This window comes from Lysinibacillus sp. FSL M8-0355 (genome assembly GCF_038008985.1).
GTDB lineage: Bacteria > Bacillota > Bacilli > Bacillales_A > Planococcaceae > Lysinibacillus > Lysinibacillus fusiformis_D.
Window position 1 is genome coordinate 1,903,159 of the sequence record NZ_JBBPAI010000001.1, and the last position, 230,686, is coordinate 2,133,844.

General features: G+C 37.9%; 259 protein-coding genes, 7 pseudogenes and 2 CRISPR repeat arrays (2 of these 268 running past the window's edge). Of the genes and pseudogenes, 196 read left to right on the plus strand and 70 right to left on the minus strand.

The genetic code is table 11. The features are described 5' to 3' along the window. Window positions 1-1,062, plus strand: the 3' portion of a protein-coding gene (locus MKY46_RS09055; protein WP_330494062.1) for a hydantoinase/oxoprolinase family protein. Its footprint begins 489 nt before the window's first position; the window shows 1,062 of its 1,551 coding nt (coding positions 490-1,551); the start codon falls outside the window, past its left edge; it ends in the stop codon at window positions 1,060-1,062. Between the two features lie 17 nt (window positions 1,063-1,079). On the opposite strand, the pseudogene MKY46_RS09060 reads toward MKY46_RS09055, so the two are convergent. Beyond that, window positions 1,080-1,514 (minus strand): annotated as a pseudogene (locus MKY46_RS09060) (HAD family hydrolase); the annotation flags it as partial. A gap of 497 nt (window positions 1,515-2,011) precedes the next feature. Between MKY46_RS09060 and MKY46_RS09065 the strand changes: the two are divergent. The 4 genes from MKY46_RS09065 (at window position 2,012) to MKY46_RS09080 (ending at window position 5,516) form a co-directional block, all read left to right on the plus strand. Continuing rightward, a complete protein-coding gene (locus MKY46_RS09065) occupies window positions 2,012-2,407 on the plus strand; it encodes a hypothetical protein (RefSeq protein WP_051891561.1) in 396 nt (131 codons plus the stop codon). Between the two features lie 227 nt (window positions 2,408-2,634). Further along, complete coding sequence (locus MKY46_RS09070; RefSeq protein ID WP_036117185.1) at window positions 2,635-3,417, plus strand: hypothetical protein; 783 nt, start codon at window positions 2,635-2,637, stop codon at window positions 3,415-3,417. A gap of 41 nt (window positions 3,418-3,458) precedes the next feature. After that, window positions 3,459-4,874 carry a hypothetical protein gene (locus tag MKY46_RS09075; RefSeq protein WP_155273167.1) on the plus strand — a complete coding sequence of 472 codons (1,416 nt, stop codon included), beginning with the start codon at window positions 3,459-3,461 and terminating at the stop codon, window positions 4,872-4,874. A 6-nt stretch (window positions 4,875-4,880) separates the two neighbouring features. Further along, a complete protein-coding gene (locus tag MKY46_RS09080) occupies window positions 4,881-5,516 on the plus strand; it encodes an ABC transporter ATP-binding protein (RefSeq protein WP_036117189.1) in 636 nt (211 codons plus the stop codon). A 337-nt stretch (window positions 5,517-5,853) separates the two neighbouring features. On the opposite strand, the gene MKY46_RS09085 is transcribed toward MKY46_RS09080, so the two are convergent. Continuing rightward, a complete protein-coding gene (locus tag MKY46_RS09085) occupies window positions 5,854-6,075 on the minus strand; it encodes a hypothetical protein (protein WP_036117191.1) in 222 nt (73 codons plus the stop codon). A 282-nt stretch (window positions 6,076-6,357) separates the two neighbouring features. Between MKY46_RS09085 and MKY46_RS09090 the strand changes: the two genes are divergently transcribed. The 11 genes from MKY46_RS09090 to ptsP all read left to right on the plus strand — a co-directional run bounded on the left by MKY46_RS09090 (window position 6,358) and on the right by ptsP (window position 17,092). Continuing rightward, complete coding sequence (locus MKY46_RS09090; protein WP_230593740.1) at window positions 6,358-7,143, plus strand: hypothetical protein; 786 nt, start codon at window positions 6,358-6,360, stop codon at window positions 7,141-7,143. Further along, window positions 7,140-7,496, plus strand: coding sequence for a GntR family transcriptional regulator (locus tag MKY46_RS09095; protein ID WP_036117195.1), 357 nt, complete (start codon window positions 7,140-7,142; stop codon window positions 7,494-7,496). The genes MKY46_RS09090 and MKY46_RS09095 overlap by 4 nt, the downstream gene beginning before the upstream one ends. Window positions 7,497-7,506: 10 nt before the next feature. Further along, entirely contained in the window at window positions 7,507-8,199 is a 693-nt protein-coding gene (locus tag MKY46_RS09100) for an ABC transporter ATP-binding protein (RefSeq protein ID WP_036117197.1), read from the plus strand. Window positions 8,200-8,392: 193 nt separating this feature from the next. Beyond that, on the plus strand, window positions 8,393-9,313 hold the full coding sequence (locus MKY46_RS09105) for an ABC transporter ATP-binding protein (protein WP_036117199.1): 921 nt from the start codon (window positions 8,393-8,395) through the stop codon (window positions 9,311-9,313). Continuing rightward, window positions 9,291-10,232, plus strand: coding sequence for an ABC transporter permease (locus MKY46_RS09110; protein ID WP_036117201.1), 942 nt, complete (start codon window positions 9,291-9,293; stop codon window positions 10,230-10,232). Before MKY46_RS09105 ends, MKY46_RS09110 begins: the two co-directional genes overlap by 23 nt. Window positions 10,233-10,409: 177 nt before the next feature. Further along, the gene (gene nagE, locus MKY46_RS09115; RefSeq protein WP_036117202.1) at window positions 10,410-12,356 is read left to right on the plus strand and encodes an N-acetylglucosamine-specific PTS transporter subunit IIBC; all 1,947 of its coding nucleotides are present in this window, start codon (window positions 10,410-10,412) and stop codon (window positions 12,354-12,356) included. 100 nt (window positions 12,357-12,456) lie between these two features. After that, entirely contained in the window at window positions 12,457-13,608 is a 1,152-nt protein-coding gene (gene nagA / locus MKY46_RS09120) for an N-acetylglucosamine-6-phosphate deacetylase (RefSeq protein WP_036117232.1), read from the plus strand. 72 nt (window positions 13,609-13,680) lie between these two features. Continuing rightward, on the plus strand, window positions 13,681-14,391 hold the full coding sequence (locus MKY46_RS09125; RefSeq protein WP_036117204.1) for a sugar isomerase domain-containing protein: 711 nt from the start codon (window positions 13,681-13,683) through the stop codon (window positions 14,389-14,391). Window positions 14,392-14,415: 24 nt separating this feature from the next. After that, the gene (locus tag MKY46_RS09130) at window positions 14,416-15,117 is read left to right on the plus strand and encodes a glucosamine-6-phosphate deaminase (RefSeq protein WP_036117207.1); all 702 of its coding nucleotides are present in this window, start codon (window positions 14,416-14,418) and stop codon (window positions 15,115-15,117) included. After that, entirely contained in the window at window positions 15,117-15,383 is a 267-nt protein-coding gene (locus MKY46_RS09135; RefSeq protein WP_036117208.1) for an HPr family phosphocarrier protein, read from the plus strand. The genes MKY46_RS09130 and MKY46_RS09135 overlap by 1 nt, the downstream gene beginning before the upstream one ends. Continuing rightward, window positions 15,380-17,092, plus strand: a complete 1,713-nt coding sequence (gene ptsP, locus MKY46_RS09140) for a phosphoenolpyruvate--protein phosphotransferase (RefSeq protein ID WP_036117210.1) — start codon at window positions 15,380-15,382, stop codon at window positions 17,090-17,092. Before MKY46_RS09135 ends, ptsP begins: the two co-directional genes overlap by 4 nt. Window positions 17,093-17,393: 301 nt before the next feature. Here the strand turns inward: ptsP and MKY46_RS09145 are convergent, their stop codons facing one another. Then, window positions 17,394-18,161: a sporulation protein gene (locus MKY46_RS09145; protein ID WP_036117212.1), complete on the minus strand. Its 768-nt coding sequence runs from the start codon at window positions 18,159-18,161 to the stop codon at window positions 17,394-17,396. A 230-nt stretch (window positions 18,162-18,391) separates the two neighbouring features. Here MKY46_RS09145 and MKY46_RS09150 point away from each other — a divergent pair, with 230 nt between their 5' ends. Next, window positions 18,392-19,126: an urease accessory protein UreH domain-containing protein gene (locus MKY46_RS09150; protein ID WP_036117214.1), complete on the plus strand. Its 735-nt coding sequence runs from the start codon at window positions 18,392-18,394 to the stop codon at window positions 19,124-19,126. A gap of 252 nt (window positions 19,127-19,378) precedes the next feature. Next, window positions 19,379-19,825: a PH domain-containing protein gene (locus MKY46_RS09155; RefSeq protein WP_340833983.1), complete on the plus strand. Its 447-nt coding sequence runs from the start codon at window positions 19,379-19,381 to the stop codon at window positions 19,823-19,825. A 50-nt stretch (window positions 19,826-19,875) separates the two neighbouring features. Here the strand turns inward: MKY46_RS09155 and nhaC are convergent, their stop codons facing one another. Beyond that, on the minus strand, window positions 19,876-21,258 hold the full coding sequence (gene nhaC / locus MKY46_RS09160; protein ID WP_036117219.1) for a Na+/H+ antiporter NhaC: 1,383 nt from the start codon (window positions 21,256-21,258) through the stop codon (window positions 19,876-19,878). 528 nt (window positions 21,259-21,786) lie between these two features. Here nhaC and MKY46_RS09165 point away from each other — a divergent pair. The 8 genes from MKY46_RS09165 (at window position 21,787) to MKY46_RS09200 (ending at window position 27,861) form a co-directional block, all read left to right on the plus strand. Beyond that, window positions 21,787-22,407, plus strand: coding sequence for a DUF47 domain-containing protein (locus MKY46_RS09165; protein ID WP_004229078.1), 621 nt, complete (start codon window positions 21,787-21,789; stop codon window positions 22,405-22,407). Between the two features lie 15 nt (window positions 22,408-22,422). After that, the gene (locus MKY46_RS09170) at window positions 22,423-23,439 is read left to right on the plus strand and encodes an inorganic phosphate transporter (RefSeq protein WP_058843727.1); all 1,017 of its coding nucleotides are present in this window, start codon (window positions 22,423-22,425) and stop codon (window positions 23,437-23,439) included. A 55-nt stretch (window positions 23,440-23,494) separates the two neighbouring features. Continuing rightward, a complete protein-coding gene (locus tag MKY46_RS09175) occupies window positions 23,495-24,052 on the plus strand; it encodes a hypothetical protein (RefSeq protein ID WP_340833986.1) in 558 nt (185 codons plus the stop codon). Window positions 24,053-24,128: 76 nt separating this feature from the next. Beyond that, complete coding sequence (locus tag MKY46_RS09180) at window positions 24,129-24,827, plus strand: response regulator transcription factor (RefSeq protein WP_340833988.1); 699 nt, start codon at window positions 24,129-24,131, stop codon at window positions 24,825-24,827. Then, a complete protein-coding gene (locus MKY46_RS09185; protein ID WP_340833990.1) occupies window positions 24,824-26,275 on the plus strand; it encodes a HAMP domain-containing sensor histidine kinase in 1,452 nt (483 codons plus the stop codon). The genes MKY46_RS09180 and MKY46_RS09185 overlap by 4 nt, the downstream gene beginning before the upstream one ends. Further along, on the plus strand, window positions 26,272-27,342 hold the full coding sequence (locus tag MKY46_RS09190) for a LolA family protein (RefSeq protein ID WP_036117258.1): 1,071 nt from the start codon (window positions 26,272-26,274) through the stop codon (window positions 27,340-27,342). The genes MKY46_RS09185 and MKY46_RS09190 overlap by 4 nt, the downstream gene beginning before the upstream one ends. A gap of 9 nt (window positions 27,343-27,351) precedes the next feature. After that, on the plus strand, window positions 27,352-27,573 hold the full coding sequence (locus MKY46_RS09195) for a hypothetical protein (RefSeq protein ID WP_036117260.1): 222 nt from the start codon (window positions 27,352-27,354) through the stop codon (window positions 27,571-27,573). Between the two features lie 75 nt (window positions 27,574-27,648). Further along, window positions 27,649-27,861, plus strand: coding sequence for a hypothetical protein (locus tag MKY46_RS09200; protein WP_036117262.1), 213 nt, complete (start codon window positions 27,649-27,651; stop codon window positions 27,859-27,861). 121 nt (window positions 27,862-27,982) lie between these two features. On the opposite strand, the gene MKY46_RS09205 is transcribed toward MKY46_RS09200, so the two are convergent. Beyond that, the gene (locus tag MKY46_RS09205) at window positions 27,983-28,339 is read right to left on the minus strand and encodes a DUF4260 domain-containing protein (protein WP_230593744.1); all 357 of its coding nucleotides are present in this window, start codon (window positions 28,337-28,339) and stop codon (window positions 27,983-27,985) included. Beyond that, complete coding sequence (locus tag MKY46_RS09210) at window positions 28,336-28,764, minus strand: MerR family transcriptional regulator (protein WP_036117264.1); 429 nt, start codon at window positions 28,762-28,764, stop codon at window positions 28,336-28,338. Before MKY46_RS09210 ends, MKY46_RS09205 begins: the two co-directional genes overlap by 4 nt. Before the next feature lie 124 nt (window positions 28,765-28,888). Here MKY46_RS09210 and MKY46_RS09215 point away from each other — a divergent pair, with 124 nt between their 5' ends. The 3 genes from MKY46_RS09215 to MKY46_RS09225 all read left to right on the plus strand — a co-directional run bounded on the left by MKY46_RS09215 (window position 28,889) and on the right by MKY46_RS09225 (window position 32,249). Continuing rightward, a complete protein-coding gene (locus tag MKY46_RS09215; RefSeq protein ID WP_036117266.1) occupies window positions 28,889-29,395 on the plus strand; it encodes a sigma-70 family RNA polymerase sigma factor in 507 nt (168 codons plus the stop codon). Beyond that, window positions 29,388-30,578, plus strand: a complete 1,191-nt coding sequence (locus MKY46_RS09220) for a hypothetical protein (RefSeq protein WP_036117268.1) — start codon at window positions 29,388-29,390, stop codon at window positions 30,576-30,578. The genes MKY46_RS09215 and MKY46_RS09220 overlap by 8 nt, the downstream gene beginning before the upstream one ends. Window positions 30,579-30,800: 222 nt before the next feature. Then, window positions 30,801-32,249: a tetratricopeptide repeat-containing diguanylate cyclase gene (locus MKY46_RS09225; protein ID WP_036117270.1), complete on the plus strand. Its 1,449-nt coding sequence runs from the start codon at window positions 30,801-30,803 to the stop codon at window positions 32,247-32,249. 53 nt (window positions 32,250-32,302) lie between these two features. On the opposite strand, the gene MKY46_RS09230 is transcribed toward MKY46_RS09225, so the two are convergent. After that, complete coding sequence (locus MKY46_RS09230; protein ID WP_036117273.1) at window positions 32,303-32,851, minus strand: GNAT family N-acetyltransferase; 549 nt, start codon at window positions 32,849-32,851, stop codon at window positions 32,303-32,305. Between the two features lie 188 nt (window positions 32,852-33,039). Between MKY46_RS09230 and MKY46_RS09235 the strand changes: the two genes are divergently transcribed. The 9 genes from MKY46_RS09235 to MKY46_RS09275 all read left to right on the plus strand — a co-directional run bounded on the left by MKY46_RS09235 (window position 33,040) and on the right by MKY46_RS09275 (window position 41,210). Continuing rightward, the gene (locus tag MKY46_RS09235) at window positions 33,040-33,510 is read left to right on the plus strand and encodes a DUF2975 domain-containing protein (RefSeq protein WP_036117275.1); all 471 of its coding nucleotides are present in this window, start codon (window positions 33,040-33,042) and stop codon (window positions 33,508-33,510) included. 10 nt (window positions 33,511-33,520) lie between these two features. Beyond that, window positions 33,521-33,742, plus strand: coding sequence for a helix-turn-helix domain-containing protein (locus MKY46_RS09240; RefSeq protein WP_036117277.1), 222 nt, complete (start codon window positions 33,521-33,523; stop codon window positions 33,740-33,742). A 119-nt stretch (window positions 33,743-33,861) separates the two neighbouring features. Further along, entirely contained in the window at window positions 33,862-34,512 is a 651-nt protein-coding gene (locus MKY46_RS09245) for a TetR/AcrR family transcriptional regulator (RefSeq protein ID WP_036117279.1), read from the plus strand. A gap of 59 nt (window positions 34,513-34,571) precedes the next feature. After that, window positions 34,572-36,890: an ABC transporter permease gene (locus MKY46_RS09250; RefSeq protein WP_340833996.1), complete on the plus strand. Its 2,319-nt coding sequence runs from the start codon at window positions 34,572-34,574 to the stop codon at window positions 36,888-36,890. 6 nt (window positions 36,891-36,896) lie between these two features. Beyond that, the gene (locus MKY46_RS09255; protein WP_036117290.1) at window positions 36,897-37,652 is read left to right on the plus strand and encodes an ABC transporter ATP-binding protein; all 756 of its coding nucleotides are present in this window, start codon (window positions 36,897-36,899) and stop codon (window positions 37,650-37,652) included. Window positions 37,653-37,756: 104 nt separating this feature from the next. After that, window positions 37,757-38,275 carry a sigma-70 family RNA polymerase sigma factor gene (locus MKY46_RS09260; RefSeq protein ID WP_036117292.1) on the plus strand — a complete coding sequence of 173 codons (519 nt, stop codon included), beginning with the start codon at window positions 37,757-37,759 and terminating at the stop codon, window positions 38,273-38,275. After that, complete coding sequence (locus MKY46_RS09265; protein WP_036117294.1) at window positions 38,262-38,924, plus strand: TIGR04104 family putative zinc finger protein; 663 nt, start codon at window positions 38,262-38,264, stop codon at window positions 38,922-38,924. Before MKY46_RS09260 ends, MKY46_RS09265 begins: the two co-directional genes overlap by 14 nt. Before the next feature lie 141 nt (window positions 38,925-39,065). Then, window positions 39,066-39,617, plus strand: coding sequence for a biotin transporter BioY (locus MKY46_RS09270; RefSeq protein WP_036117296.1), 552 nt, complete (start codon window positions 39,066-39,068; stop codon window positions 39,615-39,617). A gap of 18 nt (window positions 39,618-39,635) precedes the next feature. Continuing rightward, window positions 39,636-41,210, plus strand: coding sequence for an amidohydrolase (locus MKY46_RS09275; RefSeq protein ID WP_340833999.1), 1,575 nt, complete (start codon window positions 39,636-39,638; stop codon window positions 41,208-41,210). 24 nt (window positions 41,211-41,234) lie between these two features. Here MKY46_RS09275 and MKY46_RS09280 read toward each other — a convergent pair whose 3' ends face one another. Then, window positions 41,235-41,444, minus strand: coding sequence for a hypothetical protein (locus MKY46_RS09280; RefSeq protein WP_089932408.1), 210 nt, complete (start codon window positions 41,442-41,444; stop codon window positions 41,235-41,237). A 224-nt stretch (window positions 41,445-41,668) separates the two neighbouring features. On the opposite strand from MKY46_RS09280, the gene MKY46_RS09285 reads away from it, so the two are divergent. From MKY46_RS09285 to MKY46_RS09310, 6 genes are all read left to right on the plus strand, one after another. Continuing rightward, a complete protein-coding gene (locus MKY46_RS09285; RefSeq protein ID WP_058843713.1) occupies window positions 41,669-43,438 on the plus strand; it encodes a glycerophosphoryl diester phosphodiesterase membrane domain-containing protein in 1,770 nt (589 codons plus the stop codon). 411 nt (window positions 43,439-43,849) lie between these two features. Then, window positions 43,850-44,800 (plus strand): stalk domain-containing protein, encoded by a 951-nt coding sequence (locus MKY46_RS09290; protein WP_051891755.1) that lies wholly within the window; start codon window positions 43,850-43,852, stop codon window positions 44,798-44,800. A gap of 107 nt (window positions 44,801-44,907) precedes the next feature. After that, on the plus strand, window positions 44,908-45,441 hold the full coding sequence (locus MKY46_RS09295; RefSeq protein ID WP_340834001.1) for a cysteine hydrolase family protein: 534 nt from the start codon (window positions 44,908-44,910) through the stop codon (window positions 45,439-45,441). Further along, the gene (locus MKY46_RS09300; protein WP_340834003.1) at window positions 45,431-45,976 is read left to right on the plus strand and encodes a GNAT family N-acetyltransferase; all 546 of its coding nucleotides are present in this window, start codon (window positions 45,431-45,433) and stop codon (window positions 45,974-45,976) included. The genes MKY46_RS09295 and MKY46_RS09300 overlap by 11 nt, the downstream gene beginning before the upstream one ends. A 16-nt stretch (window positions 45,977-45,992) precedes the next feature. Next, on the plus strand, window positions 45,993-46,898 hold the full coding sequence (locus MKY46_RS09305; protein WP_340834004.1) for a DMT family transporter: 906 nt from the start codon (window positions 45,993-45,995) through the stop codon (window positions 46,896-46,898). Between the two features lie 611 nt (window positions 46,899-47,509). Beyond that, window positions 47,510-47,938 (plus strand): hypothetical protein, encoded by a 429-nt coding sequence (locus tag MKY46_RS09310; protein ID WP_271913066.1) that lies wholly within the window; start codon window positions 47,510-47,512, stop codon window positions 47,936-47,938. 202 nt (window positions 47,939-48,140) lie between these two features. Here the strand turns inward: MKY46_RS09310 and MKY46_RS09320 are convergent, their stop codons facing one another. From MKY46_RS09320 to MKY46_RS09330, 3 genes are all read right to left on the minus strand, one after another. Continuing rightward, window positions 48,141-48,329, minus strand: coding sequence for a hypothetical protein (locus tag MKY46_RS09320; protein ID WP_089932394.1), 189 nt, complete (start codon window positions 48,327-48,329; stop codon window positions 48,141-48,143). Window positions 48,330-48,584: 255 nt separating this feature from the next. Beyond that, window positions 48,585-48,764, minus strand: a complete 180-nt coding sequence (locus MKY46_RS09325; protein ID WP_340834007.1) for a hypothetical protein — start codon at window positions 48,762-48,764, stop codon at window positions 48,585-48,587. Window positions 48,765-49,113: 349 nt separating this feature from the next. Continuing rightward, window positions 49,114-49,605: a DinB family protein gene (locus MKY46_RS09330; protein WP_036127607.1), complete on the minus strand. Its 492-nt coding sequence runs from the start codon at window positions 49,603-49,605 to the stop codon at window positions 49,114-49,116. A gap of 272 nt (window positions 49,606-49,877) precedes the next feature. Between MKY46_RS09330 and MKY46_RS09335 the strand changes: the two genes are divergently transcribed. The 3 genes from MKY46_RS09335 (at window position 49,878) to MKY46_RS09345 (ending at window position 51,617) form a co-directional block, all read left to right on the plus strand. Further along, window positions 49,878-50,654: a hypothetical protein gene (locus MKY46_RS09335; protein ID WP_340834009.1), complete on the plus strand. Its 777-nt coding sequence runs from the start codon at window positions 49,878-49,880 to the stop codon at window positions 50,652-50,654. Between the two features lie 19 nt (window positions 50,655-50,673). Continuing rightward, window positions 50,674-50,907, plus strand: a complete 234-nt coding sequence (locus tag MKY46_RS09340; protein ID WP_340810925.1) for a hypothetical protein — start codon at window positions 50,674-50,676, stop codon at window positions 50,905-50,907. A 515-nt stretch (window positions 50,908-51,422) separates the two neighbouring features. Continuing rightward, on the plus strand, window positions 51,423-51,617 hold the full coding sequence (locus tag MKY46_RS09345) for a hypothetical protein (protein ID WP_089932390.1): 195 nt from the start codon (window positions 51,423-51,425) through the stop codon (window positions 51,615-51,617). Between the two features lie 137 nt (window positions 51,618-51,754). On the opposite strand, the gene fumC is transcribed toward MKY46_RS09345, so the two are convergent. Then, on the minus strand, window positions 51,755-53,146 hold the full coding sequence (fumC, locus tag MKY46_RS09350) for a class II fumarate hydratase (protein ID WP_058844968.1): 1,392 nt from the start codon (window positions 53,144-53,146) through the stop codon (window positions 51,755-51,757). Window positions 53,147-53,427: 281 nt separating this feature from the next. After that, window positions 53,428-53,643, minus strand: a complete 216-nt coding sequence (locus MKY46_RS09355) for a hypothetical protein (protein ID WP_089932385.1) — start codon at window positions 53,641-53,643, stop codon at window positions 53,428-53,430. Between the two features lie 583 nt (window positions 53,644-54,226). Here MKY46_RS09355 and MKY46_RS09360 point away from each other — a divergent pair. Beyond that, window positions 54,227-54,955, plus strand: a complete 729-nt coding sequence (locus MKY46_RS09360) for an AAA family ATPase (protein WP_036127582.1) — start codon at window positions 54,227-54,229, stop codon at window positions 54,953-54,955. Beyond that, window positions 54,952-56,175, plus strand: coding sequence for a GNAT family N-acetyltransferase (locus MKY46_RS09365; RefSeq protein WP_141903155.1), 1,224 nt, complete (start codon window positions 54,952-54,954; stop codon window positions 56,173-56,175). Before MKY46_RS09360 ends, MKY46_RS09365 begins: the two co-directional genes overlap by 4 nt. 40 nt (window positions 56,176-56,215) lie before the next feature. Here MKY46_RS09365 and pdxR read toward each other — a convergent pair whose 3' ends face one another. Beyond that, entirely contained in the window at window positions 56,216-57,604 is a 1,389-nt protein-coding gene (gene pdxR / locus MKY46_RS09370; RefSeq protein ID WP_340834011.1) for a MocR-like pyridoxine biosynthesis transcription factor PdxR, read from the minus strand. A 111-nt stretch (window positions 57,605-57,715) separates the two neighbouring features. On the opposite strand from pdxR, the gene MKY46_RS09375 reads away from it, so the two are divergent. After that, window positions 57,716-58,156, plus strand: coding sequence for a GNAT family N-acetyltransferase (locus tag MKY46_RS09375; RefSeq protein ID WP_340834013.1), 441 nt, complete (start codon window positions 57,716-57,718; stop codon window positions 58,154-58,156). A gap of 115 nt (window positions 58,157-58,271) precedes the next feature. On the opposite strand, the gene MKY46_RS09380 is transcribed toward MKY46_RS09375, so the two are convergent. Beyond that, complete coding sequence (locus tag MKY46_RS09380) at window positions 58,272-58,964, minus strand: class I SAM-dependent methyltransferase (RefSeq protein ID WP_340834014.1); 693 nt, start codon at window positions 58,962-58,964, stop codon at window positions 58,272-58,274. Between the two features lie 70 nt (window positions 58,965-59,034). Here MKY46_RS09380 and MKY46_RS09385 point away from each other — a divergent pair, with 70 nt between their 5' ends. The 6 genes from MKY46_RS09385 to MKY46_RS09410 all read left to right on the plus strand — a co-directional run bounded on the left by MKY46_RS09385 (window position 59,035) and on the right by MKY46_RS09410 (window position 62,142). Beyond that, the gene (locus MKY46_RS09385; RefSeq protein WP_340834016.1) at window positions 59,035-59,223 is read left to right on the plus strand and encodes a hypothetical protein; all 189 of its coding nucleotides are present in this window, start codon (window positions 59,035-59,037) and stop codon (window positions 59,221-59,223) included. Between the two features lie 169 nt (window positions 59,224-59,392). Continuing rightward, entirely contained in the window at window positions 59,393-59,578 is a 186-nt protein-coding gene (locus MKY46_RS09390) for a hypothetical protein (RefSeq protein ID WP_340834018.1), read from the plus strand. Continuing rightward, a complete protein-coding gene (locus tag MKY46_RS09395; RefSeq protein WP_170829807.1) occupies window positions 59,571-59,738 on the plus strand; it encodes a hypothetical protein in 168 nt (55 codons plus the stop codon). The genes MKY46_RS09390 and MKY46_RS09395 overlap by 8 nt, the downstream gene beginning before the upstream one ends. An 8-nt stretch (window positions 59,739-59,746) precedes the next feature. Next, window positions 59,747-60,379 carry a hypothetical protein gene (locus MKY46_RS09400; RefSeq protein WP_058844974.1) on the plus strand — a complete coding sequence of 211 codons (633 nt, stop codon included), beginning with the start codon at window positions 59,747-59,749 and terminating at the stop codon, window positions 60,377-60,379. Window positions 60,380-60,477: 98 nt separating this feature from the next. After that, window positions 60,478-61,467, plus strand: coding sequence for a helix-turn-helix transcriptional regulator (locus tag MKY46_RS09405; RefSeq protein WP_340834020.1), 990 nt, complete (start codon window positions 60,478-60,480; stop codon window positions 61,465-61,467). Window positions 61,468-61,512: 45 nt separating this feature from the next. After that, complete coding sequence (locus MKY46_RS09410; RefSeq protein ID WP_340834021.1) at window positions 61,513-62,142, plus strand: type 1 glutamine amidotransferase family protein; 630 nt, start codon at window positions 61,513-61,515, stop codon at window positions 62,140-62,142. A 65-nt stretch (window positions 62,143-62,207) separates the two neighbouring features. Here MKY46_RS09410 and MKY46_RS09415 read toward each other — a convergent pair whose 3' ends face one another. Next, window positions 62,208-62,708 (minus strand): DUF1648 domain-containing protein, encoded by a 501-nt coding sequence (locus MKY46_RS09415; protein ID WP_036127545.1) that lies wholly within the window; start codon window positions 62,706-62,708, stop codon window positions 62,208-62,210. A 91-nt stretch (window positions 62,709-62,799) separates the two neighbouring features. Between MKY46_RS09415 and MKY46_RS09420 the strand changes: the two genes are divergently transcribed. Together MKY46_RS09420 and MKY46_RS09425 are read left to right on the plus strand one after the other, a co-directional pair. Then, complete coding sequence (locus MKY46_RS09420; RefSeq protein WP_340834022.1) at window positions 62,800-63,540, plus strand: sulfite exporter TauE/SafE family protein; 741 nt, start codon at window positions 62,800-62,802, stop codon at window positions 63,538-63,540. Between the two features lie 21 nt (window positions 63,541-63,561). Then, window positions 63,562-64,488, plus strand: a complete 927-nt coding sequence (locus tag MKY46_RS09425; protein WP_340835648.1) for a PD-(D/E)XK nuclease family protein — start codon at window positions 63,562-63,564, stop codon at window positions 64,486-64,488. 77 nt (window positions 64,489-64,565) lie between these two features. Here the strand turns inward: MKY46_RS09425 and MKY46_RS09430 are convergent, their stop codons facing one another. After that, the gene (locus MKY46_RS09430) at window positions 64,566-64,793 is read right to left on the minus strand and encodes a DUF3923 family protein (RefSeq protein WP_089932368.1); all 228 of its coding nucleotides are present in this window, start codon (window positions 64,791-64,793) and stop codon (window positions 64,566-64,568) included. A gap of 426 nt (window positions 64,794-65,219) precedes the next feature. Between MKY46_RS09430 and MKY46_RS09435 the strand changes: the two genes are divergently transcribed. The 5 genes from MKY46_RS09435 to MKY46_RS09455 all read left to right on the plus strand — a co-directional run bounded on the left by MKY46_RS09435 (window position 65,220) and on the right by MKY46_RS09455 (window position 69,061). Beyond that, window positions 65,220-65,816: a hypothetical protein gene (locus MKY46_RS09435; RefSeq protein ID WP_230593955.1), complete on the plus strand. Its 597-nt coding sequence runs from the start codon at window positions 65,220-65,222 to the stop codon at window positions 65,814-65,816. A gap of 22 nt (window positions 65,817-65,838) precedes the next feature. Then, window positions 65,839-66,318, plus strand: coding sequence for a hypothetical protein (locus MKY46_RS09440; protein WP_340834023.1), 480 nt, complete (start codon window positions 65,839-65,841; stop codon window positions 66,316-66,318). 209 nt (window positions 66,319-66,527) lie between these two features. Beyond that, the gene (locus tag MKY46_RS09445; RefSeq protein ID WP_255358833.1) at window positions 66,528-66,653 is read left to right on the plus strand and encodes a hypothetical protein; all 126 of its coding nucleotides are present in this window, start codon (window positions 66,528-66,530) and stop codon (window positions 66,651-66,653) included. 443 nt (window positions 66,654-67,096) lie between these two features. Beyond that, window positions 67,097-68,257: an MFS transporter gene (locus tag MKY46_RS09450; RefSeq protein WP_058844979.1), complete on the plus strand. Its 1,161-nt coding sequence runs from the start codon at window positions 67,097-67,099 to the stop codon at window positions 68,255-68,257. A gap of 144 nt (window positions 68,258-68,401) precedes the next feature. Continuing rightward, entirely contained in the window at window positions 68,402-69,061 is a 660-nt protein-coding gene (locus MKY46_RS09455) for an MBL fold metallo-hydrolase (protein ID WP_036127524.1), read from the plus strand. Window positions 69,062-69,096: 35 nt separating this feature from the next. On the opposite strand, the gene MKY46_RS09460 is transcribed toward MKY46_RS09455, so the two are convergent. The 3 genes from MKY46_RS09460 to MKY46_RS09470 all read right to left on the minus strand — a co-directional run bounded on the left by MKY46_RS09460 (window position 69,097) and on the right by MKY46_RS09470 (window position 71,705). Then, window positions 69,097-70,263: a Ger(x)C family spore germination protein gene (locus tag MKY46_RS09460; protein ID WP_036127522.1), complete on the minus strand. Its 1,167-nt coding sequence runs from the start codon at window positions 70,261-70,263 to the stop codon at window positions 69,097-69,099. Window positions 70,264-70,399: 136 nt separating this feature from the next. After that, window positions 70,400-70,645 carry a YkuS family protein gene (locus MKY46_RS09465; protein ID WP_036127519.1) on the minus strand — a complete coding sequence of 82 codons (246 nt, stop codon included), beginning with the start codon at window positions 70,643-70,645 and terminating at the stop codon, window positions 70,400-70,402. 82 nt (window positions 70,646-70,727) lie between these two features. Beyond that, a complete protein-coding gene (locus MKY46_RS09470) occupies window positions 70,728-71,705 on the minus strand; it encodes a dimethylarginine dimethylaminohydrolase family protein (RefSeq protein WP_340834024.1) in 978 nt (325 codons plus the stop codon). Between the two features lie 117 nt (window positions 71,706-71,822). On the opposite strand from MKY46_RS09470, the gene MKY46_RS09475 reads away from it, so the two are divergent. Beyond that, entirely contained in the window at window positions 71,823-72,020 is a 198-nt protein-coding gene (locus MKY46_RS09475) for a Fragile-X-F protein (protein ID WP_036127503.1), read from the plus strand. A gap of 453 nt (window positions 72,021-72,473) precedes the next feature. Here the strand turns inward: MKY46_RS09475 and MKY46_RS09480 are convergent, their stop codons facing one another. After that, window positions 72,474-73,049 (minus strand): LOG family protein, encoded by a 576-nt coding sequence (locus MKY46_RS09480; protein WP_271913091.1) that lies wholly within the window; start codon window positions 73,047-73,049, stop codon window positions 72,474-72,476. Window positions 73,050-73,273: 224 nt separating this feature from the next. Here MKY46_RS09480 and MKY46_RS09485 point away from each other — a divergent pair, with 224 nt between their 5' ends. Together MKY46_RS09485 and MKY46_RS09490 are read left to right on the plus strand one after the other, a co-directional pair. After that, window positions 73,274-73,591, plus strand: coding sequence for a MazG nucleotide pyrophosphohydrolase domain-containing protein (locus MKY46_RS09485; RefSeq protein ID WP_036127510.1), 318 nt, complete (start codon window positions 73,274-73,276; stop codon window positions 73,589-73,591). A 10-nt stretch (window positions 73,592-73,601) separates the two neighbouring features. Next, window positions 73,602-74,045, plus strand: a complete 444-nt coding sequence (locus MKY46_RS09490; RefSeq protein ID WP_082673767.1) for a GNAT family N-acetyltransferase — start codon at window positions 73,602-73,604, stop codon at window positions 74,043-74,045. A gap of 28 nt (window positions 74,046-74,073) precedes the next feature. Here the strand turns inward: MKY46_RS09490 and MKY46_RS09495 are convergent, their stop codons facing one another. Beyond that, a complete protein-coding gene (locus tag MKY46_RS09495) occupies window positions 74,074-74,526 on the minus strand; it encodes an NUDIX domain-containing protein (protein ID WP_036127498.1) in 453 nt (150 codons plus the stop codon). Between the two features lie 95 nt (window positions 74,527-74,621). Here MKY46_RS09495 and MKY46_RS09500 point away from each other — a divergent pair, with 95 nt between their 5' ends. After that, complete coding sequence (locus tag MKY46_RS09500) at window positions 74,622-75,119, plus strand: hypothetical protein (protein ID WP_230593953.1); 498 nt, start codon at window positions 74,622-74,624, stop codon at window positions 75,117-75,119. A gap of 80 nt (window positions 75,120-75,199) precedes the next feature. On the opposite strand, the gene MKY46_RS09505 is transcribed toward MKY46_RS09500, so the two are convergent. Continuing rightward, window positions 75,200-76,372 carry a multidrug effflux MFS transporter gene (locus MKY46_RS09505; protein ID WP_340835650.1) on the minus strand — a complete coding sequence of 391 codons (1,173 nt, stop codon included), beginning with the start codon at window positions 76,370-76,372 and terminating at the stop codon, window positions 75,200-75,202. Between the two features lie 346 nt (window positions 76,373-76,718). On the opposite strand from MKY46_RS09505, the gene MKY46_RS09510 reads away from it, so the two are divergent. The 12 genes from MKY46_RS09510 to MKY46_RS09565 all read left to right on the plus strand — a co-directional run bounded on the left by MKY46_RS09510 (window position 76,719) and on the right by MKY46_RS09565 (window position 85,061). Next, window positions 76,719-77,252, plus strand: coding sequence for a GNAT family N-acetyltransferase (locus tag MKY46_RS09510; protein WP_036127478.1), 534 nt, complete (start codon window positions 76,719-76,721; stop codon window positions 77,250-77,252). A 158-nt stretch (window positions 77,253-77,410) separates the two neighbouring features. Then, window positions 77,411-77,617, plus strand: a complete 207-nt coding sequence (locus tag MKY46_RS09515; RefSeq protein WP_089932345.1) for a hypothetical protein — start codon at window positions 77,411-77,413, stop codon at window positions 77,615-77,617. Window positions 77,618-77,860: 243 nt separating this feature from the next. Next, on the plus strand, window positions 77,861-78,082 hold the full coding sequence (locus MKY46_RS09520; protein ID WP_230593952.1) for a methyltransferase domain-containing protein: 222 nt from the start codon (window positions 77,861-77,863) through the stop codon (window positions 78,080-78,082). Between the two features lie 635 nt (window positions 78,083-78,717). Continuing rightward, window positions 78,718-79,116: a hypothetical protein gene (locus MKY46_RS09525; RefSeq protein ID WP_036127472.1), complete on the plus strand. Its 399-nt coding sequence runs from the start codon at window positions 78,718-78,720 to the stop codon at window positions 79,114-79,116. Window positions 79,117-79,201: 85 nt separating this feature from the next. Further along, window positions 79,202-80,011, plus strand: a complete 810-nt coding sequence (locus MKY46_RS09530) for a hypothetical protein (RefSeq protein WP_036127469.1) — start codon at window positions 79,202-79,204, stop codon at window positions 80,009-80,011. Window positions 80,012-80,023: 12 nt separating this feature from the next. Beyond that, window positions 80,024-80,758: a hypothetical protein gene (locus MKY46_RS09535; RefSeq protein WP_036127466.1), complete on the plus strand. Its 735-nt coding sequence runs from the start codon at window positions 80,024-80,026 to the stop codon at window positions 80,756-80,758. A gap of 12 nt (window positions 80,759-80,770) precedes the next feature. Further along, on the plus strand, window positions 80,771-81,397 hold the full coding sequence (locus tag MKY46_RS09540; protein ID WP_036127463.1) for an ABC transporter ATP-binding protein: 627 nt from the start codon (window positions 80,771-80,773) through the stop codon (window positions 81,395-81,397). After that, window positions 81,390-81,920, plus strand: a complete 531-nt coding sequence (locus MKY46_RS09545; protein WP_036127458.1) for a hypothetical protein — start codon at window positions 81,390-81,392, stop codon at window positions 81,918-81,920. The genes MKY46_RS09540 and MKY46_RS09545 overlap by 8 nt, the downstream gene beginning before the upstream one ends. 163 nt (window positions 81,921-82,083) lie before the next feature. Then, window positions 82,084-82,488: an accessory gene regulator B family protein gene (locus MKY46_RS09550; RefSeq protein ID WP_340835654.1), complete on the plus strand. Its 405-nt coding sequence runs from the start codon at window positions 82,084-82,086 to the stop codon at window positions 82,486-82,488. Between the two features lie 129 nt (window positions 82,489-82,617). Further along, window positions 82,618-82,752: a cyclic lactone autoinducer peptide gene (locus MKY46_RS09555; RefSeq protein WP_196243770.1), complete on the plus strand. Its 135-nt coding sequence runs from the start codon at window positions 82,618-82,620 to the stop codon at window positions 82,750-82,752. 55 nt (window positions 82,753-82,807) lie between these two features. Then, window positions 82,808-84,121 carry a sensor histidine kinase gene (locus MKY46_RS09560; protein ID WP_340834026.1) on the plus strand — a complete coding sequence of 438 codons (1,314 nt, stop codon included), beginning with the start codon at window positions 82,808-82,810 and terminating at the stop codon, window positions 84,119-84,121. A gap of 190 nt (window positions 84,122-84,311) precedes the next feature. Further along, on the plus strand, window positions 84,312-85,061 hold the full coding sequence (locus MKY46_RS09565; protein WP_036127449.1) for a LytR/AlgR family response regulator transcription factor: 750 nt from the start codon (window positions 84,312-84,314) through the stop codon (window positions 85,059-85,061). A 185-nt stretch (window positions 85,062-85,246) separates the two neighbouring features. On the opposite strand, the gene MKY46_RS09570 is transcribed toward MKY46_RS09565, so the two are convergent. Then, a complete protein-coding gene (locus MKY46_RS09570; RefSeq protein WP_036127446.1) occupies window positions 85,247-85,645 on the minus strand; it encodes a hypothetical protein in 399 nt (132 codons plus the stop codon). 192 nt (window positions 85,646-85,837) lie between these two features. Between MKY46_RS09570 and nagZ the strand changes: the two genes are divergently transcribed. The 11 genes from nagZ to MKY46_RS09625 all read left to right on the plus strand — a co-directional run bounded on the left by nagZ (window position 85,838) and on the right by MKY46_RS09625 (window position 99,857). Then, window positions 85,838-87,523, plus strand: coding sequence for a beta-N-acetylhexosaminidase (nagZ, locus tag MKY46_RS09575; protein WP_340834029.1), 1,686 nt, complete (start codon window positions 85,838-85,840; stop codon window positions 87,521-87,523). A 67-nt stretch (window positions 87,524-87,590) separates the two neighbouring features. Continuing rightward, a complete protein-coding gene (locus MKY46_RS09580) occupies window positions 87,591-89,027 on the plus strand; it encodes a helix-turn-helix domain-containing protein (RefSeq protein ID WP_340834030.1) in 1,437 nt (478 codons plus the stop codon). A gap of 195 nt (window positions 89,028-89,222) precedes the next feature. Next, window positions 89,223-89,930, plus strand: a complete 708-nt coding sequence (gene deoD / locus MKY46_RS09585; RefSeq protein ID WP_036127436.1) for a purine-nucleoside phosphorylase — start codon at window positions 89,223-89,225, stop codon at window positions 89,928-89,930. A 35-nt stretch (window positions 89,931-89,965) separates the two neighbouring features. Then, window positions 89,966-91,261: a purine/pyrimidine permease gene (locus MKY46_RS09590; RefSeq protein ID WP_340834033.1), complete on the plus strand. Its 1,296-nt coding sequence runs from the start codon at window positions 89,966-89,968 to the stop codon at window positions 91,259-91,261. Window positions 91,262-91,287: 26 nt separating this feature from the next. After that, entirely contained in the window at window positions 91,288-92,469 is a 1,182-nt protein-coding gene (locus MKY46_RS09595) for a NupC/NupG family nucleoside CNT transporter (protein ID WP_340834034.1), read from the plus strand. Between the two features lie 549 nt (window positions 92,470-93,018). Next, complete coding sequence (locus MKY46_RS09600) at window positions 93,019-94,842, plus strand: IucA/IucC family protein (RefSeq protein ID WP_249645792.1); 1,824 nt, start codon at window positions 93,019-93,021, stop codon at window positions 94,840-94,842. After that, complete coding sequence (locus tag MKY46_RS09605) at window positions 94,814-96,565, plus strand: IucA/IucC family protein (RefSeq protein WP_340834035.1); 1,752 nt, start codon at window positions 94,814-94,816, stop codon at window positions 96,563-96,565. Before MKY46_RS09600 ends, MKY46_RS09605 begins: the two co-directional genes overlap by 29 nt. Before the next feature lie 2 nt (window positions 96,566-96,567). Further along, complete coding sequence (locus MKY46_RS09610) at window positions 96,568-97,800, plus strand: AMP-binding protein (RefSeq protein ID WP_249645791.1); 1,233 nt, start codon at window positions 96,568-96,570, stop codon at window positions 97,798-97,800. Beyond that, window positions 97,797-98,054, plus strand: a complete 258-nt coding sequence (gene asbD, locus MKY46_RS09615) for a petrobactin biosynthesis protein AsbD (RefSeq protein WP_340834037.1) — start codon at window positions 97,797-97,799, stop codon at window positions 98,052-98,054. The genes MKY46_RS09610 and asbD overlap by 4 nt, the downstream gene beginning before the upstream one ends. Window positions 98,055-98,067: 13 nt before the next feature. Then, complete coding sequence (locus MKY46_RS09620; RefSeq protein ID WP_340834038.1) at window positions 98,068-99,036, plus strand: DUF6005 family protein; 969 nt, start codon at window positions 98,068-98,070, stop codon at window positions 99,034-99,036. Further along, window positions 99,033-99,857: a sugar phosphate isomerase/epimerase family protein gene (locus tag MKY46_RS09625; RefSeq protein ID WP_340834040.1), complete on the plus strand. Its 825-nt coding sequence runs from the start codon at window positions 99,033-99,035 to the stop codon at window positions 99,855-99,857. Before MKY46_RS09620 ends, MKY46_RS09625 begins: the two co-directional genes overlap by 4 nt. Window positions 99,858-100,512: 655 nt before the next feature. Here MKY46_RS09625 and MKY46_RS23790 read toward each other — a convergent pair. Together MKY46_RS23790 and MKY46_RS09630 are read right to left on the minus strand one after the other, a co-directional pair. Continuing rightward, a pseudogene (locus MKY46_RS23790) lies at window positions 100,513-100,719 on the minus strand (hypothetical protein); the annotation flags it as partial. Window positions 100,720-100,899: 180 nt separating this feature from the next. Beyond that, window positions 100,900-102,012 carry a hypothetical protein gene (locus MKY46_RS09630; protein WP_036117313.1) on the minus strand — a complete coding sequence of 371 codons (1,113 nt, stop codon included), beginning with the start codon at window positions 102,010-102,012 and terminating at the stop codon, window positions 100,900-100,902. A gap of 365 nt (window positions 102,013-102,377) precedes the next feature. On the opposite strand from MKY46_RS09630, the gene topB reads away from it, so the two are divergent. Further along, window positions 102,378-104,507: a type IA DNA topoisomerase gene (gene topB, locus MKY46_RS09635; RefSeq protein ID WP_340834041.1), complete on the plus strand. Its 2,130-nt coding sequence runs from the start codon at window positions 102,378-102,380 to the stop codon at window positions 104,505-104,507. A 215-nt stretch (window positions 104,508-104,722) separates the two neighbouring features. Here topB and MKY46_RS09640 read toward each other — a convergent pair whose 3' ends face one another. Beyond that, window positions 104,723-106,339 (minus strand): hypothetical protein, encoded by a 1,617-nt coding sequence (locus MKY46_RS09640; protein ID WP_340834043.1) that lies wholly within the window; start codon window positions 106,337-106,339, stop codon window positions 104,723-104,725. Between the two features lie 108 nt (window positions 106,340-106,447). Here MKY46_RS09640 and MKY46_RS23795 point away from each other — a divergent pair, with 108 nt between their 5' ends. Both MKY46_RS23795 and MKY46_RS09645 read left to right on the plus strand, forming a co-directional pair. Then, entirely contained in the window at window positions 106,448-106,546 is a 99-nt protein-coding gene (locus tag MKY46_RS23795; RefSeq protein ID WP_445299960.1) for a topoisomerase C-terminal repeat-containing protein, read from the plus strand. A 757-nt stretch (window positions 106,547-107,303) separates the two neighbouring features. Then, complete coding sequence (locus MKY46_RS09645) at window positions 107,304-108,782, plus strand: type IA DNA topoisomerase (protein WP_340812691.1); 1,479 nt, start codon at window positions 107,304-107,306, stop codon at window positions 108,780-108,782. 146 nt (window positions 108,783-108,928) lie between these two features. On the opposite strand, the gene MKY46_RS09650 is transcribed toward MKY46_RS09645, so the two are convergent. Beyond that, window positions 108,929-109,876 carry a helix-turn-helix transcriptional regulator gene (locus MKY46_RS09650; protein WP_340834045.1) on the minus strand — a complete coding sequence of 316 codons (948 nt, stop codon included), beginning with the start codon at window positions 109,874-109,876 and terminating at the stop codon, window positions 108,929-108,931. A gap of 111 nt (window positions 109,877-109,987) precedes the next feature. Here MKY46_RS09650 and MKY46_RS09655 point away from each other — a divergent pair, with 111 nt between their 5' ends. Continuing rightward, window positions 109,988-110,446 (plus strand): VOC family protein, encoded by a 459-nt coding sequence (locus MKY46_RS09655; protein ID WP_036117320.1) that lies wholly within the window; start codon window positions 109,988-109,990, stop codon window positions 110,444-110,446. Between the two features lie 43 nt (window positions 110,447-110,489). Here the strand turns inward: MKY46_RS09655 and MKY46_RS09660 are convergent, their stop codons facing one another. After that, window positions 110,490-111,101, minus strand: coding sequence for a TetR/AcrR family transcriptional regulator (locus tag MKY46_RS09660; RefSeq protein ID WP_036117321.1), 612 nt, complete (start codon window positions 111,099-111,101; stop codon window positions 110,490-110,492). Between the two features lie 203 nt (window positions 111,102-111,304). Here MKY46_RS09660 and MKY46_RS09665 point away from each other — a divergent pair, with 203 nt between their 5' ends. From MKY46_RS09665 to MKY46_RS09730, 14 genes are all read left to right on the plus strand, one after another. Next, window positions 111,305-112,057, plus strand: a complete 753-nt coding sequence (locus MKY46_RS09665) for a glucose 1-dehydrogenase (protein ID WP_036117323.1) — start codon at window positions 111,305-111,307, stop codon at window positions 112,055-112,057. A 115-nt stretch (window positions 112,058-112,172) separates the two neighbouring features. Continuing rightward, on the plus strand, window positions 112,173-112,571 hold the full coding sequence (locus MKY46_RS09670) for a hypothetical protein (protein WP_340834047.1): 399 nt from the start codon (window positions 112,173-112,175) through the stop codon (window positions 112,569-112,571). Between the two features lie 377 nt (window positions 112,572-112,948). Next, window positions 112,949-114,310 carry an aspartate kinase gene (locus MKY46_RS09675; RefSeq protein WP_036117325.1) on the plus strand — a complete coding sequence of 454 codons (1,362 nt, stop codon included), beginning with the start codon at window positions 112,949-112,951 and terminating at the stop codon, window positions 114,308-114,310. A gap of 102 nt (window positions 114,311-114,412) precedes the next feature. After that, a complete protein-coding gene (locus MKY46_RS09680; RefSeq protein WP_036117327.1) occupies window positions 114,413-114,598 on the plus strand; it encodes a hypothetical protein in 186 nt (61 codons plus the stop codon). Between the two features lie 203 nt (window positions 114,599-114,801). After that, a complete protein-coding gene (locus tag MKY46_RS09685; protein WP_036117329.1) occupies window positions 114,802-115,482 on the plus strand; it encodes an adenosylcobinamide amidohydrolase in 681 nt (226 codons plus the stop codon). Further along, window positions 115,482-116,438: an adenosylcobinamide-phosphate synthase CbiB gene (gene cbiB, locus MKY46_RS09690; protein WP_036117330.1), complete on the plus strand. Its 957-nt coding sequence runs from the start codon at window positions 115,482-115,484 to the stop codon at window positions 116,436-116,438. Before MKY46_RS09685 ends, cbiB begins: the two co-directional genes overlap by 1 nt. Further along, window positions 116,425-117,519 carry a pyridoxal phosphate-dependent aminotransferase gene (locus tag MKY46_RS09695; RefSeq protein WP_036117332.1) on the plus strand — a complete coding sequence of 365 codons (1,095 nt, stop codon included), beginning with the start codon at window positions 116,425-116,427 and terminating at the stop codon, window positions 117,517-117,519. Before cbiB ends, MKY46_RS09695 begins: the two co-directional genes overlap by 14 nt. Next, a complete protein-coding gene (locus MKY46_RS09700) occupies window positions 117,516-118,124 on the plus strand; it encodes a histidine phosphatase family protein (protein WP_036117334.1) in 609 nt (202 codons plus the stop codon). Before MKY46_RS09695 ends, MKY46_RS09700 begins: the two co-directional genes overlap by 4 nt. Before the next feature lie 13 nt (window positions 118,125-118,137). Then, on the plus strand, window positions 118,138-118,713 hold the full coding sequence (locus MKY46_RS09705; RefSeq protein ID WP_058845016.1) for a bifunctional adenosylcobinamide kinase/adenosylcobinamide-phosphate guanylyltransferase: 576 nt from the start codon (window positions 118,138-118,140) through the stop codon (window positions 118,711-118,713). Window positions 118,714-118,734: 21 nt separating this feature from the next. Further along, window positions 118,735-119,511, plus strand: coding sequence for an adenosylcobinamide-GDP ribazoletransferase (gene cobS / locus MKY46_RS09710; RefSeq protein WP_036129034.1), 777 nt, complete (start codon window positions 118,735-118,737; stop codon window positions 119,509-119,511). Continuing rightward, on the plus strand, window positions 119,484-120,080 hold the full coding sequence (locus MKY46_RS09715) for a histidine phosphatase family protein (protein ID WP_036129031.1): 597 nt from the start codon (window positions 119,484-119,486) through the stop codon (window positions 120,078-120,080). Before cobS ends, MKY46_RS09715 begins: the two co-directional genes overlap by 28 nt. After that, window positions 120,032-120,424, plus strand: a complete 393-nt coding sequence (locus MKY46_RS09720) for a bifunctional adenosylcobinamide kinase/adenosylcobinamide-phosphate guanylyltransferase (RefSeq protein WP_036129029.1) — start codon at window positions 120,032-120,034, stop codon at window positions 120,422-120,424. The genes MKY46_RS09715 and MKY46_RS09720 overlap by 49 nt, the downstream gene beginning before the upstream one ends. Window positions 120,425-120,456: 32 nt before the next feature. Next, a complete protein-coding gene (locus MKY46_RS09725; protein ID WP_058845017.1) occupies window positions 120,457-120,951 on the plus strand; it encodes an ECF transporter S component in 495 nt (164 codons plus the stop codon). After that, the gene (locus tag MKY46_RS09730; RefSeq protein ID WP_340834049.1) at window positions 120,948-121,631 is read left to right on the plus strand and encodes a hypothetical protein; all 684 of its coding nucleotides are present in this window, start codon (window positions 120,948-120,950) and stop codon (window positions 121,629-121,631) included. The genes MKY46_RS09725 and MKY46_RS09730 overlap by 4 nt, the downstream gene beginning before the upstream one ends. Before the next feature lie 199 nt (window positions 121,632-121,830). Here MKY46_RS09730 and MKY46_RS09735 read toward each other — a convergent pair. Further along, window positions 121,831-121,959, minus strand: a pseudogene (locus MKY46_RS09735) (daunorubicin/doxorubicin resistance ABC transporter ATP-binding protein DrrA); the annotation flags it as partial. A gap of 207 nt (window positions 121,960-122,166) precedes the next feature. On the opposite strand from MKY46_RS09735, the gene MKY46_RS09740 reads away from it, so the two are divergent. From MKY46_RS09740 to MKY46_RS09765, 6 genes are all read left to right on the plus strand, one after another. Further along, a complete protein-coding gene (locus tag MKY46_RS09740; RefSeq protein ID WP_340834050.1) occupies window positions 122,167-123,900 on the plus strand; it encodes an ABC transporter ATP-binding protein in 1,734 nt (577 codons plus the stop codon). Continuing rightward, window positions 123,897-125,708, plus strand: coding sequence for an ABC transporter ATP-binding protein (locus MKY46_RS09745; RefSeq protein ID WP_340834051.1), 1,812 nt, complete (start codon window positions 123,897-123,899; stop codon window positions 125,706-125,708). The genes MKY46_RS09740 and MKY46_RS09745 overlap by 4 nt, the downstream gene beginning before the upstream one ends. 41 nt (window positions 125,709-125,749) lie before the next feature. Beyond that, the gene (locus tag MKY46_RS09750; RefSeq protein ID WP_036129019.1) at window positions 125,750-126,169 is read left to right on the plus strand and encodes a DUF1801 domain-containing protein; all 420 of its coding nucleotides are present in this window, start codon (window positions 125,750-125,752) and stop codon (window positions 126,167-126,169) included. A gap of 437 nt (window positions 126,170-126,606) precedes the next feature. Continuing rightward, window positions 126,607-127,587 carry an alpha/beta hydrolase gene (locus MKY46_RS09755; protein WP_340834053.1) on the plus strand — a complete coding sequence of 327 codons (981 nt, stop codon included), beginning with the start codon at window positions 126,607-126,609 and terminating at the stop codon, window positions 127,585-127,587. A 1-nt stretch (window position 127,588) separates the two neighbouring features. After that, window positions 127,589-128,260, plus strand: a complete 672-nt coding sequence (locus MKY46_RS09760; protein WP_340834054.1) for a response regulator transcription factor — start codon at window positions 127,589-127,591, stop codon at window positions 128,258-128,260. Beyond that, window positions 128,257-129,255, plus strand: a complete 999-nt coding sequence (locus MKY46_RS09765) for a sensor histidine kinase (protein WP_340834056.1) — start codon at window positions 128,257-128,259, stop codon at window positions 129,253-129,255. Before MKY46_RS09760 ends, MKY46_RS09765 begins: the two co-directional genes overlap by 4 nt. Window positions 129,256-129,288: 33 nt before the next feature. On the opposite strand, the gene MKY46_RS09770 is transcribed toward MKY46_RS09765, so the two are convergent. After that, window positions 129,289-130,158, minus strand: a complete 870-nt coding sequence (locus tag MKY46_RS09770; RefSeq protein ID WP_101966597.1) for a DMT family transporter — start codon at window positions 130,156-130,158, stop codon at window positions 129,289-129,291. A gap of 151 nt (window positions 130,159-130,309) precedes the next feature. Here MKY46_RS09770 and MKY46_RS09775 point away from each other — a divergent pair, with 151 nt between their 5' ends. Next, window positions 130,310-130,870 (plus strand): XRE family transcriptional regulator, encoded by a 561-nt coding sequence (locus MKY46_RS09775; protein ID WP_036128998.1) that lies wholly within the window; start codon window positions 130,310-130,312, stop codon window positions 130,868-130,870. Window positions 130,871-130,908: 38 nt separating this feature from the next. Here MKY46_RS09775 and MKY46_RS09780 read toward each other — a convergent pair whose 3' ends face one another. After that, window positions 130,909-131,766, minus strand: coding sequence for a LysR family transcriptional regulator (locus tag MKY46_RS09780; RefSeq protein WP_101966775.1), 858 nt, complete (start codon window positions 131,764-131,766; stop codon window positions 130,909-130,911). A 144-nt stretch (window positions 131,767-131,910) separates the two neighbouring features. Between MKY46_RS09780 and MKY46_RS09785 the strand changes: the two genes are divergently transcribed. From MKY46_RS09785 to MKY46_RS09805, 5 genes are all read left to right on the plus strand, one after another. Beyond that, window positions 131,911-133,119: an MFS transporter gene (locus tag MKY46_RS09785; RefSeq protein WP_340834058.1), complete on the plus strand. Its 1,209-nt coding sequence runs from the start codon at window positions 131,911-131,913 to the stop codon at window positions 133,117-133,119. Window positions 133,120-133,148: 29 nt separating this feature from the next. Next, on the plus strand, window positions 133,149-133,529 hold the full coding sequence (locus MKY46_RS09790; protein ID WP_340834060.1) for an SRPBCC family protein: 381 nt from the start codon (window positions 133,149-133,151) through the stop codon (window positions 133,527-133,529). Between the two features lie 109 nt (window positions 133,530-133,638). Further along, a complete protein-coding gene (locus MKY46_RS09795) occupies window positions 133,639-134,361 on the plus strand; it encodes a toast rack family protein (RefSeq protein ID WP_230594005.1) in 723 nt (240 codons plus the stop codon). Window positions 134,362-134,761: 400 nt separating this feature from the next. Continuing rightward, the gene (locus tag MKY46_RS09800) at window positions 134,762-135,286 is read left to right on the plus strand and encodes a tubby C-terminal domain-like protein (RefSeq protein WP_036128993.1); all 525 of its coding nucleotides are present in this window, start codon (window positions 134,762-134,764) and stop codon (window positions 135,284-135,286) included. Window positions 135,287-135,312: 26 nt separating this feature from the next. Then, entirely contained in the window at window positions 135,313-136,041 is a 729-nt protein-coding gene (locus MKY46_RS09805) for an alpha/beta hydrolase (RefSeq protein ID WP_244504814.1), read from the plus strand. Window positions 136,042-136,237: 196 nt separating this feature from the next. Here MKY46_RS09805 and MKY46_RS09810 read toward each other — a convergent pair whose 3' ends face one another. Continuing rightward, on the minus strand, window positions 136,238-136,708 hold the full coding sequence (locus tag MKY46_RS09810; RefSeq protein ID WP_036129003.1) for a hypothetical protein: 471 nt from the start codon (window positions 136,706-136,708) through the stop codon (window positions 136,238-136,240). 1,060 nt (window positions 136,709-137,768) lie between these two features. Between MKY46_RS09810 and MKY46_RS09815 the strand changes: the two genes are divergently transcribed. The 3 genes from MKY46_RS09815 (at window position 137,769) to MKY46_RS09825 (ending at window position 139,983) form a co-directional block, all read left to right on the plus strand. Continuing rightward, window positions 137,769-138,167, plus strand: a complete 399-nt coding sequence (locus MKY46_RS09815; RefSeq protein ID WP_230594003.1) for a hypothetical protein — start codon at window positions 137,769-137,771, stop codon at window positions 138,165-138,167. A gap of 215 nt (window positions 138,168-138,382) precedes the next feature. Further along, a complete protein-coding gene (locus tag MKY46_RS09820) occupies window positions 138,383-138,928 on the plus strand; it encodes a histidine phosphatase family protein (RefSeq protein ID WP_089932291.1) in 546 nt (181 codons plus the stop codon). Window positions 138,929-139,416: 488 nt separating this feature from the next. Further along, window positions 139,417-139,983 carry a hypothetical protein gene (locus MKY46_RS09825; RefSeq protein WP_036128987.1) on the plus strand — a complete coding sequence of 189 codons (567 nt, stop codon included), beginning with the start codon at window positions 139,417-139,419 and terminating at the stop codon, window positions 139,981-139,983. A gap of 588 nt (window positions 139,984-140,571) precedes the next feature. Here the strand turns inward: MKY46_RS09825 and MKY46_RS09830 are convergent. The 3 genes from MKY46_RS09830 to MKY46_RS09840 are packed head-to-tail and all read right to left on the minus strand — an operon-like array spanning window position 140,572 to window position 144,438. Continuing rightward, window positions 140,572-143,043: an ABC transporter permease gene (locus MKY46_RS09830; protein WP_340834061.1), complete on the minus strand. Its 2,472-nt coding sequence runs from the start codon at window positions 143,041-143,043 to the stop codon at window positions 140,572-140,574. Then, window positions 143,043-143,771 carry an ABC transporter ATP-binding protein gene (locus MKY46_RS09835; RefSeq protein ID WP_445299961.1) on the minus strand — a complete coding sequence of 243 codons (729 nt, stop codon included), beginning with the start codon at window positions 143,769-143,771 and terminating at the stop codon, window positions 143,043-143,045. Before MKY46_RS09835 ends, MKY46_RS09830 begins: the two co-directional genes overlap by 1 nt. Before the next feature lie 52 nt (window positions 143,772-143,823). Continuing rightward, window positions 143,824-144,438 carry a sigma-70 family RNA polymerase sigma factor gene (locus tag MKY46_RS09840; protein ID WP_283778132.1) on the minus strand — a complete coding sequence of 205 codons (615 nt, stop codon included), beginning with the start codon at window positions 144,436-144,438 and terminating at the stop codon, window positions 143,824-143,826. Between the two features lie 106 nt (window positions 144,439-144,544). Between MKY46_RS09840 and MKY46_RS09845 the strand changes: the two are divergent. The 13 genes and pseudogenes from MKY46_RS09845 to MKY46_RS09905 all read left to right on the plus strand — a co-directional run. Beyond that, a pseudogene (locus MKY46_RS09845) lies at window positions 144,545-144,784 on the plus strand (DoxX-like family protein); the annotation flags it as partial. A gap of 149 nt (window positions 144,785-144,933) precedes the next feature. Next, window positions 144,934-145,371 (plus strand): hypothetical protein, encoded by a 438-nt coding sequence (locus MKY46_RS09850; protein WP_340834066.1) that lies wholly within the window; start codon window positions 144,934-144,936, stop codon window positions 145,369-145,371. A 162-nt stretch (window positions 145,372-145,533) separates the two neighbouring features. After that, window positions 145,534-147,216, plus strand: a complete 1,683-nt coding sequence (locus tag MKY46_RS09855) for a methyl-accepting chemotaxis protein (protein WP_340834068.1) — start codon at window positions 145,534-145,536, stop codon at window positions 147,214-147,216. Between the two features lie 71 nt (window positions 147,217-147,287). Beyond that, entirely contained in the window at window positions 147,288-148,244 is a 957-nt protein-coding gene (locus MKY46_RS09860) for a hypothetical protein (RefSeq protein ID WP_340834070.1), read from the plus strand. A gap of 245 nt (window positions 148,245-148,489) precedes the next feature. Then, window positions 148,490-149,461: a CRISPR direct-repeat array (repeat unit 33 nt; unit sequence GTCACTCTCTGTATAGAGAGTGTGGATTGAAAT). Between the two features lie 146 nt (window positions 149,462-149,607). Further along, window positions 149,608-152,046: a CRISPR-associated helicase Cas3' gene (gene cas3 / locus MKY46_RS09865; protein ID WP_340834071.1), complete on the plus strand. Its 2,439-nt coding sequence runs from the start codon at window positions 149,608-149,610 to the stop codon at window positions 152,044-152,046. Between the two features lie 347 nt (window positions 152,047-152,393). Next, window positions 152,394-153,110, plus strand: coding sequence for a type I-C CRISPR-associated protein Cas5c (gene cas5c / locus MKY46_RS09870; protein ID WP_340809802.1), 717 nt, complete (start codon window positions 152,394-152,396; stop codon window positions 153,108-153,110). Continuing rightward, window positions 153,107-155,029 carry a type I-C CRISPR-associated protein Cas8c/Csd1 gene (gene cas8c / locus MKY46_RS09875; RefSeq protein ID WP_340808867.1) on the plus strand — a complete coding sequence of 641 codons (1,923 nt, stop codon included), beginning with the start codon at window positions 153,107-153,109 and terminating at the stop codon, window positions 155,027-155,029. Before cas5c ends, cas8c begins: the two co-directional genes overlap by 4 nt. A 3-nt stretch (window positions 155,030-155,032) precedes the next feature. Beyond that, on the plus strand, window positions 155,033-155,869 hold the full coding sequence (cas7c, locus tag MKY46_RS09880; RefSeq protein WP_340834072.1) for a type I-C CRISPR-associated protein Cas7/Csd2: 837 nt from the start codon (window positions 155,033-155,035) through the stop codon (window positions 155,867-155,869). Continuing rightward, window positions 155,859-156,509, plus strand: a complete 651-nt coding sequence (gene cas4 / locus MKY46_RS09885) for a CRISPR-associated protein Cas4 (protein WP_340835657.1) — start codon at window positions 155,859-155,861, stop codon at window positions 156,507-156,509. The genes cas7c and cas4 overlap by 11 nt, the downstream gene beginning before the upstream one ends. Continuing rightward, on the plus strand, window positions 156,509-157,540 hold the full coding sequence (gene cas1c, locus MKY46_RS09890) for a type I-C CRISPR-associated endonuclease Cas1c (RefSeq protein ID WP_340834073.1): 1,032 nt from the start codon (window positions 156,509-156,511) through the stop codon (window positions 157,538-157,540). The genes cas4 and cas1c overlap by 1 nt, the downstream gene beginning before the upstream one ends. A 9-nt stretch (window positions 157,541-157,549) precedes the next feature. Beyond that, window positions 157,550-157,840: a CRISPR-associated endonuclease Cas2 gene (cas2, locus tag MKY46_RS09895; RefSeq protein WP_340808870.1), complete on the plus strand. Its 291-nt coding sequence runs from the start codon at window positions 157,550-157,552 to the stop codon at window positions 157,838-157,840. Between the two features lie 170 nt (window positions 157,841-158,010). Beyond that, window positions 158,011-159,517: direct repeats of the CRISPR family, unit length 33 nt; unit sequence GTCACTCTCTGTATGGAGAGTGTGGATTGAAAT. A gap of 330 nt (window positions 159,518-159,847) precedes the next feature. After that, window positions 159,848-161,377 carry a right-handed parallel beta-helix repeat-containing protein gene (locus MKY46_RS09900; RefSeq protein WP_340810971.1) on the plus strand — a complete coding sequence of 510 codons (1,530 nt, stop codon included), beginning with the start codon at window positions 159,848-159,850 and terminating at the stop codon, window positions 161,375-161,377. 457 nt (window positions 161,378-161,834) lie between these two features. Continuing rightward, window positions 161,835-162,026 carry a hypothetical protein gene (locus MKY46_RS09905; protein ID WP_036128950.1) on the plus strand — a complete coding sequence of 64 codons (192 nt, stop codon included), beginning with the start codon at window positions 161,835-161,837 and terminating at the stop codon, window positions 162,024-162,026. 62 nt (window positions 162,027-162,088) lie between these two features. Here the strand turns inward: MKY46_RS09905 and aac(6') are convergent, their stop codons facing one another. Further along, complete coding sequence (gene aac(6') / locus MKY46_RS09910) at window positions 162,089-162,523, minus strand: aminoglycoside 6'-N-acetyltransferase (protein WP_340834075.1); 435 nt, start codon at window positions 162,521-162,523, stop codon at window positions 162,089-162,091. Between the two features lie 122 nt (window positions 162,524-162,645). Here aac(6') and MKY46_RS09915 point away from each other — a divergent pair, with 122 nt between their 5' ends. From MKY46_RS09915 to MKY46_RS09925, 3 genes are read left to right on the plus strand one after another with little or no spacing between them, the layout of a single operon-like run. Beyond that, window positions 162,646-163,242: a class I SAM-dependent methyltransferase gene (locus tag MKY46_RS09915; protein WP_340834077.1), complete on the plus strand. Its 597-nt coding sequence runs from the start codon at window positions 162,646-162,648 to the stop codon at window positions 163,240-163,242. Between the two features lie 26 nt (window positions 163,243-163,268). Beyond that, the gene (locus tag MKY46_RS09920) at window positions 163,269-163,844 is read left to right on the plus strand and encodes a DNA-3-methyladenine glycosylase I (protein ID WP_036128944.1); all 576 of its coding nucleotides are present in this window, start codon (window positions 163,269-163,271) and stop codon (window positions 163,842-163,844) included. Further along, complete coding sequence (locus tag MKY46_RS09925) at window positions 163,834-164,517, plus strand: DUF1963 domain-containing protein (protein WP_101966600.1); 684 nt, start codon at window positions 163,834-163,836, stop codon at window positions 164,515-164,517. Before MKY46_RS09920 ends, MKY46_RS09925 begins: the two co-directional genes overlap by 11 nt. Here MKY46_RS09925 and MKY46_RS09930 read toward each other — a convergent pair. Beyond that, window positions 164,511-164,819 (minus strand): transposase, encoded by a 309-nt coding sequence (locus MKY46_RS09930; protein ID WP_101966601.1) that lies wholly within the window; start codon window positions 164,817-164,819, stop codon window positions 164,511-164,513. The two genes, MKY46_RS09925 and MKY46_RS09930, sit on opposite strands and share 7 nt — an antisense overlap. 72 nt (window positions 164,820-164,891) lie before the next feature. On the opposite strand from MKY46_RS09930, the gene MKY46_RS09935 reads away from it, so the two are divergent. Continuing rightward, the gene (locus MKY46_RS09935; RefSeq protein ID WP_170829805.1) at window positions 164,892-165,095 is read left to right on the plus strand and encodes a hypothetical protein; all 204 of its coding nucleotides are present in this window, start codon (window positions 164,892-164,894) and stop codon (window positions 165,093-165,095) included. Window positions 165,096-165,256: 161 nt separating this feature from the next. Continuing rightward, on the plus strand, window positions 165,257-165,556 hold the full coding sequence (locus tag MKY46_RS09940) for a hypothetical protein (protein WP_036128937.1): 300 nt from the start codon (window positions 165,257-165,259) through the stop codon (window positions 165,554-165,556). A 116-nt stretch (window positions 165,557-165,672) separates the two neighbouring features. Here MKY46_RS09940 and MKY46_RS09945 read toward each other — a convergent pair whose 3' ends face one another. Further along, window positions 165,673-166,197 (minus strand): hypothetical protein, encoded by a 525-nt coding sequence (locus MKY46_RS09945; protein ID WP_036128935.1) that lies wholly within the window; start codon window positions 166,195-166,197, stop codon window positions 165,673-165,675. Between the two features lie 237 nt (window positions 166,198-166,434). Between MKY46_RS09945 and MKY46_RS09950 the strand changes: the two genes are divergently transcribed. The 4 genes from MKY46_RS09950 to MKY46_RS09965 all read left to right on the plus strand — a co-directional run bounded on the left by MKY46_RS09950 (window position 166,435) and on the right by MKY46_RS09965 (window position 168,023). After that, window positions 166,435-166,821 carry a hypothetical protein gene (locus tag MKY46_RS09950; protein ID WP_036128933.1) on the plus strand — a complete coding sequence of 129 codons (387 nt, stop codon included), beginning with the start codon at window positions 166,435-166,437 and terminating at the stop codon, window positions 166,819-166,821. 87 nt (window positions 166,822-166,908) lie between these two features. Next, window positions 166,909-167,529: an NAD(P)-dependent oxidoreductase gene (locus tag MKY46_RS09955; RefSeq protein WP_036128931.1), complete on the plus strand. Its 621-nt coding sequence runs from the start codon at window positions 166,909-166,911 to the stop codon at window positions 167,527-167,529. Window positions 167,530-167,544: 15 nt separating this feature from the next. Further along, on the plus strand, window positions 167,545-167,727 hold the full coding sequence (locus tag MKY46_RS09960; RefSeq protein ID WP_036128929.1) for a hypothetical protein: 183 nt from the start codon (window positions 167,545-167,547) through the stop codon (window positions 167,725-167,727). A gap of 140 nt (window positions 167,728-167,867) precedes the next feature. Then, window positions 167,868-168,023 carry a hypothetical protein gene (locus MKY46_RS09965; RefSeq protein WP_170829804.1) on the plus strand — a complete coding sequence of 52 codons (156 nt, stop codon included), beginning with the start codon at window positions 167,868-167,870 and terminating at the stop codon, window positions 168,021-168,023. Window positions 168,024-168,206: 183 nt separating this feature from the next. Here MKY46_RS09965 and MKY46_RS09970 read toward each other — a convergent pair whose 3' ends face one another. Further along, the gene (locus MKY46_RS09970; RefSeq protein ID WP_036128927.1) at window positions 168,207-168,407 is read right to left on the minus strand and encodes a hypothetical protein; all 201 of its coding nucleotides are present in this window, start codon (window positions 168,405-168,407) and stop codon (window positions 168,207-168,209) included. A 144-nt stretch (window positions 168,408-168,551) separates the two neighbouring features. Between MKY46_RS09970 and MKY46_RS09975 the strand changes: the two genes are divergently transcribed. The 4 genes from MKY46_RS09975 to MKY46_RS09990 all read left to right on the plus strand — a co-directional run bounded on the left by MKY46_RS09975 (window position 168,552) and on the right by MKY46_RS09990 (window position 171,518). After that, entirely contained in the window at window positions 168,552-168,887 is a 336-nt protein-coding gene (locus tag MKY46_RS09975) for a hypothetical protein (protein ID WP_340834080.1), read from the plus strand. After that, entirely contained in the window at window positions 168,871-169,509 is a 639-nt protein-coding gene (locus MKY46_RS09980) for an O-methyltransferase (RefSeq protein WP_036128923.1), read from the plus strand. Before MKY46_RS09975 ends, MKY46_RS09980 begins: the two co-directional genes overlap by 17 nt. A gap of 60 nt (window positions 169,510-169,569) precedes the next feature. Continuing rightward, window positions 169,570-170,127: an isochorismatase family protein gene (locus MKY46_RS09985; protein ID WP_271913169.1), complete on the plus strand. Its 558-nt coding sequence runs from the start codon at window positions 169,570-169,572 to the stop codon at window positions 170,125-170,127. 506 nt (window positions 170,128-170,633) lie between these two features. After that, window positions 170,634-171,518 carry an AraC family transcriptional regulator gene (locus MKY46_RS09990; protein ID WP_340834081.1) on the plus strand — a complete coding sequence of 295 codons (885 nt, stop codon included), beginning with the start codon at window positions 170,634-170,636 and terminating at the stop codon, window positions 171,516-171,518. Between the two features lie 12 nt (window positions 171,519-171,530). Here MKY46_RS09990 and csaA read toward each other — a convergent pair whose 3' ends face one another. Further along, on the minus strand, window positions 171,531-171,863 hold the full coding sequence (gene csaA / locus MKY46_RS09995) for a chaperone CsaA (RefSeq protein ID WP_340808876.1): 333 nt from the start codon (window positions 171,861-171,863) through the stop codon (window positions 171,531-171,533). Between the two features lie 89 nt (window positions 171,864-171,952). Continuing rightward, window positions 171,953-172,129 (minus strand): hypothetical protein, encoded by a 177-nt coding sequence (locus MKY46_RS10000; protein ID WP_036128914.1) that lies wholly within the window; start codon window positions 172,127-172,129, stop codon window positions 171,953-171,955. A gap of 241 nt (window positions 172,130-172,370) precedes the next feature. On the opposite strand from MKY46_RS10000, the gene MKY46_RS10005 reads away from it, so the two are divergent. From MKY46_RS10005 to MKY46_RS10025, 5 genes are all read left to right on the plus strand, one after another. Then, window positions 172,371-172,655 carry a DUF5316 domain-containing protein gene (locus MKY46_RS10005; protein ID WP_340834082.1) on the plus strand — a complete coding sequence of 95 codons (285 nt, stop codon included), beginning with the start codon at window positions 172,371-172,373 and terminating at the stop codon, window positions 172,653-172,655. Window positions 172,656-173,609: 954 nt separating this feature from the next. Further along, entirely contained in the window at window positions 173,610-173,819 is a 210-nt protein-coding gene (locus MKY46_RS10010; protein WP_230593831.1) for a hypothetical protein, read from the plus strand. Window positions 173,820-173,924: 105 nt separating this feature from the next. Further along, window positions 173,925-174,233 carry a hypothetical protein gene (locus MKY46_RS10015; RefSeq protein ID WP_036122729.1) on the plus strand — a complete coding sequence of 103 codons (309 nt, stop codon included), beginning with the start codon at window positions 173,925-173,927 and terminating at the stop codon, window positions 174,231-174,233. Between the two features lie 102 nt (window positions 174,234-174,335). After that, window positions 174,336-174,755, plus strand: a complete 420-nt coding sequence (locus MKY46_RS10020; RefSeq protein ID WP_340834083.1) for a hypothetical protein — start codon at window positions 174,336-174,338, stop codon at window positions 174,753-174,755. A 103-nt stretch (window positions 174,756-174,858) separates the two neighbouring features. Then, on the plus strand, window positions 174,859-175,680 hold the full coding sequence (locus tag MKY46_RS10025; protein ID WP_340834084.1) for a DnaD domain protein: 822 nt from the start codon (window positions 174,859-174,861) through the stop codon (window positions 175,678-175,680). 321 nt (window positions 175,681-176,001) lie between these two features. Here MKY46_RS10025 and MKY46_RS10030 read toward each other — a convergent pair whose 3' ends face one another. Continuing rightward, window positions 176,002-176,490 (minus strand): aminoglycoside phosphotransferase family protein, encoded by a 489-nt coding sequence (locus MKY46_RS10030; protein ID WP_340834085.1) that lies wholly within the window; start codon window positions 176,488-176,490, stop codon window positions 176,002-176,004. A gap of 362 nt (window positions 176,491-176,852) precedes the next feature. Between MKY46_RS10030 and MKY46_RS10035 the strand changes: the two genes are divergently transcribed. Beyond that, complete coding sequence (locus tag MKY46_RS10035; protein WP_036122718.1) at window positions 176,853-177,629, plus strand: N-acetylmuramoyl-L-alanine amidase; 777 nt, start codon at window positions 176,853-176,855, stop codon at window positions 177,627-177,629. A 106-nt stretch (window positions 177,630-177,735) separates the two neighbouring features. Further along, entirely contained in the window at window positions 177,736-178,020 is a 285-nt protein-coding gene (locus MKY46_RS10040) for a hypothetical protein (protein ID WP_036122715.1), read from the plus strand. A gap of 40 nt (window positions 178,021-178,060) precedes the next feature. Here MKY46_RS10040 and MKY46_RS10045 read toward each other — a convergent pair whose 3' ends face one another. The 6 genes from MKY46_RS10045 to MKY46_RS10070 all read right to left on the minus strand — a co-directional run bounded on the left by MKY46_RS10045 (window position 178,061) and on the right by MKY46_RS10070 (window position 181,078). Further along, window positions 178,061-178,651, minus strand: coding sequence for a copper amine oxidase N-terminal domain-containing protein (locus tag MKY46_RS10045; protein WP_058843076.1), 591 nt, complete (start codon window positions 178,649-178,651; stop codon window positions 178,061-178,063). 362 nt (window positions 178,652-179,013) lie between these two features. Then, window positions 179,014-179,166 (minus strand): DUF2975 domain-containing protein, encoded by a 153-nt coding sequence (locus MKY46_RS10050; RefSeq protein ID WP_445299951.1) that lies wholly within the window; start codon window positions 179,164-179,166, stop codon window positions 179,014-179,016. Next, window positions 179,142-179,372: a DUF2975 domain-containing protein gene (locus MKY46_RS10055; protein WP_340835659.1), complete on the minus strand. Its 231-nt coding sequence runs from the start codon at window positions 179,370-179,372 to the stop codon at window positions 179,142-179,144. The genes MKY46_RS10050 and MKY46_RS10055 overlap by 25 nt, the downstream gene beginning before the upstream one ends. Then, the gene (locus MKY46_RS10060; protein WP_340834088.1) at window positions 179,266-179,493 is read right to left on the minus strand and encodes a hypothetical protein; all 228 of its coding nucleotides are present in this window, start codon (window positions 179,491-179,493) and stop codon (window positions 179,266-179,268) included. The genes MKY46_RS10055 and MKY46_RS10060 overlap by 107 nt, the downstream gene beginning before the upstream one ends. A 105-nt stretch (window positions 179,494-179,598) precedes the next feature. Further along, a complete protein-coding gene (locus MKY46_RS10065; RefSeq protein WP_340834089.1) occupies window positions 179,599-180,306 on the minus strand; it encodes a DNA alkylation repair protein in 708 nt (235 codons plus the stop codon). A gap of 151 nt (window positions 180,307-180,457) precedes the next feature. Next, window positions 180,458-181,078 carry a hypothetical protein gene (locus MKY46_RS10070; RefSeq protein ID WP_036122704.1) on the minus strand — a complete coding sequence of 207 codons (621 nt, stop codon included), beginning with the start codon at window positions 181,076-181,078 and terminating at the stop codon, window positions 180,458-180,460. Window positions 181,079-181,508: 430 nt separating this feature from the next. On the opposite strand from MKY46_RS10070, the gene MKY46_RS10075 reads away from it, so the two are divergent. From MKY46_RS10075 to MKY46_RS10095, 5 genes are all read left to right on the plus strand, one after another. Continuing rightward, window positions 181,509-181,691 (plus strand): hypothetical protein, encoded by a 183-nt coding sequence (locus MKY46_RS10075; protein ID WP_230593830.1) that lies wholly within the window; start codon window positions 181,509-181,511, stop codon window positions 181,689-181,691. Window positions 181,692-181,876: 185 nt separating this feature from the next. Continuing rightward, window positions 181,877-182,095, plus strand: coding sequence for a hypothetical protein (locus MKY46_RS10080; RefSeq protein ID WP_080717073.1), 219 nt, complete (start codon window positions 181,877-181,879; stop codon window positions 182,093-182,095). A 532-nt stretch (window positions 182,096-182,627) separates the two neighbouring features. Further along, a complete protein-coding gene (locus MKY46_RS10085) occupies window positions 182,628-183,665 on the plus strand; it encodes a threonine aldolase family protein (protein WP_340834090.1) in 1,038 nt (345 codons plus the stop codon). A gap of 94 nt (window positions 183,666-183,759) precedes the next feature. Next, window positions 183,760-184,311 (plus strand): DUF1697 domain-containing protein, encoded by a 552-nt coding sequence (locus MKY46_RS10090; protein ID WP_036122698.1) that lies wholly within the window; start codon window positions 183,760-183,762, stop codon window positions 184,309-184,311. 25 nt (window positions 184,312-184,336) lie between these two features. Beyond that, a complete protein-coding gene (locus MKY46_RS10095) occupies window positions 184,337-184,546 on the plus strand; it encodes a hypothetical protein (RefSeq protein WP_036122695.1) in 210 nt (69 codons plus the stop codon). A gap of 311 nt (window positions 184,547-184,857) precedes the next feature. Here MKY46_RS10095 and MKY46_RS10100 read toward each other — a convergent pair. From MKY46_RS10100 to MKY46_RS10110, 3 genes and pseudogenes are all read right to left on the minus strand, one after another. Beyond that, window positions 184,858-184,929: pseudogene (locus MKY46_RS10100) on the minus strand (DinB family protein); the annotation flags it as partial. A 38-nt stretch (window positions 184,930-184,967) separates the two neighbouring features. Then, window positions 184,968-185,165, minus strand: coding sequence for a hypothetical protein (locus MKY46_RS10105; RefSeq protein WP_230593826.1), 198 nt, complete (start codon window positions 185,163-185,165; stop codon window positions 184,968-184,970). A gap of 124 nt (window positions 185,166-185,289) precedes the next feature. Continuing rightward, complete coding sequence (locus tag MKY46_RS10110; protein WP_340834091.1) at window positions 185,290-186,162, minus strand: DMT family transporter; 873 nt, start codon at window positions 186,160-186,162, stop codon at window positions 185,290-185,292. 192 nt (window positions 186,163-186,354) lie between these two features. Between MKY46_RS10110 and MKY46_RS10115 the strand changes: the two genes are divergently transcribed. Next, window positions 186,355-186,567: a hypothetical protein gene (locus tag MKY46_RS10115; RefSeq protein WP_271913191.1), complete on the plus strand. Its 213-nt coding sequence runs from the start codon at window positions 186,355-186,357 to the stop codon at window positions 186,565-186,567. Window positions 186,568-186,833: 266 nt separating this feature from the next. Here MKY46_RS10115 and MKY46_RS10120 read toward each other — a convergent pair whose 3' ends face one another. The 3 genes from MKY46_RS10120 to MKY46_RS10130 form a co-directional block, all read right to left on the minus strand. After that, window positions 186,834-187,289 (minus strand): DinB family protein, encoded by a 456-nt coding sequence (locus MKY46_RS10120; protein ID WP_271913193.1) that lies wholly within the window; start codon window positions 187,287-187,289, stop codon window positions 186,834-186,836. A 141-nt stretch (window positions 187,290-187,430) separates the two neighbouring features. Then, a complete protein-coding gene (locus MKY46_RS10125; protein WP_340834092.1) occupies window positions 187,431-187,994 on the minus strand; it encodes a DUF7010 family protein in 564 nt (187 codons plus the stop codon). 420 nt (window positions 187,995-188,414) lie between these two features. After that, on the minus strand, window positions 188,415-188,747 hold the full coding sequence (locus MKY46_RS10130) for a hypothetical protein (RefSeq protein ID WP_340834093.1): 333 nt from the start codon (window positions 188,745-188,747) through the stop codon (window positions 188,415-188,417). 170 nt (window positions 188,748-188,917) lie between these two features. Between MKY46_RS10130 and MKY46_RS10135 the strand changes: the two genes are divergently transcribed. Continuing rightward, the gene (locus tag MKY46_RS10135) at window positions 188,918-189,313 is read left to right on the plus strand and encodes an NUDIX hydrolase (RefSeq protein WP_340834094.1); all 396 of its coding nucleotides are present in this window, start codon (window positions 188,918-188,920) and stop codon (window positions 189,311-189,313) included. 397 nt (window positions 189,314-189,710) lie between these two features. Here the strand turns inward: MKY46_RS10135 and MKY46_RS10140 are convergent, their stop codons facing one another. Next, entirely contained in the window at window positions 189,711-189,884 is a 174-nt protein-coding gene (locus MKY46_RS10140; RefSeq protein ID WP_340834095.1) for a hypothetical protein, read from the minus strand. Window positions 189,885-189,995: 111 nt separating this feature from the next. Here MKY46_RS10140 and MKY46_RS10145 point away from each other — a divergent pair, with 111 nt between their 5' ends. Continuing rightward, window positions 189,996-190,370, plus strand: coding sequence for a cytidine deaminase (locus MKY46_RS10145; protein ID WP_340810986.1), 375 nt, complete (start codon window positions 189,996-189,998; stop codon window positions 190,368-190,370). A gap of 112 nt (window positions 190,371-190,482) precedes the next feature. Here the strand turns inward: MKY46_RS10145 and MKY46_RS10150 are convergent, their stop codons facing one another. Next, window positions 190,483-191,667, minus strand: a complete 1,185-nt coding sequence (locus MKY46_RS10150; protein WP_340834096.1) for an MFS transporter — start codon at window positions 191,665-191,667, stop codon at window positions 190,483-190,485. Between the two features lie 21 nt (window positions 191,668-191,688). After that, window positions 191,689-192,507, minus strand: a complete 819-nt coding sequence (locus tag MKY46_RS10155; protein ID WP_340834097.1) for a MerR family transcriptional regulator — start codon at window positions 192,505-192,507, stop codon at window positions 191,689-191,691. A gap of 446 nt (window positions 192,508-192,953) precedes the next feature. Between MKY46_RS10155 and MKY46_RS10160 the strand changes: the two genes are divergently transcribed. From MKY46_RS10160 to MKY46_RS10190, 7 genes and pseudogenes are all read left to right on the plus strand, one after another. Next, window positions 192,954-193,409 (plus strand): hypothetical protein, encoded by a 456-nt coding sequence (locus tag MKY46_RS10160; RefSeq protein WP_271913207.1) that lies wholly within the window; start codon window positions 192,954-192,956, stop codon window positions 193,407-193,409. 118 nt (window positions 193,410-193,527) lie between these two features. Further along, window positions 193,528-193,791: a hypothetical protein gene (locus tag MKY46_RS10165; protein ID WP_271913208.1), complete on the plus strand. Its 264-nt coding sequence runs from the start codon at window positions 193,528-193,530 to the stop codon at window positions 193,789-193,791. Window positions 193,792-193,923: 132 nt separating this feature from the next. After that, on the plus strand, window positions 193,924-194,433 hold the full coding sequence (locus MKY46_RS10170; protein WP_340834098.1) for a MepB family protein: 510 nt from the start codon (window positions 193,924-193,926) through the stop codon (window positions 194,431-194,433). A 156-nt stretch (window positions 194,434-194,589) separates the two neighbouring features. Continuing rightward, a complete protein-coding gene (locus tag MKY46_RS10175; protein ID WP_271913211.1) occupies window positions 194,590-195,354 on the plus strand; it encodes a class I SAM-dependent methyltransferase in 765 nt (254 codons plus the stop codon). An 83-nt stretch (window positions 195,355-195,437) separates the two neighbouring features. After that, the gene (locus MKY46_RS10180) at window positions 195,438-196,001 is read left to right on the plus strand and encodes a helix-turn-helix domain-containing protein (RefSeq protein WP_340834099.1); all 564 of its coding nucleotides are present in this window, start codon (window positions 195,438-195,440) and stop codon (window positions 195,999-196,001) included. Further along, a pseudogene (locus tag MKY46_RS10185) lies at window positions 195,887-196,852 on the plus strand (IS3 family transposase). The gene MKY46_RS10180 and the pseudogene MKY46_RS10185 overlap by 115 nt, the downstream one beginning before the upstream one ends. Before the next feature lie 62 nt (window positions 196,853-196,914). Beyond that, the gene (locus MKY46_RS10190; protein ID WP_340833939.1) at window positions 196,915-198,375 is read left to right on the plus strand and encodes an IS1182 family transposase; all 1,461 of its coding nucleotides are present in this window, start codon (window positions 196,915-196,917) and stop codon (window positions 198,373-198,375) included. A gap of 1,091 nt (window positions 198,376-199,466) precedes the next feature. Here the strand turns inward: MKY46_RS10190 and MKY46_RS10195 are convergent. From MKY46_RS10195 to MKY46_RS10205, 3 genes are all read right to left on the minus strand, one after another. Then, complete coding sequence (locus tag MKY46_RS10195; protein ID WP_340834101.1) at window positions 199,467-200,114, minus strand: pentapeptide repeat-containing protein; 648 nt, start codon at window positions 200,112-200,114, stop codon at window positions 199,467-199,469. 77 nt (window positions 200,115-200,191) lie between these two features. Next, a complete protein-coding gene (locus tag MKY46_RS10200) occupies window positions 200,192-201,127 on the minus strand; it encodes a bile acid:sodium symporter family protein (protein WP_340810993.1) in 936 nt (311 codons plus the stop codon). 250 nt (window positions 201,128-201,377) lie between these two features. Continuing rightward, window positions 201,378-201,512 carry a hypothetical protein gene (locus MKY46_RS10205; protein WP_268987983.1) on the minus strand — a complete coding sequence of 45 codons (135 nt, stop codon included), beginning with the start codon at window positions 201,510-201,512 and terminating at the stop codon, window positions 201,378-201,380. 271 nt (window positions 201,513-201,783) lie between these two features. Here MKY46_RS10205 and MKY46_RS10210 point away from each other — a divergent pair, with 271 nt between their 5' ends. From MKY46_RS10210 to MKY46_RS10220, 3 genes are all read left to right on the plus strand, one after another. Then, the gene (locus MKY46_RS10210; RefSeq protein WP_036122669.1) at window positions 201,784-202,038 is read left to right on the plus strand and encodes a hypothetical protein; all 255 of its coding nucleotides are present in this window, start codon (window positions 201,784-201,786) and stop codon (window positions 202,036-202,038) included. A 221-nt stretch (window positions 202,039-202,259) separates the two neighbouring features. After that, on the plus strand, window positions 202,260-202,655 hold the full coding sequence (locus MKY46_RS10215; RefSeq protein WP_036122666.1) for a pyrimidine dimer DNA glycosylase/endonuclease V: 396 nt from the start codon (window positions 202,260-202,262) through the stop codon (window positions 202,653-202,655). A 15-nt stretch (window positions 202,656-202,670) separates the two neighbouring features. Continuing rightward, the gene (locus tag MKY46_RS10220; protein WP_036122663.1) at window positions 202,671-203,294 is read left to right on the plus strand and encodes an HAD family hydrolase; all 624 of its coding nucleotides are present in this window, start codon (window positions 202,671-202,673) and stop codon (window positions 203,292-203,294) included. 65 nt (window positions 203,295-203,359) lie between these two features. Here the strand turns inward: MKY46_RS10220 and MKY46_RS10225 are convergent, their stop codons facing one another. After that, entirely contained in the window at window positions 203,360-203,653 is a 294-nt protein-coding gene (locus tag MKY46_RS10225) for a hypothetical protein (protein ID WP_036122660.1), read from the minus strand. 207 nt (window positions 203,654-203,860) lie between these two features. After that, on the minus strand, window positions 203,861-204,499 hold the full coding sequence (locus MKY46_RS10230; protein ID WP_340834103.1) for a hypothetical protein: 639 nt from the start codon (window positions 204,497-204,499) through the stop codon (window positions 203,861-203,863). Window positions 204,500-205,099: 600 nt separating this feature from the next. On the opposite strand from MKY46_RS10230, the gene MKY46_RS10235 reads away from it, so the two are divergent. Next, the gene (locus tag MKY46_RS10235; protein ID WP_230593824.1) at window positions 205,100-205,480 is read left to right on the plus strand and encodes a hypothetical protein; all 381 of its coding nucleotides are present in this window, start codon (window positions 205,100-205,102) and stop codon (window positions 205,478-205,480) included. 35 nt (window positions 205,481-205,515) lie between these two features. Here the strand turns inward: MKY46_RS10235 and MKY46_RS10240 are convergent, their stop codons facing one another. Beyond that, window positions 205,516-205,722, minus strand: a complete 207-nt coding sequence (locus tag MKY46_RS10240; RefSeq protein WP_036122653.1) for a hypothetical protein — start codon at window positions 205,720-205,722, stop codon at window positions 205,516-205,518. Between the two features lie 195 nt (window positions 205,723-205,917). Further along, window positions 205,918-206,067 carry a YjcZ family sporulation protein gene (locus MKY46_RS10245; protein ID WP_082673667.1) on the minus strand — a complete coding sequence of 50 codons (150 nt, stop codon included), beginning with the start codon at window positions 206,065-206,067 and terminating at the stop codon, window positions 205,918-205,920. A 227-nt stretch (window positions 206,068-206,294) separates the two neighbouring features. Here MKY46_RS10245 and MKY46_RS10250 point away from each other — a divergent pair, with 227 nt between their 5' ends. The 9 genes from MKY46_RS10250 to MKY46_RS10290 all read left to right on the plus strand — a co-directional run bounded on the left by MKY46_RS10250 (window position 206,295) and on the right by MKY46_RS10290 (window position 211,571). Further along, on the plus strand, window positions 206,295-206,570 hold the full coding sequence (locus tag MKY46_RS10250; RefSeq protein WP_230593823.1) for a hypothetical protein: 276 nt from the start codon (window positions 206,295-206,297) through the stop codon (window positions 206,568-206,570). Between the two features lie 613 nt (window positions 206,571-207,183). After that, window positions 207,184-207,321 carry a hypothetical protein gene (locus tag MKY46_RS10255; protein WP_010861357.1) on the plus strand — a complete coding sequence of 46 codons (138 nt, stop codon included), beginning with the start codon at window positions 207,184-207,186 and terminating at the stop codon, window positions 207,319-207,321. Window positions 207,322-207,426: 105 nt separating this feature from the next. After that, complete coding sequence (locus MKY46_RS10260) at window positions 207,427-207,807, plus strand: hypothetical protein (RefSeq protein WP_036122641.1); 381 nt, start codon at window positions 207,427-207,429, stop codon at window positions 207,805-207,807. 878 nt (window positions 207,808-208,685) lie between these two features. Beyond that, window positions 208,686-208,844: a hypothetical protein gene (locus MKY46_RS10265; RefSeq protein WP_170829801.1), complete on the plus strand. Its 159-nt coding sequence runs from the start codon at window positions 208,686-208,688 to the stop codon at window positions 208,842-208,844. Between the two features lie 225 nt (window positions 208,845-209,069). Further along, complete coding sequence (locus MKY46_RS10270; protein ID WP_036122636.1) at window positions 209,070-209,357, plus strand: RNA polymerase alpha subunit C-terminal domain-containing protein; 288 nt, start codon at window positions 209,070-209,072, stop codon at window positions 209,355-209,357. 18 nt (window positions 209,358-209,375) lie between these two features. Beyond that, window positions 209,376-209,936: a DUF4256 domain-containing protein gene (locus tag MKY46_RS10275; protein WP_089932263.1), complete on the plus strand. Its 561-nt coding sequence runs from the start codon at window positions 209,376-209,378 to the stop codon at window positions 209,934-209,936. A gap of 174 nt (window positions 209,937-210,110) precedes the next feature. Further along, the gene (locus tag MKY46_RS10280) at window positions 210,111-210,344 is read left to right on the plus strand and encodes a DUF3953 domain-containing protein (RefSeq protein ID WP_036122630.1); all 234 of its coding nucleotides are present in this window, start codon (window positions 210,111-210,113) and stop codon (window positions 210,342-210,344) included. 472 nt (window positions 210,345-210,816) lie between these two features. Continuing rightward, on the plus strand, window positions 210,817-211,014 hold the full coding sequence (locus MKY46_RS10285) for a hypothetical protein (RefSeq protein ID WP_036122627.1): 198 nt from the start codon (window positions 210,817-210,819) through the stop codon (window positions 211,012-211,014). Window positions 211,015-211,139: 125 nt separating this feature from the next. Continuing rightward, window positions 211,140-211,571 (plus strand): hypothetical protein, encoded by a 432-nt coding sequence (locus MKY46_RS10290; protein WP_036122623.1) that lies wholly within the window; start codon window positions 211,140-211,142, stop codon window positions 211,569-211,571. 200 nt (window positions 211,572-211,771) lie between these two features. On the opposite strand, the gene MKY46_RS10295 is transcribed toward MKY46_RS10290, so the two are convergent. The 3 genes from MKY46_RS10295 to MKY46_RS10305 all read right to left on the minus strand — a co-directional run bounded on the left by MKY46_RS10295 (window position 211,772) and on the right by MKY46_RS10305 (window position 214,087). Next, on the minus strand, window positions 211,772-212,104 hold the full coding sequence (locus MKY46_RS10295) for a hypothetical protein (protein ID WP_036122620.1): 333 nt from the start codon (window positions 212,102-212,104) through the stop codon (window positions 211,772-211,774). A gap of 259 nt (window positions 212,105-212,363) precedes the next feature. Further along, window positions 212,364-213,035, minus strand: coding sequence for an excalibur calcium-binding domain-containing protein (locus tag MKY46_RS10300; RefSeq protein ID WP_051891655.1), 672 nt, complete (start codon window positions 213,033-213,035; stop codon window positions 212,364-212,366). Next, complete coding sequence (locus MKY46_RS10305) at window positions 213,032-214,087, minus strand: DUF4236 domain-containing protein (protein WP_036122617.1); 1,056 nt, start codon at window positions 214,085-214,087, stop codon at window positions 213,032-213,034. Before MKY46_RS10305 ends, MKY46_RS10300 begins: the two co-directional genes overlap by 4 nt. A 354-nt stretch (window positions 214,088-214,441) precedes the next feature. Here MKY46_RS10305 and MKY46_RS10310 point away from each other — a divergent pair. From MKY46_RS10310 to MKY46_RS10335, 6 genes and pseudogenes are all read left to right on the plus strand, one after another. Beyond that, window positions 214,442-214,620, plus strand: a pseudogene (locus MKY46_RS10310) (transposase); the annotation flags it as partial. A 1,188-nt stretch (window positions 214,621-215,808) separates the two neighbouring features. After that, window positions 215,809-216,372 (plus strand): hypothetical protein, encoded by a 564-nt coding sequence (locus MKY46_RS10315; protein ID WP_036122613.1) that lies wholly within the window; start codon window positions 215,809-215,811, stop codon window positions 216,370-216,372. 630 nt (window positions 216,373-217,002) lie between these two features. After that, window positions 217,003-217,434: a BrxA/BrxB family bacilliredoxin gene (locus MKY46_RS10320; protein WP_036122610.1), complete on the plus strand. Its 432-nt coding sequence runs from the start codon at window positions 217,003-217,005 to the stop codon at window positions 217,432-217,434. Continuing rightward, the gene (locus MKY46_RS10325) at window positions 217,422-218,210 is read left to right on the plus strand and encodes a class I SAM-dependent methyltransferase (protein ID WP_036122608.1); all 789 of its coding nucleotides are present in this window, start codon (window positions 217,422-217,424) and stop codon (window positions 218,208-218,210) included. Before MKY46_RS10320 ends, MKY46_RS10325 begins: the two co-directional genes overlap by 13 nt. A gap of 306 nt (window positions 218,211-218,516) precedes the next feature. Further along, the gene (locus tag MKY46_RS10330; protein WP_036122605.1) at window positions 218,517-218,741 is read left to right on the plus strand and encodes a PF20097 family protein; all 225 of its coding nucleotides are present in this window, start codon (window positions 218,517-218,519) and stop codon (window positions 218,739-218,741) included. A 215-nt stretch (window positions 218,742-218,956) separates the two neighbouring features. Then, a complete protein-coding gene (locus MKY46_RS10335) occupies window positions 218,957-219,283 on the plus strand; it encodes a hypothetical protein (protein WP_340834108.1) in 327 nt (108 codons plus the stop codon). 169 nt (window positions 219,284-219,452) lie between these two features. On the opposite strand, the gene MKY46_RS10340 is transcribed toward MKY46_RS10335, so the two are convergent. Then, window positions 219,453-220,931, minus strand: a complete 1,479-nt coding sequence (locus MKY46_RS10340; RefSeq protein ID WP_230593822.1) for a UvrD-helicase domain-containing protein — start codon at window positions 220,929-220,931, stop codon at window positions 219,453-219,455. Between the two features lie 52 nt (window positions 220,932-220,983). Then, window positions 220,984-221,247 (minus strand): hypothetical protein, encoded by a 264-nt coding sequence (locus tag MKY46_RS10345; RefSeq protein WP_230593820.1) that lies wholly within the window; start codon window positions 221,245-221,247, stop codon window positions 220,984-220,986. A gap of 714 nt (window positions 221,248-221,961) precedes the next feature. Between MKY46_RS10345 and MKY46_RS10350 the strand changes: the two genes are divergently transcribed. From MKY46_RS10350 to MKY46_RS10375, 6 genes are all read left to right on the plus strand, one after another. Then, entirely contained in the window at window positions 221,962-222,765 is an 804-nt protein-coding gene (locus MKY46_RS10350) for a nucleotidyl transferase AbiEii/AbiGii toxin family protein (protein WP_036122597.1), read from the plus strand. A gap of 470 nt (window positions 222,766-223,235) precedes the next feature. Then, a complete protein-coding gene (locus MKY46_RS10355) occupies window positions 223,236-225,191 on the plus strand; it encodes an AraC family transcriptional regulator (RefSeq protein WP_036122593.1) in 1,956 nt (651 codons plus the stop codon). Between the two features lie 590 nt (window positions 225,192-225,781). Further along, complete coding sequence (locus MKY46_RS10360; RefSeq protein ID WP_340834111.1) at window positions 225,782-226,741, plus strand: ETX/MTX2 family pore-forming toxin; 960 nt, start codon at window positions 225,782-225,784, stop codon at window positions 226,739-226,741. Window positions 226,742-227,246: 505 nt separating this feature from the next. Next, complete coding sequence (locus MKY46_RS10365; protein WP_036122580.1) at window positions 227,247-228,293, plus strand: Fic family protein; 1,047 nt, start codon at window positions 227,247-227,249, stop codon at window positions 228,291-228,293. A gap of 712 nt (window positions 228,294-229,005) precedes the next feature. Beyond that, the gene (locus MKY46_RS10370; protein ID WP_036122577.1) at window positions 229,006-229,668 is read left to right on the plus strand and encodes a response regulator transcription factor; all 663 of its coding nucleotides are present in this window, start codon (window positions 229,006-229,008) and stop codon (window positions 229,666-229,668) included. After that, a protein-coding gene (locus MKY46_RS10375; RefSeq protein WP_080717069.1) for a HAMP domain-containing sensor histidine kinase crosses the window boundary here: on the plus strand, window positions 229,661-230,686 show its 5' portion. Its footprint extends 420 nt past the window's final position; the window shows 1,026 of its 1,446 coding nt (coding positions 1-1,026); its start codon is at window positions 229,661-229,663; its stop codon lies off the right edge, out of view. The genes MKY46_RS10370 and MKY46_RS10375 overlap by 8 nt, the downstream gene beginning before the upstream one ends.

Below are 230,686 nucleotides of genomic sequence, written 5' to 3' on the forward strand. Positions count from 1 at the left end.
CAGGTTCGTGAATGGATTCAAGAGGTCTATGGCGAGGAATTTCCTATTTCCTGCTCCTCATTAATTGGTTCTGTCGGGCTAATTGAACGTGAAAATGCAACGATTCTCAATGCGGCATTATGTAAGGTCATTGAGACAACAACACAGGGCTTTGTCCAGGCGCTTCAAACGGAAGGTATTTTTAATGTAGACGTTTATTTATGTCAGAATGACGGTACGTTAATGTCCATCGATTATGCAAAACAATTCCCAATTTTAACGATTGCCTGTGGGCCAACAAACAGTATTCGTGGAGCGTCGTATTTATCCCAAATTCAAAATACAATGGTGCTGGACGTTGGGGGAACGACTTCAGATATAGGCGTATTACAGGATGGATTCCCACGAGAATCTTCAGTTGCTGTGGAAGTAGGAGACATTCGGACAAACTTTAGGATGCCAGATATTATTTCAGTTGGTCTTGGCGGTGGTAGTATTGTTCGTGTGAACGGCGACAAAATTACCGTTGGACCAGATAGTGTAGGCTATCAAATTAGTGAGGAGGCACTTGTCTTTGGTGGCTCGACTTTAACAACAACGGATATCGCTGTCCGTCTAGGCTTAGCAGAAGTAGGCGACCCCACTTTAGTCGCACATATAGATGAAGCATTTGCCAAAGCCGTTCAAGAAGAAATTTCTTCCTTACTGGAGCAGGCCATTGATAAGATGAAAACCTCCTCAGAGGATGTGTCACTGGTCTTAGTAGGCGGTGGGGGGATTATCGTGCCAGAGCAGATTCGAGGCGTTTCCACTATTGTGAAAAATGAATATGGTGGTGTGGCGAATGCCATCGGTGCCTCTATTGCGCAAATTAGTGGTCAATATGAGCAAATTTATATTTATGCCAAGGAACCTCGCGAGGAATCATTAAAGGATGCCCAAAGTAAAGCGGTGAAACAAGCAGTATTAGCAGGAGCCATTAAGGAGACGATTGAGCTGGTAGAAGTAGAAGAAACACCACTAGCCTATCATCCAGAAAATGCAACAAGATTAAAGGTAAAAGTAGTAGGGAAAATGGTCTAACACATAAAGGAAGAGTCCTAGTCAAACAGGGCTCTTCCTTTTGCTAATGGATCAAACGAATGAATCTCTGCATAGGGTCTGATGTCAGTATCATTTTTGCGCCTATATGGATTGAACCATATACCCTTGATCTTTGCATGCTGATAGCCGCCAATATCCTTTTCTAAGTCATCTCCAACGATTAATGCATCTTCTGGTTGCACTTGAAGCTTGTTTAAGGCAAGTTCAAAAATGCGCTTGTCAAGCTTGCTGTAGCCCACTTCCTCAGAAATAATGAGGAGATTGAAACAGCTAGTTAAATGAGTGTGCATGATTTTTGCTTTTTGTCTCTGAGCCGACCCGTTTGTGATAATGCCAACTTGTACATGCTTTTTGATAGAATGGATAATATTCAACGTATTTTGATTGATAGAAAAACAACAAGGGAACTGTCGATTCCAAAAGTCTTCGATTCAGTAATGTATCGTCTAAATCAAATAGCATCGCTTTCAACTAGCTGTGAATTTGTAAAAATTTATTAAAAATCATTTCAGCTTCGTAGATTTCTGAAAGTGAAATAGTTTTTTGAAGTTGCTATAAAGATTGTGAAGAAAGATATTGAAACGAACCAAAGCAGATTTGCTGAATAAGGTTACACAAAAGTTTTTAAACTTTCCCTCTAAAATTTTCAAGATATTGTTAGGCAGTAAATAAATGTCTCAAGTTGTAACCTCCAAAATATAATATTGTAAAAAATATGGAATAATGGTATATTCAAATAGTAATGGGTTTTTTATGCAGATGAGAGGTGAATATATTTCCTTTATAATGAGGAAAATTCCATTACATTAAGATATTTAATTTACTATTTTCTCAAAAGTTTTATCCTTTACTCATTCTAGAGATTGAAAATTTACCGAGTTATAGTTGAATTAAGTGGAAAAACTATTAGTTGGAGGGAGAAGTTAAGATGAAAAAAAATAGCAAAGTAATAGCGGGAGTACTTTCCTTGGGTCTTTTAACAACTGGCGTGTTAAACGTACAAGCTCTTACAGAGCCCCGTAACATCAATGCGTCTGTTCCTGGTTTAAATCAATCATCAGCTGATGGATATCAACAGAAATCTATCTCAGATAAGGATGGATATTTATTTATTGATTCTATCTCTAACGAGAGTAAACTAGATGCAAGAGCAGAGACGGCAAAACTTACAAATACGGGTCCTTGGGTACGTTTATCTCATGTTAATAAGGGCTATCTATTAGAAAATTCAATTAAAAAAGATAAATATATACAAGCAAGATTCAGTTCTGATGTAACATCATTTTTACCTATCACCGTTACTGGAACATTCCAAGGTAACTAATTCACGGATTTTGTCAACCTGTTTAAACAGATTTAAAGACCATGAGGATTTTAAATCCACATGGTCTTTGTTAATAAGTAAACTTTATTTTTTATTTTACTCCTTTCATTAATTACTATTTAATCTATCTTTTTTAGAGTTGATACTATTAATTAGGGAAACTAGAATTTTGTAAAGTTACCGTTATTTTAGATGTGTTATTTTAAGTCGAAGAATAGGAGAGAGAGATGTTAAAACAACAAATAGGGGTTGAATTTAAGCAAATACTTACGTTTAATAGAGTTCTAACTTGGTTTCTTATTATTATTTTACCCGTATGGATACAATATTTAATAATCCATGAAGGCTATTCCTTCACTGACAATATTGATCTCTATGGGCGTTTGCTCAATGGTATTGGAGCAATGATTTTTCCAATTTTAGTATTATTCGTTTTTGCAGATACAATCATTCATGAGAGAAATAATAATTATTTAACATATACCAAAATAAGAATAGATTTTAATATCTATTTGAACGCTAAAATCATAGTAAATGCACTTCTTTCATTTGGGGTTTCATTTTTGTATGCGTTTTTACCATTCCTCTTTGCTCAATATATAAACCCCCAATTTGCATTCATCACTAATATTGGAGATAGTGGGAATATGCCTGGTACGGTAACATTCGATCAACTCTTAGTTTACGGACCTTTTATGTATGGATTTATATACTCCCTCTGGGTAGGTATCAATGGAGTTTTATATGCTACTTTACCTTTAATCTTATGCTTGATCTTAGATAATTCCTTTGTTGCTTTATCGATACCATTTGTATGGTATCAAGCAATGAGCTTTGTTTCTGCTGTGTTAGGTATTTCGAAGTTTGCACCATTATATACAGTTTTTCCGTACTCTATAATGCAACAAGACTTATGGACTGTATTTGTACCATTTATGTTTTTATTAATAATTGTGATTGTGAGTTATGTATATCTTAAGAGAAGGAATTCGACAGAATGGTTATTTTGAGAAGTCTTATCAATGAGTTGCTGCAGTTAAGGTGGAATGTGTTGGGTTTCGTTATTTTTATTTATTGTTTTGGAATAAGAAGAACAATTATTGAAAGTTATGCACCTGTTAATGCTTGGGATCTACTAATAATATTATTAAGTGATGTTAACTTAATTATTTATTTCGTTTTACCATTCCTCTTATATTTCTATGTAACTTTTTTAGTAAAAGGCTTTGAATATCATATATTGATCAGATTAGGCTCATATAAAAAGTGGGTACTCATGGCTTCTAAGAAAATTTTATTGTATTTAGCTTTGACGATTATAGTTTGGCTATTAGTTGCATTCATCATGAGTATAGGGCTTCCCTTTGCAAGTGAATGGAGTTCTGGAAGTAAATTATTCGAACCTACTGCCATTATGAGACAGTATTTTGATCTCCCTCTTCTTGCTCTTTTATATCAAATAGTTATGTTCGTTATTACGACATTTATTATTTTAATGTCGGTTACTACTATATATGTCTTTCTTCAGTCATGGAGATGGATAAGCTTTGTTGTTACGGTTCTATATATATTTTCTTTTGTATCCTGGAAACTTTTCCCTGAGTATTTAGCGAAATTGTCTTTATCAAACTATGTTGTTATGTTCCAAACATTAAATCTTTGGAATAACACATTAACTATCCCTTTAATAGCAATTGTTTCTCTTGGATTAATCTATTTAGCCGTGCAATTTAAAGATGGAAAACAAATAGTCAGCTTTACTTCTTTTCAGACGGGCATAGTAGTATACCTTTTTGTATTAGTATTAGGAACTTACTTTATGGCAGATACCCGAAGTAATACTGTAATTGATCTATTTCTCCTTAATTTTTTCGGTACATCATCTGAGGGTTATACTTTTTTGTCGTATTTGTATTACATAGTAATTTTCTTCGGCTTTTTATATTTGGCACAAATCTATTTAGCAAGTGAGTTTTCTGAGTTGAGCTACTACAAAATTATTCGCTACAACTCTATGTTTAAATGGATGGGCGAATGGTTGCGTAATATTTTATTAATGGCAATATTGTATTTGTTTTTTATATTTATATTGACTTTAACAGTGGCATATTTTAAGGGCATTGAATTTTCCTTTCGAGTGACAGTAGTGGAAGATATGAAATTTACTTCTTTGCTATATCACTTTTTTATCAATGGCTTTCTACAAATAAGCATTTACATTCTGCTGTCGATTACATTACAAATAGTTTCAAAGAGCAGTTCAACCAATTTGGTTACTATAGGCATCTTTATCGCATTATTATTCCCTGGTTATAAATACATTCCAGTGGGTTTAAATGGGTACAGCCATTTGATATATGGCACATCACCAATGATCGTATCATTGTATTTGATCCTTATAGTATTAGTTGAAGGGGTATGTATATTTTATTTACTTAACAAAAAATATATATTTGAGGGAGTATGACTATATATGAGCCTTATTGAAGTAAGAAATGTCAAAAAGTCCTATAAGGGCTTAACTATATTTCAAGATATAGATTTAACTATTGAAAAGGGGAAAATATATGGAATTGTAGGTCCTAACGGTTCTGGGAAATCTGTATTATTTAAGTTGATTTGTGGATTTGTTAGACCCGATCATGGTGAAATAGTAATCAGGGGAGAATATTTACATAAGGATATAACTTTTCCTAAGAACTTTGGAGTCATAATTGATAGGCCAGGATATTTAGGAAATAAAACGGGTTTTGAAAATCTAAAATCTCTGGCTATGATACAGAATAAAATTGATGATGAGCAAATCATTAAAACAATGGAATTAGTTGGACTTCAGCCCACAGCTGAACAGAAAGTACGGAAGTATTCACTAGGCATGAAGCAAAAGCTAGCTTTAGCACAAGCATTTATGGAAAATCAAGAAGTATTAATATTAGATGAACCATTTAATGCTTTAGATTTTGAAAGTGTAGAAAACTTACGTAGCCTCTTACTTAATTATAATAAGGAAGGGAAAACAATTATTATGACCAGTCATAATCAAGAGGATATCGATCTTCTTTGTGATGAAGTTTATAGAATAAATAAATTTAAGTTAGAGAAGTTATAAAAGTAATATTATTAACAATTTAACTCAGAAGCTATAATTAGAAGGATCAACTTCTAAAAGCTATAAGTGAATAGAGGACCTTTCTCAAATAGCAATTGATTATAAGTGTCCAAAATATGATGAAGATTTTTACAGACTATGGTATTTTAATAAATTGAAGAAGCATTAGAAGCTCATTTAATTGATTAAATATTCTTATAAAAATTCCATACTTAGTTAGAAAGATTAACTCCATTTTGATCATTTTTTTCAAAATGGAGTTTTTGCATTTGCTGATAAATAAAGGATGAAGGAAATTTTTAAATCAAAAGCAATACTAGCTCCATATCCTTTCTTATTACTCATTAAGAGTGCTTCGCTTATGCTTTTCAGTAATAATTTTCTTATTGAGGATTTGCACCTTATCTACCATAAGCAAGCGCATATCTTCCACAATATACTTTGCTAGCTCTTCGTCCGATATATCATCTCCATTAAGATCAAGACGGAATTCCTGCCCTTGTATGCCACCTCCATTTGTAAACTCAATTTCAAAGTCAAAGACAACTCTTTTCTCCATTCATATACCACCTTATCTCTTAGAATGCTATCAATATATTCTGTTTTTCACATGCGAATACCTTCTTTCGAGAAGCAGCGTTTAGAAAAGAAGTGTTTCTGCATGCACAAATGAGCCCCGTTCATTCAATCAAATATTCATTCATATTGCAAAAGAATAAAGGAATGGAAGGCTTTTTAAAAGGACAGACCTAAAGAAAAAGTTTTTTCCTTTTTCTTGTATTTGCCACTTGAAAATTAAAAAGTCATAGTGTACTATTTGACTAGTACACTATGACATGAGGTGTTGAGGTTGAAAAGTTTTGCAGGGCTTTTAAAAAAAGAATGGGTACTTTACCGATCATGGTTTCTAGTGGGGATATTTATTGGTCTCATGTTATCTTGGATCGTTCCCTATGTGTTACATCAATATGTTGATCTTTTTGCGCATGAGAATCAACTAGCATTTGCCTTTACGATGCTCGTCCTTGTTCTAGGCGGATTTTATTCTGTCTTACAATTTTTAGCGACGTTGCGTTTGGATATTAAAGCAAAGGAGAGCTGGTTACATTCAACAAGCTCTATCACGAAGCTTATCGGTGCAAAGTTGGTTTGCTCGTTAATAGGCTATGTCCTCTTCAATACACTTTTTACGAGTATAGCCATCTACAATATTAAAGATGAACTGATTGTAAGTACTGGACAAATTTTATTGACTTTGGTATTAGTTGTTATTGTGTTAATGATTTTCCAATTAATGCTATTTATCCTTCTTTTATTCTTTTTAGCTTTTTATTTGCAGTTGAAGCGCGTAATAGGACGTTTTTCGATTGTGCTGACAATGGCTGCATTTTATTTAACGACAGCTGGTTGGGTGCGAATGACGGAAAGTGAGCTGTACCAAACGATCTTCCTCCGTGGAGAAGTTTCGCTTCGCCATATCGAACAGTACTTACCAAAAGGGAAAGAGATGACAATGGAATGGATGCTAGGTTCGTTTTATGTTGTCGAAGAAGTGGCAATGACATTATTCATGCTACTGCTCTTTTTAGCAGCATCCAAATGGCTTGAAAAGGTGGTATTACGATGACAATGGATTTTTCACGTGATAAACCGATTTATAGCCAGCTTGTCGATCGAATTTGTGGGGACATTTTGAAGGGAAAGTTACGGCTGGGAGATCGACTGCCGTCCGTTCGAGAATATGCAGTTGAAACAGGTGTGAATGTCAATACGGTGCAACGTGTCTATAAGGAGTTAGAGGCGATGAAGATAACGGAAACCAAACGAGGTCAGGGTACATTTATTACAAGCAATGAGGAACGCATTGAATTATTACGAGAAGAAATGAAAAATCAGCTAGCTGAAAACTTTTTAACATCGATTGAGGCATTAGGCTTTTCAAAGGAAGAAATGCTTGATGTTTTGAAAAATAAAGCGTGAGGTGAAGGGTATGTTAGAGCTATCAAATGTGTCTTTTCAATATAAGAAACAGCCGATTTTACAGGATATATCCTTTTCCTTCCCGATTGGACAAATCATTGGGCTTGTAGGGGAAAATGGAAGTGGTAAATCTACGCTAATGAAAGTATTAGCGGGTTTATTACGACCTTCTGCCGGTAAAGTCACACTGAATGGCAAGCCTGTCACACGTAGAAGTGCGGACCAAATTGCTTATTTACCCGATACTGATTTGTTTTTTGAGTATTATACGGGCGAACAGCTATTCCAGTATTATGCCTCTCAATTTGAAGATTTTTCCTATGATAAGGCCTGTATCGTCGCACAATTTTTACAGGTGGATAAAAATACGAAGCTACGTCAATTATCAAAGGGTAATCGTGGTCGGATGAAAATGGCTGCTACGCTTGGTCGAGAGGTTCCTTTTTATGTCATGGATGAGCCATTTGCTGGGCTTGATCCCATTGTGAGAGAACAGCTGATTAAGGGCTTAATTCAATTTACAGATATCGAAAATCAAACGATTTTGCTATCAACACATGAATTATATGAGGTAGAACCTATTTTAGATCAAATTATTTTATTGCAGGCGGGGTCCATCACGGCTTATGAAGAAGTTGAAACCTTACGCGATGTGGCGAATAAGGACGCAGTCGAGTGGATGAAGGGATTTTATCGTCTTTGAGTACAAGATACCGATCTCTCAAAGTGAAGAAAGGATCGTCAGTAAGCATTTTTAGCAGTGTTGCTTCAATAGCATCCACTGATTGAGGATATAGTCGCTGGCAGATGTCATAGATTTTGATCGTGGAAGAAGTACCATCAAAATCTGGACGCCATTACGCCAAGGCGAAATCGATAAGAAAGGGTGAAAAAATATGACAGAACCAATTGTACAATTGCAAAATTTATCGAAAACAATTCGAGGCAAGCAATTAATTCAACAGTTAAATATTGATTTATATCCAGGGCAGATTACAGGATTTTTAGGACCGAATGGAGCGGGGAAAACAACGACCATACGAATGATGACCGGGCTGATGCATCCAACAGAGGGCAATGTCATTATTGATGGGCTTTCCCTACAAGAGCATTATGAGGAAGCCATTAGTAAGGTTGGCGTAATTGTCGAAAATCCAGAGATGTATAAATTTATGTCAGGCTATAAAAATTTACTCCATTTTGCACGTATGCATAAAAACGTGACGAAAGAACGAATTCAAGAGGTCGTTCAACAGGTGGGTCTTGAAAATCGTATACATGAAAAGGTTTCTACGTATTCACTAGGTATGCGCCAACGACTAGGATTAGCGCAGGCGCTGCTACATCGACCGAAGTTTTTAATTTTAGATGAACCAACAAATGGCTTAGACCCTGCTGGTATTCGTGAGTTCCGTATGTACCTGCGCAAGATTGCTTCTGAAGATGGCGTATCCGTTTTTGTATCGAGTCATTTATTATCTGAAATTGAGTTAATGTGTGATCGCGTGGCAGTGATCCAAAATGGGCAACTTATTGACCTCCGTGATATTCATAATGAAAGCTCATCCTTTTATTATGTGGAGGCACAGCCAAAAGAACAGCTGTCTGCTCATTTTGAACAGCATGATTACCATTTCGTTGCTGAAAATGATGGCTATGTAGTGGAAATGAAGAAAGAGGATGTTCCTGCATTGACGACTCAATTAGTGCAAGCGGGTATGCAACTATTTGCTGTACAGCCACATCAAAAAACATTAGAGGATCAATTCTTAGAAATGACTGGAGGCGGACAAATTGCTGAAGCTAATTCAAAATGAGTGGATGAAATTATGGCATAAAAAGGGAACCTGGGCAATGGTGGCGATGCTCATTCTTGTTATTCTTGTTCCTGGTGCTATCATGAAATATTATGAAGTAAAATCAACAGATGAAGGCTCCTGGCAGGAGATCGAGCAGCAAGCAATCCAAGCGAACAAGGAGATGCTTGCAAGTGATGATTTAATGGAGGAAGATAAGGCCCGTTATGAAGAGCAAATCGCTATTTCTGAATATCGTTTAGCCAATGATGCGCCTAGTCAAAAGGATAATAGTTTTGCGAGCTTTATGTCCTTTACAAGTGGTATGCTTACACTTGTTACGTTATTTACGGTCATTACAGCGGCTAGTATTGTGTCGAGCGAATTTTCAACGGGTACGATTAAAATGCTGTTAACACGTCCGATGTCTCGTGCGAAAGTGTTAACGTCCAAACTACTGTCAACCTTCCTATTTGGTTTATTCTTATATGCTGTGAATGTGGTGGTAAGCGCTCTTGTGGGCTTGATCTTGTTTGGTATGGGAACAGGTGTCGAATTAGAAATCGTCAATGGTCAAGTAGTTGAAAAGGCTGTATGGGGGGATTTAGCGTATCATTATCTACTTTCTAGTGGTGATTTTGTTATGTCTACATTATTTGCCTTTTTAGTAGGTTCGGTGTTCCGTTCAAGCTCATTAGCGATTGGTTTAACGATGTTCCTCTCCTTTACAGGTGGCATGATTGTTATGTTCTTGAGTAGATACGACATTGTCAAATACATTTGGCTCACGCATTCAGATTTAACACAGTATGAACATGGTGGTGGCTCCATGATTGCGGATGTTACGATGCCTTTCTCTTTAACTGTGCTTGCTGTTTATGCATTCTTGTTCCTTGTGATTAGTTATACAACCTTTATGAAACGTGATATAACTGCATAATCTAAAATAAGAACTGTGCCCTAATTGAATTAGGGTGCGGTTTTTTTATTGGGCAACACGAAATATTAAAAAAGTATTTATTTTTTTTTGAATTGCGCCTATAATAATAGCAACTTAGTGAAAACGCTTTTTTTTTACTAAAGTGGTCTAGACAACTATACCAAAGGGGGATAAATAATGTTTGCTTTCTTACAAAAAATCGGTAAGTCTCTCATGTTTCCAATCGCTACATTACCAGCAGCAGCATTACTATTGCGTTTAGGTTCAGGGGATATGCTTGGAGCCGTACCGAATGAAGCAATCCAGTACATTGCTAGTATTATGGCCGCTTCGGGCAATGCTATACTTGGCAATTTACCAATCATTTTTGCGATTGGGATTGCGATGGGATTTGCACATGATAGCAGTGGGGGCGCAGCACTTGCAGGTGCAATTGCTCATCTTGTATTAGTGGCCGTTTTAGGAACTGTTAATGAAGAATTAAATATGGGTGTGTTTGGTGGTATTATTGCCGGTATTACGGCAGGCTTATTATATAACAAATATTATAATGTGAAATTTCCAGAATGGTTATCATTCTTTGGCGGACGGCGCTTTGTACCGATTATTACGTCCATTATCATGGCGATTTTAGCTAGTATTTTAGCGATTGTGTGGGCACCAATTCAAGGTGGTATTGATTCTGTCGGCAATTGGATGATTGGCGCAGGATCACTTGGTGTTGGAATGTATGGTTTCTTCAACCGTCTATTAATTCCAGTTGGTTTACACCATGTCATTAACACGGTCATTTGGTTTGATTTTGGTGAATTTACGAATGCTGCGGGCGAAGTGGTGAAAGGGGACATCCACCGTTTCTTAGCGGGAGACCCATCAGCTGGACATTTCCAAGCTGGTTTCTTCCCAATCATGATGTTTGGTTTACCAGCAGCATGTTTGGCGATGTACTTTGCAGCGAAAAAAGAAAAACGTCCTGTTGTTGGTGGGATGTTCTTTTCCATCGCTTTGACAGCTTTTTTAACAGGTGTTACAGAACCGATTGAGTTTTCATTTATGTTCTTATCACCAGTTCTATATGGTATTCATGCTGTACTAACAGGTATAGCACTCGCTGTGGCCTATATCGTTGGATTCCGTGATGGCTTTGGATTCTCGGCAGGTTTAATTGACTATTTATTAAACTTAGGTCTAGCAGATAAACCATTGCTCTTACTGCCTTTAGGCTTAGGCTTTGGTGCGATTTACTTTGTTGTATTCTATTTCTTAATCAAAAAATTAGACTTAAAAACACCTGGACGTGAAGACGACGAGGAAGAGGATGGAGAAGCAAATGCTGCCATTTCTGACGATGTTGATTTACGTGCCTACTATACAATTGAAGCATTAGGTGGAAAAGAGAACATTCAGCAAGTGGATTACTGTACAACTCGCTTACGACTGTCTGTACAGGATGCCAATGTTGTAGATGAAAAAACATTGAAGCAAACAGGTGCACGAGGGGTAATGCGCATTAGTAAAACGAATGTTCAAGTGATTATTGGTACATCTGTTGAGTTTTTAGCAGAGGCTATCAAAGATCGTTTGAAAAAAGGCAATCCAGCACCTACAAATACACAAGTGCCAACAGCACAGCCTGTAGTGCAAGAAGCAGTCAAAAATGAAACAACGAACTTCCATGATTTTGAAATGCCCATGACAGGTGATTTATTGCCATTATCAGAAGTGCCAGATGAGGCATTTTCGGCAGGGTTGATGGGTCCTGGGTTTGGTATTCGTCCAATGGATGGCACAGTTTATGCACCGTTTGATGGGGAAGTGGTGATGATTTTCCCAACGAAGCATGCGATTGGCTTGAAATCAGATGCAGGTCTGGAAGTATTAATTCATGTTGGTTTAGATACAGTCAAACTTGATGGTAAAGGCTTTGACCTGTTCGTCACGGATGGTCAAAAAATTCAGCGTGGAGATATGCTTTTAAAGGCTGATATCAATCAGATTAAAGACCAAGTACCTTCTGTGATCACACCAGTTGTTTTCACAAGTTTAATGGGTCAAGAGATTACACTCGGAAAATCTGGCTATCAACGAGCGGGCTCTACCAATATTATTGCAATGAAAAAGTAACAACAAATAGGGCTGTTTGCAAAAGCTACACATAGGCAATAGGAAATGGCAAATGGACACCTTTTCAACAGCCCTTGTTCAAGAAGAGGAGATGTTTTTCTTGAGTTTAATAATTCGGAACATCACAGTGGTCAACGCAAATGGTCGAGATGAGCAAGTGGATGTGTGGATGAAGGATGGCAAAATTGCACAAATTGCTACACAGCTCAATGTTAATCATGTGGAACAGCTAGATGGTTCAGGGAAATTTTTATTGCCTGGATTTATTGATATGCATATTCATGGGTCCGCTCAAATGGATACAATGGATGCCTCAGATGAGGGACTTCATATAATGGCACAATCGTTACTCAAAGAAGGTACGACAAGCTTTTTAGCAACAACTATGACACAAAGCTATGACAAAATTGAGCGGGCCATTGCCAATGTGGCACAGTTCCAGCCACAGTCAGATGAGGCGGAAATATTGGGGCTTCATATTGAAGGACCATTTGTTTCAAAAGAGCGGGCGGGAGCACAACCTCTTGACTATATTGTCCCGCTTGATATGGCTATATGGACAAAATGGCAGGAATTAAGTGGCCATAAAATTAAGCAAATTACGCTAGCACCAGAGGAAATGAATGGCATGGCAGCAGTGCAAAGCATTTCTGCAAGCGGTGTCATCGTATCGATTGGTCATTCAGATGCAACATTTGAGCAAATGCAAGAAGCGGTTCAATTAGGTGCTTCACAGGGGACACATTTATACAATCAAATGCGTCCATTCCATCATCGTGACCCAGGTGTCGTTGGTGGCGTCTTGTTGCTAGATGCCATCAAGGCTGAGCTCATTGTTGATTTTATTCATATGCATGAAGGGGCAGTGGAAATGGCCTATCGGTTAAAGGGAGCAGACGGTCTTATATTAATTACTGATGCGATGCGCGCAAAGGGTATGCCATATGGAGCGTATGATTTAGGCGGCCAAATGGTTCATGTGACTGAAGCGGGCGCTCATTTATCAAACGGTGCTTTAGCGGGTAGTATTTTAAAAATGGATCAAGCTATACGAAATATGCGTCATATTACGAAATGTACAATGGAGGAGCTTGTGAAAATGTCAAGCTTCAATGCTGCTCAGCAATTGAAATTAAACAATAAAGGGCAGCTTGTGCAAGGCTATGATGCAGATGCTGTGATTATGGATGAACATTTAAAGCTTTATCAAACAATTAAGGCAGGCAAGGTCTTATATGATGCCATGCAATAGGCGATGACCGTTAACGTCAGAAGGCATGCAAACATCTAGCATGGAACGATCGAAATGAAAAGGTGATAGAACATGAATACCTATTTTCAACAAGTCAATCGATATTTAACAATGGTGGCACAGCAGGAAAGTGAACAAATTAGACATGTTGCCCAGCAAATTGTTGAACGTCTCACAAAGGGAGGCATTATCCAGCTGTTCGGCTCTGGTCATTCCATGTTATTAGCACAGGAATGTTATTACAGAGCGGGTGGCTTAGTGCCTGTTAAACCGATACACATTGAATCGTTAATGCTGCATCAGGGTGCACGGCAATCCTCGCAAAATGAAAAAAAACAGGCATTTTTAGCCTCATATAAGGATCAGCTACAGTTTGATGACCACGATGTTTGTATCATCATTTCGACATCTGCCAATAATCCAGCACCAATTGATATGGCTATCTACGCTAAGGAAGCGGGTGCTTTAACCATATCCCTGCAATCACTGGAGTATCAGCAACAGCCATCACGACATCCATCAGGCAAGCGTTTAGAGCATGTGGTCGATGAAGTATTGAATACGCATGTTCCATTAGGGGATGGTGTGTTAACTGTTAATCAGTTGCAATATGCACCTGTGTCCACCGTCTTAGGTGCGACATTATTAAATGCTTTATTCGCACAAATTATTGAGCTAATGCATGAACAGGGTGCAAATATACCAGTGTTTGGTAGCAATAATCTAGGTAAAAATAATAACGATGCGCTCATTGATCAATATGGTCAGCGTATTCATTTTTAAGGCACGAATGAAGGAGGATGAACGGTGAGATTAAAAAGATTTTCCTCAATTGATGATTTATATGCACAAGCCGTGACAACAATCGTTGAAGCTAAAAATAATGGGGCGATAACTTTTGGATTGGCTACTGGTGGAACAATGGAACCGTTATATGCTAAAATCTGCAAAACAGATCTCGATTTTTCACATTGCATTAGCTTTAATTTAGATGAATATGTGGGGCTTGAGGCAACTCACGAGCAAAGCTATGCCTATTATATGAACAAACATTTATTTCAGCAAAAACCATTTCGAGCATTCTATTTACCAAATGGTCTAGCAGCAGATCCTTTAGTGGAGGTAGCTCGCTATGAAGCCTTACTGCAACAGTATCCCTTAGACTTCCAATTGCTTGGGATTGGTCAAAATGGTCATATCGGCTTTAATGAACCAGGCACGTCATTTGCTTCCTTGACGCATCTTGTCACATTGGAAGAATCTACTCGTCAAGCCAATGCTCGTTTTTTTTCATCCATTGATGAGGTGCCGACACAGGCATTCACGATGGGGATTCAATCAATTATGCGTGCAAAGTGCATTTTGTTAATCGCAGTGGGAGAAACTAAGCGTGAGGTTTTAGAGCGCATGCTGGCATCTGATTATACAGAAGATGTTCCAGCAAGTGTGTTGTCCAAACACCCAAACGTTATCATTTTGACAGACTTACAAGAAGAGGAGAATATATAATGAAAACACAACAATTTACAGTAGTCGATCCTTTAGGAATTCATGCACGTCCAGCAAGCCAACTTGTGGCAAAAGCAACACCATTTACTTCATCAATTGAAGTGCGTACAGAAGAAAAAGCAGCTAATTTAAAATCCATTTTAGGTGTGATGGGATTAGCCTTGAAGCAAGGCTCACAATTTACACTTGTTGTAGATGGGGAAGATGAAGAGCAAGCATTAACAGCTTTAACGACACTCATAACAGAAATGGGGCTTGCACAATGACACAACTCACTGGTATTGCCGCTTCAGACGGCATTGCCATTGCCAAAGCATATTGTTTTGTCCAACCAGATTTAACATTCACGAAAACAACGGTTCAAGATATCGAGGCTGAGCAACAACGTTTAGCAGCCGCTCTTGCCAAAGCAGAGCAAGAGCTGGTGGTCATTCAACAGCAAACATTGAAAAAATTTAGTGCTGAAGAGGCTGCGATTTTTGAGGCGCATTTATTAGTGGTGAATGATCCAGAATTAATTGGGCCGATCAACCAAAAAATTGCAGATGAGGCGGTTAACGCAGAGTATGCCTTACATGAAGTATCGTCTATGTTTGTGGCATTATTTGAAGGTATGGACAACGAATACATGAGTGAGCGTGCATCCGATATTAAAGATGTGACAAACCGCATATTAGCACATTTGCTCGATGTACATATTCCAAATCCAAGCAGTATTAACGAACAGGTGATTATTGTTGCGAATGATTTGACCCCTTCAGAGACAGCCCAATTAGACCGTAATTATGTCCTTGGTTTTATTACGGATATCGGTGGTCGTACATCCCATTCAGCCATCATGGCACGCTCGTTAGAAATTCCAGCAGTCGTAGGGGCAGGGACGGCAACGACAACGATTCAAGATGGCGATTGGTTAATCGTCGATGGTTTATCTGGTCAAGTGCTTGTAAATCCAACAGCAGATGTCATTGTTAATTATCAAGAAAAGGCACAATATTATCGTACACAACAGGCGGAGTGGTCTACATTAGTAAACGAACAAACTGTGTCCAAGGATGGCGTACATGTTGAACTAGCTGCGAATATTGGATCACCAAGTGATTTGGACGGTGTGCTGCGTCATGGTGCTGAAGGAATTGGCCTGTATCGTACAGAGTTTTTATATATGGGTCGAGAAAACTTGCCATCAGAGGACGAACAATTCACCGCATACAAAACAGTCATTGAAGGAATGAAGGGTAAGCCAGTAGTTATTCGAACACTGGATATCGGTGGTGACAAACACTTACCATATTTGCCATTGCAAGAAGAAATGAACCCATTTCTCGGTCATCGTGCCATTCGTCTATGCTTAGAGCAACAAGAGCTATTCCGTACACAATTACGCGCTTTATTACGGGCTTCTGTATATGGTAACTTAAAAATTATGTTCCCAATGATTGCGACCATCCAAGAATTTCGGGAGGCAAAAGCCATTTTGCTGGAAGAAAAAGAAAAGCTTGTAGCGGCATGTATTGCTGTAAGCTCAGACATTGAAATCGGAATGATGGTTGAAATTCCAGCCACAGCAGTAATGGCAGACATCTTTGCGAAAGAAGTGGATTTCTTCTCCATTGGTACCAATGATTTAATTCAATATACAATGGCTGCGGATCGTATGAATGAAAAGGTTTCTTATTTATATCAACCGTATAACCCAGCCATTTTACGCTTAATTCAAATGATTATCGAAGCTGCCCATAAAGAACAAAAATGGGTAGGGATGTGTGGTGAAATGGCAGGCGATGAGTTTGCTGTTCCACTATTGCTAGGATTAGGCTTAGATGAATTCTCCATGAGTGCTACATCTATTTTAAAAACACGCTCCTTACTGAAGCAATTATCTGCCACAGAAATGCAAGCTTTAGCAGCACAAGCCCTCCAATTAGCAACAGCCGAGGAAGTGCTGGAAAAAGTAAAGCAGGCTGTGAAATAAGATAGACCAAAACCCATCTACCTATACACAATTATGGTAGATGGGTTTATGTTGTTAAAAAATAACATTAAAAACATTATAGCAAGGCTAGGGGTCGATTTCCGTTCCACCAGGGTCCTTTCCAATGAGCACGTAGAAGTTATATTGCACTCTAATCAACCATGCTACCAAAATAATCGAGAAAGGATTAGACATAACATCAATAAAATAAGTAGTTTTTTACCTTTCATAATAGTTCTATTCTAAATAGAATTTAAATAAAAAGCAGCTGAAGATAAGCTTCAACTACTTTTTTAGTGAATTATGCATGTTTTGAAATGATTTGCTGAAGCTTAGCTTGCAGTGTCGGTAGGTCATGCATCGTAATCGTTGTTCTGACATAGCGTTCATCCATATCTAATGCCTCTGCAAAAAAGCTACCAATGCCTCTTACCTTGCGATCAATTTGCATTAAAATTTCCGCTGAATGATTAGACTGGGAGAGGAAAACGATTTCCAGCTCATCTAAATGCCCTCTATATTGTCCAGTTGGTACAAATTCAAATTCCTGTACAAATGGATAGTAGCCACGGAAGCGGGAAGGGGCTTGTTCGCATTCAGCTTCCCGTAAACGGAAACCTAGGCCTTGAATTGTATCCAATATATGCCCTGCAAGCGTTGTTGGCTCCACACGAATATAATCCTTATCACTTGGATCGACAGCATTTTTAATATCAAGGCCCGTTTGAATCCAAACCTGTGTTTTACCAGCACTAATCGGTGTTTCAAATGGCAGTGTTATCGAAATAGGAAAGGCCTTTTCTTCACCAGCCGCCAGTGTGAAAGGCTCTGTTACTTTGACTTTTTGTAGAGCAGCAACCTCTGTATGTTTATGATCATTGGACTCGCGAATATAGGTCGTATTAACTGACAGATAAATAGCATCAACTTGTTGGTCAATTTGACCGCCACGCACGATGATTTCCCCCTGCATAACCTCTCCAGCGCGATAAGTATCCTTTGCCAATCTTGTATCCACTGTTGCTGCACCTATTCCAAAACTTGCTAATGCTTTATGAAAAAAAGACATCTTTCATTCCTCCTACTGACATGGTTAGCTATACATACGCTCGTGTTGAAAAAAGGTTTCAAGACTGGCAAATTTTTCGCTATACTAGTTGGAAAATGAAATTTTTAAATGCGTGTTGTTTTTGTAAGAATACTAAGGTAAGTAATGATTTCTGCACCGATTATTCATATTTAGCTTTTATACTAAATGAATGTAGGTCTTCCTAATGATGAAAGATAGAGGGTGTTGAAATGTATAGTGTGATGTCCACCATTAGTCAGTTTATTAGTGAGCCAATTACGCAATTATTACATGGCTATGAGCATTCTGCATGGATGATGGCCGTTCTGCTTGGCTTGATAGGTGCACTTGCTCCATGTCAAATAACAGGGAATATGAGTGCCATTACGTTTTATGGCAGTCGAACGCTTCATAGGAGCAGTATTTTGCAGGAGATTATGTTTTTTATGATGGGCAAAGTGGTTGTTTTTAGTGGGCTTGGACTGCTAGCTTGGCTGTTGGGTCAATCGTTTGAAACGAAGATGACGCTATATTTTCCAATCTTTCGTCAGGCAATCGGACCAATGCTGCTATTAACAGGATTCGTGCTAATCGGTTTAGTAAAATTCACCTTTCTGCAACGCTTGTCATCGAAATTACCACCTATAGTAAAAGAAGGGAAATTGGGTGCCTTTTTGATGGGTGCTAGTTTTTCGATTGCCTTTTGTCCGACCATGTTTGTCTTGTTCTTTGTGTGGCTCATGCCCGTTGTAGCAAGCACTTCCTATGGCTTCATCCTACCAAGTATTTTTGGCGTGGCAACGGCTGTACCGCTTATAATCATGCTCCTCTTGCTATATGTTTTTAATGCCAAACGTCTTATTGTAAGGACAAGCATGAAGATGGGGAGAAGTATGCAAATGATTGCTGGTTTATTATTACTATTAGTCGGCATGATAGACACGATTACATATTGGGGATTATAAGGATAAAGAGAACATAGCCGAGTGTTTTTGCTTGGAAACAATAAGGTAAATCGTCCGTGCCAAAGTGACATCTTACAATATACTCGATTTTTGCAGAGCTAGATTTTCGATTAAACATATACCCAATTTGGCAACGAAATTTAGTTTTTCACCATATCACGTCATCATCTTTGCGTATGCAGATGCTGGCAATATACCGATTAGTCTCTTCATGGTAATTACTAATAAGATGGTTGAGTGAAAGGGAGATGAATGGTTATGGTATATCCTGCAAAAGTAAACAAGGTTCCGGTTATATTGAGCTTCTTAATGGTCTGGCTCATGGCGGCTATGGCACTGTGGCCCTTCGCAACATCTTTAATGGTCATGATTATGTCGGTATGTTTTATTCTTTCAGCAAGCGTCGTCTGGTGGTACGCCACATCTATTCAGTTTGTTTTTGATGAAGAATATCTATTAGTGAAAAGTGGTCCATTTAAAAGTAAAATCCCATACCAAGGCATCACAAAGATTGCTCCTACAACTGCCGAATTTACGGGTTATCAGATTTCTACAGCTGATAAGGGATTAGAACTTTTCTATCAAACGCCAGCTCAAGGGAGTGTAAAGATGTTGCCACAGGATAAATGGGCATTTCTTAGTGAGCTAACAAAGCGATGTCCCCATGTACAGATTCCACAAGCCCAACATTTCAAGTAATGCTAGATAAGTTAAAAAAGGTAGCTGATGTGTTGATCAGCTACCTTTTGTTATTGATCAAGCTTTGTTAACGTTTTGCCGCTCCAACCAAAAATAATCGTTAGAATGGGACCTAGTAAGCAGAAGAAGGTGAAGGGTAGATAATCCAGTGTGGAGATACCGAGGACACTTGTGATGAAAATACCACAAACACTCCAAGGGACTAGCGGATTGACGACCGTACCAGCATCCTCCATGACACGAGAAAGGTTTTTCGGCGCAAGACCTACCTTGGCAAATTGCGCTTTAAAGGCTTCACCAGTTAACAGAATGGATAAATACTGCTCACCGATTAATGTATTGACACCAATGCCCGTAATCGCAGCACCTGTTATAACGGAGCCAGCACTTTTAAATAAGCTTTCAACTTTCCCTAAAATACTTTGAATAATGCCGAGTGTAAATAATAATCCACCCATTGTTAAAGCAAGTAAGACAAGGGCGATTGTAAAGAGCATACTATTCATGCCACCACGCGTTAGCAAGGCATCTACTTCCTCATTACCAGTTTGAGAGACATAGCCATCAAAGAGAATTTTGAAAACATCTGCAGCTGGTAACGGGTCAAGCATATAGGAAAGACCTACACCGATAATGGATACGACTGCCAAAGTAATGACAGCAGGTGCTTTATAAAAGGTCATGATTACAAGGACAACAATTGGCAATAATGTATACCAATGAATCAATCCTGTCGACAGTAATCCGTCTTTAAATTGCTCCACAGTCTCAAACGATGTTGAAGCACCAGATGGCGATAAAATAGCGTACAGCACAAAGGAAATGATGAAAGCAGGAATAGTGGTCCAGCCCATATTTTTAATATGCTCAAAAAGATCTACACCAACCGTACCTGAAGCAAGATTGGTTGTATCCGATAAAGGAGACATTTTATCACCAAAGAAGGCACCAGAAACAATCGCTCCAGCCGTGATCGTTAATGAAATGTCCATCGCACCAGCAATGCCCATAAATGCCACACCAACTGTTGCCACCGTTGTTAACGAGCTCCCAACAGAGATGCCGACGATGCTACATATAAGGAAAACAATCGCAAAGAAAAAGTTCGGTGAAACGGTTAAAAAACCATAGTAGATGAGCGTTGGGATCGTTCCACCCATAATCCAGCTCGAAATTAAAATACCAATGAAGAAGAAAATAAAAACGGCACCAAGTCCAGCACTAGCACCAGCAATCATACCGCCTTCCAGGTCACGAAAAGATACTTTCTTCCATAACCCATAAGCCAGCAAAATGGCAATCACTAAAAAAATCGGGATGTGGGGTGCTGCTTTTAAATAGCCAATACTATAAGCCATTGTGATAATAATTAACAGTATAATAAAGAATGCCTCTATAAATCGAGGGTTACTCTTTGCTTCTATTCGAAACATGTGAATCCTCCTAATACGAATAAATACTTCTGCGCTTCAATGCGGTGAAGCCCAAAAGTATTATAGCACGCTAATATTTTTTGTCAATTGACTGAAAACAGAAGGCCCGCATGTTTTCATGCATTTATTGTATAAGCAACTCTAAGGACGAGCATAACAAGAAGGAATACGTTTGCGCGTACGATAAAATACAAAAAATAACAATGAAATTCCAGCATTTTCATGTAAATTTCGTTTACAATTCCTTAACATTTCACATCATAAACAAATAAGCGAAAAAAAGTTTATTTCAAGTATTTTTATAAAAATAACAGAAAAAACGGTTATATTTAAAGAAAAAACGGTGATTTTTAATATTTGATTTCCAACGTTTGCAACTTGAAAAACAGCTTAAAAATAAATGTGGCAAAATTTATATTACATTTTTGTAAAATCAACATCTGCATGTTTAAAATTTTGTTGAATTGTGTAAATGTTTTGTTATGATGATTCAGAAATCGACAATATTTATTTCACAGGAGGAACAGGATGTTCAACTCAAATAAGCAAGATCCATTTTTTCAGTCATTATTAAAAATCGCAAAAAACGTGAATGAAGGTATTTATTATGCACATAATGCTCGCATTCAAGATATAGATGCGTTAAAAGAAATTGCCGATACAATGAAGCAATATGAAACAAGTGGCGATAAACTAATTCATGAACTTATTGTGATGCTAAATAAATCTTTTATGACGCCTATCGAGCGTGAGGATATTTTAGCATTAGCGAATAAGCTAGATGATGTGATTGACGGAATGGAGGGCTGTATTGCTCACTTCAATATGTACAACTTAACGGAAGTGACTGAGCCAATGCGCCAATTCCTCACATATATTGCAAAAAGCACAGATGAAATGGTACAAGCCATGGAACTGTTAAATAGTAAAAAGCTTGTAGAAATGCGTAAACATGCTATTCAAATTAAAGATAATGAACGTGAATGTGATGAAATTTTCCGTTCTTCCATGAAACAGTTATTTATCCAAGAAAAAGATCCAATGCGTCTGATTGTTTTCAAGGATATTTATGAGCAATTTGAAGATATTGCCGATAGCTGTCAAACAGTAGCTAATACAATTGAAACAATAATTATGCGTAATGCGTAAGATGGAGTGTACGAAATGGATACGATATTATTAATCACCATACTAGTCGTTATTTTCGCACTTGTGTTCGATTTTATTAACGGCTTCCATGATACAGCAAATGCCATTGCCACTTCTGTATCAACCCGTGCCTTAAAGCCACGTACTGCGGTTTACATGGCAGCGGTAATGAACTTCGTCGGAGCCATTACCTTCGTTGGGGTAGCGAAAGCATTAACAAAGGATATTGTGGACCCGTTTACTTTAAATGCCTATGACGGCGATATTACAGGTTCTGTAGTGATTTTAGCAGCTTTATTATCTGCCATCACATGGAACTTGTTAACATGGTACTTTGGGATTCCATCCAGTTCTTCTCATACATTAATTGGTTCTGTTGCAGGCGCAGCCATTGCCGCTGCAGGATTTGATATTTTGAACTATGCTGGGTTTATTAAAATTCTTCAAGCACTTATTTTTTCACCATTGCTAGCATTCGCAGCTGGTTTCCTAATGATGACAATATTGAAGATTATCTTCAAAGATATGAATTTATATCGCACAAATAAAGGCTTCCGTACCATGCAAATTGGGACAGCTGCCTTACAATCTTTTACACACGGAACAAATGATGCTCAAAAAGCGATGGGGATTATTACACTAGCTCTAATCGCGGGCGGCCTACACCATGGGGACGATATCCCATTCTGGGTACGTTTTGCAGCAGCAACAGCGATGGGTCTTGGTACATCTGTAGGTGGCTATAAAATCATCAAAACAGTTGGTGGTAAGATTATGAAAATCCGCCCAGTAAATGGAGTAGCGGCAGATTTAGCTTCTGCTTCTATCATCTTTGGTGCGACGTTGATCCACTTACCAGTATCTACAACACATGTTATTTCTTCATCCATCATGGGTGTAGGAACAGCGCACCGCGTCAAAGGCGTTAAATGGGGCATGGCACGCAAAATCGTCACAACTTGGGTCATCACAATGCCAATCTCAGCCGTTATGGCAGCCTTGATTTACTATTTTTTAAGTTTATTTTTCTAGTACGATAAGAGGAATGCACAGCAATTGTGCATTCTTTTTTTATTAGCGTAGATAAGTGAAGGATAGCGAGAGCAAGAAACAGGATAAAGGAGAGGAAGTGGATAGCAAGAGCAAAGTGGAGGATAGAACGAGAAAAGTGGAGGATACAACGCTTAAAGTGGAGGATAGCGAGAGAAGAAAGCAGGATAGAGAAGAGGAAGTGGATAGCAAGAGCAAAGTGGAGGATAGAACGAGAAAAGCGGTGGATAGAACGCTTAAAGTGGAGGATAGAACGAGGAAAGTAGTGGAAAGAACGCTTAAAGTGGAGGATAGCGAGAGAAGAAAGCAGGATAGAGAAGAGGAAGTGGATAGGAAGAGCAAAGTGGAGGATAGAACGAGAAAAGCGGAGGATAGAACGCTTAAAGTGGAGGATAGCGAGAGCAGAATGGAGGATAGCGGAGAGGAAGTGGATAGGAAGAGCAAAGTGGAGGATAGAACGAGAAAAGCGGAGGATAGAACGCTCAAAGCAGAGGATAGCCTGAACATAGCGGTGGATACAACGTGCAAAGTAAAGATTACACCTAGTAAAATGCTGGGAACATTCCTACTTGTGCGAGGAGCGGATTCTCTCTAAGGTTAATTATAAAGAAAGTATAAACTTCGGAGAAAATCACTTTTTCCATAGTAAGGTGGAAATAGGAGGAGAACGAATGAAGGAAAAGTTACTACTAATTGAGGATGATGTCGCTATTGGTCGGATTGTCAAAGAGACGCTAGAGCAGGAGGGGTACGGTGTGGCGTGGGCGACTACGGGCCTTGAAGGGTTAGCAGATTTTCAGGCGGATTCCTTCGATTTAGTGTTGGTGGATTGGATGCTGCCAGAGATGGATGGGCTTGCGGTTTGTCAGAATATACGCTGGGAAAGTGATGTGCCGATCATCATGATGAGTGCTCGTAAGGAGGAAGCGGATAAGGTGGAGGGCTTGCAGGGGGCAGATGATTATATTGCAAAACCGTTTAGTTTAGAGGAGTTGAAGGCACGTGTGGCTTCCCATCTTAGGCGCTGGAAACGTTATAACAAGCTAGAGGAAGTAGAAGATCGGACTGCCTATGCCTTTGGATTAATGATTGATTGGCAACGAGAGATAGTGAGTGTTAATCAGCAAGAGCTAGCGTTAACCCAAAAAGAATTTGCTCTTTTCAAGCTACTTGCTAAAAATCCGAGTCAAACCTTCACAAAGGAGGAACTGTATCAGCATATTTGGCAGCAGCCGAGTATAGAGGACACACATACGGTCACAGTACATATCAAGGCATTGCGTGAAAAGCTCAATGATTCTGTGAAAAGCCCTCATTTTATTCAAACTGTATGGGGCAAGGGATACCGTTTTATAGGTGAACCATTATGAAAATTAAAACATGGTTACTCCTTACTTTTTTTCTTGTCATGGTGTTACCGATTGCAGGGGCATACAGCCTTTATGTATGGATAAATGCTTATTATCAAGATAAAAATGTTGCGGAATACTTTGATAAGTGGACTGAGCTGAATCAAATAAAAGCAACCATTGACAATCCAGCGCTCTATCAAAAAAACGCGGATTTACAAGAGTTAGAAGAGCTGACAAATGAGCAGCTAGGAATTACCCTTTATACAAAATCTGGCTTTATTTTATATTCCTCCAATCCTTTGTTATCAGGCTATGTTGGAAAAGAGCGCATGTTTAAAGGATTATTTGATTTACAACAAACATACAACGCCTTTACCTATAAGGAGCCTGTCTATCAACAGGGCGATTTATTGGGTGTCTATGAAATTCAATTAGTTAGGGCAGATTGGGTAAAGGGTGTTGAAAATCGTTCATGGCTTGTTATAACAGGTTCCATTCTACTATTCCTTGCCATCTATTTAGCTGTCCTGTTCGTGCTTAACCGTAGACTAAATCGACCATTAAAAGAGCTGATGCAGCAAATGCGCATTTTTGCAAAAGGTGGTCATGTGGAAACAAATCTTAGCGCAAGAAAAGATGAAATTGGAGAATTAGCTCAATCATTTGTGGCCATGCAGAATGAAATTGAGAAGACAAGAGCTTCCTTAAAAGAGGAGCAGCTACAAAAAGAGTTGATGATTGCAAGTATTTCCCATGATTTAAAAACGCCCCTGACTGCCATTCAAGCCTATGCAGAATCTTTACAAAGCAGGGGGCTTACAGAACAGCAACAAGAGGAATATCAGCAGGTCATCGTAACGAAGGCTGATCGGATGAAGCATATGCTAGAGGATTTACTCATGTATACATTGCTCCAATCAACGAATTATGAATTAGAACTGGTTGCTGTTGATGCTGCAGAATTTTTTGAGATGGCATTGTCTGACTATGAACCATTATGTGAAGAACAAGGATTTACTTTAAACGTTTTCTGCGATGTAGATGGGCTATATGCGGTTCACCCGAAACAATTACAGCGCGTGATTGATAATTTAATGAGCAATGCATGGCGCTATGGAGATATCGGTACATCTATTGGCTTAGCGGCCGTCAATGCTGGGGGTTATCCAGTATGGAGTTTTGATTTCCTGAAGTCAACCTTGAACAAGCAAGAAGGTGTATATATCATTGTACAAAATAGTGGTCAAGGTATTTTGCAGGAGGACATCACAAAATTATTCGAGCCCATGTATCAAGCAGATCGTGCAAGAACGAAGGCTGGAGAACGAGGGACAGGTCTAGGTTTAAATATTACAAAACAAATTATCGAAAAACATGGTGGTACAGTAGAGCTGTTTTCGCAGGAGAATATCGGAACAGCTGTAGTATGCTGGCTACCACCTTTTAAAGGAGCAAATCAAAAATGAAATGGAAAAAAACATGCCGAACAGCGGGCTTAATTGCTGTGATGACATTTAGCTTAGTGGGCTGTAATACGGAGGCATCGTATTCACCACAGGAAATTATTGAGCAAGCACTACAAGAATCCAAAGAACCACTAACTTATTATGGCGAATACACGTTAGATATGGGGGAGCTTGGTGGCAAAGCCCAAGTGAAAGAGTGGGTCAAGGATGGCAATAGACGTATGGAGATGACAGGTGACAATGGTGAACACGTCATCTCAGTCATGACTGATTCACAAGTGATAAGCTATGATGTTGCTGAAAATACAGCCTATAAAATGGCCTTTCCACAAGGCGGACTAGATGGGCTTCAATCACCTAGAGATCAAGTACAGCTTATTTTTAAGTTAATCAAGGATACACATGAGATTAAGATCGCAGGTGAGGAAAAGGTAGCTGGAAGAGACACGTATAAAATTGTAGCCAAAACGAAAAAAAGCGAATCGTTATTTGGGGATATCGAAGTATGGATTGACAAGAAAACATGGCTGACATTAAAAACGAAGACAGATAATGCAGGAAATCAAATGATCACGGAATTTACAAAGATGGAGGAGGGTAAAAAAATAGATGACCAACAATTTACACTAGATCTACCTAAGGATGTAACGATTGAAGAAATTAGTGGGGAGGATACTTCAGAATCTGTTTCGTTAGAAAGTGCCAAAGAAAAACTAGGAGCTTTTTTAGTAGTCCCACAAGAAAATGATCTAACGCTAGACAAGATTTCCATGGCTAAAGGATTAGAAGATCGACCTGAATATTCGTTTGACTATGGATTAGATGGGCAGCCAGCATTTTTTGTTACTATTTTCAAGGCAGATCCGAGTTTGGCAGAAATTGAGCCAATATTAAATGAAAAAGAGATGGTTATTCGAGGGCAAAAAGGAACTGTTATGGATGATGAAAATTTTCGTTCCATTTCTTGGCAGGAAAATGGCTATCAATACAATATCGTTGGGGAAAATCCAGCGTTAACGCTTGAGGATCTTTTAAGCTATGTGCAACAAATGACATTTGTTCAATGAGGTGATGCTATGAAAAGAGCAGAAGGGCTGAAATGTCTTGCATTGTTTTTATTTACCACTATTTTCTTATATGGAGTAGGGGAAACCTATGGAGTATCTTGGCTACAATTTCACTTTTTAGGTCAGTATGATGATGCAGGTTTTTATTTTAGTTTTACATCCCTGATTCCCATCGTGATTGGCCTATTTATGGTAGGGCTTTATGAATCCATCTTAAAACGTTTCATCTAAATAGAACAGTGGTAGGATCACAGATGGATGATCCTGCCTTTTTATGGTTTAATTTAAAAAAAGGAGGTTTTGACGATGTCTACATTTATAGTTGGCGTACTCCAACAATTGACCTCACCCCTGTTGATGGTTGTATGCTTTTATTTTACATTAACTTATTTTCATCATCTAAAGATAGGTGATGATAGGGGCATCAAGAACACAAAATGGGCAGCGGTGCTGTGCTTAGCGCTTGCTTTGATATTACCGTTTATTTACAACTTTCTTATCTTCATCATGAGGGGATAAAGTGATCCGTACATAGTAAATGTAGCAGGTTTATGATTTATAAATAGATGATCTATTAGTTTAAAAACAACCACTCTATACGGTCACCGAACCATGTAGAGTGGTTGTTTTTTTGTAATACTTACGTAATTTGCTGTAAATGTGTTTTCTGAAAGGCTTCCTCATATTTTAAACCGTAGCCAAGTGCGCGATCTAAGAAAATATGTGCGAGCCAAATTAAAGCAACCATCAGAAATATAGAGCTAGACATCATAAAGCCTATTACTAGAAGGAGGGCAGGCAATACAAAGCTATGCCCAATATTATAGAAAACAGCGCCTATTTTCGGATTGAGGAGATAGCCGATCATAGTGATGTCAGGGAGTAATAAAAACACCATAAAATACAGCCATGAAAAATCCAAGTGCCCATAGAAAAAGACGGTGATAATCAAGGCAATCACATATTCTAAAGAGATGATTTTACGTAATTTCATCATAAGCCACGACCTTCCAATAAATTTTGATACATCCCCTCAATGAGAGAGGCAATTTTTTCTTGATTTTTTTCATATTGTCCGTCAGCCATTAATGTTTTAGTCAATTGTAATGATTGCAGTGCGTGCTGATAAAAACGTAGTTGTTGCTCGATTTGTGCTATTTTGACTGAAAATAGCTGTACGGTTTCTTCATTACAAGCTGTGGAGATAGGTTTTTGTTCCAATGTCAGTAAATGTTTAATTTCTTGTAAGGTAAAGCCGAGTTGACGTAAGACGATGATGAATTTCATTGTCTGCTCACATGCGGCATCATACACACGATAGCCATTGTCCTGTTTTTGGGGATGTAAAAGACCCTCTTTTTCGTAGTAACGGACTGTATCAGTTGTGAAGTGAAATTTTTCGGCGAATTGTTTAATTTTCATACGAGCACCTCCTAAATTAATCCTAACATTGGAGTATGCTCCAAGGTCAAGGTTCTTTTTGAATAATAGTTAAAAAAATGAAACGGTTATTTAGTGGCAGTCGTTTATAGTGTAAGAAGGGGAGGTGGACGGCATACTTGAAGAAATAATCGATGAACATGCAGAACATTTATTACGTCTCGCCTATTTTTACGTGAAAAACCGGCAAACAGCCGAGGATATTGTGCAAGAGGTCTTTATTAAATTTTCTCAGCGTGACTATGAGGAGCGAGGGCAGCTACGTGCATACTTATCCACGTTAACGATTAATCAAAGCAAAGATTATTTAAAAAGCTGGCATTATAGGAAATTACTATTCCAAGAAAAACTATTTCCGCTACAGGGGCATAAACAGCGGGATGAGCTCGTTGCAGCAGAGGAACGATCTCAGATTGGGGCAGCCATTTTAAAATTGTCCTTAGCCTATCGTGAGCCCGTCATTCTTTATTATTTTGAAGAAATGAAGATTCGTGATATTGCTCAGCTACTAGGAATTGCAGAAAATACGGTGAAAACAAGGCTGAAACGGGCAAGAGAAGCATTAAAGCCCCATCTAAAGCAGGAGGAATGGGAGGTGCTAGGGCATGAATGATATACAGAAGGAATTAGTCAATGTAGCAGGGGATGTGACAGTGAGCAAAGAAAGAGTCAAAAAACATGTGTTACAACAGCCGACTAACAGAAAAAAATCTGTACGATTCACGCTATTAACGGTTGTGCTCACTCTTTGTGTTGTGGGTTTTATAATGATGCAGCTTTTAACGAATGAAACAAAGCAGACGACCGCCCTATTCCATGAAAGGCAACTGGAGCACTTTGAGCGTATTAGCCATATGATACGGTCAGGGCAAGAGCAGGCATATTATAAAGAGGAGGCGTATTTTTCATATGAAAAGCTTGTTGCCTCCTACTATTTTGCGAAATCATTAGGGGTTACCTATTCTAAGAAAGAGTTAGAGGCAGAAAGAAAGAAACAGGTTGAGCAATTGGAAATGCTACAGCAATCGCCTGAATCTGAAGCTCTTTTTCTCGGACTAGAGCCGAAACAATATGCGAAAACATACCTTGAACCCCTCCTGCCAATGTATACCGCTAGGACGAAGCTGTATACGATATATCAAGAAAAATATCCAACCTTTTATGCTTATCAAGAGGTAGCCAATATTGATGCCAAACGGTATTTCCAAGCGCATTTTGCTGAGCAGGCAAGAACCTTTCAAAAGGAGCATAACATCGAAATACGTACCAGTGCACATGGCTCTTCAATGGTCGGCACAGTTGCGAAGGTCGAATCGAATGTTTTCTTATTTATAGAAGGAGTGATTCCTGAGGATCTTAATCATATGACGGAGGGACAGCTTGCGGAAAAATATGAACAAGCCGATTGGTATCCTGTGCTGGATGAATTTCCTGTCAAGCAAGGGGATTATATTACTTTCACTTCAATGGGAACAGGGAGCATTGAGGAAAACGGAGTCATAAGAAAATATGGTTTATTAACTAAATTGGAAAAACTAGAGCCAACCATTACAAAGGTGCTTGAGCTGGAAAATGAACAAGAAGTCGCTCAGTTTTTGCAGGATGTCCCATGGCAGCCAGCCAATAAGATAGCAAGACCTCCCGAGTATTCTTTTCAGGTTGATGGCGTGCGTATCGAAATGTGGAAGGGCTATGGTGGATCTCTTTATCTTCAAAAAGTAGGGAGTGGAGAAATCCAGCTGAATGCTAAAAGAGCAATGCAGTTAAAAGCGCTAATAGGTTTACAGGAATCTTAGCAAGTCTCTTTGAAAGAGGCTTGTTTTTTGTTGAGGAGAAAATTATAGTGAAAGTACCATGTTAAAATAACTTTTCATTACATCTAGGATAAAATACATAGAGATATTTGTTGTTAGGAATAATTGCTTAATGATGGGAAATTAAATGAGTCCAAAGAATTGTAATATTTTGTGTGCAAAGGTAGTATTAAAGAAGTAAGGGTGAAAATAAGGGGGAGCGGTATGAACACACAAGAATTTGAAGAATTATGGATTACGCTCAATGAATTATATAATGCTGATCGCTTTTTAGAATATATAGAAATAAGTAGTGCCGCAATCGAGAGTGCCATTGAGCTTGGAATGTATGATAAGGCTATCCTGCTATTGCGCTATAGTTGTGCTAGTTATTTTCAAACGGGTGATCTACAGCTTTCCATCAGTGTCCTTGAACAATATCGTGAGCTAACCTTTCAACATGGCAATGATATCGATTTAATTCAATACTACAATTTAGCCGCTATTTATTGGGGAACATTTGGTCATTTAAAGAAATCAGAAGAGTTAATGCTGAAGGGCTTAAAAATAGCTGAAACGATTCATCATGTGGAGAGTATGGGGAAAATTTACAATAACCTAAGTGATTTAGAAATTTCGATGGGCAACTATCGCACAGCCAAGGAATTTGCCCTAAAAAGTCTTTACTATTCGAATGCATTTGAAGTGAAGCATAAAGAGCCCTATACAGGGGTTATGTATCCTAAAACGAACCTAGCTGTTGCACTTATCTGGCTGGAAGAATTTGATGAAGCGAACGAACTCTTACTAGAATTGCTGGCAACGATTCAAGATCCGCCTTATTCGAAAGTACAACTAGAGGTATTCAATGCGTACGCCTTCCTATGTGAAAAACAAGGGCGTATCAGTGAAGCCATTGATTTATATCAAAAGACGAAACATTATGCCCTGCAAAACAATGACCTGTCCTTGCTGCAAATCATTTATAATTCTTTAGTGAAATTAATTGAGGCACAGGGCAATAAAATTGTGTTATGTGCTATACAAAAAGAATTTATAAATATTTTATTAGAAATTCAACGTGAAAACTATTCACATGTATTGTTTGAAATGGAATACAACGATCATAAGAAGCAATTTGAAAAAAATGCCTATATGGATCCGCTGACAAATATCTACAATCGACGCTATTTTGATGAACAGGCGAAAAAGATGGTTGAAAAAGCGGCCGAAAGTAATCAGCAACTAGCTTTAATGATGGTGGATTTAGACCATTTTAAAGAAATCAATGATATGAATGGACATTTAATTGGCGATGATGCGTTGACGAGTACAGCCAAAGCATTAAAGGACTATTTTGAACCGTTTGAGTCCATTGTTGCTCGTTTTGGTGGGGATGAATTTATTGTGCTAAGTCAGGTTAAGGAAGGGGAATCGGTGCAAATATTGGCTGATAATCTTTATCACGCATTAACGGCATTGTCTCTGGTAGTGAATAATGAAAAGGTTCATTTGGAATTTAGCATTGGAGTAAGTACCAATCAGCGAGGCAGCATTGTAAAAGTGGAAGAACTAATCCAACATGCAGATGAAGCGCTCTATAAGTCCAAGCGCAATGGTCGCAACCAAATTACGCACTATAATCATTATTCCGATGTGGGAAATGGTATATAAACGAGGGAGAGGCATATCTGCATAGGAAGTGCCTCTTTTGTGTAAGTTGTCAACTAATGGTTTGGATTGATTAAGCCATAATAAACAATATCTTCGAAAGCACCATTTTTATACACATGCTGTTTTAAGGTTCCCTCATAATGCATCCCGCATTTCTCCATGATTTTGCCGGATGCAGGATTGGATTGAAAATACTGAGCATAGACACGATGATACTTTTTCTCTTGAAACGCAAAGGCGATGATTGCTTGGGTTGCTTCTGTCCCATAGCCATTTCCCCAATAGGGCTCCCCAATCCAATAGGCGATTTCGCCCCTTTGATGTGGCTGCTGATTGGACAACCCTATCGCCCCATATAATTGTCCACTGTGTTTATCTGTTATAGCCCATTCGTAGAGGCGATTCTCCTCAAAGTTTTGTTGATGAGTGGCTATCCATGACAATGCACAATCTATTGTGTAGGGATAAGGTACGTTCAGTGTGCTTTTGTAAATGGCATAATTGTTACATAAAACACTTACCTCAGGTGCATCTGCTTCTGTAAAAGGGCGGAGTAATAAACGCTCAGTCTCCATTGTTTTTTCTGCTGCTCGGTAAATCATCGAATTCCTCCTTTGTCTTCAGCGATATTTTTTAAAGCTTGAGAAGATGAATCGATTATAGCACAATAAAAGGGAAAATAAACCAAATAACAGTTAAAAATACATCTTGAATCAGAATAAATATTTATTGAAAAACGATAAAAATTATGATAAATTGTACAGGAGAATAAATAAAAGAGGTGCGTCAGATGAAACGAGAAACGCTCTTTTTAAAGATAGCTGTTTTTCTAATGGGAATACCGGTTCTTGCCTTATGTCTATTGGTAGTTCCTCGTGTAGCGATAGGGGCAGCACAGCATTTTCCGAAAACAACCATTTTTGCTTTACTAGGTGTTTATGCAACGGCCATCGCCTATTTTGTTGCTCTGTATACGACGATTAAACTACTAAGCTATATCGATCAAAATATTGCGTTTTCAGAACGATCCGTGAAAGCTTTAATCAATATTAAATATTGTGCAATTATCATTAGTGGTGTATACGTGGTAGGCATGCCACTGATATACTATGTGGCGGAAGTAGATGATGCCCCTGGTCTTATTATTATCGGAATGGTTATTATTTTTGCTTCCTTTGTCGTGGCAGTCTTTGCTGCTGTGCTGCAAAAGCTTCTAAAAAATGCCATCGATATCAAATCAGAAAACGATTTAACGGTTTGAGGTGAATACTATGGCAATGATCATCAATATTGATGTAATGCTGGCAAAACGAAAAATGAGCGTAACAGAGCTTTCAGAAAAAGTGGGCATCACGATGGCAAACCTTTCTATTTTAAAAAACGGCAAGGCCAAAGCCATTCGTTTTTCAACGTTAGAGGCCATTTGTGAGGCATTGAATTGTCAGCCTGGCGATATTTTGGAATATCGAAAGAACGAGGACACGCAAAAATAAGAGTCTGCTTCATGCAGATTCTTTTTTTGTAGGAATTATTGCCAGTAATGGTCGTCCTATGATACGATAAAGAAAAGATATATCGACAGGCAGTCGGTCAAATGTAAGGGGTTGTGATTATGAGGGAAATGAAGAAGGCGGAAGAGCGTCGCAATGAAATATTAGATGCAGCAGACGAATTATTTACACAGAAGGGGTTTGACGGTACTAGCACCAGCAATATTCTTGAAAAAGTGGGCATTGCACGGGGCACGCTTTATTATCACTTTAAGTCTAAGGAAGATATTATGGATGCCCTCATTGAGCGTTATACAAGTACGATGCTTGCAAAGGCAAGAGCGATTGCAGAAGACAAAAGCATTGCTGTGAATGAGCGCATTCTACGTGTTGTGATGGCATTAAACATACAGCATGAAAATGGTGGTCAGGAGATTATGGAGCATGTGCATAAGCCGCAAAATGCATTAATGCATCGAAAAATACAGCAGGTGGTGATGAATCAAGTGCCACCAATCCTTACGGCCATTATTCGTGATGGTATTGAACAGGGCGTTTATCATACTCCCTATCCATATGAGTGTATGGAAATGATTATCGCCTATACCAATGCTGTATTCGATGATGATTTAGTGCTGATGACAGATGAAGAACGAGCGGCACGCATTCCAGCATTTATCTTTAATGTCGAACGAATGCTTGGAGTGGAAAGTGGTAGTTTGCTCTATATGATGCAAATGTTTGGCAAGGATGGTGAAGGTAGTACGACATAAATACGAATGAGGGTCTTGTTAGGTTTGATGGTAGTTAAAAACTTCCAAAGAGGTGACCTATGTATTGGAAATTTGTGCGAAATGATGTGGCAAAGAGCAAGCTTATAGCAGGTATCACGATACTGTTTGTGGCAGCTGCTGCTATGCTTGTCACGCTCTCGGCAATGCTCATTGTCCATTTAACAAGTGCGATGGAAACGATGATGGAGCAAGCAGAAACGTCTCATTTTCTACAGATGCATGCAGGCAAAATTGATCAAGCACGACTCACTGAGTTTGCGGAACGTGATGAACGTGTAGACGAATTTCAGGTCAATGAATTTCTCAATGTAGATGGGGCCAAGATCCATATTGCTGGCACCACACTAGCGCATAGTGTACAGGACAATGGCTTTAGTACGCAAAGTGAGAAATTCGATTATTTACTGGACCTGGATGGTCATGTAATTGAAGTGGCGAATGGCGATATTTATGTGCCAATAGGCTATTGGAAGGATGGGACAGCCAAACTGGGTGACACCGTGATTGTTCAAGATAAGCACTTGACGATTGCAGGATTTTTACGAGATTCACAAATGAATGCTATGCTGGCCTCTTCAAAACGCTTTCTTGTCAGTGAACAGGACTATGCAGCCATCAAGGGAGCGGGCACGGTTGAATATTTGATTGAATTTCGGTTAAACGATTTGGCTGAATTAAAAGATTTTGAAGAAGCCTACACACGTGCAGGGTTAGAAGCGAATGGACCATCCATTACGTTGCCGCTCTTCAAAATGCTAAATGCACTATCGGATGGGCTAATGATTGCTGTCATTTTATTAATCAGCCTTCTTGTAGTATTCATTGCTTTTATGTGTATTCGTTTTACATTACTCACGAAGATGGAAGAGGATTATCGCGAAATTGGTGTCATGAAAGCGATTGGCATTCGTGTTGCGGATATTCAAAAGATGTATTTTGCCAAATATGCTGTGATCACGGTAATAGGCTGTATGCTAGGGTTTGCTAGCTCTTTCTTGCTTCGAAATAGGCTACTTGAAAATATCCGTTTGTTCATGGGGGAAACGGGCAATACCTCACTGATTTGGCTGTTCATCTTCATCGGGCTATTGCTCGTATTTATCGTGATAATGGGCTATGTACAATCTGTTCTGAAACAATTTCGCAAGCTATCAGCCACTCAGGCGTTGCGTTTTGGTACAACACAAGGAAAAACACAGCATACAAAATGGTTGAACCTCAGCTCAAATAAAAGACTTCCCATTAATCTCTTTCTTGGGGTGAAGGATGTCCTGTCACGGAAAAGGCTGTATGCCACTATGCTGGTCGTCTTACTCCTGGCAACATTTATCATCATTGTACCTCATAATTTACACAATACAATTGCCGCCAAAAGCTTTATGACGTATATGGGCATTGGCAATAGTGATATTCGAATAGATGTCCCACAAAGCAAGCAAACTGCCCAGCAGGTGGCAGCTGTCATTAAGACATTAGAACAAGACAAAGCAATCGAGCATTATAGTGTGTTGACGACAAAAAAATTCACGACAATGGCTGATGATGGCTCGGAAGCAAGCTTAAAAATAGAGCTGGGCGACCATACCATTTTCCCAGTAGAATATGCACATGGCAGGGCACCAATTGCCCACAATGAAATCGCGCTTTCTGTGCTAAATGCTGAAGAGCTTCACAAAAAGGTTGGCGATGCTATGTCATTGATCATTCATGGAGAAGTGAAGGATTTGACTGTTAGCGGCATTTATTCTGATATTACGAATGGTGGCAAGACAGCAAAGGCAGCTTTCTTTGACCATTCTACAGAAAGTATGTGGAGTGTCATCTATGGAACGATGTCTAAGCCATCGCAGGTCGAGGAGAAGCGAAAGGAATATGCAGAAACATTTTCTTTTGCAAAGGTCTCAGGCATTGATGATTATATCAACCAAACCTTTAGCACGACCATCCATGCCATTGAAAAAGCATCTCGTGCAGCACTTGCCATAGCCCTCTTGCTGTGTTTGCTCGTCACGCTGTTATTTATGAACATGCTAATGGCGAAGGATCAAACATCTATCGCTATTATGAAGGCATTAGGCTTTACCAACAGAGATATCGCTACACAATATGCGGCTCGAGCCGTGTTTGTTTTACTATTGGCTATAACAATGGGGACGTTCCTCGCCAACACGCTAGGTGAGCTTGTGACAAGTACGGTTATCGCATCATTTGGTGCGGCTTCATTTAAGTTTACGATTCAACCTCTAGCGGCCTATGTTTTTTGCCCATTAGCGCTCACAAGCGTTGTTCTGCTAGCTACACTCATAGGTACGTCCAGGGCGGGGCATGTCAAAATGATGGACCATATAAAGGAGTAGAACCTTATGAAACTAGTGAGTGGTAAGCAAATAGCAAAGTCATTTCAGGTCGGCGATGAACAGTATAATGTGTTAATGAATATTTCCGTTACAATAAATAAAGGGGAGTTCGTTGCCATTATGGGGCCCTCTGGCTGTGGGAAATCGACACTCTTGTATGCACTTAGTGGGATGGACACTATCGATCATGGGCAAGTGATCTTTGATGGCATGGATTTAGCCTCACTTCGTGACAATGAGCTTGCGGATTTGCGCAGAACAAGAATGGGCTTTGTGTTTCAGCAGCCGACCTTTCTAAAAAACTTAAATATCCTTGATAATATTTTGTTACCTGCGATGCGTGATCAACGAAAAAATGTGAGCATCTTAACAGACAAAGCGCTGTCCATCATGGAAAAAATGGGAATTGCGGACTTAGCAAAGCGAGATTTGACACAAGTTTCTGGCGGACAATTGCAACGAGCAGGCATCTGTCGTGCATTGATTAGCGATCCTCTAATGATTTTTGGAGATGAACCAACAGGTGCTCTGAATTCAACATCTGCACAGGAAATCATGGATTTATTCACTGTCATCAATAGCGAGGGTACAACGATCATGCTTGTGACACATGACCCGAAAATTGCTGCCAGAACGGAGCGTATTCTCTTTATGTGTGATGGAGCCATCGTAAATGAGCTACGATTGCCCACCTTTACAGGCATAGATTTAGACGATAGAATGGCCAAAGTAGTGGGTACTATGCGAGAAATAGGTATTTAAATAGATGAGAATCCGTAATGATTAAAAAATTACGGATTTTTTTGTGAAAATTGAATCGTAATGGCAGTGGCGTCCGTCAGTAGTGTAGAAAGAAGGTGAGAGCAATGATGGATATTGAACAGATAATCGAGGAGCATGGTGATTACTTGCTAAAGGTCGCCTATCTATATGTGAAAAATAAGACGACAGCAGAAGACATTGTGCAGGATGTGTTCATCGCCTTTTATCAAAAGCAGGAACAGTTTCGCCAGGAAGCATCATTGCGTACATATTTAGTGAAAATGACGGTTAATCGAAGTCATGATTATTTACGGAGTTGGAAAAGCAAACGGCTGACACTGTTTGAAAAGATTACAGGGCGCACGACAACGGTCACACCTGAAAAGGAGATGCTAGAGAAATCCGTCAAAAAAGAGCTAATGGAGGCATTGTTTACGTTATCAGTCACCTATCGAGAGGTCTTGATTTTGTATTATTTTGAGGAGATGACGACTGTGGAAATTGCCCAGCTCGTGCATTGTCCAGAAGCAACAATTCGTACAAGACTACAGCGAGCCCGTAAACAGCTGGCAGCAGCAATGGGTGACTTTGATTGGGAGGGGCTACGTCATGAATCAATTTAAAGAGGATTTGCTTAAGGAGCTACAGGATGTCAAGCTCTCACAACAGCGCAAGCAATTAATCGCTGACAAAGCGCGACGACAAGGGCAACGTAAAACAGGAGGGGAATGGACATATCGTCTCGTGCTGGCAACCTTTACTGTTTTCGTCATTGGTTTTAGCTATATTTTGACACAGCAAAAGGAACAGCGTACCACAGGACAGCAAGCAGCTAGTACATCATCAGATACATGGCACTGGTGGTCCCTTTTTGACTCCGATTATGTAAGAGGCATGTTATTGCTTGGTATATTTATCGGAGCAACTTTTATTGTCAAGCGTTTGTTAGTGAAAAAAGGATATGGCCTACCTGTTTGTATTGAATGTGGGGAGAGCTGGTCTGAGAAAGATGCACGTAAGTTGTATCGCAAAAATGGTGAAATTGTGTGCCCTCATTGTGGACAAAAACAATATCGCACAAAAAAATCCATTCAAATCAGTGGTGTGATGACGATGCCAGTGCCGTTATTGATTATGCTGCAGCATGTTTTCCAACATTTTGTTATCGGACTTATTTTCTTTTTAGTGGGCATGTTCTTTTATCATCATCAAATTGCGCCATATGTGTTTAAGCTGCAAGAAAAAGATCCAATGAATGAACCTTTATGGTAATCATTTTGAAAGGAAATTACTATTGTAATCTAGCAATTTCCTTTTTTATTCGAAAATAGATTGACAATGGTTTTTATTTGCTTTATCTTTGTGTTAACTTATTTTAATTATTGGTTAACGCAAAAGGGGAGGCTTTTTACATTGAAAAAAGGAAGTACATATCAATACGTGTTAGCAGCATTTGGAGCTGCGATTATCGCCGTTCTAGCACAAGTAACGATTCCACTACCACTTATTCCGATTACAGGACAAACTTTAGCGGTTGGAATTGTCGTAACCATTTTAGGGACAAGATTAGGGACGATATCTGTCCTGCTTTATATACTATTAGGCGCAGTAGGTTTACCTGTATTTAGTGGGATGTCAGGCGGACTCGGGATTTTAGTTGGTCCAACAGGTGGATATATCGTCGGTTTCCTTGTCACAGCGATTATTATGGGCTTATACTTAGATCAATTTGGTATTACATTTGTTCACGCTATTATTGCGAATATTATTGGCATGATCATCACATTAGCGTTCGGAACAGTGTGGTTAAAAATTGTAGCAGAATACACGTGGACAGCTGCCTTTATGGGTGGTGTTGCACCATTTATCGTAGTGGGGATCGTCAAAGCGGTACTTGCAGCGTGGATTGGTGTCATTGTCCGTCGTCGCTTAGAGAGCGCACATTTAATTGAAGCAACAGCATAGGACATGGGAGGAATTGTTTTGGCAACATTATGGACAGGTGGCAAGATTTACACGATGGCTCAGGTTGGTGAAACAGTGGAAGCAGTCCTTGTAGAAGATGGAAAAATTGTGGCGACAGGCTCAGTGGAGAGCTTGTCGCCACTAGCTGCTTCTATCCAACATTTAGAGGGCAAGACCATGTACCCTGGTTTTGTAGACAGTCATTTACATATTATTGGCTACGGTGAAAAGCTCAAGCATATTGATGTCTCAGCAGTTACCAGTAAAGAGGCATTACTCAAGAAGCTTCAAGAGCGAATGTCCAAGGCCACGGCACAGGAATGGGTCATTGCAATCGGGCTAAATGAAAACCAATTTGATGAACCGATTTTGCCGACATTAGCGGAGCTGGATGCACTTGGAGAAGCCTATTTAATCATTAAACGGAGCTGTCATCATTTGATCTTAGCCAATACTAAGGCACTCACTTTTGCAGGAATTACACATGATACCCCTTCACCAGAGGGCGGTGTCATTGACAAAGTCGACGGTCAGCTCACAGGTGTACTAAAGGACGCAGCATTGTATTTAATTGTCAACCATATGCCGCATATTACACCTGCGTATATCGAGGATGCTTTGGCAAAAGCGGTGGCCTCGCTTCAATCCTATGGTTTAGTAGGAGGGCATTCTGAGGACTTAAGCTATTACGGACCACCAAGCCAACCGATTCTGGCTTATCGTAAAATCGTGGAGGCACAGCAATCCTTTAAAGTTCATTTATTACAGCATCATACGGTCTTTGAAGCGGTCGCAAAAATGGATTTAGCCCCATCACCATTTTTAGAGTTTGGCGCTATGAAAATTTTTATTGACGGAGCCTTTGGCGGTCGCACGGCGGCGCTACGTCAACCGTATAGTGATGACCCTAACAATGCTGGGATGCTCATTCATACAACAGAGCAATTAACAACCTATGTTCAGCTTGCTCGTCAGTACGGACAAACTGTGGCCGTGCATACGATTGGAGATTTAGCAATAGCAACGATTTTAGACGTTTTTGCGGCCTATCCGCCGCAGGATGGTCAGTTTGATCGCGTGATTCACTGTAGCTTAGTTGATGATGAACTATTAGCCAGACTAGCTACTTTACCTGTTGCGGTAGATATGCAGCCGCAATTTGTACAGGGAGAATATCAAGCAGAGTTATCGAGACTTGGAGAGGCGCGCGCTCAAGGCTTACATCCTTTAAAGTCCCTTCTTGACCGAGGGCTGATTGTGGCAGGGGGCAGTGACGCCCCGATTGAGGTTCCCAATCCGCTACAAGGCATTTACGCTGCTGTCACAAGAAGAAATATTGGCGAAAGCCATGAGGGCTATAATCCGCAGGAGAAAATTTCACGGTTTGAGGCCGTCCATCTGTATACCGTAGGAGCAGCCGAAATAATCGGTCAGTCACATAAACGTGGCAAAATTGCAGCAGGCTATGCAGCCGATTTTACGGTTTTACAGGAGGATCTTTTTACTGTAGATATTGAACAACTACCACATATACAAGTAGCTTGTACGGTGGTGGATGGGAAGATGGTATATGAAAATCGCTGTGAAGGATAACCTTTGCAGCGATTTTTTCTCGGTCTATTGTTTGTCAGCAAAATTTTTTACTTGCTGCTCTAAGCTCGATACACGTTTTGTTAAGTCCTCTACTTGCTGTTGCATGGTTGGTGGAGGAGGCACAGGGACGGTTGACTTCATTTTTTTAATCATATGAATCATCACGAAAAAGATAGCTAGAAACATACATAAAAGAACAGTTGTACTAATGATATCGCCAAGAGTGAATTTCATGTTTGCGCTCCTTTCTCTAGTGGGTATCTAGTTATATACTGGATAGCAACATGAAAAGTTTCAAAAAAATGGAGAAAGTCACGATAAATACACAAATCTTCTCTTACTTTGATGCATAGGATACTTGAACAAATTGCTATTTTAGCGGCTTTCAGTACTGTGCTATAGCTATTTGAACATACGTTAGAAGAGAGCTATTCTAACAGCATGACAGGGGTGAGTACGTGCACAAGGCAGGACAAGTAATGCGACAGGCTGTCCACAATATTTATGCGTATCGGTTAGATTATGTACAAGTTTTCGCATTGATTAGAATTTTTCAGTTTTTATTGATAATCCCTGTAACCTCGATCGTCTTGAAGCTCATGCTCCGAGTAACAGGGTATACACATATTACTGAGCAAAATTGGCAAAGCTTTGTGGCGCATCCCTTTGTCATCATGATGATTTGTCTATTAATTTTGCTGTTTTTATTATTTGTTTATTATGAAATGGGCTTCCTCTTTCTCATGGCCTTTCATCAGCAAAGGGGGATGCGCTATCGCTTTCTTCCTTTATGGCAGCAATTGAATCGAAAAGTTATTTATTTTTTTAGTGTCCAAGTCTTATTTTTAATTGTCTATCTTGCCCTATTAATGCCATTAGCTTCCTTTATGCTACCACTTACCTTAACGCAATCCGTTTCTCTGCCACATTTTTTAACAGACGAAATAATGAGCAGTCGAGCTGGTAGGCTAGCATATGCTGCGGTGGCAAGCATCGTAGTGATGATTGGCATTCGTAGTATTTTAACGTTACCAATTTTTACAATTCAGCCCAACATCTCGATTCTACGTTCCTTTAAGCAAAGCTGGCGTTTTTCTAAACGAGGTTTATTTGAACTGTTAGTATTATTAGCGATGCTTTTAACAGGTCATTTGCTAATGATGCTAGGAATAACGGTCATCAGTACGTTTCCGCTCTATTTAATAGAGCGCATAATGCCGAGCGCAGCATTGGTCACAGCGGGGCTTACACTTGCCTTGTTGGAAATGGTCTTTGTAGTGCTATTTAGTTTATTACAGGCTATGTTTTCACAAGTCATGGTTGCCATTACGTATAACACGCCAGTGCTAGGCAAAGTCAGAGTGGCTACCAAGAGACAGCGACGCTATAAGCCATTACTATTGATCAGTTTCATCGTTTTTATCGTATTAAGTATGATGAACATCAATTCTTTAGAGAAAAGTGTTTATGCCCCAGATACTAAAATTATTGCCCATCGAGGCTATGTTGCAGGTAATGTAGAAAATACGATTAGCGGGTTAGTAAATGCAGCGAATGCGGGGGCAGATTTAATTGAAATCGATATTCAGCAAACCGTAGATGGTGAATTTGTTGTCTTTCATGATCGAACATTAAGACGGCTAGCCGGTAAAAATGGTGTCATTGCGAATATGACCCTAAGTGAACTAAAGTCATTAACCATTCACCAAAATGGCTATAGCGATAAAATTGCATCTTTAGAGGATTGTATCGAAATTGCCAAAGCGTTAGATGTGGCGTTATTAATCGAATTAAAGGTGCACGGCCAAGAAACGGAAGATGTTTTACCTAAATTAGTTGAGAAGCTACGTCAATACAAGGTGCTGGATTCCTACTATGTGCAATCCGCTGATGTACAGAAAATGGCGCAATTAAAAAAATTGGTGCCCAATTTGCGAGTGGGCATTGTCTATGCACTCAACATCGGACCAATGGAGGAAAATGTTGATTTTATCGCATTAGAAGAATCCTGGGTAACCGAGCAGCTGATTGAGGAATTAAAGCAGCACCCAACTGACTTATTTGTTTGGACACTCAATGACGACCGTTCCTTGCAAACCTTTATTGAAAAAAACGTCAGCGGCGTCATCACCGACCACCCCGACGTCGCCCGCGAGCTAAGAGCACAACAAAGCGAACATCAATACTTCTTACAGCGCATCCTCAATCGACTGCGATTTATCTTTTGAGGAAGCGAAGTGAACGTTCGCGAGCGAAGTGAATACTCGCGGAGGAAGTGTGAATACTCGCGGAAGGAGAGTGAATACTCGCGGAAGGAGAGTGAATACTCGCGGAAGGAGAGTGAATACTCGCGGAAGGAGAGTGAATACTCGCGGAAGGAAGGTGAATACTCGCGGAAGGAGAGTGAATACTCGCGGAAGGAGAGTGAATACTCGCGGAAGGCAAGCGAATACTCGCGAAAGTAAAGCGAACATCCAGATGCCCTCAAATCAAAGCGAACAACATAAGCGTTTCATCATATGCAACCGTTCAAGAGCAGTGTGACTTCGCTGAAAATAAAAAAATCGGTCAGATTGTAACCTTTTTCATGCAGAGGCGACTACTTCTATGAATTCGAGATATGAAGGAGATGCTTTTTTATGAAAATGACGAAAGTCGTACCATTTGCTATGTCAGCATTATTATTAGGGGGCGCGATTGGAGCTCCAACTGCATCAGCTAACGAAGGTGAGGCTGTGGTGACGAACGCAGAAACTACGGAGCAACAAGTGCAGCCGACTTTTATTAAAGTAACGGGTACAGTGGAGAATGTAGATGTTCGTGAAAACGGAACGTCCTATACAGTAATGGACGGTGACAATACGAACATTGTCATCGCTAATAAAGAGTCATTCATTTTCGATAATACAGGAAAAGAAGTCAAGCTTCAAAAAGGGGATAAGGTGTCGGCTTACTCTTATGCGAAAAAACCTATGCTTGCAATTTATCCACCGCAGTATAACCCAGAAGTAATTATTGTTGAAACAGAAGCAATGGGTAGCGTGGAAGTTGATTTCTTCGATAAAAATTTAATCGATACAGACAACAACTTAAAATTAAATGTTGGAGAAGATACTAAATTAGTAAGTGCTTCTGGTAAAGATGTAAAATTGGATGATTTAAAAGAGCAGCATTTAGCCGTGTTCTACACAATTGCTACGATGAGTATTCCTGCTCAAACACCACCTTCTAAAGTCATCGTGTTGGACACGATCGAGAAGGAAGAACCAGTTGAAGTAGATCCAGAGCCAACTCCTGAACCAGCACCATCGAATCCAGCTGTTCAAGAAATCATCAAGAAAGACTTTTATGAAGTAGAAGGGACGAAAATGGTGCCACTACGATTAATCGCAGAAGAACTTGGCTTTAAAGTAGAAGTTACGCCAAAAGGTGCTATTGTTTCGAAAGGTGCCGTTTCCTATACCATTACTCGTGGTCAAAAGGAATATGGCTATAATAAAGCGCTTCGCCAATTTAAAGTAGCGCCCGCTTTATTAGAAGCTGGCAAAACATATGTACCTGTTGAATTAGCAGAAGAACTAATGAAATAATGACATTGAAGTATCTGGCAATTCGCTGGGTACTTCTTTTTTTATTTCCTTCTAATGGAAAATTCAGTACAATGAAAAAGAAAAGTCGAAGCATAAAGGAGAACGTTATGAAGCAAGCACTCATTATTATTGATATCCAAGAGGCTTTCTTTTTGGATAGCCAACAAAATCTATGGAATGATGAAACGATTATTAAAAATATCAATACGGTAATCACATGGGCACGTCATAACGAAGTCCCAATTATTTTTATTCAACATACAGAGGCCAATGATGTTGATTTTGCAATGGGTCAGCCAGGGTGGGAGCTGTATCATGGACTGCTTAGACAGGCACAAGATAAAGTGATTCAAAAAACAACTTGGGATGCTTTTTATCAAACGGATCTTGCACAATATTTGAACGAACAGCACATCGATCAGTTGATTTTCGCAGGTGCTCAAACAGAGTTTTGTCTTGATACGACGATTCGCAGCGCGTTTAGTCATGGCTACCATCATAATATTTTAGTCGAAGATGCACATAGCACCTTACATAGTCAAGTACTCGCAGCACCTCAGATTATTCAGCATCACGAATCCGTATGGCGTAATCGCTTTGTAAAAATTCAGCCAGTTGAGGAGTTCCCAAATGCTCATTGACCAAAAAGCGTTTCATATAAAAGAGCTAGACTATATTATTCGCTGTGCACAACTTGAGGATGCTCAAGCTTTATCGGATTTGCGCCTGCAATTGGACGGTGAAACAGAAAACTTCGACCGAGAGCAGGGGGAGGCATTGATCGATCAAGCGGGCTTCGAGCAGCTTATTCAGCAGGATACAGCAAGTCCGAAAAATCTGTGTTTAGTAGCGGTTGTAGGTGATCAAATCGTTGGGTACTCCAGATGTGAGGGATCTCCATTAAAGAGACTTGCCCATAAAGTAACATTTGGCGTCGGTGTTAGGAAGGCTTTTTGGGGCTATGGTATTGGAAAAGCTCTACTACAAGTATCTATTGATTGGGCAGATGCCAATGGTGTACGGAAAATGGCATTAGAAGTGCTAGAAACGAATGAAAAAGCTATACAGCTCTATGAAAAATGGGGCTTTACAGTAGAAGGTATTTTGAAAAATGATAAATGCCTTGCAGATGGTAAGTACTATCACACAATCATAATGGGTAGATGGCAACCCTAGTTAAGAAGGAACAGATATGACCAATTTTATGTATATTTTTTGTTTAATTGTCTGGGGACTTAATTTTATTGCAGTAAAGATTCAAGGAACCCCAGTCAGTCTAGAATTATCTTTAACCTATCGTTTAGTTATAACTGCTTTTTTATTTGGCCTACTTGCTTGGTTGATGAAACCACAGGGGAAGCCGCAGCAGCACGATTTTCCATTTATTATCGTCTTTGGTATTTGTAATTTTGCCTTCAGTTATTTAGCTCTATACTATGCGACGATGTTGAGCTCCGCTGCGATTGTCACTTTAATTTTTTCATTAAAAGTAATTTTAACGCCCATTGCTCTTCGAATATTTCTTAAAGAACCATTACATCGTCGCGTTTTAATCGGTGGTATTTTAGGGGTAATCGGTGTTGGGGTATTAATCTATCCCACTTTACATAGTTTTTCAGGTTTGGCTGATTTAAAAGGGGTCCTAATTGCTTTACTCGGTACTGTTCTAACAGCAATCGGGGATGCAAGCTCTGCAAGAAATGCAAAGCGCCAGATTGACCCCATTTATGCCAATGCCATTGGTTTTACAGTCGGCAGTGTAGTCATGTGTGGTATTGTCTGGATACAAGGACAAAAAATCGTCTTGCCTACATCCATTACCTATTTATCAGCCCTACTGTATTTAACGATCATCGCATCATTTCTTGCCTGGCTATTTTATTTAAAGCTAGTAGAAAAAATTGGCGGGGCGAAGAGTGGCTACATGGTTGCGTTGTTCCCTGTGATTGGCGGGATTGCTTCTGTTGTCATAGGGGAATCTACGCTTAATCTGTATTTAATCATAGGCTGCCTCTCTAGCTGTATAGGAGCTGCAATTGCCTTAGGCTTTCAATTTAAGCCTTTTTTACGAGGAACGAAAACCTCCTCCCCTTCATAAAATAGAGAAGAACGCTTGAAAAGGGTGAGGACAAAATGTCATTCGTTCAATCGAGTACAATGGCAAGTAGCAGAGAAAAAGAAGAGGATCATTGGGACATTGACCGTTGGGAAAATGATGGTGGCAGAAGTTTGCAGACGTAAGGGGGACGAAAATTTGTCTCCCTTATAAAATGTTGAAACCTTTTTTCGTGTTGCTCGTATGATTAAGTAGACAAGTTTTAATAGCAGATTTGAAAAAAGGGAGAAATATTTTTTGAACCATTGAACAAAACGATTATTATTCATTATTTATTTGATTGTCATTGCGGATGCATATTACACAACACTGTATATTGAACAAAAAACACCACCGCAATATCAAACCATCAAAGCATCAGCCTTTACAGTTAACATGGTACGGTAGCAACCCTTACAAAAAGAAGCGGACAACCCGTCGCTTGAAGCCTATGTCCTTCAAGCCATTGCTTCAGAGAGTGACCTATGGCATGGTGACACAGGTAAGGAATTTAGAACATCGTACAAAAATGCACGTCTTTTTACGATACCAACAGCTACGTTGCTGACACCCTGTACATTTACAGGGTGTTTTTGATAAGGAGAATGAATGAAATGAGCATGGTAACCTACATAGGATTAAATTTCCAGGCTGCAATAAATGACGACGATATGGAAGATGAAGTTGAAATAACAGATTTGTTCCTTAGTAGCGAAGAGCGTCAAATGCTTCAGCATCAACATTTTACAACGCCATACCTATATGAGCTTGAAGCAAAAGGGAGTCCCATTTGGCAAATGCATAACGACAATAAAGTGCATTCGCCACATAACTACGAAAAATCCAAAAGCACATTACTTCTTGTTTGTAACTTCCTGAAAAAACTTCTGCCAAAAGGTGATTATTGCGAAATCTACATTTGCTGGAAGGGGGAAGAAGGGGAGGATAGCGAAAAGAAATTCGAGCTCCTGTTAGACCAACTCTCAATCGACCAGCTCGAAATGAATGAAAAATACTTGATTACAATAAAAAATCAATTCTAATAAAGATTGAAGCGAAAAGCCTCACCCTTTATTAGAATTGTTTATTGGAAGTCGATCGGAATAAAATCGTCCCCGAAGAATGCTAGGATATTGCAAAGATACTCAAAGACATTCGCGAAACTCGTTTCTCGGATGGCTTGTCTTGTCTACATTGTGTTAGTATATCGGTATAGTTAGTTGCAAAAAGTTTATTTGTTTCGTATTATGAAACAATCTCACATTTCAAGGTGTTTCGATTTACTGTGATATATTCCCCAGTTGATTTATTCATTACTTGTGACACTTTCTTGGTATGCGTTATCTCGCACCAATCATTTTGTACATCCACCAATATTTTTATTTCCACACCACTTTCTCCATATTTTAAACCACTATAAGATAATTTCGTCATGATCATCCTTCCTTTCTTAATCTTTAATATATTGTCAAATATGATATTTCAATCTACCTGTTTCTATTATACTGCACATTTATTGATTTATAAAAAAGCAATAATCTTTACGAAACCAGCCTAAAATAAAACGAGTATAGATATTATTAAACTGCCAGGGCAGTTTGGTTTAATAATCGTACAATTGTTAGAATTTGGTATAATTATTTTGGAGGTGAACGATTCATATATGATAGTATTTGTGTTCATTAGTATTTATTTAATGCCAATTTTAGCAATTATATTTTGTCTAAACCTTGTAGAAATAATAAAGAAAGTAAAAAAAGAACAACCAACTACTGCTAACACAGTTTGGTTAACAATCTCTTTTGCATTAATTGTATGGAGCATCGCTGTTACAGCTTTTGAATAATAGAAACGCTTTAGCCAAAGCAATCAACAGCTCTCCCTTAAAAATAAAATTTAACAACCAGCCACGATTCTGCTAAAAGAATTGTGCCTTTTCTTTAGGGGAAGGAACAGATTGCTAAACGGATAGTAGTTTAAGGCGAGGGGAAAATAAATTTCAGTTAATCGTTCAAGTTGCATACAAATATAAAGTGTGATGAATATTAGTAACTCATTAGCTATAATTATTCCAGAAAAAAGCGCTATTTGTGAGTTGAAAAAAATCCCAATTCCTCAATTTGAACACTAGGAAATTGGGATTTTATTTGATATAACAGTCAGATTTGCTTTTAAATCGCTTTGTTGTATGCAATAGTCAAGCGATTTTAAGCATCGTTTATAAATAGGAGCGTTTAGCTGGCCATGAACCTTGTAGTTTACGAAGTTGTACAATTTGTCCTGTATGATAAGCATCGTGCAAAAGGATATTTAGATATTGTTGCCAAACTGGAAGAGAAGGACTAGGTTGATCCAATTCTGCTTCTTGAAGGGAAGCTAATGAAGATTGTAAGGCATCATGTACGTGAAGGGTTCGCTTCACTGTTTCTTGCCAAGCATCTTCATCATTCGCTCCACCTTGGACAAACGTTTCATCATTATTTTGTGGAGCAACAAATGAGTTATCTTTATGTAAGCGAGAAAGTAAGCGCTCTTTAAAGGCTAGTAAATGGTTAGTATTTTCCCAAATCGTATTAGCGGCCTTTCCTTCTGGTTGCCAACATGCTTGTGCAGCAGTGAGATTCTTTAATGCTTCTGATAGTGGTGGATACCATTCTTCTTCGAAAAAAACTTGATTGACTCCATTTTGCAAGAGTTCCTTTTTACTCATTGAGATAGCCTCCTCTTTTGTAACCTTCTAAACATGACTTACTATTAATTTATCAAATTTTCCGAAAAGAGTATATAGGAGTGAAAATATACTAACAGGGACGTTAACTAAAGAGCATTGAGTTGCTTAGGCTCAGTGCAGGTTAGAAGAACAAGAAAGGCTATTGAATGACGTTCTGTTTTGTATCGGGATCTGATGGATTTGCTTAAGTATTTATTTATAATATAAGGGAAAAATACTTACAAAATTTACATTAGAGGTGGCGATAATTCTTGAGAAGGTTAGTCATACTAGTCATGGTGATTTTTGGATTATTTTTCCCGATACAATTGCTATTAGTAAAGGCGAGTATTCAACCAAAATTGGAAAAAGTAGATGTTTCATTTATTCAAGTAAATCGTTTAAACGGGGAAACTCGTTTGTTTAAGGAAAATGATGGATATGAGGAAGTGATTATCGATAAGATTGTTAACTGGATAAATACATCAAGCCCTTCCGAAGAAGCAAATGAGTTAGAGTTAAATCAAACTTCCATCATCTCGATAATGAAAATAAAACTAAAAAACGGAGACGTTGCAGTTATTGAACCAGCTTATAATTGTGTATCCCAAAACCAAGTAAAAACATGCACGATTGCAGATGGTGAGGTTATCTATACAAGTAATAATAAAAAGCTTCGATTGAAATCAGAAGAACTTTATGATTGGCTCTTAGTTGGCTGGAAATATGAAAGTGTTGGAGCACCAAAAGATGAGTTGCTTGAAGAAACTTTATATAGCAAATATTTTTCCTATCTCGATGAAACTTACGCAGATTTTATCATGTGTCCAAAAATCGATAAAGTTGAAACAATAGATGGCAATACAAGGAGACATATTGTTCAGGCAAGTGCGTTAAATTATAGTGCACATCATGGTGATGTTCCTTTTGATAGAATCCATATAATGTTGACTGATACGCCAGAAAATGGAGTGAAAATAAATAAAGTGACAATACAAAAGGGGATTATTGAAAAAGAAAGCGCTATACAATGTAGGCGAGCGAGCTAAAGGATGACAGTGTGAATGGATGGAACAATTGATAAAGGAAATAATGTCTCAGAGTAGCCAATATAAAGTTCAAATTATTAAACGTAAGGATTGTCTCTATACTATAGAAGTATTTATGTGGCAAGAAGAGTATGGATATGAGTATTGGCGTCCAATAAAAAAAGATTTGACTTTGGTTGAAACGGAGGAAGGTGCAATAGCATTAGCCATTGAACATTTAAGCGTGTACTCTGGAGAACAATGCTTTTATTAATGTGCCCAATTTTGGATTGATGTTTTAGAATGCACTTGCTTCGGCAGGTGTTTTTTTCATTATCGATGCTCAGATATAATATGTTTAATAATACAAAAATGGTTAAATATTGTATAATGAAGTTAGGATATTTTGATATTAGTAGCTTGTAGAAAAGAGAAAGTGGTTGAGAAAATGAAGAATAAAAAAGGCATAGTTATTGCTAGTATTATATTATTATACTGTGTGATTTCAGTTATCTATACGCTTTTACTGGATGGAAAAATCAATTGGTCTCTATTATTTTTAGCAATATGTATGATTTATATTATAGAAGTTGCTATATCTAATAATAAATTACTTAAAAAGAAATTGACTAAGTAGGGCCAATACCAAAAGCTTAACAGGTTAAATCAGTTTTTACAGTTAAGTTACATCTGTTGGTAGGGCATCCACTCACATTCCAACGGTTTTATTATTCTCCATTTGCATTTAATACCTCATATTATCAGGTGAATAAGAAGGTGGGTATGCTATTGTTTAAAGAAGTTTCAAAGCTACAATTGGTACTATCTTTTTTGATGGCTTTTATTGGCTTCTCACAAGCATTTAACAACTGGGGAGAAAAGAGAATGTTATCTTTATTCTTTTTGATTGCTAGTATATTCGTTTTAATTGTTGCGAGTTTAGCTCTGATTTTTTATAGAAAACGGCAAATCATTAAAGAGTAATGATGGGCTTCAAAAAGAAAAAGATTGAAGCTTTTTAGCTCCAATCTTTTTTCTTGTGCAATCATACCGTATTTTCTAGCCGAGGCTCAAAATAGGGGACATGATCTAAAACATTGATATATCAACTTGCATTTATTTTATTTGACGTTTGGATAAATCATCGTTGCTGGGTCGACATATTCATCGAATTGCTCTTCTGTTAGTAAACCACTTGCGATAGCTGCTGCTTTTAAAGTAGTGCCTTCTTTGTGCGCTTTTTTCGCGATTTTTGCTGCGTTTTCATAACCAATGTATGGATTTAATGCCGTTACAAGCATTAATGAATTTTGTAAATTATGATCTAGTACTTCTGTGTTAGGCTCAATGCCTACAGCACAATGGTCGTTAAATGATTTCATTGTATCGGCTAATAGGCGAGTCGATTGTAAGAAGTTGTAAATAATAACGGGTTTAAAGACGTTTAGTTCAAAGTTCCCTTGAGAAGCGGCGAAGGCAATTGTCGCGTCATTGCCGACTACTTGTGTGACAACCATAGTCATAGCCTCACTTTGGGTAGGGTTTACTTTACCTGGCATAATCGATGAGCCTGGCTCGTTTTCAGGGATTGTGATTTCGCCAATACCAGAACGAGGGCCACTCGCAAGCCAGCGAACGTCATTAGCAATTTTCATTAAATCAGCTGCTAATGCTTTTAATGCACCATGAGCAACAACAGCTTCATCATGGCTTGTTAAGGCATGGAATTTATTCGCAGCCGATGTGAATTGTTTGCTTGTTAGTTCACTAATTTCTGCTGCTACACGATCACCAAATTCAGGATGAGCGTTGATACCAGTACCAACAGCTGTGCCACCAATCGCAAGCTCCTTCATATAGTCAATATTTTGGAGTATCATATGCTCGGATTTTGCTAGCATGGCTGCCCAGCCGCTAATTTCCTGACCCAATGTAAGAGGTGTCGCGTCCTGTAAATGCGTACGACCAATTTTAATAATATCTTTAAATTGAGCTGCTTTGTCTTCTAACGTTGATTTTAATAGACGAAGTCGTGGTAATAAGTAATCTTCCACTTTTAACACAGCTGCAATATGCAATGCTGTTGGGAATGTATCATTTGAGCTTTGTGATTTATTGACATCATCATTTGGATGAACAATATCAGCTTCGCCAGCGTCCTTTAATAATTGGTTCGCACGGTGTGCAATGACCTCATTCACGTTCATGTTGGATTGTGTACCGCTACCTGTTTGCCAAACAACAAGTGGGAATTGATCGTCCCATTGACCATTTAAAATTTCATCTGCAGCCTGTACGATGGCATTCGTTTTAATATCAGAAAGTTTGCCTAGTTTGTTGTTCGCAATCGCAGCACTTTTCTTTAAAATAGCCATGGCTTGCACAAGCTCAATCGGCATTTGCTCTGTACCAATTTGGAAATTCTCTTTACTGCGCTGTGTTTGCGCACCCCAAATTTTATCAGCAGGTACTTTAATTTCACCCATTGTGTCTTTTTCAATACGATAATCCATGTTCAAACAGCTCCTTTATTATGTAAAACTCTCCTAATATACAGATAAAAACGGATACTCTTAGTCTGATGTAAGAATATCCGTTTGATACATGCTTATTCAAAAAAGAGGGGGATTCTGAATTAAGCAATTTGGAGAAAAGAAATAATCTACTGATAATGATAATTGTTATCAATTAAAAAGTCAACGGTTTTTCTTGAAGAAATTAATGATGAGAATAATTCGCAATCGTTATCTTTGGTTTTCCCGAATTTCTAAGAAATAAACGGCGCTGTGAGGCGTTATCTCTTTTTCTTTCCGATTTCTTTCAACGGTTGTTTTTTAGGGATTTTTTCAAATAAAACCTTTACCTGAAAATTATGGTCATCCATTTGAAGTACCTCTATCACCTTGGCTTTGCGCCCTTTAATTCGAATATCCTCTTCCACTGTAGGCAGTTTAACGAGCAATTGGCTTAAAACAGACGTCTTGTTTTCATAAAAATGAGTCACAAACATCGCTCTTCTCCTTCTAACATTTGATGTTACTCAATTTATGAGTGGGGCATAGTAGATAGAACTTTTGGTGAAGTGGTTGATTAGATTGGAGCTTCTTTAAGCGTTCATCAATTGAAGGGACTCGCTCACCGAGATTTCCAAATTGCTCATAAAGCATTCCCCATAAGTAATCTCCCAAAATGTCTGCGCAATAAAATCATTGAAATGAGCCAATTGCTAGGAAAACCAATGATTGTTGCGGAGAAAGCGTGGTTCATTCTGAAATACTTCACCAACAAAAGGTTTTATTTTATTTGAAAATCAAAAATATGACATAATTCTACGTATGAGAATTGCAACTTTCGACATATCCTTTATTTATTTCTCGGGAAATATATCTCATAGGATTATGAGGGAATAGTAAGGATTTCGTAAGCTATTTCAGACAATGATTTGATTAGGGATTCAGATGGGTTCTTTTAGAGAAATATAATGTGTTTATGATTTGATTGACTATTCTTATTTTTCTTTTGACTCGTGAGATAGGTGTATTATGTTTCAGCTAGGGCGATGTTCGTTATAATAAGAGAAAGGAGGAAACGAGATGTATTTAAAATCATGTAAGGTATTACAGGACACGATTCCGAATAAACAAATGTATCCTTTTAATATCCCAAGCTTGCAGGATTTATATGAGCTGGAGTTTCCGACAAATGTAACGTTCTTTGTTGGAGAAAATGGGTCGGGGAAATCAACATTACTTGAAGCAATTGCAGATCGCTGCGATTTTAATACAGCGGGTGGTGGTCGCCAGAATTTATATGACGTACATAAGGCAGAGTCTTCACTGGGTGAATATATCCGCTTGTCGTGGATGCCGAAAATCTCGAATGGCTTTTTTCTACGATCAGAAACATTTTATCAATTTGCCAGTCATATTGATTTGTTAGAAGATCCAAGGAAATATAACGCTTTTGGTGGGAAGTCGTTGCACCACCAATCTCATGGTGAATCTTTTCTTGCATTATTTATGAATCGTTTTAATGGCAAAGCTATCTATTTATTGGATGAGCCTGAGGCAGCATTGTCTCCAACGAGGCAGCTAAGCCTGCTGAAAATTATCAAGGATCTAGAGCATGAAGCCCAATTTATTATTGCCACACACTCGCCCATTTTACTGGGCTATCCCAATGCTACAATATATAGTTTTGATGAAGGAGAGATTGAATCGATTCGCTATGAGGATACCATTCATTACATCGTCACTAAACGTTTTTTAGATGCACCGCAATCCATTTTACGTGAGTTATTTGATGAGGAGAGGGAATTATGAATCAACGAAAAGGCTTAGTCATGCGAGAAATTCGATTAGACGAAATGGCACAATCCATTGATTTACTGAATTATGTATTTCAGATGTCTATGTCCATTCACAAGGATCGCCGTTTTGTAAATGCCAAGAGCAGGCAGTTTAATGAAGGGCATGCCATTGGTTGGTTTGATGGCAAACAGCTTGTATCCCAAATTTTAAGTCTACCTTTTGAGGTTAATGTACATGGCAAAATTTATGAAATGGGCGGCATCACAGCAGTTGGCACATACCCTGAGTATTCTGGGCATGGCTTAATGGAGAGCTTGATTATTGAAAGCCTGCAAAGTATGCGAAATGAAGGACAATGCATTTCCTATTTATTTCCATATTCTATCCCTTATTATCGCAAAAAGGGATGGGAAATTATGAGCGATATTGTAGAGTTTCAGGTGAAGGATACACAGCTTCCGCATTATGCGGGACTCAATGGTAAAATTCGTCGTGTTGATCCCAAACATGAAGATGTTGTAGATATTTACGCACGTTACGCACAGAAAACGCACGGGGTAATGGTGCGCAATAGTATTGCGTGGAATGAAAAATTTCAGGAGGATTTCTGGGAGGAGAAATTCATTGATAGCGATGTCCAACTACAGGCAGCAGTCTATTATGATGAAGACGATGTAGCGCAGGGCTATATGTTCTACCGTATAATGGAGGAAAATTATTACATTGATGAAATCGTTTATTTACAGGAAGAGGCTCGTAAAGGCTTATGGAACTTTGTCTCGGCACATAGCTCGATGGTTTATAATGTTTACGGGAAAACAACGGGAAATGAAGCTGTGGCCTTTTTATTAGAGGATAGCGAGATTATTCAAAAGGTCTCTCCTTATTTCATGGCGAGAATTGTCGATGTCAAAGAGTTTTTACTACGCTATCCCTTTGTCGGTCAGGATTTCGAGCTTCAGCTTGCTGTCAGTGATCGCGTTGTGGCGTGGAATAATGGTACATTCATCATCAAAATGAAAGATGGAAACCTGTCTGTGCAAAAGGTAAGTGAGACGTTAAACGATAATGCTGTTCATTTAACTGTGCAAACATTGGCTACGATGCTGTTAGGCTATAAACGCCCAAATTATTTAGAAAAAATTGAACGGCTACAGGGTCGTGCTGAGGAAATTGCGTTGCTTGAAGCCGTCCTACCAGTGGGTATCCCAACATTTATTGATTATTTTTAAGCCTTTTAGTGCGCGAGGGGGAGAGCCATAACGTTGCCAGTTATGGCTGCCATGCCTCTTTTAGCCGTTCGACACCCAGTTTGATTTCTTCCATTGTTAACTTACTAAATCCTAATTGTAGCAATGGGTCCTCACTTGTTTGATTAATAAAAAACGGGCTTGTTGGATAAACCTTCACACCATAAGTCTCGGCTCGCTGGATGAGCTGTTGTTCTGAAAGCGGAGACTTGACCTTCACTACTATATAAAGCCCCGATTGCTCGCCCAATACAGCTATTTGTGGACCAAATTGTCGTTGCAGCTCCTGAACAAGGTGCTGCATTTTTTGTTTATACGTCAAGCGCATTCGTTTAATATGACGTGTCCATTCCCCTTGTGCCATGAATTGGGCCATTGTCCGTTGATGAAGGGACGAGGCATTTTGTTCAAAATGAGCAAAGCGCTCTTTAAATGGCTGTACTAGCGTATTCGGCAAGACCATATAGCTTAATCGTACACCAGGTAAAAACGATTTTGAGAAGGTGCCGAGATAGATTACCTTTGAAGGGTCGATCGAGGCAAGGGCAGGAAATGGTTGTTGTGTATAGCGAAATTCGCCATCATAATCATCCTCAAGAATATAGCCATTGACTTGCTGCGCCCATTGAATTAAGGTTTGTCGCTGCTGAATGGTCATGGACACACCGTATGGGAAATGATGTGAAGGGGTGACATACAATAAGCGTGATTGACAATGTTTAAGTATATCAAGTTGTGCTCCAGTCTCCATTACTGGCAATGTCTCTATGACAAAACGATGTAACTGAAAGGCCTCACGCGCCCCATTATAGCCAGGGTCTTCTAAAAGAACACTTAGGAAATGGTCTTTTAATAAAAAGCCCACATACAGTAGCATTTGCTGTGTACTACTGCCGATCATGATATTTTCGCTCGTTGTCGATACGCCTCTTGCTTGTAGTAAATACGGTACAAGCTGCTCCTTGAGCAAGGGATCTCCAAATAGCTCTCCATATTGATAGCATGATGGTTCCTGTAATACTTGATTGGCTAATTGACGCCATGTTTTCATAGGAAAATATGTCTGGTCAACAGCCCCAGCACGAAAATCTACAAGCAATGATGTTGTGTTGCTGGTTGGCTGTGATAGAACTGGCTGTTCCTGTTCCTGTTCCTGCAAGAAAACTGGCTCTAATGCATTGACGAAATAGCCTTTGCGTCCTTCTCCACGTATATATCCCTCAGCTACAAGCTGTTCGTAAGCAGTTAACGTTGTATTACGGCTAACCTGTAACGTTTCTGCTAATTTTCGAATGGAGGGCAGAGAATCGTTTGTTTGAAGTGTTCCTTGTGTAATGAGTATTTTCATTTGCTGATACACTTGTTTATATTTAGCCTCTTTTTCTGTTAATAGAAAGATAAAGTCATCCATATGATACCACCTTGACATGTTGAAATATTTGAAATTGTTTCTTTTGGAATGTCAGATTATTTACTACCATCATATAAGAAGAACAATGAAAAAGAAATGGGGAATCGAAACATGAAAATTTGTACAGTGACACAGGCGACCATTGAGGATGTTGTGCCTTTATTTAATGCCTATCGGGAATTTTATGGGCAATTGTCTGATATACAGAAAGCGGAGCAATTTATACGTGAGCGAATAGAACGGGCAGAGTCCATTATTTTTCTTGCGTATCAGGAGGATGAGGCAGTAGGGTTCGCTCAATTATTTCCTCTCTTTTCATCCGTAGCCATGAAAAAAGCGTTTATCTTAAACGATTTATTTGTCGCCAAACAAGCCAGACAACAAGGAGTGGCACAGGCTTTAATGGAACAATGCTACGTCTACTGTAAGCAGGAAAATGCTCGTTACATGATGCTTGAAACTGCAACGGATAACATCAATGCACAGAAGCTCTATGAAAAGATGGGCATGACGATTGATAACAATGTCTATTATTATGGTATTTATTGGTAATTAAGCTGTATGGTTGCTTAAGCGTGGAGCTCGATTGGTTGGTGATGGGATTGCTCATAAAAGGACGAAAGTGCTAGACCTCGCCATGTCTAATTAGACATAGCGGGGCCTTGTGCTAGGCATGACTCATCCAGCCTGCGAAAAGACCAGAGGAGAAAAAGCGGGTAATGTTTTTGAATCCAGCTTCACTTAATAATTGTTGGGTTTCTTGATCGGAAATGAAAGAGATATTCATGATGACTTTGCCCATATTTTCTACTTTCTCTTTTGTGTAGCCAGCGTCTAAAAAGACACTTTGCCAGATTTTGATGCGATCTTGTAGTTCGTCACTTTCTCGGTCTCCATAGGCACAAGCAAGGACGAATGGTTTTCCGGGCTTTAATTGATCGTGAATGTTTTGAAGTAGATGTAGTTTTTCCTGACGATCTACAATGAAATGAAGGACGAGGATACAGCTGGCCGCATCGAATTTTGGCGTGGTTTGTGGCAAGCTCTCAATAGTTCCTTGTAGCAGTCGAACTCGGCTTTCTAATTGGAGTTGTACGGCCTTGTGTTGAGCGATTTGGAGCATTTCCACAGCTGGGTCAATGCCTGTGAATGTCCACAGAGGGTTCGTTGGTCCCCATGCGGAAAGTTCATTGCCACCGCCAGCCCCCACAACTAGCAGGGATGCCTCTTGTTCACCTAAATGAGAACGGAAATAGGCTTGAGCCACGGCAAATAATGTGTCATAGGCAGGCACCGAAATACGAGTACTTTGCTCATATGTACGTGCCTTTTCTAATAAATGTGTTGATAGTTTATCCATCGATATAGCCTCCATTGCTTTATTATATATATTACAGACCCTTATTGTCTGTAATTGAGTATAAATGAAAATGATTGAAAGAACAAAGAAATCGCTTTTTATAAAAGAGATTGGCGAAGCCTTTTGGTTTTCAAATGAGCAATTTCATGCAGGGCATCGTGTTTGGCTGTGTCCATGGAGCTACGTTGTGGGGACACTTCCCGTTCATGTGACCTTGTTAGCCGTGCTTATGACGGCATTTGCGGGCTATGTCATATGATAGATGAATGAACGGATGACAGGAGGCTTCATAGTATCGCGATTTTGGTAGCAGCAGGTTTTTCTATGTTTCCAATGCTATCATGATGACATTTTGACTTATTTGCATTTCTTGGCGGACGCTTGCATAATAGGGCAGAGAAGATTTTTTCGTGAAGGGACGTGCAAGCATGACAGAATGGCCTAAGGGAGTAGCAAAACCAGCAATTCGTGCATTACAGGCAGCGGGTTTTACAGAATTGAAGCAGCTGGAAAAAGTGGACCTTACGACACTAGCTCATTTACATGGGATGGGACCAAAAGCGTTAGCGGCGATTGAAGCGGCTCTAAAGGAAGGTAGTGAGCCTCGTGAATAAGCTAACATTGTTTTTACTAGCTATGGTTGTCTACTATATTATCGTTGTATTCCTTATTAGCAAGCTGTTTATTATTCCAATCATGAAAGTGATGGCCTTGATCTTTTTTATAGGGGCAGGCTATATTTTTTCTCGTAAAATGCGTAGAAAATTACAGTAGGAGGCAATATGAAAATTGTAAATCTAACATTCTTTTATGGAGCGGTTATTATCTTAGCGATTACGCTGTCATTAGCAGGTGTTCGACTATCCATCTCACTCGGGATATTTGCGTTATTCGCAATAGGGGTAATTTATCGTCATATACATATTTTATATCGCACCAACAATATGGAGCAGGTGGATAAATGGGTGAAAAAACATAGAAAAGAACCCATCTTTGCTGCACTTTATGCCAATGCTTATGAGACGAAGGAAGAACAGATTCGTGCAGTTGATGCTATCATCGACTATTACAAGCAACCTGCCGTAAAGTATAATTATCAATTTATTAAAGCAATCATGGAAGAGAACTTAGGTGACGCGAAAGTAGCGGCAACAAAAATTGGCAAAGAACCTTTAGCTAGCTATGCACATTGTTATATCGCTGCTCTCGAAGGCAGAACAGCTGACATGACAAGTGATAAACTAACACAACCGTGGATGCAACCCGCAATCGAAGCAGTCTATGCCTATACAGTAAAGGATCAAGCAAAGTTTCGCCAATTTGCAGATGCGAGCATCGAACACGCTCGTGGCATACAGAAATATGGTCTTATACATAATTTCAAGCAACTAGAAGAAGATTTGGTCATTCAATAATAGTTGGGCTACTTGGTAACCAGTACATACGGTATCAAGTAGCCTGTTTTCGTGTAGCTTACAATAAATGAAAAAATGATTTTATGAGGTGACAATGATTGTCTAAAATTGATCATATGATGCAGATTCTATGGATGCTGCATGCAGGCAGGAAAATTACCGCGAAAGAAATAGCTGAAAAATTAGAGATGAATATAAGGACAGTATACCGATATATTGACGCACTTTCTGCCAGTGGTGTACCGATTATAGCAGAAGCAGGTCATAACGGAGGGTATACCCTGTTGAATAATTTTATTAAAAGTCCTCTTCTATTTGATATTGATGAGAAAGCGGCATTACTTCATGCTGCTATTTTTGCAAAAGAAGCTGGTTATTTTTTAGATGAGGCATTAAATAGTGCAACATCAAAGCTAACAAAATTTTCAAATCAAGAGCAAGATGAAATGATTAAGCAACATTTAGAAGGATTCGAAATTGTAAGTCCTAATGCTCAATCATCTATGGAGCCGATATTGAAAAAAATAGAGGAAAGTATAGTAAACGAAACATCTGTTGAAATGGAGTACCGTACAAATAATGAAGAACAACCTAAACATAGGTTGATTAACCCGTATGGCTTAGTTTATTGGAATAATAGCTGGTATGTCATTGCCTATTGTCATTTAAGGAAGGAGATCCGTAATTTTAAAGTAAGCCGCATTATCAATATGAACCAAACAGCCATTACCTTCCAGCGACCACAACCTTTCTCGGCAAGTGATTTTTTTATGAAAAGCATTCTACCACAAGTAGAAGATAAACGGGAACTTACACCTTTCATCATTTGTGGTAAGACGGATGCGGTAGATGACATAAGTCAGCATTGGTTTTTAAGGGATCACCTCAAAGAACGGACCTCAAAGAAAGCGATATTTCTAGTAGAGGAAGAAGCGTTACATAAATATGTTCCCTATTTGCTATTACCATATGGAAAATCAATACAAATAGTAGAACCAATAAGCTTAAAGCAAAAAATGATTGACGTACTTTATGAGCTAATTAATTTTTATCAAGTTGAAAACTTTACTGACGGAGAATGTCAGTGAAGTTTTTTTATAATAAGCGTAATTCATTTAAAAGGAGTGGTTATTATGCATACAAGAAGAGTGTATCTTTATGTATTTAATACGATGTCAGACTGGGAAATAGGCTATTTAATTGCTGAACTGAATTCAGGAAGGTATTTTAAAAAAGGATTAGCGGCTTTTGAGGTAATTACGGTAGGTATTGATAGAAGCCCTGTTACTACGATGGGAGGAATTACAATACTTCCTACTATTTCCATTGATGAATGTCAATTGAATAGTACGGATGTCTTAATTCTTCCAGGAGGCAATACATGGCTTGAGTCTATACATGATCCTCTATTGAAGAAAGTATCCATAGCGTTGAACGAAGAAATTATCATAGCTGCAATATGTGGCGCAACTATGGGTCTCGCAAAGATTGGTTTGCTAGATTCAAGAAAACATACAAGCAACGATTTAGAATACTTGAAAATGTTTTGTCCACATTATATAGGGGATAAACATTTTGAGGAAGGCCCTGCTACAACGGATGGAAATTTAGTTACGGCATCAGGTACAGCCCCACTGGAATTTGCTGTTCATGTTTTGAGGCTACTTGACGTGTTTAGACTAGAAACATTACAGGCGTGGTTGAATCTTTATCAAACGCATGAAAAAAAAGACTATTTTGAATTAATGTCTTCTATTGAATAATTAAGGTCTCAGTGGAGCATGTGTAACAACATGCTCCTAAATTTATTCTTATATAAAGAGATACATTATCGCATTTTCTTTTCCAACAAAATGCCTCGTACGATGCCACCAATAAAGAGGATGCCTAACACGAAAAGAAATAGGTAGGCATGCCACTGCTGTAAAATACGCTCGTGACCTAGTGCCACTGTCAGGTCATTGAAAAGGGAATAAGTAAAATATAATAATATACTATTTTTTATGAGACAAAACGTCATAATGCCATTTTGTCGCTGTCTATGGGACAGGGGTGCTTTATTTTTGCGCATGACAGGGTAGGCAGCTTTCATTTCTAAATAATGTAAAAGTAAAAATAGCATAAGTGCGATAAAGGGTAAATAAAAGATCGCAATTTTCGGTCCAAACTGGGCTTGCTCATTCGTAAAGCTTTGTAAGACAGGAATCGTTGCAGGGAGCTTTGAATATTGGATTAGAGTGGCGGTGATGCCAGCTCCAAAAATAGTGGCCGCTATAACAGTCAGCTGGTGACAAAAGCGCGGTGTGGGTGTTTTTTGTTGTGTATGCATCCTTGCCCCTCATTTCTCATCATTCAAAATGTTAATCTGTTATACTGTAACATAGAATGATTGCTTTTTGTGTTAGAGAAAGAAGGATACTATGGAATACTTGTTGTTTTTACTAATTGGCATCATTGGGAATGTCGTGGGCACATTAGTGGGTGGTGGCGGCTTAATTACCTTGCCTACCATGATGCTTATGGGCGTGCCCGTCCATTCGGCTATTGGCGCGAATAAAGTGTCCAATATGGTGAGTGCCTTTTCCAGTTTTTATACGATTTATAAACGAAAAGAATTAGCCTGGACAGAAATGCGTGCTGTCCTACTTGTATCCTTGATTGGAGGCACACTTGGTGGACTTTTCGCTTCGTTCATGAGCAGTCAAACATTGACATTCATTGCCATTATGTTACTAGGCTTTGCACTCATCATGTCCTTTATGGGTGGGGCTGATTTTGGTGACAATGAATGCTTTACAATGAATCGAAAAAACGGTCCAATCCTTCTTGGGGTTGGTTTTTATGATGGTATGTTTGGCCCTGGCAGTAGCACATTAGCTCTTTATACATATGCACATGAGAAGATTTCCTATATCAAAGCAGTAGGGCTCTCACGGGTGGGGGTATTTGCCATGTGCTCAGGAGCGGCGATTACGTATATTGCGACGGGAAAAATTGAATGGCTATTAACACTTATTTTGATGATTGGCTCAACGATTGGTGCACAAATTGGGCTCGTGCTTGCAAGAAAAGTGAATGCGAATCAAGTGAAGCTATTATTGCGGATCGTAACGATTGTGCTGATTGTACAGCTTCTTTATGATTTTATCCATCAGCTTTAGGAGGCGATTATCCTGTTTGAAATAACACCATACCCAACCTTTTCGTGGTCACTCTCGCGTCATAAAACATTGACAAGCTGCGCTCGCAAATATGGCTATGAATATTATTTTTCACATAACGGATGGCTCAGCTATAATGTAGAGCCTTACCATCAACTGGTGTATCGCTTAAAAAAGCTACAATCGATGCCTATTTTATTTGGGCAAATTGTCCACCGATATATTGAACAGGCCATTAATGATTATCTACAGACAGGGAAAGCTTCTACACTGGAGGAGCTGATGCAAGGGGCACGTGGACAGCTTAATGCAGCCTTTATTGATTCTACACGCCATGTGGAGTTTTGGAGGCAAAAGCCGAATAAATACTATATGATGCAGGAAATTTATTATTACGGCACACTTTCTTCTGAGCTTGTGCAGGACTATAAAGAACGTTTACAGCTTGTGTTTGACCATTTTTTGATGAGCGAAACATTCCAACAAATCACGGCACAAAAGGGCGCTCTCCGTATTGGGGAACCAGAGCAATTCCGCTCGATGAAAATCGACGGCATCCAAGTATTCGTCGTCATGGACTTTCATTATTATGATGAACGAGCAGATAAATGGATTATTGTTGACTGGAAAACGGGCGGGGAGTCTGATGATGACCGCCAGCAATTAGCGCTCTACGCCTACTATGTTCAGCAAAAATACCGTGTATCCTTGGAGCAAATTGAGGTCTATAACGAATATTTATTAACGGGAAAACGGAAGAAATATAGGTTTACTGCCTACGATATGGATAATATTTTGCATACATTTCAACGCAGTGTCTTAGCAATGAAAAAATACCAAGCCGATATTTTTTCTAACGAGCCTGTGGACTTGGAAGATTTCGAACAAACACAAGAAAAATGGCATTGTCGAGGTTGTAATTTTAGAGAGTTGTGTGGGACAAGGTGAGAAAGTAAAAGAAGCGAGTGCTAAAATAGCCACTCGCTTCTTTTTATGTCATTTAGGGATGACAATCCAGTACTTCTTCAAGAGACCTTTGTAGTGGTTTTCCTAATAAAATAGAGAAAAATGAGCTGAATGAGCATAACAACTAGAAACACGATGCCCAAAATAATGAATGACACCATTTTAATGGCAGGAGTTTGCACCATCCCAGCAGCATCAACATTTCTTACCCCAATAAATACTGCGAGGGCAGAAAAAATCAATAACCATACAATATTTATAGCCCACCATATAATTTTCGTAAACAAAATGAACATCCTCTTCCTATTTATAATTTCCTTTTATGGTTTTATTATAGTGTTTTTGTTTGTTTTTGGAAACACACTTTAGACGGTGTTACCTCTCCGCCTTGAGACGGATTGACTTATTACTCTTCGGTTGGTGTGTAGAAGGTAAAACAATTTTGCCATTTGTCTAGAGCTAAAAAGGCTTTATTCCTTATTTAGGGTATATATGGTAAATTTGGTATATGTAAATATTTAGGTATAAAAGGGAGAGAGAGTATGTTACATAAGAAATCATCTAACCATCACTTAATGGGTATAGCACTGGTAACAAGTGAGGAGACTTCGCAATGCCCAAACAATTTCAAAACACTTTCTGGAGAGGGGGGAGAAAATGATTAATAATAAAAGGGCGCTTATTCGTTCAATCGTAATTTTAGGTATATGTATGTGTCTTTTTTTCCATATCCTTCTAATGAAGTGATGCATGCCCAATCTTCCTTTATGTCTTTTCCTATACAAACACAAGATGGCTATGTGTTGCTCGGCATCATTGGCTCGATTTTATTTATATTTGCGATGATTTTACTAGCTAGGAGCATAAACAAATATCACCTTACAACAATTGTTTCCGTAGTGTTACTCTATTCATTTTTACCCCATTTTCTCATAATGGCGTATCAAGAAACCTTAGCTACTGGTATTATGGCCATTTCATACAAAGGGGATGGCAACTGTGATTTTGAGATGGTGAGCAAAGATTTAATGAATGGGGATTGTACCCTTATCTTACATAATCGAAACAATGAAGCTGTGTCATTTGATTTAGTATTTTTAGATAGCCATTTCTCGAAAGAAGATGTGCGTATATCATCACTTATGAATATAGCAGGTCCATATCATGTGACAATCGAGGCCAATCGTGAAAAATTGATTCATCTGAAGAAATTACTCGATTTATCAAAAGTTCCCCATCCTATTTATGGTGGAGGTTCGTCCAATGTGCAGGTTAAATTATTGGATGGAAACAATGAAAGAACTTTATAAATAGTCAAGGAGGGGGAAAAGTATGAGTAAATTATCATGGTTTTACTATGCTACCAGCCTAATCATAACGGCTATCATTTTTAGTCTTATACATGTTTTCACTGAACCAATTGTGATAGGAAGCTCCAATGGTATAAGTAATGGTAATCCAGGACTCTTTCCCTTAGTATTTTTCACACCGTTCTTCATTGTTTCCATTATGGGTACATATAAACTTGCCAATAGACTGGCTCTAAAAACGATGAAGACGATGTCATTTTACAGCATGATAGTGCTATCCTTTCTGTTTCCAAGTATTGTCTATTCATGGACTTTGAAAAAAGCACAAGAGCTAAGAGTGTTCGTGTTTGAACATAATCAGTTAGTTACGAAAATAGCTGAAATTCCATTGTTGAACACTTATTCCAATTCTATTTTTTTTACTGGATGGACCTTCCTTGCGCTACATTTTACAGTCATTTGGATCGCTTATGTATTAGCATTTCTAAAGCATAAAGGTTAAACCGTTAGCCACTCCAAACAGTTGCAACCTTAGCTGAACCAGATAGGATGGGTTGTGGATATTAATGCTTCTACATTACAGTTTACTCGTTATCATCACTACTCTAGCACTCTGTGTGGGAACACAATTTCCTAGTATAAAATTGATTCGTTCAACATATACAAATAGTAGAGAACGTATTCCTTTTGACATAATAGAGGAGGATGTAGATGAGTAAACAAATGTCTATGTTTGAGCTTTTGGGAACACCAAAGACCGTAGATGAAGCTATCAAAAGTGTGGAAAAGAAAAATGTAGTCGTACCTCGTAAGGTGGGCTATATTGTGCAGCGATAAAACATGCCGTGTAACAGTAAATTAAAACGCTGTATTTGCTTTTATGAGTTACTTGTATTAAATTATAATAAGCTATTCATAGATTTTTAGAGAGGAGGCAAAATGTGATGGAAACTGTTTTCAGAAGAACTGCCGTTGAAGTAAAGACATTTTTACAATTAGATGATTACTGTTCAAAGGGACCAGTCTGCGATTTTTTAGAAAAACACCATATAGAACTCAGTAACCGGAAGCTTTTTGCCTTTGTATGTCATTCGTGAAATACGTATTTTAAAAACGATACAAAGTAATGCTTAGACGCCGGTTTTATGGCGTCTTTTTTGTTGTGATAAAACTTAGAGAGGGTGAGCAAATTGCTGAAAAAACTAAGGCAATTAAGGGATGTTTCAGTGTTCCAAGCGCTTCTAATTTAGCAAAACAATTAGAAGCGAGGAATTTTAACTATGAAAAAACAACCCATTTTTACTACATCATTTCTTTTTCTATTTATAAGTAATTTTTTCATTTTTATAGGATTTGAAATGTTACTGCCTATCTTACCGGCCTATTTATTAAGTATAAACGCCACTCCTATGCAAGTAGGTTTGGTAACGACGGTATTTACACTAGGCGCCATTATAATAAGACCTTTTATAGGTTATTATTTAATCGATCATAAGCGAAAACATCTAGCTATTGGGGCGGGCATCATGTTGCTGATGATTACAATGTTATATCCTTTTCTTAGCACGATTTGGATTTTCCTATTGTTACGGTTTTTCCATGGAACAGCGTGGGGGATTTCTACTACAGCCAATAGTACAATGGCTGTAGATATCATTCCTAAAGCTAGATTAGGAGAAGGAATGGGTTATTTCTCGGTTTCAACAACAGTAGGAGCTATTGTTGCACCAAGTTTAGGTATCCTTATGTATAATTCCTTTTCCTTCCATACACTGATTTGGTCATCTGCATTACTCTGTTTATTTGCGGTTATAATGCTTCCATTTATTCATTCAGCTACACCTAAACAATTTGACAAGCAGCCATTTCGATTTATGGAAGCGATTTTTGAAAAAGATGTATGGTTTCAGTCTTTATTGACTGTAGTGACGACGCTTGGTTTTGGAGCCGTCATTACATTCTTAGTCCTTTTCGGAGAGCAAAAGGGATTAGATCATATTTTTCTATTCTTTTTTATCAACGCAATTGTTTCCACTTTATTACGTCCATTTACAGGAAAATGGTTTGATAAAAATGGACCATGGTCTATTATCATTGTGTCAGCAACACTTGGTTTCTTATCACTAATTGTGTTGTCCTATACAACAAATAATCACACTCTTATTTTGGCAGCCATTTTATTCGGTGCAGGTTATGGGACCGTTATGCCATGTTTACAAACATGGACTGTTCAAAAAGTAAGTGAAGCCAAAAGCGGTGCAGCTAATGCTACTTTTCTTTCAAGCTTTGATGTTGGTGTTGGCGTTAGTGCATTTTTCTTAGGGATTTTAGCAGAATGGATGAGTATAGCAATGATTTTCCGTCTTGTTAGCTTAAGCTTTCTTATTGTTGTCCTGTTAGTATACTACGATTACATTACCAATAAGAAAATGAACCAGTAATATAATAATAGGGACCAGTCTCAAATGTCTGGTCCTTTTACTATGAATGATAAAAATAAAGGAAGAAAGCAGGGAATCCTGTTTAAAAAACAGAAACTAGCTAAATGCCATAATTTATAAGAAACGGTGAAGGAGGCGCGTGTTATGCAAATGGCGAACGGGATAGCAATGCTGGAACTCCATTATCAGGGCTTTGTGATTCATCCTACATTGGTGTGGGACCAGGACATGGCGGTGTTGATTGACACTGGTTTTCCTGGGCAAATGGAAGAGCTGCATGAGGCGATAGTACAGGTGGGTGTGTCGTTAAATCAGCTCAAAGCGATTATCTTAACGCATCAGGATGTGGATCATATCGGCTGTCTACCTGATTTATTACAGGTGTGTGGGCCACATGTTCAAGTATATGCACATGCTCTCGACAAGCCCTATATTCAAGGAGAGCTGCCGCTAGTAAAAGATGGACATTTAGAGAACCCTCCGAAGGGTAAGGTGGATGTGGTGCTGAGTGATGGTGAAGAACTACCATTTTGTGGCGGGATTCGTGTTATTCATACACCAGGGCATACACCAGGTCATATTAGCCTGTATTTAACACAGAGTAAAACATTGGTGGCGGGTGACGCGATGTATAGTGTAGACGGTCATATTGAGGGCGTTCATGAACCAACTGCATTGGACGTAGAAGAAGCTCGTCAGTCTTTACAGAAATGCCTAGATATCGACCTTGAAGCGGTGATTTGTTATCACGGAGGCATCAGTAGGGGAGCAGTCCTTGAACAAATGAAAAAAATATTGTCATGATAAAAAGACCACGCCAAGAAGGGTGGTCTCTTCCATTATTCGGCGATGGTCTCTTCAAATGTTTTACGACCAGGGCTTACTTTATTAATATGAATATCGATTTTACGGATGGAATCCTTCGTTAATGGGATTTTGCCATCCTTTTCTAGTTTCTTCCATGCCTTTACATTATCGCGGTAGAGGTATTCTGATAAGCGAAAGACATCCGCATCCATTTTCAAGCCTTCCTCGAAGGTAGCCATAATTTCATCTTTGACTGCTTTTTCTACTTTTTTTCTTACTTGATCGGGTGTCAGCTTCCCTTTAAAGCCATTTAAAATTGTGTTGAATTTTAAATACACCTCAAATTGGACTTGATTGTTTTGGACGATAGGTTTGACATCGACATCTAACTTTTGAATATCGACAGTTAAGAAATCACTTTTCTCGTTATTTTCCAATTTAACAGTGATTTCCCCTTGCTTTGTTTCATCGTTCATCCATTCAATACCGCGAGCGGCTTTACCTTTAATATAGCCTTTAAAACTATCCTTTGAGAGGATACCGACACCTGCAAAAACGGTTTCTGTTTTGGTACCATCTATGGTTTCCCAGTTTTCATTGACAGTTACGTAAGGGATTTTCATTTCATGGTTTGGCTCATTTAAGCCAATCACTAGCTGTCGCAAATTAACAGGCTCTACAAAGGACTCCTGCTTAGCCGTATTTTTAGGCTTACTTAATTTCGCGGCAGTCGGTGACTTCTCTAATAAAGGAGAAACTAATAAAACATCCTCGATTGGGTCTTGTGTACAGTAGACCCAAATATGATATCTCGTTTCACGAAAGCGTAAAAAAGTATCGATTACAGCAATGGCATGCTCATCCTTCATCGCATTCTCTGAGAAAAGAAGATAGGTCATATGCCCCCAAAATACTTCTTGGTCCATGGAACGATATAATTTGTAAATCGCTTCTTCTATTGTTTTTCCCTTCGCTTGACCAATTTCTGTAGGTGAGGCTTGAGGGTTAGATTGTTCTGTTTTCGCTACGTTGGCAAAGTTGATAATTTGTAAGTACACAGTATATTCATTATCCTTATAATCAACCCCAACACCTTGCACATAATACATTCGTTGAGGCTCTGTAACATCCCAGCAGCCTGACATGAGTAGTGTAGTCGTAAGCATTAAAATAACAATCGCAATATTTTTTTGACTCATATGTCTCCCTACTTTTTCTAGTTCATGTATAGTAGTTTGGACAAGAACACATGGTATTATAAGTACAGATTATGTAGGAATGACAAAAGAAAGTGCTATCCCCAGTCAATGTGACATGGTGACAGCACTTGTTGTTTTAGTGGAAATATTTTTCGACACGTTGAATGACGTCATTTGCTGACAAGCCATCTGCATCAATGACAGGGCCTGCCATGACAGGATCACTAATGCCCATCACGTCTCTGTCCTGACCTGTAATGATACAAGCATCACATTTTTTGGCATCCTCTTCATTGCGAAGCTGGATGACCTCATAGCCTTTTGCTTTTAAAGCATCCTCGATATTAGATAATGATTGTTCCACACCAATAATTCTAGACATTTTTTTGTCCACCTCCTATAAATAATGTGCCATTTCAGCTTGTTCATTATTCATATTATTTTTTAGGGGAGATGGATGATGTCTATGCATTTGTCTGTAATAGTGGTTGTGTACTACATCTAAAAGAACCACCAAAGCTTCGGGAGATGTTAAAATCAATGTATTCTACAGTGACACCTCTTTGTACTAATTGCTCGCCAATCCATGTAAATTCTTTATCTGTAATGTAAACCTCTTCATTGATAGGGAGACCGTTTGTTGCAAGTCGTGAGGCATCTTCTAGGGAAACATGAATTTTATCCCAACCCTTCAGCTGTTCGGGGATTCCCTCTAAGAAAGCATCCTCGCAGACAATCATCAGACCATCCCTTACCAAACTAAGTGCACAGTCTAGATGGAGAATCGTTGGATGAAGTGGAACCTCGACCACTGTAAAATCAAAATGACTGGCTAAATTACGCAGCCACTGCACGCCATTTTTATTGGAGGCTAGCCCTGAATTTCCTACGAAAATCGTTTTATCTAGCACTAACACATCGCCACCCTCTAAAAATGGGCCAGCCTCAGAATCCAGCCCGTCTGCGATATCAGGCTTTGGAATGGACACATAGAAACATTGGTTATCGTTTGCTTCCTGAGCTAAAAGATTACGCACTGGCAAGATTTCGTTCCGTCTATGAGGAAATCGAAGGGAGCCTTCAATTAAAAAATGACCGATAGTGAAAAAGGGATCACGAACAAAGAAATTGCTATAGCCATCCTCTTGTCCTAGCTCTTTTTCATAATCTGTTAAAAGTCGTGGCACCTGTACTTCCACACCATATTTTTCAAGTACCCTTTTAAAATTTGCTCGTTCTAATTCCCATTGCTGCTGTCTTTCTGGAAAGACCTCTTTGAAGTTTTTACCGAGCGTATCAACGCCTGCATAAATGGCTAGCGTTTCTTCTGTTAAAAATTCGTCATCTGTTGGATTGCCTGTAGCGGGAAAAGCAAACTCTGATTGAGCCATAACAACTCTTTTTAACGGAGCAAACTCACTTTTTACAAAAATATTCGTCATAGTACGACCTCCTGTTATATCATTTAGAGAAAATAGTGAAATTTTTTCCTGCGTTGTTCCATATCGTAAGGGATATAGTTACTACATAGTCAAGAAAGGTTGTAGGGTGGTGAAAAGATGGGCATTGCAGAAGTGTTGACCATAGTCTTTGTCGTTTTAAAGCTAACAGATGTGATTGCTTGGTCGTGGTGGGTCGTTTTATTACCAGCCATACTCTCATTCAGTTTGTATGTCATTGTGGTAGTAATAAAGCTTATGACGGTCCTTATTGCGGTAATCGCTGTTAAAAGGCGGGAAAAAAGGGTGGATCAATAAAACAAGGAGAAAATCGAACAAATTCGAAGATCACCTTATTCGTTGAAGTAGCTTGATTTCATAGTCAAAAATTATTGCACACCGTTCCTCTGGATTCGCTAAAGAAAAAATGATAGAAGCATCTGTATGAGGGAATGAACTTCTTTTTCATTACGAGCTTATCTAATATCGAGATCAGTTACGCTGTTTCCGCTGGATCAGTATAATACGATTTTTCCCTCGTATCTGAAATTAATACAGTATTGACTTCAGATATAGCATCATACTAGTGGTCTACGATAAAATGATAGTAAATAGTAATCGGAAAATAACCAAGTCCATCTTCTTTTAAGAATCGCGGTCGCCTCCCAGTTCTTGCGCCAATATAAATTAATTTTGGAAGTGGGGGAATGATGTTGTCAAAAACTTCAAAGTGGTAAGATCAGCCCGCCTAGGGCCAACCTTACCACTTCACTATTTGCTTAATTCATAGGTTTTCACAGCCGGAGCAACAAAGCTTTCACATTTATCTAAAAGCGTTGCAGTGTCTTCAGCGACAATTAATGCTTCACGATTTTGAGCTTTTAAAAATTGTTCATTTTGCATATGGTCAAAAAATGAGATTAATAAATCAAAATAGCCTTCCATATTGAAAATCGCACAAGGCTTTTGAAGCAGCCCTATTTGATTCCAAGTAAACACTTCGAAAAATTCCTCTAAAGTACCAGGACCACCAGGAAGGGCAATAAAGCCATCAGCTAGCTCCATCATTTTACTTTTCCGTTCATGCATCGTGTTCACAACAATCAGCTCGGTTAAGTGCTGATGCGCAATTTCACGTTCTTCTAATAATGTAGGAATGACCCCTATAACCTTGCCACCTTCTTGTAGCACGGTATTCGCTACTGTAGCCATGATGCCAACTGAAGCACCACCATAAATAAGGGTAATTTGTCTTTTAGCTAATTCTTTTCCTAGTAGAATCGCACCTTCACGATAAGCATCAGAAGCGCCAAGACTTGATCCGCAAAATACAGCAACACTGTTCATAGTAGATTTCCTCCATAACTGATTAAATTCTTCTTGTACCGAAAGCAGTGTAAACGCCCGTTGAACTTAGGGAATAACGTAAAAACGCCACGCCTTTAGTAATGACAGTCTCATGCTGTTCCCAAAGCCTCCCATGGGTAGCATAGATTTTAACAAGGGCTTTGGCTAAGGCACAAATAATAGTATAATTTATTTTGAAGAGGAAGGAAATGGAGGAAAAGGAATTGGAACTAAATGAATTTCAACGTTGGGTAAAGGATTATTATGAAGCACGAGGCTGGTCAGAGCTCAACATTTTTACACGTATTGGCTTCTTGGCAGAAGAAACTGGTGAGGTAGCGAGAGCCATTCGAGCGATCGAGATTGGTAGAGATCGACCAGATGAAAAAACACAATCCTATGAGGAACATAAACAAGAGCTTATTGAAGAGCTAGGGGATGTACTAGGCAATCTTATTGTCATTGCCAATCAATATGATATTCCATTAGAAGAAATATTTGCGGCTCATCAAGACAAGCTAGTAAAACGCTATCAGGACTAGGAGGAACTCGATGGAATATCAAGTTGAGGTTTTACATAAACAGCATGAAGCGTTTACGAATTTTTTAAGTGAAAAAATTCGCGCCTATAATAATGAACATTCCTCTTATCATCGTGCAAGTAGACAGCAGGGGGCAATCCAACCATTGCAATTGATAGTCACAGATTTACAGCAGCAATGGGTAGGTGGTATAACGGCTGAAGTCTACTGGGGATGGGTGGAAATACATAAGTTTTGGTTTAGTGAAGAGTATCGTGGAAAAGGAATTGGCACAAAGCTCCTAGCCAAGGCAGAGTTAGTAGCAAAGGAAATGGGTGCTACAAAAGCTCTGCTGACAACCTACGAGTTTCAAGCTCGCACATTTTATGAGGCACAAGGCTATCAAGTGGTAGGAGAAATTAAAGATTATCCACCAGGTAGTAGTTATTATACGATGGTGAAAAATCTAGTGTAAGAGCGGTCAATGAGGATAGAAGCCGGCTTTAATTGACATCTCCTAAATAAATCGCTGTTTGTTGTCCTTGGATAAAGTGCTGTAGAGGGCGGATGAATGCTTTAGGATAAAATCTATAAGTGTGTAGCTCTTCTATAGGTATCCACTGTGTGCCGATTTGATGTTGATCTGGATTGGTTGGCTGACAAACTTGCCCATTGAATTGACATTGAAAATAATATTCTACCTGGTGGACATTTGCGTCAAAGGCGGCATGCTCATGATTTTTTCCAATATATTCTCGTATAAAAAGAAGCTCTCCAATCTGAACAGAGGAGCCGATTTCTTCGAGGCATTCTCTTTGCAGTGTTTTAGGGAATGTCTCACCATGCTCTTGTCCACCACCTGGGCAAAGATAAAAATAGCCCTCGTCATCTTGATTTTTTATTAGCAATATATTGCCATCAACGATAATGATGGCTTTTACAGAATTTCTAATCATAGGTATCTCCTTTGGATAGTTATTTTTCGTGGTCATGACTAAAATGCTTCATGAATGTCTACCTTAGTAAAAAGGGGAGATCAAGCGTGTATTCAATGTCCAATTTTAAACTACTTGTCGAAAAACAGGCTGAAATCGATACAATTTATCAGCGTTGTGATGATTTAATTGAGAAGACTGTTACACCGCAATTAGATGAAAAAGTAGAGCAGTTTTTAAAGATGGTCGAACAACATTTAACAAAGCAGGGCTTTAAGGTTACGAATACATCCACAGGTGTAATTGCCAATTATCAAGAAGCCGTCATTAATGTAGATAAACATTCCAAGCATTTGGAAGAATGCTTTTTTATCAATTTAAATAGCTATGCTGAGGATCAAGTATCCATTGTTTTGAACATCTCACCCACGATGCTACCGAAAATATCTAATCAACTCGATGGCTACACGGATATTATCGAGCAAATGACCGATAAGCTAAAGCAAGCCAAAAGTCTAGAAAAAGCCTGTACGAATCCAACATTTCTTTATAAAACGCAAAGCAATAAGGTTTTTCATTCGGCACAGGAAGTATTGGATTATTATTTTCAATAATGTCGTCAATAGGAGAAGCCACCTTAATTATTCAAGGTGGCTCATTTTTATGCTGACGATAAGATGCCCGCTTTCATCGATTATCGTATAAATTTTCTCCCATAAAGCCACATCGTCAGGGATAGACCTAAGAAATAGAGTGGCATTGTTAATAAAGAACCGTTGTGTAGCAAACTCATACCCGTTGTGATGGCACTGACTAATAGGTAATAGCCGAGACTAAAAATCGCGCCTGCTGTCCCAATAACATCCTGAAAGTCTACTAGTGCAAGACTTAGGCAGTTAGGAAGTGCCATGCCAGAGCCGAGCAGTAGGACGAAAACGGTCAGCAAGATGCCGATTTCTACGAGTATTGCATGCAGTGGCATCAAACAAACGATAGTCAACAGCACAGCACCCAAAAGCATCACCAGACAGCCGAGGTGAATGATTTTTTGCGGTGGATGGTTGATGACCAGTCGTTTTGAAATCATGGCCCCTATGATAGAAGCCAATGCCACGATGATGCCAAGAAAACCGTATAGGCCTGGTGACATTTGAAAATGACCAATGAAGATAAAGGGTGCTTCGGCATAGTAGCTAAATAGTACACCATTGATGCCCCCAATCAGTAGTCCATAGACAAGAACGGTTGGCGAAGCAACAATGCGTTTGACGACAGGCCAAATCGCTATTCGTTGTCTTGCGGCTGGATCTGTTGTTTCAGGAAGTCTGTAATAAGCATACATGAACAACAAGATACTCATCACCACAAGGACAAAAAACACGGCTCGAAAGCCAAGTGCTTGATCGACCCAGCCACCAATCAACGGCCCTACCGCAGGGGTAAAGGCAATGACAGCTGAAATTTGTGCGAACATAGCATGTCGCTGGCTACCTGCTACGCTTTCACGCAAAATGGTCTGTGTAATAATGGAGCCAGTGGCAGCCCCAAACGCTTGAATAAATCGACTTGCAATTAGAAAAGGAATCGTCTCTGCGTAAACACAGAGCAAGCTCCCTATACCGTAAAAAAGGAGACCGGCTAACATGGCAGGTCGACGGCCAATGAAATCAGAAATCCATCCCCAGCAAAAAACACCTAATGCAAAGCCAATAAAATAGATGCTTAAAGTTAATTGGACAGAACTATTGGATACACCAAGTGCAGCGGCAATATCCGGTAGAGATGGTGTGTATATCGTTTCACTAATTTGTGGAAATGCCACAAGAACAATCATTAATAATAAAGATGGTACTGCCTGTTTTTTCAACATATTGCCCTCCTACAAGCAAAATCTACTTTGTTCGTTACAAGTAGATAGCGTAGCTAGGGAAACGGCGGGACCATTATAAGTATACGTTCATAGGATGTCATGTTGAAAATCACCTTTATCTATACTCAGCAAAAATGGTATACCGAAAAATACGGAAGCTGAGCTGTAATGGATATGCATGTAGTAGGAGTGCATAGTCTGATTACTATTATAAGCTATTTTATAATACCTTTATAGTAATAATTGCTAATCTTATCAATTTTTAAGAGATAGAGCTAGTGTCAAAAAGGATTTTGAAGGTGGATTAGAGAAATGGTAATGGGTGGTAGAGGAGGAGAAGGGAATGTTTCCAGTTTTAGAAACGGCAAGACTTAGGTTAAGAGAGCTAACTTTAGAGGATGTACCAGCCATTTTCCGCTGCTTTTCGAATGAGGCTGTAACACGCTATTATGGGCAGGAACCCTTTGTCGATACACAGCAGGCTGAACAGGCTATTAAGCAGTTTGCTAAAAACTTTGAACAAAAAAGAGGGATTCGTTGGGGCATTGAACGCAAAGATTCGAATGAAGTCATTGGTACGATTGGCTTCCATTTATGGTCGGCTGCGCATCATCGAGCAGAAATTGGCTATGAAATTCATCCCGATTACTGGCGACAAGGTTATATAAAAGAAGCCGTGCAAAAAGTGATAGCCTATGGCTTTCAGGACATGAACCTGAATCGCATTGGAGCTGTTGTCTTTTTAGAAAATGAAGCTTCCAGTCAACTATTGATGAAGCTAGGGTTCCAACAAGAAGGCATCCTAAGAGACTATATGTATCAAAATGGGCAAGCCTATGATACATTCATTTATTCTTTATTAAAAAAGAAAGAATAGTGCCAATTTTTATTTTAAAAGAATGATATTTAGTGAAAAAAAGGATGATAAATAATGATTTAGGCTGAGTTTCGATGCTGCTTTTTTCGGCTATAGTACTAATATGAACAACAATTCATTTGTTCGTGTAAAAAGTATGTGACGAGGGGCTGGGTGTTATGGAGCAATATAGCGCAGCTTATTTTCAAAAGCTAGATTTACTAGCAAGCTTATACGCAGGGCATGCCGCTTTAAAGGATTCAATATCAACAGAGAAAGTCAACCAAATGGAGCGCTATCAACAAATCGAAGCGGCAATTGCCAAGCTAAATAATGAAATAAGACTGATTGAACGGACTATTTTAAAGTCCTCAAGAAATCGTTAATAGCAGCTCAACCCATGCGTGTACATGCATGGGTTTTTATCTGTAGAGGGGAGAAAACATTGCAACATGCATCGATGAATAGAAGATCTTATTGTTGTATAGTTAGAGATCATTTCTAAGATAGACAGAAAATTCATGGAAGGAAGCATTAACAACCCATATTCCTTTTCAACATGTGGCACAGGTGGTTGATATCTGCTGTGGAGGCGGCATCTATACCAAGTCACTTATCAATACGAGGGTATCCTCTGTAACAGGAGGAGATTTTTCACAAGCCATGATAGAGGGGCAAAAGAAAATTGCCGAGCTTATCCACAATTTGTCCAAGGGGATACTTTAGCAGCAGGCCATGCAGAAAATACTTATGTTGTTGTGCTTAAACGGGTATTGATACATTATCTAAAAGATCTCAACGCATTCTTTCAAGAGGCTTATCGTCTCTTACGGAACAAGATCGTACCCTAGAAGATTGCATTCTTCAAGGAGATACACATCCTATAAGAAGGTATTTCTTTGAAAGCTTTCCATCGCTCATTCAAAAGGAAGTGGTGCGTCGACATAGCAGTCAGGTAGTAATAGAAAGCTTAAAAGAAGTAGGTTTTCATGAAATTAAGGAAATCACACTCTAGGAACAAGACAGGTTCATACCAATAAGGAGCATTTGTAAGGAAGAACGAGACATAGTCTTTTGCATGAATTAAATGACGTATAATTATCGGCCCTTCTTGAGGATATAAAGAAGGCCATTACCATAGAAGGATCTATCTTTGAAAAGGATCGCTGGACAATTTGGATTGCTAGAAAAAAGAAATAAGATCCATTTACTACTATAAATAGTAAAGAAATGTAGAAATTTAAGAGAAAGGAGAATAATGATAGTACGCTTAAGATGTAAAAGTCTACTTATAAGAAAAAATGTGGAAAATAGACGAAAAATATATATAATTTTTAACAGATAGTATAGTAAATGGAAATGCTGTGAATTGTAATCGCTATTATTATAACTATAGGGGGTGAGGATGATGTAACCACTATTCTTCTAGTTGTTGTATTAATTTCCTTAGTCAGTGACAAACCTAAATTAAAGGAGAGGGCAAAATATGTCAAAATTTAAACATGTATTAATGGTAAGTGCTTTATCACTAGGTTTTTTAGGAGCAATGAATGGAGAAGCGTTAGCAAAGGATCCACAAACATTTACAAATTTCACAGTTACATATTCTGGGGCTGAGAAGTTTGCTCCTTACTCAGTAAGACATTCTGATACTGACGCAATTGTTAATCTAGCAAACGACTCGGGTACTGCATGGATTACTGCGACAATGAAAAATTCTAATGATGTTTATCGAGGAGGAACGACTCTTCAACGAGGCGAAAGAAAAACGTTTGCAGCTGTAAACGCAGCAGTTAACCATCAGTACAAGTTAGGACTTCGAAAAACAAACGACACTGGTGGCGGTTCAGTGACAATTAGTGGTTCATGGGCGGCAAGTAACTAAGCCAGATTTAAATATCGTCCAACTAGAGATAACCTAGTTGGACGATATTTTATCTATTTATGTAATGGAGACAGGAGGTTGTTTTATGCCTAGTTTAAAAGTTAAAAGCAGATACATATTACTGAATGTCCTTTTTCTTGTTGGAGGACTAGCCTTATCGTGGGGCTTTGCCAGTCATTTTTTTGAGATTCTAACAATGGACTATAATGCGGAAGATTTAGTTGGTACAAAAGAAGAAATTAGACGTAATTTTATTTCCCAAATTTCAACGTGGGAAATATTTGTAGACTCTTCTATGTTTTATTTGATTAATTTTATTCCTGCCTTATTTATTTTAACGACTTTAGGTTTGTTTTCGGAGAAAAGGAGCTTATATGTTTTTGGAAGGAATCGCTATAAATCTTTAAAAAAGGCGATTTACAAAGATGTAATTCAATATGTGTTACTCTCAACAAGCATCGTTGTAGGCTCATTTCTTATTTTTTATTCAATTGGAGCCATATTTGTCTATCGAAGTATTGAGAATATAGGTGGTTTTGCATCAATGCTTCCTAAAGACTTTTATAGTAATCATCCCTATTTATTTTTTATTTTCATGACTTGCACCATATACTTGGCACTAGCATTTGTATTTAGCTTATTATCTTGTGCTTTAATACTATTAACAGATCGTGAATATAAAGTTATTTTATTAGTAGTAGTTATTTATTTTGTATATGGGAGAATTGGAAGTTATACAGGAAGTGTATGGTTTGATATTTTTGCAAGTTTCACGGCATTTAATACTTTATACACGACAGTGGAAGTTTTTCTGCCACTGATTCTATTATTCATTATTTCTTTATGTTTACTTGTAGTTGGTGTCAATAAAACTGTACGCAATATGGAATATTAGGAAGTGAGTTAGATGGAGGCAAAAGGAAAGCTAATCAAATATGGCGTGATTATTCTTTCTGCACTTACATTGGGGTATATCAATTTTAAACAAGGGTTTCAAAAGATCATTATCTACATGGATGACTATGATGTAATTTTACCGAAAGAGGCGGTATTTGATAGAATTTTTATCAATATCAATTTCTCAATGTACGAATATATGGAAGGGAATAGCCCGTTTCACTATATAGGACCATTTATGTTTTATTTATTGGCTATATTTTGGGGGGCATATCACTTTTTATTGTTAAAAAAAGGCTATTATCAATTCGTTTTCCTTCGAGCCCATACAAAAAAAGAAGCATTTAGATTTATTAAAGGATCGTATATAAAAAATAGTATCGTATTTATTTTTGTTTACTATGTTTCAATTTTCGGTTTTATTTATACAATAAATAGCTTGGAATTTCTAGATGTGCAAACACTCCTGTTAAAAATGATCTTTTTAGCCCTAACGAGTGTTCTATTAGTGATTGGCCTAACACAATTAATGTTTTGTATTTATTTAAAATTTAATGAGGTTATCGCATTATTTGTAATGTTTATAGGTATTCTTTGTCTATTTGCAATAAATCTAAATATCAATGGACTAAGTCTTGTTTTTATAGGAGAAGATCCTTTCTTTAAAAGTGGTATTACTTTAGGGGTGCTTATCATTGTTGTTTCAAAAATTATGCTAAGGAACGCAAAATATGAAATAGGGTAGGGAGTCAGCGTCATGATTGAAATAAAAAAAGTTTCTAAAAGTATAAAAGAACAAACGATTTTAAAGAATATTACCATTACAGTTAAAGATGGTAATTGTATAGGTTTGGTTGGTCATAATGGTTCGGGCAAAACAATGCTGTTAAAGGCAGTTAGTGGTTTTACAAAAATTGATTCAGGAGAAATTTGGGTTGACGGTAAACAAATTGTTTTTGGTAAAGAATATATCAAAAATACAGGTATTATCCTTGAACAACCTCCGTTTATTACATATTTAACAGGCTTAGAAAATTTATTAATTTTAGCAAATATCCAAAAAAAGATTACGAAAGAGGACGTCATACAAACCTTAAAAAAAGTCGGATTAAGCGAAGCTCAAAATAAAAAGGTACGAAATTATTCATTAGGCATGAAACAACGATTAAGAATTGCACAAGCCATTATGGAAAATCCACAAATTCTGATTTTAGATGAACCGTTTAACGGGTTGGATAAGGAATCGGTAAAAGAAATTCAAGAGCTTTTGATTGAATATAAAAATAAAGGAACCACAATTTTATTAACAAGTCACGATGAACGTCATATTGATTACCTATGTGATCAAGTATACGAATTAGAACGAGGTGAACTAGTTGAATAAATTAAAGTATTGTCTTGTAGTTGGAACATTGTTATTAACCGCATGTGCACCGTATGGGGTGAAGGGAAATCCTCATAATACGTCAACAACTGAACAGACTTCTGATGATCAGACAGATGAATCACTTGCCAATCTGAAGACTTTCCCCATGACAATAGGGGAATTTGAACGTCATGTACAAAAATATGATGTTTCTAAGTTTCTGAGCGAAACAGAGACGGGTTATGAAACTGGTAAACAAATTATGATAATTGAATATAAAAACAATCACAGTAAAGAGAATGATAAATTAGGAAACATTAATATTTTGATTAACCAACCTGGAAAAAAACTAAGTGAGATAGAGGACGATGTACTGCGTTTATTTGAAGTACTATTTACATCGCTGAATGTTTCATATGAACCAGAACAGTTAATCACGAATATAAAAGCAAATCAAATCAAACTTTTAAGTTCCGAAGAAATTGAATTGGAGTTAACAAATTATGTTGATGATATCCAAGTAATTATTGAACCCAAGTAAATAAGCAGCTGTAGGGCAAAAAATTTATAAGCTGACCTAAGTGAAGCTTAAAAGTAATATTCAAAGTGGGTGAATGAATCACTAAGTACAATTATGCTATCGACAATTTAGAGTTAGATTAATATGGGGTGATTGATTGCAGTTCTTTGCCTATGAAGAAAAGTTGTTAAATAAATTTATAACAGATTCGATGGATTCGAAAGAGCAAGTAAAGTTGAAATTCGGATTTTATATCGTAGCAGATATTATTAAAAAAGGCTTAGTTGTTTATATTTTAGCGGCTTTACTAGGAGTATTTTTGAAAGTGTTAATTGTCCATTTTAGTTTTTTATTCCTCCGACAGGTGACTTACGGATGGCACAGTCGTACAAATAAAGGGTGCATTTTGGGAAGTGTGTTTGTATTTGTAATTTTCCCTTACTTTTTAAATCTTGTTGATTTGTCAGCAACTATGGTTTATGGAAGTAGCTTAATTGTCATTGCTTCAATTTATTTAATAGGACCTCTTGGAACACTGATAAATCCAATTCAAGATGAAAAAAAAAACTTTTACAAAATAAGCTTCTAATACGATTATTTTTATTATTGATTCTCATGGTTGTCATTCCTCTAGGAGTGTTTCAGTACATTCTTATTGGTATAACTATTCAATTGACAACATTACTTATTCAAACTTTAAAAAATGGAGGTGTTACGTATGGCTAAATTTTTTATCAGAACTTTACGTAGTTTATTTTTATATTTAGGAGCTTTAGGAGCCTCTCAGATGTGTTTTGGTTATCTTCATGAAGTATCAGTACCAGAAGATTTAAAAGAAGATAGAATATTATGAAAATTGATCTAACCCCTTTTATACTTTATTATGTATAAAAGGGGGATTTTTCAAAATGTTGCACGAATGGACCATCAACCTTATTAATTTACCTATACAGTATGCTTTATTAATGGCCTCTTTTTATTACTTAGTAAATGAACGGCCATCATGGAAAAGAGTTTTATTCAGTTCACTAGTTATCTTTCTTCCATCAGTATTTCGATATCAAATGATATTTTGGAGCGGAATACTTTATCTACTAGTTGGAATGACTATCTTCTTTTTATGGGGGAATCCAAAAACAAAATGTCTGTTTTATTGGGGGATTGTTATTATTGTCGCTATAATTTCTGATCATTTGGCTACAATTATTATTTTCAATCTGTCATTTAAGGATGAATTATTTCAATTTTTTTTAAGAACAGTTGTATTTATCTGTATACATATTTTCATCATTTACCTATTGTCCTTACTAATTAAAAAGATATACTTCAAATTGCCGAAAAAAGAAATTTGGCTGATTAATGTGGCTATAGTATGTACTATTGGTGTTTTTTATTTTAATATTTTTCGTGTATTTAAGTATTCGAAAATTGAAGTATTAAGGTTTAATACAATTTTGTTAACAGTATATTTTATATTATTAATAGTCTTAATTGGGATTATCATTAGTATTTATCTAAAAAAATATGAGTTAACGGTTAAGGAAAAGGAACTTTCAAACTTTAGCGTTTATATTCAATCTTTAGAGCAAGTGAATAAAGATATGCAAAAGTTTCGACACGATTATTTAAACATTTTACTTAGTTTGAAAGGCTATATAGCGGATAAAGATTGGGAAGGTTTAGAAACCTACTTTGAACAGGGAATTTTAAAGTTTGAACAAAAAACATTGGAGAGTAATAAAATTCTAGCCCATTTAAACAATATCCAAAACCTTGCATTAAAAGGTTTAATTTTCAATAAGGTAAGTAGTGCTATTGAACAAAATTTGAAAGTATCACTAGAGGTTCCCAATCCGTTAAAGTTAGAGGAAGATTTGATTGATTTAACTCGAATTTTAGGTATTCTACTGGATAATGCAATCGAGAATTGTGTAGAAGATCGTCAAGAATTTATTCAACTGGCTGTAATAGAACAAAAGGATTCTACGCTTTTTGTTATTCGAAATAAAATGAATAAGAAAGTTATTGATATAAATAAACTTTTTTGGGAGGGGTATACCACTAAAGAGCAAGGTCATGGCTTAGGATTGAGTACCGTGAAAAAAATAGTAGATTCCTCGTCAGATATGTTACTAAATATAAGCGTAGAGGATAATTGGTTTAATGTAGAGTTGTTGATCTTGCGTCAGCAGAAGACTTCCTCCTTTAAAGGGAGGAGATGAATACTTGTTTTGCTTTTTCAGTGGGTCTTCAAGCCAAACACTAGCTGAAATAGGAGTACCGTTAAAAAGCGCATAATTTGAGGTAATGATGGGTGTTACCCACATCATCTCATTAAACCATCATTATTAGCTCTATAAAATGTGCGTAGCTACCTTACTAACCTACGTAATGGATAAAAGGAGAGAAATTATGAAAGTGGCAATCTGCGAAGATAATGTAGTATTTGCAAAGCAAGTAGAATCCTATATTAATAATTATACGTTTATTGAGGAAAACGGTATTAAAGTAGTATTAAATACGGCATCTCCAGAAGAGTTAGCAAAGTTTATTCAAAAAGAACAGGTGGATTGTTTCTTTTTAGATATTGATTTCGGTACAGCTATAAACGGACTAGAATTAGCGAAGATCATTCGGGCAGCTCTACCTTTAGCAAGTATAATTTTCATTACTACACATAATGAAATGCTGCACTTAACATTTAAGTACCAAGTAGAAGCCCTTGATTTTATTATAAAAGACGAGGAAGAAGACTTGCAGCATAGTATTATCAGCGCTCTAAATTCTGCTTTTACAAAATATCGAAATATAGGTGAACGACTTGACACCCACTATTTTCAAATTAAGGTAGGTGAATATGTAAAAAATATAAATTTAGATGATATTTTATATTTTAAAGCTGCAGATGTCCCTCATAAATTGACTTTATCGACAAAGCAAGGGTTTTATGAGTTCTACGCAAAATTGAATGAGATAGAAGAGAAGGAGGGTTTTGATGAAATATTTTTTCGCTGCCATCGTAGCTACTTGATTCAATTGAATAATGTCCTCGAAATAAATTGGAAGTCAAAGATGATTATTATGCTAAATGGCGACAAGTGTCCTATTTCATTCCGAAAAGTTAAACTTTTAAAGGAAAAATTAACAGCATTTAAGTCATGATAAATCTTTCTCAAAGAGCCGTTTCTCATTTCTAGTCAAAACGTAAGGCGGAACATGCATTTTCTTTATTAACCATTTGGATAATTATAAAAAATATCTATGAGACCGTCTGTATCTGTATGTTTCGTCACCGCCCTTCGTTACACAAAAAACCCTCATAGACTAGCTATAAGGGCATATATCCTTTATTCTTGAACAAGCGTCAGTAAAAATTGATCGCGTTCTGCTTCCTCTTGCATTTTACTATCAATAAGCATTGCACCAGATTGGACATTTGTGATGGCATTGTCTACAAGAAATTGCACATTGACCTTGGCTATTTCATTGTCAACGGGGCAATCCCCCTTGAACTCTACGACGTCCTGTCCCTTTTGTGTTTCAAAATAAACCCAATATGGATTTTCACAGGCAGCGGCAAAGGCACTTTCTAATGTTTTTGTACTATTTTCATACGTATAGTTTTGTACATATGTAATATATTCATTGTTTGTAATATCCTTTTGTGGGCCATAAAAGTACCAAAATACCCCTAAAATACCGATAGGCACAATCCATAATATATTCCTTTTACTTAATTTCCCCATGCTTTGCTTCCCCCTTTATGTGAATATTTTAACATCTTCTTTTGCATTTTTGCTAGCTTACGATAATATTTTCTATAGAAGGCCGTGATTCTGTTCATAGCGTGAGCTTTGAATTCAAGTGGCAGTTATGATAACGTTAGTTGATAGATTTGTTTCGAAGTCGCCATTTTGTTTGGTGAAGGAGGTTTTTGCATGCATAAAAGAAGACGTGGTTTGCTCCTAGTTCTCGTGCTGATATTACTGGGTTTGTTCTTTTTTCTCGGCACAAAAATGCGGCCGGCCACACAAACGACAAGAAATTCTGAGCCATCCCCAGTCCAAGAGGAAGTATCTGAACAAGAGGGGGTGTCAGAAAATGTGGAGGTCATCCTACAGGACATAGCTAGTTTAGCACTAGAAGGAAGAGTCCCTTATGTGCCGTTTGCAGCAGGTGAGGCGGATCAACAAGTGGTTCATCAGCAATGGGGGGAGCCTCAGCAAGTAACGGAGTCAGTGAATGGACGATATGAAGCTTATCAGGATGTGACGATTGGCTTTCAAGGTTCACATGCTTTTGATATTCGTTCATTTAAAGAGGATATCAAGAAAATTCATTTAGCCGATATTAAAAATAAGTTAGGTGAACCCGATGAGGTTCGTTATTATCAGGATACAACGACCAATCAAATCATTCTTGTCTACCAAGTGAATGCCGACTATCAATTAAAATGGATTTTACCAAAACCGACTGACAGTGATCCTAATCCTGTCGTTCATCATATTTCGGTCTATACTGAATTAAAGCAACAAGCAGCTGATACGGTCAAGCAGATGACATTGGACGAAAAAATTGGTCAAATGATGTTTGCAGGTGTGTCAGGTACGACGCTTCAGCAGGACACAACAAGCCTCATTCAAGATGACAAAGTGGGCGGTTTGATTCTTTATGGTAATAATCTTGAAACCCCTCAGCAAACAGTCACATTGATGAATGACTTAATGGCTGCCAATACCAATAATCAGGTGCCCCTTTTCATAGGAACCGACCAAGAAGGTGGGAAGGTGGTTAGATTACCAGGGCCTTTAAAAAACTTCCCAACGAATAAAAGCATTGGGGATATCAATCAATCCCAATTGTCATTTAAAGTAGGTCAATTGCTAGGGGAACAATTAAAGGCATTTGGCTTTAACCTTGATTTTGCCCCTGTACTAGACGTCAATAGCAATCCGAATAATCCGATTATCGGAGATCGCTCGTTTTCGAATCATCCCGATATTGTCAGCAAATTAGGCATTCAGACAATGAAAGGGCTAGAGTCCAAGCAAGTAATTCCAGTAATCAAGCATTTCCCTGGGCACGGTGATACTTCCGTGGATTCCCATTTAGAATTGCCAAAGGTGACGAAAAGTTTGGCCGATTTAAAGCAACTGGAGCTTATACCCTTTAAAGATGCCATTGATAACGGTGCCGATGTGGTCATGGTTGCTCATATTTTATTACCAAAGATTGACCCACAATACCCTTCATCGATGTCGAAGGAAGTTATCACAGGTATGTTAAGGGAGCAGCTAGGCTTCGATGGGGTTGTTATGACAGACGATATGACGATGAAAGCTATCACGAATCATTTTGCTATCGGTCAAGCGGCTGTAGATTCAATCAAGGCTGGCAGTGATATTATATTAATCGCCCATGAGTACACGAATGTCGCATCAGCCATAAAAGCTGTGAAGGCAGCCGTCCATGATGGAGACATAACAGAGGAGCGCATTAATGAGAGTGTCCGTCGAATCATGCAGCTAAAACAAAAGTATCAGCTTGTCAATCAACCCGTGACAGCAGTTGATATCAACAAGCTCAATACAGACATCGAAAACGTATTCAATATGTATAAATAAAGATGGAGAGGGACATACAGCAAGTAATGTATGTTCCTTTTTGTGAATGATGGATAAGGGTGAGAACGTGGATAAGGAATTCAAATTAGCTAGTCGATTATTAACGCTGTTAGATGCTGAACAAAGATGGTTTACTTTAGCGGAGGTTGGAAAAAGTTTACATGTTTCAGATAAAACCATCCGTAAGCTAGTAGAGGAGATCAATAAGCAATTGCCATCTGCGATGATTATTGAAGTGTCTAGAGGAAAGGGAATCTTTCTACAACGCGATGGGCGAAGTACAACAGTTAGTGAAGTGGTTTCAAGCATGCTTAGACAAACAATCTTCTATCGACTAATGCATTTATTGTTTACAAATGGGCATCAATTCACCATGGAGGAGCTTGCAGAAGCTATGTTTATGAGTACCTCATCTTTGAAGAAACTGATTATGCAATTAAATAATCACGATTTGAAGCCATATAAGCTACGAATTACATACTCGACGCCAGCCGTAAAGGGAAATGAATTGAATATCCGCTATTTTTACTGGAAGTTATATGGTGATGCTTATGAGTTTACAGGATGGCCATTTACGAATAGTGACTTTGATTTTATCAATCAATCCATTACGAATATAGAGAATGAGAAGAACATTGTTTATTTTATCAATTCCAAACGGAAATTATCGTTTTTAATAGCGATTGTACTTGAAAGAGTGAGAAAAGGGAACTATGTCAAAATTGCTGAGGGTGATTATCTTTGGGAAAGTGGGATTTTCTATTTGCCAGTAAAAGACTTTGCGCTGGCACTGGAAGAAAGATTCTCTATAGAATTACCAAAAAGTGAATTGTTTTTCATGCAATCCCTATTTAGCCTAAGCCAATATCATTATTATGAAGGGTCTGACATGACGCCGGAGAAAGAAATTGAATTGTACAAGAATAAAGAAGTCGATCAAATGGCGCAGCAGTTGTTAACAATATTGGCCAAGGCTTACCCCAATCTAGATAGGCAAGAGCGTTTTATCTTGGAAGTATATGAGTTTCTTGACAAGCTTTTAATCGATAACGCCATTCCTGAATGGTTGACGATTGCAAAAAGTAATTTAACAAACTATGTTCAAATCGAGTGTCAGCAGATTTATCAAGATATGCAGAACTGCATGCAAAAGTGGCAAAAAACATACCCTTCTGTCCTGTATAATGACTTTCATTTAACCAAACTCACCTTACTTGTTCGTTCAGGACTACGCTATAAAAGTAAACGAGCCTTCTTGGTCATTGGTGAGGAGTTTTCTATCCGTCATTATATAGCTAATTTGATAAAAAACGAAATTGGAGACCAACTCATTATTAATACTTCCATTATGAAGGGGCTAACCGATGAAATGGTGGAGCAGCATCACATTGATTTTGTCATAAGTAATTTTCCTGTTGCCTTAACGACAGTGCCCGTTGTTATTATTTCAACGATCCCTTCAAAAAGGGATTTAGATAATATTCGCCAAGAATTGCTTCAGTAATTTGGTCAATTATTTCCTGTACACTACGTAACAATCTGGTCTAGTTTGTTATGATAAAAAAATCTTATACTCATAGTAGTTTCTGAACCGATTTCTTTTAAGAGAAATTGGTTTGGAAACAGCTATGGGTTTTTTTGATGGCAAATGAAAACGTTTACCTTATGGAATTTGAGATAAATAGTTGGAGGGATAAAGATGAGTAGGCATTTAGGTGCAAAAAAGGGAGAAATAGCAGAGCGTGTGCTGCTTCCTGGAGATCCTTTGCGTGCAAGATTTGTAGCAGAGCATTTTCTAGAGAAGGCTTATTGCTATAACGAAGTAAGAGGGATGTATGGTTACACAGGAATGTACAAAGGTGTGCCGATTTCAGTTCAAGGTACTGGGATGGGCAATCCATCGATGAGTATATATGGTACGGAATTGGTCAACGATTATGGCGTTAAGAAACTGGTTCGTATCGGAACATGTGGTGCGATGCAAAAGGATATTAATATCCGTGATATTATATTAGCCCAAGCAGTGTCCTCAGATAGCAATTTGACGGAGAAAATATTCTACGGTAATAATTACGCACCAACAGCAGATTTTTCTTTATTAATGAAGGCGTATCAACAAGCACAAGACAAAAAAGTAAATGTCTTTGTTGGCAATATTTATAATTCTGATGAATTCTATCGTGAAACACTAGACAGGCTTCATAAGTTTATGGAATTCGGTGTGTTAGGTGTAGAAATGGAAAGTACATCCCTCTATACTTTAGCTGCTAAATACGGGGTAAAAGCATTATCTATTTTGACGGTAGGTAGTCAATTATTAACAAATGAAAGCTTATCTCACGAGGAAAGTGAAAAGTCCTTTTATGAAATGGTGGACATTGCACTTCAGACAATCATCGATGAGTAATGCAATAGTAATCGTAAGAAAAGGGGAAGACCGTAATGAAGGCAATATTGTCTGGATTACAGTGGATGGTATTTATGCTCGCTGGTGCTATCGCAGCGCCGATTGCTATCGCAGATGTATATAATCTAACACCTATTGAGACGTCTGGGCTAATCCAAAGTACGATTATTACTTTAGGGATAGCTGGTTTTTTACAAGGGCTGATTGGTCATAAATTACCAATCCATGAAGGGCCAGCTGGTTTATGGTGGAGCATTTTTACCATTTATGCGAGTTTGGTAGGGGTATTATATTCTTCTCACATGGCTGCCTTACAAGCTTTATGTGGAGGAATGATTATAAGTGGTATTTTATTTATCCTACTTTCAGCACTTAAGCTAATGGATAAAATTGCTTGTTTATTTACACCGACCATCACTTTTATCTATTTGCTTTTATTAATCTTTCAATTAAGTGGCTCCTTTATGAAAGGAATGATGGGTATTTCGTCAAGCCACGCAACAGTAGATATTAAAGTATTTCTACTTAGTACGATGGTCATTTGTATCACCTTTTGGTTAGGCAACAATCGCTATACTATCCTGCGTCAATTTTCAATCATTATTAGTATATTGATAGGTTGGTTATTATTTGTGATTTTTGGTCAGACATCTGGGATTTCACAGGCAAATACGCTAGTTAAGCTCCCTGAATTGTTCCCATTTGGAAGGCCGAGATTTGACAGTGGCACCATCACTACAGCATTTTTGTTAGCATTGCTATTAATAGTTAATGCGATTGCATCAATCCGTTTGATGGAGACAGTCATGAAACAAAAACAATCAAGGGATGATCGCCGTTATTTGCGTGCTGGATTTATGTCAGGGATTACACAACTAATTTGTGGAGGCCTGGGTGCGATCGGCTCAGTGCCAATTTCGGGGGCAGCAGGATATGTTGAACAAACAGGTATGAAGGAACGCAGGTCGTTTTTAATTGGGTGTTGCTGCGTTATCTGTATCTCCTTGCTGCCACCCTTTATGAATATATTAGCGGGTATTCCAGCACCAATAGGCTATGCCGTAACATTCGTTATTTTTGTCAAGATGGTTGGAATCTCCTTGAAGGAATTGAAAATGGTTACGCACGAGGAACGAACGTATATCGTGAGTGGCGTATCTCTTTTAGTTGGTGTTGGTTTAATGTTTATTCCTTCATCTGCGACAAGCCAGTTATCTCCTGTCGTGATTGCTATTTTAAACAATGGGTTAATTTGTGGAAGTTTTTTAGCAATTATTTTAGAACAAGGATTAATCTGGAAGGAAAAACATTCGAGTAAGTCTATATCTTAAACAGAGTAAAACACGGAGGGGACAAGATGCATTATTTAATTTCTATAGTAGGACTCATGCTAGTTCTATTATTAGCATGGGTTGCAAGTAATAATAAGAAAAAGATTAAATATCGCCCCATCATGGTGATGATTGCTATCCAACTTATTTTAGGCTTTCTTTTACTTAAAACGGGTATCGGGGAATTTCTAATTAAAGGTTTTGCTGATAGTTTTGCAAAATTACTTAAATACGCCAATGAAGGTACTAATTTTGTATTCGGTGGGATGGCCAATGAAGGTGCACATACATTTTTCCTTTATGTATTAATGCCAATTGTATTTATGTCAGCAATAATTGGAATATTGCAACATTATAAAATCCTCCCATTTATTATTAAGTATATTGGTTTAGTATTAAGTAAAATAAATGGGATGGGTAAACTAGAATCATATAATGCAGTTGCAGCAGCTATAGTAGGACAAAATGAAGTATTTATTTCCGTGAAAAATCAAATTGGATTTTTACCGAAACATCGTCTGTATACATTATGTGCTTCTGCGATGTCAACGGTATCTATGTCGATTGTCGGCTCCTATATGACGATGTTAGAGCCTAAGTATGTAGTGGCAGCATTAATATTAAACTTATTTGGCGGTTTTATTATAGCCTCCATCATTAACCCGTATGACGTAAAAGCCGAAGAGGATATAATTGAAGTACAAGAAGGTGAAAAGCAAACCTTCTTTGAAATGCTAGGCGAATATATTATGGATGGGTTTAAGGTAGCCATCATCGTTGGGGTCATGTTAGTAGGTTTTGTTGGGTTGATTGCCTTGATTAATGGTTTATTTAGCGGTATATTCGGCATCTCGTTCCAAGACATCTTAGGCTATATCTTTGCTCCAATTGCCTTTGTCATGGGTGTACCTTGGCATGAAGCTGTCAATGCCGGAAGTATCATGGCGACAAAGCTTGTGGCAAATGAATTCGTTGCCATGCTGGATTTTGTTAAAATACAAGATAGTTTCAGTGAGCGCACAACAGCCATCGTATCTGTTTTCCTTATATCCTTCGCGAACTTTGGGTCCATTGGTACCATCGTGGGTGCGGTGAAAGGGTTAAATGAAAAGCAAGGGAATGTGGTTGCGCGCTTTGGATTAAAATTGCTATATGGTGCTTCACTTGTAAGTGTTCTATCAGCTATCATTATCGGCATTGTATTTTAAATAGGCTCATAAGATTTGAATGACTTAAGAGTATCTACACCATTTCCTATCACCTAAAATTGCTCAGTTACTTGGAAAAAGGGAGGGTAGATCTCTATAAATAAATATAATTTTTAACCCTTTCGTTGATAAGAAAGGGTTTTTGCATATTATGTAAAAGGCTAGGAACATTCATAACATATAGACCTTTCACATATGGCAAAATTCTTTTTATCTCCTTGTAATATTTCTCCCTCTCAAAGTACCATATATTAATAACCTCTTAATATCCTCCAAGAAAAGGCAACAGCTTCTACACTTTTACCTATTTCGATGGTTTAAATTGCCATATAGGTCTTTAGACAGTTGAGTCATTTCTGTCTTTCTTATAATATGTAATTATTGTTGAAAATGATAATCATTATCAACGTTTGTCAACAATTCAATTGTTTCCATTTACTTCTTATCATCTCATCAGTCTTTTTAATTTGGAAGACTCATTTTTTTAACAGTGAATGATAATAATTATCATTTGATAGGGAGAAGGCTCTGTGAAAGGATGGTTAATGAATGCAACAGATGGCTAAACAGATTGCAGAAAATGCAACGTTTCAAGCGTTTATGAATTGTTATATACGAGAGGTGAGTAGCGGACACTGGGTCAGAAAGGAGGAATGGATAAAAGAACAGCGACTATCTATCCTGATGACAGAGGAATATATATTAGAAATCGAGTTGCCATTACAAAACACACGTTTTGCATTTGGCATGGAATACAAATCTCTTGTTGGAAGACATAAATTTGGTGACTCGTTGAAGTATTGTACGAAACAAAACCAATGGCTTGTTGAAGATAAATTAACAATACTCATCACATTTATTCAGGAACTCCATTTTATGGCAAAGAAGGATGGATGTCATGAACTTTCCTCCCATTTTGATGAACTCATTCTTCGCATAATTGAGAGCTATCAAACGATGACAAATTATATTGAAAAGCGTCTGGAAAATAAGAAACAAAATGGAGCTAACGGTACGTTTATTGAAGCTGAGCAATCACTCTTACTTGGACATTGGCTCCATCCAACACCTAAAAGCAGACAAGGGATGTCAGATTGGCAGCAAACGAGTTTTGCTCCAGAGTTACAAGGTTCTTTCCAGCTTCACTATTTTCGTGTTGACCGTAAAAATGTAAAAGAGTCCTCTGTATTAGAAAAAAGTGCAAGTGAACTCATTTCTCAGTCTTTAACAACATCACAACCTGATTTTGTGATGTCAGAGAAGGATTGTCTCATTCCGATGCATCCGCTTCAAGCACAATGGCTTTTGCAGCAACCGCATGTAAAAAAAGCGCTTGCTGAAGGATGGATAAAATACGAAGGTGCACTTGGGGCACTTTATACAGCAACCTCCTCGATAAGAACGGTATATAGCACAAATGAAGAAATGATGTATAAGTTTTCAATTCCAGTCAAAATAACGAATTCATTGCGGGTGACTAGAACGCATGAATTAAAAGCTGGGATTGTTATGGCTCGGTTAATGAATAAGATTGATTTCTTACAGAACCATCCATCTTTTCGGATGATTGATGATCCAGCCTATATGACTGTAGAGTTCCCAAATCAGGCGGAATCAGGGTTTGAGGTTATTTTTCGCTCAAATGTATTTCCTGAAGGACAGGATGAAGGAATCTGCATGATCGCTACGCTTTTGCAAGAGCCCCTACCAAAAGAAAAATCAAAATTATGTCAGCTCATCATGAAAATTGCTCAATCAGAATTCCGATCATTAGAGAGTGTAAGCTTAGATTGGTTTAAGGCTTATTGGAAATGTTCGATTGAATCGTTATTAAGATTATACGATGAGAATGGAATAGCTCTCGAAGCACACCAGCAAAATAGTTTGTTAAACATTTCTTCCAGTTATCCAACTACTTATTATTATCGTGATAACCAAGGTTATTACTTATCAAAAACATATAAAGAAGTACTTCTTTCAATAGAGCCTTCTTTACATGAAACAGAAGAGCTATTTTACGAAGATGCCCTTATTCATGATAGATTTACATATTATTTATTTATGAATCAATTGTTTCCCGTTATTTCTCGATTTGGAGCCGATCAGCTAATCGATGAAAAAATTCTTTTGAAGTGGTCTATCGATCAACTGCACTTATTAGAAAAAGAATTTACAGGTTTCGGGAAGGCATTTATTCGTAACATTCTAAAGCAAGAGGAGCTTGCGTTCAAAGCAAATTTATTAACAAGATTTCATGATGTAGATGAACTAGAAGCCGAGCTTGAACAAGCGGTATATACGAAAGTGCCAAATCCGTTCGTTGTTCAGTATGAGGAGGCAGAATATGAAGCAGCTACAGCCTTTAGTTACTAAACAAGAAGAGCTACGTGTAAGGCGGCAGCTTGTAGAAGCAATGATGTTTGAAGGACTAATCAAATATGAAGAAACGCCTCTAGATAAATGGTCTTCCATTTTTACTCTTGTTGGACAGAAATGTACCTATCGTTGTGAAGGGCGAAGAATGGCCTTTGATCGTATCCGAATAAAGGGCGATAGTATTTTTCTAGTAGGAAAAGATGAGACGTTACTAGAAGCTACGCTTGAGGATCTAGTAGATGAATTACTATCTACTCGTAAAGACAAAGTTCGTTTACTGGAAGAACTTCATTTAACGAGTAAGCTTTGTCAATGGAATGAGCGTCATCTCCAAATGCCCATGTCGAGAAGAAATTCGAGCTATGAAGAATTAGAATCAGAAATCATGGAAGGGCATCCCTATCATCCTTGTTTCAAATCTAGAACCGGTTTTACAATTGACGACCATAAAAACTATGGCCCTGAGGCAAAGCAATCATTTACCCTTCAATGGGTTGCGGTGAGAAGAAGCTACGTACGAATCACCGTTCTTGAGGAAGAGAGCTTTTGGAAAAGAGAGCTAGGACATTTTCTGTGGGAAGACCTTCTAGCAAAGCTTGCGATTTTCGGTGGAACATTTGACGACTATACGTTCCTCCCTGTTCATCCTTGGCAATGGCATAACCTGAAAATGGAACTAGCTGGATTAATTGAGCAAAAAGATTTAATCCCTCTAAATGTGAAAGGAGATTACTATAGGGCAACCCAATCAGTACGAACATTATGGAATGTTTCACATCCTGAAAAGGCGCAATTAAAATGTGCAATGAATATGGTGAATACTTCTTCCTTGCGAAAGTTACATTCTCATGCTGTTTGTGCCGCTCCTCCTATTTCATCATGGCTTAAACAGGTGATTCAATTAGATGCCTATTTACAAAAGGAAGCATCGCTTATTGTACTGGAGGAATATGCAGGTATTATTTTTGAACCGAATGCCAAAAAGCATAGTAGCAAACTAGAAGGTCAGCTTGGTACCATATGGCGAGAAAGTGTGCGCTTGTATATGAAGGATGAAGAGGAAGCGGTTCCTTTTACAGTACTAATGATGATGGAGAGAGATGGGCGTCCATTTATTGATGATTGGCTTTCCCGATATGGAGCAGAGGAGTGGGTAAAACGCTTGATCGAAGTGAGTGTTATTCCTGTGTGGCACTTGCTGGTCGCTCATGGTATTGCGCTGGAGGCACATGCACAAAACATGATTTTATTGCATCAAAATGGGTGGCCCACTCGGGTTGTACTGAGGGATTTCCATGACAGTATCGAATATATGGAAGAATTCATTGCAGACAGAAGCCTCGTTCCAGACTTTGCAACGATACACGAACGTTTTAAAGATGCACCTGTCGATCAGTATTATTGGATGTCTTCTCTAGAGGCTTTACGAGAGTTAATTATGGATACACTATTCGTATTTCATTTAAGTGAACTATCGTATTTGCTAGAGGAGCAGTATGACTTTGCAGAAACACATTTTTGGTGTCAAGTTAAGGCCAGCTTACAGAAGCACTTGGAACGCTTTCCATCGTTATGTGCAAGACATGAACGGCTTCAGCATACTAGCACACAAATTTATGTTGAATCTTTGCTAACTAAGAAAGTTCAAAATCAAGAGGAAGGTAATTTTCGACATATCGTCAACAATACGTTGGCGCAAGCGGATAAAAAGGAGAAATGATGATGTTTTATGTCAATGATCAATTTTATGCAGTAGAAGATATTGAGAAGCAATTTGAAATATATGAAAGCTTACCTCATTTAAGGGAGTGTAACAATCGCAGACTAGCTATTTGTACGGATGATACTTTCCAATATATAGCTCTTTGTTTATACATTCGCGAAAAAGGGGGATCAGTTGTCCCCATCCATTCAGCAACGCCGAAAGAGGGAGCTGTGCGGCTTGCTTCTTCAGCAGGTAGTCATCTGCTGTTGTTCCAATCGATTGATACTTTCATTGAACTATCAAATCATTGCAATAACCAAGAGGGCGTATTAGTTCAAATGAGCTCAGGCACAACAGGCGCTCCGAAATGTATTGAACGAACGTGGGGCTCTGTGGAAAAAGAGATTGAAAGTTATGTGACGATGTTACCTGTCGATTCCTTGACAAATTCGGTTGTTGCTTGTCCAGTAACTCATTCCTATGGCTTCATTTGTGGTGTCTTGGCTTGCCTAAGAAGGGGAGCAAAGCCAGTTATTATTACAAATAATAACCCTAAATATATTTTGAAAAAGCTAAAAGAATATCCTCAACACATACTCTATGGGGCCCCAGCGTTACTTTATACATTAAGTCGATTATTACCGATGGGTGAACAATTTGATCGTGTTATGACGTCAGGAACTTTGATGCCGCATAGCTGGCTGACAACATTAAGGGAGAAATCTCGCCAAGTACTCCAGCAGTATGGCTGCTCTGAAGCAGGCTGTGTTGCGATTCACCCTAATGTGGAAGATCCGAAAGAAATGGGTTACCCACTTCCTCATGTAAAGGTAACAGCCGGTGATAAACAAACACCGAGCGAAATTATTATTGAATTGTCTACACAAACGATTTATACGAAAGATCTTGGCTATATAGAAGATAATGTTCTGTCTTTTCTAGCAAGAATAGATGACACGATTAATGTAGCAGGCTTGAATGTGTATCCGCAAGAAGTGGAAACCGTGTTAATGGATGACCCAAGAATAGTCGAAGCAGTTGTATATAAGAAACAAGATAACCTATCAGGAGAGCGGGTATGTGCACTATATGTGTCTACTGAACCAATCGATAATATGGAGCTTCGAGAATGGTGCCGAAAATTTCTAGCTCCACATCAAGTTCCAATAGAGTTTTTGCCTGTTCAAGAAATTGAAAAGCTGCCTAATGGAAAAATAAGTAGAAAAAAACTTGGAGGCATACCAGTATGACGCGACAACAATTGATTCAGAGCATCTATGATATTATGGAAAATTCATTAGAGTTGCCGACACTTTCTTCTTTCAATGAAGATGCCCGATTAAATGAGGATTTGTATATGGATTCCATTATGGTCCTTCAACTGATTCTTCATATAGAGCTGGATCTTGGCATTGCCATCCCCGATGAGGTTCTCGTTCCTAAAGATTTCAAAACAGTAGGAACATTAGTAAGCTTTTTAGAAAAACAGCAAAAGGTAGAATAATCGGAGGCCAAAAATGATAAAAGTTCATTGTTTTGTAAGCTGTGTTTGTGAGGTTATTAAGAAAACGAAAGGTGTCGATCATAGGCCCTACTATTTTGGGGTATGGGACGCTGATTTTGATGTGCTTGATAATGGTGTGCTAACATACCATTCTGATCAAATCGATCATGATTTCTTTCAAACATGGTATGAAATGCTCTATGGCATCAAGCTTTATAAATGGTATGACGAAAAGCAGTCTAAACAAGAAAATATAAACAAATTGCTAGGGCTAGTAGAGAATAAATCGCCACATCAACATGTGATGGTGATGCTGGATTTATCGATGCTGCCAGAGCGAGAGAATAAATTTCATCAACGTCCATTCCCTCATTATGTGATGCTAGAATCGACCGAAAATGAAGAAGAGTGGTTTATGTATGACCCTGATTTTCGCTGGGAAGGAATTTTACCGAAGGAGCGAATTTTAGCTGCAATCCAAGAGCCAACTGTCAAAGGTGGCTATTACTTTGATTCTGAGACGATTATTGCTCCTACTACAGAGACGGTTGAAGCCTATTTTAATACATGCATCAAGCTTGATTGTAATCCGTTGACAGATGCCGTTACCGAAATTATGAAAAAGTCTATCGCAGGAAAAGAACGTCTGTCAAAACTACCGACGGCCTTAAAGCAATTGCCAGTTATCGCGATTAGAAAGTATGCATATGAGCATGCATTTGCATTTTTTTGGGAAGCACTTGGCCGCGAAGAGGAAGGCTTTGACACATGGTGTGATGAAATTGAGCGTCTAGTGACTGGCTATACAACGATTCAGTATCGAGCGATGAAGCTGGCGATGACGCAAGATTTGTTATTGGCGGAAAATATTTTTGTGAAGTTAGAAGAACAAAATCAGCTTGAGTTCAAAATCAAGCAAGGATTACAAGAATGTTTTCAAGCATGGTTAACATTACAGCACAAGAAAGAGGTCATGTTATGAAACTATCAATTTGTACAATCTCGTTTCGGCACCATCTCCACTCGATGGAGCAATTAGCTCAATTTGCAAAAACACAAGGCTTTCAAGGAATCGAGCTCTGGGGCATTCATGCAAAGAACTTGGCAGATGAACCTCATTATGGAGCAGATTGGCTAAGCTCCTACGGTTTGGAAACGAGCATGCTTAGTGATTATTTGCCATTAGATGCACCCGTTTCGGAGATGATGGCTGAAACAGAAAGATTATCTGCTCTTGCCAAGCGCTGGGGAACAAATAAAATTCGTACATTTGTAGGAAAGCAAGGCAGCTCAGACACGAGTAAGAAAGAAAGGGCAGAACTTATTGTCAGACTTACAATGCTCTGTGATTATCTTGAGTCACAAGGACAAAACTTGCTGGTAGAAACTCATCCAAATACATTAACAGATAATCTACCTTCAACCATGCAGTTACTTGAAGAAACGAATCACTCAAGCCTACGAGTGAACTTTGACGTTTTACATATATGGGAATCAGGAATGAACCCGATTGTCGCCATGAAGCAACTACGTCCTTATATCTCACATTTTCATTTTAAAAATATTGCCTCACGTGCTCAACTAGATGTTTTTTCACCAAACAATGTGTATGCGGCAGCAGGGTCTAGGGAAGGAATGGTTCCTTTGTTTGAAGGTGCTATTGATTATGGTGAATTCCTAGCAGAAGCAGTTTCAACGATGGAGGTAGATGCATCATTGGAATGGTTTGGATCGAATGTGATGAGCGTATTAGCAAAAGATAGTCAAGAGGTTAAGAAGGCGTTGCAGTTGGTGCAAATATAGTGTAAGGCTGTTTATACTCAGTGAACCCAGTTGTACCTTAGGGTTGGATGGAATTACCTAAAGTTAAGCTGAAAATACTGGAGTCTGCACACAACTTAGTTCTGATGCAAGAAACATTTGTGAAAAAAGATGATGTCAACGGCAGAAAAAGCAAATTTTGCAAGGTGAGAGGTTGATTTCCGTTCCGCCAGCGCCCTTTCCAGGGGGCGTCCGATGAGCCGCTTCACTCACTTACGCTCGCTCCAGGGTCTCATCTGTGACGCTAAATCCCCTAGGAGTGACGCTGGCTCCACTCCAATCAAACATTCTTTTTTCATAGTAGTATAGCGATCAAATAGCCCATTATCTGTATTCTTAGAGGGGATAAGCTCTTATTTTCAATGTGGAGAAGTGATGCGTGACAACACCTCTCCATAAAGAGAAGTGAACACCTTCACTTTATTTAAAAACCTTTGCTAAAAAGGTAACACTTTTGTGGATTAGAGTGGAGGGCTACTTGACTCCCGTGGGATAACGAGACAGGCGAGCCTCTAAACGGAGCGATAGCGGAGGAAGCGGCTCGGGACGCTCGCCCACAGGAAAGCAAGTAGCCTGCAAGGGAAATCCATTTCTACCTTCCAATTGACTGTTTTGTTTTTCAACACTAAGAGGTTTATTAACTGTTATCAACAGTAAATAAACCTCTTTTACATGGATAAGAACTTCTCTGGACACTTTTGTAATTGGACTCTAGATATATGGGATCTAAATTTATTGGTAAAAACAATTCAACAGTCGTCCCTTTTCTCTCTTGACTTGTAATTTTAATTATGCCTTTATACAATTTCATAATACTATTCGCAATGCTTAGTCCTGAACCAAAACCTTCTTTTTTACGCTATTTTTAATAAAATAATCTTAAGGAAAGATAGGGTTAATTTTTACTATACCATTTCCAGTTATAAGTGATTTTCTTTATTTTTCGGACTTTTAGGGGGAGAAATTGAGTTTTCACAAAACTTTAAAAGAATAAGGCCATTCCCAATTGGGAATGGCCAAATTTTTAATTAGAGAGTTCACTTTGGATAATTAATTTGCTTTTACGTTTTTCATCTGAAAGGTCTTGGTTAATAATATAGATATCATTGTCCGCAGAAAACCTGTAAACGTCAGGTGTCTCCAATTCGCTATTTTCAACCAGTAAATTGTTCTCTAGCTTAAATTTTATCAAATATTTATCGTTATAAGAAAAAAACACTTGATTATTAAAATCTGTGTAAAGAGCATTTACATTTAATACATCCGAAACAACTTCTTGCGTATGTTTATTAGAAATATTATAAAAAAGAAGCTTTCGTTTATCAACTTTAGATTCACTAGGGTCATTAAAGGTTAGATAAATAAGTTGTTGGTCATTTAGCATACTTGCCCAACCAATCAATTCATAATCAGTTTTTATTTCTTTGATTTCTTTACTTTTCACATCGTATAAATAGAGATAACCAACATTATTTTTTTTATCAGTAAATAATATTTTCCCATCTTTTGCAGATAAAAACATATTCATAAAAGTATAGGTATTTAAATCAAATATACTTTCAGTTTCATTTGTTTTTAGATTTTTTAACATAACTTTCGGCTTGCTTGTCCTACTATCTATTGATATCCAAGCAGCATAGTCTTCTACAAGTACAGGAAAAGCATTATTGATATTTGGATCATTTTCTTGTGTTAATGGTTGTATTTCATTCGTATTTAAATTCATTGAATATGCATTTTTCTGTGACCCAGTTTCATCAGAATCAACCCAGACTAACCAATTATCATTCAGTTCTAAACCTTGGACAGACGGCAATTCAAATTTACTGTTAAATATAGTTTTATATTTCTGAGTCTTTCTATTATATTGAATGATTTTATTATCTAGACCGGATGAACTCTTATGATCTGCACTCATAAAAATTGAGTTAGCGTTACCTCTAAAAGAAGTTATTCTAGAAAAAGGAACATCTACTGTTTTATTAAAATCTTCATCAACTATTTGATAGTTTTCAAGAGTCTCATTTTCTTCAGCATTGTTAGTGTGTTCATTATTTAGAACTACTTTAGGAATAACTAGTAGAATGATAACTAAGCTGACAATTAATCCGAGTGCTACTAATGCTTTTTTTTTCAAAATAATCTCCCCAAATAAACCTAGTTATTTAATTTTGTTCTATTTTACCAAATCATTGCAGGGTTAGCACCATCAGCTTTATAAGATTTTGAATGATATATATTACATGTTTAAATGTATTAGCGTTAGTTAAATCACAGCCGCCTAATTCCGTCAAATATTCAAGAAGCTAAACGAAATCGATTGGCTTGCATCAACCATTTGAAGGCTCCTTTTAGTTCATAGATTTTAATAAGTGATATTTTTAATTGTTTAAAGTAAAATAGTAGTAAGGTATTCACCATCAACTCAACTAATCTGATTAGTTGAGTTTTATGTTTTTATAGAAAAGCTACGAAACTATTTTAAAGAAGATGTGATGATCAATGGGGAAAATCGCCGTTTTGGCAGAGAAGCCATCTCAAGCAAGGGCTTATGCAGATGCATTTAAAATAAAGAAAAAAGAGAAAACATTTATTGAACTGGAACCTTGTTCAACTTTTCCTAATGGTGCAGTCATTACCTGGGCAGTGGGTCATCTTGTTGAATTAAAGGAACCAAAAGAATATCAGAAGGAATGGGAGAAATGGTCACTGGGATCATTACCGATCATTCCACAAAAATTTGAAGACAAAGTTGTCTCTAAAATGTATACACAATTTCATGCAGTCAAAAAAATCTTTAATGATCCGCAAGTAACCATGATTTATAATGGCTGCGATAGTGAACGTGAGGGTTCAAATATCTTCTACTCCCTTTTAAAAATGACGAAAGTCAACAAGCCTGTTAAACGATTATGGATCAATTCATTAGAGGTTGAAGAAATACGAAAAGGTTTTAATCATATGCAAAGTAATGAGCGTGATTTGCTCATGTACCAAGAAGCAAAAACACGTCAAATTAGCGATTGGTTAGTAGGGATGAACTGTAGTCGGTTGTATACGTTGCTGCTACAACAAAAAGGATTTAAAGGCAGTATATCAATTGGGCGAGTACAATCGCCAACAGTTTATTTAATTTATAAAAGACTACAAGAAATCGAAAATTTTAAACCTGAAAACTTTTATGAGGTTGAAGGCGTATTCAAGGCGCAAAATGGTGTTTATAAAGGAAAAGCGAAAATAAAGACAAAGGTAAAAGAAGAAGCAGAGCAGCTGTTATACCAGCACGATATTCAACCAATTGATACAGGACAGATTGTGAACGTTACAAATAAAACAAAGCGTGTCCAGCCACCAAAGTTGCATGCATTATCAACTCTTCAGGCCGCAGCCAATAAACGTTGGAAATATAGTCCAGCGCATGTGTTAAAGTTGACACAATCGCTGTACGAAAAAAAATTAGTATCGTATCCACGTACTGATTCGCAGCTCATTACACAAAATGAATTCGAATACTTAAATAATGCTTTACCAAGATTCCAACAGCTTATTGGACAGGCGTTTGCACCAGTACTGAGAGGCCAAAATAAACGCTATGTTGATGGCTCTAATGTCGGTGAACACTATGCAATTATTCCAACTAAAAAGGTCCCGACAGAAAAAGCACTGCAAACAATGCCTGCGGATGAACGTAATATTTATTTCGAAATTTTGAATACAACGCTAGCAATGTTTCATCAAGATTATGAATATGATGAAAAAATGATTTTGACAAGTGTGAGAAACCTAGAGTTTAAATCGATAGGTAAAACGGAACTAGTGAAAGGATGGAAAGAGCTTTTTACAAGTGATAAGGACTTTAAGGAGCGCGAGGAGGTGCTACCCGCAGTTTCCCAAGGTGAAATGGTACAATGTAAGGTTAGTGTTATTGAAAGCACTACAATACCTCCAAAGCCTTATACAGAAGGTCAACTTATTACAATGATGAAAACATGCGGGAAATCAGTTGAAGATGAGGAAGAAATCGAGGTTCTAAAATCCATAGAAGGTATTGGTACTGAAGCAACTCGAAGTGGAATTATCGAAACAATTAAAAAGCATGGATTTATTGAGGTAAAGAAAAATATTGTTAGTATTACTTCTAAAGGAGAACTTTTATGTAGAGCAATTGAGGGTACCTTGCTTTCAAGTCCCTCAATGACAGCAAAATGGGAAATCTATCTACAAAAGATAGGTCGAGGGGAAGGTTCAGCAAAACACTTTATTGAGAATATTGGGAAGTTTATAAATCAGTTAATTGGTAATGTACCTAAACAGATTGATGCTCTTATTATAGAGACAGAGCGGTTTACGAAGCCGACTGCTAAAGATATTGCTATTTGCCCAACATGTAAAGTAGGTAAAATTAGTTTACGTAAGAATTTTTATGGTTGCTCAGAATATAAAAATGATTGTAAACAAGCATTCCCCGAGCGATTACTTGGAAGAAAGTTATCTGAGAAGAACATTAAAGACTTATGTGCAATCGGTAAAACGTCAGTTATTAAAGGATTCAAGGCTAAGAGTGGTAAGCAATTCAGTGCTGCACTTCGTTTAGTTGAAGGGAAAATTGAATTTGAGTTTAAAGATAAATAACAAAATTTCTTTTATGTTTCACTAAGATAAGTTAATTAATTAAATGAACATGGAAAAAATGTTGTTAAAAATTGAATTTTATTAAGATAACCAATCAGAAGAATATTATGAGGCTTAAAAATAAATACTCTTCTATCCCAAAATATTTCAGATAGAAGAGTATTTTCATATAAAGCAAGCTAATTCCAATAATATTATAATTTCACTTCGTTTCATTAATTGTGAGTGGTAGTTGCACGTATAGTCCCAGATAGTAATTTACTCTCATTTAAACTAATCCCTAGGAAATCGTAAATAGTCTTTAGAGTTGCTAATTTTCCTAATAAAAATAAAGCTAAATTATATGAATTTAGAATTAATTCCTGACTATTTGTAGAAGCCACTCTATTTAAATCACTATTCATTATGATATTTAATTTTTCCTTACAGAAGCCGCCGTGTTCCTCATGCTCTATTGTACAAAATTTAACGCTACTCCAAGATGCTGAAGTTATTCCGTTCTTCTTGAAAATTGATGTGTAAATTGAAGAGTTGATTAATGCACTATTAGAAATAATCTCTTCAGCAAGTATAGCTTCTTGAGCCCACATAGTAACAGGTGGATTAGATTCAAAATGATGTCCTAAAGTATGACCACAATCTTTTTTAATAGCTAATGATAATCTACTATAAGTATATTTTATTATTAATTCTTGTAGCTGTGCAGGCACGTTGCTGTATGAATTTAAGTTTACACTTAATTTACTAAAATATTCATGTAGTTTACTCAACAAAATTCCCTTATTGAAATTAACATCATACAAAGTACGATAATTATCTCTAGACATAACTCTATCATGACTTTCATGATGTAAATAATGATTTTTGTAAGTAGGCTTGTTTGAAATATTAATTAGATGAAAATCATCGATTATTTTATTAGTAAATTCTACAATGTAACCTTTATCTAAAATTTGATTTTGGAGTTCGGTTTTTAATACGTTTTCTTCTTGTTTATATAACGGTTTCTCAAGCATATTATGTAACCTAGTTTGAAGTTCTTGGTTAAACTTTTGCTCGGCAAAATTTACTCTTTTTTTATGGAAATTCCCCATAGGTATTACGGATTTTATAGGATTTAGTAATTCAATGCTATTTTCAATTATAGAGTTTGTTTTTAGAATCGCTAATTTACTTTCAAAATCTTTCATTGCTTTAATGGTAGTATTGAGCGTTTCTTTATAATCTATATCATCTAATATTTCATCACGAATATTATAAATGAATAGTACTCGTGCGCCACCTATAATCGGTTCCATTTTTTTTACTGACTTTTCATATTCAGAAAGGTTATCTGATCGCATCATAAACAGATATAAATCAGCATCATTAATATTTTCTAACCCTTCAACATTCCCCGATACCCCGGGAGTGTCAGTAATAATTAGACTTTGGATTCTATTCCCCATGATTTCTGTGGCTAATTGACTAGGTCGAGAATTAATTTCAATTACGTCCAATTTTGGATCTAATTGTTTATTTTCTCCAGCATTTTCTGAAGAAAGTTTTGAGAAGGTATTATTATGTGTAATTTGATATTCAAAGTCTTTTAATCCTTCCTCCGTTAAAGGATATCTAATCCCATTTAAAGATGAATTAGGACTAATAAACCGAATAGTTTGTTGTTCTGATGAAAGATTATTATTTAAAACATATTGAATATTAATTTTAGTGAAATCACCTCCATCTGATGCGAAGTGTTGTCTAATCAAATTTGAATCCTCACAAAATCTTGAACATAATAAACTTTTCCCTACACGAGCACGTCCCACGATACCGATTTTTTTAATCATTAATTTCGCCTCCTTGGTAAAATTTAACCATATTTATTTTTATTTGTATATAACACTTATTTTGGTTGAATTAGAAAATGTAAAAATGAAAGATATCTAAATTTAGAGATAAAAGGATTTAAAGCTAAAAGTGGGAAACAGTTTAGTGCTGCACTTCGTTTAGTTAAAGGTAAAATTGAATTTGATTTTAATGTAAATAAAAAATAATAATTAAGGCGGTTTGTATTCGTACAAACAGCTTTTTATATTGTGAATAATTGTTTCTAGAGATAGTGTTAAAAAATGAAAATTTAAAAAGTGTAGTAAAAATTCGTACCCTGTCAGTAAAAGAGCTAGAGGACTATATAGAAAATCTGTTAACCATCAATTTGCTTGAGCTTTTTCCTAACAAAGTTATTTGTAATTTGCAAATAATTGAAGAATAACTAATAATTATGGAGCTGGTTGTTGTTCTTACTTTCCCCTATTCATAAAATGCTAAAGAAAGCTTAGAAGTATTATTAATGATAGGCGTTATTCCGTATTCGCCACTATTTATATGTTTATCAATCAATTTTGTGAATAAAACTTTTGGCATCGGTCTCCCTAGAAGTGAAAATGTAAAAAGTTCATTGACTATTAAATTACAAAGTATCTTGATATTTCCAATTTTCGACTCTTTGCCATTACGTATTGCATTTTCGCTTTTTATGTATCTTAACCGTAAAATCTAAGTAGGAAGGCGTGTAAATCAATCTTAAAAAATGTAATTATGTTCAGTGAGATTAATGAATATAACATTTCCGGATAAAAAAGCGGTAGTAGAGTGCTTAATATAGGAAATTCTCATAACAACATCAAGAATTGGATGGATCAATTTCATTTAAAATCGAGTAGAAACGATGGGGAACTAACAAATTAGATATACCTTGTCGTATAATAGGTATAGAACATCCCCAAGTCTGTTAATGTTTGTATACAGGAAATCGAACATTTCAAGCCTGAAAAATTTTATGAAATTGAAGGGGTTTTCAAAGCACAAAATGGTATATATAAAGGGAAGGCAAATTTAAAAACGAAAGAGCGTGCAGAGGCTGTGCAATTATTGCAACAGCATGGGATTGAACCGCTGGATACGGGTCTAATTACAAGTATAACGAATAAAAAGAAGCGGATCGCACCACCTAAACTACATGCGTTATCAACATTACAAGCTGCTGCCAATAAGCGTTGGAAATACAGTCCATCGCATGTGTTGAAACTTACGCAATCACTTTATGAGAAAAAGCTCGTTTCTTATCCACGTACTGATTCTCAGCTCATTACACATCATGAGTTTGCCTATTTAAATGACTCATTGGCCAACTATCAGCAGCTCGTGGGAAAGTCATTTCATGCAATCAACCGAGGGAATAACAAACGCTACGTCGATAGTGCCAACGTTGGGGAGCACTATGCTATTATCCCAACGAAAAAAGTGCCGACAGAAAAAGCGTTACAATCCATGAATGCGGATGAACGAAATATTTATTTTGAAATCGTCAATACGACACTCGCTATGTTTCACCAAGATTATCAATACGACGAAAAAACGATCATAACGAATGTCAAAAACGTTGCGTTTAAAACGGTAGGGAAAACAGAGCTTGTAAAAGGTTGGAAAGAATTGTTTTCAAATGAGAAAGAGTTGCAGGAGCGTGAAGAGTCGTTACCTGTTGTTTTCCAAGATGAGATGGTACAAAGTAAGGTTTCTATTTTAGAAGGCACGACAACGGCTCCTAAGCCTTATACAGAAGGTCAACTCATTACGATGATGAAAACATGTGGTAAATCGGTTGAGGATGAAGAGGAAATCGAGGTGCTGAAGTCGATTGAAGGTATTGGGACGGAAGCAACTCGTAGTGGCATTATCGAGACGATTAAAAAGCATGGATTTATTGAAGTACGAAAAAATATCGTGAGTATTACGTCTAAGGGTGCGCTTTTATGTCGAGCAATTGAAGGAACATTACTGTCAAGTCCATCGATGACGGCAAAATGGGAAATTTATTTACATAAAATTGGTCATGGAGAAGGGTCAGCCAAACATTTCATTGAAAGCATAGGCAAGTTTATTAATCAATTAATAGCGGAAGTGCCTAAACAGTTAGAGTCACTTACAATTGAAGCGGAGCAGTTTAAACCAGCTGTTGTGAAAGATATTGTGATGTGTCCGACATGTAAAGTTGGAAAAATAGGTTTGCGTAAAAGTTTTTACGGTTGTTCGAATTATAAAAATGGTTGTAAGCAAACGTTTCCAGGAAGGCTATTAGGAAAAAAACTAACGGAGAAGAATATTCATGATTTATGTAAGATTGGTAAAACAGCTGTGATGAAAGGGTTTAAATCAAAGAATGGCAAACAATTTAATGCGTCACTCCGTTTGGTAGAAGGGAAAATTGAATTTGAGTTTAATGAAAAGTAAAGCGGGGGAGCTTTATGATCTATGGTGCAAAAAAACTGATCAATTGAATTCATTTTATAGTTTTTGCTAACGCTCTTATGTGTATCGAGCAATATAGACAGAAAACCCGAGCTAGTCAAATCATATAGTTCGGGATTTTTTATGGGCTAATGTGAGGTTAATTTTTGATAGTGATGAAGGAGATTCTCTACTTGGTCTTGGATTATTTGTTGTAATGCTTTGGGCTTCACGGAGATAATATGCTGACCATACCTCATAAAATAATTGCTGATGAATGTTTCTTCTCCTGGGTTGTAAAAGCCCTTAATTACAGTTTTATCACCCATTTCTAGTGTCATAGAAGGGTAATGTTCTTTATAAAAAATATCCTTTGCCTGTGCTGAAATTTCTACCTCAAATGCAATACGTTTCTTTGGTTGATCCATTTCTAATGACCGATTGATTAGTGCGTCTAGAGAAAAGTGCATGCTACTATCTATTACTTCAATGGACGTTATTTTATCACATCTGAAAACCTTCACCTTCTTCGTATCCACTTCTATGCCAGTTACATACCATTGCCCAAATTTAGCAGATATTTTGAAAAATTGAACATGGTAATCTTTTTGCTCATTATTTTTTTGATATTGAAATTGACAGCTATATTCATGAAGAATACTCATTAAAATCTTATCTAAAAAAAGACTAATATGATGATGTTGGTTAGCTTCAAATTGCAGGACTTTTTTCATTTGATGCATCTGTTCTACTTGATGTTTAGACAGACAGCTTTCAAATTTTTCATTTAATTGATTAACACTTAGATGAAAAGGTGTTGATTGGTAAGATTCTAATGTGAGCATAGCAAAGTACAAAGCATACACCTCATCCAATGTAAAAATAATAGGGGACAATAGCCTGTTTTTTAAGATGCCATACCGTCCATGTCTTCCATGCTCGGCAAAAATAGGCATGCCTAATTGCTCTAAAGAATGAACATCACGTAGCGCTGTACTTTTAGAAATGCTGTAGGTAGTCATTAAATCTGTTAAATTAAAAAATTCCCGACCATTTAAGTATCTGATCATATCATTAAGTCGTTCTGATTTTTTCATGGTCATCTCCTTAAAAGGTGTCATGTTTTGATACCTTTATATTCTAAAATAAGAGTTAGGTAATATCAATGGAGTTATTATCTAACAATTTTACTAAGGGAGATTGATACGATGAGTGCCACACTTGAAGTCGCTATTTTTTTATCCATGAACGGAAAGGCAAAAGAAGCTGTCCAATTTTACAAAGAACATTTGAATGCGGAGGAACTGTTGCTTGTGACATATGAGGATATGGCAAAACGTGACAAGACAATGCGTCTTACAGAAGAAAATAAACAGCATATAGCACATGCTGTTTTATTAATTGGCAAAACAAAGCTAATGCTAGCAGAAGCTACAATGGATGTTACGGAACATTATGTAGTAGGAAACCATTCCTCATTATGTATACAGAGCGCAGACCTAGAAGAAATGGAGCATTTTTACAAGAGCTTAACGTCAGATGAAAGAGTAAGAATCATTGTTCCGTTATCCAGTAATGTTTTTAGTAAAGCTTATGGCATTATCGAAGACCCGTTCGGCATTCAAATACAATTAATGTTTGATGAAAGATTACTAAATGGCGCATAAGCAAGTCCTTTGGGTATGGGCTTAACCTATACCCAAATCTTCTTTACTTTTCAAAGGGATTGTCAATATAAGGCCCTTTAATGGTAATACGCATGAGCTGGGTCGCCATAAATTTTGGTGTATACGGCATATCATGTTCCAACCACCAAACAATCACTTCAAGAAAGGCAGCGGCATAAAACCGTACAGCCATCTCACGGGGCACTGTTAGCTTTTGATCGTTAGGCTCCATAATTTGAATGCCACTTGAGACGAAATTGATAATAATGTTTTTCAAACCATCAGAGAAATAAGGGATATTCTTTTCCGTGAGATAAACCTTATAAAGCTTACTATTCAGCGCTATTTGTTCAAATAAATGCATAAATGTCTCGTGAGGCTGGTCATAATTTGGTAATAAATCAAAATCCTTTTTCTCCTCAAAGTTTGGACGAATACTACTGACAAGCTCATGCAAAGTTTCTTCTGAGCTTTGATAGAGAAGGTCCAGCTTATCACGGTAATGTAAATAAAAAGTGGCACGATTTAATGTGGCTCGTTGTGTAATATCTTGAACTGTAATCTTCTCATAGCCTTGTTCATCAATTAATTCCACCAGTGCATCTCTTAATAATTGGCGTGTTCGGATGACGCGGGGGTCCATTTTTTTCGACATTTTTATGCTCCTTGTATCAAATTTTCTATTTAAACAACAGATTTATTGTGAATGTTGTGTAAGCATCATAACAGGTTTTTGTGTTGTTTGCCCTTTTTAAATAGCGAGTTATAATTATATTAACGACACGGTGTCGATAATACAACTGGTTGTTAACGTATTCACGAATTGTTCATTTATATAGAAGGAAGGAAGTTTTTATTATGGGTCGTTTAAATGGAAAAGTAGCAATTATTACAGGAGCAGCGATGGGGATGGGTGCATCCGAAGCAAAATTATTCGCACAAGAAGGCGCAAAGGTAATTGCAACAGATGTGCAAATCGAGCCATTGCATAACTTAGTTAAAGAAATTAAAGAAAATGGTGGAGAGATTATGGGGCTTTCACATAATGTCACTTCAGAAGACGAGTGGAAAGCAGTAATTGCGGAGGCTGTAAAGGCTTACGGCAAAGTCGATATTCTTGTCAACAATGCAGGCGTTTCATCACCAAAAACGATGGCTGACATGGAAATGGCTGAATGGAATAAAATTATGGATATCAACCTGAATGGCTGTGTTATTGGTATGAAATACGTGATTCCTGAAATGCAAAAAGCGGGCGGCGGTTCAATCATTAATATTTCTTCCATTGGCGGAATCGTTGGGATGGCTGGTACAAGCCCCTATACAGCAGCAAAAGGTGCGCTGCGTGTACTTTCTAAATCGGCTGCTATCGAATACGGCAAAGATAAAATTCGCGTGAATTCTGTGCACCCAGGCATTATCGTCACACCGATGACAGCACCGACAATGGTAGAGGGAGGCGCACTACCATTCTATCAAACTTACACACAACTACCATATTTCGGTGAACCGGAAGATGTAGCCTATGGTGTAGTCTTCCTAGCATCTGACGAATCTCGTTTCATGACAGGCGCAGAGCTAGTGATCGATGGTGGCTGGACAGCCATGTAATCCAATAGCACAAGTAAAACTAGGCATCACATAACGTGAGCCTAGTTTTTTTATGTAGAGGAAGGCAGCTGCTCATGAAAGATTGTTGCATCCAAGCAATTGAGCGAGAACTTCAATGATTAATAGAATACTCGCGGAAGGAGGAGGAATACTCGCGGAAGGAGGAGGAATACTCGCGGAAGGAAGAGAAATACTCGCGGAAGGAAGAGAAATACTCGCGGAAGGAGGAGGAATACTCGCGGAAGGAAGAGGAATACTCGCGAAAGGAAGAGAAATATTCACGGAAGGAAGAGAAATACTCGCGGAAGGAAGAGAAATACTCGCGGAAGGAAGAGGAATACTCGCGGAAGGAGGAGGAATACTCGCGGAAGGAAGAGGAATACTCACGGAAGGAGGAGGAATACTCGCGGAAGGAAGAGAAATACTCGCGGAAGATCGAGGAATACTCGCGGAGGGAAGAGAAATACTCGTGGAAGATCGAGGAATCCTCGTGGAAGGGCAAGAAACTCTGTGAATGAGATAACGCCCTTGAAATCAAGCGTTAGAACTCTGCTCAAGTCGTCTTTTTTACATATAAAATAGCACAAACATAGTGGCTGTTTGTGCATATCATAGTTGGAGTAAGCGTTTTCTTCATTATATAGAAGAAAGTCAAAATGGAAAATTTCACGAATATGTGAATGTCACGAAAAAAAATTCATAAAAACCTTAACTATTTCATGCGAAATCCGTATAATAAATCAAACAGTACGAAAATTGTCCATATTTCTCGATAAATTGCGTGAATTTTTTAAATTGTATTGACGTAGGAAACGATAATTTGTACACTGTGTACATTCAATTGTTTTTTGGAGGAATACAATTAATTTGAAAAGTTAGGATTTGATAGATATGATCGTGTGTAAATTTGGTGGAACATCTGTAGCAAGTGCAGAACAAATTCAAAAAGTGGCAAACATTGTGAAATCTAATCCGGCACGTAAGATTGTTGCCGTTTCAGCACCAGGGAAACGTTCTGATGACGATATAAAAGTAACAGACCTATTAATACAATTAGCAAATGCAGCGTTACAACATGAGAATACGGAAGAAAAATTGCAAACTGTTGTGAATCGTTTTCGAGCGATTGCAGATGGTTTGGGATTAGACCATGCCATTTGTGACGTAATTGCGGAAGATTTACGTGAACGTGTACAAGGTGACAAAACGAACGTGGAATTATTCATCGATAGTATTAAAGCAGCAGGTGAAGATAATAATGCCAAGCTGATAGCAGCTTACTTTAATGCCATTGGTATGCCCGCACGCTACATTAGTCCAAAAGAAGGTTTAGTGGTCAATGATTTGCCTGAACGCACATTTGCTTTACCCGAAGCGTATGCTAATTTAGCCCCTTTAAAAGATACAAAAGAAATTATTGTGTTCCCAGGGTTCTTCGGTTACACTAAAGCGGGCGTATTGCGAACATTTGACCGCGGTGGCTCTGATATTACAGGTTCCATTTTAGCAGCAGCCGTTGAAGCGGAGCTGTACGAAAACTTTACGGATGTGGATTGTGTGTTCTCTGCGAATCCGAAAGTTGTCAATGATCCAGTGGAAATTAAAGAAATTACGTATCGCGAAATGCGCGAATTATCATATGCAGGCTTTTCAGTGTTCCATGATGAAGCGTTAATGCCTGTCTACAAGATTGGGGTGCCCGTTAACATAAAAAATACAAATAATCCATTAGCCCCAGGTACTCGTATCGTACCAAGCCGTCCTGCAACAGGTCGTCCCGTTACAGGAATCTCGGCAGACAGTGGCTTTTCAACTTTATATGTTTCTAAATATTTGATGAATCGTGAAGTAGGCTTTGGACGAAAGCTGCTCCAAATTTTAGAAGATGAGAATATTTCTTATGAACACACACCGTCTGGCTTAGACGATATTTCTGTCATCATGCGTTCAAACCAACTAACTCCAGAAAATGAAGCACGTATTATTAGTCGTGTGAAAGAAGAGCTACATGCTGAGTATGTAGAAATGCGTCACGGTTTTTCGATGATCGTGATTGTTGGCGAAGGGATGCGTCATAATACAGGTTTAGCTGCCCGTGCTGCCACAGCGATTTCAGAAACTGGCGCAAATATTGAAATGATCAATCAAGGTTCTTCTGAAGTCAGCCTCGTATTTGGGGTCCTTCAGGAATATGAAAACCGTATTTTACAAGCGTTATATGAAGAGTTTTTTGCTCATGCGAAAGCAAAATGACACAATCATCACTAATCCAAGTGTTTCTTGCTTGGATTAGTGTTTTCTTTTTGCTTAGAATACGGTAAAATCGAGGGCGTACATAAGTTGGGAGGGTTTTTCGTGAAGAATTTAACAATTGGGATGCTTTTCTCCATCCTTGGGATACTTTTTGTCTGTTTAACGATTATGGATATTTTACCGTCATCGACCAAAACAATGAAAATTGTTTACATTGGCATTGGCTGGGTCTTTATTATTATAGGCTCTGTGATCCGCTTTAAAAATCTCAAACAAAAGCAACAATAACGCCTTGAAATTGGAATTGTGACAATAGCCAAAGTTATGATACAATTTCAAAGAAAATAAATAATTTGAGTATTATGAAGTTGTTATTCTGTACATACGTTCAGAAGGTTCAAATTTGAATAAAGAATCGACAGTACAAATTCTTCTTTGTAAGAATTTGTTTTTTTATGTTCCGTAACTATCTCGTGCGAGGAGGCGATGAAATGCCTATACTGACGAAAGACCATATTCAACTATTTGATCATTATGTTGCTCTTCAAACAGCTTCACCTATGAAGGTCGTATCCTCCGCCATGCATAATCCAGGCTTTGGACATTATACGCATCTCATGAATCGAACAGTACCCATTACTTATGATGAACGGCAACCCCATCAGGAATTACAGCAATTTTTGCAGGCACAGGGCTTTCCGCCCCACAACACTGTAGCCATGATGACGGCCGTTCAGGCCCAATTTGCGACCATTCGCGACTTTACATTTGAAGGCATCCAACTTGTCATTATGATTACTGCGGGGCTAGGTAATGCGGTCGATATTACACGTGCTTTTCATCGGGAGGAGCAGTACCATGCAGGGACGATTAATACATGGGTGCTCATCAACGGAAAGCTATCGGATGAAGCACTATTTCAGGCAATGATTTCAACAACAGAAGCCAAGGTGAAGGCGTTAGTGGATGAAGCTATTACAGACCCAACAACAGGTACGCAAGCTACAGGTACTTCTACCGATAGCTTGCTAATTGCCTCCACAGAAGAGGGGGACTACCATCAGTATGCAGGCCCCATTACGATGCTCGGCAAGGTCATTGGCTATGGCGTCTATGAAACGATGCGTGAGGCTGTAAGGAAATACAAAAAAGATAAAGAGGAGAGAGCTTGATGATTGCTATCGTAATTGCCTGTATCATAGGGCTTGTTTTCGATTTATTAGTAGGAGACCCTCCAAAGCTTTCCCATCCTGTACGCTGGATTGGACATTTGATTCAATCGCAAACAGCTCTATGGAATAAGGGCAAATGGCGAAAGCTGCGTGGGATGGTGATGGCACTTGCTGTTGTTGGGACGACCATGTTTATAGTGACATTGATTCTGCTCCTTAGTTATCAGGTAAGTATCATTTTTGGCATTCTAGTAGAAGGGCTTCTCATTGGGATTGGACTGGCACAGCGTAGCTTGAAGGAGGCGGCAATGGCTGTCTATGAGCCGCTTGTCAAAGGTGATTTTGCGGAAGCGCGTGTCAAGCTGTCGTGGATTGTTGGACGTGATACCGAGAAGCTGGATGAAGATGAAATTGTGCGTGGTGTGGTAGAAACGGTTTCTGAGAATACAAGCGATGGCGTGACAGCACCGCTCTTTTATGCCTTTTTATTTGGGGCAATTGGGTTATGGGGCTATAAGGCTGTCAATACATTAGATTCGATGGTCGGCTATAAAAATGAAAAATACAAAGACTTTGGCATGTTCTCTGCCAAGCTTGATGATGTGCTGAATTTTATTCCAAGTCGTATTACAGGCTTGCTAATTGTGCTTGGCACAAAAAATGAAACAAATTATTCGCTTGGCAAGCGTTTAAAGCGATGGGCACAGGATGCGAAAAAGCATCCAAGTCCAAACAGTGGCTATTTAGAGGCAGCGACGGCTGTGCAGCTCGGTGTACAGCTCGGTGGAAAAAATACGTATAAGGGTGTTGTCTCTCATCGAGCAATTATGGGAGAAAAATTAGTTCCTTTAACAAAGGAGCATATTGCTACATCTATTCTTCATATGCGTATTGCCACAGTTCTCTTTACGCTTGTCATGCTAGCAGTGGAGGTGTTCATTTATGCCATTACCTAATCACGGAGCAAATCCGCATAATGTGTATCAGCAATTAGGCTTAACTATGCCTGAAGTAGTGTATGATTTTAGTGAAAATGTGAATGCCGCGGGACCGCCATCCTTTGTGGAGGCACGGTGGCGTACATTTTATCCGCTAATTCAACGTTATCCAGATCCTGATGGAGAGCCCTTTTTAACAAAGGTTGCAGCTTTTCATCAAGTGGCAAAGGATACGATTCTATTAGGTAACGGGGCATCAGAGCTTTTTAGTGTGCTAGCAAGACGCTATGCGAAAAAGCGTGTCATCATTGTGCATCCGACTTTTTCTGAATATGAGCGAACATTGCGTGCAGTGGGTGCTGATATTGTGCCCGTTTTGGTGACAGACTTCATCGAGTACACATTACCTATGGAGCAGCTACAGCATGAAATGATGGAGGCAGACGCAGTTTATATTTGTACACCTAATAATCCGACGGGCGTCCTGCCGAAAAAAGAAGATTTACTTGCCTTAATAGAGCATGGAGCTGCCGTTAACTGTGAGCTTGTCATTGATGAAGCCTTTATGGATTGGGTAGATGAGGCGTATTCGCTAATTCATAATAGTACACAACAACCGCATGTCATTGTCGTACGTTCGATGACTAAAATGTATGCGATTCCAGGTTTACGTCTAGGTTATTTAGTTGCACATGCTTCCATTGTGAGCACTTTAAAGGACATGCTGCCTCATTGGAATTTAAATGCCTTTGCGCTTGTTATTGGTGCGAGCTGTTTAGATGAACAGCATTATTGTCAGCAAGCCATTAGCTATGCGACAGCGCAAAGAGAATGGCTGCATCTTTATTTACAAGAAAATGGCTGTCAAGTAACCAATAGCGTTACCAATTATGTGTGCTTCTCACTACCAAAAACACAGCAGGCAGATACCTTTTTCACCTATTGTCTAGCACAAGGTATTGTTCTGCGTCATACGAAAAATTTTCAAGGTTTACAGGGTGAATGGTTCCGTATTGGAATAAAAGATATTGCGGCCATGACTTCTTTACATAATTGTCTGCAAGCTTGGTTTAGCGCAAATAAGGGGAGAGAAAAGTGACAACTTTTTATCTAGTAAGACATGGGGAAACACAATGGAATCAAGAGCAACGACTACAGGGGTGGCTGGATTCACCATTAACAGAAAACGGTAGAGCAGCGGCTGAACGGCTACACAAGCAACTGCAACAGATCCCATTTGCTGCTGCTTATTGTAGCTCAAGTGGTCGTGCGAGGGAGACGATGGCTATTCTCACAGCCAATCGCCAGCTGCCTATTGCCTATGAAGATGATTTACGAGAAATCTATTTAGGGGAATGGCAAGGTCATACCATCGGGGATATACTAGCGACAGATAGGCTGAATTATGAGCTATATACAAACTATCCAGCACAGTTTATTGCTACTCATACCGAAAGCTTCGGCGCTGTGACAGAAAGAGCGATGTTTACACTCAAAAAAATAGCAGCCCAATATCGGGATGAATCAATCCTTATTGTCTCTCATGCCGTCACCATTAAATGTATTATCAACGCTATTTTACAGCGTAGCATTAGTGAGCTGTGGACAGCGCCATATATTCATGGGACGAGTGTAACAGTGATTGAACGACAAGCTCAACAATGGCTTGTCCAAGATATCGGTAATTTGCATCATTTACAATAGGAGGTGCCTGAAAATGCCACTCATTTTTATTACAGGTGGTGTGCGTAGTGGTAAATCTCATTTTGCTGAGAAAGCAGCGATGCAGCAATATCAAGCGCAGTTTAATACTGCAAAACGCTTGATATATTTGGCTTCTGGTCTTGCTGTAGATCGTGAAATGGAGAAGCGGATTCATCGTCATCAGGCAGATCGACAGGCACAGCCTATCCAATGGCTGACGGTGGAGGCCCCATATGCGATAGCAGAGGTGTTTGAGACACTTCAAGATGGGGATGTGGTGCTGTGGGATTGCGTCACAACTTGGCTGACCAATGCTTTTTATGAAGGCTATGACAGTGGGACACCGTGTGTACAACGGCCTGGGTGTTTAGAAAATAAGCTACAGGTTGTTAAACAGGCTATTCAGTCACTACTAAAGAAGAACATGACTTTTTTTGTTGTCTCCAATGAACTTTTTGATGAGCCACCTTATAATAGTGATGAAGTAGAATTATACCGACGAACACTCGGACAATTCCATCAATGGTTCGTTGCAATGGCACAGGAGGCCTATGAGATGAATGACGGTATTGTGAAGAGGTGGAAATAAATCGAGAAAGAGGGCAAGACGATGAAAAATTTTTGGCATAGCCTGCTATTGGCATTTCAATTTTTTACGGTTTTGCCAGTACATAAAGAGTTACCATTAACGAGGTTCACCATCACAGGCATGTTCGCTTGCTTACCGTGGATAGGGGCTTTGATGGGGACGACGGTGGCAGCCGTGCTGTATAGTCTCACGCAGTGGACCGCAAGCAGTGAAGTGATGCTAGCTTTTATTGTCATAGGGCTATTTGCTTTATGGACAGGTGGTTTACATTTAGATGGCTTTATCGATATGGGCGATGCCTATTTTTCTTATCGAGATCGAGAGAAACGATTGGAGATTTTAGATGATCCTCGTGTAGGGGCATTCGGGGTATTGTCTGTCGTGTTTTTATTAATGGGTAAATTTGTCATTCTACATGAGCTATTTGTACAGCAGCAATTCGCTTTATGGATGGTGTTATTTGTGCCATTTCTAACGAGGGTGGGTATGAGCTTTTATTTTATGTCACTCCACTGCTCCAAGGAAAAAGGTCTTGCCTATTTTTTTAAGTCTCATATTAATGCCAAGCTACTGCAAATATGGTTGCTGTTATCGCTCCTCTTAGCTATAACGGCTGTATTTGTCTTTACTGAGTTCTCTCTGCTACCCATTATATTAGTGATCGTTTTAGCCATTGCGCTTTTTATTTTTCGCCAATTTACGTTGCGTAATTTTGGTGGCGTATCAGGTGATTTACTAGGTGCATCGATTGAAGGGATGGAGGTTGTGCTATGGGTGACATTGTTACTGTGTGCTTAATGAGGCATGCACCAACGAAAGAAAATTTAGAAAAGCGCTATCTTGGTTGGACGGACGCACCATTAGCAGCGACAACCAAGCTTGCTGTTGTAGATGCGAATGTCGATAAGGTTTATGGCAGTGATTTACTACGCTGCCGAGAAACAGCGGCTCATTATTTTCCGAATGCAAGCTACCAGACAGAGCCACGCTTTCGTGAGACAAACTTTGGTGCGTTTGAAGGACAAACTTATGAGGAGTTAAAAATGAATGCCCATTATTGTGCATGGCTTGACGATCCGATTCACACGCCCCCACCACAAGGCGAAGCGTTTGATGATTTTGTAACGCGTGTTATAGACGGCTTCAACCATTTACCAAAGGATGAGGATCATTATTATTTAGTTGTTCATGGCGGGGTCATTCGTGCGTTACTCGTTGCTTTTGCCCCAACAGAGCAGCCTTTTTGGTCCTATCAAGTGCCACATGACAAACAATTTGTTTTAACGTTTTCAAGAAAGGCTTGGGAGGAGGGAGCAAGATGCATGTCTTTATCGGAGGCGCCTATAACGGCAAAACCGACTATGTGAAGGGTTTGTATGAACAGCATCAGATGGTAATGCTTGATGGCGAATTACCAGAGGTGGCACCAGCCTGTGATGTCCTCGTCATAAAAAATTTAGAAAAATGGCTCGTGACACAAAATTTGGAGGAAGATGAACAAGTGGTTCAAACGGTGCTAGCAACAGTACAGACATTGGAACAACAATGTAGATTAGTGCTCATTGTCACGGATATGGGGCGTGGTGTTGTGCCGATGGAAAAGCAAGCACGTCTACTAAGAGATTCATGTGGTCGTTTATACCAAGCTTTGTTCAAGGAAGCAGAGCAAGTTGTACGAATTTGGTATGGATTGGCTGAACAGCTGAAATAAGGTAAACACTCAGATAGAAAAGAGGAGAAGGCATGGAACGACAAAGATTAAGGAAATGGATATTGACGGCAATGGTAGCGGCCATTTGTGCTGTAGGGGCAATGATTAAAGTGCCAACATTTATTTCAACGGCGGCTCTAGACTCGGCTCCAGCCTTTTTAGGGGTTGTCTTTTTATCACCGCTACTAGCAGGTGTCGCTGGGCTGATCGGTCATTTTATTACAGCGCTCACGGCTGGATTTCCACTAGGTCCTCTACATCTACTAATTGCCGTAGAAATGTTGATGGTTGTCTGGATCTTTGGTGTGATGCATAAAAAAGGCATGCATTTTTGGAAATGGCCCGTTGCCCTAGTATTAAACGGCATTGTGGCGCCACTTCCGTTTTATTTTATTATTAGCCCAGCATTTTTCTGGGGAGCGTTAGGGAGTATTTTGATGGCAACGGTAATCAATTTAGTGATTGTCGCTGTAGTTATGCCCGTTTTGTCAAAGGTTTTTGTGCGTAAGGAAGGTCGTGTGCAGTGAGAAATGCGATGAAAGTAGGCTCGTTGGTTGCGACAATGGATAATGCGGCAGCCATTGGAGAAAAACCTCAGGATATTGTGTCTGCATCCGATCAATTGACAGCCTATATGACGGCACGTGTATCGTTTTTAGAGCAGCTTGCCGCGCAGGCATTGCCCATCCAAATACTGCTTGCTAATTTTTCTGGTGATGCCGCATGGTCACGCTATGAGAAAGGCATTCAGCAAGTGTTTGAAGAGGCGGGTCTTACATGTCCAGCCATTGCAGGTAGTACAGAATCCAATATGCCCACACTGCAGTCAGGTTTAGCTATTACGATGCTAGGGGAGGGCCAACAGCGCTGTGCATTTGACCATGAACAGCTTAGCTGGTACACCTATGGCTTGCCACTTGTGGGCGAGGAAGTGTTGGCTCAGCCTGAAGATGTTGCACAGTTGCAGCCAATTTTTCAGGCATGGCGAGCGGAAATGGTTCAGCAAGTATGGCCTGTTGGATCAAAGGGGCTGCAAGGAGAATTCGCCCGTCTATTTAGGGGGCAGCGTGTTGAAAGTTCTATTGATTGTACAAAATCCGCAGGGCCCTGCACGGTCATTTTGCTAGGCATTGATCCTAATAAAGAGCAACAGGCACAAAAGCTTTTCCTGCGAAACTTCGAAAAACTACGCATCATTACACTGTAACAGAGCTTGCTTCGAGCAATGGTCATCCTAAGTAAAATGCAAGGAGCATGGCCAGGAAAACGCAGCTTTATTGGCATAACAATGGGAACGTCCACATCTGGGCGTTCCCTTGTTTTTTACAAAGCTTTTATTTTCAAGGTTTATGTCCTGCGCATATAAGCACGTATTGTGAGAGGGGCCAAGGTTGCCACCATCACTACACACCGTAAATGCTTCCAGCACGAACGTTCAGATCGACACCATCAACAGCACGATTATTTCCAAAAAGCTTAACCAAACGATTGGCTTCAATTGCCCACTCGACATTCGTTGCTAGTGATGCTCCCATGGAATTTCCCCTTATATCTACAAACAGATCATACATGACATTTATGAACTGAATATTAACTGGCTAAAAATATGCTAGATAGCTACCTAACTTAAATGATTGATAGGGTTGTAAATATTACGAGACCCGAAAAATTATTGCCAAATGGGAATGATTTTCAGTTATAATGAGGAACGAATGGGATTTAAATAGAACGGAGACGAATGTATGCAGGTAGTTAAACAGTTAGGGCAGTATTTGGGGCCTTATAAATTTTTCACTTTGATTGCGCCGTTATTGATGGTGCTAGAGGTGACAATGGATTTAATTCAGCCAACCATCATGCAGCATATGATTGATACAGGGATTGTCAATGGGGATAATCGTTATGTATTGACTATGTTTGTCTGGATGCTTGGTAGCGCAGTGCTGGGGCTTATTGGTGGAGTCGGTTGCTCGTACTACAGCTCGAAGGCTGCGATTCATTTTGCATCGGATGTTCGACAGGCTCTTTATGAGAAGATGATGACGTATTCAGCCAAGGAGCGGGATGCGTTTACGACAGGGAAGCTGATTACGATTTTAACAAGTGATGTGGAAAGTATTCAGCGCGCATTTATGATGACGCTACGGATTTTTGTGCGTGGGCCTTTGCTTTTTATCGGAGCAGTGATTATCGTGTTTGTGACAGCGCGTGAGCTTTTTTCCATCCTTCTCATTATCGTGCCGTTGTTGATGATCGCCATGTATTTTTTTACGAAGTATTCAGGTGTGCTGTATCGTCGTGTTCAGGAGGCGATTGATGGGGTCAATACGAAGCTACAGGAAAATTTGGCGGGTATTCGTGTGGTCAAAGCGTTTCGTCGTGAGACACAGCAGGTGGCACATTTTGGAGAATTAAATGAGGCGCTGACAAAGCGTTTCATCACTGCAGAGCAAATCGTAGGGGTACTTGTGCCCTTTACGATGTTTATTGTCAATCTGGGCATTGTAGCAGCACTTTGGCTTGGGGCCATTAAGGTAGAGGCGGGTACTTTGAAAGTTGGGGTCATTCTGGCGTTTATCAACTATTTAACGATTATTTTAAATGGCTTAATGTCTTCTAGTATGGTGCTAATGCAAATTGCACGAGCATTGCCTTCAGGCGAACGGATTGTGGATATTTTAAATAAAGACATTGCGGTGAAGGAATCGGAACAGGCGATTTCTGCATCCATACAAGGTGCGATTGACTTCGATCAGGTGAGCTATCGATACTATGATACAGCAGAGGATGTCCTCAAAAAAATTTCGTTTTCTGTAAAGCCTGGGCAAACGGTAGGCATCATTGGAAAAACAGGTAGTGGCAAATCAACGCTAGTAAAGCTGCTTCCTCGCTTATTTGATCCAACAGATGGTGAAATTCGCCTAGATGGCAGACCACTCAAATCGTATGCCCTCGCAACATTACGTACGCATATCGGCTTTACCTCCCAAAAAGCGTTATTGTTTTCTGGAACGATTGAAGAAAATATTCGACTCGGCAAGGATGAAGCGACAGCCGAGGAAATACAACAGGCAATAGAGGCAGCCTGTGCGAGTGAATTTGTGGAGCGACTTGATAAAGGCTTAGCCCATGAATTGTCACAGGGAGCTACAAATTTATCGGGCGGGCAAAAGCAGCGCCTTGCTTTAAGTCGTGCATTTATTCGTAAGCCTGCCATTCTAGTGCTAGATGATACTACCTCCGCGCTCGATAGTGCGTCGGAGCAGCATGTGCAGCAGGCTATTGCCACACAGTATCAAGACACAACGACATTGATCGTAGCGTCGAAAATTGCCTCGATACAGCAGGCTGATATGATTTTGGTCTTAGAGGATGGCGATATTGTTGGGCAAGGAACCCATCAGCAGTTACTACAAGCCAATACGCATTATCAAGCCATTTATGCGTCGCAGCAAAAGGTTGGTGAACAGGAATGAGTCAAAATCAACCAAAGCAAATGAATTTTGGACGTGGCCCACGTATCGGAGGGCCATCTGAGAAGGCGAAAAATCAAAGAGCAACACTGTTCCGAATATGGCATTATGTCAAACAGCAAAAAATAGGGATGTTTTTAGCCATCTTTTTTGTCGTTGCTTCTACCTTTTTAAGTCTAGCAGGGCCCTATTTGATTGGGCATATTATTGATGATTATATTATGAAAAAGGATATCGACGGCACGATCCGTTTAGGTATCATCTTAGCTGTTATTTTTACAGTAGCATCTATTCTGACATGGCTGCAAACCTATGTCATGATTCATGTGGCGATGAAAACAATTCGGACATTGCGGCTGGAACTGTTTCATAAGCTTCAAACGCTCACATTACGATTTTTTGATCAGCGTGCACTTGGTGATTTAATGAGCCGTGTCACAAATGATATTGATAATTTAAATACGGCCCTTGCGCAAAGTGTGACGCAAATCGTGTCATCTATTTTAACTGTCATTGGTGTCAGTATCGCGATGTTCACATTGAGCTGGCAGTTAGCCATTGTGACATTGATTATTATTCCGCTTATTGTGTTCACAACCAAGCAAATTATTAAGCGCAGTAGTAAAAATTATGCAGCAAGGCAACGGGATCTTGGCAGGCTGAACGGCTATATTGAGGAAATGATTACGGGTGCGGAGGTCCTCATGCTTTTTGGGAAGGAGCAGCAAACGATTGATACGTTTCATCAGCAAAACGAAAATCTGCGAAATTCCGCCCAACGAGCAGAAATTACCTCTGGCTTATTAGGACCGATTAATAACTTTATGAATAACTTGGGCTTAGCTGTCGTTATTGGAACGGGTGCCTTTTTAGCCGTGAAGAGCATCATTACAGTTGGGATCATTGCCGCCTTCGTGACGTATACACGGCAATTTTTCCGTCCGCTTAATCAGTTATCGAATCTGTTAAATACCTTTCAGTCGGCCATTGCTGGTGCAGAGCGTGTGTTTGAGATTCTAGATGAACCATCCGAGGTAGCAGATCAGCCTCATGCCATCGAGGCAGCATCGCTCAATGGGGATGTTATTTTCCAGCAAGTATCTTTTAGCTATGAGCCAAATAAGCCTGTGTTAAAAAATATTCACTTCCATGCCAAGGCAGGAGAGACCATCGCTCTTGTTGGTCCGACAGGCTCAGGGAAAACGACGATTATTAATTTACTGACGCGTTTCTATGACGTGGATCAAGGGGAAATTTTGATTGATGGGCACAATATTGAACACTATCAAATGGCGACCATTCGCCAAAGAGTAGGCGTAGTTTTACAGGACACGTATTTGTTCTCTGGCACCATTCGTGAAAACATTCGCTTTGGGAAGCTAGATGCCACAGATGAAGAGGTCGTGGAAGCGGCGAAAATTGCGAATGCCCATCACTTTATTAAATATTTACCAGCCCAATACGATACACCTGTGCAGGCAGGTGGCGCTAATTTAAGTCAGGGACAACGCCAGCTCATCGCCATTGCTCGTGCTATTTTAGAGAATGCTGATATTTTAATTTTGGACGAAGCGACATCGAGTGTGGATACGCAAACAGAGGTCGATATTCAAAAAGGCTTACAGCATTTAATGCAGGGACGCACAAGCTTTGTTATAGCCCATCGTTTAAAAACAATCGAGAATGCCAATCAAATTCTCGTCATTCAACAGGGGGAAATTGTCGAGCAAGGTAATCACCAAACGTTAATGCAGCAGCAGGGCATTTATCGTCATCTCCAGCAAAAATTATTGTTAGAGCAGGTAGAATAGGGAATAATAAAGGTACATCTTCCAGAAAGCGAGGGATAGACATGTATGAATTAAAAATGAAAGAAACAGATGCAAGTGTCATTGAATTTATTGAAAATGTGGACCATCCACAAAAACGAGAAGACGCCTTTCGGTTATTGGACATTTTTACAGAGGTCACAGGCTATGAAGCCAAAATGTGGGGACCGAGTATTATCGGCTTTGGTAGCTATCATTATAAATACAAAACAGGCCATGAAGGGGATGCACCCCGTGTTGGCTATTCCCCACGCAAAGCAAAAATTAGCCTGTATTTCGCCCCAGGTGATGAGCGAGAGCAGCTATTACAGCACTTTGGCAAGCACACAACGGGGAAAGCCTGCGTGTATATTAATAAGCTTGCGGATGTGGATGAAGACATCCTAAAAGCCCTTATACAACAAACCATCGACTTTGTACAAAAAAACTATCCAGATGCTTAATACTAAGAAAGCTGCCTATCTCAATGTAGGCAGTTTTTTTGATGGAATCACTGCAACGTATATATACAGGAGACGTCTAAAAATACTAACAAAAAAGAGGGTGTAACATTATTGCGGCCTTCATTGTATTTAAATAAAAGGAAGTGGTAAGAGCAGTAATACTAGATATTACAGAGAAGTTAAAAAAAGTAAACAGATGATATTTAGAGATAGCTAGTCCAAATGCTTTAACAGTGTCCTATTATACTACTAATGATTTTACTATTGGAATAAAATGAATCGTTCAAAGCTATTTAGCCATCTGGTGTCGATATTCAATCGGGGTCAGATGGCTGAGTCATTTTAGGAAGTGTGCAACTATAATTTTTCTCCAAAAATTAATTAGAAATTTATTTTTAATGTGTATCCTTGCAAGTATGAACGGAGAGGAGCTACGTATGAAGAAATTAAAGAAATTATTGGTATACATAGGAGCATTAATCATGCTTGGAATGGTGGTTGTTTGGATCTACCATTATCATTTAGTACAGAAGGAATCTGCTATTTTACAAAATAATGGCACACTAGTAGACGTCGATGGTCATCAAATTAATGTCTATCAGGAGGGAGTTGGCGAGGACACGTATGTATTTATGGCAGGCTCAGGTATTGCAGCCCCAGTGTATGAGTTAAAGGGGCTGTACCGTAAGTTTTCACAGCACCATCAAATAGCCGTAGTGGATCGAGCTGGCTATGGTTATAGTGATGTAGCCCATGATGGAAGAGACATTGAGACAATCCTAGCGCAAACACGAGAGGCTCTGCTACAAAGTGGTCTTCAGCCTCCTTATATACTCGTACCACATTCCATTTCAGGGCTAGAAGCCATTTACTGGGCACAAAAATACCCCGAAGAAGTAAAGGGAATCATCGCGCTGGACATTGGTTTACCTAGTCAATATGTAAAGCATCCAATGGGAACCGTCGATAGATGGATGGTGAAGGGGATGAGTCTAGCAACTAGAATGGGTTTACACCGACTTCTGCCATCACAGGTCTATAATCCGCAAGTATTGAAAATGTCCTTTTTAACAGCAGAGGAAAAGAAAATGTATCAGGCATTGTCCTTTAGACAGTTTTTTAATGAGGATATGAAAAATGAGCTGTTACAGGTCTATGAAAATAGTTTACAATCAGAACAGCTTCCAAAGCCGCAAAACACGCCAATCTTGCTGATTGATGCCATTGCAGAAGACAATAAAGATTCGCAATATACGAAGCAGAAAAGGCAGGATTATGCAGACTTTGCACAGCAATTCACCTATGCACAGGTGGAAGAGGTCAGTGGCACACATAGTATTTATCTTTATCAACCCGATGAAATCTATCAACTAGCCATGATATTTATGAAAACGAATGCTGATAAGAAAGGTCGATAATATGAAAGGATTTACCATTTTAATTGTAGAAGACGATCAAATGATTGGGGATTTGCTACAAAAAATACTACAGCGAGAAGGCTATGAAGTGATTTGGAAAACAGATGGTCGAGACATTATGTCACTCATTCAGCAAGTGGATTTAGTCATTATGGATATTATGCTGCCAGGAGAGGATGGCTATCAATTAAGCAAAAATATTAAACGATTAGGCTTAAATATCCCCATTATTTTTCTATCGGCACGGAATGATATCGAAAGTAAGCTAGAGGGCTTAACGGTTGGGGAGGATTACCTGACAAAGCCATTTGATCCGCGTGAGCTTTTGCTCAGGATGCAAAAAATGTTGAGCCAGCAATATGGTACATTGACGCAAATCCAGCATTTATTTATTGATGGGGAGCGCCGTAAAGTGTTCAATCAAACTCTCCATGACGAAATTGCATTGACAGCGACAGAGCGGAAAATGTTCTTTTATTTATTCGACAATCGAGACAGAGTGTTAACAAAGGACCATTTCTTCGACTATCTTTGGCCACTGGATGAACGCAATCATAATATTCTCAATGTTCATATTAAAAAGATTCGAGCAAAGCTACATGATCCAGCAGGCAGCATTGTGCAAAATATTTATGGAGAAGGGTATCGTTTGAATACCTATATTAAAAAATGACCTTAAAAACGAAATACCGTACTTTATTATTTTTGGCGATTGCGAGTGTACCAATTGTGTTATTAAGCATTAGTGTGGCTATAGCTGTTGTTTATGACAAGGTCTTTAAATTGAAAAATGAAGGCATTCCGTTTCATGAATCCTTTGCCTATCCTATTATGCTCGTAGCGTTTGTGCTGTCATTAGGACTGTTAGCATTATTATTCTCAACAACTATCCATTCTTTATTGTCAAAAATCACGATGCTCAATAAAACGATACGGGAATTAGCTAGTAATGAACGGATACCAAATACGTTAACAATTAGTAGTGAGGATGAAATAGGACAGCTTATGCAGTCTGTCAATCTCTTAATTGAGCGGACGACTTACCGAGAATTAGAGTTAGCGCAGCAGCAGGAGCTCCAAAAAGAGCTGCTGCAAAAGTTACGACATGACATCCATACGCCCTTGACGGCCATACGTTTACAGTTATTTTTTCTAGAAGATCAATTACAAGGGCAGCCGAAATTGGTGGAATCCTTAAATGCACAAATCCACTATATAACGAATTTAACAAATGCATTTCAGTTACAAGCCTTTGATACAAGTGAAAATTCCTTTGTTGTCCAGGAGGAAATCCAGCTTGCACAGCTACTAGAAACGATGATGAAGAAGTGGCGTTATTTATATCGCATGCAAAGCATAGCCCTGCATTTTCACCATGACGACCCACATGCTATTTGGATTAGCAATGAATTATGGCTACAACGTTTATTTGATAATGTTTTCCAAAATACATTAAAGCATGCCCAAGCAACGCAGCTAGAGGTTTCAATAAACAATGGTCAAGTGTTCATGTGTGATGATGGAGTCGGCTTCAAGCCCGATGCCGATTATGCAGGACTTGGGCTCAAAATTATACAGGACATTGCCAAAACATTGAACATCGACGTTTCATTACAATCAAACGACACGGGGACTTCCTTTGGCTTTGCCCAAAAGTCCCTGCAATAAAAAAACAACGGCAGCCTTTGCCGTTGTTTTGTCTTAATGAGATTTTCGTTGTTGCAGTAAAAAGAGCGCAAGTCCTAGTAAAATGACGATAATGCCGATCCCTTGTTGAATAGAAATCATCTCATCTAAAATAAAATAAGCTAATATACATGTACCGATCGTTTCGCCTAAAATGCTCATCGAGATAACGGTTGTACTTAACCATTTCAATAGCCAATTAAAAATGGTTTGCCCAAAAATCGTTGCAATAACGGCTAATCCTACAAGAGACCACCAAGTGGATGCTGAATAGTCGAAGAACGATTCCTGCATAAAGAGGGCGTATACCGCTAAGAAGATGGAGCTGCTTCCATAGCCAATGATCGAATAAGGAACAAGTGATAAATCCTTGCGAACAGATTGTCCGATAAAAAAGTAGGCCGTAATAATACCTGCCGCTATAAAGGCAAGGATATCGCCATAAAGAGCTTGTCCACTAATCTGGAAATCCTGCCAGCCGATGATGAAACAACCGATAATGGCTACGCAACAGCCAACAATTGCTCCTTTAGAAAAACGTTCTTTAAATAAAAAATAGCTTCCCACTAAAGAGAATAAAGGTTGTAGTGTTACAATGACTGTTGAACTAGCCACCGATGTGTAGTTTAATGATTCAAACCATAAGACATAGTGACAGGCTAAAAATAATCCTGATAAAATGCCCAGTCCCCACTGTTTTTTGGAGAGGCTCGTCATTTCCTGTCGCAATCCCTTTTGCGCTAATAAAAAGGGGAGTAGCACTAGTAGCGCAAAAAATAATCGATAAAAGGCCGTAATGGCTGGTGGCGCATCGGCAAGCTTGACAAAAATAGCTGAAGTCGATAATGCAAAGACAGCAAAAAATAAAGAGATGTAATAAAACATGATGAACTCCTATGTATTTGTTTATAATAATAAACAAGATTAATAATATTGCCTAACCTATTATAGTGTAGTCTTCCTCAATAAAATAGGGTTTTTAGAATATCAGCACAAAACTAGAAAAATACACATTATGATAAAAAGGAGTCGTGCCATGCAGTATCATCAATTAGGACAAACCGTACTAAGTTATCGGAAGAAAAATGGTATGACCATTAGAGAGTTTGCAGATTACGCAGGCATTAGTACTTCTTTAATTAGTCAAATCGAACGTGGACAAGCGAATCCATCGTTAAGTGTGCTGGAGTTAATTGCAAAGGCTTTACATGTACCATTGTTTACACTTTTTATTCATGATATCGATACAAGTACACTTATTTCACGCAAGCACAACCGCAAAAAAATATATCGAGAAAACAAGGATCATATTGTCTATGATGTATTAACACCTGACTTTATGAAAGCTCGAATTGACATGCTCATGATGGAATTAAATCCACACGCAGTGACCACGGAAAGTCATTATTGTCACAATGATAAAGAAGAGATAGCAGTGATGATGAGGGGGCAAGGCTATGTAGAGCTAGAAGGAGAAGAGTATGAGCTATTGGAAGGGGATGTTGTGCGGATTCCGCCGAATGTTCGACATCGTTTCCTCAATAAAAGCAATGACAGCATCCACGTATTATTCGTTCTAACACCTTCATTAATATAGAATAAGCAAGGACTAGCGAAGCCTTGCTGTATTCGATACTATTCCGTTTCAAGCAAGGACTCTATTACCTGCTTTAATTGCATAATAGAGGAATGCTTGCTGTCGTTTTCATGATAAATAAAGACCGTTTCAATTACTTTATTGAGATCATCCATGTCATAAAAGTGCAGGTCAGGGCAATGATAAAGTGCCAATAATTTCGTATTTAAGACTGCAATCGTATGCTCAATTTCTAAAAAATCAAGAATACTACTAACGGATTTAATTTCTTTCATTGTGAAAGGAACTTGCTTCATTGTTAGCCATTGTGCCAATGCATGTGTATACATACAGCCTTTACTTAAGACGAGTAGTGTTACTGGCGTTCGTTGCTCAAAATCGATGACATGAGAAGGGCTTGAAATGACCTCAAATGTTTCTGACGCAATTAGATCATAGTTTAAATCGGCATACTGTTTAGTTGGATTACTAGTCAGTGCACAATCCAGCTCAGCATTATGTACTTTGTGATTTAAAGATGTACTTGATTCGACAGTGAAATCGACATCAATTGGACTATGACTCGTTTGGAGTTCGTTCATAATGGATGCACCATAAATTTTAATGGTTGTATGAGAAGTTCCAAAATGGAGGCTCGTTTGAGCAGGTCCGATCATTTGTAAAAATTCTTCATAGTTTTGGGCAACCTGTTTTAAAAATTGTAAATAATGGCTACCTACCTCCGTCAGCTTTAAACCTTGTGGTGTTCGTTTAAAGATCTCCTGTCCAATTTCACTTTCTATTTTTTTTACCTTCGAAGTTAAGGCAGATTGTGTATAATTAGTGATTTCAGCGGATTTACTTAAGTTTTGCCTTTCTAAAAGCTCTATTTTTAAGGCAATGTCTTCAATGTTCATATTGTTCGTCACACACCTATTAAATTTTTTGATAGCTGCTATCATTTTCCTCCATTTTACGTATGCTATCAGTCAACGTAAACTCTAGGTAGCGACAAGGTATACTGCATAAATAAAGCGGTATCAACCTGATGGAGGGTTAACATGCATACATATTATCAATGGGTTATTTTACTAGTGGCTACACTGTCACAGACAGCTTCAACCTTTGTCACCTATGGGATGGGGCCAGTTGCCTCTTTTTATCAAATGGAATGGCACTTAACGTCCTTTCAAACTGGACTGATTGTTTCAGCCGTCAATATAGGGCCGATTTTCTCCATGCTGTTATTTGGCTACCTTATGGATAAAAAAGGAGAAAAGCGGATTATTGGATGGGGCTCCGTTATACTGGGCCTGTCAGCCTTCCTGTTAATACCTGTGAACCATTATACGACATTGCTCCTCGTATTAATAGTTGTTGGTATCTGGTATGGTAGTGCACAAACTGGCGGCAGTACCGCTATTGTGAAGTGGTTTCCAGATAAGCATCGTGGGCTTGCTATTGGTATTCGCCAGACAGGTATCCCCATTGGTGGGGCACTTTCTTCTATTGTACTAACGTATTTATATCAACAGCACCATCTGTCCACTGTGCATTTGGTACAGGGGTTAGTGGCGATAGGTGGGGGACTTTTATTTTTACTGCTGTATCATGAACCAAAACAGCACGTAACCGTTGCCGCAAATCCTATTTCCTTTAAAGAAAAGATGATGGCTATTCAACATAATCGAGCGCTCTATCCTCTATTTTTTGTCGGCATTGTCATGATGTCCTTACAAATGGTCATCATTGCTCATTTTATGAGCTATTTACATCAAGAGGGCGGCTATACATTAACAGAGGCAGGGAGCTATTTAAGTTTGATTTTGCTGGGAGGCATGCTAGGGAGAATTGTGCTTGCTTGGCTGGGTGACCGATATTTCGCTCATAAACGTGCGTCATTGTTAGTGCTTGTCATGGTTGCCACATTTATGATGATTGGCTGTTTGCCCTTTGTCATACATGGGAAGAGCTTGATGATTATTTTTTGTGGTGTGTTTGGTTTTTTAGCACTCGGCTGGTATTCCTTATATATTACCTGTGTCACCGAGCATTCTGATCCTCAAGCTGTGGGACTTACCGTGAGTGCAGCTTTAACGATTAATCAATTTTTTATTGTCTTAGCACCAACGTTGTATGGCTTATTAGTTGCTATTTTCTCAAGTCATCAAATAGCCTTGGATTTCTTGGCCATGTTCATCATCATTGGGGCATTTCATTTATACCGAACATCCCAAAGTAGTCTATCGCTTGAAAATTCGGTAAAATAATGGAAAATAGAAAAAGGTGGTAATGGTGAATGACCAGTTCGATTTGGATTGATGCGAAAATGGATAGCGTGTGGCAAGCGATTACAGAGGAACAACTCCTCTCGCAATGGTATGCACCAGGCTCCACCTGGGATATCCCTAAACTCGCAGATGGTGAAAAGATAACGTTTACGTTAATGCCTAATGCGCATAATCAGCTATCTGAAAAGCTACCTATGCAGCTCACGATTCAGCACGTAAAAAAACATGAGGAGTTTTCCTTTTACTTAGAGGTGCCGGAAACGTTGATTGCCATTACGCTAGTACAACAGCACGAGGGGACAACTGTAAGCTTTAACTCACCAGGCTATGAGGCTTCGCTGGCTAATTTAAAGGCATTGCTGGAAGGGGGAGATATCCCTTATCAGTAGCGAACCCTACGTCTTAGGTCTTAGATAAATTTCGAGCGCAGGGTCGTATTTTAAAAGGTTGACTCCTATATAATGAAATTATTGGTAGATTATATGGTGGGAGGAAATCATGTTGAAAAAATTAGTTGGTTTAGGTGTCATAATGGGTACATCTGTATTGGTCTTATCGGGGTGTTTCTCCTTTATTCCAAACAACAAGATGCGAGAGGAAGCCATCTTGGTAGAAAAGGATAAAGTGAAAGCATTAGAGGTAGACATTGATCTAGGTGTCGGTGAACTGACAGTATCGAGCGGTGCGAAGGAATGGGTAGAGGGCAAGGCCGACTATAATATTAAAAAGCTAGCCCCACAGGTAGACTATGATGTCCACGGCGATACGGGAGAAGTGGATATTCAGCATAAAGGCTCTACAAAGCTAGGAATCTCAAATATTAAAAACACTTGGGCAATCCAACTGAATGACAGTATCCCGATGGATTTGACAGTTGAAACAGGCGCATCCCTTGCAAACCTAGATTTACAGGGGCTCCAGCTGGAAAAGCTTGATATTGATGCAGGTGTCGGTGATGTAACGGTTAATTTAGGTGGCGATTGGAAAAAAAGCTTTAAGACATCGATTGAAACAGGCGTCGGTCAAACAACCGTTATTTTACCATCAAAGGTTGGTGTCAAATTAACGACAGAGAAGGGCATCGGATCTTCAAATATAGAGGGTCTTGTATCCAAAGGCCAGGGTGTCTATGTCAACGAAGCCTATGACAAGGCAGATGTTGTGCTAGAGGTTCATTCGGAATTGGGTGTCGGAGATATTACCTTTAAATTAGATCAATAAAGGAAAATGTAGTAGGCTACTTAAAATACAGTAGTCTACTTTTTGTATGGCCAAAAAAATAAATAAAAGTGAAACCTTTTGCTTGGATAAAAGACTCTAAGTATGGAAGGAGGGGAAACAAGTATGGAACAAAGCCTTTGATCCAATAGCACAACATGTTGAAAAATTAATCATTACGCCTTATGTTTCCATTCCATCAGGAGGTGGGAGCGTTCAAATAGACGCTGATGGCAAAGAAACACATATCCCATTCAATCCATCAGCCTATAAAGAAGTGAAGTTCCAACCATTTACAGTAGAAGTACCCATACAATAATAGGAGCGTCAAATACATCCTTTGTATTTGGCGCTTATTTTATGGTAGCTTTAAGAAAGTTATTGTTTTGAAGGAGCGAAAGTCGTGAAAATTTATACATACAAGCAACCAGCAGCCATCGAGTCAACAGAGGCCATCCAAATTATCAATGAAGCGGGGGAGGTATCGTCCACTGTTCAACGTGTTTATTCCAATGCTCTAAAAAAAGCATTTGACCGCACAATGGACTATCGTTATTTTGTTCGCTTTGATGTCAATGATCGCAACGGTCGACCACTTTTTACGTGTAAAAAAGTATCCCGTCGTGGGCGCGTACATTTCAGAGGCAAGGATTTGGTGTCAGGCAAAGACTATATGATTGCCTATGATGGCTGGCAAATCATGATTCCTGATTTACTGATTACAAATGGTGAACAGCAAATCAAGCTCAACAAAGAAATGGAGGGCTGGTCTGTATTTACAGTGAATGAGCAGCCTATCGCACGTTGGCAAGCTACTTTCTGTGAGACGCATTTTGATATTACGCTAGAAATTGAAGACAGTAGTCCCATACAGGAGGAAGCCTTTTTTATTGCGATAGGACAGGCAGTATTGTTTGTGGGGGCATAAACTAATTCGAGAAAGGGCTTGATTATGTGCTAAAGATACTACCAGCGAAAGAAATTTATTTACAGGGAAACGAGCATGCCGTATTACTTTTACATTCTTTTACGAGTCATACAAGAGATATGAAGAAAGTAGCCACTTCATTACATGCACAAGGCTACACTTGCTATGCACCATTATACCGAGGACACGGTCATACCCCAGAACAGCTATTACACTATCAGGTAGACGACTGGTGGCAGGATGTAGTCGATGCCCACCAATTTTTATTGAATGAAGGCTATCAGAAGATTTCGGTCATTGGCTTATCCATCGGTGGCATTTTTACTTTAAAGCTTGCCCAATTCGAAAAGCTATTACAAATCATTGTCTTATCAGTACCAATTGATAAGGAGCCAGCGCAATTAAAACAAAGAATAATTGATTATGCCTACAATTATAAAACGATAGAGGGCAAATCAGCGTCTCAAATTTCACAGGAAATGGAGCCATTTCAACACATGGCGTTAGATGCTATGAGCGCATTTCAACAGTTTATCCAAGCAACGATGCAGCAGCTTGATAGAATTACCGTTCCTATCGCTATCTACTACGGTGAACGCGACGATGCATCATATGCACAAAGCGCTGAAACGATTTATCAACATGTTCACTCTTCCACTAAGCAGAAGAGGGGCTTTGAAAACGCTAAACATTTGATGACATTAGGCCGGGATCAAGATGAAATCATACAGGAGATAATAGATTTTTTGGAATAAATGCTAATGGAGGAATGTTGCAGGACATACCAAAATGCCTTTTTGCCAAGCATCCTGAATATTTTTGAAAAATAATTCTATATTAAGGGGTTTTCAATAGAATACATAATTATTTTAAAAACATGTAATAGCTTTTGATAAAATTTGAAGGAAACCTAATTTTTGCGGGTTTCCTATTCTTATTAAGTAACAAATTTTACAATGTAACCACATTATTTTTAGACAGGATTAAATAGCAGTTATTTGATTCCCGCTTATAGTGTCCTACATGAAATTCATTCAGGTTTATTAAATCCTTGAAGTATTTTGGGACAGGGCAATTCCAATTGATATTTTCTATTTTTAGTGGAAAATTGTCTTCATTAGGATTGGGCGTATGAATATAGACTGAATCCAAACCACAATCTTCATCTACTAACTCAATCCACAATTGATATGGTTTTCCGAGTGTTTCAAGCTTTTCTAATAAACTGTTATGTAAGGCTATATAGGCTTTTATATGCGTTCTTCGTATTTTCAAACTGGTATTCCCCAATCCATAAAAATCAAGATGGGTGTGCCACAAATCAAACCAACCTTCTTTGCCAAAGTCTAAATCATATTGCTCTGCTACTGTTTCTTGCCATAAGTTACGGAAATAACGCTTTTTCCCACGAAACTTTTTCAAAATGATTGTTCCCCCATTTAAACATGTTTTTAACTTTTTGAACCCCTCTACACGAATGCTTGTTCTTGTGTTGATTATAGCAAGGATTCGAGCGTGCATCCAATATCAAAATTTTCCTTGAACAGAGCATTTTGAAAACCTGATGTGCAATTCATAACAATGAACAGAAACGATTCTGTCTGCTATGGTGACGATATTGTAATTGGTTCTGGTGATAGAGGTTTTATCAAAAAATTGCAAGACTGGGGAGACGAGCTGATTCAAAAAATGAAGTTTTAAATTATCATTATTTTTTCACTAGGCATTTTTAAAAATTGAAAAAACGGTTTCATGCTATTTCATCGTATTGACGGGACTTCGTATTGGGCCAAAACGTAATAGTTGTAGAATGGATTCATGTTCAGTTAATGGTGCACGCTAGTTGAAGAAATGGTAACTATAGTGTGTTCGATGTTTAGTTTATATAACAGAGTTTTGCGAAAATTATCGTTGTATGCTACATTCAAAATGCTCATATAACTTGTGCTGGTATCTTTAATAGTTAAAAACAGAGTAATGTTGCATAGTGCCTTCAATCATATTGGGGGCATTTAGGCGACACAGTTCCAAAAGGTTCCTATCAATTACTCGGCTACACAAATGTAGCTCTGCTCGTCATTCCAGAGGAAAATGTAGTAGCAGTAAGAATGTTCAACCGTTATGGTTCATCTGAAGGATACGATTATCTAAACGACATTCGGTCTTTTGGAGATACTGTTTATAAATGTTCCTTAAAGACAAGTACAACCCAATAATGGTAGGTGTTTCAGATTCGACGACAGCTCCCAAAAAAGGTTGGAAATTAATATTAGACTTTGGTAAATTAGAGCTTTTTTATTATTTTACTAAAGGGGGCATTAATTAAATAACAAGAAAGAGGTATCCATCTCATATGAGGTGATCTTTTTTATTTAAACGGTGTCAAGATGCAAGAGTTGTGGAACGGATTCTTATTCAACTAACGAAGTAGTTTAGTTGAATATGTAACTTTTGGTAGACAATTGGTGTCTATATAAAAGAGGTGGGTGGATTGAAAATAAAAAAATTATTCTATGGTTTGATCGCATTAGCTTTATTCATGATTACAGGATGCAATATTCAAGGAGGAACTACAACAGTATCAATTGACAGTATAGATGCCGAAGAAGTTTTAACATTAGATTCTGATGCTGATATTTTCCAGTATGATGGAGTTATCTACAAAACTAATATTGATTGGGTTGAAGAATTGTCTTTAACAAAAGATGTTCAAATCAGTGAAATAAAAACAAAAAATGATGCTAATACAGATTTTAGAGATGAGATGTCGAATAAACTTCCTGTTGGTACAAAGATTTTTTCTACCAAAGAACGAGGAGATATTTTAATTGTTGAATCTGAAGGACAAATCAAAAAATATCTTGCAATTGTTGAAGGGTAAGCAAAGTATCTTGTTCAACAAGCGTGGTGCGCTAATTGAATAGCTAGAATGATGTATCCATCTCATACGAAGTGGTCTTTTTTATTTATACATGGTCAAAACGTAAGAGTTGTGGCAACGGATTCTTGTTCAGCTAACGACTCGGGTTGTGTTAGAAGGAAAATTAATGACAATCATAGAAACTTACTTATAACACCTAATTGGGAGGGGCATGTATGACAAAGGAAATTTATGTTGTGAGACATTGTGAAGCAAGGGGACAAGCTGCTGAAGCACAGCTAACAGAACAAGGAGAAAAACAAGCAGAATTATTAGTGAGGTTTTTTTCCAATAAAAAAATTGACCAAATAATTTCAAGCCCATTTTTACGTGCTATTCAATCAGTTGAGCCTATAAGCCAGAAAAAAAACTTAAAAATAGAAATAGATGAGCGTTTGTCAGAACGTATCCTTTCTACAACAGATTTACCTGATTGGTATGAAAAGCTGAAAGAAACATTTAATGATGCAGAGTTAAAATTTGAAGGAGGAGAATCAAGTCAAGAAGCAATGAATCGAATAGTAAATGTAGTAGATGACGTTTGTAAAAGTGAAATTGAAAACACATTGATAGTTACGCACGGTAATATCATGTCGTTATTGCTAAAAAATTTTAATAATGACTTTGACTTTGAATGTTGGAAAAATCTTCGTAATCCAGATGTTTTTCAATTATGCTTAACAGAAAATGAAGTAAATATAGAACGAATATGGCAAGGTTAAACGACAATAAAATAGTAGGTTTTATTTCGCTAATGGGGCCTTTAACTGAATAGCTAGAAAGATGTCCCTATCTCATAATTAGAATTTTCACCTTTTCATCCAATGTCATTCTCAATTGTTAGGATAAAACCAATAGATGCACCCAATCGTTAGGGAAAATCTAATGACTGAGGTGCATGTTTCTTTCTAAATTAAAGGATCTTTTGTTTTTGTTTCTCCAGTTGGATTCTTTCGTATTCCACCTCTAATTCTCTGTGTTTAATCAAATACTCTTTTTTTATTTGATACACCTTAATCACACTGAAAATCGCAATAATAAAGGCAAATACAAGCATTAATAATTGTATATTTGAGAAATACAAAAAAACACCTCACTTTCTTTATATATTATACATTTATCTGGATATTATGTATAATGAAGTTAATATTACATTATCCATTAATGTAATATTTTAACATAAATAAATAAAACAAGGAGGTTTGCTGTGATGAAGAAGCTTCAATTTTTTATTTGCGGTTTGATTGTTACGTTGATTGTTGCTACAATTTTTCCGAATTTTGCGAATGCTAATGAATTTGGACGTAAAGAAAGTGCTTTAGCCGAATCCATCTACTATAACTTGGCTACACAAACATTAGAGTTTGATGAAGAAGCTGCCCAGGAATTATATCATTTCTCAGATGAAGAATTAAATTATTACGAATCTCTCGAATCACTATCTCCTAATGAGGTTCACCATAAACTTTTAACCTTTGGGCTAGACATGGAAAATTACGATGGTACAATCCTTTATAAAGAGAATGAAGATGGAGAAGTAACACCATATGCTGTTATCGCATGGCTTGCCGGAATTGGTTTGGTTTCTTTCATAGGCTATTTCTTCTGGGACCGATACTTGACACATAAAGAAAAAATGAATTACATGAATAAATGCTTTGCACAGGGTGGCAACCCCATCATTGACTCAAGAGATGATGCTGGTTTAAATGGACAAACCAATGCGACGGAGGCTAGAAAAATCGGTGGTTATAATTTTGCTTGCCAAAAACCATAACCTTCGATGGAATGGGCAACTCGTCGAAAAAATGACGAAACGAATGTGAGAGCCCTTCAAAATCTGAATTTTGAACAGCAAAGACAACAGCCTTTCTGAATAGAAGGGCTGTTGTCATAGTGTTGAAAATCAAAACCATCAATAGCATTTTTGTGAAAGGTGAGAGGTGAAAAAGGATTTCCGTTGCAGGCTACTTGCTTTCTTGTGGGCGAGCGCCGAGCCGCTTCGTGCAGGGGATCGCCTGTCTCACTATCCCACGGGAGTCAAGTAGCCTTCCACTTCAACCCACAAAAATGGTACCTTTTTAGCAAAGGTTTTCAACTAAAGTGAAAGTATTCATTACTCTTTATGGAAGGGTGTTGTCACTCATCACTTCTCCACATGGAAAATAAGAGCCTATCCTTTCTCTCATCATACAAATAATGGGCTATTTTGTTCACTACGGCTCATCGGACGCCCCCTGGAAAGGACGCTGGCGGAGCGGAAATCACCCGCTCACCTTGCCAAAGGTTCTTTTTCTGCTATTGACATCACCTTTTTTCAACAACAATAACAACAGCCCTTCTGATATAGAAGGGCTGTTGTTATTTAGATTTCCACGATTTCATTCGCTAATTTTTGTCGGCTAATCCAATAGCCTTGGAGCGTAAAGACAATAAGTGTTGCTATTAAGAAGGCGCTGCTTGTTATGCCTAATGTTAAGTAGTCATAGGACATCGGAGAGCTTTCATCAATGAATCCCAGCATTCTTGTTAAAATAAGTCCAATAAACGTGCCGACAGTGAGGCCATATAGCACAAACGATAGGACTTGCGTCAAAATAAGTTTTATTAAACCATTTGGTGATAAGCCTATCAATCGCTGAATGACATAGTCACTACGTTTAGTATAAATGGTATGCAGTAATGTTTGCAGTACACCAAGGACAGTAGCGACAATTAATAGTACAAAGACGCCGACAAATAGGCTCCAACGTTGGAAGAACATTTCACGGGATTGCTCCATCATGGTCACTTTATCCGTAAATTTCAAGGCTGGCCAGCGCTCTTCTAAGAATGACAAGTCAGACAATGCTTGCTCAGGGTTAGTCGTTTCGACCATAATGTCTTCAATGATTGTGTGGTCCTGAGAAGTGAGGAAGGATGACCAATCCACGATTAATTCTGCGTAGTGAAGAGGTGCATCAATAATTCCTATAATTTGTAATTCACCTGTTGGCCGATCCTGCTGTGCAGCAACATCATAGGAGCCTATTGTAATACGATCACCAACCGATAAATGATGACGATTCGCCAAGCTTTTTGTCACTAACAGTCCATCCTGTAAAGGGCCCTCGATTTTTGGCAACTTCCCTAATTGTCCAAATTTCTCGATATCAATGGTTGTATAGTTCTCTGGTAGCCATTCATCGCCGAGTTGCAGGGCAATGTACGCATTATTACTTTGTGCATAAGCATACTGCACGCTTGGCAAGGCCTCCATTTCCTTAATAACTGCGGGTGTAAGGGTTGGATCATTTAATTCATTATTGATTTTTACAGCGGTTTCGTATTGTGATTCGGTGAAGGCTAGGTCATTATGCTGTAACGTTTTCATTAACGAGCTACCAAAGGTTAAAATGACCATTAACCCAATAATGCTGAGCACAATCGGCCTATTTTTGCGTACTTGTGGCATGACTTGCTGGCACGCTAAATAGGCTTCCTTGCCAAGCACTGCACGAATCGGCTTTAATGCAACCTGAAGGAGGGCTGTAAACAGATAGGGGATGAATAACAGTAAAATCCCACAAATCAATAGTGTTCCGATTAAAATCAATAGTGCTCCTTGATTGCTTCCTGTTCCTGTCAGTTGTGCTTGCAACAAGAATAAAACAGCGATAATTCCTCCAATGCTGACCATGATCGTTTTCCATTTGGTCCAACGAAGACGTAAATTTTCATTGTTTGTTGCAATTTGTAATGGCAATAATCTGGCACTTTTTGCTACTTGCCATTGTGTCATTATCTGAAGAATCAAGAAGCTCGAAAGTGCGATGACAATCACAAAAGGAAGAGGAAGCTCTGTTCTAGCATTTGGTAAATGTAAGAGGCTAATCAATTGTGGTAGCCAGACTTTTATGACCAGTAAGCTCATCGTTGTCCCGAGCATAACCCCAAAGCAAATAATAAGTGATAATTGTAGTTTGACAATGCGCCTAACTTGCTGCACTGATGCACCGAGAGCACGTAAAATCATCAGTTGTTCTTTAATTTTATAAAATAATAGCTGGAAAGTGGACAGTAATAAAACACTTGCAATGAGTAAAATAAAGACAGCTAGGACAATCATAAAAATCATTAAGCTTTGTAAATTTCTTTTAAACAAATCATAATCACTCATGACATCTACACGAAGAGTTTCATCAAGTTGCTTGATCTCTGTGCCAACTGCCTTAGCAAGGCCATCCTCTGTTTTAATAAGTGCAAACATACCAGCAGTTTGTGGCTGACTATTATTCATCCATGTTTTCACAATGGTATTTGGCAACAATATGATATTAGGGCTATCCGTACCTTTCATCGTTGGTAAAATTTCTCGGACAATAAAATTCTTCGTTTGAATATGAATGGTGTCTCCGACGTTCTTCTTGAAAATACGTGCCACATTTTCTGAAATAATGGCATCGTTCGGACCAAGATTCATCTCGAAATGATAGCGGCTTTTCACAAGGTCATCATTTTCTACGCCAACGGTATAAAAGGTTGTGCTTTTTTCTTGCTCAACCTTTGTGTGAGCTAAAGATACATTAGACACTTGGGTGACACCTGCTAGGCTGGAAAGTAACTCTATTTGTTGTGTCGTTAACAGCTGATGTTGATCTGGATTATAGCCGACCATTATATCCATTTCTCCGTACAAGGCTTGGATGTCAGCCTTCATTTGATTATGGGCGTTTAAAGCGTAGACACTCATCGTCATCACAAGGCAAATGGAGATGGTTATAATGCTAATACTCGTTAGGACATTTGCCCAAGCGGCACGAAAAAGTTTTAGGGCAACGGCACGCATTGTAAACATTATCGCTCCCCCCTCGTAGCCTGCTTAAATTTCATTAAAATACAATCCAAATCCTCTTCATTTCGCTGGTTTTGATAGGAGTCTACAATCGCACCGTCATGGAAGAACAACACCCGATTGGCATAGGTAGCAACATAAGGGTCATGAGTGACAAGTAAAATCGTTTGTTGACTCTTTTTTTGAAGCTCAACAAGCAACTCCAATATCTCATCCGTCGTATTGACGTCCAGCGCTCCTGTTGGCTCATCAGCTAGCAAAATAGGCGGATTTGCGATAATGGCACGAGCAATAGCAACCCGTTGCTTTTGTCCTCCTGATAGCTCATGTGGTCGATGCTTTGCCCAAGCGCCGATTTTCAGTTTTTCCATCATGTGCTGCACGCGCACTTTAATGTCCTTACTAGAAACATCATTTAAAATAAGGGGGAGTGCAATATTATCTTCCACGGATAAATCTTTTAACAGATGAAAGGATTGGAAGATAAAGCCGATATTTTCTTTACGAAATTGCGATGCTTTGGGCTCTTGATATATATCCTGAGCCTCCTGACCAAATAAAAATAATGCCCCGTCTGTTGGTTCATCAATCGCACTAATCATATTCAGTAGGGTACTTTTACCAGAGCCGCTTGTCCCCATAATGGCCACCATCTCTCCTTGATAAATGGTGCAATGGATATTTTTTAAGGCGTTCACGGTGTGATGCTTTTGCTGATAAATTTTGGACATCCCTTCAACACGTAACACTTCCGTTAAACGTCCTTCAGGGATGGGTATTGCATTAATGACTTCTTTCAACGGATTGAACCCACTCATCAAGATATGCCCCCTTTAATTGTTGTCGTAATGCTTGCAAGCCACGGCGAATATGTGTTTTGACGGTGCCTTCAGGGCATTGTAAAATCGCTGCAATATCCTTGACGGAGTAGTCCTGATAAAATCGTAGCAATAACACCGTTTTATACTTTTCCTCAAGCTGGCAAAGAGCCTGCCATAAATCCAGCTCTTCCTCGATATATGTAGGAGATGTACTTTTTAAATCCTCTAAGGTTTGTGGTTCGACAAGCTGAACCTTCTTTTTCTTGGCTATATAGGTTTTACAGCAATTGATCATAATGCGGGTTAGCCAAGTGGTAAAATAGTGCGGCTCCTTTAATTGTGCTAAGCCCTCAAAGGCTCGAATAATCGTTTGCTGAAAAACTTCTACGGCGTCGTTTTCATTTTGTACATAGACATAAGCCATACGATAAAGCTTATGCTGCTCCAGCTCAATTAGCTGATAAAACGCTTGCTCATCGCCATGTTGGGCTAAGGCTACAAGAGATTGTTGCGTGGTTGTAATGAAAATCGCCTCCTTTTCGACTATTAGACTCGGCAAGTCGTCATTTCGATTCAAGTTTTTTATTTTTAGGAAGAAACTTAATAAGCATACCCATTTAATAGAAGTTTATCAATTTACTGCTATAATGATAGTGGTTTAATCGAAAAAAAGGAGTGAGTTTATGAGCAAAAAACCTATTTATGTTGAGATAGACATCCAGGCTCCTATAGAAAAAGCATGGGATTATACACAAAAACCACAGCTGCATGAGCAATGGGATTTACGTTTTACATCCATTACATATATACCGAAAAGAGCACCTGAGGAGTCACAGCGTTTTACCTATGAAACGAAGGTCATACCAGGCTTACAGGTTAGTGGCTGGGGAGAAAGCAAGGGGGAGCATCATAAAGAAAATGGCATCATTGACCGCTTTGCATCGGATGACGATATGGGGGATTCCTTTTTTACAAATTGATTATCATATTGAAAGAAATAAGGGAGATTGGCAGGAAATGACTAGTTCAAACGAGAAGGTCCTTATAGAGTCAACTAAAAAGGAGTGATGGTTTGCGTTTAACAAGAGGAATTACTGGTTTTGATGCCGAGCATTTAATCGAGCAGGATATGCGTACGTTTCAGTCAATGGTGTACCATTTAGTGACAAGTGAACAGCGAGCAAAAGTAAGACAATTTATCGATGAACCTCCCTTTGTCTACATGCAGGCAATGGTGGACTTAGATGGGGAGAAGCTGACAATTCTTCATCATCGATATATGCCCTATATTGCGTTTGCCAAGCAGAATGAGGAGCTTCCCTTTACATTTTTATCAAAGCCTCGGCTACACAAATATTTCCCCATGCGTAAATGCTTAGAAGCGACTACTCTTATGACATTACTATCAAAGGATCAGGCTTTACATAGCTTATCAGTGACGGAATGGCAGTACATCGCTTATTTTAATAGCCAAACGATTGGCGACGTTATGTTTAATGCTTGGGATTGATTGTAGTCCAATATACTCAAGACGAAAGATGCTATAAAAAACACTATATTGACCAAGTTATTTCTGGAAATCTAGTAAAAATTCCTAAAGCCACCAATCCTTCTTGTTAAATGGTAGATTACTATTTATGGAATAGATATGGAAAATAAGGAGTTTTTGCAGATGAAGTTCAAAACAATCAGTCGACGCATTGTTTTTTCCTTTAGTATTGTCATCGCCATCATGATAGGCTACATTGCGTACAACTATTATGCCATCACACAAAGCAACAATGCGACAGAACAAATTGTTCAGCAAGAATTACAATTATTAATTGCAGATTTTGAGCAAGCACAAACAATCGATTTAAGAATAGCGGCAGTTAGAGGCTATGTACTGTCTGGTAATGAAAAATATAAAGAGATTTTCCAAGATAATGTGGCGAAGGCAGCCGACAACGAGGAAAAACGATCAGCACTCACAACCTCAGGTGAATTCGGGAAATATGCGCAAATGGCAAAGGAATGGAATCGTTATATTGAACAACAAGTATTTGCAGTATATGACAAGGGTCAAACCGAGCTTGCTATCCAAAATTTAACGAAAATGGATGACACGGCAACCGCGATTCGTGAGGGCTATGAAGGGTTAGCGGCGCAACGAAAGCAAGCCATTAATGAGGTAGGCACGGACATGATTGCTGCTGGTGAAAATAAACAGCTAATTGCGATTGTCGTAGGTATTTTCATTGTCCTTCTAGCCGTGATGATTGAACTACTAAGTGCCCGTGGTATTTCAAGACCCATTATTACATTAACAGAACGTATGCAACGAATGACGAAGGGGGATTTAAGCGAGCCCCCTTTACCTATTCAATCAAAGGATGAAGTGGGCCAGTTGATGGAAGCGACCAACACAATGGCAGATATTTTAAATCGACTCTTGAAACATATTCAAACAGTGTCGGATGAGGTAGCGGCTCATAGTGAGGAGCTTTTGCAGTCAACCACAGAGGTAAAAGCAGGTACAGAACAAGTTGCCACTACTGTAACAGAAATCGCCAGTGGTACAGAACGACAGGCAAACCATGCAGCAGATGTCGCTTCCTCCATAAACGACTTTGCTGTCAAAGTAACGACTGTTCATGACGGCAGTAAAGACGTTCAACAATATTCGCAGGAAGTCAAAGCTTTAACAGAAGAAGGTAGAGATGCCATGATCTCTTCCACAAAGCAAATGGAAGCGATTCAGCAGATGGTAAAGAACGCGGTGGATCAGGTAACTGGTTTCAGTAAACAAACACAAGAAATTTCTAAGCTTGTAGCGGTCATTCAAAATATTGCGGCACAGACAAATTTATTAGCACTGAACGCAGCGATTGAAGCAGCCCGAGCTGGGGAACAAGGAAAGGGCTTTGCGGTGGTAGCCGACGAGGTTCGCGCATTAGCCGAGCAGGTGGCCTTCTCCGTTGATGATATTACAGCCATTGTAGGAGCCATTCAGGATGATTCGAGGACAGTGACCTCCTCATTAGAGCAAGGCTATGGGGAAGTAGAAAAAGGCACAGCGCAAATTGCCACGACCAATACAACATTCTATCGTATTGCAGATGCGATCGATGCCATTGCAGCAAGCATTAATGGGATGTCCTCCGATTTACACGGGGTTGTTCACAATACTGTCACGATTCACCAATCTGTCGATGATATTGCGGTTGTCTCAGAGCAGTCAGCGGCAGGTATTCAGGAAACATCGGCGACCATTGAGCAGGCTGCAAGCTCTATGGAGGAAATGAAACATAGTGCCGAGCATTTAGCAGAAATGGCCGAACAATTAAATGGCCTCATTCGTCGCTTCAAACTATAGAAAATTGCGCTTGATTTCAAACTTCCAACACATTTACGCTGTATACTATTGCATTGGAAGGTGGAATCATTTTGAGAAAATATTTACTTTTATTATTAATGAGTACTTTATTCATGGCACCAGTTGCCTATGCCCATACGATGGATAAAAGTACACTATTCACAGATGTCTCTGAAACAGCCTCCAATATTCAGGACATTATGGTATTACACAGTATTGGGCTTCTTGGGTACAATGGCAAAGATATGGCCTTAAACCCAACAGACAACTTATCACGCAAGGATTTTGCAGGCTGGGTAGGTGGCTTCTTTGGCCTAGCAGGATCGACTGTAGATGAGCTAGCACAAGCAGCACAAAAAGAGGATTACGTTTCTTCCTTAGAGGGGGACCTTACGTACAAAGAAATTAATACTGCCCTTTTTCATCATAAACTAGAGCTAGCGAATCCAGATGCGACCATGACAAAAGAGGAGTACATTGCGTTCTTAACAGAGAACCTAACATTTGATATGGGTGGTCATACGCTTATTCAAATGGGCGGCTTTGCAGAAGGACCAACAGGTACTATTGAAGATGTCGTAACAGGTGACGAAACAGGCATCATCATTGGTGGTAAAACATACATGCTGTCAGGACACCCGCGCATCTTTGCTGATTCAACAGATGCCAAAAGCTGGGTAGGTCAACAACTGGAACGCTCTATTTTCACAACAGCAGGAGATCATCATCATGGTCATGACGGTGGTCAAGAAGAAAGTCACGGGGATCATGCCGAAGGGCACGGCGACAGCCATGAACACGAAGCATCAGCCTCGAATGAAGCTACTCTACAATATGTACAAATTAGCTCTGCACAAGTAGCAAAAGAGGACGCCAAAGAAGTGCAGTCATCGAATGCCACGCCAAAAGAACAACAAACAACTGCAGCAGATGACACTACATCCAACTCAAATACAGTATGGATGATTGCCATCCTAGTAGTTCTAGCAGCCATTTTTGCTATTGTTTTTGTGAAACGAAAAAAATAAAGCAAATTTTAAGAACCAGCAATGATCGAGGAAATTCGGTTATTGTTGGTTTTTTTAAAAGGAAATAATTGCTATAATAAAGTAAAGTGCGGATAGTAAGCTAACATGATTTCATAGCATGATTCGCACCAAAAATATTGATGAAAATGCCGCTTGGACAGAACTGTATTGGTTATTAATACCTATTTTTTATTTATAAACATTAATATTGAGGATATTTTGTTGAGAATTTACTTATTTTCGCAGTCACTCTCTGTATAGAGAGTGTGGATTGAAATATTTCCTCGTATTGCAACAAAGGAAGGTACATAGAGTCACTCTCTGTATAGAGAGTGTGGATTGAAATCCGGTTGGTAACATAACAGGTACATGGACGTTTGTCACTCTCTGTATAGAGAGTGTGGATTGAAATGGTGATGTTTTTAGGAATGTACGGATACGTTATGTCACTCTCTGTATAGAGAGTGTGGATTGAAATTCAAAATAAATGCCCTTCACATAAATTGTGAAAGGCGTCACTCTCTGTATAGAGAGTGTGGATTGAAATCGTTTCAACCATCTTAGATCGGTTCAAACTTTCAGTCACTCTCTGTATAGAGAGTGTGGATTGAAATATTTAACCCAATCACTAGGCCTTCACCTGTCCATGTCACTCTCTGTATAGAGAGTGTGGATTGAAATACATTCGCACCTAATCCACTAATTGCAAAATCATGTCACTCTCTGTATAGAGAGTGTGGATTGAAATGGAGCATGAAATACACGGCCGGCCCATATTTTTGTCACTCTCTGTATAGAGAGTGTGGATTGAAATTAAATCACCTAAGATATCCTCAGTACCTGAACCCCGTCACTCTCTGTATAGAGAGTGTGGATTGAAATATACGTATGTAAGCCATTTGCTGACAAACATTATGTCACTCTCTGTATAGAGAGTGTGGATTGAAATTTTTGTGATAAGAGGGTGTTAGTGAGGCTAAATGGTCACTCTCTGTATAGAGAGTGTGGATTGAAATCTCTTGAGATTGTGGAGGGCGGTATTGAAATGGGGGTCACTCTCTGTATAGAGAGTGTGGATTGAAATAGCAACTACTGACCAGATGAATCGTGCTCTACGGTCACTCTCTGTATAGAGAGTGTGGATTGAAATGTTTTATCGATAAATCTGTTTCTAACAGTAACTCGTCACTCTCTGTATAAAGACTATGAATTGAAATTAAATGGTGTTTTTTTAAACAACAACATTTCTTATGTATGTAGAAAAAGAGTTAACCATATTTTGTAGGCACTTAGACATCTGGTCGAAAGTTTGGTATAATTGTTCAAATATTACAATTTCACATACGAGAGAAAGGCGGATTAGATGACTACTTTAGATATTATTGCTCATATTCGATCAAGTGATGGTGCAGAGCAACGGTTGGTGGATCATTTAAAAGAGGTTCAAGTTTTGGCAGAAAGAATTGGACAGAAAATTGGTCTTTCACATGTCACTGGCCTTGCAGGAATGTTACATGATATGGGAAAGTTTAGCAGAGCGTTTCAGGAATATATTCGCGAAGCTTTCTCTAATCCCGATAATCCTCCAAAACGGGGGAGTGTGGATCATTCTACAGCAGGAGGGAAATTTTTACTGGAGCATTTTCATCAAGGTGGGCCGATAGAACGGATTTTAACGGAATGTGTAGCAAATGCCATTTTTACACATCATGGGCAATTACTCGATATGGTAGACAGTGAGGGGCAATCGCCATTTGTAAAAAGATGGACGACTGAAAAGGATATTTCATTTTCACAAGTGAAGCAAGACTTTTTACATCATATGTATGACCTTGATTATATGCAGATGTATGTTCAAAAAGCGGTTGATGAATTGCAAACTTATCTCAATAATAGACTGAAAAATGTGAAAACTACAAGTGAAGCTGCTGGTATTATGCAAAAGTTAACAAGTTATCTCACAATGTATATATTTAGTGCATTAATTGATGCAGATCGTCGAAACTCACGAGATTTTGAAAAACAGGAAGAGTGTTCTAATGACGATTCTTCTGTTCCTTGGTCAACATTTGAACAACATTTAAATAATGAACTGGTTGAAAAACAACGCCAAGCTTTACCAAATGAGATTACCCGTTTACGTGAACATATGTCAGAGACTTGTTTAGAAAAGGCAGCTCTTCCTACAGGTATTTATACACTTTCCATGCCTACAGGTGGTGGAAAAACATTAGCTAGTCTACGTTTTGCATTAAGACATGCACAGCTTCAACAAAAAGAACGCATTATCTATATCGTGCCTTTTACTACAATCATTGAACAAAATGCTCAAGAAGTGCGTGATGTATTACATGCAGAAGATTATGTTTTGGAGCATCATAGTAATGTTATTGAAGAATCCGAACATCTTGAAGGTTTGACTTTCAGGGAATATCAGGCTACAAGAAGACTAGATGCTGCTAAGGACGATTGGGATATACCAATTGTTTTTACGACAATGGTGCAATTTTTAGAGACCTTTTATAGTGGAAAATCACGTAGTGCCAGAAGATTACATAGCTTAGCGAACAGTATATTAATATTTGATGAGGTACAGGCTGTGCCTATACATTGTGTGTCTTTATTTAATGAGGCCTTAAATTTTCTAAAAAACACATGTCAAACGACATCGTTACTTTGTACAGCTACCCAGCCAGCACTCCAATATGTACGTCATAATATAAAGATAGATGGAGAACTGATGGACAATTTACCTTCCATTGTAGAAGCTTTTCAACGGACAACCATAAAGCCTTTGTTAAAAAATGAAGGCTGGTGTACCGATGAATTGTACGATTTTCTTAAAGTAAAACTGACCGAAAATAACAATGTATTAGTCATATTAAACACAAAAAAAGCGGTAAAAGATTTATTTGAACATTTTATTTATGATGATATTGAAGTCGTACATTTGAGCACAGGTATGTGTCCTGCACATCGAAAGCAAAAAATAAAGGAGATGCGAGAGAAGCTACGAAAAAAGGACAAAATCATATGTATTAGTACGCAATTGATTGAAGCAGGCGTTGATATCAGCTTTGATTGTGTGATTCGCTCATTGTCAGGGTTGGATTCCATTGCGCAAGCTGCTGGACGATGCAATCGTCATGGTGAAGTGGCGTTACGAGATGTCTATGTGATTAATCATGCAGAAGAATCTTTAAGTAAACTACCTACTATTAAAAAGGGTGGTGAATGTGCCAACTACATCATGAAGGACTTACAACATGATCCTACATTATTTGGGGGAAATCTATTGTCGACTGCGTCCATGATACATTATTTTAATAACTTCTATCAAGTGTTTGAATCTAAGTTAAATTATCCAATTCCAGCATTACAAACCTCTATTTATGAGCTTTTATTTCGTGTAGATACGGACTGGAATAAAAATTATCTGAAGGAACAAGGTAGACAAAATCCATTAGCAATACTAACGAGCTTTAGAACCGCTTTCTCACACTTTGAGGTGATTGACGCAAAGACACAAGGGATACTTGTACCATATGGAGAGGGGGAAGAACTTATAACCCAGCTTACGAGTGGTGAGCCAATTCCAGATTATCCACTATTTTTGAAGAAAGCCCAGCAGTACAGTGTGAATGTTTTTAAGCATGAGTTTGAAGCTCTAAAGCAAAATAATCAGTTGATTGTTGTTCATTTTGGTTCATTGACGATTTATGCAGCAAAAGATGCAGCTTATGATGAACAGTATGGCATTAGTACGCAGGGAGAAGCACAGCTAACGGATTTTATTGTGTAGAAAGTGAAAAGCAGCTCATTGCTTTTCAAGTAGTGAGCTGCATTCAAACATAAATCATATAATATATTTTTCAATCCACACTCCCTGCTGAAGTGACATTATAATAATAGCATATTCGATTTAAATTGATTTTTTTCATATAATATATTTATTTAAAGTTATATAATGTAACTCACAAAAAATTTATTGACAATAATTGGTTATGTAGAGATAATATAGTTAGATAATTTGAAATTATCTAAGGTTTTGGGTGAGAGATCAACTATTTCCCCCTATAGTTGATCTCCCTTAAAATCTATAAGGTAATTTTTCACAATATTATTTAAGGAGGTGAGAACATGACAAAAATACGCAATCAAATTGAATTTGAGGTGTATGGTGCTTATGCATTATTTACAGATCCACTCATGAAGCTTGGTGGTGAGAAAATGACGACACAAATTCCTAGCTACCAAACGCTAAAGGGGATCGTTGAATCCGTATACTGGAAACCGTCCATTATTTGGTATATCGATGAGATCCGTGTCATGAATGCGATACGTATGGAATCAAAGGGTATACGCCCTATTGATATGGCAGGTGGTAATACATTGGCGAATTATAGCTATTTGCGTGACGTACGTTATCAAGTAAGGGCGCATTTTGAGTTCAATACTAATCGTTCAGATTTACAACAGGATTTCAATGAATTTAAACATCATAACATTGCTAAGCGTTGTGTCGAAAGAGGGGGGCGTCGTGATGTTTTTCTAGGCACAAGGGAATGTCAGGCCTATGTCGAGCCATGTGAATACGGAACTGGAGAAGGGTATTATGATGACTATGATGAAGTACATTTCGGTACGATGGTGCATGGTTTAAATTATCCTGATGAAACGGGACGCAATTTGCTAGAAACAAGACTTTGGCAGCCTCGAATGATAAAAGGGTATATTACTTTTATTCGCCCAGAAAAGTGTTCACTTGTTCGTCCAATCAAAGAAATGCAAGCAAAATCATTTAAATTAGGTGAAACAATGACAGCGGTGGGTGAAGAATACGCGGAACTAGAGGTGAATGAATGAGTTATTTACGTGCTTTGTATAAAACATATGAGGAACATGAAGCACAAGCGGGAGAGGTTTTTACAAAAGAAGCGAAAGATAAGAAAGAAATTGAATATACATTACTGCCGATTTCTCATACAACGCAAACGGCACATATTGAAATGGTGATTACCTTAGATGGGACATTATACGATGCTCAGGTCATTGAAAAAATAAATACAATCTTACCGTTTACGGAGAGTTCTGGTAGTCGTTCGGGGAAAAACTATGTGTCGCATATGTTGCAAGATAAGTTGATGTATGTTGCAGGTGATTATGTCACTTACACTCAAGAAGAGGATAAGCGTGATGCCCATTTGTTCTATTTAGAGCAGCTTGGTGAATGGTGTACATCCGCTTATAGTCATCCGCATGTACAAGCCATTTATGAATATGTAAAAAAAGGGACACTTATTCAAGATCTTGTGGAACGCTCAATACTACATGTTACAGAGTCGGGGTTATTGCGTTCGAAATGGGATACAAAGCAAGATGGAGATAAACCATTGATATTTCAAATGTTAGCAGGGGCTCAAGAAAGTGCCTTTGTTCGTTTCAATGTACATGTACCAGAGAAAGTCATAGATCCAGTTTGGAGAAATAAGGAAATCTACGATGCATACAGTCATTTTTATCAAACGAAATTACAGGATAATGACCTATGCTATGTGACAGGTGAATACAAGCCTTTTACTGTTCGCCACCCTAATAAATTGAGAAATTCAGGCGATAAAGCAAAGTTAATTTCAGCAAATGATAGCACGGGTTTTACTTATCGTGGACGATTTAAGGATAGCTTTGAGGCTGCTAATATTAGCTATGATGTTTCACAAAAAGCACATAATGCCTTGAAATGGTTGATTGAACGACAGGGTAAGCAAGTAGATGGTCGTATCTTCCTTGTTTGGGGATCAAAAAATCCAGATATACCTGATGTCTCAAATGATTTATCTAATGACGTTTTTCGAGGGCTAAATTCTTTATTAGAGCAACGTGATACAATGCTTATCCAAAGTGAAGATTCTAAAAAAATACTGGCAGACCAGCATAGTCAAATCATTAGCGGTATAAAAAAGAACATGAATTTTCAAGAATACGAGGATGAAAAAGTCTATATTTTAACGCTGGATGCAGCAACACCGGGACGTCTAGCAGTACTTTATTATCGAGATTTAGATATCAAAGACTATTTTACTAGGCTATTAAAATGGCACGAGGATTGTAGTTGGCAACATACAAGGAAAAAGAATGGTGAGTGGGTACGATACTTCGGAGCGCCTTCTTTTTATACGATTGCACATGCTGCTTATGGACCAAGACCAAGTGATAAAGTCGTTAAAGGGGTTATGGAACGGATGTTGCCATGCGTGCTGGATGGGCGGAAAATTCCGATGGATATTGTGCGAAGTGCTATAGTACGAGCTTCAAATCCACAGTTTTATGATCAATCATGGGAGTGGGAGCAAGCACTTGGTGTCGCCTGTTCTGTTGTGAAAAAACATTACGATGACAAAGAAAAGGAGGTTTACACAGTGGCACTTGATACGAAAAATTCGGATCGTGATTATTTATTTGGTCGCTTACTTGCAGTTGCAGATGTGTTAGAGCGTAATGCATTAGGTAAGGAAGAAAATCGGCCAACAAATGCTTTACGTTATATGAATGCATTCTCTCGCCATCCTGCTAGAACGTGGGCTACAATTCAGCGCAACCTACAACCTTACCAAATGAAACTAAGAGAAAAAGGCATTTATTATACTAAGCTTATAGATGAAATTGGTGCTCAAATGGGGATTCAAGACTTCACTGATATACCACTTACTGGGAAATATTTACTTGGTTACTACAGTCAACGACAGGCATTGTATTCGAAAAAAGAGAAGAATGAGGAGGAATAATCCATGACAACATTAGATCATAAAATTGATTTTGCAGTAGTCTTTTCAGTACAAAATGCTAACCCTAACGGAGATCCACTAAACGGGAATCGACCACGTCAAAATTATGATGGCTACGGTGAAGTATCAGATGTATGTATAAAGAGGAAATTGCGCAATCGGCTTCAAGATATGGGAGAGGTTATATTTGTCCAATCCGATGATCGTAATAACGATGGTTTTAAAAGTTTAAATGATCGGGCAGATGCCATTCCCGAGTTGAAAAAAATTAAAGCAGATAAAAAGGGAAATGCCGATATGTATGCTACGATTGCAAGTCAGACATGGTTTGATGTAAGGGCATTTGGACAAGTCTTTGCTTTTAAAGGGGATTCGCTATCAGTTGGCGTACGTGGACCAGTCTCTATCCATACAGCATTGAGCCTTGCACCAATTGATATTACAAGTATTCAGATTACGAAAAGTGTTAACTCAGTGACGGGTGATAAAAAAGGCTCTGATACAATGGGAATGAAGCACCGTGTAGACTTTGGCATTTACAAATTTTTTGGCAGCATCAATACACAATTAGCAGAAAAAACAGGCTTTTCGAATGCAGATGCTGAAAAATTAAAAGAAGCACTGATTTCATTATTTGAAAATGATGCCTCTTCTGCCCGACCAGAGGGCTCATTGGAAGTACATAAGGTGATTTGGTGGGAGCATAATTCTAAGCTTGGCCAATACTCATCTGCCAAAGTTCATCGCTCATTACACGTAGAAGGACAGTCATTAAGTGATTTAACAATTTCTGTAGAACCTTTAGAAGGGTTAGAAGTTTATGAGTTGGATGGAAAATGATGATGCTGACTATTTAATGCTGTCAGGGATTCAACATTTTCAATTTTGTCCTAGACAATGGGCGCTGATACACATTGAACAACAGTGGGCTGAAAATGTTTTGACAATTGAGGGTCAGCATGTACATGAAAAAGCAGATCAACCCTTTTTGCGTGAAAAACGTGGAAATAAATTAATTGTGCGAGCGATGCCTATTCGCTCGCATTCTTTAAAAACAAATGGCATATGTGATGTGGTGGAATTTCTTGAACATCCAAATGGTGTACCTATCCAGGGTGAGGAAGGCTGTTATTTGCCTATACCTATTGAATATAAACGTGGCAAACAAAAGAAAGGACAGGAAGATATTGTCCAACTGGTGGCACAAGTTATTTGTCTAGAGGAAATGTTAGTTTGTGAGATTCCCTTTGCCTATTTATTTTACGATGAAATAAAGCGTCGTGTAAAAGTAGAAATTACGAATGAGCTGAAGGAAGATGTGAGGTCTATGTTTAAAGAGATGCATCGCTATTTCGAGCGGAAGCATACACCAAAAGTTAAAACTGGTAAACATTGTGTGAGTTGCTCGCTACAAAATTTATGTCTACCAGAGTTAATGACATCAACAACTGTTCGTCGTTATATGGAGAGGTATTTATAATGCGGAAATTATTAAATACGCTATTTATTACAACCCCTGATATTTATCTATCTTTAAAAGGAGAAAATGTGGTCATTACACAGGAAGAACAGCAATTAGGGAGATTTCCTTTACACAATTTTGAAGCCATCTGTACATTTGGATATGCAGGAGCAAGTCCGAAATTAATGCATGCGTGTGCAGAACGGAATATTAATTTAACTTTTTTATCGCGGTCTGGAAAATTTTTAGCACGGATTGTTGGAGAAAGCAAAGGAAATGTAATCCTTCGGAAAACACAATATCGGTTGTCAGAAAGTGAAATAGAAAGCGCCAAAATTGCTCGAAATTTTATTTTTGCTAAAATTTCTAACCAGAAATGGATAATAGAGCGTATGGCTCGTGATTATCCGCTGCGATTAGATGTTCCTGTTTTTAAACAGGTTTCTCGTGATTTAACCACCACAATGAAAGAAGTGTTACAGGCAGAGGATTTAGAGAGATTACGAGGATTGGAAGGGCAGGCAGCAACAGCTTACTTTAAGATTTTTAATCAAATGATACTACAACAAAAAGAGACGTTTGTCTTTAAAAATCGTAACCGACGCCCTCCAACAGACCATGTCAATGCTTTATTATCCCTAGCTTATACATTACTTGCTTCAGATGTAACGTCTGCATTAGAAATGGTAGGATTAGATGCATACGTAGGGTATTTACATCGTGATCGCCCAGGGCGTGCTTCACTTGCACTTGATACGATGGAGGAACTACGTGGTGTTATGGCTGATCGCTTTGTGTTAAAACTTATTAATAAGAAAATTATGCAGCCGATTGATTTTGTACAAAAAGAAAATGGTGCTGTCTTGCTAACAGATGAGGGTCGCAAAAAATTCATCAAAGCTTGGCAAGAACGAAAGCAAGAAAGCTTAACACATCCCTACTTAAATGAAAAAATAAATTGGGGTCTTGTACCACATGCGCAAGCTATACTACTTGCACGATATTTACGAGGTGATTTAGAAGAATACCCACCCTTTTTATGGAAGTGAGGTTTGATCATGCTAGTATTAGTCACATATGATGTAGTCACGAAAACGGCTGCTGGTCAAAAGCGATTACGCAAAGTAGCAAAAACTTGTGAAAATTATGGCCTACGTGTTCAAAATTCCGTTTTTGAATGTGTAGTCGATGCAACACAATTTAAGCAACTTCAACTTGAACTTCAGGCAATTATTGATGTAGATATGGATAGCCTACGCTTTTACCAGCTTGGCAACAACTACAAATCGAAAGTCAAGCACATTGGTGCCAAAGAAACGTTTAATGTGGAGGACACCATAATTTTATAAATATCATGTCGGTGCGGATGCAAAGCAAACATAAAATTCCTAGAAGACCCGCACCTATTTTTGTTAAGAGTTTAATCAAAATTACTATCTTGATGAGTAGAAAGAAAGATCATATTTAAATAATTTAGTGAAATTATATTAAAAGTAATATTTTTTAATGAAATTTCGCTGTCACTCTCTGTATGGAGAGTGTGGATTGAAATGCCTCCTATATAAGCTGATACAGGCTCATAAGTTGTCACTCTCTGTATGGAGAGTGTGGATTGAAATTACACGGATTACCCGCTCTGATAATCCTGTAACGTCACTCTCTGTATGGAGAGTGTGGATTGAAATTGTTTCGTCAGCATCTGTATAGTCAAAATGCTCGTCACTCTCTGTATGGAGAGTGTGGATTGAAATGAATCTTGCTCAGCTTTGAATGCGTTGTATTCTGTCACTCTCTGTATGGAGAGTGTGGATTGAAATTAACAGGGAATGAGAGTGCCTACTATAGCGTAAAGTCACTCTCTGTATGGAGAGTGTGGATTGAAATTACAAAACGGCGTCCAAAGTCTTTCGCCCAAGTGTCACTCTCTGTATGGAGAGTGTGGATTGAAATTGTATAATGAATCGAACGCCCTTTTTCTGGTGGTGTCACTCTCTGTATGGAGAGTGTGGATTGAAATCTAGTAATCCCTCCGCACCCGCACCAACCATTTCGGTCACTCTCTGTATGGAGAGTGTGGATTGAAATTTTCATGGACTCTATTTCTGTCAATCCTTTGTCGTCACTCTCTGTATGGAGAGTGTGGATTGAAATATACCAGGTAAAACAGGTTCAGGAAAGTCATTTGTCACTCTCTGTATGGAGAGTGTGGATTGAAATATAGGATTAACCGCACCTGTAACTAAATCTGCTGTGGTCACTCTCTGTATGGAGAGTGTGGATTGAAATATAAAGAAGATGATACCTACAATTAAGAATAGAAGGTCACTCTCTGTATGGAGAGTGTGGATTGAAATGTCAATAGCACCAACACTAGAAATGACAGAATGGTCACTCTCTGTATGGAGAGTGTGGATTGAAATCCTATACCATACGGTAAACCGACAATGTACCACGGTCACTCTCTGTATGGAGAGTGTGGATTGAAATCGCAAATATAACAGTTACTATGATAGCATGGTTGACGGTCACTCTCTGTATGGAGAGTGTGGATTGAAATGAGAAAACAGCGTATTTATTTAAAGATTTTGTAGAGTCACTCTCTGTATGGAGAGTGTGGATTGAAATCTATTATCTCTGACGCTGAGATTGGACGTGACTGTCACTCTCTGTATGGAGAGTGTGGATTGAAATTTACAAGTTTCGGTACAACTCTGAACGCTAAACGTCACTCTCTGTATGGAGAGTGTGGATTGAAATAACTTCCGATTTCATTTTATTATCTCTGTATGAAGTCACTCTCTGTATGGAGAGTGTGGATTGAAATTTATGAGTGGTCGACTCACCCTCAACTGCGCTCATGTCACTCTCTGTATGGAGAGTGTGGATTGAAATGGACGGGCTGTCACTCTAGCATTTTGAAAAAGAGGTCACTCTCTGTATGGAGAGTGTGGATTGAAATGAATTACTCCATCACTTGGCTGTGCCCAAAAAGCGTCACTCTCTGTAAGGAGAGTGTCGATTGAAATCTCCTGCCCCTCGTAACTGCCTGAGTGAATCCGTCACTTACTGCATAAAGAGTGTGCTATTCTTTAAAACTAAATAACCATCACAGATAAATAAAAAAGGTGAACAGCAACAGGTGGGGTCAGTTGACCTACAATCGCTGTTCATTTTTTATTCCCCAAAACCGTACACATTCATTAAAATGTCAAACCTTTCATGTGAATGCATGCATATTGCAGCAATTTTGCACAAAATTGAATAACCCTAAGCATGTTCGGTATATAAATAGGGTACGATCATTTTTTAGGCTAAGGAGTGTGCAAATGGCTGTACTTGTGGTGAAGAGGAGTATTATGCATCGGTATCAAAGTATCGGGCAGGCAATTGAAGAGGCAATGCCTGGTGATATGATTGAGATTCGGGATGGGATTTATGAGGAGAGCTTGGATATTTCCAAGCGGCTGACGTTGTATGGGGTTGGGAATGTGACCATCAAGGGTGGCGTTTTTATTCGCTATCAAACTCATGTGGATATGCGGAATTTACGGTTTCGGCAAGGTCAAGGGCTATATATCAAAGGGGATTTACAGTTAGAAAACTGTATTATTGAGGAGCAATTGATTCGGACACAGATGATGGTGAGCTATGGTAGTTTGCTGATGAAAAATTGTGCTGTACTGGCGACATCGCTAAATCATTTTGGGCTGCGGGTGGCAAATGGTTCAAGTGTGATCCTCGTTGACACGACATTTGAGCATCATGTGAAGGCCCAAATCATTGCCCAAAATTGTGAGCTGACGTTGACGAATTGTCTGCTGCTGGAGGGGAAAAAGCATGGTATTTTTGCCATTCGTCATGTGAAGCTGGTGCTGGAGGACTGTGAGATTCATGGGCATGCCAAGGCACAAATTATTGCAGCAGCGAGTGAAATGGCTATGACGAATTGTCTGGTTCATCAGGGGCAAGGGGTAGGAATTCAGCTATTTGATGGCACAACTTTGCGGATGGATGGCTGTGAAATAAAAGAGCATCTCGATACGAATATGGTTGTCCACCGCAGTGAGCTAATGATCGCTGATTCAATCTTTTCAGATGGGCAAGGTCACGGTCTTTACCTTGGTGAAAAAACGGAAGCGAAGTTATATGATTGCCAATTTTATCGACATGTGAAGGCACAGATTCTGATTGAAAATAGCCAGGTAGAATTTCGTAAATGCCACATTCGAAATGGCATGGCTGTGGGTGTAGCGATTGTCGACGAAGCAGATGTTTCGTTGACGGAATGTCAAATTCAAAATCATCAGCAATTCCATATCATTGTGGATGCCAGTGGACTTCAGCTTCGTCAATCTACCATTCAATTCGGACAATCGGGTGGTATTTATGGCAATGATCATGCCAAGATTATGATGCAACATACAATGATTCGAGAGCTGCAAAGCCATCACATCTATATAAACAATGCCCGTTTGTTTACACAGTATTGTACCTTTGAACAAATGCAAGGAAATGGCATTACTTGTATTGATGCCATTTTTGAAGTAGCCCATAGCTATTTTAAAGACGGTCAAGAAAGTCCTTATGCCATGATTTGGTCAGATCAATCAATGGGACGTATTGAACATTGTACGGTGGATGAGGCAGCTCGACCATTTTTAGCATTGTCCAATAAATCATTAATGGAGATGCGTCATACGGATATTCATGCAGTAAAGGCTCCGGCTGTGGTCCAGGAAAATAGTCAATTATTTGTGCAAGGGCAAGTTCATACAGGGACATGGCAAAAGGATGCAGCGTCCAAGGTTTCCTCAATTGAGGGTATGCAGGTGATGAAAGACCATAAGATAGAAATCACGAAACATGATATTAAAAAAATAATATAAAAGCCGATTATACAAATAAGATAAGTAGTTTCAATTTTGAAATTACTTTTTTTATGGAATGGAGAAAATAGGTTTTATTCATGTGAAAAGTGGGTAAAGGAATATGTTTGCACAGTTGAAAAACCTTGAGTTTGTGCAAAAGAACACGATAATTCGACAAAATGCATGATTATTTTTATAATAGAATAGATGTCATCCTGCGATTTCTGTAATATTTTGAATATTTTAATGGAAAAGCTATACAATTCCTTGTAAAAGTTATGATGAAAATAATAAAGTATAAATGAAATGTAAAAAAATTATTAAGTAATAATCGATAAGAGATTGATTATTTACGATGTTTTATCCTATAATTAGTAAAAATGGTTCATGTGATAAGATAATTATACGTTATTTGAGAAATGTGTGTAATGATTTTACAATAATAAAATGACAGAGATATTGGGGTGATATGTGTATGTTTGGGCTGACAAAAGAAGAAATTATGTTGCTGCTAGAGGGGATTGAGTTAGCAGAAAAGCAAAAGAATGTGATTGCTGATATCTTACATTTAAACAATATGCGAATCGAACAACAACTCGCATTAATGATCCATTTAATCATAGATGAGCGCGAACGAAATATTTCCAACAATACATATCTAAACTAAAAAGTATCGAAAAATCACAGGTGAGCTACACAAAGCACCTGTGATTTTTTTGTCAGCCATTTTTATAATTTTTTTGTGAAGCAGATAATGCGATTGGCTTCTGTAAAACCGAGTTGTAGATGGACGCGTAAACTTTCTTCATTGTGCCATTCACAGTCACTAGCAAACGCTTGACAGCCTTTGTTCTTTGCCCATTGCTCACAGTGCGCTACAAGCTGTCTTGCATAGCCTTGCTGTCGATAATCTGCCATGACGAAAAGACCTTCTAAATAACCTACAGGGCTAGAGTTAGTACCTTCTACATAATCCGTTCGCAATCGGCATTGAGCAAATCCAATGGCTTTAGCCTGGTCATAGGCTAGAAAAATAGCGGCGTTGTCTTCCTTTAAGAGCTGAGCCATCTGTTCGGCAAATGCCTCTAGTGAATGATTGGGCCAAAGCAGTAAGGCTAATGTGGCTGTTGCTAGAGCGTCCGGTTGTGTTGCTTGCTTGATCATACAATCCCCCCTGGAAAAAAATGAAACGAAACGATTTTTAGCACGTACAAACTAGTAAGAGCTTCCACTAATGTTACATTTTCTATTTTAACACCAGTACTGAAAAAGGGGGAATCTACTGAATGTCACTCTTACAAACGTTAATTGAACAAGCGAAAAAACCTAATGGCTGGATTGGCTCATGGATGCTACGGATGATGAATATTGCCCATCGAGGTATGTATGCATGGCTCATTCGGCAAGGCGCCATCAATGATGGGGATCGTGTGTTAGACATTGGATGCGGGGGCGGAAAAACGCTTCAAATTCTATCCAATTTGAATCCAAATGGTATAATCTATGGTATAGATATTTCTGAGCAGGCAGTGAAGGAATCCATCAAGCTGAATGAAGCACATGTCGCCAGTGGCAAAGTAGTGGTTAAAGAGGCGAGTGTGACAAGCATCCCATACGAGGATCAATTTTTTGATGCCATTACAGCCTTTCAAACACATTATTTTTGGCCATCATTAGAACAGGATGTCAAGGAAGTATGGCGGGTGCTGAAAAACGGAGGAAAATTTATTATTATAGCAGAGCTATATAAAATGAATTACCATATGGAAGCTTATCAAACACCAGCTGCTATGAAGCAATTATTAGAACGTACAGGTTTTCAAACAGTCTATGTTACGGAAAAATCGAGTAAAGGGTGGCTCTGTATGACAGCCATTAAGTAAGAGATACATAAAATGGAGGGAATAAAATGAAAAGATGTGATTGGGTCAAGTTAGATGAGCCTTTGTATGTGGCATACCATGACAAGGAGTGGGGAGTGCCAGTCTATGATGATCAGCATTTATTTGAAATGCTTTGTCTAGAGGGAGCACAGGCAGGGCTAAGCTGGTGGACGATTTTACAAAAGCGTGAAGGCTACCGTGAGGCATTTGATCAATTCGATGTGGAAAAAATTATACATTATACAGAGGACAAGCTACAGGCATTACAGCAAGACACACGAATCGTGCGCAATAAATTAAAAATTGCTAGTGTGGTGACAAATGCTAAAGCCTATCTACAAATCAAGGAAAAATACGGTTCATTCTCTGACTATATTTGGGGATTTGTTGATCACCAGCCATTGATGAATGAATGGGCATCTATAAAAGATGTACCTGTGACGACAGAAATTAGTGATCGTATGAGCAAGCAATTAAAGAAGGACGGCTTTAAATTTATCGGTAGCACGATTTGCTATTCCTTTATGCAGGCAGTTGGCATGGTGAATGATCATACAACGGATTGCTGCTGTCGCCAGAAGGAGCTAGCGCATGACAATTGAATATATTCGTGCGCAACTAGCAAAGCAGGCCACGATTTTTCAAACAGGTGGTATTCGACCGACACATGATTTATTGGAAAGCTGGATTGGCTATGTCGGCTGGTCTTTACCAGAGGAACAACCACCCTCTGGCTATCAGCCGCTTGCTACCTTCTTTTTAAAAGATCTACCCTATGTACCAGTAGCGCTAAAGCCTTTTCAATTAGTCACACTGTTTGTTGATGAACGTCTTTTGGATCATCTAACGGAGGATGATCTTAGTCCTTATTTTCATATTAGAACATACACGACATTGGAAGGTTTAGTAAAGCGTGAATGGCAGCATGATGGCATTCGTGCATTTCCTCTCCAACCAAAGCTTATTACGAATGACTATCCAGTATGGGATGGGGGAGGTATACCGCTTCAAATAGAAGAAGATATTTTGACCTTGGAGCATGAAGAGGAGCTAGAATATTTTGAGGATATCGTAGAAGACCTTTATCCGCTTCATAAAATCGGTGGCTACCCAAGCTTCTGTCAGAGTGGCTATGATTTTGGAGAGGATACACCATTTGTCCTCCAAATTGCCTCGGATGCGAAGGCACGATTGAACATTGTGGATCATGGCAATTTTTATTTTTTCTACAATCCAACAACGCAGACTTGGCGCGTCTATTGCGATTTCTACTGAAGGGAAGAGGGCTTGCCTTTTTCACGAACGGTCCAATCGATGATTCGGTTAATCAAGTATAGACCGAGATACGCTCCTGTCAATAGAAAAAGAGGGTTTAAGAAAACCGCATGAATCGTTGTCATAAAAACCGCATCCTCAAGAATAATGTGCGTTATAGAAGTAGCAGCAATCGTGCTGAAAAGTATGGCAGCGATGATTCCTACTATGTTGAACAGCAGGCGAAAGATCGCCCATTTGAGCTGTAGATAAACCATAAGACTCGGGATCACAATGGTGGTAGCCAAAATGAAAATGGTCATAACATCACATCCTTTCTTTCAGGATGCCCTTGTTCGCTTATGCATAAACATCATTGACGATAGGAGGAAAACATGTTGCGCTGGCAAGATGGAGAGGTGAAAAGAACAAAGAAGGTGAAAAGAGTGGAGCATAAAACGGTCGTAAAAAATGGCATTGGCTTTGGTTCAGTTTTAGCGATAACGATTTCATGGAGTGTCCATCATTCGATTATTTGGGCAATCATCCATGGCTGTTTTAGCTGGTTGTATGTTGTATACTATGCCATTACGCGCTAAGCTTGTCTGTCAAACTATCAACGAAGAGGTTGTTTGAATAAAAATAACTGAGGGTACATAAAAACAAATGTTCATAATTTTTGATTTGCCCGCATAAATAACAAAGTGCTCTTTTTCCAAGGCCAATTAAACTGTATGAACGTAGAAGAAAGGTTGATAGTATGACACATCAAGTAACGGCTTTAAGTAATGTTAATGGAAATGCTACGGGAGTGGAAGGTATTTTACAAAATGTAGCATTTATTTTATCAACGTTTACGATCCCTTGTCCGCTTCGAGAATATGCGATCAAGTGTGAAACTCGTAAACCCTTCCAACGTATAAAGAAGCTGAACACAACTCGCCTCATAGAATGTATTCAACGTTTTGAGCCACGAGCTGTTGTAGTAGATGTTGATTATCTTGGCGATGTCAATAGAGGAAAACTAGAGCCCATTGTCAAAGTGATTGTGAATGCATAATAGAAAAAAATGTATTCTGCCAGGTTTGAGTCAAATAACCTGGCAGAAGATCAAATTTGCTAGTAGTGGTAGGATTTATAGTATATGAATTGGTATCCAACAGGGCGTTCAAACATTTACGCTAGATTGGCACTTCTAATGGCGATAATTTGTTGGCAATCGATGATGAGTGGTGACGCGGCTGCACCGGCTACCTCAAAGAATGTTGCACAGCAAGTTTTAGGATCTAAGCTGATAAAATAAATACCCGCGAAGCTACCGCCACCTGCTAAAATAACATCTACGAAAGCCCCAGTAGACAGGCATTTTAATTGATGACAAATACAGCCTTTACAGTGGTGATCTTTAGCATGCTCCGCCTCGTAGTAATAATCTTCTTCATCACAGTATTTTTCCTCTTTTTTGCAATGGCAGTGCTTATGCTTTTGTTCCCGCTGACATGGCTCATTTTTTTGCCAACACTTGCATCCATCCTGTTTATGTTCCCATTTATATTGGTCATATTTATGCTTGCACTTGCATTCTTCTACTTTGTGCTCACATTTCTTCTGTAAATGACAATTACATTTTACATACTGTTCACAGCACTTTTCTTTTTTCTTATTCCAATTCATATAATGGCTAAATCTACTATCTTGCATCTTTTAATCTCCCTTTTTGTTAGTTTTTTAGTAATGGTAGCGCTAACCTTTACACTTATAATCTATGAAATGATGAACGATACTTCTTGGTAATTGCCCCCTGCGACAGCTTAAAATTATTTTTTGAAAAATCAAGAGAGAGATAGCCATAGATAATTGTGATAACCCTAACAGTTTTCAGGAGAAAAGATTGCTAGACTTCCGCCTGTTAATTTCATGAAGAAATGGAGTGAATGTATGAAGAGAATACTGCAAATCTTCTTTCTTTTCATGTGCTTAATAGTAGTGATCTCATTGCTAATTGTACAAAGGCAGCCTTTAACCACAGCGACCAGTACGAATAGTCCAACTCCCTATGCAGAGGAGCTTGGCCAAAAATTACAGACTACAGATTTTACGAAAAAGGTGTTGCAGGCGATACGAGAGGTAGGCTACGCCCCTGATAGTACGGTTGGCTATTTAATAGACTCGCCAGAACATCAGGTCATCACGATTCAATTACACAATGGTGAAGAAATTGATGTAAGTACAGAAAGTGAGATTCAATCCATCATCGACGAGCTAGCCAGAAAAAACAATATCCCTCTATTTATGGTTAATGTCCAGCTAATAGAGGCTAAATGAGCTGAGAGGGAGGCACATGGGATAGTGTCTCCTTTTACATATAAAGGGAAATTAAAGCATGCTATAATAAGAAAAGAGGTGAGATCAATGAAAATCTTAGTATTAGGGGCGAGTGGACGTGTAGGTAGCCATCTAGTTGAGCTGGCATTAAAGGATCAGCACGAGGTCACTATATTGGTCCGTGATCCTGATAAAATACAGCAAAATCATCAACAGCTGCGTGTTATTCAAGGAAATGTTTTAAATAGGCAGGATGTTGAGCAGGCAATGGTTAATGTGGACGTGGTGGTCAGTGCATTAAATACAGATGGTCGCGATACATTATCGGCGAGTTTACCGTTGATACTTGAGGCGATGACACAACAACAGGTGAAAAGAATCATTACAATCGGAACAGCAGGGATTTTACAAAGTCGTGTTACACCGACGATTCTCCGCTATCAATCGACTGAATCTAAACAAAAATCCACGTTTGCCGCACAGGAGCACCAACATGTATTCGAACAATTACAGCAGTCTGATAGGGACTGGACGATTGTCTGTCCTACTTATCTACCTAAAGGAGCTTGGACAGGGAACTACCGAATCGAACGTGATTTCTTGCCAGAGGGTGGCACTCAAATTTCAGTAGCAGATACTGCAGACTTTGCCTATCAACAAATCTTTAGCGAGGAATTTTTGAAGACACGGGTAGGTATTGCGTATTAAAAAGGGGAATGAGAGATGAAAATTATTCATGCCATCATTGGTATGGTTATCATTGTCGTGGGACTTACATTCCTCAGTACAACGATTGAAGAGGCGTCTGTTAGAAATGTGATGCTGAAAATCTATGGCAGTATTCTAGTTTTTATGGGTACATTCTATCTCAAAAAAATTGCGAAATTTGGTAAGCAAATAGTCTAAATGAACTTATTGCTTTAACTTCTTTTCATACCAGCAGTCAATCCAATATTCAAAATGAGTGAAAAAATATACTGATATTTTCCTTTTTATAGAAGGTTTGCTATACTTTATGTCGAATATATCATTGAAGAGGTGATTGTATGGACAAAGAAATATCAAATAACTGTCAATATCCTCAACACCTAACAGGCCATGATGGAATCGAAACGACAGAATTATATGTCATCAAGATCACAAAGGAACAAGTCGATAGGTTGATTGAGGATATCGATCAAACATTAAAGGCGTCTACATGACGTCTTTTTTAATGGCAAAAAGGCCACCTTCAGGGGAAAGTGACCTCAAAACAGGAGAGCTTTGGAAAGGCTAGATTTGCTTTACACTACTATACATATGAAAAAGTAATTTTGTTCGCTAGCCATTTGCCCGAGAAATAGATTAGAATTTCTAGCATACCACTGCCTGCATTATGTACAACCTCAGTCCTTTCGACATGAAAAGGAATAATTCAATGCCAAATAATCTCGTACGATTTTTGGCTGTCCTCCATTTTCAAGACATAGCTTACTAGCAATTTTAATTTCCTGCTGATTATAGTGAGATTGTGCCCCAATCAAAAATATGCCTGACAGTATCAATAAAGTACCGATTCCCAAAACATATTTTATAATCCTTTTCAATCAACTGACCTCCATTTCCACCTGCCTATTTTCTAGCATATGTCTGACTAGCAAAGCAATATGTTAATTGACATTTTGTATACAAATGTATACAATCGGTTTAAATAAATGTATACATTTGTATACGAAAGGAGGGTTTTTATAATGAGAGGTTCTGGATTTAGAGAACATATGCGAGAAGGACATCACCGTGGAGGACGTCATAGAGGCATGGATGGTGCAGCACAGCGAGGAGCGAAAACATTCCGACGAGGCAAGGCCATTTCATTTTTAGAAATGCTACATGTTAAGCGAGCAACGATTAAACAGCAATTAGAGCAGCCTGAGTTTCAATCGATTCAGCAAATTTTGATAGGGGAATTAAAAGCGATTGACATGGTCATCCAAGAATTTAGCCAGTTATTTGACATTCAGGAAGGTGAAACAACGGAAGCAGCTGACAGTCGACAGGAGGAAAATGTGCATGAAACAAATGAATAACTATATTGATACGGTATTTTATCAGCAGGATACGCTGTTAGAGAATGTTATTTCCTCGATTGCAGAAAAAGGCATGCCTGCCATTTCCGTGTCACCATCTTCAGGGAAACTGCTGACGATGCTTGTATCGATTACAGGGGCTAAGGCTTTATTAGAAATTGGTGCGCTCGGTGGGTATAGTGGCATCTGTTTGGCAAGAGGATTGGATGCAGAGGGCTCATTGACTTCATTAGAGTTAGATGAAAGCTATGCACAGCTTGCTGCTAAAAATCTTGCCAAGGCAGGCTTTGAGAAGCAGGTTACCTATTTGACGGGCCCTGCATTAAACAGTCTGGAAAAGCTAGTAGCAGATGGACGACGTTTTGATTTGTTCTTTATTGATGCCGATAAGGATAATTATGAAAATTATGTAACGGCGTGCATCAAGCTGGCAAACCCTGGTGCATTAATTGTGACAGACAATGTCCTTGCAGGGGGCAGTGTAGTAGACCCTGAGGCTACACCAAAGCGTTATACAGCCATCATGAAAAAATTCAACGTGACGATCGCTAATCATCCACAGCTTGAGTCCATCCTGCTCCCAATTGGGGATGGTATAACCGTTTCCAAGGTTAAAAAATAGTATAACGAACTGACTATTAATGGTAAAATGTTGTTAGCAAACAATAAGGGAGAGATGCTTTTGAAGCAAGCACTAGTGGTGATTGATGCACAGCAAGAACTAATCGAGGGTAATCAGGATGAACAAGCCGTCTATCAGAAAAACGAATTACTGGAGACAATCAATGCCGTCATCCAGAAGGCCGCGGAAGCCCAGGCACATATTATTTTTGTTCGTGACCAAGATGTGGCAGGTGGCGAAGGGGAAGGCTTTCAAGTACATCCAGCGATCCAAGTTCCAACGACAGCTGTCTTCTTTGATAAACTGGCAACGAATGCTTTTTACAAAACAGGCTTACTGGACTATTTACAGACCCATGACATTAAACATTTAGTGATGATGGGCTGTAAAACCGAGCATTGTGTGGATACAGCAGTAAAAACAGCAACCGTTCATGGCTTTGATGTCACATTAGTGGCAGAAGGTCATTCCACTAACGGCTCCGACTGTTTATCACCAGAAGCTATTATTGCACATCATAACGACATTTTACATGGCCATTACAATGTGGATCATTTCTCACTTGTGCGCAACGCCGATGAAGCACTATTTAAACCAACACATAATAATTATCGCTAACAAAAAATGACCAAGAATCTAGGTTCTTGGTCATTTCATATTAGGATTGAAAATCATCCTACTACAGTACATACGATGCTAAAACGTATCAAACATAGCTCCTGAATATTCAAAGCCCCCCTTAAATAAAGCGCATAGTATGCTTGAAAAAGGATCGCTTGGCTATATTTAATAATAGTAGTAAATGGAATATACAGAAAATTTAAAAATTACATTGCATCATGAGTTCTTCTATTTATAAGGGTGTTTTACAAATATTGACATGTAAGCTATTGCTGGTCATAATGGATAGGGCCACCGTGCGAGCAGTGACCCTAAGTATCAAGTCAGGAGGTGTAAGGCTAAAAAATTAGCTTTACACTATTATATATATGAGAAAATAGCTTCGAAAGTTAGTTATTTGCCTGTTCGATAGATTATTTTTTGAAAGGCGACTAAATGGTGCATCAATTGTCGGATGTCGTATTGTTATGCCTGTTAAGGTAGTGATAAGGAAGGTGATGGATATGGATTCTTTAACAAGATTAAATGAGGCAGTAGCTTATATTGAAGCTCATCTAACAGAAGAAATAGACTTAAAAGAGGCTGCAAGAATAGCTTATTGCTCGGACTATCATTTTAAACGAATGTTTTCCTTTCTAGCAGGGGTATCGTTGTCCGAGTATATTCGTCGTAGGCGGTTGACACTTGCCGCTCTAGAACTGTCGCATTCCTCTAGGAGAGTCCTTGATATTGCCATTTGTTATGGCTATCGCTCCGCAGATGCTTTTACAAGAGCCTTTCAGCAAATGCACGGCATCACACCATCCGAGGCGAGGCAAAGTGGCCAAATCTTAAAAGCTTTTCCCCGGATGACCTTCCAACTTACTATTAAAGGAGGTAGTGAAATGAATTACCGACTCGAGCAAAAAGAAGCATTTCACATTATCGGACTCATGAAAAGAGTACCCATTGTTTTTCAAGGAGAAAATCAAGCAATAACAGAGCTGGCTCGCTCTTTGACAATGGCGGACATTGAGCAACTGAAAAAGCTGTCCAATATCGAACCAAAGGGGATAATCCAAGCCTCCACCAACTTTTCAGAAGGGAGAATGGAAGAAAAGGGAGAACTCGACCATTATATTGGAGTAGCCACAACAGAAAAAGGTACCCACCACTTTACTGAGTTGGATGTACCTGCGTGTACGTGGGCCGTATTTGAAGCGGTCGGACCATTCCCGCAAACACTACAGGAAATGTGGGGCCGCATCTATGCCGAATGGTTCCCATCATCTGGCTATGAGCAAGTAGCTGGCCCTGAAATCGTACGCCATGCAAGCACCGATTTCTCCTCCCCAACATTTACAAGTGAAATATGGATCCCCATTTATAAAAAGGAGCCTTTTGCGTAATGCAAAGGCTCTTTACTGTATTTTTGTGCCATTTGGTACCTGCTGATCAGGTGTTAACAGGATCACATCGCCCTCTACAGGCACTCCACCAATAACTAATACCTCAGACTTAAAACCAGCCACACGGCGGGGAGGAAAATTAACAATTGCCACTACTTGCTTCCCAATCATTTGCGCCGGTGTATAACGCTTGGTAATTTGTGCAGAAGACTGTTTAATGCCAAGTTCTTCACCAAAATCAATGGTCATTTTAATCGCAGGAACACGCGCTTTTGGCAATTCCTCTGCCTCTAAAACCGTGCCAATTCGTATATCAAGTGCTATAAAATCTTCAATGGTAGCCATAATCATACTCCTTCTTCTTTTATGACAATGCTATCATTGAATAGAAAAATATTCAAAAAAAGAAGAGCACATGCAGCGCTCTTCTCTCATTAACGACGATGCTCTACCAGGTCAATAGCTCCTAACACAATGTGTGCTAGCCCAAAACCAAAGAGGGTATTGGCCACCATTTTGTTAGAGCCATGCTTTTGCTTCATGGCATATCCAGCAGCAGTAACAGCCGACCCTAGGATAGTAGGGATTAAACCTTCACGAATTCCATTCATAAATTGATCCCTCCGTCGTATGATTCGGTGTGAATTTCACACCATACTTACTATGAACGTTTGGCGATCATACTATACTAAGCATCAATCAAATAGCGTATTTTTGTACTAAAGGAAGAAAGCCTCCTGCAAAAAAAACGTAATAGAATGGCCACTCTCATTTACATAATGTATGTAATTTTTGAAATTATTGAAACAAATAGGAGACATTAGCCGTATAATAAAATAAGGGGGGCTGAAAATGAAGTATGTAGGCATTGGCACGATATTATCGATTCTAGGTGTTGTATGTTCCATCTTCATATGGGGTACCGAGCAAGCGCATTTGCTCTCAGGGATACTAGGCGGAATTTTCATCTTTGTCTCGATAGTAACGTCAGGAGCAATAGCGAGCGGAGATAGAATACGAGCCAATCTCGCTACAGAAACAAAAGAAGCTAGAAACGAACGCAATCGCATGATGACTAACGCGTCACTATTAGCCTTACCCAACATTATTGTAGCCATCTTCGCCTATTATCTCTGAAGCATCCATCAATCTGAACGAACACTCCATTCAAAGTAGTTCTATCGCTCAAAATAGTGGTTCGATCAACATGCTCTATACACCAGATTAGATGAACACTTCACTTAGAGTAGTTCTATCAATCAAAAAAGCGTTTTATCGATCAATTTATGCATTTTATCCACTACATTTTAAGTTCTATCCACCAAATTAGATGAACACTTCACTTAGAGTAGTTCTATCAATCAAAAAAAGCGTTTTATCGATCAATTTATGCATTTTATCCACTACATTTTAAGTTCTATCCATCAATCTAGATGAACGCTCCATTTAGAGCAGTTCTATCGCTCGAAAAAAGAGTTTTATCAATCAAAATAAGTATTCTATCGCTCAATATATGCGTTTTATCCACCACATTTAGAGTTCTATCCATCAATTTGGATGAATGCTCCACCTAGAGTAGTTCTATCGCTCAAATAAAGGTTTCTATCGCTCAATATATGCGTTTTATCCACCACATGTTGAGTTCTATCCATCAGTTTGGATGAACGCTCCACTTTAGAGTAGTTCTATCGTTCAAAAAAAGGTTTCTATCGATTGATTTATGTGTTCTATCCACCACATGTTGAATTCTATCCATCAAACTAGATGAACAATCCAATCATAGAAGTTTTATCAATCAAAAAAAGGTTTCTATCGCTCAATATATGCGTTTTATCCACCACATTTAGAGTTCTATCCATCAATTTTAGATGAACAATCCAACCAGAGCAGTTCTATCAATCGAAAAAAGAGTTTTATCAATCAAAATAAGTATTCTATCGATTAATATATGCGTTTTATCCACCACATTTAGAATTCTATCCATCAATCTAGATGAACGCTCCAACCAGAGTAGTTCTATCGCTCGAAAAAAGAGTTCTATCCATCAAAATAAGAATCTATTCACCTCTAATAGAAAGGATGTCGCGTGCTATGGATGAAGAAAAAGATTATTACCCAGAAGCTTCTAGATACACACTTGCTGTTGTTCTTTTGACACTAATTATTTGGGGTATTTATGATTGGCGCAATGCACATGCAAATGGTTTTCAATTCCTGTTAATTAATGAAATTGTAATCACACTTGGGATCACGCGCTATATGTTGAAGAAGCGAGATCAAAGAAGGAAGCGCTCTCAATAATCGGTACATATAAAATTCATAAAACGTGTCACATCTACCCTAGGTGTGACACGTTTTATTGCATTTAATAGTGGATGAGTACATTTGTAATAGAGAGGTGGTACTATGCAATTAACAGATGGTACACGGACATTTGACACGGACATCATTGATGAGGCTGCCAGAAAGAAAGAGCGTGATGAGCAGGAGCGGGAGATGCTCAATGCCTTTGCACGTTATGCTTATCTTCGCTACAAGCAAATACGAGATAAAGTAAATCCACGCAAATGTAAATATATGTATATCCATCAAGTTCGCCAGCAAATAACATCACCTGCTAGGCTTCAACGTGTTTGTAAGCTTCTGACGATGACAGAGGAGGAAGTTCTGTACATTGTGGAATTTGTGCGAAAGTATTTGAAATATGTGAAGTAACCTCATCGATTGATGGGGTTTTTTTACATAATTTCTAGGGAGAATTATTTCTCAACGACCTGCTCCATATAGTATGATGAACGTGAGTAAAGGAGTGAGAATTTGAGATTCATTAAATTTCTAGTAGTGATGATTATTTTCCTTGGCGTAGCTGGGTATGGTGTGTTACATTTCGGCACAAAATTTGCCTCTGAAAAAATCGTAGATACGTTGTCAACGGAATTAGAAAGCAGCGGACAAAAGGAAGAAATCAAAAATACCATTGAAAATGACCCTCAATTGAAAGCCTATATGGAGGAAGCAAAAACGGTTGACAGCAGTACATTGCCGTTTACGACAAAAGAAGAGGCGACTAAAGTATTAATTCAAAAAGTGGGGATCACGGATCTGAACGACATTCGTGTGAAATTACAAAATGGCTCGATGACACAAGAGGAGGCCCTGCAAATGGTTGAAGGAAAATTGTCGGATGAAGAGCTTGCTGCGTTAAAAGTAATCGTTTATCAAGAGCTTTATCAATAAAATTCGGACATGCTGTTGTGGCATGTTCTTTTTTTATGTCCCTTTTTCGAAAAATCCCCTTTATATAATAAGAAAGGGAATTTGACAGAAAGAGGGGATCATAATGATTTATAGAGTAGCCAAAAAGGAGAATTTCGTTGTCTTGGATAAGGGATTTTTAAATGATGATCAATTAAGCTGGAAGGCGAAGGGGCTGTTTGCTTATATGCTGTCCTTACCAGATGATTGGTCTTTTAGTCTTGCTGATTTAGCAACCCGCAGTAAATGTGGACGAGAAGCGACTGCACGAATTGTAGATGAACTGATACAGACGGGTTATCTTCAAAAAATTCAAGAGAGAACAAAAGATGGTAAGTTCCGTAAGGTGGAGTTTCTCGTATATGAAGCTCCAGCACTTGCTGCCATGCCGTCAACGGGAAATTCGTCAACGGTAGCACCACAAACGGAAAAGCCCACACTACTAAATAATGAATTACTAAATAATAAATTACTAAAAAATATAGATGATGATAAACAGTCTGCACCCTCTGTCTATCACTTTTACGAGCAACAAGGCTTTGGTGCACAAACTGCCCATATTGGTGAGAGAATTCGTCATTGGCTCGCTATTTTTACGGAGGAAATGGTTATACATGCGATGAAGCTAGCAGTGGAACACAATGTATTACGCTGGCGGTATGTAGAAAAGATCTTGCAAAATTGGTACAGCAAAAAAATAAAAAGCATGGAAGATATAGCCATTGAGCAGCAGCGATTTCAGGCACGCAAGCAACAGATGGCACAGCAGCAAGTTAATAGACGTCAAGAAATCATTCCGAAGTGGTTTCATCAGCGTCATGAAGAGGAAGTACTATGTAATCAACAGCCAACAATGGATTTTGCAGCGGAACGTCAAAAAATATTAGCATTATTAGAGAGCGTATAATCGTCCGAATACCATAAAGGCTTGGTTAATGAAAAGTCATCATGATCCTGTAATATCAAGTGAATTCTTGCCAACGCATCGTCAAAAGAACGTGGGTCATATTGGCGTGTCCAAACAATGGTTGAAAAGACCATCATTGCCGCATATAAGGCATAAAGCTGCCAAAATGTATCGTCTGGAGTAGCCGAAAAATAGCCATTGATTTGCCCGATGCAGTAGGGGATGCTGTGACGCTACTAAATAAGGCAAGATTATAAAAGTCATGAGAAGGGTCACAGGTCGATGTTTTAGCAGTGGCAGATGCGCCTCAATAAAGCTTCATCATTTTGCTTCCTGTGGTATGTGATAGGAACCTTGCTGGTATGCCTTCCAATAAGCAGAGAATTTCTTGCGCTGTGTCGCCTCCCAATTGAGCATTGGCGGAGCACTCACTTGATGGATTTTTCTCAATTGTTGCCCAGCAGCAAGACCGAGATGGAATTGCTCAAAGTCAGTGAATTGCTGGATGACATCATCCGCGGGTATTCCTTCTAAAAAACGAACGACCGTTGCGGTTAAATGGGCTTCTTGCAGCACCTTATAGTCAATCGCTTTATGTGTTTTTACACCCTGTTTTTCTAATTCCTGTAGCAACATAAATTCATTTTTGCGTTTTTCACGATGCGCTACATCTGCTAATCGTACAAAAAAGCGCGTTTCTCCCACAGTTACGAGATACTTAGTATCAGGAGAATAGCCTTTGAGGACTTTGGTTATTTGCGTAAAACCATCTAAGCTTGGTAATGGCTGAAATATATCTACTATACGCACATGTCATCCCCTCACTTTCAATATTTTAGAAGATACAAAATACTATAGGAAGCAATCTTTGTCAATGTCTTGGATAGTAGGAAGGGGTAAAAAAATCATATATAAAAAATAGTAAAAGAGCACAATTAACTAGAAATCACTGGTATGGGAGCATTTATTAACTATAAGTGAATGTCTTTGTATCATTCACACTCAGAAAGAGAGGTGAAATGATAGCAATAGTCGTATGCAAGAAAAGAACCTGTTAAGCCCCGTAAGGAATACCTCTGATTAATTATCGTTTTTCCCTGAACATCACAAATAGTAGAAATGGATAACATAGCTGTCATTCACGAAAAAATGATAGGAAAGGGTGGTGTAGTATGAGTTATGTTATTGAAAAACAGATCATGTCAGGGTTACCGAATCAAGCGCTCACGGCTATAAAATATGTGGTGGCGCATGAATCAGGTAATAGCAGCAATACTGGTCCAAACGCATTGGAAAACGAGATTGCCTATATGAATAGAAATAAAGCGAATGCTTTTGTATCCCACTGGGTAGGCGGTGGTGGACGAATCGTACAAGTAGCCCCCGTGAATCGTGTGCAATATGGCTGTGGTCCAAAAGGAAATCCATATAGCTATGCCCAGGTGGAGCTGGCACGGACAGCTAATAAGGAACAGTTTAAAAAGGATTATGCAGCGTATATTTGGCTGTTACGTAAGCTTGCCATAGAGGCAGGAGTCCCAACTGTTTTAGATGGCAATGGTAACGGCATTAAGTCACATCGATGGATTACGGAAAATCTAGGAGGTACCACACACAAAGATCCTTTTGCCTATTTAAAAAGTATGGGGATTTCAGAAGCACAGTTCCAGCTAGATATTAAAAATGGACTTGAGGAGGGATTAACAGTGTCACAATATAATGAGCTGAAACAAGAAATTGCGATGTTAAAAAGCTTATTAGCTGAAAAAGCTAGCCTACAAGCAAGCAGGGAAGTAGGAGCATCTCATAAAGAGGCATGGGAATGGGCCGTTAACGAAGGAATTATCCGAGGCGATGGCAGTCAGAACATGAATCCGGCAGGCGCTCTCACACGGGAACAAATGGCGACAATGCTTAAACGTTATTACGATAAATTTATAGCGAATTAACTGGGGAGGATAGAGCTTGCATGCAAAAGCGAGCTTTATCCTTTTTCATTAAATAAAGGTTTTTTCAAAGTTTTGTCGAATGTAGTAGAAGAGAGGAGGGGTTTTGATGTTAACGAAAATAAAAAAAGTGAAATTCGAGCAAGAAAGAAAAAAACCATTGTACAAGGTGATAATGGAATGTCCAGAGGGGAAACAATTATATGTGAAGTTTGATTATACTTATAAAACGGAAAATTTCTGGCCTTTAGAAGTGAATTATAATAAAAAGAACTATGGTGCGAAACTAGCATGGTATACAAATGAAGTCGAGAATATGACAGTGGCATCATTTTTAGAAACCATTGCTGGGAAAATTAATAAGAAGTACGACTTTGACTTTAAGCAACAATAAAAAACAGCATCCTGAGGAATGCTGCTGTAAAGCCTATCTATTAATTGGTCGAGATATAAACAATCAATGCTGCCTCATCAAATGTTACATTTGCACCAAGTGCTTGACTGACAAATCTTAGAGGAACCATCGTTGTTCCTTGATAAATTTCAGCTGGATGGCTGAGGGCGATAGTGGATGTAGTACCATTTGCATCAACATAAGCCATTTTATTCCCCACACCAAGCACAATTTTTTTACTGCCCTTTGTTGCCGTTACTTTTTTCGTTGCACTTTCATAAGCAACAGTTGCTCCAAGTGATTCAAAAATGGCCTTCATCGGCACTAATGTTGTGCCATTTTTCATATAAGCGCCAGGCGTGTAATGTTGCTTTACATTATTTAAATAGACAGCAACTTTTGTCAACACTGGGGCTGTAGTTGCTTTTGGTGTCGGTGTAGATTGGCTTTGACCACCTGAGGAGGACCCTCCATTATGATAATGGTAGCCTGAACAAAGCCCTTTCGCTTTGGACTTGTCCGAGCAATTATGCCCACCATTGCCATCTAAACGCCCAGGATGCGCTTCCGCAATAGAGGCTGTAGCGAGAAATAATGTAAACATCGCCATTAATAAAACCAATTTCTTCATAAATACCCTCCTATTATTGAAATATGTAATTATTATACTGTTAAAAAGTAAATTTTGATATGTTTTTATAGTAAAATAGTTGTAAAAGTTGGAGGGAACTAGAGCAGTAGGCATGTGGCGTATAAAATGAAGCCCTTTTACGAAGAATTTTCGAAACAGCGGAAGTAGTAGGACATGTATAGGCGATAAATTGGCACTAACAATTAAAAGTTGTTAGTGCCAATTTATTTTGCTTCAGCGGGTGTTGAAACCCATGTCTTATGGCAAACCAATATCCTGTGCCCTTGACGGATGGCACTGGTTTTCGAGCAACTCGAAAAAATGTGGATGCAGCGTAAGCGATTATGTCGAGTCGTAATAGATTAGACCGTTAATTCATTTTCGTATTGTAGCTCAACGGTTATTGGTAATAGTTGATGCAGAATAGCTGCAAACATCGCAATGCTGCTTGAGGTAAAGATGCAAATGAGTGCCAGCATCATAATGCTAGTTATGTCTTCCTTGTCAGTAAACATGATGATAGATGCTGCAATGCCAGTGCAAGAAAGAGAACAATCGTGAATGCACAATATTTGATAGTTCTCAAAGCCTTTACAGACGATGCCGAGAACGCTTTATGCTGGTCGATGTTGATTAAGAGACGATAAGCTTGATATAACGCAATGTAGTAGGGAACACATAGAGAGACACAAAAGATAGGACAAATAAGCAGATTCGAGATGTGCTACTGCGTCTCGATTAGCCATGTCAAGTAACCAACATAGCCCTAAAGCTAAAGCAGGCATACCTAGCAGAATAGTGACAATTTTTAAGAAAATGGTTGCCCTTTGTTTCTGTTTCATTCAAAGCACCTCACTGGTTACGGTACCTTGATTTTAAAATTCATTGTTTTTTATCTAAAAAAGACATCCGTCCTTGTGGGAGGGATGTCTTATTAGACACGGTGTTTAACATCTTACATATTTTCGTTTAAAACCAAGTCTGCCTCGCTCTACTTCCTTTTGAATCGTTTCATAAGCATTTAGCGTAGTGTTTTTTTTGTTGTCTCTTTTCATTTCCACTGGACCAATTGCCTGTGCCGTTTCAATGGCTTGCTCATGAAGTGGTACATAGGAAATGGCCACTGTGTATAGAAAATTATTCATCGCAGATTTCGTGCGTGCTGGTGCATCATGAATTGTATTTTTTACCACTCCCAGCATGTTGGCTAATTTGCTCATAGAAAATTCGCTATCCTTGCGATTTCCTAAAAGCCAGCAATAGCAGCTCCAGCCCGCTGACATTCTTAGCTCCTCACCGCTGGCAATCCATGCATCCGCCACCTCCTGTGCAATAGGGGCTTCCGCTAACGTGACCGCTACAACATAATCAGACAGCATATAAAAATAAGCCGCATCCATCCAACGATCAAAATCTTCCACAGTCATTGCTTTGGGATCAGCAATAACGCCTGCAAAATACATCGCATCATAGTTACCTGTAGCATAAAGTTCTTCTGCTAGAGCTTGATTGATTTTGATTTTCTTCGCAATAGGCTTCATAGCTCCTGTTGCCACACCAAACAGTGGCTCCTGTGCACCATTTGACAGATACATTTTTTTCGTCCGTTCCTTGCCTAGAGCCTCTAGCTCCTGCATCACCATTTCTGCATTCATCCAGTAGCACTTCCTTTACCTTTAATAGACACAAGCCCATTATCCTATAACAAACACTCATTTGTCATGGAGGATACAGATAAAATCGCCTAATAATAATGATTTTATGTTAGATGAATGCCTTTTGGGAGATTTAGCTTGGTTGAAGAGGTTAGAGCCTATTCCATATAAACATAAATTGGGCTGCATCGGATTCCAGCGCAATTCGATGATCGTCCGTCGATTGATCTTCAGTCAGCAGGCGACCTTTTTGCACGTTTAAAATGGCATGTTTAATAGTGTCAGGGTGTTCTATTTCGTAGTGAGAGTTTTTCAGGAGGGTTAAGGCAGATTGGCATTTATATTTATCAATGCGCTCATTTTTACCTTTGAAATACAGCTTAATCAAGTAGGGGATATCGTCGATGATTAAACCAAGTTCAGGATTGGAACGCACCGTTAATGCATCACTATACCAATTAGCCTTACCTGGTGCAAACCATTGAACATTTTTATTTTTTAAAAATTTTAAATAGGCTTTTACGACATCCTGATAATTTTTTTGCCGTGCAGGGAGGGCATTATCAATAATATCGAGTAAATAATCGTCAGGCAAACCCTGTTCATGGTATTTTTTTAAACCATCGCGTAATGCCTTCCAATAATCTTTAATTGGATGATAATCTCCCTGATATTTAATATCTTTCACAAACTTCGTCTTGGCTGTACTTCCCTTCATCGTGAAGTCTGTAAATTGGGTTAAGCCAATGGATGGCTTTGTGATAATCGTCATTATTCCATCGCCCTTCTTTCCTTATCAATGACATGTTATAGATTATATTGGAAAGGGGGACTGTATATGATTTTCTGGCGTGTTAAAAGTTATCAATGAAAAGAATTTTACTAGGCATCGCTTTCTCGTACAATTGACATCTTTACAATGAAAAAACAACATTCTATAAAAGAAATGTACCGCCAAGAACACCTTCTATCGATGCTCATTGAAGAACATGAAAGGAATAGTCAATTTAAGCAAACCGCATGGATTCTTAATTGTGCTATACCAAGCAGCATAGCCTTGCGACCTACCATAAATTATATGAGCAACTGTATGACCATCTTTTGAACCAGCAGACAGTGAAATTAGTTTAGCTAGAAATAATCATTTCATACTGTACTGGGAATAGATCAAACCAAATAGGGCAATGTAAGACTACTTGGAGGTGATCATTTTGTCGAAGGGCAAGCAATATAAACGTCAGTCAGAGTTGGCAGAATTAGCGACAGATTTAAGTCCAGATGATTTAGATGTGCGTGAAGAAAATGCTTTAACACAAGAGCAAAAGAAAAATTCGAACGAAGGTACTCGCTCGAAAAAATCTGCAACACGTAAATCGCAATCATAATACTGACACCACAATCATCGTGATTGTGGTGTTATTTTATCTTTCATTTCACGTCCACTAGACCAATGCCACCTTTCTACAAAACACATTAGCAATAAAAGAAATCCAGAAACAATCCATAGTATACTGTAAACAATAACAATAAATGGTATAATATATAAAATGGTTGAGAGGAGTTGATATAAATGACTTTATTTATCTTGTTTATTGGGATCATCGTTGTCGTCGGTATAGTCAGTATGCTCAATCAACCGTACAATAAATCGAGCGAGCAATCACACCATAGTCACCCAACAAACGATTTTCTAACAAATGATGCACAGATTTCCTCACAGGAAAGCCATCATTGTGCTGATTATAGCGCATCCACTAGCGATTCCTCATGTGGCTCATCAGGAGAATGAACGAATGGTTTAGATAATTTGCTATATTTCCTTGTAATTCCGCTCAAAGGCAAAATCACAAGAAAACGCAGCCAAAAGCGTGTTATAAAATAACCGAATTGTCAGGAAGCATCTCAAAATCGGAGCATAAGCATCCACCACGAAAAAGCTGGAAACCGGTAGTAAACTGGTCTCCAGCTTTATTCATATGTAAGGTTATCTTAAATGTCTTGTTTCTGCATCAATCATCTAGTTAGCCAAATTGACACTCGGAGCGATAGTACTAAAGGAGTACTTGATGTTTACACAGGACGCGGTATGAATGATAGAGGAGCCAGTAAATAATCAATATTCGGAGCATTTGTTTCTACAATCTCTATTAGTTGTGCAGAATCATCGGTGAATGCTGATAAAATGACGATTCATTTGGGTCGAACAAAGGGACACCACAATGAGAAGCATCACCCTATCATAAGAACAAACAAATGGCGAAGATGGGGCAATATGGCGTAAGATAGAGTAATAGATAGAGAGAATTTTGGAGGGACTCAATATGATACGATTCGAAAATGATTATGCAGAAGGCGCACATCCACAGATTTTGCAACGATTAGTGACGACAAATGAGGAGCAAACACCTGGCTATGGTATGGATGAGCATTCGGAAACAGCTAGAGCTTATATTAAAAAAGCGATTGCAGCAGAACAAGCAGATATTCACTTTTTAGTCGGTGGTACGCAAACGAATACAATTGTTATCTCGTCTATTTTGCGTCCTCATCAGGGAGTCATTGCCGCACATACGGGACATATTGCGGTGCATGAAACAGGTGCAATTGAAGCCACTGGTCATAAAGTGCTGACATTGCCGAGCGAGGATGGCAAAATAACGGCGGCACAGGTGAAAGCATGCTATGATGCTCATTGGCAGGATAGCACGCATGAGCATATGGTGCAGCCGGGCTTAGTGTACATATCTCATCCTACAGAAAATGGCACGACGTATAGCAAGGCGGAATTAACGGCTTTAAGTGAAGTTTGTCGAGAATGTGGCTTACCGCTATTTTTAGATGGGGCGCGACTAGGATACGGGCTTGTAGCGCAAGATAGCGATTTATCCTTAGCAGAGATTGCGAAGCTTTGTGATGTTTTTTATATTGGTGGCACGAAAATGGGCGCATTATTTGGCGAAGCGGTCGTAATAGTGAATCCTGCGTATCAAAGGGATTTTCGCTACATGATGAAGCAAAGAGGAGGGCTGCTTGCTAAGGGACGTTTATTAGGCATTCAGTTTGAAACCCTATTTGAAGAAGACCTTTATATGGCTATTTCTCATCATGCTGTAGACATGGCGATGCTAATTCGACAGGCGTTTATCAACAAAGGCTTTGCATTGCGCTATGATTCGAAAACCAATCAGCAGTTTCCGATTTTACCAAACGACATGCTGACGGCTTTGGCTGAGAAATATTCCTTCTCTACTTGGGAAACCTTTGATGACAACCATACCGTTGTGCGCTTTTGCACAAGCTGGGCCACAAAAAAGGAACAAGTAGATCGCTTGATAGAGGACATTCACCAATTAGCCTAATCATTGAACTGCACCTGGAATAAAAGGGTGCAGTTTTTTCCTATTATTCCCTAGAGGTTGCTATACTAGAGGATGAAAGGAGAGGTGGAATGGCATGACGAAATATATAGCATTTTTAAGAGGCATTAATGTAGGTGGACACAATAAATTGAAAATGGCTGAATTAAGAGAAGCGCTTATACCGCTGGGATTACAAAATATTCGGACATATATTCAAAGCGGCAATATCCTGTTTGAATCAAGTGAGTCTGAGGTATACCTACAACAGCAAATACAAGCAACCATTCAAACAGTTTTCCATATCACAAGTATCGTGATAATCAGAACAGCCGAAGAACTGCAATCAATCGTCCATAATTGTCCGTTTTCAGAGCAAGATATGGCTGAGGCAAGTACCACAGCTACAGGGGAAAGTCTCCATGTCGCCATGCTACCAGTTGCACCTACTGAAGTGAATGGTGCGAAGTTATTAGCCTACGAAAGTGAAAAAGAGCGTTGTCTCATCAAGGGCAGAGACGTTTATCTGTTATTTTACGAGAGCATCCGCAATGCCAAGCTGGGTCAACAGCTACACAAGCTGGAGATACCTGCAACGGTGCGCAATTGGAAAACGATGAACAAGCTTGTGACGATGATTGACCAGTAAGAAGACGGATAATAGAGGTGTAAGATTGAGACGAGACCAAATAAGTTATTTTATCTATCCTTGTGCTTATTTCATTGTGAGAACGATCAATCAATGGAGAAAACAAGAATCGATTACATGGGGAGAAAATGTCATGACGATGATCGGTCTAATGTTCTTCATCTATCTGTTGATTCTCATGTGGAATTGGTCAAATAAGCCCTATCAATGGGAGAAAAAAGATAAAGAAACATAAAACAAGAGAGCCTTTCATTTTCTTTTAAATGATTGCTCTCTTTTTTTCAACTCGTCAACATATAAAAAAACCTGCAGCGAAGTTAATCGCTACAGTTCAGAATTGGTTGATACCCTTTGAGTATTCTCATGTATTATAGCATAACTCTTTATTTCCTGTATAGAAATGTTTAAGTCTAAATCAATTTATGCAATTACTGCTTCATCATCACTTGAACGTTTTATAAAAATAGGACTCGATGTGCAGTAATCTCCTCCAAGCAATGCGACCAAAGATGTTATGGTTTGCTGAAGCGATTCAACCGTTAGCTAATCAAGCAATTTTTGTGTAGCAGCAGCTTCACATGTCCAAGAATGTAAAAAATGGTCCATTGTCTGAAACATAAAATCCTCCCCAAAATAGCATAGGATGTTTTATTTTGCTATGTGCCCAAAATAAAAGCAATACAAAGTACCGCATAAAGAGGCAAGGCAATCGAAAGCATGATATACATGGTCCATTCACCAATTGTTAGTGTTCTTTGCCATTTCGTTAATTTTAGCTGTCGACGATATACCATACTGGCAATTAATATGACTAACAAAGCGAGTTCCTTTAAGTTATCGAAAAAGGTAATCATAGTATCAGCTCCTTTAGGCTTTTGCAATATATGAGCCTGCAATTGTCAACATGACTAGCTAAGGTAGCGTCTAGATGTCAACATAAAAAGTGCGTCTCTATATAAAATAGAAACGCACGTCCATTTATTCATCTCGAATGACGATAAAAACACCACTCAATATGAACAGGGAGCCTAGCCAAAAGGACAGTCCTATCGTCTCTCCTAATAAGAGCCAGCCTAAAAATGTGCCGACAATGGGCTGGAAGAAGAAAAATAAGCCGCCACTTGACGCATTCATTAATTGAAGCCCTTTATTCCACAATAAAAAGCCACCCGCTGTAGAAACAATGCCTAAGTAAAGCAAGCCGCCTGAAATCGTTGGCTGCAAAATAGTTGTTAGCGCCAAATCCTTTAATCTTGGCAGGATAAAAGGTGTCAACAAAATCACAGCTACTATAGATGAATAGGTTGTCACGACAATTTGTGAGTAGTGGCTAGGCACTTTTTTTACTAATGCCGACATGAATGCCCACGTTAAAGCAGCGATTAGTAAGTAGAATCCACCTAATTGCTGTGTAATATCGATTTGGGCGTTGCCCACAATGATCCCAACGCCAATGGTCGCGAGGACGATGGACAAGCATTTTTTAATCGTAATGTTTTCCTGTAAAATGAAACGAGCGAAGACAACCATAAAAGCAGGGGTTGTAGCAGTAATCATCGCTCCCATTTGAGCAGTGGAGAGCATTGTCCCCATTTTTTGCGTGACAATCGAAATCGTATTTCCGATGAGACCAACAAGAAAAATAATCAACCAATCTTTTTTAGCGATTGTCCAAGATTGCTTCATCACGATGCCGATAATACCGAGTGCAATCACCGCAATCAAATAACGAATCCAAACAAGCTCCAATGGTGGCACAACCTCCACCACTACTTTAACTACTACATACATGGCGCCCCAAATACTTGCAGCAAGCGATAAAAAGATGGCGCCGATACCTTTATTTCTCATGTTTTTTCCTCCGTTTTCATAGATACCTATGCCCTTAACGGAGAAAAAGCGCTTCTACCGTTAAGGAAGAAGGATTGCTGGTACATCCTGTTCAAATAATGGAGCAAACATCATAATAATCCCACCATCCCCAAGTCATTTTTATTAAGTATAATAGACTATCCATCGTTTTCCTAGGGGAGGTGGATGATAATGGTATTACTTCAATACGCAATGGGAGAGAAGGATTTACCAATAATAAAGGAGGTTTACCAATCTGTTGGATGGAAGAAACATGATGAACAGATTATCAAACAAGTTTTCAATGTAAGTACATATCAAGTATTCACTATGGTGGATGGAAAAACAGTGGGCTTGGCCAGATGGAGTATTTTATGCCGCCATTTACAGTGTGGTTGTACATAAAGCTTATCAAGGCTCATTTACTCCTAGAGGATATGATCGTCCAATGAGGAGAGGTATCCTGTAATCAGTTAATCATTACAACAGAAAATGAACCGTATTTATGTAAAAATGGGCTTTGAAAAATATGAAGCTGGGTATGACCATCTATCAAAATTAGCAACTTGCTCAAGAATATCTGGAGTAAAAGGACGCTTTTTCCCACGAAATTTTTTCAAATTACTGTTCCTCCATTTAAAGAAGTTGTTCTTTTCCTTGCTTTCCATTTATTAAAATAATGGCTTTGGCAATCCATTAAGGTGCGCGATAACGGAGATTTGCCCAATATGGTAAGCTTCATGCGAGTATACATGATGAAACAACCAGTTAAGTGTAGGTACGGAGGGTGGTGTCCAACCATCGGAAAATTTAGGAACTTCAACTAATTGATTGAGTTGCGAATTGTCCAATGTATGTAGAATATTATCCGTATAATTTCTAATTTCAATATAGCTATCTAGTATTTCCTTCGGCGAACAATCATCGTGAAGGTTTAACATACAAGGTTTTTTAAGTCCAATTTCATTCACCCAATAGTCTTCACTACTTGATAAATGCAAAATAACCCATGCTATATTATTTGGATAAAAATCTGACTTTTTAAACCAAAATGCCTCATCAAGTGTGTTTAGGTAAGGTATTAATGTTTTTCTAAGATCATTCCGATATGGAAACAGCAAATCCATCCATCCTTTCATTTATGAATACGTTTATTGTAAAGGGACAAACAAGGGGTAGGAAATGAATACTTTATTTCTCAGGTTGAAGGAGGTCTGGAATAATTAAACGATAGATAGTGTCCAAAAAAATCACCTAGAGAAAGGTGATTAAATCGGATTGACTTTAAGTTCTCTTAGAATCAAAAGAACGCCCATTCCATACACGATAGAGATTGCTAAAGGTACAAGTGTGTAAGCTTGATCGACAAAGAAGCCACCTAAAATCAGAGCAGAAAAACAGACGCCTAAAGTCACAAATAAATAAGCTTTACTTTTATAAATCCATATGTAAGGTAGAAAATGAGCGCCTGCAAGTAAACCAATTGTGAAGGGAAGGAATTCAGGTATGTTCATATACACAATGATAAATACAGGTATGTAAAAAGCTTGAGGAGCGGCAACGATTCCTCCTAACGTCCCTAAAGGGTTACCAGTAGCGTTTAAATTAACACCAAGAATTTTACTAACGAAGAAGCCGATGGGAAAAATAGCTCCTAAGCCAAATATCCAAATTAAACGTACAACTTCTATTGGCAAAACTAAGGGCATTAGGGTGAAAAGTAAAAAAACAACGGCACCAGAAAGTAAAATAGGGAATCCTTTTTTAGCTTCAACGATCATTTCTCTTTGTAAATCTTCCAGCGTTTTATCCATCAACGCACCACCTTTCATGAAATAAATACAACCTATAATATACCAGTAATTATCTATTTTTACCATATATGATTTGACATGGAGTTTTTGAAAGGAGCTATGCTGAAAAAGATTGAACATAAAAAAGCCGATTAGCTCGCCTAATCAGCTTCTATTTTTTAGCTTTTTCTCCGTTTCCATACCGACACTGAAAGCCGCGAATACCATACCAAAGAAAAATATAATTTGAACGAATCTGTCTGCGGTCCAATGCCCTAAAAAATTCATGAAGACAAAGATCATAATGAAAATGGTTGAAACCACTTGTATATAGAAACGTAAATTAACAACCATTTGTACACCTCCAATTTATGTAAATCACATCACACTTTAAGGTTAACATGACTAAGGGGGTAAAACCATTATTATTGAATATTGGAAAGATAATGTTATGTAAAGTTATTTATCTTTTTGAGGTTTTACAAAGAATGAAATGAACATAACAGAAACCCCCATGGCAATAAATAGTACTGCAATAGATTTATTTGAAATAAATCTATTGTATTCTAGGGCACCAGTTAATCTCGCTGATCCGATTGAAAGCGATAAGATGCCTAAAACAAATATGATGAACATGACAAAAAAGCCCATAGAAATGTATATTAGTGCAACAAATTTATTTGGAATAACTGAATCATATTCAAAGAAACCAGATAATCTTCCCACTCCGCTTATAAGCAAAGTAATGCCAAAAATAAATATGATCCATCCAAGTGTAGACATTGTTTTCATTGCATAACAACTCCTGATATATAGGTAATTACCTATATAAGGACAATATAATTGGGTAATATATGAAAATATGGAATGATGCATTTACTGCACAATCTGAGGATTGCAGTAAATAAAAAGGAATTAATAGGACAATTAATTGTTAGGAAATTTGAAAGAAGGTTATAAGCATGAGAGATAGAAGTTCGGTTGTAATAATTGAAAGTAAAATGGTTGCACTTATTAGAAGGGAAAGAGATGGTACCGTTTATTATGTTTTTCCAGGCGGTGGAATGGAGAATAATGAAAAACCTGAAGATACTGCAAGGAGAGAAGCATTAGAAGAATTAGGCGTAATCGTTAGGGTCAAGGATTGTATCGCAGAGGAAAAATTTAATGGCAATCAATATTTTTTCTTATCAGAAATAATTGGGGGTAAATTTGGAACAGGACAAGGTGAAGAATACTCAGACAGCAAAAAAGATAGTGGAACTTATCTACCGATATGGATAGAGATTGAAAAGTTGTTGACAATTGATATTAAACCAAAAGAAGTTGCTTTAAAGATTCAGTCTTTATTTCTATAGAGGTCTCTCTATCTATTCAGGATGGACCAATGATACTATACAATATGCTTTTTCTTTTCATATTTTTTACTATCCCATGCCCAATTTAAAAAAGCATAAACAAGTACTGCCCATAAAGAAAAGATTATTAAGAAAATCCCAATTCCCTTTTTTGAAATAATCCGAAATAGATAAAAGTAAAAAAAGGGTAACGAAGTAAACAATATTTAAGTATTTTCTGAGAAATGTCATTAGAATCACCTTAATATGTATTTTGTGTAAATTATAACATAAAAATGCCTTAGTGATTTGTGGCTTAATTAGTTGTTAGTCAAGAATTCTTTACTGAACACTTTAAGGCGATTATGCAAAAAAGAGATTTAAAATCAAAAAAAGAGCTGTCCAAAAGAACAGCTAATTATTTGGCAGCTTTAAAAAGAGTTTTTCCCTTATTGTAGAGAAATCTTTCCCAGTTAGCTAACAACCCATTGCCATTCTCGCCATTTTCTATTGCTAACGAATGATTTTTATGGAAATCTTTTACTCGTTTATGATGTTCTTTTTGCCATGGGTGCAAAGGTTGATGTTTCATTTTTTAGCCTCCTTTTCGTTACTTAAGTATATGATGGAGTCAGATAAATTAACAGTAAGCTAGATCATCTAGTTAAACAGAAAAAATTAGTTTAATAAGGGGATGGAAATGATGGAATTTGAAGAATTATATACTATAGCAAAAGGTGCTTTAAATCCAAAACAAATTTCAAAAAACCTTATGCAGGTTCTGTTGCTGCTGCCATTTTATGCGAAAATGGTAAGGTATAAAGGGGTGTGTTTCGATATGCCTTGCTCTATGGGATTTTGTGCAGAACACGAAGCGATAGCAGCGATGATTACGGATGGTGAATGTAAAATAAAAGGAATCATTGCAGTTTACAAGGATGGAACAATCATACCATCGTGCGGAAGATGTAGAGAGTTTATTTGTCAAATTCATGATGATGACTATCAATGCGAAGTAATGATAGGAGAGAATAAGATCTTGACGATAGGTGATTTACTTCCTATTCGTTGGGCATGAGGATGTTGATACAAAGGAATGCATTGCAAAGAGCTGAAAGTGTGAATGGATTAGAAAAACTACCTTTATATTGAATATGCCGATTTTCAATATAAAGGTAGGATAAAAACATTTAATATTTTACTTTAGTCATAAAAGGAGTTTCAGTCCTACTATTCATTTTTTTGAATAGCAAGATAGCAAGGAATAAAGCCATGCTTACAATGCCAAAACCTACCGAATTCAAGTTTAGGACAGAGGTATGGCCGATGACAAATCCACCTAATGCAGACCCTAGCGCAAAACCGAATTGGATAAAGGAGGTATTTATGCTTAGGGCTATGTCTGGATTTCGAGGTACTAGCGTGACAAGAAGGAGCTGCTGGGCTGGGGAAATACTCCATGTTGCTACCATAAAAATCATTAAAACTAAGATCAATACAAAGAGATTGATACCAGCTAATGCAAATAAGAGGAGCGTTGTTGCTTGTAGCAGCAAGCCAAAATAAATGGTGAAATGCGAACCCTTTGCATCAGCCAATTGCCCACCCATTCTTGATCCAAGGAAGCTACAGATTCCAGCCAGAAATAGAATGCCGCTAATTTCGGTTATAGAAAGAGTGGATGTGACTTGCAAGAAAGGCGTTATATAAGTAAATAGGGTAGCGTAGCCACCTACATAAAATAAAGTAATAGCCAGTGCAGTTAGAATTTTTGAATCTTTTAAAATGGAAAGCTGCGACCGGAGGGTAACGGCTTCTTCTTCCTTGATTACTGGAACTTTTTTATAGAGGATAAGCAATGGAAGAATGGTTAATAAACCGATCAACATAAATAAAACTCTCCATCCAAACATTTCGCTAAAAAATGTGCCAATTGGAACACCCAGCACAAGCGAACTGCTTAGGCCCATCAAAATTATGCCGATAGCACGGCCTCTTCGTTCTTTTTCAACTAGTCGAGTAGCTACTGCCATGGCTACCACTGTAGCGATTCCTCCGCTAACTCCTTGAATAATTCGTATCCATAGTGCGAATTCAAACGTAGAGCTTATAAACATTAGCCCGTTGCTAACAATAAACACACTAACGGTAGCCATAAGCAACTTTTTGCGATCCATATTTATGGTGAGCGCAATGAGAATTGGAGCGAAAATGGCTGCGGCTAGGGCAAATAATGTCACTAATAACCCAGCTTCTGAAATTGTTACTCCAAAGTCTACTGCAATCATTTCAATAACGCCTGTAATAATGTACTCAACGGTTCCGATTAGAAAAACAACAAGCGATAGAACATAGATAATTAGATTATTTTTCAACTCAATTCACTCTTCTTTCAGCTATCTATTTGTAATAGGTATTTGTATTTCCATTAATTGGACGTTTTGTGTTGTAGATAATGGTAAATATATTTCTCTACCTGGTTCGTTTTCCTTGATCTGATAGTTATTTTTCACAATCCAGTTAGCTAAATCAACACAGGCCGTACAGGCAAAGTTAGAATCCGAACGAAAGGTCATTGTGGCCATCATCGGCTCTGGAGGAAGCGTCCGTAGTTGAAATGTATCAGGGAATGATGGAAGCTCCTTGGTTAAAAAATAACCGACTTCAAATTCAAACTCATCTTCTTTTTCCTCTATTTCTTTCCATAAAACGACCTGGGGACTTTGAGCCAAATGGCGCATTTCCTTTTTTAATAATTGATTAAATGTACGAAACAGGTCTGGAATATCTTCTTCTCTCCCACGTGCTTTCAATGAAAGGAACTGCTGAACACCTTCTGCCTTGATTCGGATTTCTTGATCTGATTCCACTTGTCCCTCTCGTTCTAAAAGCTGCATACGCTCTTCAATCCGTGCGAGCTTGGCTTGTTCCGTATCGATAATCAGTTGGATTTCACTTTTTTTCAGCTTAAACATCCCTTGAATATCCTTCAACGAAATATCATCGTGGAGCAAACGTATAATCTGTGGCAAGGTGAACCCCAATTCCTTATAGAGAAAGATTCGATTGAGCTCAAGTAACTGGTCTGCTGAATAGTATCGGTAGCCAGTGTCATCGTCCACCTTTCTCGGCTTTAAAAGGCCAATCTGATCATAATAGCGCAATGTTTTTAAGGATACTTTGCTTAGTCTAGAAAATTCACTGATTTTAAACACAATATCATCTCCAATCTAATAACTTAATGTAAGTATACAGTTTCCTGTGCAGGGGAAAGTCAAGTGTGCAAAAGGAACTTTTTAAACAACTTTAAGGAGCCTTACTTCAATAAAATGTAGTAAGGCTCTGTCCCTGTAAGCCGATTTTGCGAAAAGTCCAGTTTTCCTAAAGAACCTTCAACCCTTAGTAGCACATTCGCATCATTTTGAATCAATGTAAATCAATCAAACTACATTTTAAAAATCTTAAGTAATAGTGATTTCACAAGGAGACCATAATTTTTAACATAGGCTATCAAACGATGGTTTGGGGGGCTATATTTCATTCAAATAACGAAGCAAACTACTTTAGCGAAGAAAAATATTTAATACAAATTGACTGAACATGATATGATAAAATGGTTATTAATTCCATTGAGTGATTTTAATTTATATGGAGGGTATTTATGCATGATTTTTATTTAATAAAAAAGACTGAAACACAAGATGAAGAGTTTTTTGAATATTTTTGGAGAGACATAGAGCAATACAAAGATTTAATTGTTGCATACATTGGACTTGAAGACAACATCGTTGATTATATTTTTGATTCGCTTACATGGATTCCATGCAGGAACCCAAGCTTGCCTGGAATGCCTCAACACATAGGCTTTAATAACATTGGTGTCACCCTATTTGATGAACATTCGGCAACTTCCCTTATTTCGATTTTCACTGCTTGGTGTGATTTATTAAAAAATGGTCCAGAAGAAATCCTCAAAATGATTTATTACCATGATTACTCTGAGGATGAATTACTGCGTTTCGATAGAGACTATGCGATAGCCAAATTTGAAAAAATGAGTTCTATATCTAAACAACTGTCTGAGGGCAATTATTATATCTATCACATGGGGATATGAAAATCAAAAACTAATTTTTCTTTGAGCAGAAAGCGATGAGCGTTTATCCTGATTAACAATCATAAAGCAATAATCGTACCACACACGGCTTTGGGGATTTCGGAAGGTGATGTTGTTAATGGAAAACAAAGAAATAATACTTAAAATCTTAAATGAACTCAAAAATGGCAATATACCTGTTCATACAGATTACAATTTTAATATAGACATGTGGGCAGATCTTATTGAGTATATGCATGATAGAGCATATATTGCTGATGTTACAATTTATTGGTTTGACGATGATGATACATATAACGATGAAAGAGTTTACTCTGTCGATCTATCTAAAGTCATAATGACAACTTTTGGAGAAAGATTTTTAACAGAAGAAATGAATTAATTATGTCATATCCTTTTATATACAGCTTTGGTTAGTAAATCAAAATGAAGAGACTAATGGTTTAAAGCCATTACAGTAACAAGTCCGCAGATGATATACTGGTATTCGTCGTATAAGATAGGGAGTAAAACTATGAATGAATTTAATAAAGCGTTAACATATGTAAATGAATTACTTTATGAACCTCATCATTTGACTATAAAAAACATCCAAGAGGAAACTCAAAATGCTGATTACGGGGCTGGGATTTTTCAGTTGGATTCGAAATCTGTTAGATTTAGAGTCGCAAAAATAACGCCTACCAAGGTAGGACAGTTTGTTTCCTTTTGGGAAAAGGATGCTGCTAATAAAAACCAAGCATTTTCATATGAGAACGCCACTGATTTACTGGTAATAAACACTTTTCATACTAATGGTGATTTTGGCCAATTTGTATTTCCAAAAGAAGTTCTTTTACAACAAAACATCCTTAAAACGGCTAATACAAAGGGGAAAATGGCTATTAGAGTTTACCCAAGTTGGGATACGCCCACCAGCAAACAGGCAATCGCAACTAAAAAGTGGCAATCACCGTATTTTGTTAAAGTGGACGCTACTACTCGTTTATCAATCCATGAGCTATTAAAATTATACGCCCTCTAAAATTAGATATTTTTAACTGTGTCATTCATTTCGAGGGGAAATGTTGTCGCTTCTTCTATAATCAGACGTCATCCTGTAGCATGGATAAATGTAGGTGTAGGATCATCGAATATTAAAAACTTATCAGCGCTCTACTTAGGAGGAATCTTACTGAAGATGAATGAACAAAGCATAAAAAATAAAAAGGCGTGGGAATATCGAGCATATGAATTTTGGCATAAAAGTAACGGCACTCCAAAGGATTTGGCTATTCATATATTAGAAAACCCTAGCGCATGTCTGAAAAAGCACAAACAATACTTTGAACATATTGAAGGAAAGAAGATTGCCAATATTTGCGGTTCAAATGGCAGAAAAGCAGTACCATTAGCATTATTAGGTGCTGAAGTAACCGTATTTGATATTTCAACAGAAAACCAAAAATATGCCTTGGAATTAGCAGAGCATGCAAATACCTCTATTCATTATATTGTCACTGATATTGATGAAATTGACTTAACAAAGTATCGATGTCATTTTGATATGATCTATTTGGAAGGTGGCATATTGCACTATTTTAATGATATTGATAAATTTATGTTGATTCTGTTTTCTTTACTAAAAGATGGTGGGGAAATGATTCTCAGTGATTTTCATCCTTTAAGAAGATGTATAGTTAAAGGGCCTAACGCTGAATGCCAATATCAAATCCAACAAGGTTATTTTGACCAAGAATTACAAAATGGAGACGTAGCGTATAAGCATTTCTTTGATGAGCATGAACAACAGGACTTTCCTGATGTATCTATACGATTTTATACACTTAGTGAGATAATAAATGCTGTCATCACATCGGGTTTCAAATTAAAGAAATTTGATGAGCATCGTGGTTGGAAAAATGAAAATATCCCATGGGAATTTACGATTTTAGCTTTTAAATAAAGACAATCGAAGGAGAAGTAACCACGACGGTCCTGCACCCCTAAAGTTAGAGTCAAAAATCTAAACTTTAGGGGTGTTTTTATATGGCGAAATACAGCGAAGAATTCAAAATACATGTGGTTAATGAATACATGAAAGGCCCTTTAGGTTATAAATTATTAGCGAAAAAACATGACATACCAAATCATTCGCAAATAAAGCGGTGGGTACGTGCCTTCAAAGAATTTGGAGAAGTTGGATTACGTAGAAAAGTAACAAAAAAGGCTTATTCTGTTCAATTCAAGCTCGATGTATTACACTTTATGAAACAAACAGGTGCTTCTTATCAAGATACAGCGATTGAATTTAACATGAATAATCCAGGCTTAATAGCGAACTGGAACAGTAAATTTTTGAAGGAAGGTATAGAAGGCCTGCAAGAAAAAGCGAAGGGACGGCCACCTATGTCTACTAATCCTAAAAATAAACCTGTCAAACAACCAAACACATTGTCTCGTGAAGAACAGCTAGAACGTGAAAATGAGCTTCTCCGATTAGAGATTGCGTACTTAAAAAAGTTAGACGCTTTCGAGGCGAATCCGGATGCCTTCCTCGAAAAGCACAAGCAGCGTTGGCATTCGAACTCAAAGAAGAAGGGTTCCGATTGAAAGATGTATTGAAAATCATTGAGATCCCAGAAGCAACGTATCATTACCATATTCAACAGTTAAAAAATGAAGATCCCAATCAAGAATGGAAAACGTTGATTTCAGCGCTATTTGAGAAGCATGAAGGTAGATATGGTTATCGCCGAATCCATGCAGAATTAAAAGCGCAAGGATACGTCATCAATCACAAAAAAGTACAGCGAATCATGAAGGAATTGGACTTAAAGTGTGTAAAATTCGTTCGTAAATCTCGTTATAAATCGTACAAGGGCAAGGTGGGTAAAGTCGCAAATAATCGATTAAACCGCCGTTTCAATACGCCAAACACTTTACAAAAACTGGTGACAGACGTAACAGAATTCAAGTGTACAGAAGATGAAAAACTTTATTTAAGTCCAATTATGGATCTCTATAATGGCGAAATTATTGGGTTTAGTATGTCTAAACGCCCAACATTGGATTTCGTATTAGAATCGCTACATCAAGTTCTACCAATTATTCAGAACCAAGCTACATATCGTGCAACAATTCATTCGGATCAAGGCTGGCATTATCAACATAATTCATGGGTGAAAACATTACGGCAAAACAAGGTTTTCCAAAGCATGTCTCGCAAAGCGACATGTGCAGACAATGCGGCGATGGAAAACTTCTTTGGCATACTCAAACAAGAGATGTATTACGGTGAAGTATTAATCCCGTTTGAAGAATTGAAGGAAAAAATCGAATGATATATCGACTACTATAACAATGAACGTATTAAACAAAAATTGGCTGGCATGAGTCCAGTAAAATACGAGGCCACTGAAAAACTTCATCTGGTTCCACTTAGCGAGGTATTCGACGATTGAATCGTCGAATACCTCGCCTTTTTAATTTATAATTGAGTGACTAAATGCAGGTGGTGTTCCCAATGATTTCAAACCAAGAGACTTTCAACTTAAGTCCATATATGGCCATTTACGATATTGTCGTGCCAAAAGATAATATGCTTCGTCAAATTAACGAACTAGTGGATTTCTCATTCATTTTAGAAGAATTGAAAACAAAATATTGTTTAGACAATGGAAGAAATGCGATTCCTCCGATTCGAATGTTTAAGTACTTATTGTTAAAAGCCATTTTTAATGTATCTGATGTAGACCTTGTCGAACGTTCAAAATATGACATGTCTTTCAAGTATTTTTTAGGTATGGCGCCAGAAGATGACGTGATTGATTCAAGTTCACTCACAAAATTCCGAAGACTGCGTCTTCAAAATGTAAGTTTATTAGATATGCTCATTGGAAAAACAGTTGAAATCGCACTCGAAAAGAACATTATCAAAAGTAAAACAATCATTGTGGACGCAACACATACCAAAGCACGTTATAACCAAAAATCACCGAAAGAATTTTTACAAGAAAAATCAAAATATACCCGCAAAGCAGTGTATCAATTTGATAAATCCATGAAAGAAAAATTTCCAAAGAAGAATACTTCTAACGAAGTAAAAGATGAATTAACTTACTGTGAAAGATTGATTGCCATTATTGAAAATAAACCACAAATCGCTCATCTACCAGCTGTAAAGGAAAAATTGAACGTGTTAAAAGAAGCTGTAGAAGATACGCAAGAACATCTAAATTATTCAACAGACACCGATGCACGAGTAGGACATAAAACAGCAGACAGTTCTTTCTTTGGTTATAAAACACATTTAGCAATTAGTGATGAACGTATAATTACAGCAGCAGTCGTTACAACAGGTGAAAAATCAGATGGACATTATCTACAAGAACTGATTGAAAAAAGTAAAGTAACAGGAATGGAAGTTGAAACAGTCATCGCTGACACAGCTTATTCAGGGAAAAACAATTTACTTTATACAAAAGAACAAAGCATTCAACTGATTTCTAAGTTAAATCCAATGATTACTCAAAATGGGCGAGGAAACGGAAAAGGATTTGACTTTAATAAAGATGCAGGTTTATTTGTATGTCCAGCAGGACATTTAGCAAATAGAAAAAGTAAAAAACCAGATTCACACCCAGGAGCAAGTGCAAGAATGGTTTATTTTTTTGACATTGAAAAATGTAAGGTCTGTCCACTCCGAGAAGGGTGTTTTAAAGAAGGTGCAAAAACTAAGACCTATTCTGTTGCCATTAAATCAGAAGAACATTTAGACCAACAAGCTTTTCAAGAAACAGAAGAATTTAAACGCTTAGCTCGAGAACGTTATAAAATCGAAGCAAAAAATAGTGAGTTAAAAAATAAACACGGGTACGATCAAGCATCGGCTGCGGGTTCATTTGGCATGCAAATTCAGGGAGCAACGACGATATTCGCTGTCAATCTAAAAAGAATCTTAAAGCTTCTGAATGGAAAAGGGTAATAAATAGGTGAAAAAGATAGGGCGTTTCCTGTTCAAAATTGAACAAGAAGCGCCCTATCTTTTTCTAAAACGAATTTATTTATAAAAAACGCAAGTTTTTCAGTGGCCTCGTAAAATACCGAACTCTAGCCAGCCAATTAGCTGCATAATAAAAACTCTAACTTTAAGGGGTCACTACCGACAGCAGAAGGCTTAGCAGTCGGTTTCTTTCCGATTGGTCGCCTAATTAATAAGGATAGCAGGTGAATTGAATGAATGAATACTTTAGAGGATGGCCCTCAAATAGCAGGAAAGAATGCCAAAAGTGCAGGATAAAACTAAAAAAGTAGCGGATAGAACTGAAAAAGTAGCGGATAGAACTGAAAAAGTAACGGATAGAACGCTCAAAGTGAGGGATAGCCCTCAAATAGGAGGAAAGAATTCTAAAAGTGCAGGATAGAACTGAAAAAGTAGCGGATAGAACGCTCAAAGTGAGGGATAGCCCTCAAATAGAAGGAAAGAATTCTAAAAGTGCAGGATAGAACTAAAGAAGTAGTGGATAGAACGCTTAAAGTGAGGGATAGCCCTCAAATAGAAGGAAAGAAATCTAAAAGTGCAGGATAGAACTGAAAAAGTAGCGGATAGAACGCTCAAAGTGAAGGATAGCCCTCAAATAGGAGGATAGAATTCTAAAAGTGCAAGATAAGACTAAAAAAGTAGCGGATAGAACGCTCAAAGTGAAGGATAGCCCTTAAATAGGAGGAAAGAATTCTAAAAGTGCAGGATAAAACTAAAGAAGTAGCGGATAGAACGCTCAAAGTGGAGGATAGCCCTCAAATAGGAGGAAAGAATTCTAAAAGTGAGGGATAGAACTGGAAAAGTAGCGGATAGAACGCTCAAAGTGAGGGATAGCCCTCAAATAGAAGGAAAGAATTCTAAAAGTGCAGGATAAAACTAAAGAAGTAACGGATAGAACGCTCAAAGTGAGGGATAGCCTTCAAAATAGAAGGATAGAATTCTAAAAGTGCAGGATAGAACTGAAAAAATAGTGAGCGCTATCCATGAATAAGGATAAGCGCTCCATTTTTTTCCTGAACTTTTAAGCATTTAAACTAGTATTTAACCTTCAAGCCTAGTAATGAAGCAAAACCTATCGCTTGTTCAGAAGATACTTCACAGCCATTTAAACTTTCAGGAGTTACTTGCAGTCTTTTAAATTTACATGTACTGATGTCTATCCCTTTTAAGGAAGTTTGAGAAAAATCAACATCATTTAAATCACTTTCATGAAACGCTACTTTATTTAGTAAACAATCATAATAATTTGCACCCTGTAGGGAGGTGTTATCAAATAATACTTGTTTGAAACGCACTTCAGGGAAATTGCATAAGTTTGCAATACAATTTTCAAATGAAACATTGCCAAGATTAGCTTCAGTAAAATTCAGCCCTAATAATTTACAGTTTTTAAAAGCCACTCTATGAATGATGCCTTCACTTAAGTTTGAGTTAGACAAATCACAGTTTTCAAAAATGACATCCGTTAGATCAATTTTTTTAAAGGTACAATTGATGAATGTGACATTTTTAAACATAACTTTAGATACAATGAATCGTTCAACTTCTTCGTGATCAATGACCGTATCAGCAATCATGCCATTTGTTAAATACGGTTCTTCATCATAAAAAATATCCTGAAAATTTGCCTTTTTAAGATTAGTAGGTATTTTTGGTGATGTAATTTGGAAACTGAATGACATATCAGCACACCCTTCAAATGTAAAATAAAAAGATTTTCCTATTTAGTATAAATGTAAATCTAAAATAAAAACACCGTCTATACAACGGAGCTTTTTGTCACCAACTTACTAAAAACAGAAGCTAGCACCTGTTGAAAGAGCATACCGAACACAACAGGCATAGCGACTTTACCTGGAAAGTATGTTGTGGCAACAATAACCCCGACAGCTATATTTCTCATACCGCCCGTAAAGACAAAGGTCGCCATTTGAGGAGCGTCTTTTAAAAGCGTCCGACCAATTAGATAAGCAAAAGCATAGCCTGACACAGCAAGCAAGAACACTAAAAGTATGACGAAAAATAGTTGTAAGTTTATATTTTTTAAATAGGTTGAGATTGCACTACTGTTAATCATGATGACCGCAAATAAACATAGCTTTGAAAAAGGAGCCAGCTTCTTGCCATACTTTTTAGGTATTTCGCCCTTGGAAAGCTCATTCACCAATATGCCTAAAATCGTAGGTAACACAATCATCAGCAATAAATTCACAATCAGTGAGGCTACATCCAATTCAATTTTTTCACCCGACACGATATAGAGTATGAAGGGAAGAATGAATGGAGCGAGTAATGTATCAATTAAAATAATCGATAAGCCTAACGGTAAATTGCCTCTACAAATATTAATCCAAATCACACTGGTTACACCTGTTGGGAGGGCGACAGCTAAGACAAAGCCAACCGTCAACAAATGGTCATCGAAAATAACGGTGGATAAAAAATAAGCCCATAAAGGCATCAAGAGATGAAGAAAAATGATGGAGAATAAAATGAGTGCAGGATGCTTGGTAAAAATCTTTACATCTTTAAATTTCATGGATAAGCTTCCTGAGAATGTCATGAATGCAAATAGCCATGACACAAGGAATAATAAATGATGTCCAACACTTTCTAAGAACACACCTACAATTAAACTTAATGGTGTCAGGAGCGCTATGTATTTTTGGAGAAATCTATTTAATTTTTCTAACATACAAAGACCTTCTTTTTTTATCTGATTTTATCACATTATTATAATAGTAATCATGGAATAGTAGGAGTATTTGTAGCAAAAAAAGCAGAAGGTTCACTTCTGCTTGATGAAAGTTTACTTGAAGGGGGATAAGACCTGCTAAGTATTTTCATGTTTTTATCCGTTTCTTTAGTAAATGGAATCCATACAATGTCTACGCTAAATAAAATATTACCTGTCCATCTTATCCATAGATAGTAGGGATGCTCTTTTAAAAAGGACAATGATCATCATCCCAATACCAATCATCCATTTTAAATAAATGGATAAAGAAAACAAGTGTGACGGATGTGAAAAAATAATTAGTAAAAGCGACCCCATCCATGAAGTATTGGTTAGCCATCATGGTGGAGAGACTCCTTGCTGGAAGTGTTCCTAAATAGAAATAAACTTTAGTTTCCTTTAAATCTCGTAATTGTGTAATATATGTAAATAATAACATATTGGTAATGGGCATGGTGAAGAGTTTACTGGCAAAAACAAGCAGAGAGGAACTTATCTATTAATAAAGATTGCTCAGTTGCTGCTATTTGATAGTAAACCAAAAGGAGTTGTGTTAAAGGTTTAATTTAAATCAACGTAGAGTTTCGTTGAATGAAAGAAATCGGGGTGGAGTTGTGAGCGGGATAGATAAACGAAATAGGCTAAACGAAGAGCCATTTACTTATCAAATCACAAAAAAAGGGACTATTGTTATTTATTATGAAGGTAAACAAATTAAAATCGTGAAGGAGAACGAGGCTGAGCATCTTCTAGCAAAAATTCATAAAGTGGAGGGTCAAACAAAGGAAATCCAGTTATTGTTAGCTAAAATGACGGGTAATTTTAAGCGTGGTAACGAAAAATCGGGGAAAAATAAAAGAACATTTTGAATGGGGAGAATAACTTTTTAATATAAGAATTATGCAAATCTAGTATGAACATGCTATATCTAGTTGTCCTTTTTAAGGCAGAAGGTATAGGAGTTAATTCGAAGTTATTGAATGCACATAGTTCGACTCGCCATTTGAATCCAATTCCTTGACCTTGCTAATATAATATTCATAATAAAAAACATATTGATAGGATTGATTAATGGGAAGAGGAGAGGTAAATGAGGTTATGGCATGTAGATTTAATCGAATATCTACCGAAAGGGCAGCTACTTTCACAGTGGAGAGAGCTAAATAGCATATTCGCTAAAGAAGACCAGCATATTTTGATTAATTATGTCTACGAATACCCTAAAGAGGACCTGTATGTGTATAGCGAAAAAGTCATGGAGGAAATGAAGAAGCGCGGTTATCAAATTAGAACATATGAAAAAATGAATCGTTACTTTGATGGCTTGGGACCAGTAAAGGATAGGAAACCGTTTCAACAGCATCATGATAAGGAATATCTTGAAATTTGTTTTTATAATTTAAAAGAGAAATATATTCGTGGTCAGAAGGATTATGCAGAGGAACTATATCAGCAATTATGCATGTATGTAAATAACGTGCTTTAACTAGGAGGAACACTCATGTTGAGAGCAATTATTTTTGATGTAGACGGAACGATTTTGGATACTGAGCAAGCGATTTTACAGTCATTGCAAAAAACGTTACGGGAAGAAACACAAAAAGAGTATTCATTTGAGGCACTGCGATTTGCTTTAGGCATCCCAGGGAAAGATGCATTACAGAGGCTCGAAGTCGACAACATAGAGGCTGTACATCAGAAATGGTCTGCGGCAGTTCTTGATTTTTCACACGAGGTGGCCGTCTTTGAAAATCTAGAGGCAGTCATCCAGCAGTTAGCAAGGACATCGCTACAAATGGGCATTGTGACTTCTAAAACAGCTCAAGAGGTTGCAAATGAGTTTGATCCGTTTAGGCTAAGTGGTTATTTCCAACATATTGTTAGTGCCAGTGATACGGAAAAGCACAAACCACATCCAGAGCCCCTTTTAAAATGTCTGGACACATTGCAGGTAGCACCAGAAGATGCTATCTATATTGGCGACTCTATCTATGATTTTCAATGTGCCAAGCAAGCCGGAGCCAAATTTGCCCTTGCCCTCTGGGGAGCCAAAACCACTACTGGATTTAAGAATGCAGATTACGTGCTACAGGAGCCAAAGGATATTTTGACACTCATTAGCTAAGAAAAAACACCCGAACTATGACAAAACACTTAAGGTATGGAGTGTTTTGTCATAATTCGGGATTTTCATTGCTTACAATTCTTTTGTTCCCGTCCCTTCGATTGCTTATGTAAAAATTGGAGAAACCTTTCTTGCGCTTGCTTATTCTTCATCATTCGCTTGACCCGAACATTACTTTGAAGGTATTTTCTGACATGGCGATTCGCAAAAAATAGGCTGCGGTATTGATCATGATGGTAAATGTCGTGAAACCAATCGCAGTGCTGTAGCCTTGCTATATTTTGATCAATTTTTCTTGTATGTAAAGTTGGTTGACCGACATAGGTATTTGATAAGAAATTGATAATAAATTCTAACATAAATCCACATCCCATAATGACGAATAAATTTTATCGTAATGGATGTCGTTGAAGTGTGCAATAGCAAAAAAATAGAAGGGACACTCGATAGAAGTGCCCCTTAGTAACAAATCGGGAGGTGCCATGTTAAACGAATTCGCTTAACACTACTATTTATATGATAAGATTACTTGGTTTTATAGACCATCATCCTGAGTAAGCTAAAATTTACACTTCGTATCGAAGAATGGCTGTTATCCATTCTTTTACTAAACGTTCCCGCTGTAGCAGTGAGCTATCTAAAGGAAGAGAAAGACTTTGCAACTCTTTGGGGAGCAAGTGTATTTTGTGACGAATCATTTCATTGTCAGGTGATTCTGTATCGATAAATAAAAGATAGCGTCCGATTAAATCTTCCTTGTACATAGATGGAAAATCAAGAGCTTTTAATACACGTGTAGAAAATTCTACACCATTTAGGTTCACTTCAAAATGTCCCCGCACATTAAATTCACAGCGAATATGTGTACCAGGCAATCGATGTAGCGCTTGGACAAAAGCAGCTAATGTGTTTTCACTGATGAAATAGGTTTCAAAATAGTATTGATTCTCTGTATGAAGATTTGAATTAGCATCATATGTATCATATCTTATTTCTAGTGTGTCTTCTGCTGCGTCAGGTTTTTCCGTAGTGAGGTAATGCCGAACAATTTTTTTAATGGTGTGATGATCTAAGTCACATCCATAGCTGAGAATAGTTACTTGTCTACGTTGTGCTTTGGCGAATAACCACATTTCCAAATGTGCATCACTATTTAAATCCCAGCCATAGCGTGGGTTGTAATGGATATATTTACTTTTGTTCATTGCGTCCTCCTTTTTGCCTTGTCTAATAATAGTATAAATAATTTTGTCTAATTTTCCTTATTTTTCTTTTGAAACTTTTGGATTTTAAGTCTCGTATAAACTGGAAAATACTTTTTTAGGAGGTAAACATGGCACAATCCTTCTATGTACTTTGCTATTAACAGCCTGTACAGCGGAAACCGTTCAACCTAAAGATCAAATACAAGAAAAAACGATGAAAATATTGTGGTGACAAAGGATGGCAAAATAACTTTTGAGATTAAGAATGATATCAACGTTCCAAAAGAAAAAGTAGTTATCTTAAAAGATGAAATCCTTACGGCGTATGATAACATTCAGCAATCCATACATACTTCCTATGTGCCATCTGACAAGATAACTATTTGACGGTCAATCATGGGGCGTAGCATCAAAAATCGAGTTAACTGGCGTTAAAGAAGATATATATCCACTTGTCCATGAAATGACACATTCTTTACTTGGTTATGGCAATAATTTTGGATCTGACCATGGCTATTTTACGCAAGAGGGTTTTGCGAGTTATATGGAGGATCAATATGGAAAAAATAAATTATATTTGAAAAATACATGAAGCATTATATGGATTCAGACAAGTTAATTCCTATTAGTAAGTTAATTGATCCAAATCAAGATGATGCCTATTTTCGCCCAAAACTTTCAAATATAAAAGAGAATCAAATCCTTATGGAGCTGAGCTACACACATGCGGCTTCATTTACAAAATATTTAATTGATACCTACGGACTAGAAAAGTTTGAACAGATCTACAATGAGAAAGATTTAGCAAAAAAAGTAGAGGAAGTTTACGGAAAGAATAGCGGTGAGTTAGAAAAGGAGTGGTTAGCATTTATTCAAAATCAAAAAGGATTTACTCATGAGGAAAAATTTAAGTCGGGAAATTTTTATGATATGAATACAACTCTTATTCAATTAGATCTAAAATATTTTGAGAAAGAATAATTTTTTCTAAATCATCAAGCATACCCAAGTGCTCTTTATTTTGAGTTCTTGGGTTTTCTTTTGTATGAATGTGGATGAAATTGTCTATGTAATAAATGAACGCCCTGTAAAATGGACAGGACACCAATGATTCTTAATAATATATTTTTGAGCCATACCGTATCGTCAACCGTAATGGCAATCAACATAGGACCAACCATAATCAATGCGATTCCTAGTAATGCTTTTATTACTCTCAACATGTAGGGTTCACCTCAATTTGCCATTTCAGTTAGGTGGGATATTGTTACAAAGCTAATTCTTCTTCATTATCGCACGTCTGTCTGAAATATAAAAGGGTCACTAGGCTGGTAAAGCGACCCTTATATAATGGTTAAAATGACTTTACACGGCTTTAGCAGCGTGTAAAAGGGTGTTCTAGGTGCTAGTTGGGATGATTAATACATGAAAGAAGCGCCAACGATAACTAATAAAATGAATAACACGACGATTAATACGAATGTTGATCCGTAATAGCCGCCACCGCCAGAGTCGCCGCCATAATAGCAGCTGTTGTTGATATTACCTACGTTTCCACTGTATCCCACTGAAAATCCCCCCTTTCTACAACATATAATATGTATCGATGCAGAAAGGGGAAATGGTATTTACCCTATGATTGCTTTTTTTCTTTTGATTCGCGAGAGATTCATATGCCAATATAAAACATAAATAGAGGAAAAAACCTTTGTTTGTCGAATGACTAATCATTGAAAGAGGGAGAATATGCAACGAAAAAAGTTAACACAACGAATCATCTGGCTGTATCATTTATTTGAAAGAGCTAGTAAATGCCCGTCGAATTTATGATGGAGAAATACTGGAGGTCATTATGCTGGTCATTACAAATGGCCCTGAAAGCTTAACAGCTCCACAATGGGATGTCTTATTAGAAAAAACTTTATTACCCGATTATTATGCAGAGTGTGAACGATGTAAGGAACCCATACTTTGGGCCGATATGTACCGAGCAATTTTTATAACAAAAGACCATTGTTGCTCTTTTTGTAGCTTTCTAGAAAATAAAGAAGATGTAAGGCTATTAGAATAGAAGGGAAGGTATAACAATAATGAAATGGTTCATGACGATAGCTGAATGGTTATTCTTTTTTTGTGTGCTGATTTGTCTATTGATTTTCAACATGATTCACTTTGGTAACCTTCTCTATGTGGATATGCCGTGGGAAGAGCCGATGACTGTGACATCCTCCTTTACTCAGACATCACTGTTGATCATAGGGATCGGTGTTGTTTGTTTCTTGTATATGAGATATTTAAGAGGCGACAACGTTTATAAAAGGACGAAAGCGGCAATCTGGGGAGGTTTATTTGCTTGTAATGCGTTGGGAGGTGGTTTTTTTATGTTTATACGACATGGACTGCCATTTAATCAGCTCGAAACTATGGAACTTTTATTATCGACTTTGATTAGTTTCATTCTAACCTTTCAGGCTGTTATGAAATATTACGCGTGTAATATGACCGAAAACTGATTGTGTAAAAAGTGAAAGAAAGTGATTAATGGTATTGAAATCGGCTACTGTTTAATTAACACCTCTGTTCTTCTTAAACTTATGGAGCAGAATACTTGAACTAGCAAGTAGCTTTGAAACGTATGTGGTAGTAAGAAACGATAAACCAAGATATAAATGAAGGGAATAGGAATGGATTTAATCATTGGAATAGCTATTGTACTAATTGTATTTTTCTCTTCAAGCATAATTGAAAAAAGGTTAAAATCGATTGAAAAACAAAACAATCGTGTAATAGAAATACTAGAAGAAATAAGAGATAGAAAATAAATTGATATTCCACTAATGGGGTGCGTTAGTTAAAGTATCATGAGGTTGCCATAGGTAATGCTAATTTCTTTTTCAAACAACGCAACCGTTTTAAGGAGGAAGTGAATGACAATATCTATTCACGATGGTGTGATAGTTGGATACTCAGTAAATTTTCTAGAAAATGAATTGCTAGTACATATCGAAACAATGGCAGATGAAATTGTAACTGTTACATTCGGGAATTATTTAGCGCATGATTTCGACCATGTAATGGCGGGTAGTATTTTATTCGATATTAATGAAATAGATTTGCAGTCTTTTTTTGTAAAGAACAGAGAAACATTGGAATCACATAAATTATACGCTTGGCCGATTGGTTACGAAGATACGAATGAACTTGAACAATACTTACAAAAAAATAATTATAAATGCTATGTTATTAGTGCGTCACTAGGATTATCAGGTTATGTATTCGCTAAAACGCAGAAAACCAAAAGAAATTAAGTTGCGTGAGAAAAGCTAGAGCTTGTGAAGTATTCTGCTTAAACGGATGCTATTGTTAAAGAAAAAACTTTGATACAGTTTTACATATATACTTTTAGTAAGTCACATTCTACTGAGGATGTGGCCTTTTTTGAAGTCGACAAACTATGAAGTAATAAAATGCTAGATGTGTTTTCTTCCCTTTTTACTGTTGCAGTAAGGAGTTGAATCTTGTTGATAATAATAAGTGTGCTTATTATCATTGATAAGTGCACTTGCTAATTTGATGTATGGATTATGACTAAGGCAACACCAGAGTCAAATTGAGCGTTATATAGTAATAAAAAGGCGGGTTTGTACAGTTTTGTAAGAAGGTATTTTTTCATTAAAAGGATATTGGTTAATAAATTATTCGCCAAAGACTAAGTTAAATGACCCAAAGGACAGTACGGATTTTTTATTATGGCAAGTGATACATTACAAAAGAACTCAACAAGGGCGGTTTGACATATGCACAGTTATACTATTAGCTACATGTGATTACCTCCACACGCACGGAGAGCTCATAAATTAAAAAACATGCTGAATTCACAAAGTTAAACATCATGATGATTTCAGATATTGCTAGGACGCTTGAAACTAAAGGCTTTAAACGTAGAAATAAGAATCCTTTAGATAAGCGTGAAATCTTACTTTCACCCACTGAGGAAGGAGCGAGTCTCATTAAACACCAAAGTTGATGACTAAAATTATTGGATGAAGCGTTGCTCACGGTGATGGCAAATGGTTGAGGCATTACATACAATTTTGACACCTTTCAGGAAGCATGTTATTTGGATATGTTAAGATTAAATTTGTGAAGAGATGTAGCATAGTTAAGTGAAACAGGAGGACAGAAGATGGATAACCAATATTTCGCAGGTTGGGGCACATTGGCGTTGATAAATGCTGGGCTTGCACAAGGGAAGAATAGATCGGGGTTAAATTGGTTTTTACTTTCTCTTGTATTAGGTCCATTGGCAACACTCATTTTGTTGTTTGTTGAAAAGAGACAGTAATACAGTAAAAGCACTATTCTTATGCGAAATAGTGCCTTTTTTGAATCCCTCTATTCTGTTTTCAGAGCCAATGCTATTCAATTTTACTAAAGATATTACATTTTTATTTAAAATGGTGTCGAAACTGAGTATGCAATTAGAAAATGTTAAACATAGTATTGACAATCGAGTTAGAGTTGTAAAGTATGTTAGAATTAGATGCGGGATTTGATGGGAGGACTTAATTTGGCTGCAGAAAAAAAGTTAAAAGTTTGTGAAAAAGGACATACCTTTTACAAAAGCACGGATTGTCCAAGTTGCCCTACATGTGATCAAGAACATAAACCAACTAGTGGCTTCCTTTCAAAACTTAGTGCACCTGCAAGAAACGCTTTAGTACATGAAGGCATTGATACGTTGGAAAAGCTATCTACGTATACGGAAAAGGACATATTAAAAATACATGGTATTGGACCAGCCTCCTTACCCATTATGAAATCTTCATTGGAAGAAGAAGGCTTGTCATTCAAATAAGCGAGGGGGAAGACAAAGATGACAACGAAGGAATTATCACAAGAGCAACGCGAGGAACTAATCCATACTTTGCAAGTTCGTTTTGAGAAAAATACGCCTCGTCATGAAGGGCTTGACTGGGCTAATGTACAGGCTAAGCTAGAGACTAATATGGAAAAACTAGGGTCGCTCCATGAAATGGAAGCAACGGGCGGTGAACCAGATGTAGTTGGCTATGATGCAAATACAGACGAGTTCATTTTTTATGATTGTTCTGCGGAAAGCCCTAAAGGTCGCAGAAGTTTATGTTACGACCGTGAAGCATGGGAAGCCAGAAAAAATCACAAGCCAGAAAATACGGCGATGGATGTAGCCAAGGATATGGGCATTGAGCTTTTAACAGAAGAGCAATATCGACATCTACAAGAGCTTGGCAAATTCGATTTAAAAACATCGAGCTGGGTACAAACACCCGACAACATTCGAAAACTCGGCGGTGCTATCTTCTGCGACCGTCGCTATGACACGATCTTTATGTATCACAATGGAGCAGAATCCTACTACGCAGCAAGGGGCTTCCGTGGCTCATTACGAGTTTAAGAAATAAAGGCATGCGTTCGATATACGGTCGAGCATATGCCTTTTTCTATGGGAAAGAGGGTTCACCCTAGCCTCTAATGCTGAAAACATAAGGAAACAATATTACATAAGAAGCCTCTCGAACGTCTAGTTATCTTACATTGTATGATAAACTAAAAAAGGGGGTGGAAAGTAATGTTAAATTGTTTGAAAATTATTTTCTCAATCATTGGTATTTCTCTCGCTGCTTATGGACTAATCACACGTGACTTCCAACTGAATTACCTCATGATATTGTTCTTAGGTTTATTCTTGTTCACTTTAGGCATTCAAGAATGTCAAAAACAGAGAACCGTTTATGGGTGGTTGCTAATCGGGCTATTTTTATTTTCAATTTATGTGTCCATTCAAAGCTTTGTCTTGATTTAACGGAAGAAGTAAGGTTGTTCCAAGAATCAATTAGTTCGATTAAAGTAGGAATCACTTCTTCATTCAAATAATACATATCGTATAAATAAAACCTTCCTTAATCAAATCCTTCCAGTTTATATAATGGTTCTTCATCTGTATGAAGTTCTATTAAAATGTTGGCGTTTTGCAAGGCATTTTTAATTCGATGTTCACAGCATGTCGTATTTCTTGTCTATTCCCTTCACTATTTGCCCCTTGTCCCGTCACCATTCATCAGGAAATGCAAACATTGTTACTCTGTTTTCACATTACACCCTAAAAGTAATAACAAACTGAATAATAAGAACGTTTTGGTCCTTTTCCGTTTGATTATATACATAATGTTGAAATTTTGAATGGACTGACACGATCCTCAGCGTTAGCTAGAGCGTGTAACGAGATGGAGTGATTTATGTTATAATTTACATTAATTACATAAAGAGGTGAGATAATGGGAAATGAAAAGTTAGTTTGCAAGGTTTGCGGTCGAGATACCTTTACAACTGGGCAGGTTGGGGGTACGACGAGTCAAGGTAATATAAGACCTATAGGAGCAATAATGGCAGTAGGGTCACCACTTTTGATGACTTTCTGTAAAAACTGTGGGGAAGTAGCTTCCTTTAAAGTGGTAAAACCAGAAAAATTTTAAATAATTGGTGAAAGGACCACTGAATGGAAAGTGACTCTTTTTATATAGTGAAAGTTTCAGATTACCAGATATAATCAGAGAGTCTCAATAAATTTTACTTTCACTAATGGGAGGGAGCAGGCTTAATGATTGAAATAATTTATGATACGAATTCACTCGAAGGTTCATGTTATATTGAGATTTTGCCAGATCAATACAGGGGCGAATGCTGGAATAGTTCTTCTATTTACTTTACCGAAGACAACTTCGGATACATTTTGCCTGCGATCGACAAGCATTACAAGAAATTCGATTATTTTGCTTTCAATGAAATCGAGATGGATATATGGGATTTAATCAATCAGGAATTGGAAAGAATGAAACAATTTTTAAATAGTAAGCCCAATCCTAATTCATTAAAAGAGGGTATAGGATTTTTATACGGCTATTCAGAGCAGGAGTTCATAGAAAACTATGATACTAATGTCCAACAGCTAATTACTATGATAACGGAATTTCAATCCTGGATCATGCAAAAAAGGTCAACAACCCAGTTCATTTCTGTTTTGGGGATCTAATCTATAAGACAGGTGTGAAACGACACCAATTCAAGCATCTCGCCGTTCATTTCTCCTGAAACCCGCACACTTGAGATTGAGTAATTAATTAATCGAGTCATATGTAGGCTATTCAAAGAGGGTTTGAAAATTAGAAATTTCACTTTGTAAATTTAAAAACACCCTCTAATTATTTGGAGGGTGTTTGAACGCTAATAAAATTAGATTGAATGTCGATAAGCGTTTAATGTTGAATTGTGCTTAGTGTTTGATAAAATTTTTTGGAGATTGTGTTTCCCCCATGGTCCTAATGTTTTAGCACTAGAGCCTAACAAACCATCCTTAGCAGCACTTTTAAGTGTTTCAATCTGTTTCGCAGAGAGTCTGGAGGTTTTGCTTTCTTCAATAATTTTACTCACACTGTTAATTCTCTCTTGACCCTTTGTAGAAGAGTTATTAGCTTCATTGCCAGTCTGTTTTGTTAACCCATAATACTTAGATGAAGACCGACGTGCCATTAAATACTGCATGTTTGAAAATTGAGAAGAGATCATAATTGAATTTACTCCTTTCTATTAAATAATTTATGAATCCATTTTGTTATCGAACAAAATCTGGAATAATTTAGTGTCTGTACATATTTTATAGACAAATATGTACATTTATTGAATTGATTTGAGCCTGGGCGTTTTTGTTTTAATGAAAAAAATATTTCACTCTTTTAATATATTAAAAAATACAGATTTGCACTGAAAAAAGAGAATTTTATTTGGAATGAGTCTAATGAATACTGGATTATTTTGTTTAAATCAACTATCTTTCACAGGCCCAACCATCTTTATCACGATCGTGCTTAGATGCATAAGCAGGATGGTCAGAAGGTACCCCATGTGGATAAACTTTTCTCAGCTCAGTACAGTTTTTAAAGTACTCTTTTTGAGGAGTACTCGGCGTTACAACTGTATTAACAGTTTCTTGAGTATTAGTACCGGGTGTAGTTCCGATTGTATCTGGATTGGAAGTTGAGTTAGTTGAAACATTTGTTTCCTTATTTTGTTCAGTACTTACTACGGACTCCTCTTCAACTTCTTTCTTTTCTTCTAACTTTTCCATTTGAGTAGTAGACTCTGATTCTTGTTTTGAATCCAATTTAGAATTAGGTGAATCAATTGTATTTTTTACAGGGGTCGTTTCGGGTTGTTTCGTCTCGTTTTGCTCCACAATTCTCTTAGTCTCTTTTTTTGTACTTTCTGCATGCTCTTTTTCAGTGTCATTGGTCAAACTTAATGCACAACCTGAAAAAGATAATATACAGCCGAGTGTAATAATAGTTGGTATTAATTTAGATTTAGCTTTAAGGTTTTTATTAATTTTGTATTCATATATTCCCCAGCATATTAGAACAAAACCTATTATAAATAAAGGGAAATTTATAAATATGGCTAGAGCAATTAATATAATAATTAAAGTTAAACAACCATTCATTTCAATTCCTCCACAAGTCTAAAACCTTTAGTTTTAAGATATGTCATATTATGTTCGAATGTTTCAATAGTGTCAGAACAATCTATACTTTCAAATTCTAAATTAGTTAGATTACCTCTGTATATTCGTGTTGAAAGTATACAACCTTTCTTTGGAGGGGAGTCAGCTTGTCCGAAATCATAAACATGGATAAGTACCTTATCGATAGGGAGGATTGCAAATATCTCCCTAGCAATTCGAATGACACAACTACACACATAGTCTTGGTAAAGAGCTAAATAATTCGTTTTCGTCATTTTTTTTCGAGAAAGTTTATTTGTTGCCGTTAGGGTTAAGACATCAGTAGGAACTACTTCTTCATTTCCAACCATTAAAGTTACTATTAGTTCATTATTATTAATATCAAAACTTATTTTGCTTCCAAAGCTTTCAATATCTTCAAATGGCGCATATTCAGTTATAGCAAGAATCCACGCATCACTATTACCAGTCAAAATTTGAAGAGCAGCATCCTTTAATCTTTGCTTTTTTTGATAGATTTCAAAATCTAACTCCTTAGCTTCAGGTAATTTATTTTCAATTATCGTTTTCTTAGCAGTAATTCGATTAAAAAGTTTATCGCGAAGTGTCGGCTTATAGTTTGCTATTTCATTCATAACAGAGGTTACGTTGGGACCTTCATTCAATAAATGTGATAAGTCTTCTTCAGCAACTAAATGCCAGTTAACATCATTTTCTGCTTCTAAATGAACAGAAGTTAACATATTAATGTAAGTATTGTATTTTTCGACTTCTTGTAAGTTTGGCGTTATGTCAGGTAATGTATTATTGGTAGTTTCATATGCAATCCTTTGTGGGCGCTTGTTTCTTTTTGTAATCTGTTTAGAATAGGATATACCAGTTCCAGGGATTGAACTGGAAATGGTAGTTCTGTTTTTTCCAAATGTTGTTCGAGCATACTTATTACCAAATGTGACACTGGCACCTCTCTTAGCTAAGTTTAATTTAACCCCTGGGGCAATTTTAACGCTCTTTCTGAAACGAAATCCCATTTATGTAAACCTCCTAATAAACATAAGTACATTTGACTTGCGTAAATATAACTATAAACGTAACAAAAAGAATATACAATATCCAATATAGTATATATTTTACATATACAGTCTGAAAGGACATGTCTAACAAACATGTCCTTTCAGACTGTAGATAAACTCAAAAAATTTGAGAGTTTGCCTACAGTCTTTTTCTTTTACAATGAAATAAAGTAAAGTCGTTGATTTCCACTACGAGCAGATGTTTCCCGCTTTTCCTGCAGGAGGCACCCGCTCTTTGTTTCAATCAACTTCTACATAAAGTACTCCGTCTACATATGGTGTTGAAAAGTAAATTTTTGAGGTGATAAACGAGAAGCTGAATATTTACGCCATTCCTATGACACCAAACAAATCTATGCAAAGCGCAAAGAAACGATTGAGCGTGTTTTGCCGATGCGAAGGAAAAGTATGGAATGCGATGGACAACCTTAAGAGGTCTGGAAAAATTATCTATGAAGGCGATGCATACTTTTGTTGCCATGAATTTATAGCAACTGGCTACTTAGACGTGGCAGGCGACTTAAGAGAGCCACTCTGCTCCAAGAGTATGTTGGATACGGTAGAATATTGAAAATGAAAGGGAAAGAAAAAATACAAAAACCATTGAGAAGTACACTTTCGACGGCTTTTGTCTACAGTCTGAAGGTACTATGAGTAGTACTTTTTTTAATTTTTAAGAGTTCGGTGAACAAAATATGCGTGTTCCCCGAAACATTGGCCCGCATCCTAGCCGAACATGTAAATATATCTTAGTCGTTGTTTAAGAGTTTTTGTGGCCTAACTCGATTCATAATCGTAGGTGAGCTTTGATGGAAAGAACAAAGAATAACGTCAAAGAGACGTAAGCCTATATTCTGATAAAAGTTATATACTGGGGTTGATGGAAAGTTCTATCTTGATATAATAGAACTACCTGGGACTTGTGTCACAGTTCTTTCGAAAGGTGGGCAAGGGTAGCCGAGCTTCCGGTCTACGCCGAGACAAAGATCATCACTCCATGGATGAAGCGATCTACATGTGATGAGGGTAAAAATTGGGATAATTTTCAAATTATCATTTTACCTTTTTATTACTTTTTCTATACGGTTTATTTCAAATATAGTTAATAATGATATTAAAAAATATTAATAAGTATTCTGTCTTTTTCAATATCACTTTATTTTGCGTTACTGATGGTGCAAGGAGTAAGCAAGTTTAATAATAGGTCAGAAAAAAATGATTTAAAAAAAGAACGTAAGAACAAAGCCTTTATTAATGGATGTCTTTAGAATTTGAGAAAAGTATATTTATGACTTATTGAAAAAAGCAAAGATTTGATTATTACCTTTTTGAAACTCTACCTTGAATGTAGTAGTCAACATAGTTTTTTTAAATAGTATGAAATTTTTGAGTACCACGATTATTACTAGCTTTTTTACAACAATATTGACTCAAGAATTCTTAATTAATAATGTTAAAATTATTTTTAATAACGAAGGAGATTTTACTGGTAAAATTGTAGAAATGCTTAATTAGACTGCAATAGGATGGTAATTATTATCATTTTTTAGAGTCAACCAAAAATAGAAAGGGAGTGGAACTTACAAAGGATTAGCTAGTGAGATTATTAGAGAAAGAGTAAGCAAACTTTATAATTAATTTCATCAGCAAAAAATTTTAATTTGGGGGAATATTAAAAAATGGATAGAGAACAGATAGAGCGTCTTAAAATTAATTCAGATTGTTCTTACACTTACATGAGAAAATTAAAAAAAGAGTGTCTACTTGGCAAAACTATGATTGATGAGATGAATTTTATTGAAGAAATTGCAATAAACCACTCTGTTGTTGAATTAGATTATCTTGAAAAGGGTCTTACATCATCATCTGAGAATTCATTAAGATTTAGTAAAGATTTTTTTAGTATAAATATTTCATTTTATGCAATACTTTTTTCAATTATAGGAGTGGGGTTTGCTGGGTTATATGGTTATTTTAATAGTATCGCTATAAAATTAATTGAGGCTAAAATCCAGAATAGTGAGGGCATTGAAGAAGTTAATCGATTATTTGATCAGGTTTACACAAAAGGGTTTAAAGGACTCTTATGGAGTTCGCTGTTTTTATTAATAGGTCTGTTTGTTTTATATTTTGTTAGACACATTACGGATAGCAGAAGAGTAACGTACTTGAACTACATTAGAAATGCTAATTCTTTTAAGGAAAGAATGCTAATTACAAATATGGAATCAACAGATACTTGAGATCTCTACCGACCCTCTGGAGGACAACAATTCATAGTAGCACACGCTGTTGTCATTTGTCGTCCTCTTTTTTATTTCCTCAAAAAGAAAGGAGCGATACTATGAAGTTAGCACAACCGATTCCTAACGTGGATGAGATGAAAAGTTATTGAAAGTATAAACGAGAGCTTGAATACATGCTATCCTGATCGGTATATCAGTGTGATTGCGTATCTTAGGTATTTTGAAGCTACGGAAAGAGGTTGTACTGTAATTGCATATTGACATAAAGGAAACGAAGAACCAGAAAGTATGGGTAAGTGAAAATGCCACCTTTATTAAGGCAAAATTAAAAGACATGTGTCCGATACAATACCGAACCCATATCCAAACCGCTGTCTAATGAAATAACCGTTTCTAACTTTAGGTGGTTACTTCAAATTTTGAGCCTGGGCTTTTTTTATTTTCATGAAAAAAGTTACTTTGATTGTGCAAACCCCATTTTTTATGGAACGACCTAAATAAAACCATTATCCGTTACACAAAAAAGTCAAATTTCCCCCAAAATCAAACAAAAAGCATGTCTTTGTACATTCACACAAAACCTTGCTATAATAAGCTTTGCGAATACATAGGAAAGAGGGGAAAAGCATGAACGCTTATGATGAATATATGAAGCAGGTTGTGAAGCCGATGCGTGAGGAGCTAGTGGAGGCTGGATTTACGGAGCTGACAACGGCTGATGCAGTGAATGAGTTTATGGCAGAGACGAAGGGGACTTCGTTAGTGGTTATTAACTCGGTATGTGGATGTGCGGCAGGACTTGCTCGTCCAGCAGCGCGCGAGGCAATTGCTGCGGTGAAGCCTGACCATCTTGTGACGGTGTTTGCAGGGCAGGATCCAGAGGCGACTGCAGCAATGCGCGGTTATTTTGAAGAGGTGCCACCGAGCTCACCGTCTATGGCGATTTTAAAGGACGGGGAACTGGCTTACTTTATTCCGCGTGAACAAATTGAGGGATTCCCTGTGGAGCAAATTGTCTCTCATTTAACTGGCGTGTTAGAGCAAACATGCGAGAACTAAAAACGATTGTGACGACAGCGGGCAGACCAGACGAAGTATCGATGGCGCTCGCTGCTTTTGCGTGTCAAACATTAGGTGCTACATTTGAGCCACGGAAAAAGCGCTCTGTTCGTAAGATTTCACAGGAGTTGCAGGCACATGTGATGGTGGCGGGGAAGAATCGCTATGAATATTATGCCTATGGGGCACAGGAGCCCTTTTTCTTTCATCCGAATTCTGCAGCGTTTCGACTAAAGCGTGTTGCTCGTGGTGAGGCAGAGCCCTTTTTGGAAGCGGCACAGCTTCAACAGGGTGATTCGGTGTTGGATTGTACATTAGGTCTTGCGGCAGATGCTATGCTAGCGGCTTATATCGTGGGGGAGATAGGCCATGTAGTAGGGCTGGAAGCAAATCCAAATGTAGCGTTTATTGTCAGTCGGGGGACGCAAACCTATGATACGTCCGAGTTACCATTAACCGCCTGTATGCGACGAATCGAGGTAGTTCAGGCTGAAGCGATTGCTTATTTAAAAACCTTGCCAGACAAGGCCTTTGATGTGGTCTATATGGACCCGATGTTTGAAGAGGTCATCGAAGAGGCGAATAATTTTCAGGCGTTACGGCTCGCGGGTGAGCATGTTACATTAACGGATGAATGGGTCTATGAGGCCAAGCGTGTAGCGAAAAAGCGGGTGGTATTAAAGGCACATTTTCGTTCAGAGTGGTTTGCACAGTACGGTTTCCAGCAATTGACGAGAGTAACCGCGAAGTTTCATTATGGTGTGCTAGAAGTCTGACCGAGCTCCAATAGATATAGAATATATGACAAAAGGTGTCCAACCGTTCGAAATGTCTGACTTGGGCATCTTTTGTCATTTTAATTTTTGCGGAAGTGAAGTAGTAGAGGACATTATAATGCATCAGAATATCTGAAATGTGTGAGTGCTACTGAATATTGCTCTCCATGATCCTCGGATAGAGCAAGCCTTTCAACAATTTTAGCTTGCGCAAATTTTCCATTAAGTTTTTTTGTTGAGATGGTTATTTATGAAGGCTTAAAAAAGTTTATAATAGAATATATAAAAGCTTATGGAGGGATTGTTATGGAATTGAAGACATGTCCAAATTGTAATAGTCAGAACATTCATAAGGGTATTATTCGAGCTGGTCATGCTCCGCTCCACATGTTTCCAGAAGAATCATTTAACAAAAACGCACCACTTAATTCTCATCTAGGAAATTCCTCTAAAATAACCTCATACTATTGTCAAGATTGCGGTTATATTTTAGGTGCATTTGTAGATGAACCGAACAAACTTATTAAATAAGTTAAGGTTAAGAATGAAACTTTTTATGAAAATCTTAGCTATAAAGAAAACGCCACTATTCGGGGCTTTTTGTTCATTTCACAAAAAATTTCATTATACTAAAATATACGAAATGAAGAACGGGAGAAATTAGCATTTCGTGATACTAGTTCACTAACTGACATTAGGCTTGATAATATGGGCAGTTCATTTGGGGGTATTTTTGGAAACAAACAGTGATGGTATCGCCATTCGTGGATTTACAAAATCATTGGCTGTTGGCAATTCTCATCTTTGCCCTCAATATTTTTGGCTATTATTTAGTCGGCTGGCTGATTGGTGCAGGGTTTTATCGCTATGGCGGCTTGTTTGGTCTAGCTTTTATAATCATGGCTTTCGTTATTGTTTTGGTACAGGCTGTTTTAGTAAGGGCTGTACTTGGTTTGCCATTAAACTCAGCGATTGTATCGTTTGATGTGCCTGCTGTGATTGCAGCCATAGGGATTTTAACAGTCATCAGCCTTGATCCGTCAACTAACAAAAGGGTTGTCATTAAAATGTAGAGTGGAAATGGAGTATGCAATAATAAAATCAGTATGCTAGGTGACATGTCCTACCATACTGATTTTTTGTCATATATCATGATGTGTATGTTGTATATAAATTTCCAATGTTTATCTACTTATAAACTGGCTTTTTTACAGAAATCACAGGTATTTGAGATTGTTCGATTTACTGAACAGGCACTGTTTGTTGAAGTAGAACTTTCATTTCTTGTGCATAGGATTCTTGATGGAAGTTTTCAGCGTGAATGTACAATTGTTCAGAGGCTCTTGTGATACCTACATACATAGTTTTTCGATATTTTAATGCTTCTTCTTTTACAGAAGTAGAGATAAATCGATCTGTATCCAATAAAAATACGATCGGAGCTTCTAATCCTTTTGCTGACTGATAAGTTGTCACAATCATTTTATGCTCAGTGGATGCTTTTTTATTTAATGATTCCGCTTTTGCTTGTAACACCTTTGGAAGTGTTTGGATGAAAGTGTTAGCTCTCTGCCAGTCTTTACAGAGTACCATTATTTCATTTGGATTATAGCCAGCTTTATAAATCAATTCCTCAATTTTTATGGCTACCTCTTCAAGTTCTCCTTCAATCATCTCGATGCCATTTTCAACCGAATTTTCATACTCAATTTCCTTCATAGGGCAATAAAATTTTTCTACCTCGGCTTTTAATTTTTCATCTACACTTAAAAATTGTAGAGCTAAATCAATATGCTCATTGGCTGAACGATAGGCTTTTTTTAGTAATTTACTTCTGCCGCGCATGTCTAAAATAGGGTCAATTTCTGTCCAAGGTGTATCTGTTGAACGGTAGAGACCTTGTAAGCGATCGCCAGCTAAAAATAAATTAATGCTGTTTTTTTCTTCTTTTTTACTATCAATAGTTTTAAAAGTCTTACAGCTTTGAATGGCTAAACGAATCCAATCGTCTAAAAAATCTTGGTATTCATCAATTAAAATTGCATCATACATCGGTTTAGCTTTTTGTAGAGACAAACTTGGCAAATCATAGTCCCACCATTTTTGCTGTTCATCACCAGATAGTTTTGGGATAGAGACATGTGCTATATCTAATGCAAACTTGTGGAAGGTACTGATTTCAATATTTTCAATATGTATATCTAAAAATGATAAATTTTCTGCTAAGCTTTTTACTTTTTGTTCTAGTTTTGTAGCTAAACTTCTATTGTATGTTAAAACGCGTATTTTCCAATCGGGGTTTTCTCTAATCAAATGAATTGCTCTTGCTAAAAGCATAACTGTTTTTCCACTGCCAGGTACTCCCGTCACCATATAATGACCGTATGAAATATTTTTAGCAAATCGTTCTTGCTCAGCATCTAATGCAGCAATTAGTTCCTGCGTGTGGTTTTCACTTGTAGAGAGAATTTGAATCTCTGGGAAGATAATTGCTCTGAGCATCTTTAAATACATAGGGCTCAAAGGCTTAATTTCTGAAAATAAGTCTGATATTTCTAAACTGTTAAAATCCTCCGATAATAGATAGTGTGCGGGTTTCTGATTAAAAACATCTGCTAAGTGATTTTCTTCAAAGGCAGCTCTTTTTAAATGAGGCAAAATAGCAAAGGAAGAGAGCTTCACATCTAGTTCACCTTGCGTGTTGTATAATCTATCATCCATTGAAAATAAGCCTTCCAAAGATTTATAATATTGACCAGCTTTAAATACTGGATTATCTAGTTTCCCCATTGATATTTTTAATTTCTAGACGAGTCCAAGTGGCAAGGTAGTCAATACTCCAGTCCTTCACTTCTAAAATACTTACTCCTCTTAAACAATCAATTAGAATAAAATCTGGAATAAGATTTTTAATCTTGGGTTGAATATAGAGATAGGCATCACTTTGTTGTGTTTTATATAAATTTTTAATCTTATTGAGCACACTGCGCTCGCCCTTAGTTAATGTAGGAAGATCATTTGGTATGATATGTAGCAAAATATATTAACCTCCAAATATTAGTGTGTTATACAATATTTATAATACACTATATATTGTAAAAAATAACAACTTTAGTCTTGTGGTAAAAAAGTATTATTATAAGCTAAAACATTGGTTATTTAAAATATGATCCTTTCTAAAGAGGAATTTTTATGAGTCTTTAGGTATATGAATTAGAAAGAGTAAAGAGTGAAAAAAGAGTGTGGAATTGTATTTTGTATAAAATATTTTACTTATTTAATTCACTGTGCTATAATAAGAGACGTGCTATTTTAGGTAGCATATTTCTGTAATCTGGCATTCTGCTTTTTGTTTTTGTAGATACTTATTCACACTGGCGCATGCTTTGGGGCTGCAAGGACGCAAAAGATGGTAGGGTTTGCGTTGCTTAAGTTAGAAGGCACACAGTGGAATTTTACCGCGGTGATGAAACGAATCTGGTTTCAAGATAATATTCCCCAGACGATTGGGTTGAGACTTTTACAATTTACGAGAATGTTACCTATAAATACTAAAGGGGTAGTTTCGCAATAGCGAGGCTGCCCCTTGTCTAATTTTCCCAGCCTGTCGTCCCTAGCTACGACAGGCTTTTTTGGTATACATTACCGTTTACTCTATACCTTAAATAAGTGATAATAAAAGCATGAATTTTAGTAAGAATCTAAATTCCGACATGAAAAAACTGAAAAATCAAAAAGGTGAGGGATATTTATGGAAACAATGAGCACACAATCCACGAATGTGTTTACACAAATAACAGAAATGGCTGCAGCACGGCAAGAAAATAGGGAACAGCTAGTATCACTTTATTGTCAAGAAAGGCTCCTTTATCGTTTATCTGTCTCATCATATAACGATCAATTTTACTTAGCAGGGGATTTATTATTATTTGCATTAACAGAGGGATTGGTGAAGCCCACAAAAGAAATCACACTGCTAGCGAAGCCGAGTGCTCGTCAACAGGAAATAGCGAAACAAGTATTGAAAGAAATTTGTTCGATTGCAGTACCAGAGGATGGCATTGAGTGGAACGCAGAAAAAATAGAGAGTGCTTTAACAGAAGACGGTATTCATTTCACAATACCAGCTACACTAGGCCAAACAACAACATACATAGAAGTAAGAATAACCTATAAAGAAAGTGTGCCAGTGACACCGAAAACCATTATGTTTCCAACCTTACTAGCCAGCGAGGTGGCTGTGCTTTATACATATCCAACGGAATTCGTGATAGCACAAAAATTTATCGAAATGTATCAATATCCAGCCTTAGAGAAAACATCAAAAGCAATGTTGGAAGTTAATCAACTGTTGCAAACCCAAAACATAGAAGGACGTATATTACAGGCGTATATAGAAGCATTATTTGAGCGCCATCATTTTATAATTGAGCTAAACACTACACTCGAATTAACAGGCGTACTAAAACAATTTTTCAGCCCAATTCATGAAGTGCTATTGGCTGAGCATGAATTTTTCCAGCAGTGGCACTTTGACAATCAGGCTTGGCAATAACGATAGAAACCCGCGGACATTATGTTGTTCGCGGGTTTCTACGTAGTATAAGTAGTTATATGGGAATAGAATAAACATTTTTAGTTATTATCTAACGCATCAATGCATTAAGAAGTAGACATTATAAACTAAAAAAGGTGAGGGGATTTATCTATTATGACTGATGAATTTTCTCTTCTAGAATCACAAAGGGATGAGGTGAAGAATAGGATAAAGCTGGCTAGCTTATGTGTTCAGGAGATTGTTCAAACAAGCGAATTGCTGTGCAGCCGACAAAAAATATGTCTGAGGCGGGGAAAATTTTGCAAGAGGTATAGTTAGATAAAGTATTTTTGCTTGCCTTGACATCCTCAAATAGTATTTGTTATGTTGTAAATCTGAATGAGAATGATAATCATTGAAGCTGTATGATCTATGGGAAGGAGCAATCTAATGGACAGGATTAATAACGTTCATTTCGTGGCAATATTATGAATATAAGCGAAGAAATTCAACTATGGAATCAAGTCGTCATTCGTGTACTGGACATTCGGGTAAAACGACTTGGGCGTGGTGACGAAATTCGTAATTATGTAACACCAGCAAGCACGTTTATGTTTGTGGCAAATGGACGGGCTGAGCTGTGGGTAAACGATGAAGTATGGCTATCCGAACGGTTTCATTTAATACATATCGGCAAGGGGCAGCGGATAACGGTTCAATCTACTGACTTTCTTGACATCTACATGATTTTATACAATGCTTCTTTGCCAGCTTCAGCATTGCGGGAGTTTCATATGATGATGCAAACAGACAATCCATTTATGAAAAGTTGGGCAGTGTCGCCATCCGAACCGCTCGTTATGTTGGAGAGGCTAGAAACAATGTTGAGCGATTGGCAACAAATAGATAATGGGCAGATAGACAAAGAGAAAGACATGAAGGATGTCCATGAATTAAGAAGATTGAAGGCTAAGGGGGAATTCATCCGTTTCGTCCATGCAGCGTTACAGGAGCGGATGGAGCTTGCACACGCCCCAACGTTGGCTGAACAAGTTGTCCGCTATATCGCAAGGAATTATCGTGGAATGATTTCCATGGAGCAGTTGGCCCATCAAATGAATTACACCCCACAGTATGTTTCAAGGAAATTTAAAGAGCAGATGGGATGCAGCCCACTTGATTATACGATTCGATTACGCATAGACTTGGCACGAAATTTGCTGTGTGATACCGAAGCGACGCTACAAGAAATTGCTGCTTATGTTGGTTATCCAGACACAGTCTATTTTAACCGTATGTTTAAGAAACAAACAGGTATAACTCCAGGGGAATATCGCAGGCAATACCAGTTTGTAGGTTCGAAAGATACTATGAAGTGGACAGATTTGTCCATTGTTGCTCCACATCCAGCCATGTATCATTTAAACGGTAATGATATTCATTATCAATTAATGTTAGATGGAGGAAATGATATGGCAATGAGTAAAAAAAATATGTTAGCGATGACACTATTGTGTCTAACAATGGTTACATCAGCATGTGGGACATCATCTGAAGGGACAAAGGGAAATAGTGGCGCAGCCAAATCTGATCAAGTGAATGCAGAAGCACCTGCCAATATCGAAATGCGAACAATTAAGACCGCTCTCGGAGATGTGGAAGTGCCTGCGCATCCACAACGTGTAGCAGCATCGGCATTTTTAGGTACCGTGTTGGCACTAGACGTCCAACCAGTGGCATCTGATTTTTTATTGATGGAAAGTCCGTATTTAGAAGGGATGCTTGACGGTGTCACTAATGTGGGAGATTCGCTTGAAGCACTGGTTGATTTGAAACCAGATTTAATCATTACAAATATTAATAAAGAAGAAACAGTGGACAAATATTCGCTCATCGCGCCAACAGTGGCTATGCCGTATAATAGCTTTGAAAGTATTCAGGAGGAAATGCGATATTTCGGTGATTTATTAGACAAAAAGGATGTCGCTGAACAATGGATTACCGATTTTGAGAGTCGCACAAGTAAGTTACATGATGAAGTTCAAGCTGTACTTGATGAGGGAGAGACTGTTTCCATCATGCAGGAGTATGATGGAAAGGTATTCTTATTCGGACCGAAGTCTGGACGAGGTGGTCGAATCATGTATGAAATATTGGGCGCGAATCCGCCTGCTACGATTCCCGAACATATGCTAGCTGAATCATTTTATGAATTCTCACTGGAATTGCTTCCTGAATATACTGGAGATTATTTGGTTTTAACAACAGAATCGACATTGGAGGAACTACAGGCTGATCCGATTTGGGGTAACCTGCCTGCGATTCGCGATGGAAAAGTATTTTTGTGGACTGAAAGCCAGTCATGGTTTCGAGACCCAATTGCTGTAGAAGGGCAAATAGACAATTTAGCTAATTGGATTATGGAAACTGCCAAAACAAAATAGATATTGTAGCATAAGAACTGACTTATTTAGGCCAAGTAGCTGAAAAATATTTTTCTTAGGTATTATTTCAACACCTTCCAAAGGTAAAAATACGATCTACCACTTTGTATTCACAGTAATCTTATTTTTCCTCTATTATTTAAAATGAATTTAATCCCTTTTTAACAGATTTCTAACAAATTTTCCCCATAGGCTCTAGAAAGCAACTGATTAAAAGTGGCTTTCTAGAGTCTTCTTTCGTAAGACACTTTAATTATCATAGAACGCCACCAAAATAGAAATCTTAAGTGTATCTCGTCTGCTATTTGTCAATTTCTTGATAAAGTGTTATGTCGGAGGAAAAATTAATAAATTGTGACAATTAATGCTACCTTCTATTTTTTTATTGCATCCTTCTACCTTAAATACAAAATAAACAATATATTTAGGGAAAGAAACGATTAAAAAACGATTAAAAACAATCCATATGTCTTTATAAAGAATAGTTTTTATCCCATTTTGTCAAAAATAGTGACATTTAATATTATATTTACATTAGATAATCTATTAATAGTAGATATTTAATAAAAAAATATTAGGAGGGTTTCACAATGAAAAATAAAATAATACTGTATGGTGTAGTAACGAGTACTTTATTGGCAGGCGGTCCCTTTTCTAATAATGCAAGTGCTTCTGAAAATCAAGGACTGACGGGGAATAATATTGGAGTTGTTTCAAGCAACATAAAAGCGGCTGAACAAAATCAACATAAGAATAGTGCCTATCAAGATATTGATGACAGAGTGAAAAAGATGTTGATCAGTGCTGCTTTTGATGGTACAGAATATAGATACCATCATATAAAAGATACCGAATTAAACGGTAGTATCATAGAAGGGTCTATGATTGAAAACGCTCAAATTTTGACAATTGGAGAAAATATTTTAGAAAATAATCTAGGGCATGAGGTAACGTTATCTACTAGTGGATATGAGCATGAATTTAAGGAAATGACTAGTACAACCAATACTTCAGGTTGGACATTTGGATATAATTACAATGCAACGCTTTCTGTAATGATGGTCTCTGCTTCGCAAAGTTTTAGTGTTGATTATAATATGTCCACTTCCAACACTACAGAGAAATCACAAGTTAGAAAGTTTACTGTGCCTCCACAAGGAATTCCTGTTCCAGCAGGGAAAAAATATAAAGTTGAGTATGTATTTGAAAAAATAACAATATCGGGTAGGAACAGACTGAATGCAGATTTATATGGGGACGCTACTTATTATTACAATAATTTACCGATGAGCCCTCAACTTTTATATTCTGCCATGAACTTTGCTTCAGATACTCAAGGATTTGAACGCGTAATTAGAGATAATGCAGAAGGAAATGATCGATTTGGAATTAGAGCGACGGGCGAAGGACGATTTAGCACAGAATTCGGTACACGTTTATATGCTAAAATAACAGATATTACAGATTCGAAAAAGCCCGTAACAATAGAAACAAAAAAAATTCCTGTTAATTTTGAAACCCTTTCTGTGGCTACTAAAATAATTGAATAAGAATAGAAGCATGCAATACCCTTAGCGTATTAAAAGTAAGGGTATTGCATTTTTATATTGCCTCTAAAAATTGGATAACATTTTACATTATCAAAATTTTTATAGCTATAGGTATGTTACAATGAATGGCAATTGAAACGATAGATTATCAATCAACTTTGTGAACAAAACGCTCTTGGAAAACACTAAATCAATCCTTATCGTTCAGGTTGACTTCATTTTTTGTGAAATTTACCCTGGGAGAAATACTTCGATATTCTTGCCTAAAGCATATGAATTATTTTTTGTGACATTTTAATATTTAAACGAATGGACCGATAAGAATTATGCGTATTTATCTTCTAATTGCGCTACATTTATACAGTGAATGAACCAATATAGAATAATAAACGATGTTATTTTTAGTATTTTTGTTTAATTTAATGAAGATTCGCAATTGAAAATAATAATCTGTATGATTGTAACAAAGGAAAAGCAACATGATTTCCAAGAAAGGAGGAACCACATGAGAAATTTTTTCGAAGATCAATATATAAATAGTGGTGAGCAACAAATAATAAACTTAGTTAGTGAAATTAGTGAATATAAAGGAAAGTTGACCGCTTATCAAGAGCAAAGACCTGATATGTTCACTAGGCTTGCAAAAGCGATGCCACTACAATATATAAAAAACTATGTTTCGGTATATGAGGATATAAAAGTTTCTAATAAGCGATTAAAAGAACTTATTTTAGAAGATATGATACCCCAATCGATCTCAGAAGATGCGATATTTTGTTATTATGAAACGCTGACACTTGTACATGAAAAATCTAGTGCTTTCTCTATTAGTCCAGATACTATACAAGAATTGCATTTTCAATTAGTTCATTTTATTACCTCTGACGGTGCAAAATGGCGTCAAAAGCCATTCTCTATCCCGGGAATTCCGGAGAAAGGGATGCACACGATTGTTTATCGTCCTCTTCCTCCTGAAAATATCCCAATGGCTGTAGAACAATTATGCAACCAGTACAATGTATTAAACCGTAAAAAAGAGTTACCTACACTTATATTGATAGCTCGTTTTATATTCAATCTTTATTGTATAATCCCATTTAGTCAAGGTAATGGTAGATTAATGCTTATGTTAATGCAATTATTACTAGTAAAAAGCGGACATACATTTGTTAAATATGTTTGTTTAGATGAATATATCAAGAAAAGAGAGGCAGAATACTATGAAGCCGTCTATCAATCATCGGTAAATTGGTATTGTAATGGGCATAATATGAGCTTCTGGTTAAAAACATTCTTATCTATTATTTTAGAGGCTTATAAAAATCTACATAACAGAATACGGGATTCTATATGTAGACATACTAAGATAGAGCGAATTCAGAATTTTATTCTTAACCAAGAACAACCCTTTACAAAAGAATACATTCGAAGTATTTATCCTGATATAGCCGAAAGTACAATTAGTAAAGCTTTAACTGATTTACAAGTAGGTGGTGAAATTAAACTGATTTCAAAAGGGAGAAATGCGTGCTGGATGAAAGTCAAATCTTGAAGTCGGAGGACTGCATAAGTCAGAAAAAATAGTAGTAATGCGAAAAGGAATATTGGAATTACACCAGCCAAGTCACGTATCCATGCTCCTCGTTCGACCACTGTGCAAATGGTAGGAATGAAAACGAAATGTGCTAAAAACTAACTGAGAAAAATAACAAATTGTATTGGTTGTAAAACGTTGGTCATTTTATGTTATACCACCTCCTAATGATACTCCTCTTGTTTGATGCCATCTAATCTAAGTGGACACGTTTTAGTTTCTATTAACTCACATAAACTCCCTTATTATATCTCTAGATAAGAATTCCACGTTCTTCATATTGACGCCAAATAGGTCGAATTTAGTTGGACGATTAAGGTGATATGAAAATAAATTTTTTCAAACGTGCATTCAGTATTAGCAGAATCCACTCATATTTAGCAGGGGGCAACATCTCCTTTTCTTTAATGATTATACAAAGATGAAAGAGTTCCATATTATAAAAATTCCATGTCATGATGAAGAATACATTCCTCCAAAAAAATCAGCAGATTCAAGATTAAGCCTGTGGATATTTGGGGGAATTTTATCCTGTGATGGAACTTATTTTTATGAAATCTAAGTATGACTATAATCGTAGGGTTCATTTATATTTTTTTAGAAAAAACGAGGTATCTTCACATAAACTACAGATTGCGTGGTTATAATGGCTAACTAGGGGGAGATCTTAATGAACTACAAGATTCTTGTAATAGAAGATGATTTAGAAATTCAAGAATTAATTAAGCAGTTTTTGAAGACACAAAATTATACTTTAGCGGTGGCATCAGATGGAGTAGAGGGAATAAAGAAATTGAATACTCAACCCTTTGATTTAATTCTTCTTGATGTGATGATGCCAAATCTAAATGGATTTGAAGTAGCCAAAATGATTCGTAGTCAATCTAATATACCGATTATTTTCCTAACGGCATTAGAAGAAGAACAAGATCAAATGAAAGGCTTTGATCTTGGTATTGACGATTATATAACGAAGCCATTCTCATTTCATGTGTTGATTAGACGTGTACAAGCCATTCTCAGAAGAAGCAATTATAAAAATCGGGGTAACGATTTAAATTTTAATGAACTTAATGTCGATTGTGACGGATACAAAGCTTATGTAAATAAAGAGGAAATCTCTTTAACGACAAAGGAATTCGAGATTTTACAACTATTACTTCATAACGAAAAAAAAGTACTTACTAGAGAAATCATTGTAGAAAAAGTTTGGGGATATGATTATTCAGGAGAAACACGGATGATTGATACACATATAAAAAATTTAAGAAAAAAATTAAATATACCCTATATTAAAACAGTCAAGGGTATTGGGTACAAAATCGATGAGTAGGATTGTACACATCATGAAGATGAAAAAAATAACCTATAAACTTTTTATGATTACTTCTCTTATACTGCTATCTTTTGCAGTATTAATTTATTTAACATTATACTTCTTCCTTCCAACATTTTACGAACAATATAAAACAAACCAACTCCAATCCGGTATGGTCGACATCATTAAAAAATCAGAAAAAATAAAATTAGAACATGCAAGAAATCTTTTGGACGAGTACTCCAAAGAAAATAATGCCATCATTTACCTACAAGAAAAGGACGGAAATATTATATATTCACCTTCGTTCATGATTCAGGGAAATTCGCCGCCACCAATTATTACTGGAAAAACAACACCATTACAAAATGAAGAAACAGTAAATGCATTTCATAAATCTTTCCCCATTCAATTTCTAGATAAAGGTAATTTAATCGTGAATGTATTTGCTACATTTCAACCTATCGATGAAGCTTCACAGGTCTTAGTACGCTTTCTCCCTTATATTAGCATCATAGTAGTGGGTATTGGATTGGGCAGTGCCTATCTATATTCAAGATTTATTACAAAACCACTCCTTTATATAAATGAGCGTGCGCAAAAGATGGCAAACCTTGATTTTTCCGAAAATATAGTAGTTCGTTCCAATGATGAGTTAGAGGAATTATCTAATAGCTTAAATGAAATGTCGAATAACTTGCAAAAGACAATGAATGATTTACAAATAGCAAATGAGCAATTAAAAGATGATATTGAAAGAGAAAGAAAAATCGAAACAAAACGTAGGGAGTTTTTCACTACAGTTGCACATGAATTAAAAACGCCACTCACTGTCATGAAAGGTTATATAGAAGGGATGATTTATAATATCGGACCTTATCAAAATCGTGACTACTATTTAGAAAAAAACCGTAAAATTATTGAAAGAACAGAACAACTCGTCCGTGAAATTTTAAGTATGTCCAAACTAGAACAAGATATATTTAAAATCCAAGCAAGAGAAATAAATCTCCTAGATTTAATTGAGACTATT

Bases quoted from the DNA above. Each gene is read 5' to 3' on its own strand.
- MKY46_RS09415 (WP_036127545.1), bottom strand. From the start codon at position 62,708: ATGCATACACAACAAAAAACACCCACACCGCGCTTTTGTCACCAGCTG.
- MKY46_RS09180 (WP_340833988.1), top strand. From the start codon at position 24,129: ATGAAGGAAAAGTTACTACTAATTGAGGATGATGTCGCTATTGGTCGG.
- MKY46_RS09390 (WP_340834018.1), top strand. From the start codon at position 59,393: ATGACAGAATGGCCTAAGGGAGTAGCAAAACCAGCAATTCGTGCATTA.
- MKY46_RS10085 (WP_340834090.1), top strand. From the start codon at position 182,628: ATGATACGATTCGAAAATGATTATGCAGAAGGCGCACATCCACAGATT.
- MKY46_RS10240 (WP_036122653.1), bottom strand. From the start codon at position 205,722: ATGTTGAGAGTAATAAAAGCATTACTAGGAATCGCATTGATTATGGTT.
- MKY46_RS09560 (WP_340834026.1), top strand. From the start codon at position 82,808: ATGTTGCACGAATGGACCATCAACCTTATTAATTTACCTATACAGTAT.
- asbD (WP_340834037.1), top strand. From the start codon at position 97,797: ATGACGCGACAACAATTGATTCAGAGCATCTATGATATTATGGAAAAT.
- MKY46_RS09230 (WP_036117273.1), bottom strand. From the start codon at position 32,851: ATGATTTACCGAGCAGCAGAAAAAACAATGGAGACTGAGCGTTTATTA.
- MKY46_RS09205 (WP_230593744.1), bottom strand. From the start codon at position 28,339: ATGATGAAATTACGTAAAATCATCTCTTTAGAATATGTGATTGCCTTG.
- MKY46_RS09720 (WP_036129029.1), top strand. From the start codon at position 120,032: ATGCATGTCTTTATCGGAGGCGCCTATAACGGCAAAACCGACTATGTG.
- MKY46_RS10145 (WP_340810986.1), top strand. From the start codon at position 189,996: ATGGAATTTGAAGAATTATATACTATAGCAAAAGGTGCTTTAAATCCA.
- MKY46_RS09340 (WP_340810925.1), top strand. From the start codon at position 50,674: ATGGAACAATTGATAAAGGAAATAATGTCTCAGAGTAGCCAATATAAA.
- MKY46_RS09605 (WP_340834035.1), top strand. From the start codon at position 94,814: ATGAAGCAGCTACAGCCTTTAGTTACTAAACAAGAAGAGCTACGTGTA.
- MKY46_RS10370 (WP_036122577.1), top strand. From the start codon at position 229,006: ATGAACTACAAGATTCTTGTAATAGAAGATGATTTAGAAATTCAAGAA.
- MKY46_RS10175 (WP_271913211.1), top strand. From the start codon at position 194,590: ATGAATGAACAAAGCATAAAAAATAAAAAGGCGTGGGAATATCGAGCA.
- MKY46_RS10340 (WP_230593822.1), bottom strand. From the start codon at position 220,931: ATGGATGATAGATTATACAACACGCAAGGTGAACTAGATGTGAAGCTC.
- MKY46_RS10365 (WP_036122580.1), top strand. From the start codon at position 227,247: ATGAGAAATTTTTTCGAAGATCAATATATAAATAGTGGTGAGCAACAA.
- MKY46_RS09440 (WP_340834023.1), top strand. From the start codon at position 65,839: ATGAGTAAATTATCATGGTTTTACTATGCTACCAGCCTAATCATAACG.
- MKY46_RS09150 (WP_036117214.1), top strand. From the start codon at position 18,392: ATGTATAGTGTGATGTCCACCATTAGTCAGTTTATTAGTGAGCCAATT.
- MKY46_RS09820 (WP_089932291.1), top strand. From the start codon at position 138,383: ATGACAAAGGAAATTTATGTTGTGAGACATTGTGAAGCAAGGGGACAA.
- MKY46_RS10200 (WP_340810993.1), bottom strand. From the start codon at position 201,127: ATGTTAGAAAAATTAAATAGATTTCTCCAAAAATACATAGCGCTCCTG.
- MKY46_RS09295 (WP_340834001.1), top strand. From the start codon at position 44,908: ATGAAGCAAGCACTCATTATTATTGATATCCAAGAGGCTTTCTTTTTG.
- MKY46_RS10330 (WP_036122605.1), top strand. From the start codon at position 218,517: ATGGAATTGAAGACATGTCCAAATTGTAATAGTCAGAACATTCATAAG.
- MKY46_RS09380 (WP_340834014.1), bottom strand. From the start codon at position 58,964: ATGGATAAACTATCAACACATTTATTAGAAAAGGCACGTACATATGAG.
- MKY46_RS09990 (WP_340834081.1), top strand. From the start codon at position 170,634: ATGGATTCTTTAACAAGATTAAATGAGGCAGTAGCTTATATTGAAGCT.
- MKY46_RS09300 (WP_340834003.1), top strand. From the start codon at position 45,431: ATGCTCATTGACCAAAAAGCGTTTCATATAAAAGAGCTAGACTATATT.
- MKY46_RS09480 (WP_271913091.1), bottom strand. From the start codon at position 73,049: ATGAACAGTGTTGCTGTATTTTGCGGATCAAGTCTTGGCGCTTCTGAT.
- MKY46_RS09625 (WP_340834040.1), top strand. From the start codon at position 99,033: ATGAAACTATCAATTTGTACAATCTCGTTTCGGCACCATCTCCACTCG.
- MKY46_RS10025 (WP_340834084.1), top strand. From the start codon at position 174,859: ATGATTTATAGAGTAGCCAAAAAGGAGAATTTCGTTGTCTTGGATAAG.
- MKY46_RS10050 (WP_445299951.1), bottom strand. From the start codon at position 179,166: ATGTTTACTGACAAGGAAGACATAACTAGCATTATGATGCTGGCACTC.
- cas4 (WP_340835657.1), top strand. From the start codon at position 155,859: ATGGAAAATGATGATGCTGACTATTTAATGCTGTCAGGGATTCAACAT.
- MKY46_RS10160 (WP_271913207.1), top strand. From the start codon at position 192,954: ATGCATGATTTTTATTTAATAAAAAAGACTGAAACACAAGATGAAGAG.
- MKY46_RS09495 (WP_036127498.1), bottom strand. From the start codon at position 74,526: ATGATTAGAAATTCTGTAAAAGCCATCATTATCGTTGATGGCAATATA.
- MKY46_RS09665 (WP_036117323.1), top strand. From the start codon at position 111,305: ATGGGTCGTTTAAATGGAAAAGTAGCAATTATTACAGGAGCAGCGATG.
- MKY46_RS09750 (WP_036129019.1), top strand. From the start codon at position 125,750: ATGTATGAATTAAAAATGAAAGAAACAGATGCAAGTGTCATTGAATTT.
- MKY46_RS09790 (WP_340834060.1), top strand. From the start codon at position 133,149: ATGACCAGTTCGATTTGGATTGATGCGAAAATGGATAGCGTGTGGCAA.
- MKY46_RS10205 (WP_268987983.1), bottom strand. From the start codon at position 201,512: ATGATGGCTAACCAATACTTCATGGATGGGGTCGCTTTTACTAATTAT.
- MKY46_RS09825 (WP_036128987.1), top strand. From the start codon at position 139,417: ATGAAGAAGCTTCAATTTTTTATTTGCGGTTTGATTGTTACGTTGATT.
- MKY46_RS09915 (WP_340834077.1), top strand. From the start codon at position 162,646: ATGTCACTCTTACAAACGTTAATTGAACAAGCGAAAAAACCTAATGGC.
- MKY46_RS09760 (WP_340834054.1), top strand. From the start codon at position 127,589: ATGAAAGGATTTACCATTTTAATTGTAGAAGACGATCAAATGATTGGG.
- MKY46_RS10040 (WP_036122715.1), top strand. From the start codon at position 177,736: ATGTTAACGAAAATAAAAAAAGTGAAATTCGAGCAAGAAAGAAAAAAA.
- MKY46_RS09365 (WP_141903155.1), top strand. From the start codon at position 54,952: ATGAATCAACGAAAAGGCTTAGTCATGCGAGAAATTCGATTAGACGAA.
- MKY46_RS10230 (WP_340834103.1), bottom strand. From the start codon at position 204,499: ATGAACAAAAGTAAATATATCCATTACAACCCACGCTATGGCTGGGAT.
- MKY46_RS09695 (WP_036117332.1), top strand. From the start codon at position 116,425: ATGCCATTACCTAATCACGGAGCAAATCCGCATAATGTGTATCAGCAA.
- MKY46_RS09470 (WP_340834024.1), bottom strand. From the start codon at position 71,705: ATGACGAATATTTTTGTAAAAAGTGAGTTTGCTCCGTTAAAAAGAGTT.
- cas7c (WP_340834072.1), top strand. From the start codon at position 155,033: ATGACAACATTAGATCATAAAATTGATTTTGCAGTAGTCTTTTCAGTA.
- MKY46_RS09320 (WP_089932394.1), bottom strand. From the start codon at position 48,329: ATGACGAAATTATCTTATAGTGGTTTAAAATATGGAGAAAGTGGTGTG.
- cas2 (WP_340808870.1), top strand. From the start codon at position 157,550: ATGCTAGTATTAGTCACATATGATGTAGTCACGAAAACGGCTGCTGGT.
- MKY46_RS09135 (WP_036117208.1), top strand. From the start codon at position 15,117: ATGAAAACACAACAATTTACAGTAGTCGATCCTTTAGGAATTCATGCA.
- MKY46_RS10065 (WP_340834089.1), bottom strand. From the start codon at position 180,306: ATGAATGCAGAAATGGTGATGCAGGAGCTAGAGGCTCTAGGCAAGGAA.
- MKY46_RS09105 (WP_036117199.1), top strand. From the start codon at position 8,393: ATGACAGAACCAATTGTACAATTGCAAAATTTATCGAAAACAATTCGA.
- MKY46_RS10215 (WP_036122666.1), top strand. From the start codon at position 202,260: ATGAGGTTATGGCATGTAGATTTAATCGAATATCTACCGAAAGGGCAG.
- MKY46_RS09490 (WP_082673767.1), top strand. From the start codon at position 73,602: ATGGAATATCAAGTTGAGGTTTTACATAAACAGCATGAAGCGTTTACG.
- MKY46_RS10355 (WP_036122593.1), top strand. From the start codon at position 223,236: ATGAATATAAGCGAAGAAATTCAACTATGGAATCAAGTCGTCATTCGT.
- pdxR (WP_340834011.1), bottom strand. From the start codon at position 57,604: ATGGATGACTTTATCTTTCTATTAACAGAAAAAGAGGCTAAATATAAA.
- MKY46_RS10360 (WP_340834111.1), top strand. From the start codon at position 225,782: ATGAAAAATAAAATAATACTGTATGGTGTAGTAACGAGTACTTTATTG.
- MKY46_RS10110 (WP_340834091.1), bottom strand. From the start codon at position 186,162: ATGAGAAATAAAGGTATCGGCGCCATCTTTTTATCGCTTGCTGCAAGT.
- MKY46_RS09220 (WP_036117268.1), top strand. From the start codon at position 29,388: ATGAATGATATACAGAAGGAATTAGTCAATGTAGCAGGGGATGTGACA.
- MKY46_RS09235 (WP_036117275.1), top strand. From the start codon at position 33,040: ATGAAACGAGAAACGCTCTTTTTAAAGATAGCTGTTTTTCTAATGGGA.
- MKY46_RS09310 (WP_271913066.1), top strand. From the start codon at position 47,510: ATGAGCATGGTAACCTACATAGGATTAAATTTCCAGGCTGCAATAAAT.
- MKY46_RS09685 (WP_036117329.1), top strand. From the start codon at position 114,802: ATGCCTATACTGACGAAAGACCATATTCAACTATTTGATCATTATGTT.
- MKY46_RS09650 (WP_340834045.1), bottom strand. From the start codon at position 109,876: ATGAAAAAATCAGAACGACTTAATGATATGATCAGATACTTAAATGGT.
- MKY46_RS10280 (WP_036122630.1), top strand. From the start codon at position 210,111: ATGTTAAATTGTTTGAAAATTATTTTCTCAATCATTGGTATTTCTCTC.
- MKY46_RS10350 (WP_036122597.1), top strand. From the start codon at position 221,962: ATGGAAACAATGAGCACACAATCCACGAATGTGTTTACACAAATAACA.
- nhaC (WP_036117219.1), bottom strand. From the start codon at position 21,258: ATGTTTCGAATAGAAGCAAAGAGTAACCCTCGATTTATAGAGGCATTC.
- MKY46_RS09330 (WP_036127607.1), bottom strand. From the start codon at position 49,605: ATGAGTAAAAAGGAACTCTTGCAAAATGGAGTCAATCAAGTTTTTTTC.
- cas8c (WP_340808867.1), top strand. From the start codon at position 153,107: ATGAGTTATTTACGTGCTTTGTATAAAACATATGAGGAACATGAAGCA.
- MKY46_RS09420 (WP_340834022.1), top strand. From the start codon at position 62,800: ATGGAATACTTGTTGTTTTTACTAATTGGCATCATTGGGAATGTCGTG.
- MKY46_RS09145 (WP_036117212.1), bottom strand. From the start codon at position 18,161: ATGTCTTTTTTTCATAAAGCATTAGCAAGTTTTGGAATAGGTGCAGCA.
- MKY46_RS10180 (WP_340834099.1), top strand. From the start codon at position 195,438: ATGGCGAAATACAGCGAAGAATTCAAAATACATGTGGTTAATGAATAC.
- MKY46_RS10315 (WP_036122613.1), top strand. From the start codon at position 215,809: ATGGATAGAGAACAGATAGAGCGTCTTAAAATTAATTCAGATTGTTCT.
- MKY46_RS09210 (WP_036117264.1), bottom strand. From the start codon at position 28,764: ATGAAAATTAAACAATTCGCCGAAAAATTTCACTTCACAACTGATACA.
- MKY46_RS10235 (WP_230593824.1), top strand. From the start codon at position 205,100: ATGGATTCAGACAAGTTAATTCCTATTAGTAAGTTAATTGATCCAAAT.
- MKY46_RS09830 (WP_340834061.1), bottom strand. From the start codon at position 143,043: ATGTTTACAATGCGTGCCGTTGCCCTAAAACTTTTTCGTGCCGCTTGG.
- MKY46_RS09775 (WP_036128998.1), top strand. From the start codon at position 130,310: ATGCAGTATCATCAATTAGGACAAACCGTACTAAGTTATCGGAAGAAA.
- MKY46_RS09385 (WP_340834016.1), top strand. From the start codon at position 59,035: ATGATTGAAAGAACAAAGAAATCGCTTTTTATAAAAGAGATTGGCGAA.
- MKY46_RS09905 (WP_036128950.1), top strand. From the start codon at position 161,835: ATGTTTGGGCTGACAAAAGAAGAAATTATGTTGCTGCTAGAGGGGATT.
- MKY46_RS09155 (WP_340833983.1), top strand. From the start codon at position 19,379: ATGGTTATGGTATATCCTGCAAAAGTAAACAAGGTTCCGGTTATATTG.
- MKY46_RS09260 (WP_036117292.1), top strand. From the start codon at position 37,757: ATGATGGATATTGAACAGATAATCGAGGAGCATGGTGATTACTTGCTA.
- MKY46_RS09855 (WP_340834068.1), top strand. From the start codon at position 145,534: ATGAAGTTCAAAACAATCAGTCGACGCATTGTTTTTTCCTTTAGTATT.
- MKY46_RS09620 (WP_340834038.1), top strand. From the start codon at position 98,068: ATGATAAAAGTTCATTGTTTTGTAAGCTGTGTTTGTGAGGTTATTAAG.
- MKY46_RS10000 (WP_036128914.1), bottom strand. From the start codon at position 172,129: ATGAATGGAATTCGTGAAGGTTTAATCCCTACTATCCTAGGGTCGGCT.
- MKY46_RS09240 (WP_036117277.1), top strand. From the start codon at position 33,521: ATGGCAATGATCATCAATATTGATGTAATGCTGGCAAAACGAAAAATG.
- MKY46_RS09535 (WP_036127466.1), top strand. From the start codon at position 80,024: ATGGAGGCAAAAGGAAAGCTAATCAAATATGGCGTGATTATTCTTTCT.
- MKY46_RS09085 (WP_036117191.1), bottom strand. From the start codon at position 6,075: ATGGAGAAAAGAGTTGTCTTTGACTTTGAAATTGAGTTTACAAATGGA.
- MKY46_RS10125 (WP_340834092.1), bottom strand. From the start codon at position 187,994: ATGAAAGGTGGTGCGTTGATGGATAAAACGCTGGAAGATTTACAAAGA.
- MKY46_RS09920 (WP_036128944.1), top strand. From the start codon at position 163,269: ATGAAAAGATGTGATTGGGTCAAGTTAGATGAGCCTTTGTATGTGGCA.
- MKY46_RS09795 (WP_230594005.1), top strand. From the start codon at position 133,639: ATGTTGAAAAAATTAGTTGGTTTAGGTGTCATAATGGGTACATCTGTA.
- MKY46_RS09540 (WP_036127463.1), top strand. From the start codon at position 80,771: ATGATTGAAATAAAAAAAGTTTCTAAAAGTATAAAAGAACAAACGATT.
- MKY46_RS09080 (WP_036117189.1), top strand. From the start codon at position 4,881: ATGAGCCTTATTGAAGTAAGAAATGTCAAAAAGTCCTATAAGGGCTTA.
- MKY46_RS10045 (WP_058843076.1), bottom strand. From the start codon at position 178,651: ATGAAGAAATTGGTTTTATTAATGGCGATGTTTACATTATTTCTCGCT.
- MKY46_RS09670 (WP_340834047.1), top strand. From the start codon at position 112,173: ATGATTAATAGAATACTCGCGGAAGGAGGAGGAATACTCGCGGAAGGA.
- MKY46_RS10255 (WP_010861357.1), top strand. From the start codon at position 207,184: ATGGATTTAATCATTGGAATAGCTATTGTACTAATTGTATTTTTCTCT.
- MKY46_RS09770 (WP_101966597.1), bottom strand. From the start codon at position 130,158: ATGTTTTATTACATCTCTTTATTTTTTGCTGTCTTTGCATTATCGACT.
- MKY46_RS09500 (WP_230593953.1), top strand. From the start codon at position 74,622: ATGTCCAATTTTAAACTACTTGTCGAAAAACAGGCTGAAATCGATACA.
- MKY46_RS09460 (WP_036127522.1), bottom strand. From the start codon at position 70,263: ATGAGTCAAAAAAATATTGCGATTGTTATTTTAATGCTTACGACTACA.
- MKY46_RS09225 (WP_036117270.1), top strand. From the start codon at position 30,801: ATGAACACACAAGAATTTGAAGAATTATGGATTACGCTCAATGAATTA.
- MKY46_RS09740 (WP_340834050.1), top strand. From the start codon at position 122,167: ATGCAGGTAGTTAAACAGTTAGGGCAGTATTTGGGGCCTTATAAATTT.
- MKY46_RS09475 (WP_036127503.1), top strand. From the start codon at position 71,823: ATGGGCATTGCAGAAGTGTTGACCATAGTCTTTGTCGTTTTAAAGCTA.
- MKY46_RS09200 (WP_036117262.1), top strand. From the start codon at position 27,649: ATGTCTACATTTATAGTTGGCGTACTCCAACAATTGACCTCACCCCTG.
- MKY46_RS09675 (WP_036117325.1), top strand. From the start codon at position 112,949: ATGATCGTGTGTAAATTTGGTGGAACATCTGTAGCAAGTGCAGAACAA.
- MKY46_RS09935 (WP_170829805.1), top strand. From the start codon at position 164,892: ATGTTGCGCTGGCAAGATGGAGAGGTGAAAAGAACAAAGAAGGTGAAA.
- MKY46_RS09250 (WP_340833996.1), top strand. From the start codon at position 34,572: ATGTATTGGAAATTTGTGCGAAATGATGTGGCAAAGAGCAAGCTTATA.
- MKY46_RS09755 (WP_340834053.1), top strand. From the start codon at position 126,607: ATGAAGAAATTAAAGAAATTATTGGTATACATAGGAGCATTAATCATG.
- MKY46_RS09640 (WP_340834043.1), bottom strand. From the start codon at position 106,339: ATGATTAAAAAAATCGGTATCGTGGGACGTGCTCGTGTAGGGAAAAGT.
- MKY46_RS09950 (WP_036128933.1), top strand. From the start codon at position 166,435: ATGAAGAGAATACTGCAAATCTTCTTTCTTTTCATGTGCTTAATAGTA.
- MKY46_RS09245 (WP_036117279.1), top strand. From the start codon at position 33,862: ATGAGGGAAATGAAGAAGGCGGAAGAGCGTCGCAATGAAATATTAGAT.
- MKY46_RS10325 (WP_036122608.1), top strand. From the start codon at position 217,422: ATGCGAGAACTAAAAACGATTGTGACGACAGCGGGCAGACCAGACGAA.
- MKY46_RS10005 (WP_340834082.1), top strand. From the start codon at position 172,371: ATGAAGTATGTAGGCATTGGCACGATATTATCGATTCTAGGTGTTGTA.
- MKY46_RS09925 (WP_101966600.1), top strand. From the start codon at position 163,834: ATGACAATTGAATATATTCGTGCGCAACTAGCAAAGCAGGCCACGATT.
- nagZ (WP_340834029.1), top strand. From the start codon at position 85,838: ATGCATAAAAGAAGACGTGGTTTGCTCCTAGTTCTCGTGCTGATATTA.
- nagE (WP_036117202.1), top strand. From the start codon at position 10,410: ATGTTTGCTTTCTTACAAAAAATCGGTAAGTCTCTCATGTTTCCAATC.
- MKY46_RS09445 (WP_255358833.1), top strand. From the start codon at position 66,528: ATGAGTAAACAAATGTCTATGTTTGAGCTTTTGGGAACACCAAAGACC.
- MKY46_RS09715 (WP_036129031.1), top strand. From the start codon at position 119,484: ATGGGTGACATTGTTACTGTGTGCTTAATGAGGCATGCACCAACGAAA.
- MKY46_RS09070 (WP_036117185.1), top strand. From the start codon at position 2,635: ATGTTAAAACAACAAATAGGGGTTGAATTTAAGCAAATACTTACGTTT.
- MKY46_RS09595 (WP_340834034.1), top strand. From the start codon at position 91,288: ATGCATTATTTAATTTCTATAGTAGGACTCATGCTAGTTCTATTATTA.
- MKY46_RS09190 (WP_036117258.1), top strand. From the start codon at position 26,272: ATGAAATGGAAAAAAACATGCCGAACAGCGGGCTTAATTGCTGTGATG.
- MKY46_RS09655 (WP_036117320.1), top strand. From the start codon at position 109,988: ATGAGTGCCACACTTGAAGTCGCTATTTTTTTATCCATGAACGGAAAG.
- MKY46_RS09375 (WP_340834013.1), top strand. From the start codon at position 57,716: ATGAAAATTTGTACAGTGACACAGGCGACCATTGAGGATGTTGTGCCT.
- MKY46_RS09725 (WP_058845017.1), top strand. From the start codon at position 120,457: ATGGAACGACAAAGATTAAGGAAATGGATATTGACGGCAATGGTAGCG.
- MKY46_RS10320 (WP_036122610.1), top strand. From the start codon at position 217,003: ATGAACGCTTATGATGAATATATGAAGCAGGTTGTGAAGCCGATGCGT.
- MKY46_RS09960 (WP_036128929.1), top strand. From the start codon at position 167,545: ATGAAAATTATTCATGCCATCATTGGTATGGTTATCATTGTCGTGGGA.
- cas1c (WP_340834073.1), top strand. From the start codon at position 156,509: ATGCGGAAATTATTAAATACGCTATTTATTACAACCCCTGATATTTAT.
- fumC (WP_058844968.1), bottom strand. From the start codon at position 53,146: ATGGATTATCGTATTGAAAAAGACACAATGGGTGAAATTAAAGTACCT.
- MKY46_RS10195 (WP_340834101.1), bottom strand. From the start codon at position 200,114: ATGTCATTCAGTTTCCAAATTACATCACCAAAAATACCTACTAATCTT.
- MKY46_RS09780 (WP_101966775.1), bottom strand. From the start codon at position 131,766: ATGAACATTGAAGACATTGCCTTAAAAATAGAGCTTTTAGAAAGGCAA.
- MKY46_RS10105 (WP_230593826.1), bottom strand. From the start codon at position 185,165: ATGATTACCTTTTTCGATAACTTAAAGGAACTCGCTTTGTTAGTCATA.
- topB (WP_340834041.1), top strand. From the start codon at position 102,378: ATGGGGAAAATCGCCGTTTTGGCAGAGAAGCCATCTCAAGCAAGGGCT.
- MKY46_RS10060 (WP_340834088.1), bottom strand. From the start codon at position 179,493: ATGAAACAGAAACAAAGGGCAACCATTTTCTTAAAAATTGTCACTATT.
- MKY46_RS10135 (WP_340834094.1), top strand. From the start codon at position 188,918: ATGAGAGATAGAAGTTCGGTTGTAATAATTGAAAGTAAAATGGTTGCA.
- MKY46_RS09570 (WP_036127446.1), bottom strand. From the start codon at position 85,645: ATGGGGAAATTAAGTAAAAGGAATATATTATGGATTGTGCCTATCGGT.
- MKY46_RS10265 (WP_170829801.1), top strand. From the start codon at position 208,686: ATGGATAACCAATATTTCGCAGGTTGGGGCACATTGGCGTTGATAAAT.
- MKY46_RS10225 (WP_036122660.1), bottom strand. From the start codon at position 203,653: ATGTTAGAATTTATTATCAATTTCTTATCAAATACCTATGTCGGTCAA.
- MKY46_RS09125 (WP_036117204.1), top strand. From the start codon at position 13,681: ATGAATACCTATTTTCAACAAGTCAATCGATATTTAACAATGGTGGCA.
- MKY46_RS09590 (WP_340834033.1), top strand. From the start codon at position 89,966: ATGAAGGCAATATTGTCTGGATTACAGTGGATGGTATTTATGCTCGCT.
- MKY46_RS09170 (WP_058843727.1), top strand. From the start codon at position 22,423: ATGGATACGATATTATTAATCACCATACTAGTCGTTATTTTCGCACTT.
- MKY46_RS09955 (WP_036128931.1), top strand. From the start codon at position 166,909: ATGAAAATCTTAGTATTAGGGGCGAGTGGACGTGTAGGTAGCCATCTA.
- MKY46_RS10090 (WP_036122698.1), top strand. From the start codon at position 183,760: ATGACGAAATATATAGCATTTTTAAGAGGCATTAATGTAGGTGGACAC.
- MKY46_RS09100 (WP_036117197.1), top strand. From the start codon at position 7,507: ATGTTAGAGCTATCAAATGTGTCTTTTCAATATAAGAAACAGCCGATT.
- MKY46_RS09360 (WP_036127582.1), top strand. From the start codon at position 54,227: ATGTATTTAAAATCATGTAAGGTATTACAGGACACGATTCCGAATAAA.
- MKY46_RS10295 (WP_036122620.1), bottom strand. From the start codon at position 212,104: ATGATCTCTTCTCAATTTTCAAACATGCAGTATTTAATGGCACGTCGG.
- MKY46_RS10140 (WP_340834095.1), bottom strand. From the start codon at position 189,884: ATGAAACATCAACCTTTGCACCCATGGCAAAAAGAACATCATAAACGA.
- MKY46_RS09600 (WP_249645792.1), top strand. From the start codon at position 93,019: ATGCAACAGATGGCTAAACAGATTGCAGAAAATGCAACGTTTCAAGCG.
- MKY46_RS10220 (WP_036122663.1), top strand. From the start codon at position 202,671: ATGTTGAGAGCAATTATTTTTGATGTAGACGGAACGATTTTGGATACT.
- cas3 (WP_340834071.1), top strand. From the start codon at position 149,608: ATGACTACTTTAGATATTATTGCTCATATTCGATCAAGTGATGGTGCA.
- MKY46_RS09165 (WP_004229078.1), top strand. From the start codon at position 21,787: ATGTTCAACTCAAATAAGCAAGATCCATTTTTTCAGTCATTATTAAAA.
- MKY46_RS09965 (WP_170829804.1), top strand. From the start codon at position 167,868: ATGGACAAAGAAATATCAAATAACTGTCAATATCCTCAACACCTAACA.
- MKY46_RS09255 (WP_036117290.1), top strand. From the start codon at position 36,897: ATGAAACTAGTGAGTGGTAAGCAAATAGCAAAGTCATTTCAGGTCGGC.
- MKY46_RS09930 (WP_101966601.1), bottom strand. From the start codon at position 164,819: ATGACCATTTTCATTTTGGCTACCACCATTGTGATCCCGAGTCTTATG.
- MKY46_RS09280 (WP_089932408.1), bottom strand. From the start codon at position 41,444: ATGAAATTCACTCTTGGCGATATCATTAGTACAACTGTTCTTTTATGT.
- MKY46_RS09660 (WP_036117321.1), bottom strand. From the start codon at position 111,101: ATGTCGAAAAAAATGGACCCCCGCGTCATCCGAACACGCCAATTATTA.
- MKY46_RS09195 (WP_036117260.1), top strand. From the start codon at position 27,352: ATGAAAAGAGCAGAAGGGCTGAAATGTCTTGCATTGTTTTTATTTACC.
- MKY46_RS09565 (WP_036127449.1), top strand. From the start codon at position 84,312: ATGAAAGTGGCAATCTGCGAAGATAATGTAGTATTTGCAAAGCAAGTA.
- MKY46_RS09940 (WP_036128937.1), top strand. From the start codon at position 165,257: ATGACACATCAAGTAACGGCTTTAAGTAATGTTAATGGAAATGCTACG.
- MKY46_RS09410 (WP_340834021.1), top strand. From the start codon at position 61,513: ATGCATACAAGAAGAGTGTATCTTTATGTATTTAATACGATGTCAGAC.
- MKY46_RS09530 (WP_036127469.1), top strand. From the start codon at position 79,202: ATGCCTAGTTTAAAAGTTAAAAGCAGATACATATTACTGAATGTCCTT.
- MKY46_RS09465 (WP_036127519.1), bottom strand. From the start codon at position 70,645: ATGTCTAGAATTATTGGTGTGGAACAATCATTATCTAATATCGAGGAT.
- MKY46_RS09265 (WP_036117294.1), top strand. From the start codon at position 38,262: ATGAATCAATTTAAAGAGGATTTGCTTAAGGAGCTACAGGATGTCAAG.
- MKY46_RS09290 (WP_051891755.1), top strand. From the start codon at position 43,850: ATGAAAATGACGAAAGTCGTACCATTTGCTATGTCAGCATTATTATTA.
- cobS (WP_036129034.1), top strand. From the start codon at position 118,735: ATGAAAAATTTTTGGCATAGCCTGCTATTGGCATTTCAATTTTTTACG.
- MKY46_RS10080 (WP_080717073.1), top strand. From the start codon at position 181,877: ATGACTTTATTTATCTTGTTTATTGGGATCATCGTTGTCGTCGGTATA.
- MKY46_RS09555 (WP_196243770.1), top strand. From the start codon at position 82,618: ATGGCTAAATTTTTTATCAGAACTTTACGTAGTTTATTTTTATATTTA.
- MKY46_RS09510 (WP_036127478.1), top strand. From the start codon at position 76,719: ATGTTTCCAGTTTTAGAAACGGCAAGACTTAGGTTAAGAGAGCTAACT.
- MKY46_RS09455 (WP_036127524.1), top strand. From the start codon at position 68,402: ATGCAAATGGCGAACGGGATAGCAATGCTGGAACTCCATTATCAGGGC.
- MKY46_RS10115 (WP_271913191.1), top strand. From the start codon at position 186,355: ATGGTATTACTTCAATACGCAATGGGAGAGAAGGATTTACCAATAATA.
- MKY46_RS09525 (WP_036127472.1), top strand. From the start codon at position 78,718: ATGTCAAAATTTAAACATGTATTAATGGTAAGTGCTTTATCACTAGGT.
- MKY46_RS10260 (WP_036122641.1), top strand. From the start codon at position 207,427: ATGACAATATCTATTCACGATGGTGTGATAGTTGGATACTCAGTAAAT.
- MKY46_RS09900 (WP_340810971.1), top strand. From the start codon at position 159,848: ATGCATCGGTATCAAAGTATCGGGCAGGCAATTGAAGAGGCAATGCCT.
- deoD (WP_036127436.1), top strand. From the start codon at position 89,223: ATGAGTAGGCATTTAGGTGCAAAAAAGGGAGAAATAGCAGAGCGTGTG.
- MKY46_RS09400 (WP_058844974.1), top strand. From the start codon at position 59,747: ATGAAAATTGTAAATCTAACATTCTTTTATGGAGCGGTTATTATCTTA.
- MKY46_RS10285 (WP_036122627.1), top strand. From the start codon at position 210,817: ATGGGAAATGAAAAGTTAGTTTGCAAGGTTTGCGGTCGAGATACCTTT.
- MKY46_RS09745 (WP_340834051.1), top strand. From the start codon at position 123,897: ATGAGTCAAAATCAACCAAAGCAAATGAATTTTGGACGTGGCCCACGT.
- MKY46_RS09785 (WP_340834058.1), top strand. From the start codon at position 131,911: ATGCATACATATTATCAATGGGTTATTTTACTAGTGGCTACACTGTCA.
- MKY46_RS09945 (WP_036128935.1), bottom strand. From the start codon at position 166,197: ATGCAAGATAGTAGATTTAGCCATTATATGAATTGGAATAAGAAAAAA.
- ptsP (WP_036117210.1), top strand. From the start codon at position 15,380: ATGACACAACTCACTGGTATTGCCGCTTCAGACGGCATTGCCATTGCC.
- MKY46_RS09610 (WP_249645791.1), top strand. From the start codon at position 96,568: ATGTTTTATGTCAATGATCAATTTTATGCAGTAGAAGATATTGAGAAG.
- MKY46_RS10070 (WP_036122704.1), bottom strand. From the start codon at position 181,078: ATGACGATTATCACAAAGCCATCCATTGGCTTAACCCAATTTACAGAC.
- MKY46_RS09975 (WP_340834080.1), top strand. From the start codon at position 168,552: ATGAGAGGTTCTGGATTTAGAGAACATATGCGAGAAGGACATCACCGT.
- MKY46_RS10010 (WP_230593831.1), top strand. From the start codon at position 173,610: ATGGATGAAGAAAAAGATTATTACCCAGAAGCTTCTAGATACACACTT.
- MKY46_RS09185 (WP_340833990.1), top strand. From the start codon at position 24,824: ATGAAAATTAAAACATGGTTACTCCTTACTTTTTTTCTTGTCATGGTG.
- MKY46_RS09765 (WP_340834056.1), top strand. From the start codon at position 128,257: ATGACCTTAAAAACGAAATACCGTACTTTATTATTTTTGGCGATTGCG.
- MKY46_RS10170 (WP_340834098.1), top strand. From the start codon at position 193,924: ATGAATGAATTTAATAAAGCGTTAACATATGTAAATGAATTACTTTAT.
- MKY46_RS10305 (WP_036122617.1), bottom strand. From the start codon at position 214,087: ATGGGATTTCGTTTCAGAAAGAGCGTTAAAATTGCCCCAGGGGTTAAA.
- MKY46_RS10290 (WP_036122623.1), top strand. From the start codon at position 211,140: ATGATTGAAATAATTTATGATACGAATTCACTCGAAGGTTCATGTTAT.
- MKY46_RS10120 (WP_271913193.1), bottom strand. From the start codon at position 187,289: ATGGATTTGCTGTTTCCATATCGGAATGATCTTAGAAAAACATTAATA.
- MKY46_RS09065 (WP_051891561.1), top strand. From the start codon at position 2,012: ATGAAAAAAAATAGCAAAGTAATAGCGGGAGTACTTTCCTTGGGTCTT.
- MKY46_RS10275 (WP_089932263.1), top strand. From the start codon at position 209,376: ATGACAACGAAGGAATTATCACAAGAGCAACGCGAGGAACTAATCCAT.
- MKY46_RS10130 (WP_340834093.1), bottom strand. From the start codon at position 188,747: ATGAAAACAATGTCTACACTTGGATGGATCATATTTATTTTTGGCATT.
- cbiB (WP_036117330.1), top strand. From the start codon at position 115,482: ATGATTGCTATCGTAATTGCCTGTATCATAGGGCTTGTTTTCGATTTA.
- MKY46_RS10015 (WP_036122729.1), top strand. From the start codon at position 173,925: ATGCAATTAACAGATGGTACACGGACATTTGACACGGACATCATTGAT.
- MKY46_RS10300 (WP_051891655.1), bottom strand. From the start codon at position 213,035: ATGAATGGTTGTTTAACTTTAATTATTATATTAATTGCTCTAGCCATA.
- MKY46_RS09450 (WP_058844979.1), top strand. From the start codon at position 67,097: ATGAAAAAACAACCCATTTTTACTACATCATTTCTTTTTCTATTTATA.
- MKY46_RS10190 (WP_340833939.1), top strand. From the start codon at position 196,915: ATGATTTCAAACCAAGAGACTTTCAACTTAAGTCCATATATGGCCATT.
- MKY46_RS09095 (WP_036117195.1), top strand. From the start codon at position 7,140: ATGACAATGGATTTTTCACGTGATAAACCGATTTATAGCCAGCTTGTC.
- MKY46_RS10165 (WP_271913208.1), top strand. From the start codon at position 193,528: ATGGAAAACAAAGAAATAATACTTAAAATCTTAAATGAACTCAAAAAT.
- MKY46_RS09355 (WP_089932385.1), bottom strand. From the start codon at position 53,643: ATGTTTGTGACTCATTTTTATGAAAACAAGACGTCTGTTTTAAGCCAA.
- MKY46_RS09515 (WP_089932345.1), top strand. From the start codon at position 77,411: ATGGAGCAATATAGCGCAGCTTATTTTCAAAAGCTAGATTTACTAGCA.
- MKY46_RS09705 (WP_058845016.1), top strand. From the start codon at position 118,138: ATGCCACTCATTTTTATTACAGGTGGTGTGCGTAGTGGTAAATCTCAT.
- MKY46_RS09980 (WP_036128923.1), top strand. From the start codon at position 168,871: ATGAAACAAATGAATAACTATATTGATACGGTATTTTATCAGCAGGAT.
- csaA (WP_340808876.1), bottom strand. From the start codon at position 171,863: ATGGCTACCATTGAAGATTTTATAGCACTTGATATACGAATTGGCACG.
- MKY46_RS09835 (WP_445299961.1), bottom strand. From the start codon at position 143,771: ATGTCCAAAATTTATCAGCAAAAGCATCACACCGTGAACGCCTTAAAA.
- MKY46_RS10035 (WP_036122718.1), top strand. From the start codon at position 176,853: ATGAGTTATGTTATTGAAAAACAGATCATGTCAGGGTTACCGAATCAA.
- MKY46_RS09305 (WP_340834004.1), top strand. From the start codon at position 45,993: ATGACCAATTTTATGTATATTTTTTGTTTAATTGTCTGGGGACTTAAT.